Below are 192,773 nucleotides of genomic sequence, written 5' to 3'. Positions count from 1 at the left end.
CTTTCGCGACGTCAGAGGTCCCGAAAGTGGCTTTCGCGACACCGTACGGCAGTTGCGCGACTTTGCCGGGACCCTGACCTTGAGGGTAGGCAAGGAGGCCTTCGCGGACCGGCCCAAGCGTTGCCAGACCACGTGAAGGGCCCTTCACGTGGTCTGGCAACGCAGCGTCACAGCAGCAGGACGTCCACCTCGTCGCCCTGTGCGGCCGAGTCGACGTCCTCCGGCAGCACGATCAGGCAGTTCGCCTGCGTGAACGACGCCAGCAGATGCGATCCCGGCCCGCCGCGCGGCCCGACGATCCCGGTGACCTCGCCCTCGGAATGCGTGTAGAAGCCCCGTCGGAACTGGCGTCGTCCGGCCGGGGACGTCATCGCCTCGGTCAGCCGGGCCCGCATCCGCTGCCGGTCGACCCCGGAATGTCCCATCGCCGCGAGCAACGCCGGCCGCAGGAACGCTTCGAAGGACACGAGCACGCTCACCGGGTTGCCCGGCAACGTCACCACCGGCACGCCGTTCCACCGGCCGCAGCCCTGCGGACCGCCCGGCTGCATCGCGATCTTCCGGAATTCCACGCCCTGCCCGGTCAGCGCGTCCTTCACCACTTCGTACGCCCCCGCGCTGACCCCGCCCGAGGTCACCAGCAGATCCACGTCCGCCAGCCTTGGCTCGATCACCGCGCGGAACTCGTCCACGTCGTCGACGACACTGCGCACGACCTCGGCCTCGCAGCCGAGCGCACGGATCGCGGACGCCAGCATGATGCTGTTCGACTCGTAGATCTGCCCGTGCCGCAAGGGTTCCGGCGCGTCGACGAGTTCGGTGCCGGTGGACACGACGAGCACCTTCAGTGGCCTCCGCACGGGAACCTCGGCGAGTCCGACAGCCGCCGCGAGACCCAGTTGTGCCGGGCCGAGCACGGTTCCGGCGGAAAGCGCCACCGTGCCCTCGACGACGTCTTCGCCCAGGCGCCGGATGTGCGCGCCCAGGGCGGCCGTCCTGAGAATCCGGACGTCGGTCACGCCACCGTCCGTGTGCTCGACCATCACGACGGCGTCCGCGCCGGGCGGCAGCGGGGCACCGGTCATGATCCGGTGCGCGGTACCCGGCTCCAGTTTCCCGATCTCGACGCGGCCGGCGGGGATGTCGTCGGCGACAGGCAGCGTCACAGGCGCTTCGGCGACATCGGCGGCGCGGACGGCGTAACCGTCCATCGCGGAGTTGTCGAACGGCGGCAGCGAAACCCCCGCGAGCACGTCCTCGGCCAGGACGAGCCCGGCGGCGGCGGCGAGCGGAAGGCGGATGACGGGGGCGTTTCCGAGCAGGCCGGTGACGGTCTCACGGTGGGCGTCGACGGAGATCACGCCGACCATCCTCCCCGGTCGGGGGGCGCATGCAAGACTCTGCGCGTCACAACGACCACCGGGGAGAAGAAGACATGCAGGTTCAGATCCGTCACCAGCCATCGTTCGCGGTGGCGAGGCTCATGCTCGCACCGGGTGAACCGGCGCAGGTCGAGTCCGGCGCGATGATGGCGACGAGCTACGGCGTGCAGGTCCAGTCCCAGGCCCAGGGCGGCATCATGAAGGGGCTCGGCCGCGCCTTCCTCTCCGGCGAGTCCTTTTTCATCTCCACCTACACCGCCCCGCAGAACGGCGGCTGGGTCGACGTCGCCGCGAACCTGCCCGGCGACATGCAGATCATCAACCTCGACGGCCGCACCGGCTGGTGCGTCACCCGCGGTTCGTGGCTCGCGTCTTCCCACGGCGTGCAGACCGAGACCAAATGGGGCGGGCTCAAGAACCTCGCCGGCGGCGAGGGCGGCTTCCTGACGCACGCGACGGGACAGGGCCCGCTGGTCGTGGCCTGCTACGGCGCGCTGGAGACGGTCACCCTCCAGCAGGGCGAGGTGATCACCATCGACACCGGGCACGTCGTCGCGTTCGCCGACACCCTGCAGTACCAGATCCGCAAGGTCGCCACCGGTGTCATCCAGTCGATGAAAAGCGGCGAAGGCCTCGTCTTCGACTTCGCGGGGCCGGGTCAGTTGCTTACCCAGACCCGTAATCCGTCGGCGCTGTCCGCCTGGGTGATCGCCCAGGTCCCGTCCCGCTGAGCGCATGCGCGTCCAGACGAGGCACACCCCGAACTTCGGGGTCGCACGCGTGCTGCTGTCCCCCGGCGAGGCCGTCCAGGCCACCGGGGACACCGTGCTCGCCAGCAGTTTCGGCATCACCGAAACCGTTCCCACGCGCGGTGGTTCCCGGGCGAGCAAGGCCGCCCCGTCGGTGTTCAACGCGCCGGACGGTGGCGGCTGGATCGACTTCGCGCCGCTGACCGCGGGCGACGTCTACCCGCTGGAATTCACCGGCGGGGCGGGCTGGTGCGTGAGCCGGGACGCGATCCTCGCCCGGCCCGCGACCATCCGGCAGGACCCCGGCTGGGCGCCACTGCAGAAGCTCTTCGGGGCCGACTCCGGTTTCCTGGAGCACTACAGCGGAAGCGGTCCGCTCGTGCTGGCCGCGCAGGGCCCGGTCGACGCCTTCGAGCTCACCGCCGGGGAACTCGTCACCGTGCGGCCGGACTTCCTGCTGGCCTATCCGGACACCGTGCAGTGCCGTCTCCGCGCCGTCGACCCGTCCGGCCCGCAGTCGGTCCGCACCGGCGAGGGGCTCGCGCTGGACTTCGCAGGACCAGGACGCGTCCTTGTGCAAGCGCGCAATAGGCGGCTTTTCCGCGGATGACCTTAGGGCGAATCGAGCATTGCCGACGCCGGTGATTCGGGTAGCGTGAACCGCACTCGAAACCGCCGCCCTGGCCAGAGAAGGCAGGCGGGTCCCGTGCTGAGGGAGGGCGCCGTGGCAGTCGGCACCGTCAAATGGTTCAACTCGGAAAAGGGCTACGGATTCATCGAATCCACCGAAGGGCCCGACGTCTTCGTCCACTACTCGGCCATTCAGGCCGATGGATTCCGGACGCTCGACGAGGGTGATCGGGTGGAGTTCGAAGTCCAATCCGGACGAGACGGGCGGAGTCAAGCGGCGGACGTACGCAAGGTCTAGCCCGGAGTTCTGCCGACCCCCGGCGGCCGCCGGAACTGGCGCGTTACGCTTCGCTGCGTGACAGGCGATGAGTCGGGGGACCTGACCGGTCGCCGGCTGGGCAACTACCGCATCGACGGTGTGCTCGGCAAGGGCGGCATGAGCGTGACCTACAAGGCCACGGACGTGCGGCTCGGACGCAAGGTGGCACTGAAGGTCATCGGTGATCACCTCGGGGCCGACGCCGAGTTCCGCGAACGCTTCGTCGACGAGGCGCGGAACACGTCCGCGATCGACCATGCCAACGTCGTGCCCTTGTACGACTTCGGCGAGCTCGAAGGCATGCTCTACATCGCCATGCGGATGGTCGACGGCGGGGACCTCGCCGGGCTGATCTCCGGCGGCCCGATCGCGCCCGCCCGCGCGCTGACCATGCTCGACCAGGTCGCCGACGCGCTCGACACCCTGCACAACCGGGGTCTCGTGCACCTCGACGTCAAACCGGCCAACGTCCTGGTCACCAGCAAGGAGACTTCGCGCGAGCACGTCTACGTCGCCGACTTCGGCCTGACCCGCCGCGGCGCCACCGGGCACCGGACCCGCGGCGGCGACTTCCTCGGCTCGCCCACCTACGCGGCGCCCGAGCACCTGCGCGGTGAGCCGCTCGACGGCCGCACCGACCAGTACGCCCTCACCTGTGTCCTCTACGCCTGCCTGACCGGCAGCCCGCCCTTCAAGGGCGACGTGCAGACGGTCATCAAGGGGCACCTGAACGGAGAGCCCCCGGCCATCTCGCGGATCGTCGGCGTGCCGGCCGGGATCGACGAGGTCGTCCGCAGGGGAACGGCGAAGAATCCCGCCGATCGCTACCCGAACTGTGTTGAGATGATCGCGGCCGCCAGGCGCGCGTTGGGTCCGCTCGCCATGTCGAACGAGCCACCGGGTCCGCCCGGGGCCGCGGCGTCGGTCCAGCAGCAGGCGCCGCGGCAGAACACGCCGCCACAGGGAGAGGGGGGCCCCGTGCACCCGTACGGAGGACAGCAGCCCGGCTACGGCCAGCAGGGACCGGGACCGCAGGGTCCGCCCCCGCAGGGCCCGCCGCCCGGATACGGGCCACCGCCGCAGCAGGGTGGCTACCAGCAGCAGGGCGGCTACCAGCAAGGACCGCCCCCGGGCTATGGCCCTCCGCAGCAGCAGGGCGGTTTCCAGCAGCAGGGTGGCTTCCAGCAGGGCCCGCCCCCCGGTTACGGCCCTCCGCCGCAGCAACAGGGCGGTTACCAGCCCAAGAAGAGCGGCGGCGCCAAGTGGATCTGGATCATCGTCGGCGCCCTCGTGGTCGCGGGCGCGATCGTCGCCGCCATCGTCATCTTCAGTGACTCGAGCAGTGGCAACGGTCCGCAGACCACCGCGCCGAACATCCCTGTCGGTCCCGGCGGCTCGCAGTCGCAGTCCCCGGAGTCGTCGCTGAAGGCTCCGCCGACCTCGATTCCCATCAAACCGAGCAACTGACACGCACCGCTCTGACCTGCGGTTCTTGCACTCGACCCTGGAGAGTGCTAAACACGGTATTAGCACTCGACGCCGTCGAGTGCCAGGCAAGCGGTCACCGACCGCTCGCCTGAAGGTCGGGACGGTGAGGCCGCACCCCTAACCGGGGTGGGTCGTCCGTCGCGGGCACCGCGCCTGGCCGAGGAAGAGTCCTGCTGTCGCCGCTGCTGAGAAATCACCAGCGCGGCGGTGGCGCCCAATACCGGAGGACCACACCGCAATGGCCAAACTGATCGCGTTCGACGAGGACGCCCGCCGCGGTCTTGAGCGTGGCTTGAACATCCTCGCCGATGCCGTCAAGGTGACCCTCGGCCCGCGGGGCCGCAACGTCGTGCTCGAAAAGAAGTGGGGCGCGCCGACGATCACCAACGACGGTGTCTCCATTGCCAAGGAGATCGAGCTCGAAGACCCGTGGGAGAAGATCGGGGCCGAGCTCGTCAAGGAAGTTGCCAAGAAGACCGACGACGTCGCGGGTGACGGCACCACCACCGCCACCGTGCTCGCCCAGGCTCTCGTTCGCGAGGGTCTGCGCAACGTCGCCGCCGGGGCCGACCCCATCAGCCTGAAGCGCGGCATCGAGGCGGCCGTCGAGGCCATCACCGAGCAGCTGCACAAGATGGCCGTCCAGGTCGAGACCAAGGAGCAGATCGCTGCTACCGCCTCGATCTCGGCCGCTGACCGCACCATCGGCGAGCTCATCGCCGAGGCGCTGGACAAGGTCGGCAAGGAAGGCGTCGTCACCGTCGAGGAGAGCAACACCTTCGGTCTCGAGCTCGAGCTCACCGAGGGCATGCGCTTCGACAAGGGCTACATCTCCGGTTACTTCGTGACCGACCCGGAGCGTCAGGAAGCCGAGCTCGAGGACCCCTACGTCCTCCTCTTCGGTTCCAAGATCTCCACCGTCAAGGACGTCCTGCCGCTGCTGGAGAAGGTCATCCAGTCCGGTAAGCCGCTGCTGATCATCGCCGAAGACGTCGAGGGCGAGGCTCTGGCCACCCTGATCGTCAACAAGATGCGCGGCACCTTCAAGTCCGTCGCCGTCAAGGCCCCGGGCTTCGGTGACCGCCGCAAGGCGATCCTGCAGGACATCGCGATCCTGACCGGTGGCCAGGTCATCTCCGAGGACGTCGGCCTCAAGCTGGAGAACGCGGACCTTTCCCTGCTGGGCAAGGCTCGCAAGGCCGTCATCACCAAGGACGAGACCACCATCGTCGAGGGTTCGGGAGACGCCGACCAGATCCAGGGTCGCGTCAACCAGATCCGCGCCGAGATCGACAACTCGGACTCGGACTACGACCGCGAGAAGCTCCAGGAGCGTCTGGCGAAGCTGGCCGGCGGCGTGGCCGTCATCAAGGCCGGTGCCGCCACCGAGGTCGAGCTGAAGGAGCGCAAGCACCGCATCGAGGACGCAGTGCGCAACGCCAAGGCCGCCGTCGAAGAGGGCATCGTCGCCGGTGGTGGCGTCGCTCTCATCCAGGCCGCCGAGGCTGCCTTCGCGGGTCTGAAGCTCGAGGGCGACGAGGCCACTGGTGCCAACATCGTCAAGGTCGCCGTCGAGGCGCCGCTCAAGCAGATCGCGATCAACGCCGGCCTCGAAGGCGGCGTCGTGGCGGAGAAGGTCAAGGGCCTCCCGACGGGTCACGGCCTGAACGCCGCCACCGGTGTCTACGAGGACCTGCTCGCCGCCGGCGTGCCGGACCCCACGAAGGTCACCCGCTCCGCGCTGCAGAACGCCGCTTCCATCGCGGCGCTGTTCCTGACGACCGAAGCCGTCGTGGCGGACAAGCCGGAGAAGGCCTCGGCCGCTCCCGCCGACCCGTCCGGTGGCATGGGCGGCATGGACTTCTGAGTTCGAGCCGGTAGCAGTACCACCGGAAAGCCCGGACGCGCCTCGCGCGTCCGGGCTTTTCTCATGCCGCGACCAGTCGGCTACTCGCGCGGACGGCGAAAGGCCCGGACATCCCCATGTCCGGGCCCTTCACCTACCCCCTGCCCCCGACCCCCGTCGGCCCGGCGGACGCCGCGTCCCCTGCTCGCGGCGTCCCCGTCGGTTCAGGACTCGCCCGGCTGCTCCGGAGTCAGGAGCCACGCGGCGACGTAGACCGGGATCGCGAACCCGGCGGTGAAGAAGACACCGGCCACGAGGGCGATGCGCAGGATCGCGGCGTCGACGCCGAGGTAGGCGGCCCAGCCGCCGGCGACGCCCGCGAGCATCTTGTCGGCCCGGCTGCGGTAGAGCTTCTTGGTGGCTTGGGGGGTGTACACGCTGTTCGTCATGGCTCGATCTTCGCTCCGGAACGACCCCTGGCACATCGGGGAACGGCCCGGAGCCGACCCTGGAATCCGACCCCTGAGGGTCCGGAAAACCGGATGCTCACGACGCGTCTTCGCAGGTACGACTTCTCAGTGAAAGTGCCTTGATGACGATCAAGGCGAAAGCCCTCGTCCTCGGGGTCGCGGTGCTGACCGTGCTGGGAATCGGCACGGCCGGTGCCGCGCCCGAAGGCCATGGCGCGCGGAGCAGGCTCGACATCGACCTCGCGGGTGACCTTGCCCAGCGGCTCGGCGTCGGCCTCCATTCGGTCCAGACCGCTTGGAAGTCGATCGCCGATGACGTCGGGCGGAAGTGCGACCTGGCGATGGGCGGCGTGTCGGTGACCTTGAACCGAGCGAGAAAGGGTTTCTACACCGCTCCTACCTTCGTGACGGTAAAACGCCGATCACCTTGTGCGAGAACGAAAAACGGTTCCAGACCCTGGAGCAGATCGACCAGCCGGGTGTCCGTGCGATCGTGAATCCGGGCGGTACCAACGAACAGTTCGCCGACGCCAACCTCAAGCGGGCGACGATCGTGCGGCATCCGGACAACAACACGATCTTCGCCGAGATCATGGCGGGCCGCGCCGACCTGATGATCACCGACGCGACCGAAACCCGTTGGCAGGCAAAGCAGAACCCGCGCTTGTGCGCGGTGCACCCCGACGCGCCGTTCACTTTCTCGGAGAAGGCGTACCTCCTGCCACGTGACGTCGTGTTCAAGGAGTGGGTCGACTTGTGGCTGCGTCTCGTGCTGAACGACGGGACCTACGCGCGAATCGCGAAACCCTGGCTCGGCTGAACTCGGTTTGAACCACTTTCATTACCCGGCCGTATCTCCAGATGTGGGTGAGGAGGAAACAGACCGGAGGAAACACGGATGATGAACAGCGCCGGGAACCACCGCAAGCGGGCGACGATCGGCATCGCGTCGGTTCTCGGGGTGGCCGCCATCGCCGCGGCGATGTTCGCGGTCAGCACTCCGGCCGGACAGGCCGCGGAAAGCTGCCAGGGACTGGACACCGCCCTCCGGAACAACCTGAACTTCATCGCCGGTCAGCAGGCGGACCCGGACGCCCTTGCCGAGGCGCAGGGAAGTTCTTGATCCGCCGGACGCTCATCGAGCGGATCGGCTGAGTCACGGGCCTCCTGGACCCCTCGGCCGGGAGGGCCCGTGCTCGTTTGTATCGCACTTGTACGCCCTTTCGGGACGCTTCTCGCGAAACGCCGAGAAAGGACATCCGATGAGAATCAGACGAGTGGTCACCGCGGCCGCCACCGCGTTGCTGGGCATGGCCGGGCTGGCGATCACCGCGACGTCGGCCGAAGCCGCCGTCGGTCCGCGTCCCAACTTCCAGCTCCCGTTCCCCTGCAACCAGGTGTGGAACGGCGACAACGACAACAGCAGCGCGCACAAGGCCTACGAAATCGACTTCAACCGCGGCGGCTCCGCGGGTGCGGACCTTGGCGACACCGTCGTCGCGGCGGCCGCCGGCAAGGTGGTCACCTCGGCGCATCAGGGTTCGGCGAACGGCTTCGGCAACCTGGTGAAGATCGACCACGGTGGGGGATGGTCGACCTACTACGCGCACCTGAAGGTGCGTTCGGTCGCGGCCGGCGTGCAGGTCGCGCAGGGGCAGAAGATCGGCGAGGTCGGCAACACCTCCAAGCCGGGCAACAACATCACCCCGCACCTGCACTACGAAGTCCGCACCAACGACTCCTCGTGGCCGAGCAACATCAAGCCCGCGTACTTCAACGGCGTGAAGTTCGGCTACCCCAACGCCAACGTGACCTCCAAGAACACCTGTGGCGGCACCGGGAACCCCAACCCGTACGACGCCGTCGAGGTGTGCGGCGACGGCTACAAGGTGATCGACTCGCAGGCGCTCGGCAGCGCCGGGACCACGTACCTGCTGTACAACGGCACGAACAAGAACAACTGCGTCACCACCATCAAGGCCACGTCGGTCGGCGCGGCCAGCGCGGTCTCGGCGTTCCTCGAAGTGGAAGGCGCGGCGAGGAAGACCGACTCCGGCAGCTTCGAGTACTACGCGGGTCCGGTGAGCGCGGCCGCCGGCGCGAAGTGCGTCAAGTGGGGCGGCTCGGCGGGGTCCTCCAGCTACGAATCCCCGCTGGAACACTGCGGCTGACCCCTGCGCGGCATGAGATGAACGGGGCTTTCATCGCGAAATTCGCGATGAAAGTCCCGTTCATCTCATCCGAGGTGGGTGCGGACGCGGGTGAGACGGTCCTCCCAAGCGGCACGGATGTCCGGAGCGGCGGCGTGCGCGGAGAACAGATCCGGTTCCGGAGCGCGGAGGGGTACCGGCAGGCGACCGTCCACAGGGGACAGTGACTCGCCACAGACGTCCCCGGTCAGCAACGACATCGTGCCCAGTCCGCACGCGAAGTCCAAAGTGGGCAGAGCGCCCGCGAGCGCCAGCCCGGCGGCGAGCCCGACGCTCGTCTCGACGGCGGACGACACCACGCACGGCAGGCCACAGGCTTCGGCGACCTCCAGCGCGCGCCGGACCCCGCCCAGCGGCGCGACCTTCAGCACGGCCACGTCGGCCGCTCCCGCCACGGCCACCTTGAGCGGGTCTTCGGCCCGGCGGATCGATTCGTCCGCGGCGATCCGCACCGAGACCCGGCGCCGGACATCGGCCAGTTCCCCGATCGACGGGCACGGCTGCTCGACATACTCGAGCCCGCCCGCCGCGCGGTCCAGTGCACCGATGGCCTTGACCGCGGTGTCCACGTCCCAGGCCATGTTCGCGTCGACGCGAACCGCGCCCGACGGACCCAGCGCGGCCCGCACCGCCTCCACCCGGGCGCAGTCCTCGGCGAGGCTCACCCGCGGGTCGGCGACCTTGACCTTCGCCGTGCGACAGCCCGAAGCGGACACGAGTTCGTACGCCTGTTCCGGCGACACCACCGGGACGGTCGCGTTCACCTCGACGCTGCCCCGCACCGGCGACGGCCATCCGCGTTCGCTGGCCTCGAGCGCGGAGACGAGCCACGGCGCGCTTTCGGCGTCGGAGTAGTCGGAGAACGGGCAGAATTCGCCCCAGCCTGTCTCACCGCGGATCAGCAGTCCTTCACGGACCGTGATGCCGCGGAACCGGGTGCGCAGGGGGATCGCGTAGACGTCCATCGACGCCGATCATGCCACCGCTGGAATCATGTGCCGTTTCCCGCGGTTCCGGACAGAATGAGCGACGTGGCACTCGACTTTCGCGTGCTGGGGCCCACCGAGGTCTCGGCCGACGGGCTGCCGGTGCCCTTGGGCGGCAGCAGGCCGCTCATCGTGCTGGCCGGCCTGTTGCTGCGCGCGAACACGGTGGTGCCGGTCGAGGAACTGGGCCGCTGGCTGTGGCCCGACGACCGGCGGCGCTCCAAGGGCGCACTGCAGACCTACATCCTGCGGGTCCGCCGCGCACTCGGCGAGGAGGTCACCATCCGCACCGAACGCGGCGGCTACCTGCTCGAACTCGACGAGACCCTGCTCGACCTCGCCCGCTTCCGCTCACTAGCCGCGGCGGGCGCGGAGGCCGCGGGGGACGGCGACCTGCGCCGGGCCGCGGATCGGTTCGCCGCCGCGTTGTCCGAATGGCGGGGCCCGGCGCTGCAGAACGTCCACTCCGAAGCCCTGCTTCGGGACGAAGCCGACCAGCTGGGCGAAGAGCGGCTTCGCGTCCGTGAGCAGTGGGCAGACGCGCTCATCGCCCTCGGCGATCACGCCACCGTCGTTCCCGCGCTGACCAGGCTGTGCCGCGAGAACCCGCTGCGGGAGCGGCTGCACGAGCAGCTGATGATCGCGCTTTACCGCTCCGGCAGGCAGGCCGAAGCGCTGAACGTCTATCGCCGGATCGGCGCGGTGCTGGCCGAAGAACTCGGCCTCGACCCCGGCACGTCGCTGCAGCGCGCGCACCAGGCGATCTTGACCGGCGAAGAGGCCGTCGAGACCACTTTGGACTCCGAGCTGACGCGATACCGGCTCGGCGCCGAACCGCTGATCCCGCGTCAGCTACCGGCGGATCTCCGGGTGTTCTCGGGCCGTCAGCGCGACCTCAAGGCACTGCACGAACTGGTCCCGGAAGCGCTGGACACCGAGAGATCGACGTCCATCGCGTCGATCGAGGGCATGGGCGGGATCGGCAAGACGACGCTCGCCGTCCATTTCGCGCACGAGGTCGGGGAGCGGTTCCCCGGCGGTCAGGTGTATCTCAATCTGCGCGGCTACGGCCCCGGCGACCCGGTCGAACCCGCCACCGCGCTCGAAACCATGCTCGCGTCGGTCGGCGTGCCCGCCGACCGGATCCCCGCCGGCGTCGACGGTCGCGCGGCCACCTGGCGCACCTACAGCGCCGGCCGCCGGATGCTGATCCTGCTCGACAACGCCGCGAGTACCGAGCAGATCCGGCCGCTGCTGCCCGGCCCCGGCTGCCTGGTGCTGGTGACCAGCCGCTGGCAATTGCCGGCGCTCGTGGCGACCCACGGCGCGCGGCGCGTCGCGCTGGAGGAACTGCCCGACGAGGACGCGACCGCCCTCGTCGCTTCGACGATCGGGCTGGACCGGGTCATCGAGGATCCCGAGGCCACCGAACGGTTCGTCCGCTACTGCGGCGGGCTGCCGTTGGCGATCCGGATCCTCGCGGTGCGGGCGGCGCGGTTCCCGGACCTTTCGCTGCGGGAGTTCGTCGGGCTGCTGGAGGCCGAACAGGACAGGCTGGGTTCGTTCGACCTCGCCGACGGCGACGAGACGAACATCCGCGCCGTCTTCTCGTACTCGTATCGCGCGCTCGACGAGCGGGCCGCGCGGATGCTGCGGCTGCTCGGCCTGCCCACCGGCGGCGACTTCAGCGTGCCCGCGGCGGCGGCGGTGGCCGGGGTCGACATCGCGGAAGCGCACGCGGACCTGGCGAAACTGGCTTCCGCGCACCTGATCGCGCGGTCAAGGCCAGGCCGGTACCAGTTCCACGACCTGATCCGCGCGTACGCGGCCGAACTCTCGGCGAAGGTGGACGGGCCCGAAGCGCGGACGGGAGTGCTGGACAGGCTGCTCCACGCCTCACTGTCGTCGGCGCTGAACGCGTCCCGGCTGCTGCGCCCGGAACGGCACTACCGGCTCATCGAGCCCGAACGGTTCGCGGGCGCGGGGCTGAAGTTCGGTCATTACGACCAGGCGCTGGACTGGTTCGACGAGGAATGCGGGAACCTCATCGCCGCGGTGAACGCCGCGTACCGGGAGCGGCGGCATCGGGAGTGCTGGCAGCTCGCGTGGCTGCTGCAGTCCTTTTTCATCGTGCGAGCGCGGCTGGAGGACTGGCGTTCGGTGTTCGACGTCGCCTTGCGGGCCGCGCGCGAAGCGGGGGACCGGCCCGGTGAGGCCGCGATGCTGAGCGGGCTCGGCGTCGCTTGCGGCGTGGCGCGCCAGTACGAGGACAGCGTCGCCTACCTGAAGCAGGTGGTCGAACTGCAGCGGCTGGTCGGCGACCGCGAGGGCGAGGCGCGTGGTCTGTACAACCTCACGCTGGCGAGCCGGAACGTCGAAGGCGCCCAGAACGCGTGGGAGTACGGGACCCAGGCACTGCGGTTCATCCGGGAGCACAACGTCGGTGCGGGCATGGAGGCCGACGCGCTGCAGGCGCTCGGCGACATCTGCACCGGCGACGGACGGTACGGTCAGGCGCTCGACCTCGCCGACCAAGCGCTGGCCCTACGGGCACACGCGTTGCCCGACGAGGCCCGGTTCACCTTTCACACCAAGGGCATCGCGCTCGTCGGCCTCGGCCGCAACGACGAGGGAGTCGCCTGTATGCGGCGGGCCGTCGAAATGTTCTTCACCCACGGCGAACTCTACGAGGCGGCCGACGTGCTGGCCCAGCTCGGTGCGATCCATCTGCGGCTCGGTGATCCCTCGTCGGCCCGGGAGTGCTGGCTGCGTTCGGTGCGGGTGCTCACCGAACTTTCGCATCCGGACGCCGACGACGTCCGGACGAAGCTCGCCTCGCTCGTCTCCGGCCAAAGCTGAACGAGGCACGGGCGACCGGCGTGCCGACCCCCAGGCGCAGCACGCGAGTTCGCCCGTGACCTCTGCAGACACCTAACAGGACACCGCTCACTGTGCGCTGACTGTGCAGCGTGGGCACGTCACGCGAGGAGTTCCGCCAGCGCGATCGCGTTCTTCGGCGCCTCGACCTCGACGTCGTTGTCGAAGTAGACGTACGTGTCGCGACCCCAGCCCCCGATCTTGCGCGCCCATTTCTTCAGGGCCTTGTCGCTGTACCCGCTGACGTAAAGCTCCTCCTCGCCGTGCAGGCGCACGTAGGCGAACTCGTCGCTCGTCATCTCGTCCAAGAACAGGAACTCACCGGCGGTGTCGGCGACCACGAGCGCGATGCCGTGCTTACGGAACAGCTCAAGGCTCTCGGGCTCGGCGAAGCTCGGATGCCGTACTTCGACCGCGTGCCGGAGCTTCCGGCGTGGCTTCGGATCGGTGTGCGGTTCGGCCTTGAGCTTGTCGTCGTGCTTACTCGCGAGCTTGGCGGCGGCGTGACTGGTGCGCGGCAACAGCTCGAAGAAATTTTCGACACGCTCGGCGTCGAACGACAGCCGCGGCGGCAGCTGCCAGAGGATCGGCCCCAGCTTCCGGCCGAGCGCCAGTACCCCGGAAGCGAAGAAGTTCGCCAGCGGCGTCTCGACGTCGCGCAGTTGCTTCATATGCGTGATGAAGCGGCCGCCTTTGACGGCGAAGACGAAGTCGTCCGGTGTCTGCTCGGCCCACGTGCGATACCGCTCGGGTCGCTGCAGGGAGTAGAACGAGCCGTTGATCTCCACGGAGTTCATCCGGCCGGACAGGTATTCCAGCTCGCGCCGCTGCACCAGGCCACGGGGGTAGAAGTCCCCGCGCCAGGGTGGGTAGCGCCAGCCCGAAGTGCCGATCCTGATCTCGGCGACGTCGATCACCGCCTTCTGTCGCCGTGCTGATTCCCCCTCTCTTCCCGGCGCAAACGCCCGCTCAGGCCCACGAGAACCGCCAGCGGCGGGTCTGGACCAGGCTGGAGGCGAACTCACGCAGATTGCCCGGCTGACCGGCGAACGCGGGCAGGCAGAACGAGCGGTGCTCGGCGGCGACCGTGAGTGCGCGGCCCTGGGTGCGCGGCGGCGCGGCCACCGACAGCTCCATCGAGTCGAAGCCCAGGACGGTGAGCGTCGCGCCGAAGCGGTCTTCCCAGCTGCGCAGGACCGCGGACAGCTCGTGGACCTGATCGGTCGCCTTGATCATGCCCGTCCAGCCCAGGATCGCCGGGATGTCGGCGGGCCGCTCGGTCTGCACCAGCGCGAGCCGATGCGGTCCGCGCGCGGCCAGGATCGACCCGGTGTTGCCCGCCTCGGCCAGCGGATCCGCTCGGCGCGACGGGCGGCGGGCGAGCCCGGGGAACTTCGCGCCGAACGGACGCAGGCAGGCGCCGGCGCAGCACGACGTGTCCCACCACCGGGCCAGCACCTCGGCCGGGTCCACCGAGGCGATCCGGTGGTCGGCCGGGGCGAGCCTGCCGCGGTCGTCGATCCAGTCCTCGCCATTGGCCGCGAACCGCTGATCGTGCGGGATCAGCACCGGCCACAACCCGGACCGGTCGAATTCGGCGACACAGCCGGTGTAGCGCTCCGGCCTGGCCAAAGGCAGATCCGAAACCCAGATCCGGCCGTGCCACCGGCCGGGCGGCAGGGTCTGGACGGGCGGCGTACCCGGGCGGAACGGTGCGATCGTCATCGGCTTCCCCTCGAACTGGTGTTCGGTCAACTCTACCCGAACACTAGTTCGAAGCACTGACAGTTTTCGATACCCGTCCGCGGGATCTCAGGCTCGCCCAGGTCGAGGGGCCGAAATCTTCTCGGCGCTCTGAATTCGCCCCTCGTCCCACGTGTCCCTGAAGTCACACCAGAAACAGCGAAGTCCACAGTGGACGGAAGCGTGGTTGTGATCGTGAGGCTGGCTCTTGGTGGCGGTGGTCGCGGGGCGGTTGGCGAGGTCGGTCCGTGAAGGACTCCTTGAGGGACCCTGGGTCCCTCAAGGAGTCCTTCACGGACCTCCGACCGACCGCAAAGTGTGCGCGTGAAGGCCCTCCTTGGCTCAGCGAAGGAAGCGCGGCTTCGCGCACGACCGCACTACCCGCTCAAGTACCTGTATGGGGGCCTTCAGCTACTTCCCCGCAAGCCACGACGCGGGGACTACATCGGGCGCAGCAGGTCGTCCGCGTCCACGATCCGGTACGCGTACCCCTGTTCCGCCAGGAAACGCTGCCGGTGCGCCGCGTACTCCGTGTCGACGGTGTCCCTCGAGACGACCGAGTAGAAGTGCGCCTGCCGTCCGTCGCCCTTCGGCCGCAGCAGCCGTCCGAGCCGCTGCGCCTCCTCCTGTCGCGAGCCGAACGTCCCGGAGATCTGGATCGCGACCGACGCCTCCGGCAGGTCGATCGAGAAGTTGGCGACCTTCGAAACGACCAGCGTCCTGATCTCGCCGCGCCGGAACGCGTCGAAGAGTTCCTCGCGTTCCTTGTTCCGTGTCGCGCCCTGGATCACCGGCGCGTCCAGTTCGTCGCCGATCATCTCCAGCTGGTCGAGGTAGGCGCCGATGACCAGCGTCGGCTCGCCCGGATGCCGGTCCACCAGCGATTTGATCACTTTGGTCTTGGTGTCCGCGGTCGCCGCCAGCTTGTACCGCTCCTCGGCTTCGGCCGTCGCGTACGCGAGCCTCTCGGCGTCCGTCAGAGTCACGCGGACCTCGGTGCATTCCGCCGGCGCGATCCAGCCCTGCGCCTCGATGTCCCGCCACGGGACGTCGTAGCGCTTCGGGCCGATCAGGGAGAACACGTCGCCTTCGCGGCCGTCCTCGCGCACCAGGGTCGCGGTCAGCCCCAGCCGCCGTCGTGACTGCAGGTCGGCGGTCATCCGGAACACCGGCGCGGGCAGCAGGTGGACCTCGTCGTAGACCACCAGGCCCCAGTCCCGTGAGTCGAACAGGTCCAGGTGCCGGTACTCGCCCTTGGTCTTGCGCGTGACCACCTGGTAGGTCGCGATGGTGACCGGCCGGATCTCCTTCTTCTCACCGGAGTACTCGCCGATCTCCTCCTCGGTGAGCGAGGTCCGCGCGATCAGTTCCCGCTTCCACTGCCGCCCGGCGACGGTGTTCGTCACCAGGATCAGTGTCGTCGCCTTCGCGTGCGCCATGGCCGCGGCGCCGACCAGCGTCTTGCCCGCGCCGCAAGGCAGGACGACGACGCCGGACCCGCCCGCCCAGAACGCCTCCGCGGCCTTGCGCTGGTAGTCGCGCAGCTCCCAGTCGTCCTCGGCCAGTTCGATCGGGTGCGCCTCGCCGTCGACGTAGCCGGCGAGGTCTTCCGCGGGCCAGCCGACCTTCAGCAGCACCTGCTTGAGCCGTCCGCGTTCGGACGGGTGCACGATCACGGTGTCTTCGTCGATCCGCGCGCCCAGCATCGGGCTGATCTTCTTGTGCCGGACGATCTCCTCCAGCACCGCGCGGTCGATGGTGGACATGACCAGGCCGTGCGCCGGGTGGTTGGCGATCTGCAGCCGCCCGAACCGGCCCATCGTGTCCACGATGTCGATGAGCAGCGGCTGGGGCACGGGGAACCGCGAGTACGTCGTCAGCGCGTCGACGACCTGTTCCGCGTCGTGGCCGGCCGCGCGGGCGTTCCACAACGCCAGCGGCGTGATTCGGTAGGTGTGGACGTGCTCGGGCGCGCGTTCCAGTTCGGCGAACGGCGCGATGGCGATCCGCGCGTCGTCGGCCTGGCTGTTGTCGACCTCGAGCAGGACGGTCTTGTCGGATTGGACGATCAGCGGGCCATCGGTCACATCCTCCTTTATACGTTCCGGCCAGATCGGCCCCGCCGCGGCACCGCTGGTGGAAGGATGTGCGGCAGGTGAGGAGGAGGGGATCTTGACGACTACACCGACCGGCGGGCCGCCCGGATACGACCCGTTCGACGTGCCCGCGCCGCTGCCCGCGATGCCGGACTTGGGCATGCCGACGCCGTTCCCGAAGCCACCGCCGATCAGCGTGCTGGCCAAGGTCTCGATCGTGCTGGGCGTCGTGGTCGCGCTGGGCCTGGGGAGCCTGGTCGCCTGGGGGCTCTCGCAGTCGGGCGGGCTGTCGTCGGTGGAGGCGGGCAAGTGCCTGTACCTGACCGACGAGTCGGGCGGCGCCCAGAGCTACACGACGGCCACCTGCACTTCGAGCCGCGCGACCTTCCGGGTCGACGAGGTCCGTACCGGGGTTTCCGAATGCCGTAGTGCCGACTACGTCCAGTTCGAGCTGTACGGCGGTTCCTCCAGCCGCAAGGCCGAGAAGACGCTCTGTCTCGCGCTGAACGTCGAGACCGGTGACTGCCTGCGTGATGTCGTGCACGAGACGCGGATCGCGAAGGTCCGCTGCACCGACATCTCCGCCGAGGCGCGAGCGGTCGTGATGAAGGGATCGTCGGAGAGCGTCTGCTCGTCGGACGACACCTCCCTGCACTACACCGGGCCACCCGAGCGCACGGTGTGTCTCAGGCCGACCGGGGAGAACATTTAGGGGTCTGCCGATCCGTCATGTCGCCATTAAGGACGCGGCACCATCGACTGGACGTCGAGCCGGGCGCCCAGCATGCCGGAGTTGTGCATCAGGTCGGCGACACGCTGCAGCCGGATGCCGTTGAGGGAGACCGGATACGCCCCGAGTGAGACCAGCGACGCCGTGGTCCGGTCGATGTCGGAGAACGTCGGCAGCGCGTCGCGGACGATGACCGGGTCGGCCGCCCGAACCTGCGCCTCGCCGAGTACTTTCCGGAAGACCGCGAGCGTGCGGGTGTTGCCCTGGCCGAAGGCGCCGGTCGAAACATAGGACGACATCGGGAAGTCCAGCGTCGCGCCGCGAGCGCCGTCGGCGAGGATGCTCGCCCCGAGTTCCTTTTCGGCCCTGGTGATGTACGGCTCGACCATCCACGCGGCGTCGACCTCGCCGGCCTGCAACGCCTGCGGCATCCGGTCGAACGCGTGCTGCTTGAACTGGATCTTGGTCACCTCGACGCCCGCGGTCCCGAGTACCGAACGGGCCGCGAGCACGCCGACGTCGTCGAGCATGTTCACCGCGATCTTCGGTGACTTCTTGAGCGTCGGCTCGGTGTAGTCGGAGCCGGGGAGTGTGACGAGCGCCATGGTGTTGCGGCCGGCGGTGTACGCCTCGCCCTGCAACTGCAGCGCCGTCCCGGCCGCGGCGGCGCGGAAGATCGAGACGTCACTGGCGAACGCGATGTCGATCTCGCCCGCGGAAAGCTTGGTGATCGCCTGGTCGGCGGGAACATCGGTGAGGGTCACGGAAAGACCGGCGGCGGTGAACCTCCCGTCGGCCACGGCGACCCTCAAGGGCGCCGTGTCGATGGGGTTTCCGACGCCGATTCGCAGCTCGGTTCGTTCGGGCGGGGCGTCCGTGCTCGGGTCACCACCGGAAAACACTCCGCAACCGGCCATCGTCAGCAGAGCCGCTACCAGCGGAATCGCCCGAACACGCATCATCGCCTCCGCCCACCTACCGAGAGAATGTGCTCCTCCTTCTGGATCGTATGGTCCAGGCCCCATACGATCGCGTGCGGGAGACGCCGCACCAGCGCGGCTTTCGATCGTTCTCGAACCTTGTTACTCTACAGTAGGTTCGGGCTCTCGTCCCCGATGTCAGCCATGGGAAAGGGTCCCGTGGTGGGAAAAGGAAACCAGGTGGCCCGTCGCGACAAGCGTCCCCGTGTGGGCGACGCGGCGGAACGGCATCCTCGGGTGGGAGGACGCTGGCGGCTGCGTAACTGGCACCTGCGTACGAAACTCTTCGTGGTACTGCTGATCCCCGCGCTCGCGGTGGTCGCCCTCGTCGGGCTCCGGGTCAACTCGGATCTGCGGGATGCCCGGCAGCTGGCCGAATTCGCCACCCGCGGCCGGGTCGACAGCACCGTCGCCGAGGCGGTGCACCAGCTTCAGCGCGAACGCGACCTCACCGTCCGGTTCGTCGCGGGCGACCGCAAGGGCGACGTCTCCGAACTGGCCGAGCAGCGCAAGCGCGTCGACGATTCCGTCGGCACGTTCGATCGCACACTCGGCGAGAGCAAGAGCAGGCTCGGGGACAAGGCCGCGACCAGTCTGCAGCTGACCAGCGACCGCCTGCGCGTGCTGACCGGACTGCGGTTTTCCGCGGAACACTCGGCTTTTCCCGCCGACGCGGTGCTGCGCTCCTACAGCGAGCTGATCTCCGGCCTGCTCGACATCAGCGATTCCACCGCCGCCGACGTCTCCGACCCGGATCTGGGGAAGCTCCGCCTCGCGGGCAACGCGCTCGCGCGGATCAAGGACCAGATGTCGGTCAAACGCGCGATCATGGCGGCCGCGCTCGCCCAGGGCGGCCTCAACCGGGACCGGACCCGTGCCCTGCTCGGCGCGGAGGCCGAACTCGCCGCCGCCCGCAACGACTACCGCACCTTCGCGACGCCCGAACAGCAGCGGATGTACGACGACACGGTGATCGGCCTGATCGTCGACATCGGCAACGGCATGGTGGAATCGGCGCTCATCCGCGCGGAGAACGACCAGGGGCTCGGGGGGCTGGACCCGAACCAGTGGGACACCGCCGCCACCTACACGGTCAACCTGGCCCACCAGGTGCAGCAGGCGGTGCTCGTCCAGTTGCAGGAGCGCACGGACAGCCTTGCGGCACAAGCGAGAACGTCCGCCATCTGGGACGGCGGCATCGTGCTCGCCGTACTGCTCGTCGCCGGTGTGCTCTCCGTGATCATCGCGCGTTCGCTGTTGCGGCCACTGCGAATCCTGCGCCGCAGCGCGCTCCAGGTCGCCGAACACCAGCTCCCCGCGGCCGTCGAAGGCCTGCTCAGCGATCCCGAGCCGCAGCCGGAGAACCTGCGACGGCGGCTGGCCGTCGCGCCGGTCCCGGTGTTCAGCCGCGAGGAACTCGGCCAGGTGGCGCGGGCGTTCGACGCGGTGCACGGCGAGGCCGTCCGGCTCGCCGGGGAACAGGCCATGCTGCGGGAGAACATCAACGCGATGTTCGTGAACCTGTCGCAGCGGAGCCAGGATCTCGTCGAGCGGCAGCTCTCCGTGCTGGACCGCATGGAGGCCGACGAACAGGATCCCGACACGCTCGCCGGGCTCTTCGAGCTCGACCACCTCGCGACGCGGATGCGGCGCAACAGCGAGAACCTGCTGGTGCTGTCCGGAACCGACGTCGTCCGCGAGGACGGCGGCGCCGTCGTCGCCGACGAGATCATCGGTGCCGCGCTCTCGGAGGTCGAGCACTACCAGCGCATCGAACTCGGTGCGGCGCCGCGGATCGCGGTCCGCGGCGAGGCCGTCAACGACCTCGTGCACGTGGTCTCCGAGTTGCTGGAGAACGCGACCCGCTATTCGGACCAGAGCACGATGGTCCAGGTCGAGGGGCACGCGACCGAACGCGGCGAGTGGCAGATCGAGATCACCGACCACGGCGCCGGGATGCCGCAGGCGGAGATCGACCGGACCAACACCCGGCTGGCGAATCCGCCGGACGTCGACGTCGAGGTTTCGCGGCGGATGGGCCTGTTCGTGGTCGCGACGCTGGCCGTCCGGCACCGCATCGACGTCCGGCTGCGGTCCGCCGACGGTGGCGGGATCACCGCGGTGGTCGTCGTGCCGTCCGCCCTCATCGTCGACGCGCCGCAGCCCGCGCCGATGCCGGAACCCGCGCCCGCCGCCGCCCCCGAGCCGGAACCCGAACCACCACTGGAAGTCCCGCCGCTGCCCGAACCGGAAGAGAGTGCCGAGGAATCGCGGTTCGCGCCCGTGCTGGACCCCGGTCCGCTGCGGCGCGCGCCGGTCGTCGAGCGCGAGACCCAGCCGGAGTGGCCGTCGGCGGATGACGACGACGGCAACCATCTCGAACTGGACTCGCCGACCGAGCGGATGCCCAAGTACCAGAGCGTGCTTTCGCAGTGGTTCGACCACGGTGGCCCGCGCGAAGGACCTTCGCCCGCTGAGCCCGGTCCGCCTTCAAAGCCCTCGTTCGAGCCGGTGAAGGCACCGGAAGAGGGCGCGGCGAGCGAAGTACCCGTGCAGGATCCGGACGAGCCGACCGAGCCGTCGCTGAAGCCGGTGGAGGCGAAGGCTCTGGTGCCGAAAGAAAGGGCACCGGAACCCGAGCCCGAGCCCGCTTGGCCGACGTCCGCCGAGCTGGAGCAGGAGGACGGCGCGGAGGAAACCTGGCCGGTGCTGCCCGCCGTCGTTCCCGAGGCGCGGTCGCAGGACGACAGGCCGGAGAAGCCGCGAGGGGAGAGGCCGATACTCTCACTTTCCCCCGAAGCGGTCCGCGAACGGATGACCAGCCTGCAAGGCGGGTTCCGGCGCGGTCGCCACGCCAGGGGTGACGACAACCCCTCGGCTTAAGCGAATTGGAAGGTCCATGAGTTCGAAATCCGGCCTGCTGGAAGTGATCGCGCTGACCGCGGCGGACGCGGAGCGCGCACAGGAGGGCGGGGCCGATCGCCTCGAACTGGTCAGCGACATGGCCAGCGACGGCCTTTCGCCGTCGGTCGAGACGCTGCGCGAAGTGCTCGCCGCCACCGACCTCCCGGTGCGGGTCATGTTGCGCGACAACATGTCCTTCGCCGCCGGTGACCTCGACGGGCTGCGCGCGGACACCGGGCGGCTGATCGACGCGGGCGCGCGGGAGTTCGTGTTCGGCTTCCTGGACCTGGAAAGCGAGATCGACGTCGACGCCTGCGAAACGCTGGTCAAGGAGCTCGACGGGCTGCCGTGGACCTTCCACCGGGCCATCGACCGCGCGCGGGACCCGTTGCGCGCCTACGACCGGCTGGCCGCGCTCGGCTGCGACACGGTGCTCGCGGCCGGGCATCCGCACGGCGTGGCACACGGCCTCTCGGTGCTCCAGCGGCTCGCCCGCCGCTCGGACGGGCCACGGCTGCTGGTCGGCGGCGGCCTGCGGGCGCAACAGGTCCATCTGCTGCGGGCGGGCGGGGTGCGCGCGTTCCACGTCGGCAGCGCGGTCCGGCCCGGCGGCTGGGAGTCCGATGTGGACGCCGCCACCGTCCGCGAATGGGCGGCGCTGGTCAAGGACTAGGGCGTTTTTCTCGAACTGGGTTGGCAGGTTGGGCGAGGACACGCGCGTGTGTTTTTCGGCCGGAGGCCTCGGATTCGCGGAGGCGGGCCGCACGCTCCGAGACACAACCTAGGTGCCGTGCGCGAGCGGTCAGGTCCAGACCACACACGGTGACTTGAGGTTGCATCTTCAACTATCGGGACATGACCAGCTAGCGTGTGGGCCATGGCTACCCGCACCGTACGTGACGCGACCAGGGAACTCCTGCGCGAACTGGGCCTGACCACGGTCTTCGGCAACCCCGGGACGACCGAGATCGCCTTCCTCACGGAATGGCCCGACGACTTCACCTACGTGCTCGCGCTCCACGAGGCGTCGGTCGTCGCGATGGCCGACGGATACGCGCGCGCGTCGCGGCGCCCGGTGCTGGTGAACCTGCACTCCGCGGGCGGGGTCGGCCACGCGCTCGGACACGTCTTCACCGCCTACCGCAACAACGCCCCGCTGATCGTCCTCGCCGGACAGCAGACCAGGTCGCTGCTGCCGGACGAGCCCTTCCTCGGTGCCGTCGAGGCGGCGAACTTCCCCAAGCCGTACGTGAAGTGGAGCTGCGAACCGGCCAGGGCGGAGGACGTTCCGGCGGCGCTGGCGCGGGCGTATCACATCGCGACGCAGGCGCCGATGGGTCCGGTGTTCGTCTCGGTGCCGGTGGACGACTGGGACGTCGAGACCACGAAGCCGATCATCTCCCGGCCGCTGATCCGCGGCTTCGCGCCCGATCCGTCCGCTTTGGACGAACTGGTGTCCGCCTTGGACGCCGCACAGAACCCGGCGATCGTGGTCGGCCCCGGCATCGACGGTGAAGGCGCCGTGCCGGACGTCGTCGCACTGGCCGAGAAGGTGGGCGCCGGGGTCTGGGCGCCGCCGATGGGCGCGCGCTGCTCCTTCCCCGAGGACCACCCGCAGTTCTTCGGTTTCCTGCAGCCGGAACGCGAAGCGCTCGCGAGCGCGCTGGTCGAGCACGACCTCGTGGTCGTCATCGGCGCCCCGGCGTTCACCTACCACGTGTACCGGGGCGAGCCGGAGACCGCGCTGCCGCCGCTGTTCCTGATCAGCGACGACGAGCAGATCCTCGCCAGGGCCGCCGAGGGCACCGGGATCCGGGCGACGCCGAAGCTCGCGATCCGCGCGCTGCTGGACAACGCCGCGCCGCGGGAAGCGCCGAAATCCCGTACCCGGCTGGAAAAGCCCGCCGCGGTCACACCGATCACGCCGGACTTCGCCTACGCCACGATCTCGGAAGTCCTGCCGGACAACGCGATCGTCGTCGAGGAGACGCCGAGCCACCGCAACGATCTGCACGATCACCTGCCGATCAAGTCGACCGACACGGGCTTCCTCACCGTCGCCAGCGGCACTCTTGGCTACGGCCTCCCCGCCGCCGTCGGCGCCGCGCTCGCCCGCCCGGACCGCAAGGTCGTCGCCATCCTCGGCGACGGGTCGAGCATGTACTGCGTCCAGGCACTGTGGACGGCGGCGCAGAACAACCTGCCGGTGACGTTCGTGATCTTCGACAACTCGCAGTACGCCGCCGTGCGCATCCTCGGCGAGGCGGCCGGCGGGGAGAAGTTGCCGGGCGTCGACCTCGGCGGCATCGATTTCCCCGCGCTGGCGAAGAGCATGGGCCTGAACACGTCGGTCGTCGAGAAGGCCGAAGACCTCAAGGCGACGCTGGAGGCCGCGCTGCCGGACGAGCGCCCGCACCTGGTGCATGTCCGCATCGACCCGAACCCGCGCAAGCTCTACTGAGCGGGCTTCACGCAGGCGATCCGCTCTCATGCCTGGTCGGTGGGGGCGGGGACCAGAGATGCTGTTCCGGGCCGTGAAGGACTCCTTGAGGGACCCAGGGTCCCTCAAGGAGTCCTTCACGGCCCTCTGGAGCTGTTATGAACGGACCGTTCACAGCACTTCAGGAGCTCTTCGCGCGGGCCTCGGCGTCAGCGTCGACGGAGGCGTCCTTCTGCGCCAGTTCCCACTCGGCCGCGTCGTTGGCCGCGGTGACGGCCTCAGGGGCTCCACCGTGCAGCAGCCTCGCCACCTCGCCGCGCAGCGTCACGAACTCGGCGGACTCGCGCGTGGTGATCTGGTCCCGCTCCGCGGGCAGCCCCACCGGCAGGTCCGCGACGATCTTGGCCGGCGACTTCGACAGCACCAGCACCCGGTCCGACAGGTAGACGCTCTCGTCGATGTCGTGCGTGACCACGAGAACCGTGCTCCCGTTCTCGCGCTGCACGCGGCGGGTCAGGTCCTCGAGTTCGAAGCGCGTCTGCGCGTCGACCGACGCGAAGGGCTCGTCCATCAGCAGCAGCGCGGGCTGACTGGCCAGCGCCCGTGCGATCGACACCCGCTGCTGCATGCCGCCCGAGAGCTGCCAGGGGAACTTCGCGCCGACGCCGGACAGGCCGACCGACTCCAGCGCCTCCTGCGCCCGCGTCCGGCGTTCGGAGCGGCTCGAGTTACGCCACCGCAGGGGGAATTCGACGTTCTTCGCGACCGAGAGCCAGGGGAACAGCGAGCGGCTGTAGTCCTGGAACACCACGGCCAGGTCCTCCGGCACCCCGAAGACGTCGTCGCCGTGCAGGCTGACCCGCCCGGACGTCGGCTTGATGAGCCCGGCGATGCAGCGAAGCAGCGTCGACTTGCCGCAGCCCGACGGGCCCACGATGCTCGCGAGCTGGCCCGCTTCCACGGTGAACGACAGGTCGTTGACCGCGACATGCGCCTTTTCTCCCGTGCCGTAATGGTGGTTCAGCCCGGAGACCTCGAGCATGGTTGACATCTTGCTGACCCTTCGTGTCCTTGAGGTGAAGCCGCGACCGCGATCGACGTCGGCAGGGCGCTCGTTCGTGCCGCTTGTCGCGTTGTGCGGGTATGGCGCCCTGCCACCGCGATAGCGGGGCCCGCGGCCGGGGCGGCTTCGTGCCTGTGGTCATTTTCCGCTGCCTCTCCCTGCTCCGCCGACCAGCCGAGAACTAGAGACGGCCGTTACGGGTGGGCTGCCAGCGAAGCACTCTCTGCTCCACCGCGAGGAAGGCCGCGTTGAACCCGAAGCCGAGCAGTCCGAGCAGGACCAGCCACGACCACATGAGCGGGAAGTCGAACGCCTGCTGGGCGTCCATCAGGGACCGGCCGATGCCGTTGTAGGAGCCGACCAGTTCCGAGATCACCATCAGCAGCAGCGAAATGGACAGGCTCAGCCGCAGGCCCGCGAAGATCTTCGGACTGGCCGCGGGCAGCACGATCGAGCGCACCCAGTGCGACCGAGGCGTCCGGAACGACTTCGCGGTGTCGACCTTCACCTGGTCCACCGAGCGGACGCCGTCCACGGTGTTGAGCAGCACCGGCCAGATCGCGCCGAAGATGATCGATCCGGTCTGCATCCCCGGCCCGAGTCCGAAGAGGACGATGAACACCGGGATCAGCGCGGGCGGCGGTACCGAGCGGAAGAAGGCGAAAAGCGGCCCGACGTAGTCCATCCCGGTCTTGGACCGGCCCAGCGCGACACCGAGCGCGACGCCGACGACACCGGCCAGCAGCCAGCCCCCGAGCGTCCGGCCGAGGCTCGGCAGGACGTTGTCGAACACGGTGTCGGTCAGGAACAGCTGTGACACCGGACCGCTGAACCACAGCTTCACGGACGCGGTCAGGATTTCGGTCGGCGGCGGGAAGAACGGGCTCTCCGCGAGCCGGGTCCCCAGTTCCCAGATCCCGAGCAGGGCGAAGAACAGCAGCCAGTTGCGGACCAGGATGCCGAGGCCCCGGCCCACGCGCCTGCCGACACGGCTGGACAGTGTGAGGGTCGTCACGAGACCGCCTCCCGGTCGACCGTGCTCCAGCGGAAGGCCCGCCTGCCGATCATCTCCAGCCCGCCGTTGATGAGGAAGCCGAGCATGCCGACCACCACGGTGCCCGCGAGCACGAGGTCGAACCTGGTCGAACCGGTGCTGGCCTGCATGATGAAGTTGCCGATGCCGAGTTTGGCGCCGGCCAGGAATTCGGTGCTGACCACCGCGATCAAGGCGATGTTGGCGGACAGCCTGACCCCGGTGAACACGAACGGCGCGGTATGCGGCAGCGCCACCGACGTCAGCGTCCGGAACTTGCCCGTGCCGCAGGCTTTCGCGGTCTCCATCAGAACGGGGTCGATCTCGCCGAGCGCGTAGATCGTGTTGAACATGATGGGCCACAACGACGCGTACACGGCGAGCGTGATCTTCGCTTCGGGGCCGCCACCGATCAGCAGGAGCACCAGCGGGATCAGCGCGACGGCGGGGATCGGCCGCAGGAACTCGATGACCACCGCGGTCGCGGTGCGCAGGCCGGGGATGCTGCCCAGCAGCAGACCGGCGGGCACGGCGATGGCGACCGCGATGAGCAGTGCGATCGCCCACGCGAGGAAGGTGGCGATCAGGTCGCGGACGAACTGTGTCTCGCCGAAACTTTCGAAGATCGTCACGAGCACGACGGACGGCGGGGGGATGAACTCTTTTCGGACCAGGCCGGCCTGGACGATCACTTCCCAGACGAGGAAGAAACCGGCCAGACCGGCCAGGGCACGGAGAAGTCGTGACACCTTTACCTTTATCCAGCTTGAGGGGCGAGCATCGGAGCGGCGTCGAGCTTGGCCGTCAGCACACCGGTCTGCAGCAGCAGGTCCGGCACGCGCTGCAGGCGACGGGCGTCCAGGGTGGACCCGAACGTCGGCAGCGTGAGCAACGAAGCGGTTTCGGCGTCGACCCTGGCGTACTTGACGATCATCGGCTCGATCTTGGAACGGTCGGCCGAATCACGCACGGCCTTGGCCAGTGCGCGCTGGAACGCTGCCAGCGTCTTCGGGTTCTTGTCCACGAAGGACCCGAGCGCGCCGAAGCCTGCCAGGGGGAAGTCCTGGGTGGCGCCGGTCGCGATGTCGACGACCGGGGTCGCGCCGACCACCTTGGACGCCTGGGTCAGGAACGGCTCGGGCAGGTAACCCGCGTCGACCTGGCCCGAGGACAGGGCGGCGGCGATGTTCGGGAGCTGCATCGGCACCCACTGGACCTTGCTGGTGTCGACGCCGTGGTCCTTCATCACCGACACGGTGAGCAGGTGGGAGGCGGTGTTCTTGTCGGTGATCGCGATCTTCTTGCCCGCGAGGTCGTTGATCGTCTTGACCGAGGAGGTCGGCACCGTGACGACCGCGTTGCTCTTGGGGCTGGCCGAAACGGAGTCGGCGACGAGCCGGATGTCGGCCGCGTTCTTGCTCTTCGCGACGAAGAATGGCATGTAGGTGGAGAAGGCGATGTCGACCTCGCCGCCGATCATCTTGGTCATCGACTGCTGGCCGCTGGGGGCGTCGACCGCTTCGACCTCGAGACCTTCGGCCTTGAAGTAGCCGCCTTCCTGCGCCAGCCGCAGCGGCGCGAGGTCGACGACCGGCAGCAGGGCCACCTTGATCTTCGGCTTCTCCAGTGCGCCGTCACCGCCCGACGCCTTGGACGTGTCGTCGCCGCCGAGGGCGCCACAGGCGCCCAATGTGGCCAGCATGAGCGCGCTCAGGGCGACACCGATGGCACCCCGTCCTCTACGGACACCGCTCCTGCTCATGGCGTTTCGAAACAAAGCCAGCTCCTCGGAAACAATGAATCACCGTTTGGGTTTTTTCATCCGTGTCGTGGCTTTTTTTCGCCAGGCACGCGGTCACCTTAGAGATTTGCCTACCTGCTCACAATGGGTGTCGTGAGCGGGTGATCGTTTTAGGCCATTCGCCTGATCGCGTGATCACCCGCTTGGACAACACTACTTTTAGTAATCGAATTACTGGTGGAGTGGCAATTCGGTGTAACCGCGTGTCATCAGCTGGTGGCCTGAGGCGCGATCATCGGGCTGACGTCGATCTTGGTCTGGATCGCGCCCATCTGCAGGAGCAGGTCCGGGACCCGCTGGATGCGGCGAGGGTCCAGAGTGGACTGGAACGTCAGCAGCGTGGTCAGCGCGGCGGTGTCCTGGTCGATCTTCGCGTACTTGACCAGCAGCGGCTCGATCTTGGAGCGGTCGGCCGCGTCACGGGTGGCCTTCTGCATGGCACGCTGGAAGGCGGCCACGGTCTTCGGGTTCTCAGCGGTGAACTTGCCGAGAGCGCCGTAGCCGGCGGTGGGGAAGTCCTGCGTCGCGCCAGTGGCGGTGTCGACGATCGGGACCGTGCCCGCCTGCTTCGCGGCCTGTGTGATGAACGGTTCGGTGAGGAAGCCCGCGTCGATGTCGCCGTTCTTGAGGGCGGCGGCCATGTTCGGCGGCTGCACCGGCACCCACTGGACCTTGGTGAAGTCGACGCCGTGGTCCTTCATCACCGACTTGGTGAGGGTGTCGGACACCGTGTTCGGCGCGAAGATGCCGATCTTCTTCCCGGCCAGGTCGTTGATGCCGCGCACCGAGGAGTTCGGCATGGCGATGATCGACGTGCTCTTCGGCCCGGCCGACGAGGCGTCGGAGACCAGCTTGATGTCGGCGGTGCCCTTGCTCATCGCGATGAAGAACGGGGTGTAGCTGGCGTAGGCGATGTCGACCTCGCCGCCGATCAGCTTGGTCAGCGAGATCTGGCCGGTGGCGGCTTCGATGAGCTCGACGTCCAGGCCTTCCGCCTTGAAGTAGCCGCCGTCCTGCGCCAATCGCAGCGACGCGGTGTCGATGGTCGACATCGTCGCGACCTTGATCTTCGACTTCTCGAGGTTCCCGGAGCCGCCGGAGGAGGACGACGAGTCGTCCCCGCCGAGCAGGCCGCAGCCGCTGACCGATACCGCGACGACGGCCGCCATCGCGAAGGCGAGAGTTCCGGTCTTTCCACGTGACGGCCGACCCCGGCTGACGCTCAAGGCCTTCTTCGAGCTTGCAGAGCCAAGCAAGTGGTGCTCCTGATCAAGGGGAAGGTCACGTGATGACGTGGCCTGATGTGGGATTCGGAAGTGACTCTTTGTCAGAGTCACGGGCTCACTGTAGAGAACCGACAACGCGCTCACAATGGGTGGTCATCCTATGATCCTCAAGGGTAACGATCACCCGAACAGGTTGTTTGTCAGAAGTGAACACAACTGGGCGTGTTCATTGAGAGGAACGGCGAGAGTTTGTTGCCAACTGAGCGACAACAGGTCAAGGGCCGTCCGGTGGGACTTCCCGCGTCTTGTCCGAAGGGTTACATCTGGGCCATCCGTTCGCTACCCTCATGCACCGGTAGTGAGGTGTGGACCACTGATGTAGTGAAAGAGAGTGCCTTGGATGGCCGAACGCTCTGGACCTTTCCCGAGGTGCAAGGCACTCTGTGTCGAACAAGTACGCGTTGACCGAACGAGTGTCGAACACGACCGTGCTTCACTGGTGCGTGTCCGCGCACTGGCGGGTTAGGCCGAATAGACCAATGACGCCAGGCGGGAATTCGGCCAAGTGCACCTGAGAGACTGCGTCAAAGACGATTTCCTCATTCGTCAGAGTGAGCACTCGCGTCGTGTGTGCCCCTGCCGGGCGGCAGGAGTGAGCGGGTAGTGGTCTCCGACAACCGACCCAGACAGCAGTACGGCCAGTTCGAGAACGGCATGTCCAAAATGGGCTTTCCCGGCCCGGATGAAGATGATGGTGGTGCGGCGGTGCCGAACGAAGACACCGCGGGGGTGGGAGGGACCCCTGCGCGGGAAACCGGAGACGGTCCTGGGGGGAAGGTGGCCGGGTCGTTCCTGGGCCTGCGTCACTGGCGCCTGCGATCCAAGCTCGCGGCCGTCCTGATCATCCCGACGCTGACCGCGCTCGCGCTCGGTGGGCTGCGCGTGCTCGACGACAGCTCCGAGGCCGCCCGGTTCCAGGACACGGCCGACCAGGTCGCGTTCGCCGACAAGATCACCCTCGTCGTCCACGAACTGCAGAGCGAGCGCGCGCTCGCCGTCGCCCGGATCGCCTCCCAGGACGGCTCGCGCCAGACCGGTCTCGACGCGCAGATCGCCAAGGTCGACCGCGCGGTCGACGACCTGCGGGCCTCGGCGAACCAGATCAACCCGGACGACCAGGACACGAGGGACCGCTACTCGCGTGGTCTGCAGCGGCTCGACGCCCTGCGGCCGCTGCGCGGCGCGATGAACACGTCGCTGCTTGGCGACACCCCGGTCCTCATCGCCTACTCCGGCATCCTCGACTCGCTGGTCCAGCTCGGCCGCGAGGTGACGACCGCGGTCGCCAACCGCGACGTGCTCCGGCTCGGTGTCACCGTGCAGGCCATCAGCGAGAGCAAGGAGTTCATCGCCCGCGGTGACGCGGCGCTGCTGATCGCCTCCTTCCGCTCCTCCTTCCCCGGCGACCTGTTCGACCAGGCCCGCTCGGCGGTCGCGAGCGGTGACGCCTCGACGGCGGCCTTCCTCGCGAACGCCAGTCCCGAGCAGCGGCAGCTCTACTCGGACACCTTCTCCGGCCCCGAGGTCGACGACCGCCGCCGGATCACCACGATGGCGTTCTCGCTGCATCAGCAGAACGAGACGCCGTCGATCGACAACGTCGCGCTGGGCAACGCCAGCCGGGTCGCGCTGGACAAGCTGCGCGCGGTCGAGACCAACCTGCTCGGCCAGCTGCGTGCACAGGCCGACGGCCTGGCGACCGACGCGATCAACTCGGCATGGATCGGTGCCGCGATCGTGCTGCTGGCCCTGCTCGCGGCACTGTTCCTGATGCTCGTCATCGCCCGCCTCATGCTGCGCCCGCTGCGGGTGCTGCGGAAGACGGCGCTCGACGTCGCCTACACACGACTGCCGGAAACCGTGCAAGCGATCCTGGACGACCCGGACCCGGTCAACGCCGCGAAGCGGTCGGTCGAGCCGGTGCCGATCACCTCGCGTGACGAGATCGGTGAAGTGGCGCGGTCGTTCGACGTCGTCCACGAACAGGCCGTCAAGATGGCCGCCGAGCAGGCCCTCCTGCGTGAGAACGTCAACGGCATCTTCGTGAACCTGTCCCGCCGGTCGCAGCGGCTGGTGGAACGCCAGCTCGGCGTGATCGACCGGCTCGAGGCCGACGAGCAGGACCCGGACCACTTGGCCAGCCTGTTCGAACTCGACCACCTCGCCACGCGGCTGCGCCGCAACGGTGAAAGCCTCCTGGTGCTTTCGGGCGCCGGTCTCGCGAAGTCGGTGCCCAAGCCGGTGCCCGCCGCCGACGTCATCGGCGCCGCGGTCTCGGAGATCGAGCAGTACGCCCGGATCGAGATCGGGATCGTCCCCGAGGTCGCCGTCCAGGGCCTGACGATCCACGACCTCGTGCACGTGCTCGCGGAACTGCTGGACAACGCCACCTACTTCTCCGAGCCGGAGACGAAGGTGACCGTCCGCGCGGTGATCACCCGCAAGAAGGCCCTCGCCATCCAGGTCACCGACCACGGTGTCGGGATGACCGAGGAGCGGCTCGCCGAGGTCAACACGCGGCTCGCCGAACCGCCGGACCTGGACGTCTCGGTGACCCGGCGGATGGGCCTGTACGTGGTCGCGCGCCTGGCCCGCCGCCACGGCATCGAGGTCAGGCTCCGGGAGAACGAGGACATCGAGGGCGGCGTGATCGCGCGGGTCGTCGTACCCGCCGAACTGCTCATACCGATGCGGCCCGGCGTGCGGAACACCCCGCCGCCGTCGAACCGCTCGGAAACGTCGATGCCGTCGATGTCCGAGATGTCGACTTCGCTGCCGAGCATCCCGGCTTCCGACCGCGGTCTGGAGATGACCCCGCCGCCGCCGTCGAAGCCACCGGCGGCACCGCAGCCGATCGCGAACCAAGGCGGGCTTGTCCCGCTCGACCAGCCGATCAGCCTCGACGACCTGGTCGCGGGCAAGAACGCGGCCGGACCGTTCCTCAGCCCCGCGGCCCCCGCCGAGGAGTCCCCGGCGTGGCCGACGGCCGACGACCTTTCGCCGCCGAACGGCGACGGCGCCTCCAGCGGCACGGAGACCCAGTTCGCGTCGCTCGTGCTGCCGAAGCGGGAGCCGAGGTACGTCCCGGTGAACCCGGTCGAGTCGCCGCGGCAGGCCGAGGAGTCCGCCGATTCGGGCAAGTCCGCGCTCGAGGACGACGTCCCGACCAGGCGGCTCCCGATCTACCAGTCGGTGCTCTCGCGCTGGTTCAGCGAAGGCGACGAGGTCGGTGGTGACACTCCGACCACCTACACGGAGCCGGTCGAGCCCCCCGAGCCGGACGTGTCGGAGCGGGAGCACCGCGACAGCTTCGACGAGCCGGGCGAAGCCGTCGCCGAGTCCGCCGAAGAGGCGTTGCCCACTCGGACTCCGCAGACTGTTCCGCCGGAGACGGTGCTCCAGGACAATGGCTGGCGCAGCGCGTCCGACGACGGCTGGCAGGCGGCACAGGTCCTGTACGAAGATCGGAACGACGAGATCACCCCGGCCGGCCTGCCCAAACGGGTGCCGAACCAGTACCTCGTGCCCGGCTCGATCGGCGGGAACGAACCGAAGAAGGAAGACTCGTTCGCCGACAAGACCTCCGGAATGCCGGGGACGGGCGCTATCGCCCGCTCGGCGACGGCGGCCAGGAGTCGGATGGCAAGCTTCCAGCAGGGCTACAAGTCGGGACGGCACGCGTTGAAGGATCGCCCGATAGACGCGCTGGATGACAACGGCGTTCCGATGACCGGCGGAGGTTCCTCCGCCGATGACAGCAGTAAGGAGTGAAAGTGACACGGGCGGGTGCGATGCAGCCGGGTGGTCCGGCGCAGCCTGGCGGCCAGGCGCAGGGTAAAGGGCACACGAGCAGCTTTGCCTGGCTGATCACGGATTTCGTGCACCGGGTCCCGGGCGCGGCGCATGCCGTGGTGGTGTCGGCGGACGGTTTGCTGCTGGCCTCCTCCAAGGGGCTTCCCAAGGACAGGGCCGACCAGCTCGCCGCGGTCTCGTCGGGGCTCACCAGCCTCGCGCGCGGTGCGGCCAAGGTGTTCGAAGGCGGCACGGTCGCGCAGACGGTGGTCGAGATGGCCAACGGCTTCCTCTTCCTGATGTCGGTGTCCGACGGTTCCTGTCTGGCGGTCCTCGGGTCGCCGGAGAGTGACATCGGCCTGGTCGTCTACGAGATGACCCTGCTGGTGGAACGCGTAGGGCAACAGCTGACACCGGAGATGCGCGCGCAACTGCAGGGCGCGTCGGTCCGCCGCTGAGCGACCGGGAACCGAGGAGAATGCCGTGGACGACGGGCGCTTGAGGGGCGATGGCCGGCTCGGTGACGACTTCTCCGGCGGGTGGTCGGAACGTGACGACGGCCGGGAGGACTGGACGTCCTTCCGGGACCGGGTCGACCGCGAATGGCGATCGCGCCGGGCACAGGGGTCGGACAACGACCCCGTGTCACCGGACGAGGCCTCCCGCTGGCTGACCGATTCGAACGCGGGACAGGGACCCGCCGATTTCAGCGTCACGGATTACCGGGAACGCCTGCTCGGCGGCCCCGGGGCGGAACTGTTCGGTGGTGGCAGCGGCCCGCTGTACGACTCGGGCGAGTTCGCCAAGTTCTCCTTCGACAAGGAGGAGGAGCGCCGGTCGGCGGCCGCCGACCCGCTCGCCGCGGCACTGCCGCAACAGGCGCAGAACGAGTTCGTCGACGAGCAGTACACCGCCGACGTCGAATCCTCCGGCCTGGTCCGGCCGTACTTCCGCACGCGGGGACGGACCAAGCCGACGTACGACCTTGCCATCGAGGCGTTGATCTCGACCAGTGAACAGGGACGTGTGCTCGACCGGGTGCGCGTCCCCGAACACCGGTCGATCTGCGACCTTTGCCTGGACACCCGGTCCGTCGCCGAAGTCGCGGCGCTGTTGCGCCTGCCGCTCGGCGTGGTCCGGGTGCTGATCGGAGACGTGGCCGGCCTCGGCCTGGTCCTGGTGCACACCGCCAGCCAGAACGTGGGTGACCGGCCCAGTATCGAGTTCATGGAGAGGGTGCTCAGTGGGCTTCGGAGAATTTGACTCCGACGCGAATGCGCCGCAGGTGGCCGGGCCGACGTCGTCGGCCAAGATCGTGGTCGCTGGCGGATTCGGTTCGGGGAAGACCACGCTGGTCGGGGCGGTTTCGGAAATCGATCCGCTGACCACCGAGGCCATGATGACCGAGGCCAGTACCGGCGTCGACGACAATTCGGCCACCCCGAACAAGTCGACGACGACCGTTGCCATGGACTTCGGCCGGATTTCGCTGGACTCGGATCTGGTGCTGTACGTGTTCGGTACGCCGGGCCAGCACCGGTTCTGGTTCATGTGGGACGACCTCGCGGTCGGCGCCATCGGTGCCGTCGTGCTGGTCGACACGCGGCGGCTCGCCGACGCGTTCCCGTCGATCGACTTCTTCGAGAACCGGAAGCTGCCGTACGTCGTGGCGATCAACTGCTTCGACCGGCTGCTGCACCACCAGATCGAGGACGTCCGGCACGCGCTGACGATCTCACCGTCCGTGCCGATCATGGCCTGTGACGCTCGGGAACGTGAGTCCGCCAAGCAGGTGTTGATCTCGGTCGTGCAGCACGCCATCGCACACGATTCGGCGTTGCGCGCGGGATAGACAGGACGAAAGCCCGGAGCGGATGCGGCCGTTGGAGTGAACTCGGCAGGCTTCACCCGCTTCGGGGAGTGGTACCACCAGCCGTTGTGGACGCGGGGCGATCCCTTCACGCGTTCCGGTGCGGGCCGCACCCAATCGGGTGATCGAAATGGTGGTGACCTGCGAGGACGTCGATTCACGCCCGGTCGCACCCGGCCACCACGGGGTGTCCCACGAATGCGTGGTTCGCGATGTGTCGACGCGGTGAGCGGCTGGACGTTTACGTTCGGTTAACACCCTCGGCCGGGTGGCGGGCTCGACACGATCGGCGTGACGAATACGCTGGGTGGAGGCGTCTTTCGGCTCGCCGGTGCCCAGGTCGGTGCTGGTCGGGGAGAGACGTCCGGACCACGCCGCCCAGGTGGTCTTGACGCAGCGAGGAGGGACTTGTGACGGCATCCGGACAGCAGAGTTCGTTCGGCTGGCTCATCACGGATTTCGCGCGCCGGGTTCCCGGTGCCGCGCACGCCGTGCTGGTCTCGGCGGACGGACTTCTCCTCGCGCCGTCAGAAGGCCTGCCGCAGGAACGCGCCGAACAGTTGTCCGCGGTCGCTTCCGGACTGATCAGCCTCACCGCCGGCGCGGCGCGCTGCTTCGACGCGGGCGGGGTCAACCAGACCGTCGTCGAGATGGAACGCGGCTACCTCTTCCTCATGTCGGTCGCCGACGGTTCGTCGCTCGCCGTACTGGCCGCGCCGACCTGCGACATCGGCACCGTGGCTTACGAGATGACCCTGCTCGTCGAGCGGGTCGGGCAGCAGATCACCCCCGAGCTGCGGGCGCAGCTGCAGGGCGGCGTCCGTGGGTAGTCGCCGATGAAGATCACCGGATTCACCGAACCGGAACCCTCCGGCTGGGACTCCCTCTACCAAGGCACCGAGCGCGAAGGCTTCGACTCCCCGAGCCGGTTCGAGCTGAGCTCGATCAGCACGGTCATGCCGCGGCGCCCGGCCGCGCCGCCGGAACCGGTCCCTTCGCCCATGCCGTCGCCGCTTCGCCAGCCGACGCCGCGTCCCGCGTCCGCGGGAAACGGTGCCGCCGGCTCGGGTCCTTCGGGCAGCGCCCCCGCTTCGGTCTACCTGCCGTCCTCGGGCTCACGGGTCCGGCCCTACACGCGCACCGGCGGGCGCACCCGCACCGCGCACGACCTGGCGCTGGAGGCGCTGGTGTCGACCAGCGACCAAGGCCGCCGGTATCGCGGCGTGCGGACCATGGAGCACCGGCAGATCTGCGACCTCTGCCTGGACACCCGGTCGATCGCGGAGATCGCCGCGCATCTGCGGCTGCCGCTGGGTGTCGTGAAGGTGCTCGTCGGCGACATGGCCGACGTGGGCCTGGTCCTGATCCACCAGACGGAGCTGATCCTCGGCGACTCTTCTTCGCGCGCTTTCATGGAGCGCGTCCTTCAAGGCCTTCGCGACCTCTGACCCCTCCCGCGTTTCGTCCTCTGGTTGCGGTCCTTGCACGTGCAACTACCGCAACTAGAGGACTAAACGCGGGGGTCAGTCTTCGACGAGGGCGGCCGAGGTGATCCGGTGCAGCGGGAAGCGCTCGTTGTCGGTCCCTTCGAGGACCCCGCCGCCGACCCGCGTCGGCCGCACCACGCGCTGGCTCGCCATTCCGCGTGAGTCGACGAAGCCGATCCACACCTCGCGGCGCTCCATGGTCGCCTGGGACAGCAACGCCAGCGTCGCGGACGTGTCCCCGGCGCCGCCGCCCTGCGGTGCGCGCACCGTCTCGCCGCGCCGACGCGCGGACGCGGCGTCACCGGCCCGGACGTGCGCGACGATCTTGCCGACCTGATCGTCGGTCAGTCCGGCCTGTTCCCCGGCTGCCCGGCGCGCGGCACGCGTCTTCGCGGGCAGACGACGTCCAGACGGCCTGATGTCCATGACGCGTCCGTCGGGTCCTTCGGCGGCCGGAGCGAACCCTGCGGTGCGAAGAGCGTCAAGGACGTCGGCGAGCGGGTACGAACTGATGAGCACTGTCGGCGCGATCATGCGCAGGCCGTACTCCGTGGCGACAGGGCTGCCCATGACCTCCGCGAGCAGCGACGCGTCGTCGCAGCGCAGGAACGACTCGGCGGCCCCGCCGCGCAGCCGCCCGTGCCGCCGGGCGACGTCGTCGATCAGGTAGGTGAGTCCCTGTGGCACCGGCGTCGCCGACCGGGCCGCGAACAACGCGTGCAGTTCGCCCGCGGTCCGTCCGGTGTCGAGCGCGCGCCGCACGGACGTCTCGGTGATCCGGTACACGGTGGCGTGCCCCGCCGATTCGATGTCGGCGACGGCGGTCATCTCGCCCGCGAGTTCGGCTTCCAGCGGGCCGGGTGCGACCACGGTCAGGTCGGCCTGGACCAGGACGTGGTCCACCGGCCGCGGCAGCGCGTCGAGCATCGCCTCGACCGCGCCTGGCCGGTCCTCGGCCAGCAGTGCCCGCGTGGCCGTGGTGAGTCCGCCGAGCCCGATCAGGCCGAGCGCGGCTCCCTCGGCCATCGTCCAGCGGACGGTTTCGTCCCGCAGCCGCCCGCCCCGCCGCGGTGCGCGCCAGGCCAGCGCGGCGACCAGTTCGTCGGTGCTCTTGACCCCGGCGCCCTCGGGCAGCGCGGCCAGGGCGAGGAGGATCCGCCGCCGCGACGTCGGCGCCAGCGGCCTCCGCAGGTCTTCCGACAGCGGTGCGATCGGTTTGTCCTTCGCGTCCCGCCCGCCGGCGAGGCCGGGCAGCCTTGGCAGTTCGAGCCAGGCCTGCGCGACCGTCATCCAGCGCTGCGCGGTCGGCGACGCGAGCCAGGAATCGGTCAGCGTCGTCGGCACCCATTCCGGCGTGGTCGCTTCGCTGTCGGCCACCAGCCCGGCGCCGACCGCGATCTCCGCCAGGAGGGTCACCCGCGACTCGTCGGTGTCGAGATCCTTGGCGAGCTTCTTCAGCTCGCGGACCCCGAGCCCGCCGGACTTCAGCACTGGCGGTGGCGTCTCCGACCACGCGCGAAGCATGTTCTCGGTCTGGCGCAAGAACTCCATCGCCTCGCCCGCCGCCGTCGAGTCCACTGTGGACCGCTGATGCGGATGCACGGGGAGTTGCGGCCGGCGCAGGGACACCGGATCGAACACCGACCCTCCGCGCAGCGCGATCCCGAGTTCGCGGGGCAACTCGACAGTCTGGTCGTCCCGGCGCAGCAGCAGGCCGCGCGCGAGGAGTCGTTGGACCGGGTTCTGCGCCCGCTCCAGCGGGATGTCGGCCGACGCGTCGCGAGTGCGGCCGATCGGCGGCCCGGCGGCCAGCGTCGTCAGCAGGGCGCGCTCGTCTTCGCCGATCACGGCGAGCGCGGCCTCGATGTCCGTTCCGGCGAGCGTGGGCGACGACGTCCCCAGCCCCGCGGGGAAGGGGCCGAGCGCGTCGCGGGCCGACGGCGGGACGCGTAGCGCGTCGTCCTCACCCCAGACCAGCGCCCGCGTGCGCAGCAGCGCCAGCGCTTCGCCGATCTCGGCCCCCGTGAGTCGCGCGACCTCGGCCGCGGCGGCCGGATCGGTGTCCGCACCGGCCAGCAGCAAGGCGTCGAGCACGGCGAGGGTGAAGGTGTCGAGGTCTTCGCAGGCGCGCGCGACGGAGCCCGGCGTGCCTGCCCGGGTGGCGAGCACGATCGTGTCGGACGGGGGCGGCGTGGACAGGTCGCGACGGGTGCGCAGCAGCGCGGCGAGTGCTTCGTCGGACTCCTGGCGCAGCCAGTCCGCCAGGGAGGGCGCGGGCATAGACGATCAGGATACCGGGCGGGTGGCAGCCCGGCAGTCGCGTTCGGGCAGACTGTCCTCCAGAGATCGCTTGACCATGCTCGGGAGGACGTTGTGGCGAAGGGCGAGAACAAGAAGCGCGCGGGCATCGATCCCACGTGGCCCGGTGAAGACGGGGAGCACCCCGTCACCGAGCTCGCATCCGATCGGCAGGGTGCGCTGTCCCCGTTCGGTGACGTGACCTTCCCGCTCGACGCGGTGCCTTACGTGCACCCCGAGACCGAGATCAACCGGTAAGAAGTTACTGGTCGGTCACCCCGGCGGGGCTTCGTGGCGGTCGTCACGGGAGTAGGTTTCGCTCGACCTATCAGAGCGTTCTCAGCGGGGGTAGTGCCATGCCGGTTCCCGGTCCCGGATATTCGATCACCGTCCGGGTGGAGGCCCCCGCGTCGTCCAGCGCGGCGGGTGACCTGACCACGGCCGTCGGGCGGGTCGGCGGTGTGCTGACCGCGTTCGACGTCGTCGAGTCGCACCCCGAGTCGATCGTCGTCGACATCAGCGCCAACGCCCTGTCGGAGAACCACGCGCAGGACATCACGCAGACCCTGGACTCGCTCCCGGGCGTGCGGGTCCGCAAGGTCTCCGACCGGACCTTCCTGATCCACCTCGGCGGCAAGATCGAGGTCACCCCCAAGGTCGCGCTCCGTAACCGTGACGACCTCTCCCGCGCGTACACGCCGGGTGTCGCGCGTGTCTGCCAGGCGATCGCCGCGAACCCCGAGGACGCGCGCCGCCTGACCATCAAGCGGAACACCGTCGCCGTCGTCACCGACGGCTCGGCCGTGCTGGGGCTCGGCAACATCGGCCCGGCCGCCGCGCTCCCGGTGATGGAGGGCAAGGCGGCGCTGTTCAAGAAGTTCGCCGACGTCGACGCGTGGCCGGTGTGCCTGGACACCCAAGACACCGAAGAGATCATCAAGATCGTCAAGGCGATCGCCCCGGTTTACGCGGGCATCAACCTCGAGGACATCGCCGCGCCGCGCTGCTTCGAGATCGAGGCGCGCCTGCGCGAGCAGCTCGACATCCCGGTGTTCCACGACGACCAGCACGGCACCGCGATCGTCGTGGTCGCCGCGCTGCGCAACGCCCTGCGCGTGGTCGGGAAGAACATCGAAGACTGCAAGATCGTGGTCAGCGGTGTCGGCGCGGCCGGATCGGCGATCATCCGGCTGCTGCTGGGCAGGGGCCCCGGCGACATCGTGGCCGCCGACATCGACGGCATCGTGCACTCCGCGCGCGGCAACCTCGACGACAATCTCACCTGGATCGCCGAGCACACGAACAAGGAGCAGCAGGCGGGCACGCTGCACGAGGCGCTCGTCGGCGCCGACGTGTTCATCGGGGTCTCGGCGCCGAACCTGTTCGGCGCCGAGCAGGTCGCGACCATGAAGTCGGACGCCGTCGTGTTCGCGCTGGCCAACCCGGACCCGGAGATCGACCCGCTGGAGGCGCAGCAGCACGCCGCCGTCGTCGCCACCGGCCGCAGCGACTTCCCGAACCAGATCAACAACGTGCTCGCCTTCCCCGGCGTGTTCCGCGGCCTGCTCGACGCGCACGCGCACCAGGTCGACGACTCCATGCTGCTCGCGGCGGCCGACGCCATCGCGGACGTCGTGGACAACGGCAAGCTCAACGCGTCGTTCATCGTGCCCAGCGTCTTCGACAGCGCCGTCGCGCCCGCCGTCGCCGAGGCCGTCAAGCGGGCGGCCAAAGCCGTCCAGAAGTGACAGCAAAGGTCCCTTGCTCCGTTCGGGGCCGACGTCATCACTGAGGCCGACCCCGTGGCCGACTTCAGGGTGACGACTCCGTACCCGGCCCGCTCCTAGGCTCGATTCCGACCAGGAATTCGATCTTGACGGGGGTTGGGGATGAATCGCTCTGTCCTGAGCAGAATCGGGACACTCACGGCCGCGGCGGCGACCGTGGCGGTACTCGTGCCTGCCACGGCGTCCGCCGCGACGGGCTCGCCGCGCTGGGAACCATGTCCGGACGTGCCCACGCTGCAGTGCACCACCTTGAAGGTCCCGCTCGACTACCGGAACCCAGGCGGGCCTGCCATCGACATCGCCGTGTCGAAGCTCGCCAGCACCAAGCCGGCGAAGCGGCGCGGGATCATGCTGACGAACCCGGGCGGGCCCGGTGGCCCTGGGCTGACCATGCCGGACAGCCTGCGCGCCTCGGGCGTGCCGTCGAGCGTGCTCGACGCGTACGACATCATCGGATTCGACCCGCGGGGGATCGGCCGCAGCACACCGGTCACCTGCGATCTCAAGCCCGAGCAGCTGGTCAGCAACGTCCCGCTGTACGCGCGTGACGCGGCGGCGGTGGCGGAGCGGGCGACGTACGTGGCCGGTGTCGCGAAGCAGTGCGGTGAGTCGAAGACCGCGGCGAACCTGCCGTACATCACCACGGCCAACACCGCACGCGACATGGACCGCATCCGGGAAGCTCTCGGCGAGAAGAAGCTTTCCTACTACGGCGTCTCGTACGGCAGCTACCTCGGCGCCGTGTATTCGACGCTGTTCCCGCAGCAGACCGATCGTGTCGTGCTCGACAGCGTGACCGGTCCGGGCGGGCTCGACCCGGCAACCTCGCGTCGGCTCGCGGAGGGGTTCCAGGACCGCTTCCCAGACTTCGCGAAGTGGGCGGCGGCGCGTGACGCCAGTTACGGGCTCGGCCGTACTCCGCGGCAGGTGACGGCGAAGTTCTACGAACTCGCCGCCAAGCTCGACAGCGGCACGGTTCCCGGCGTGGACGGTGCGGCGTTCCGGATGGGCACGTTCGGTGCGCTGTACTCGACCACCGCCTTCCCCACGCTGGCACAGCAGTGGCAGGCGCTCGACAGCGAAGGCGTGCTGAAGCAGTCCGCTCAGGCCGCGCAGATCGACATCGGCAATGTGCTGTCCGGCCAGCTGCACGTGGTCTGCAACGATGCGAACTGGCCCGAGAACGTCGGGACCTACCAGCGCAATGTCGAGAAGGACCGGGTCAGGTACCCGATGTTCGGCGCGGCCGGGGCGAACATCTGGGCGTGCGCGTTCTGGCCGTCCGAGCCGATCGAGCCGCCGGTGCGGATCGGCGACCGCGGCCCGTCGAACATCCTGCTGGTGCAGAACCTGCGTGACCCGGCCACTCCGCTCAGTGGCGCCAAGGAGATGCGGCGCGCGCTGGGTGACCGGGCGCGGATGGTGTCGGTCGACGACGGCGGGCACGGGGTCTGGCTGAGCTCGGAGAACGCTTGCGGCAACAACGCCGTCAACCGGTTCTTCGTGGAAGGCAAGCGTCCCGCGCACGACACGGCCTGCGCCGCGGACAAGGGCGGGCTGTTCGATTCGATGACGCCGCGCCAGCGGCAGGATCGGGAGAAGGCGCTCGAAGAGGTTCGCTCGAAGCAGCGCGTGTTCTGAGGGCTAGCCTGCTGGCGTGAGTGAACTCAGCCACGTCGACCATACGGGCGCCGCCCGTATGGTCGACGTCTCCGGCAAGACGCCCACCGCGCGCACCGCGCTGGCCGGCGGCACCGTGCACACCACGGCCGAGGTGCTCGGCCTGCTGGCGACGGACGGGCTCCCCAAGGGCGACGCCCTCGCGACCGCCCGGATCGCGGGCATCATGGGCGCGAAGAAGGTGCCCGAGCTGATCCCGCTGTGCCACCAGATCGCGCTGTCCGGGGTGAAGGTCGAGTTCGTCCTCGACGAGACCGCCGTGCACATCACCGCGACCGCGAGGACGAACGACCGGACCGGCGTCGAGATGGAGGCGCTGACCGCCGTCGCCGTCGCCGGGCTGACCCTGCACGACATGATCAAGGCCGTCGACCCCGCCGCGACCCTCGACGACGTCCGACTGATCCGCAAGGACGGCGGCAAGGCCGGGACCTGGGAGCGGCCGTGAGCCGGCTGGCGAGGGTGATCGTGGCGTCGAACCGCGCCGCGAAGGGCGTCTACGAGGACAAGACCGGTCCGGTCATCACGGCCTGGCTCGCCGGGCGTGGCTGGGACGTGCCGGACCCCGTGGTCGTCGAGGACGGCGATCCGGTCGGTGAGGCCCTGCGCGACGCCGTCGCGGCCGGGGTCCAAGTGATCGTGACGACCGGCGGCACCGGTATCTCGCCGACCGACCGCACCCCGGACGTCACCCGCGCGATCCTCGACTACGAACTCCCCGGCGTCGCCGACGCCATCCGGGCCGCTGGCTTGCCCGCTGTGCCCACGGCGGTCCTCTCGCGCGGGGTCGCCGGTGTCGCCGGGCGGACCCTGGTGGTGAACCTGCCAGGGTCGCGTGGCGGCGTGAAGGACGGCCTGGGCGTCCTCGACGGGATCCTCGACCACGCCGTCGACCAGCTGGCGGGCGGCGACCACCCACGGGAGGCACAGCAGTGAACGTTCGGGTCGCACGGATCGCGGTGGTCGACGAGCCGCTTTCGGTCGAGGAACACGCCCGGCTGGTGGACGACGCGGCCGCGGGCGCCGTCGTCAGCTTCGGCGGGGTCGTGCGGGACCACGACGGCGGGCGCTCGGTGGACCGGCTCGCCTACGAGGGACACCCCAGCGCTTCGGAGGTGCTCGCGGAGGTCGTCGCGGATCTGTCGGCGAAGTGGACCGGCGTACGGGCTGTCGCTGTGAGTCACCGGCTGGGCGCGCTGGCCATCGGGGACGTCGCGCTGGCGTGCGCCGTGGCGGCCGAGCACCGGGGCCAGGCCTTCGCGGCCTGCTCGGAGCTGGTCGACGAGGTCAAGGCGCGGCTGCCGGTGTGGAAGCACCAGCACTTCACCGACGGCAGCGACGAGTGGGTCAACTCGCCGTAGTGCCGCCTGACTCACGGCAGCCCTGAGCGAGCGTCCCTGGATACGACAAAGCCCCACCGCCGGGGGAATAGGCGCGGTGGGGCTCTGTCAGTCGCGACCTGGCCACGCGGGGAAGCCCGCGGGCATCACGACTTGATGGTGCTCAAGAGCTCACTTGGTGGCGAGCTTCTGGCCGACGACGATGAAGTCGGCGTTCGGCACGTATTCCTTGTTCAGCTGCTGCAGCTTCTGGTAGCCGCCCTGAACGTCGAACTTGGAAGCGATCTTGGACAGCGTGTCGCCGGCGACGACGGTGTAGTCGCCCTGCGGGTGCGAGCCCGCGACGTTGGCGGCGGCCGGGGCCGGAGCCGGGGCCTGCTGCTTGGTGACCGGAGCGGTCGACTTCTTCGGGGTCACCTTCTTGGTGGCCTTCGGGGCGGTCGACTTGGCCTTGGCGGGGCTGGCGGAGCCGCCCTTCTTGCCACAGTGCGGCCACGCGCCGATGCCCTGGCCCTGGAGGACCCGCTCGGCGACGGCGATCTGCTGCTCACGCGACGCGTTGGCGGCGCTGCCGGTGCCACCGTAGGCGCGCCAGGTGCTCTGCGAGAACTGCAGACCACCGTAGTAGCCGTTACCGGTGTTGGTGCCCCAGTTGCCGCTGCTCTCGCACTGGGCGATGGCGTCCCAGTTGGTCGCCGACGCGGGGGTCGCGGCGATGGCGAGGGGGGCGCCGACCGCGACGCCGGCAATGGCGACACGGGCGATGTGGCGGGTGGCGGCGGACATCTTGCGGTGCTTGCCTCGGTACGACATGTGAATAGATCTCGCTCCCTGCGCCTACGAGCCTGTGCTGAGGGAAAGACCCGGGTGGGTCCGTCCGGCCGTTTCAGGCCGGCTGACTTCGCAGACGCACGACGCGTCGGCTCGGTCCCCTCGCCCCTGTCCGGAAATGCTTTCGCTCGGGGTTGGGTCCGGGAATCCGTTGGACAGGGCTCGGCGCTACGGGTTCCCGGTGTTGCGTGGTCGGTCGGGGCCAACCGAAAAGCGACGGTACGTAACGAACGGCCTGATCGGAAATTATTCGAGCTGTGACCTACATCACAGTAACAGCACGCAACCCATAACGATTCGGCTGTTTTTGCAGGTCAGCGGGCCGTTATCGGACCGTTTCCTGGCCGAGATAATTCACGGATCGTGAGGCTTGCATCACGTGGATTAAGGCGTGACTGGTCCATCCGTGCGCCTTCGCGCGGTAAGGGGCCGCGCACTTTAGCGAGACCTCAAGAAGTTCGCCAGCCCACTCAGGTCGTCTGTATTCAGGTGGTCGACCCCGGCGGTGACCAGCGCTTTCCATAACGCGTCACGCCCTGGTCCAGCGGTATCCGGGGTGGCCCAGAAGCGTACGCGCTGGCCCGCCGCGTGGGCCCTTTTGACCATTTCGTGTAGTTTCGCCCGCTCTGCGGCGGGGAAAGCGCCGTCGCCGGTCCAGGTGAACAGCCCGGTCCAGGAATCCGAGACCAGCGGGGTCACGCTGGGGTCCGAACCGATACCGAGGTCGTTCTCGTCCCTGATCCGGCCGTCGTAGAAGGCGAGCCGGAACCGCTGCCCGAGCATCACGTCCTTGGGCCGCCCGCCGGAGATCACCGCGGTGACCGCCCTCTTCCGCACGTGCCCGAACGCGTACAGAGAGAAGAGGAAGGAGTACCGCGGGTCGTGCAGCCGCTTCTCCAGCGCCGCGTAGGTGCTGTTCGCGTCGCCCTTGACGTCGATCAGCAGCTGGAACTCCGTTGATGCCTTCTCGGCGGGAAAGCGTGCCTCGAAGGGGGTGCGCCGACGGTAAACGCTCCCGTGGTTGGCCAGGACGCGCTTGCGCAGCGGCTCCAGGTAGAGCGACTCCAGGGTGCGGTCCGGGCGGGTGTCCGCGAGGTCGTGCGCGACCAGCAGTTGCCCGTCCACCAGATAGATGTCGGCCTCGACGCTGGTGAAGCCCCGATCGAGCGCGTCGTGCAGTGGACGCGTGTGCTCGTAGTCGTTGTGGCTGTGCGCCTGCGGCAGCGGCCGGACGCCGCGTTCGTGGGCGGACGCCGGTGCGGTCGCCAGGCTCGTGGCGGCGACCGCGGCGAGCAGCGCGGCGAGGACGCGGCGGGGAGTGATCACTTGGGCATCCTTGGCGGCTTCGGCGTCCGGCCGGTGAATTCCAGGCGGACCGTGGATCAAGGACCCCGGAACGGCTCGCGGGGGAGCAAGGGACCTTTGCTATCGCTTTCCCGCGTTCGCGCTGGTCAGCCGCCCGCGAATGGGGGCAGGACGTCCAGTTCGGAGGCATCGGTCAGCGGCTTGGTGAGATCGCGCACCGCGATGCCGTCCAGCAGGTACGAGACCGCGTCGAGCAGCTTCGCCAGCTTCTCCGGGTGGAGCTCCCGCAGGTGAGCGACGGCGTCGGCGACGCGGGCGCCGTCCGGCAGCGTCACCTTCTCTTCGTCGAAGCCCACGGCCGCGCGCGCCGAGGCGAAGTACCGCACCACGATGGTCACCATGTCAGCCGCCGATCGCGCTCATCGGCCGGATCGGCTGCGCGAAACCGGCCTCGTTGATCTCGTGCCCGGCGAGCTTGCCCCACATGGTCGCCCGCCACATATCCGCTACCTCTTCTTCGCGCGCGCCCGCGCGCACGAGCGCGCGTAGGTCCGTCTCGTCATTACTGAACAGGCAGGACCGCACCGCGCCATCGGCGGTCAGCCTCGTGCGCTCACAGGCGCCGCAGAACGGCCTCGTCACCGAGCCGATCACGCCGACGTCGCCCGGTCCGCCGTCGACCAGCCAGCGTTCGGCGGGCGCCCCGCCGCGTGCGGTGGGGAACGGGGACAGTGAGAACGCCTCGCCGAGCATGCCGAGGATCTCCTCGGCGGTGATCATGTCGCGCCGGTTCCAGCCGTGCTGCGCGTCCAGCGGCATCTGCTCGATGAAGCGCAGGTGGTAGCCCTCGGCGAGGCAGAACCGCAGCAGCGGCACGGCCTGGTCCTCGTTCAGCCCGCGCATCAGCACCGCGTTGACCTTCACCGGGTCCAGCCCGGCCTCCCGCGCCGCGGCCATACCGGCGAGCACGTGGGGCAGCCTGTCGCGACGCGTGATCGCCTCGAACAGCGCGCGGTCGACGGTGTCCAGTGAGACGTTGACGCGGTCCAGCCCGGCGGAGGCGAGCGCCTTCGCGCGCTTCGCGAGCCCGATCCCGTTGGTGGTCATGGAAAGCCTCGGCCGCGGTTCGAGTGCCGCGATCCGTTCGACGACGTGCTCCAGGCCAGGGCGCAGGAGCGGTTCGCCGCCGGTGAGCCGGATGTCGGTGACGCCGAGCCGTTCGACGGCGATCCGCAGCAGGAGCACGAGTTCGTCGTCGGTCAGCACGTCCGCGCTCGGCATCCATTCGAGCCCCTCGGCGGGCATGCAATAGGTACAGCGCAGATTGCACTTGTCGGTGAGCGAAACCCTCAGGTCCGTCGCCACCCTGCCGAAGGTGTCGATCAGCGCGGGGTTGTCGGGCCTGGGCACGGTGGGGCGGCCACGTGTGCCGGGGACACGGGGAAACCCGAGATCGACTGCTGTCATTACCACCAGACTAACCCTGAAGCGGAGAAAACCGACTGTCTGGAATGCCTTTCGTACCGAATCGCCGTATGGCCTGGTTTTCTTCCCGAAGGGTTTTCCGGATGGCGAAATACCCGCTCTCGGCGGAGAAATTGGCCCGCTTCGCCCATCTCGGCGGGAAGGCAGCACGTGACCGTCCTCCGGCACGCGAGGATCGCCGAACCGACCGGCTTGTCGACAGGGGCTGTGACCGGCGTCATGGACAGGCTCGAGCCGCTCTTCGAATCCGCGTATTCGACCATGAAGGCGCTCTTTGAGGAGTTCTCTTCCGAGGAGCGGAAAGTGCTGGAGTGTTTCCAGAGCGCGTTGCTCGATGGCCTCCGCGACGAACTGCCCGGCACTTCCTCGCATCCGTAGCTTTTCCGCATCTGCGCCAAGTATCCTCCTGTCATGCCGCAATTTCGGTTGTCGGAAGCCGCTCGCCTGCTCGGAGTCAGCGATGACACCGTCCGCCGCTGGGTGCGCGCCTGCCAGTTGACCGCGTTCGACGACTCGGCGGGCCGCAAGGTCGTCGACGGCGCCGAACTCGCCGCGTTCGCCAAGGCGCAGGCCGAACAGCCCGAGGATCCTTCGAGCGTCGGCCGCTCCGCGCGCAACCGGTTCGTCGGCCTGGTCACCGAGGTCATCACGGACAAGGTGATGGCACAGGTCGAACTGCAATGCGGCCCGCACCGCGTGGTCTCCCTGATGAGTTCCGAAGCCGTCCGCGAACTCGGGCTGCGGCCGGGAGTGCTCGCGGTCGCCGTCGTCAAGGCGACCACCGTCGTGATCGAGACTCCGGAAGGAAGCCGATGAGGAGACTCGCCTCTGCCCTGCATGTGCCCGCCCTGCTCGCGCTGACACTGGCCGCGACGGCCTGCGGTTCGGAGCAGCCCGTCACCGCACAGATCGAAGCGAGGACTCTGACGGTGTTCGCCGCGGCGTCGCTGACCGAGTCCTTCGGGACCCTGGGGAAGCGGTTCGAGGCGCAGAACTCCGGGGTGACCGTGAAGTTCAGCTTCGAGGGTTCCTCGGCGCTGGTCCAGAAGCTGACCCAGGGCGCGAAGGCCGACGTGTTCGCTTCCGCCGATCACGCCAATATGGACGAAGCCACCAAGGGCGAGGTGATCGACGGGCAGCCATCGGTGTTCGCCACCAACCGGCTCGCCATCGCCGTCGGCAAGGGCAACCCCCAGGGCATCAAGGGCCTGGCGGATCTGGCCAAGGACGGCCTGACCGTGGTCGTCTGCGCGCCGCAGGTGCCGTGCGGGTCGGCGGCGAAGAAGGTCCAGCAGTCGTCCGGGGTCACGCTCAAGCCGGCGAGCGAGGAGCAGGACGTCAAGTCGGTGCTCGCGAAGGTGCGGTCAGGCGACGCCGACGCCGGTCTCGTCTACGTCACCGACGCGACGTCGGCTGCCGGGAAAGTGGACAAGGTGGACTTCCCCGAGTCGGCGAGCGCGATCAACGACTACCCGATCGCGGTGGTCAAGGACGCTCCCCAGGCTCACCTCGCCGGGTTGTTCAGGGACTTCGTCCTCAGTGCGGAAGGCAAGCAAGAGCTGGCGAAGGTCGGTTTTGGCGCGCCCTGACCCCGCAAGTAGTCCTCTAGTTGCGGTAGATGCACGCGCAAGGACCGCAACTAGAGGACGAATCGCGGGGGCCGGGGTGCCGTGGGTGCTGTGGCCGCCGGCCGTCTGCGCGCTGGCGCTGGTGGTGCTGCCGGTGGTCGGCTTGCTGGTGCGCTCGGACCTGAGCCGGTTCCCGAGTCTCATCGCTTCGCCGTCGTCGCTGAACGCGCTCAAGCTGTCACTGGTCACGGCCGGACTGTCCACTGTGGCCTGCGTGCTGCTCGGTGTCCCGCTCGCCGTCGTGCTCGCCCGGTCGAGGGCGCGCGGCGTCCGCGTGCTGCGCGCGGTGGTACTGCTGCCGCTGGTCCTGCCCCCGGTGGTCGGCGGCCTCGCGCTGCTGTACCTGCTGGGCCGCAAGGGTTTCCTCGGCATCCTGGTGACCGCTTTGACCGGTGAGCAGGTGCCGTTCACCACGGCGGCGGTGGTCATCGCGCAGACGTTCGTCGCGATGCCGTTCCTCGTGGTCAGCCTCGAAGGCGCCCTGCGCGGCGCCGGTGACCGCTACGAACGGGTCGCCTCGACGCTCGGCGCGAAGCCGTGGACGGTGTTCCGCCGGGTCACGCTGCCGTTGCTGATGCCCGCGCTCGGTTCGGGGATCGTGCTGAGCTTCGCGCGAGCCTTGGGTGAATTCGGCGCCACGATCACCTTCGCGGGCAGCCTGGAAGGCGTGACCCGGACCCTGCCGCTGGAGGTCTACACCCAGGCCGAGGTCGACGTCGACAGCGCTGTGGCGCTCGCGTTGCTGCTCATCCTGGTCGCCGTCGCGGTGATCGCGCTCGCCCGGCCGCGCGCGCTCGAAGGAGTCCGGTCGTGACCCTCTCGGCCGAGATCGCCCTGCGGCGCGGCGAGTTCGCACTGGCCGTCGAGTTCGACGTACCCGACGGTGGCGTGCTCGCGCTTCTCGGCCCGAACGGGTCAGGAAAGTCCAGTGTGCTCGGTTGCCTCGCCGGGCTGCTCCGCCCGGACCGGGCGCGGATCACCTTGGACGGCCGCGGCCTGGCGGGCCTGCCGCCGCACGCGCGTGGCATCGGCCTGCTCGCCCAGGACGCCCTGCTCTTCCCGCATCTGTCCGCTTTGGACAACGTCGCCTTCGCGCCGCGATCGACCGGCGCCGGACGCGCCGAGGCGAAGAGACGTGCGCGGGAGTGGCTGACCGAAGTGGACGCGCTCGAACTGGCCGGACGGCGGCCCGCGCAGCTCTCCGGCGGCCAGGCGCAGCGAGTCGCGATCGCGCGGGCGCTGGCGGCCGAGCCGGGACTTCTGCTGCTTGACGAGCCCTTCGCCGCTCTCGACGTCGACGCGGCGCCCGCCATCCGCGGCCTGCTTCGGCGGGTGCTGCGTTCCGGGCCGCCGACCGTGCTGGTCACCCACGACCCCCTCGACGCGCTGGCGCTGGCCGATCACGTCGCCGTCCTCGACGGCGGCCGGATCGTCGAACGCGGGGAGACCCGGAAGGTCCTCGCGGCGCCGCGCACGGCGTTCACCGCGCGGATCGCCGGGCTGAACCTGGTGCCCGGCGTCGCCGTCGAGAGCGGTTTGCGCACGTCAGGCGGGCAGTTGGCGGGGATCCCGGCGGAGGACGTCGTCGAGGGCGAAGCGGCTGTGGCCGTCTTCGCGCCCAGCGCCGTCGCCGTGTACCCGCGGGACGGCGAACACCTGGGCAGCCCGCGCAACACCGTCGAGGGAGTCGTCGACGCGCTCGAACCACACGGACCGGTGATCCGCGTCCGGACCCGCGGTGACGACTGGGCGGCCGGTCTCGCCGCCGATCTGACCCCCGCCGCGGTCGCCGAACTGGCGCTCGAACCAGGGACACCGGTCACCCTTTCGGTCAAGGCGGCGTCCGTGGCCGTTCACGCCGTCGCGGATCACCAGGCCCGGACCCCGCCCCGCCACCGCCCTCAACGGACAGGCTTCGCCTGACTGTCTAGATTGAAGGCATGAACGAGCGCCGTTGGACGTACCTCAGCGACATGGATGGCGTGCTGGTCAAGGAGGAGCACCTCGTGCCCGGCGCGGACGAGTTCCTCAAGGAACTGCGCGCCAACGACATCGGCTTCCTGGTGCTGACCAACAACTCGATCTATACCCCGCGTGACCTGCGCGCGAGGCTCGAGCGGACCGGTCTCGACATCCCCGAGGAGGCCATCTGGACCTCCGCGCTGGCGACCGCCAAATTCCTCGCGTCGCAGCGGCCGAACGGCTCGGCCTTCGTGATCGGCGAGGCCGGGCTCACCACGGCGCTGCACGAGGTCGGCTATGTGCTGACCGAACGCGACCCGGACTACGTCGTCCTCGGCGAAACGCGCACGTACAGCTTCAGCGCGATAACCCGCGCGATCCGGCTCATCGAGGGCGGCGCGAAGTTCATCGCCACCAACCCCGACGCCACCGGCCCCAGCGTGGAGGGCTCCATGCCCGCCACCGGCTCGGTCGCCGCGCTGATCGAAAAGGCGACCGGCCGCTCGCCGTACTACGTCGGCAAGCCCAACCCGCTGATGATGCGCTCGGCGCTGCGGCGGCTCGGCGCGCATTCGGAGTCGACGCTGATGATCGGCGACCGGATGGACACCGACGTCCACTCGGGAATCGAGGCCGGACTGCAGACGATCCTGGTGCTGACCGGCATCTCCAGCAGGCAAAGCGCCGAGCACTACCCCTACCGGCCGACCATGATCATCGACTCGATAGCCGATCTGGTCGGGCGGACCGGCGACCCGTTCGGCGAAGGCTGAACGAGGCAACGGCGGGCGGAGGGATTATCGTCACAGAGATGCACGACGATCAGCCTCCGTCACCGACCTACGTGGTCGGTGACGTGCACGGACACCGGGACGAGCTGGCAGGGGCGCTCCGGGAGAAGGGGCTGCTCGACGCCGACGACGACTGGGCCGGTGGTGAAGCCACCCTCTGGTTCCTCGGCGACTTCGTCGACCGGGGGCCCGACGGCGTCGGCGTCATCGACCTGGTGATGCGGCTGGAACGGCAGGCCGCCAAGGCGGGCGGGCACTGCGGGACGCTGCTGGGCAACCACGAGATCCTGCTGCTCGGGATGTACCACTTCGGCGACACGGAGGTGCCGTCCGACTTCGGGCCGCGCAGCTTCGCGCGCAGCTGGGAGATCAACGGCGGCCTGCTCGCCGACCAGGACCGGCTCACGCCGCAGCACATCGAATGGCTGTCTTCGCGCCCGATGCTGACGCTGGCCGCCGACCACCTGCTGATGCACTCGGACACGCTCGAGTACCTCGACTGGGGTGCCGACATCGACGCGATCAACGCGCGCGGCCGCGAGATCCTCGAAGGCAGCGACATCCAGGCCTGGTGGGACGTGTGGCGGCGGATGACCACGCGCTACGCCTTCCGCGGCCCGGATGGCGCCGACGTCGCGCAGCAGCTGATGGACCGGCTCGGTGGCGAGCGGATCGTGCACGGGCACAGCGTCATCGCCGACCAGCTCGGCATCCACCCGGCGCAGATCGAGGGGCCCTATCTCTACGCGGGCGGGAAGGCGCTGGGGATCGACGGCGGGTTGTTCGTCGGAGGTCCTTGCCTGATCATTTCGCTGCCTTGGGAGCCCGAGGACTGAGCATGGCGGGGGCTGTCGCTACCTCGCCGACCTGGCGCGGGGAGCGGATCGCGCAACCTCGCCGCGTGAAGGACGCTTTCCCCTCGTGCCATGCGGGGACAGTCCCCTTCACCCAGGCGGAAAGCTCACGGGGGCGCCTTACGGCAGCTCCACGATCTCCTTGCCCAGCGGCATCAGCGAGACCGGGATCATCTTGAAGTTCGCCACGCCCAGCGGGATCCCGATGATCGTGATGCACAGCGCGACCCCGGTCAGCACGTGCCCGATCGCGAGCCACAGCCCGGCGAAGACGAACCAGATGACGTTGCCGATCGTGGACGCCGCTCCGGCGTCGTGCTGGTCGACCACCGTGCGGCCGAACGGCCACAGCGCGTAGGCCGCGATCCGGAACGACGCCAGGCCGAACGGGATGGTGACGATCAGGACGCAGCAGATGACGCCGGCGACGACGTAGCCGAGTGCCATCCACAGGCCGCACAGCACGAGCCAGATGACGTTCAGGATCAGGCGCATCAGACGTGCAACTCCCCACTGGCCACGGTGACCGCTTGCCCCGAAAGCAGGACACGGTCGCCTTCGAGATTCATCCGCACGATGCCACCGCGCGCCGAGGCCTGCTCGCCGACCAGCTTGTCCCGGCCGAGGCGTGCGGCCCAGTACGGCGCCAGGACGCAGTGCGCGGAGCCGGTCACGGGGTCCTCGTCGACGCCGACGCCCGGCGCGAAGAACCGGGTGACGAAGTCGATCCCGTCGACGTCGCCCGTGGCGGTGACCATCAGCCGTCCGGTCCAGTGCGCGCGCAGCGCGGCCAGGTCCGGCCCGAGCGATCGGACCACCGAAGCGTCGTCCACCACCGCGAACACGTTCTGGTGACTGCGTCCGACGTACTCGAAGGAGACACCCGGCAGGATCGAGGACAGGTCGTCGTCCGATTCCCGGGGCGGATCCGACGGGAAGTCCATCGACACCCAGCCGTCTTCGGCGCGGCAGCGCAACTCGCCGCTTCTCGTCGTGAAGGTCTGCTCGCCGCCCAGGACGTGCGTGGTCGCCAGTGTCGCGTGCCCGCACAGGTCGACCTCGGTCTCCGGCGTGAACCAGCGAAGCGACTTCGGTCCTTCGCCTCCCACCTCGACGAAGGCCGTCTCGGCGTGCTTCAACTCGGCCGCGACGGACTGCATCCAGCCCGCGTCGCCCGGCGAGTCCAGCAGCACGACTCCGGCTGAGTTGCCGGCGAAGGCCTCGGAGGTGAAGGCGTCGACGATGTAGAGGCGCATGTCTTCGACGATATCGGGCATCCGGGAGCCCGGCCTCCGGGTTTCCCCCGAGGTGTCGTGGGTCTCCACTCGCAGGTGGTCCAGGTCACCGGGGTTTTCTAGACTCGACGTGTCGATGCCGCCGAACGCAGGAGTCTCCATGCCTGACGCCCCCGCCTTGCCGGTTTCGAGGCACGCTTTCCCGCAAAGAACCCATCAGCGCAGTTACGCGTCGGGAATCTCGGACGCCCCGCTGCTGGGGGACACCATCGGTGACAACTTCGACCGCACCGTGGCCGCCTTCGGCGACCGGGACGCGCTCGTCGACCGGGCGGCCGGGAAACGCTGGACCTACAACGAACTCGCCGCCGAGGTGAACGCGCTCGCACTGGGCCTGCTGGACCTCGGGATCGCCAAGGGCGACCGCGTCGGCATCTGGTCACCGAACCGGTGGGAGTGGACCTGCGTCCAGTACGCCACCGCGAAGATCGGCGCGATCCTGGTCAATATCAACCCGGCGTACCGCTCGCACGAACTCGAGTACGTGCTGAAGCAGGCCGGGATCAAGCTCATCGTGGCCGCGAACTCGTTCAAGACCTCGGACTACGCCGGCATGATCACCGAGGCGGGGCCGAAATGCCCGGCGCTGGCACACGTGGTGCTGCTCGACAGCCCGGCGTGGCAGTCGCTGCTGGAGATCGGGGGAAAAGCCGACCGCGCGCCGCTGACCGAACGGCAGAGTGAGCTGTCCGCGGACGATCCGATCAACATCCAGTACACCTCCGGCACGACGGGTTTCCCCAAGGGCGCCACGCTGAGCCACCACAACATCCTGAACAACGGCTACTTCGTCGGCGAACTCTGCGACTACACCGAAGCCGACAAGATCTGCGTCCCCGTGCCCTTCTACCACTGCTTCGGCATGGTGATGGGCAATCTCGCCGCCACCAGCCACGGCGCGTGCGTGGTCATCCCGGCGCCCGCCTTCGAGCCGAAGGCCACGCTGGAAGCCGTCGCGGCCGAGAAATGCACGTCCCTGTACGGGGTTCCGACGATGTTCATCACCGAGCTGGCCGACCCGGACTTCGAGTCCTACGACCTCTCCTCGCTGCGCACCGGGATCATGGCGGGCTCGCCCTGTCCGGTCGAGGTGATGAAACAGGTCATCGACCGGATGGGCATGGCGGAGGTGTCGATCTGCTACGGCATGACCGAGACGTCGCCGGTGTCCACGCAGACCCGTGCGGACGATTCGGTGGAGCGGCGGGTTTCGACGGTCGGGCGGGTCGGGCCGCATCTGGAGGTCAAGGTCGTCGATCCGGAGACCGGGCTGACCGTGCCGCGCGGCGAGCCGGGCGAACTCTGCACGCGCGGCTACTCGGTGATGCTCGGCTACTGGGAACAGACCGACAAGACGGCCGAGGCGATCGACGCGGCGCGGTGGATGCACACCGGCGACCTCGCGATCATGGACGCCGACGGGTACGTCACCATCACCGGCCGCATCAAGGACATGGTCATCCGCGGCGGGGAGAACCTGTACCCGCGCGAGATCGAGGAGTTCCTCCACACCCATCCGGACATCCTCGACGCGCAGGTCATCGGCGTCCCCGACGTGAAGTACGGCGAGGAACTGATGGCGTGGGTCCGCCTGCACGAGGGCGCGTCACCGCTGACGATCGAGGCGCTGCGGGAGTTCTGCGAGGGGAAGCTGGCGCGCTACAAGATCCCGCGCTATGTCCACGTCGTCGAGGACTTCCCGATGACGGTGACCGGCAAGGTGCGCAAGGTCGAGATGCGGGAGCAGTCGATCAGCATTCTCGGGTCGGAAACGGCGGTCTCCACCGAACACGCCCGAACGGATTGACACTTCGGGGCAACCTGTCACAGAGCTGAAACGTGTTCCCCGTGCGGCAGGAAGTCCCGCAGAGCGCGGGACGGTGGGGGCCGCCCAGGGGAAACATGTTCAGTCAACGAAGTAAACGTTTACTGGCCACGCTCGCGGTGGCCGCGGCTCTTCCGCTCTCCCTTCCCGCGGTCGCGAGCGCGGCGGCGGGCCCGATCGATCTCGGTCTCCTGCCCGGTGACGAGATGACCCAGGTGAACGCGGTCGGCGACCGGGGGCAGCTCGTCGGGGAGTCCTGCAGTACCGAGCCGCACACGCATTTCTGCACCGCGGTGAAATGGGACCGGGCAGGCCGGATCTCCGTGCTGCCGTCACTGGGCGGCGGTTTCGGCTCGCCGAAAACGATCAACGGGAGCGGGGTGGCCGTCGGCAACGCGACCGGACGGGACCTGAGCACGCGGGCCGTGCGCTGGTCCCCGGACGGCGCGGTCACCGAACTGCCCGCGCCGCCGGGCGGCCGGACCTGGGAGGCGACGGGGATCAGCACGCTCGGCGTCATCGTCGGATCGGGTCAGGACGCCGACGGCGGGCAGCGCGGGCTGCGCTGGGACCCGTCGGGGAACGTCACGGTGCTCGCCGCCCCGCCGGTGGCGGGCAACTACTACGCGACCGCGATCACCCGTGACGGGCGGTTCATCGCCGGACAACTCCACGAGGCCGACGGCAGCAACCGGATCTTGCGCTGGAACGCCGCCGGCGAGGTCACCGTGCTCGGTCCCGTGGACGAGTACAGCTCGTTCGGCGAGCTGAACGCCTCCGGCGAGATCGTCGGCAGGACCACGATCAACGACCGGCACGCGGCGGTGAAGTGGACCGCGGACGGCCGCATGATCGAACTCGGCTGGATGAACCCGTACGCCACGGAGGCACTGGGGCTCAACGGTTCCGGGGTCTCGGTGGGAATGGGTTACGTCGATTCCCCGAGCGGCTCCCTTCCCGCCCCGGTGCGCTGGGCGAGTGACGGGACGATGACGCTGCTGTCCGGCACCGACGGTCAGGCCGAGGACATCGACCCGCGGGGCCGGATCGTCGGCCGCGCGGGAAACGCCTCGCTCTGGGACGCGAACGGGGTGCGGACCGACCTCGGAACGCTGCCGGGCGGTGGTTTCAGCCGGGCGCAGCTGATCGGTCTCGACGGGACGATCGCGGGGGGCGCGGTCGCCGCGGACGGCAACTGGCACGCCGTCTACTGGCCAGCCAGGTAAGTCCGTGAAGGACGCTTTCCCCGCATGCGATGCGGGGAAAGCGCCCTTCACCGCATGAGACGCGGGCAAAGTCCCCTTCAGCTCCCGTTAAGCGGCGGAGTTGGTAGCGGCCGCGGCGATCGCCTTCGCGTCTTCTTCACCGAAGGTCTCTTCGAGGTTCTCCGGCGAGTAGTCGAGGTCGATCTGCTCCACCGGCATTCCGCGCGCGGACTCGATCGCGCCGAGACGGCGCTGCGCCCGATCGGCCGCGTACTGGATGATCTCCTCCGGGTCGTTGTCGAACGGGACCTCCTCGAACTGGTCCTGTACCCACTGGATCATGTTGAGCGCGTGGGGAAGCAGCTCGCCCATGCGCTGCTGCACCGCGTCCCAGAGCGAGTCGTCCGCGGCGACGTGACGGCGGCAGGTGAAGGTGCCCCAGGCCATGTGGCGGCGTTCGTCGTCGCCGATGCGGCGCACGAGTTCCTGCATGCCCGGCAGGATGTCGTGCTGCGTGCAGATCAGCTGCCACGAGTAGTACCCGGTCAGCGCGAGACTGCCTTCGATGACGTGGTTGTAGGTGACGCTCGCGCGGATCTGGTTGAGCGGACTGGGATCGTCCTCCAGCGCCCGCAGTGACCGCGGCAGCTCTTCGTAGAAAAGCTTGCGGTAGTGGGGATTCTCGGCGACGTACGGATGCAGGTCCTCGGTCAGGCCGACGGCGTCCATCCAGCGTCGGAACACCTCGGTGTGCTTGGCCTCTTCGAAACAGAACTGCGTCAGGTACATCTCGTCGCCGAACCGGCCGGTCGCGGACATCGCCCGCATGAACGGCTGGATGTCCTCCGTGACCGCCTCTTCCCCCGCGATGAACTGCGCCACGAGGTACGTCGCCGACCGCTGCTGCTCCGGGTTGAGGGTGTCCCAGCCCTCGCGTTCACGGGAGAAGTCGATGTCGGCGGGATTCCAGAACTTCTTGTTGCCCTTGGCGAACAGCCGTAGCGGGAACGAGTCCCAGTTCAGCCCGCCCTTGCGCAGAGAGGAAAAACCGGTCCGCAGCTCAGAGAGCGTGTCGGTCACAAGGTCTCCTTCGAATCGTGGGTCAGTGCCCGGATGGCCGGTGCCAGCACGGCGACGACGGAAGCCGCCGCCTCGTCGGCCGAATGCGTCGGCATGACGAGATGGGACAGAGAAAGCCGCACGACGGTCTCCGCCAGCAGCGCGGCGGACCCCGTCGAGAGCGACGGCTCGAACTCGCGGTACTGCCCGGCCGCGACCTCGGTGGCGGCGGTCAGGATCGGTTCGCCCTTGGTGGTGAGCAACGGCAAGAGGTCTTCACCGGCCCCGGTGCCCAGCGCGGTGGCGACCAGGCGGTTCTCGCGGGCGTGCTCGATGGTGTAGACGACGGCCTCGCGGATGCCGTCGCGGAGGTTTCGCGCGTGCTCGACGCGCAGCCGGATGCCCTCCAGGAACTCCGAGGTCGTCCGGAGCACGACGGCCTCGGCGAGCGCGGCCTTGTTGCCGAACTCGTTGTAGACGGTCTGCCTGCTCACCCCGGCGTGCGCGGCGACGTCCGCCATCCGCAGCGCCGTGAAGCCGCGCTCGGTGAGCAGTTCGGTGGCGGCTTCGAGGAGCGCCCCCCGCAGAGAGGCCTTGGTTCGATCGGAGAAGCTCGTGATCTCGCCCACACTTCCAGCTTGACACAGAGCACGCTCATGTCAAAGGAGTTGACGAGTACCTGTCCGGCGTAAATCCGTCGGTGGTGGCGGCTACCGTGGCGGTGTGGGCATCACCGTGGGGTTCGACCTCGACATGACACTGATCGATCCGCGGCCGGGCATGGTCGCGGTGATGAACGCGCTCGGCGTGGAATCCGGTCTGCCGCTGGACGGAGAGTTCTTCGCGGCCAACCTCGGCCCGCCCCTCGACGACAGCCTGCGGGGGTTCGGGGCACCGGAAGAGCGCATCCCGGAACTGGTGACGCGGTTCCGCGCGATGTACCCGGAGACCGTCGTGCCGGTGACGGTCGCGCTGCCAGGGGCGGCCCAAGCACTGCACGCGGTCCGCGAAGCGGGCGGACGCACCGTCGTCGTCACCGGGAAGTACGGACCCAACGCGAAACTGCACCTGGACGCCCTCGGTCTCGAGGTCGACGTCCTGGTCGGTGAGCTGTGGTCGACACAGAAGGCCGCCGCGCTCACCGAGCACGGCGCCCAGGTCTACGTCGGGGACCACCTCGGCGACGTCCGCGGCGCGCTGGCGGCGGGTGCGGTACCCGTCGGGGTCACGACGGGCCCGTGCACCAAGGCCGAACTGCTCGCGGAAGGGGCCGACGTGGTGTTCGATTCCCTGACCGAGTTCCCCGGCTGGTTCAGCTCTTTCGGCGAGCCTCGCGAACCAGGGCGATCAGGCCGAGAGCCAGACCCAGCGGGGTGACCACGCCCGCCGCGGCGGACAGCCACACCGGCAGGTTCTCCAACCCGGCGGCGAACAGGACGAACACGGCTGTGACGGCGATCATGCCGATCGCGAACAGGCCGATGCCCACGCGCATGAGGATGGGCTTGCCGGGCTTTTCGGGGACGGCCACGGCGGCCTCCTTTGCTGCGGTCTCCATGAAACAAAGGGTATCCGCCGGTATCCGCTTCTCCACAGGGCAGGTGTCGAGATACGCTTACGGGACGCGCGCCCTGGGTACGCCCCCGGGCGCGTTCGTTGTGAGCGGGACAGCAAAGGATTGGTGAGGGAAGTGCCGACCGGCAAGGTCAAGTGGTACGACGCGGAGAAGGGTTTCGGTTTCGTCACCCAGGATGGGGGCGCCGACGTCTACATCCGTAAAGCCGCGCTGCCGCAGGGCGTCGAAGGGCTCAAGGCTGGCCAGCGCCTCGAGTTCGGTGTCGCCGACGGCCGCCGCGGCCCCCAAGCGCTCTCGGTCCGGCTGCTGGACCCGCCGCCCTCGGTCGCCGAGGCGCGCCGCCGTCCCGCCGAGGAGCTGCACGGGCTCATCGAGGACATGATCAAGTTGCTCGAGCTCAAAGCGCAGCCGGACCTGCGGCGTAACCGCTACCCGGACCGCAAGAACACGAAGCAGATCGCCGAGATCATGCGCGCCGTCGCCCGGGACCTCGATCCCTGATCTGCACCCCTCCGGATGCTATGAACGGCCCGTTACTTGCAAAATTTGCAAGTAACGGGCCGTTCATAGCACGCGCTGCGCTCAGAGGGTGGGCGGTTCCACCTGGAGCGACCAGATCGCCGTGGTGACCGCTTCCGCGTCCTCCGGACGCCCCGTCTGGCTGATCACCGAAGCCTGCGCCACCTCGACGACGAGGATCTGGTCGTCGGGCCGGGGTGTCGTCACGGTGTAGGCGAACCGGTCCAGCGACGTGATGATGTCCTGCTTCAGTTCCTGCGGCTCGCCGTGGGCGTTCACGTACTGCACCGTGACCTTCCACGGCGTTTCCGCGATCCCGCTCGGCACCGAGATCTGCACCGGCTTCCCCGGCCGGACACGCAGCTTGCCCGCGGCGTCGGGTTTGGTGGTGCACTGGGCGCTCGTGATGTCGCAGGACGCCAACGGGGTGACGTTCACCGTCTTCCCGTCGGCGAAGAAGGTCACCTCTTCGGGGCCGGGGGCCGAGCAACCGGCCACCACGAGAACCCCCGCCGCGAGCAGGGCCGAAATACGAAGTCGCCGCATACGGTGAAGATTACGAGCCCGGCCGCCACCGGGAGTCACCGGCCTCCGACGGGAGGGGCGATTCGCTGGTCGGCTCCGGGCGCAGCGGGCGGTCGCCGCCGAGACCGGGGATCAGCGAGGTCCCGCGCCGGACCATGAACGTCTGCGTGAAGCCGACGGCCAGCAGGATCGACAGCACGAGGAACCCGATCCAGTACGTCGGCGGCAGCAGCAGGCCGACGGCACCGCCGAAGCACCAGGCCATCTGCAGTACGGTTTCGGACCGCCCGAACGCCGAAGCGCGCGACTCTTCCGGCAGGTCCTCCTGGATGACGGCGTCGAGGCTGATCTTCGCCAGCGCGCTCGCGGTCGCGCCGACGAGCGCGACGATCGCCGCCGTCGCCAGCCCGGCCGCCACGGTGGCGATGACCGAGATGCCGAGACAGGCTCCGACACAGGCCAGGATCACCTGATCCGGTTTGCCGAAGTGCAGCCGGGAGCCGAGCGCGTTCCCCAGGAAACCACCGGCGCCCGCCGCGGCGCCGATGATGCCGAGCAGCAGCAACTGGTCGAACGGGCTCTGCCCGCTGCCTTCGGCCTGCGCCTTCACCGCGAACGCGGAGAACATCATCAGGAACCCGGTCAGCACGCGGACGGTGCCGTTGCCCCACAGCGAGATGACGATCTGCCGACCCATCGGCTGCCGCTGCTTCTTGATCCGCCGCTCGGGATGCGCGGACAGCGAAGCCGGGACCTCGCCCTCGGTCTTCTCGACCCACGACGGGATCCGCATCGACTGCACGGCGGCCGCGACGCAGATCACCATGGTGAACCACAGCGCGCCCTGTGAGCCCCAGATCGCGTTGACCCCGCTCGCCAGCGCGCCGAACACACCGGCGGCGACCAGGCCGAACACGGTGAGCCGGGCGTTCGTTTTCGACAGGGTGATCTCGGGTGGCAGCACCCGGGGCGTCATCGCCGCTTTGAGCACGGTGAACGACTTCGACAGCACCATCATGCCCAGCGCCGCCGGGTACAGGAGCCAGTCGTCGAAATGCAGCGCCATCACGATGGCCATCAGTGCCTGGCCTGCCGAAGACACGCACATCGCGAGCCTGCGGCCGCGCTGGATCTTGTCCAGTGCCGGGCCGATCACCGGCGCCACCAGCGCGAACGGGGCGATCGTGATGAGCAGGTAGAGCGCGACCTTCCCCTTGCTCTCCCCGCTGGTCGCGGCGAAGAACAGCGTGTTGGCCAGCGCGATCGCCATCGCGGCGTCGCTGGCGTAGTTCAGCATCACCGCGTACGTCAGCGAAGTCAGGCCCGACTTGTCGGCGCCGTCCGCCTTCGTCGCGCGCTGGAACGCGCCGACGGCCTGCCCGGTGAGCTGACGGCTGCGCATCGCCGCGACCCGGGTGACCGTGATCTTCTTCGGCAGCTTCGGCATCCCGCCCGCCCGCGGCGGGACAGCGGTCGTCGGGTGCTCCTGCGGAAGTTCTCCGGCGCCGCGCGGTTCGCCCGCGTAGCCGCCGGTGTCGTAGTGCTCGTACTCGCCGCTGCCCGGCGGGTGGTCGTCGTAGAACCCGCCGGGACGACGCCGGACGGGTTCGGTCTGCCGCTGCGAAGGATCGGGGTACGGCCGCGCGCCGCGCGGCGGTGTCCGAGGCGGTGGTGGCGGTGGTGGCTGGTGGTGCCCCATCGGGATCGCGCCGGTGCGCGCCTCGGCGGCGGTCGGCCCGGCCGGATGAGGCTGGTACTGCGGGTGGGGCCGGGCCGCGCGGGGCGGGCCCGGTGGCACCGGCTGCTGGTCGACGCGGGTCGGCGGCGGCGCGGACCAGCTGCGTGCCTGGGTCGCGCCGGGTTCCGGCGTCCACTTCCGCTTGCTCTTGCGGCCGCGCTCCTTGCCCGCCCGACCGGAACGCGTGCCGTCGGGTTTGGAGTTCGAGCCGAAGATTCCCACCCTTCAATCCTGCCTTACGCGAGACCCGCCGCGCGCGCTCACCACTGCTTTCTAGGCGGCAGGGACGAACTTCACCCGGAACATCTTGGGCCAGAGCTTGCCGGTGAGCAGGAAATCGCCGGTGCCGGGTACCGCCGCGATGCCGTTGAGCACGTCGGCGGAGCTCCGTTCCTCGGGGCTGAGGAGTCCGGACGCGTCGATCTCGCCGGCGACCCGCCCGGTCGCGGCGTCGATCCGCAGGATCTCGTCCGTCTGCCAGACGTTCGCGTACACCGAGTCCCCGACGCACTCCAGTTCGTTCAGCTGGCCACGCCCGACGTCGACGCTGCCCGTCGGCGCGAAGGACGCGGGATCACGGAAGGTCAGCTTCGACGAGCCGTCACTCATCACCAGTCGCCCGTCGAGGTGACACAGGCCCCAGCCTTCACCCGTGTAGTTCACGCGCCTGCGCTCGGCCAGCGTCTTGGCGTCGCGTTCGATCGCGACGCCGTCCTGCCAGGTGATCTGCCAGGCCGTCGGCCCGAGCACGGTGATGCCTTCGCCGAACAGACCCGGTAGTTCCCGGCGGACCGACGGCGCCGCGCCCGCGGGCCCGGCCCGCATCGACGACTTCCCGACCAGGCCGGTCCCTTCGTACAGCGTCTCGCCGGAGAACTCGAGGCCCTGGGTGAAGGCGGCCGCGTCGTGTGGCAGGGACGAAAGCACCCGCACCTCGAGTTTCTCCGGCGCGGGCGGGGTGGCATCGCTCACCGGCGCGGCGGCACAGCCACCGAGGACGGCGGCCAGCAGGAGCGAGGTGGTCATCGGCGTGCGCACGCGGACAGCCTGACACGGACCGCGATATCGCGTGCGGCAGAATGGGGGCATGACCCTGCTGTTGACCCTGGACGACGGCTCTATCCAGCGCAAACTCGCCGAGGCGGTCGAACTCGCCCGCGCGGCGGTGCTGGAGGACGCCGGTGCCGAACAGGTCGGCGCGCACGTCGGCGTCGACCGGGAGGACGCGGTTTCCGCGAGCCACCTGTTCGAGGCGACCGTGACGGGTTATCGCGGCTGGCGCTGGTCGGTGACGGTCGCGCTCGCCGGCGAGGAAGAGCCGGTCACGATCAGCGAGGTCGTGCTCATCCCCGGTCCGGACGCGCGGGTCGCCCCGGCGTGGGTGCCGTGGGAGCGCCGCGTCCAGGCCGGCGACCTCGGTGTCGGCGACATCTTCCCGGTGGAGAAGGACGACCCGCGGCTCGCTCCGGCGTACCTGGCGTCCGACGATCCCGCGGTCGATGAGGTCGCCAAGGAGACCGGGCTCGGCCGGGTCCACGTGCTGTCCCGGTACGGCAGGCTCGACGCCGCCGCCCGCTGGCACGACGGCGAATTCGGCCCGCGGTCGGACATGGCGCGCAGCGCGCCGGACGTCTGCGGCGGTTGCGGGTTCTTCGTGTCGCTCGCGGGGTCGCTCAGCGCGGCCTTCGGCGCGTGCACCAACGACATCTCCCCGGCGGACGGGCACGTCGTCGACGTCGCGTACGGCTGTGGCGCGCACTCCGAGATCGAGGTCGAGGTGACCTCGTCGGTACCGGTGGCGGAACTGGTCTACGACGACTCGCTGATCGACTTCGAGTCCGCTCCCGAGGCACCCGTCGAAGCCGAGCCCGCCGAATCGACCGAGACCGAGGCCGAGTTCGCCGAGGCCACGGTCGTCGACGAGTCCGAGGCGCCGGTGGTCGAGGTGCCCGAGACCGCCGAGGTCCAGCCGGAGGTCGAACCCGAGGTCGCCGAGACCGAAACTCCCGAAGCTCAGCCCGAAACCGAAAGCGCCAGTGAGCACTGACCCGTTCGGCACCGAGCGGTTACGTGCCGCCGTCCTGCGTGCGTGGGCGGATTCGCCGACGCGGTTCACCGAGGACACCAACACCGAGAACGATCTGCGCGTCGGCGGCTACCGTGACCGGCTGTTCGTCGAGCTGGCGCAGAACGCCGCCGACGCCGCGCTGGCCGCGGGTGAGCCTGGCAGGCTCCGGGTGTCCGTTGTGGACGGTGAGCTGAGGTTCGCAAACACGGGCGCGCCACTGGACGCGCGCGGCGTCGAATCCCTTGCCTCCCTTCGCGCTTCCGGCAAGGGTGAAGAGACTGTCGGCCGCTTCGGTGTCGGGTTCGCCGCCGTGCTCACGGTTTCCGCCGAACCGCGGATCGTTTCGGCGACCGGCGGGGTCGCGTTCTCCGCGGACCGCACGCGTGCCGAAGCCGCCCGAACCGGTGATGTCCCCGTGCTCCGGCTCCCGTGGCCGGTTGGAGGCGGCGAACCTCCCCTGCCTGAAGGGTTCATCACCGAGGTCCGGCTCCCGGTGCGCGAGGGCGTCGACCTTCCCGCGTTGCTGGCGGACCTGAAGAACGACGTCGGTGACCTTCTGCTCACCCTGTCCTGGCTGGAGAGCATCGAGGTCGAAGGTGGTGCCTGGCGCCGCACCGATCTCGGCGACGGCGTCGTCGAACTCTCGTCACCGGACGGTTCCGCCGAGCACTGGCAGGTCCATCGCGGTGAGGTCGTCTGGGCCGTTCCGCTCGATGGATCCGGCTCGCCGCGTCCGCTCGGCGAGGACGTCCTGCACGCCCCGACGCCGACCGATGACGAACTTTCCCTGCCCGCGCGACTGATCGCGACGCTGCCGATCGAGCCGTCGCGTCGTCGCGCGCTGCCGGGGCCGGAGCTGACCGCGGCACTGAAGAACGCCGCGCGGGAGTACGTCGATCTCGTCCGCTCCCTGCCCTCGAAGGAACGCCTGGCGCTCGTCCCCGGTGGCGGGTTCCCACGTTCCACTGTGGACGGAACACTGCGCGAGGCCATTCTCGAAAACCTCGCCGATTCGCCATGGCTTCCCGCGCAAGCGGGTGACGACTTGCCGGGGCGTCAGGCGCGGGTCCTTTCGGTGGACGTGCCGGGGTTGGCGCCCCTGCTGGCCGATTTGGTGCCAGGACTGGTCTCACTGTCCGGTGTGGACCTTCGTGCTGTCGGTGCTCAGGCCCTTTCGCCCGCTGAGGCGATCGAACTGCTGACCGGGGTCCAGCGCGAGCCGTCGTGGTGGCACTCGCTCTACGACGTGCTGCTCCCGGCGCTCGAAGCGCACGACCTCACCAAGGACGACCTCGGCGCCCTGCCGGTCCCGATGTCGGACGGCCGTACCCTGCCCGGAGTGCGCGACGCGCTACTCGTCGGCGGCTCGGCGGAACTGCTCGAACTGCTGTCCGATGTGGACATCATCGGCCTGCGGCTCGTGCACCCGGTCGCCGCGCATCCGTTGTTGGAACGCCTGGGCGCCAAGCACTCTGAAGCGAGTGACCTGCTCGAAGCCGACGCGCTGAGCGCTGCCGTCGAGCGCAGTGTCGAAGACGTCCAGTCCGGTTTGGACGGTATGGCGTTAGCGGGCGCGGTGCTTCGACTGATCGCCGAAGTCGGCGACGACGCCCCCGAATGGGCGGGTGCCTTGGCCCTTCCGGGCGAAGACGGCTGGCGGCGCGCGGACGAACTCGTCCTGCCCACTTCGCCGCTGGGTGACATCCTCGATCCCGAGGTGTTCGAAGAAGACGGCGCGTTGTCCGTGCTGGACGAAAACTTCGCCGAGGACTGGCCGGTCGGCACCCTTGTCGCGGTCGGCGTGCTGAATTCTTTCGCGCTGGTCACCGACGAAGACCCGCTGGAGCCGGAGCACGGCCTGCCCGACGAGCACGACTGGTGGGATTCGTCCGAACGGCCGCCGTCCCGCCTGCTCGCCGTGCGCGATCTCGACCTGGTCGCCGACGACGCCTGGCCCGAGGCCTTGCGGCTGCTGGCGTCCCGCCCGGAAACCTGGCGGGCCCTCACCGAACCCGGCGGGCACGCCGGCTGGTGGCTCGCGCGGTACGCGCTGCTGGACGGGCACGCGCCGCTCGACTGGCGCATGCCGGACGCCGCCGCGCTGGCCGGTCTCTACGACGTCGTCCCGGATTCGGGACTGAGCAAGGAGATCCTGCTCGCCGCGGGCGTTCGGACGGAGCTGGGAACCGAGACCGCCGAGGACGTCGAAGATCTGCTTGAGCGGCTTGGGGATCCGGAGCGCACGGTGAGCCCCGGGCTCGCTTCCCGGGCGCACGCCGTTCTCGCGGAATCCACAGTGGACGTCGGGGCGCCGGATCGTGTCCGGGTCGCGGACGGTTCGGCCGCCGACGCGGGGAACGCCGTCGTGCTCGATGTGCCGTGGTTCGCCGCCGTGCTGGCGCCGGAGCGGATGGTCGTCTCGGCGAGTGGCGCCGGGGCGCTGGCGGAACTGCTGGACCTGCCGGTGGCGAGCGGTCTCGACGCCAAGGTCACCGAAGACGGCGAGTTCGTGCCGTGGACGGAGCTTTCCGCGCTCCGGCTGGCCGCCGATCAGCTGGGTGTCGAGCTGCCCGAGGGCGGGGTGCTGCTGCACGAGGCGCTGGCGGTGGCCTTCGAGGACGCGGAGCGCGTCGTCGCCTGGTGGTCCGACGGCAGGCTGCACGCCGCCGATACCCCCGAAGGCCTCGCGCGGGCCTTCGCCTGGGCCACGGACCGGTGGGCCGATCGGCACGTCCTCACGGCCCTGCTCGACGACCCCTCACCGTCGGCCCTCCTCAACTAACGCGATTAGTCCTCTAGTTGCGGTAGTTGCCCCGTGCAAGTACCGCAACTAGAGGACTAATCGCGGGTTACAGGCGCTGGGCGCTTTTGGAGCCGCGCCGGGCGGCGGCGCGTTGCCAGGCGATGATCGCGAGGCCGACGAAGCCGAGCACGAGGCCGGAGAGGGCCGTCTGCACCCAGATGCCGTCGGTCACAAACAACAGGACCACGGTCGCGACCGCCCAGAGCGAGGTACCTACGATCACGACCGGCGTCAGGTCGGTCAGCCGTTTCGGCAGCTCCGGCGTTGGCCGCACTGAACCGTTTACTTCCCCGGAATCGATCGATTCGCCCACGTGGGGAAGGGTACCCGGCAACGGGCGAAGGGTGGTACGCGATGGCGGAGCAGCGCACCCGGTCCACACTGGACCGGTACTTCAAGATCAGTGAGCGCGGCTCGACACCGGGACGTGAGGTCCGTGGCGGGATCGTCACCTTCTTTACGATGGCCTACATCGTCGTCCTCAACCCGCTGATCATCGGCAGCTTTTCCGCTTCCGACGCCGGCGCGCACAAGGACGTCCTGGGCAACATCCTCCCCGTTCCTCAGGTCGCCGCGGTGACGGCGCTGGTCGCGGGCGTACTGACCATCATCATGGGGCTGGTCGCGAACTACCCGTTCGCCATCGCCACCGGCCTCGGCATCAACAGCCTGATCGCGGTCACCTTCGCCTCGCAGATGACCTGGCCGGAGGCGATGGGCCTGGTGGTGATCGAAGGACTGGTCATCGTCCTGCTGGTCTTCGCCGGGATCCGCACGGCGGTGTTCAACGCCGTCCCGCCACCGCTCAAATCGGCGATCGCCGTCGGCATCGGCCTGTTCATCTGCCTGATCGGCCTGGTCGACGCCGGATTCGTCCGGCGCGTCCCGGACGACGCGAAGACCACCGTGCCGGTCGGGCTCGGCATCGACGGTTCGATCGCTTCGTGGCCGACCGTGGTGTTCGTCGTCGGCCTGCTGCTCACCGGCATCCTGGTGGCGAAGCGGGTCAAGGGCGCGATCCTGATCGGCGTCCTCGCCTCGACCGTGCTGGCGATCGTGGTCGAGGCGATCACGAAGGTCGGCCCGTCCAAGGGCGTCAACCCGCAGGGCTGGAACCTCGGTTACCCGGCGCTGCCGGACCAGGTCCTCGGCCTGCCGGACCTCTCACTGGTCGGCGACATCTCCTTCGGCGCCTGGACGCGGCTGCCGATCATCACCGTCGTGCTGCTGGTGTTCACCCTGGTGCTGGCGGACTTCTTCGACACCATGGGCTCGATGACCGGGCTGGCCAAGGAGGCGGACCTCCTCCCACCGGACGGCAAACTGCCGAATGTCGGCAAGGCGCTGTTCGTCGACGGCACCGCCGCGGTGGCGGGTGGCTTCGCGTCGTCGAGTTCGAACACCGTCTTCGTCGAGTCCGCGTCCGGAATCGCCGAGGGCGCCAGGACCGGCCTGGCGAACGTGGTCACCGGCGTGCTCTTCATCGCGGCCATGTTCCTGACGCCGCTGTACCAGATCGTGCCGGTCGAGGCCGCGGCTCCGGCGTTGGTCGTCGTCGGCGCGTTGATGATGAGCCAGGTCAAGGAGATCGACTTCGCCGACTTCACCGTCGCCCTGCCCGCGTTCCTGACCATCGTGGTCATGCCGTTCACCTACTCGATCGCGAACGGCATCGGCGCGGGCTTCGTCAGCTACGTCGTCATCCGCGCGGTCACCGGCAAGGCGAAGGGTGTCCACCCGTTGATGTGGGGCATCGCGGTGATGTTCGTGGCCTACTTCGCGGTCGGGCCGATCCAGGCCGCATTCGCCTGACCAGTGGTTATGTCATCCGTGGGCGATCTCACGGGGCGATGATCCGATCGTGAGGTATGCTAACTATATGTCCGGAGACACGCACGAGCGCTCTTTGGCGAGCCGCCTGCGTCTCGCGGTGGTGCGGCTCAATCGACGGCTGCGAGCCCAGCGTGCCGGTGACGGTATCTCGCTGACCCAGGTGTCCGCGCTGTCCACGCTGCACAAATGCGGTGCGCTGACCCCTGGCCAGCTCGCCGCGAAGGAAGGCGTCCAGCCGCCCTCGATGACGAGGGTGATCGCCGCGCTCGAGGAGATGGGTTACGTCGAGCGCAGGCCACATCCGACGGACGGCCGTCAGGCCATCGTCGAGTTGTCGGACCGTGGCCGGTCGTACGTGATCGAGCAGATCACCGCGCGGGAGATCTGGCTGGACAAGCAATTGGCGGAGTTGAGCGCGGAGGAACGCGAAGTGCTCTCTCGCGCCGCCGAGATCATCGACAGGATGGCGGGGAACTAACAGCGGTGACGACCACGGGTAGCGAAACACAGTGTCCTTCGAAGACCACTGCTACCCGGGAACCCGCTCCACCACCGCCCACGGCCGAGAAGCCGCGCGGGACGATTTTCTCCTCGCTGAAGGTGCGGAACTACCGGCTCTTCTTCACCGGCCAGGTCATCTCGAACATCGGTACCTGGATGCAGCGCATCGCGCAGGACTGGCTGGTGTTCACCCTCAGCGGCAACGACCCGGTCGCCCTCGGCATCGCGGTCGCGCTGCAGTTCACGCCGACGTTGTTCCTCTCGCTGTGGGCCGGGGTACTGGCCGACCGGGTCGACAAGCGGCGGCTCCTGATCGGTATCCAGATCGTCGTGCTGGCGCAGGCGGTCGTCCTCGGCGCGCTCGATCTGAGCGGTATCGCGGAACTCTGGCACGTGTACCTCCTCTGCTTCACGCTGGGCTGTACGGCGTCACTGGAAGTGCCCGCGCGGCAGTCGTTCGTCGCCGAGATGGTCGGCAGGGACAAGGTCACCAACGCCGTCGCGCTCAACTCCTCGATCTTCAACATGGCCCGTATCGTCGGCCCGGCCATCGCGGGGTTCGCGATCACCTGGGTCGGCACCGGCTGGCTGTTCATGGCGAACGCGGTGAGCACGGGCGCCGTCATCGCCGCGCTGGTGATGATGGACCCGGACAAGCTCTTCCGCGGCCCGGCCATCCCGCGTGAGAAGGGGCAACTGGTCGAGGGCCTGCGGTACGTCCGGCGGCGCAGCGACCTGATGACCGTGATGGTGCTGGTGTTCTTCGTGAGCACGTTCGGCATCACCTACTTCACCTCGCTGCCGATCGTCGCCGCGAACGTCTTCCACACCAACGCCGACGGCTACGGGCTCTTGTCGACGCTGGTCGCCGTCGGCACCTTCACCGGCGCGCTGATGTCGGCCCGCCGCAACACCCGCGGTGGTCCTCGCGTGCGGCTGCTGCTGATCTCGGCGTTCCTGCTCGGCGCGTTCGAGGTCGTCACCGCGTTCATGCCGACGTACCTGACCTTCGGCCTCGCGCTGATCCCGCTCGGCTACGCCACGATCACCTTCCTCAACACGGCGAACGCGCTGGTGCAGACCGCGGTCAGCCCGGAGATGCGCGGACGCGTGATGGGCCTCTACGTCCTCGTGCTGATCGGCGGCAACCCCATCGGTGGCCCGATGACCGGCTGGATCGCCGACGCCTTCGGCGGCCGCTCGCCGTTCTACATCGGCGGCGCGATCTCGGCGCTCGCCGCGGTGGTCTGCGCCGTCGTGCTGATCCGGCGCGGTGGGGTGAATTTGCCGGTGCGGCGGTTCGGCAACGGGTTGCGTGTGCTGAAGAGGGAGCGGGTGTGAACAAGCTCGGCGTCGAACCGTCGGCGCTCGATGGTTTCCGTGCAGGAGCAGACACCGTTGTTCCCCGGTGATCTCGGCTGTGGTGCGTGTTCGTCTCTTCAGCGACGACAGTGTCGAGTGGCAGGCGTACGAGACCCTTCTCGGCGACCTCCTGTCGAACTACCGGGCCTAACGGCCGAGCAGCGGCGGCACCATCTTCTCGGCGAGCCCGGTGAGATCGCCGGTGCCCTTGAACTTCAGCGTTTCCCCGCCCGGATCACCGGTGAGTTGCACGATGACGGTCTTGTCGGTCACTTGCGCCGGGAGCCCCGCGATGCTCGTGGACGGCCGGACGGTCGCGGACAACTCGCCGTAGTCCGCGGTCACGCCGTTCAGCTCGCAGGCGGCGAAGAAGGTGGGCTTCGCGGTGTCCACCGGGACCCCGAGCGCGCGGCCGAGTTCGCCGCACAGCAGCCAGGAGATCACCGGGAGCGGCTGATCCTTGATCGGGCCGGGCGCGGGTTTTTCGAGCGGGATCTCGCCGTCTTCGCCGATTTTCGGCAACTTCGGCCCGGGCGGCGTCGCACCGGCGATCAGCGCCTCGGCGAGCGCCTTCGCCTTGCTCTCGGTCTCGGGGACTTTGAGGACCCTGCCGCGGATGGCGACGTTCAGCACCGGCGAGGCGCCGTTGTGCGGCGCGACCTCGACCAGCTCGACGCTCAAACTGGTGCCGTCCTTGTCGGACGCGATGACCGCGAGTTTGCCGGCGACGGTGGTCCTCGCGGGCACGCCCCGGCTCGTGTCCTCGGGCAGCGCGGGGATCATCCGCGCGCTGACGTCGAGTTCCGCGGTGACCGCGTGGCAGGCACCGCCCGCCTCCCGCAGCGTGCGGCCGCCGAGGATCTCTTCCCAGCGCTGCTCCGGGATCGCCTGGCACAGCACCTGCGCGCCGGTGCCGCCCGTCAGCGCGGTCACCATCTCGCCCTTCGGCATCGGGACCGGGCGGAGCGCTTCGCCGGATCTGGACGGCCAGACTTTCGGCAGCTCGGCTTCCGTGTCGGGTTCGTCCCTGTTCAGCAGGGTGATCGCGACGACGATGCCCACGCCGAACAGCAGCAGGACACTCGTCAGCGCGCAGCCCGCCCAGATCCACATCGGACGGTCGGTCTTACGCGCGATGGCGCGGTAGTCGTTCCCGGTGGTCACGGGGTGAAGCTAGCCTTTCGCGGCGCGGCTGTCCGGCGAAACGCCAACCCGATGAGGGGATCGGAGAGGGGGGCCTTCGAGAGGGGTTGCGGTAGACTTCGATCAGCGCTGGTTCGTAAATCGGCGAAGTGGACCCGGCAGCCTTCCGGACGGTGGGTGGGCCGGGTTTCGCGTATCCGAACCTCCAACTCTCCTAATGTCGCGTGATCCTGCTTGCTTGACGTTGGGTTTCGTTCCTCGGACGGCGATCTCGCGTGCTCAGACGGCGGTTACGCGTGATTGGACGGCGATCTCGCGTGATTGGACGGCGATCTCCGGAGATCGCCGTCCAATCACGGGTAAGACCTGCAGGATCACGCGACACTGGCTCAAAGTGCTTGGACCTCATTTACTATTTCGACGGCGCGGCGTTTCCAATGGCCACCACGTTGCCAACACCAGGCCAGCGCGTCTGGGATGGCGAGCAGCGGTTCTTCGAACGCCCGTAAGTGCCGGTATTCGAGAACGTCTCGGCAACCAGCCGGCGAACGGATCGGTAGAGGGTCTTCCGGTCGAGGTCCACGATGGACTCGTCGGTTTCGAGGACGAGCATTCGTGTTCCCGCGGCGGCGAGATCCTCGACAAGCACAGCGAGGCAGACTTCGCGTTGCCGCCGCCGATGATGTGCCGACGCGTCATAGATCTTCACTTGCGGCCCGAGTTCGGCGATGGTGTCCAGAATGAGTTTTCGTCGTCCGTCGTTCTCGTGGGTGAAATGCAGACGGCGTTGCCTGGGAAGCACCAGGCTTCGCATGGCACGCCGGGCGGACGTGAGGTCGCCTGAGAGCAGTGCGGCGGCCGTCACCAAGTAGCCGCCTTCCTTGCTCTCGTCGACGAACACGTGGCTGGTCATCCGGTCATTGTTCCGGAAGGGGACCGACAAGAAGATCATCGGTCGAGGGTCTCTTTTTGCGAATGAGCAAAGCTGGGTGATTCATGACCCCATTGGTTGACACCGCCTCGGGCGGCACCCGATTCGCGAAGCACGCCATTAGTCGACTACTTGCGAGACAGCAGACCCCTCAAGACCCCAGAAGCGGCGGCACCACTTTCCCCGCCAGTTCCCGCAAAGCACTTTCCGTCACTGCGCGGCTCCGTGGCTTCCGCGGGGACACCCAGCGCACGGCTGAGCTGGGTGCACAGCTTCCACGAGATCTCCGGCAGGGGCGCGTCGAGGATGCCCGCACCAGGTTCGACGGTCTTCCGTTCGATGACGTCTCGTTCGCCGGTGGCCGGCAGTTTCGGTCCAGGCGCGAAAGCTCCCGCGAGGACGGCTTCGGCCAGCCCGAGCAGCCGGGTTTCGCTCTGGTCGTCCTGCCGGGGCGCGCGCGTCCAGCTGGTCTCGATCCTGAGCACGCGCACGTCGGCGTCGGACAGCCGAATCTCCACAAGGGCCGGTGAGCCCTTGGCGACCAGATCCGCCGGGCGCCCGGCGACAGTGACTTTCCTGGGTGTGCCCACATCGCCCGCGACGGCTGTCCGGTGCAGGGAGATCCGCACCCAGTCGGCATCGGCGACCGAGTCGCCGTTGGACACCGCGCGCCCGCCCACCACGCGGATCTCCCGCGCGACTTCATCCGCGAGACCGGCGTCCACGTCGTTCACCACGACCGAGACGCCCTGCGAGGCCGCGTGGTGGGCGAAAGCCCTGCCCAGACCCCGCCCGGAGCCGGTGATCACCACGGCCTTGCCGCTCAGAAGACTCATGAGAACAGTGTGCCGTCACCCGGAAGGGTGAGATCGGCGTCTCGCGAACGAACCTCTTGCCGGTATTGGTGAGGTTAGGCTAACCTCATGCATGTCCGCTTCGTGGTGGGAGCGGCAGTCAGTTCGGGAACGGACGAAGCCCCGCACTCGGGTCACCCCCGGAGGTGGGGCTTCGTTCATACCGGGGGTTCATGGTCGATGACCTCGCCGTTCTGGTCAAGGCCGTTCCGGCGGCCGGGCGAGCTCGATCCCGAACTCCTTCCGATAACCGTCCAGGATCTCCTGATCACTCGAAAGCCTGGTCTCCTCGCGGACACCGTGGGTGGTGACGATCAGTCTGTCGCCTGCCAGCGTCACCCGGCCGTGCTTGGTCGGCAGCGAACAGGTCGGCCCCTGAGTGAAGTGCGAGTCCGGCGACGTCGCCTGCCAGAACGCCGTCGGGACGAACTCGTCCAGTGCCCGGGACCGTTGCTCGATCCGGTACTGGGGCTTGCCATCCTCAAGGACGTCGATGTCGCCGTGAGGCGCGTCGAGGAACAGGAACTCACCGCCTGGGTCGGCCTGTGCCTCAGTGGCGGACAGTCGCAGCGGGAACCGGCTGAACCGGCCGAAGCCGACGTCGGCCAGCCAAGGCTCGTCCAGTTCGACGCGGACGGTCGCGTGGTCGAACGGCGGCCCGAGGCTTCCGTCTGGCCGGAACACCTTCGCGGACTTCAAGGTGGCGTCGAAGCCCAGCTCCCGCAGCAAGGCGGCGAAGAGCCCGTTCAGCTCGTAACAGAAGCCGCCACGACGTCGTCGCACGATCTTGTCGAACAGCGCTTCGGTGTCCAGGACGATCGGCTCACCGAGGTGGATGCTCAAATTCTCGAACGGCACCACCGCCAGGTGGCGCTCCTGCAGTACCCGCAGCGCGGCGACGTCCGCACCGGCGGGGCGGTCGAGTCCGAGGCGATCGAGGTACGCGGCGACGTCCATGCGTCCAGCCTGACACCTCGACTTCGCTGGAGGTCAAGCCCGCCTACGAAAAGCGGGGCCCTCCCGGAAGGGAGAGCCCCGTTTCGTGGTGGAGAGTCAGCCGAGCAGCAGGCCGTTGCCACCGGCGACGGCGTTGTCGAACCGCTTGGAGATCTCGGCCCAGTTGAAGATGTTCCACAGGGCCTCGACGTACTTGGGCTTCACGTTCTTGTAGTCCAGGTAGAACGCGTGCTCCCAGACGTCGACCAGCAGGATCGGCGTGGTCGGCAGGACCAGGTTGTTGTGGTGGTCGCGCAGCTGCTGGGTGATCAGCGTCTTGCCGATCGGGTCCCAGGAGAGCGCGGCCCAGCCGTTGCCCTGGATCGTGGTGGCGACCGCGGTGAACTGCGCCTTGAACTTGTCGAAGGAGCCGAACGCCTCGTCGATCGCGGAAGCCAGCTCGCCGGTCGGCTTGTCGCCGCCTTCCGGGGACAGGATCTTCCACCACACGACGTGGTTGGCGTGCCCGGCGAGGTGGAACGCCAGCGTGGTCTGCAGGCCGACGATGTCACCGAAGTTACCGGCGTCACGGGCTTCGGCGATCTTGTCGAGCGTGTCGTTCGCGCCCTTGACGTAGGTCGCGTGGTGCTTGCTGTGGTGCAGCTCGTTGATCTCGCCGGAGATGTGCGGCGCCAGTGCGCTGTAGTCGTAGTCGAGATCGGGGAGCACGTAGCGGGCCATCGGCCCTCCTTCTGTCTTCGACTTAAGTTTCCAAGGACGAACTTAGTCGTCTTCACCCGTTTACGGCGACCGGGGGCGGCCGCGTTCTCCCCAGGTGGAACGACCTGTTCGTAGTGGCCGTACCCGTTGGTGCGGCCGCTTGAAACCCAGCCTGCTAGCTCCAGTTAGGTGGAGGTCAAGGCGATGTGACGGCGGTCATCGAAAGTGACCGTTGTCTTCACCGCTCACGAGACCCAGCGTCAGGCCGCCCGGTACGAGTCCAGCTCGCCCGCCAGCTCGTCGAACACCGCGATGTTGCATTCGAAGGCCACGATCGCCTCGTCGATCAACCGTGCGCGCTCGTCCTCGGTCCACGGCGCCGAGTTCAGCTGCTCCCGGTAGTTGTCCCGGAACTTGGGCGCGCTGTCCAGCCGATCGAAGTGGTAGAACAGCGAACCCGCCTCGGTCAGCTCGTACTTGCGCTCCAGCAGCCGCCGGATGACCTGGCCGCCGGCGATGTCGCCGAGGTAGCGGGTGTAGTGGTGGGCGACGAACCCGCCGGACCAGTCCGACGCCTCGGCCACGCGCCGCGCGTAACGCTCCGTCGAGGGCAGCGGGCGCACGGTCTCGCGCCAGTCCGGGCCGACGAGGTGTTCGAGGTCGCGTTCGAGGCTCGGCAGCCGCCGCAGCTCCTCGAAGACGAATTCGCCCGCCACCGGGTCCCGCGCCAGCTTGTCGGCGGCGCGCTCGATGGCCTGGTAGATGAAGTAGTACTGGATGGCCAGCCGGGTGTACCCCTCGAGCGTGAGCTCGCCGCCGAGCAGCGCGTTCATGTACACGGAGTGGTTGGCCCGGTTGTGGGCGGCCATGGTGGAGGCACGCAGGGTCGCGGAGAACGGCCCGGAGTCGACGTCGGTGGTCACCGGCATGGAAAGAGCCTCCAAGCATCGATCTGACAAGCTGTCAGAAAGAGCGTAAGGCACAACACCGGGTTAGGCTCCTAATTTTCGAGGTTTTCCCGGTCATCCGCCATCCCGACCGCCCTGAGCACGAAGCGGACGGCCCCCTCGATCGCGTCGTCCAGCCGCTCGGGTGGGACGTCGACGACCTGGCGGCTGCCCAGCGCGGCGGTGATCATCGGGATCAGCACTTCGGGATCCTCTTCCGGCACTCCCTCGGCGAGGATCTCGCGCAGCTGGCCGGTGATGGGGTCGGCGTGCGCGCTGATCCGCCGGTACGCGGCGGGCGCCAGCGCCGACGCGAGCGCCGTCCCGGGTGGCAGGTGGTACTCGGCCAGCACCCGCAGCTGCAGCCGGACGAACGTCGAAAGCTTCGCGACCGGGGTGTCGGCGGTCGCGACGGCCGCCTTCAGCTGTTCGACGTACCGCGTCGCCTCGTCCTCGACGAAGGCGACCAGCAGGCTTTCCTTGTCGGGGAAGTGGTTGTACATCGCCGTCCGGCCGAGGCCTGCTCCGGCGGCGACTCCGGCGAGCGTGACCGCGTCGAACCCGCGCTCGTACAGCTGCCCGCGCAAGACGTCGAACACCCTGCTGCGGACCTCGCGCCGGTGCTCCTCCAGCGACCGGCCGATGATCTTGGGCAACGGGCCACCTCCCTGGGTGACCAGCTTAGGCCGTGTGCCTCAGAGCGCGCTTTCGGATTTCCGCGGCCGGGCGCCGATCAGGCTTCGAGCGACCAGGTGTGCACCGGCGTCTCGGTGGCCGACAGCTCCAGGTACCGGGCCAGCATCCGGTTCAGTGCGGGTTCCCGCTCGGTGCCTCGCTCCTCCGCGCGCAGGACGTACTCCCGCTGCCACGCGGCGCCGGTCCGCCTGGTGAGACACCGCTGCTCGATGATGCCCAGATAGCGCTCTCGCGCCTTGTCCGAAACATCCGATCGGCGTAGTCCCTCGTGCGCCAGCGGCAGCAGGACCCGCAGCACCAGCTCGTCCGGCGGGATCCAGCCGATGCCCGGCCAGTACAGCTGCGCGTCGAATCCCCGTCGCGCTCCCGCGTACATGTTCTCCTCGGCCGCCTGGAACGACATCTGTGTCCACACTGGACGGTCGGCTTCGGCAAGTGCCCGCTGTGCGCCGTAGAAGAAGGCGGCGTTCGCGACCATGTCGACGACGGTCGGGCCCGCGGGCAGCACGCGGTTCTCCACCCGCAGATGCGGCAGGCCGTCGACGACGTCGTAGACCGGCCGGTTCCAGCGCCAGACGGTGCCGTTGTGCATCCGCAGTTCGGTGAGTTTCGGGGCCTGTCCGGAGTCGAGCGCTTCGACCGGGTCCTCCCGGTCGGTCTCGGGCAGCAGGCCGGGGAAATACCGGACGTTCTCCTCGAAAAGATCGAAGATCGAGGTGATCCACCGCTCGCCGAACCACACCCTCGGCCGCACGCCCTGGTTCTTCAGCTCCTCCGGCCGGGTGTCCGTTGCCTGCAGGAACAGCGGGATCCGCGTCTCGTGCCAGAGCGTCTTGCCGAGCAGGAACGGCGAATTGGCGCCGACGGCGATCTGTACTCCGGCCAGCGCCTGCGCCGCGTTCCAGTGCGCCGCGAACTCCTCCGGCGCGACCTGCAGATGCAGCTGGACCGAAGTGCAGGCGGCCTCGGGCAGGATCGATTCGGAGTAACTGCGCAACCGCTCCGGCTGCCTGCCCGGCAGCGGCGCGCCCTCCATCGAGAGCAGCGTCGGCTCGCCGCGCGCGGCGAAGATCCGGTCGTTGAGCAGCGAATACCGGGCGTTGTTGGTGAGCCACTTCTGGTCGAAGTGCTCGTGCCGCAAGGTGGGAAGAATGCCGATCATCGCCAGCGAGGCGCCGAATTCCTCGGCCTTGCGCGACGCCGCGCTCAGATACGCGCGGAGATCGTCCTCCAGCTGCAGCGCGGATTCGCCGGCCAGCGGCCGCGGCGGCACGTTGAGTTCCAGGTTGTGCTGGCCGAGTTCGGTGGTGAAGGAGGGGTCGTTCAGCGCTTCGAGTACCAGCGTGTTCGTCATCGACGGGCGCATTTCCTGGTCGACGAGGTTGAGTTCGACCTCGAGCCCGATGTTCTTGCGCGGGAAGGAAAAACTCCCGTCGGTGAGCATCCGGGCGAGGGTGTCGAGGCAGCGCTGGACCTTCCGGCGGTACCGTCCGCGATCCTGCGGTTTGAACGGGTCCGCCGAAAGATCCTTACCCATGTTCGTCGAGCTCCTCTTGGCCACGATCCGCGGGGTTCCAGGCGGGACTGCCAGGCGGCCCAACGTTTTCACGCCTCGCCATCGCCCGGCTAGCGGCCAAACTGGTGCTCTCTGTCACTAGGGGTTAACTTACAGCAAAATAAGCCCGTTCGTACCACTCGCCGGTGGACGTTCGGAGGCAACCGGCTCGCAGCGGGCGGATGACACACTCTCCAGGTGGCTGAACTGATCACCGTCGACGACTCCGGCGACCCGCGGCTCGACGATTTCCGCGACCTGTCCACAGCCGATCGGCGGCCGGACAGACCTGGTGGGCGTGGGCTGGTGATCGCCGAAGGCACCGTCGTGGTCGAGCGGCTTCTCAACTCCCGATACCCAGTACGCGCTCTACTCGGGGTGGAGCGGCGGTTCCGGGAATTGCGCGCTGAACTCGACGGCGCCGACGTCCCCGGCTATGTGACGTCGGCCGAGACAATGGCCGAAGTCGTCGGATTCCACTTGAATCGCGGGGTGCTGGCCGTCGCGGACCGGCCCGTTCCGCCGCCGACGGTCGAGGACGTCATCGACGGCGCGCGCGTGCTAGCGGTGCTCGAAGGCGTCGGTGACCACGAGAATCTCGGCTCGCTGTTCCGCAACGCGGCCGCGCTCGGCGTCGACGGGGTCCTGCTGGGTGGCGGCTGTTCCGACCCGCTGTACCGGCGCAGCGTCCGCGTTTCGATGGGGCATGTCCTGCGTGTCCCGTTCGCCACCTTCGGGTCCTGGCCCGGTGACCTGGAGCTGCTACGGGAACGCGGTTTCCGTGTCGCGGCCCTCACTCCTCGTGCGGATTCCGTTTCGCTGCGCCAGTTGCGGGACCAGACGCCGGAGCGGATCGCGTTGATGCTGGGCGCGGAAGGCCCCGGGCTGACCGAGGAGGCCATCGCCGCCGCCGACGTCGCGGTGCGGATCCCGATGCCCGACGGCGTCGATTCGCTGAATGTCGCCACGGCGGGCGCGATCGCGTTCTACGAGACGCGTCCACCGCTATCGTGAGCACCCGAGCGAGCACGAGGAGAACCGATGGAATTGCGGATCCGTGAGGGACGCGCGGTACTGGCGGGCCCCGGTGGCGAGAGCACGCACGAGGTGGACCCGCACTCACTCGCGATGGGTTCAGACCTCGCTGAAGCCTTGCACGAATGGGCTCGCGTCGCGTCCGCCGTCGGCACCGCCGCCCGCACCGGCGAATCCGGCACGGAAGCCGCGTCCGTGATCACCCAGCGAGGCCGCCAGCTCGCCCAGCGGGTCGCCGCCACGATGGGCACGTCGGTCCGTTTCGTCGACCCCGTCTCCGGCGACGGCGTCCTCATCGACCCGCCCGCCCCCGCGCCCCGCAGCGAACTCGCGCGAAGGCTGTTCGGTACACCGGATCCCGCCGGGGAACCGACACCGTGGCTGACCGGCCTGACCGTCTCCGCGTTCATCGCGGCCGTGGTCGTCGTGGCGATGCTGGCGCTGGCGAACACCCTCGCCCGCGAGACCAACGGCTGGCTCGCGCTGATCGCGTCCGCCGTCGTGACCGGCGGGATCACGCCGTCGCTGTGGCTCGCGCGGCGGGTGCCGATCGTGCGGTGGGCGGCCTTCGGCGCCGCCGCGGGGATCGTGATCGCGTGGATCGGCGTACTGATCGTCGTCTTCTAGACATCGAAGACGGTGCTGCCGGAGACCTCCGAGCGGCTCAGCCGCGGCGAGCCGACCAGGTTCTTCCGCTGATCGCGCAGGTCCCCCGGGCGCACGTAATGGCCCCTCCACCGGAAGGGGCCATTACGTGCGAATTCAACCTCGTTGCGATCGGACGCCCAGTAAGACGTCCTCCCAGGATGGGACGATGGGGTGGTTCTTCTTCCCCTTCGCCCTAGGTGCGGGTTCGGGCACCTCCGCCGGCTCGTCAGCCGGAAGTGGTGGCTCGACCTCGTCTTCGGGTTCCGCGATCGGCGCGTCGATCACCTTCGCGACCGGCTCTTCGGGTACCGAATCCAAGGTGGGCTGGATGACCGCGTCCCTGCCAGGATCCAGCGCCCGTACCGTGCGCGGGGCCCGGTAGGCGTTGGGGTTGAGCAGGACTTCGGCGTTCTCGTCGAGTGCCTGCACGGTGCCGCCGTGCGCGCCGGGCGCGAACGACCAGTGTGCCCGGTTGTCCGAACGACCGGCCTTCCAGCACAGCACGACGACCCACTTGCCGTCGTCACCGCGCCAGGAGTCCCAGGTCGCTTGGCTGTAGTCGTGGCCGCGGAGGCCGAAGGAGTGAGCCATGACCTCGCCGAGCGTCTGCACGTCGGGGCCGTCTTCGCGGATCGGGTGGGCACGCTGGGCGAGTTCGGCCGTACGCGAGCGCTCGAGCAGGACCGGGTACGCGAACCGCTCGACGCGCTGCACGGTCACGCCGGCACCGCTCGCGACCTGCTCCACGGACTCGCCGGCCCGGATTCGCGCCTGGATCTCGCGTGGCCGCATTTGGCTCTCCAACTCGATCTCGATCTGGCCGAGGCGGGTGATGTCACCCCTCGCCGCCGCTCGCAGCCTCTCATCCGCGGGGAGCAGGAAGCGCGTGCGGCTCGCCGGGTCTTCGCACACGATGGACTTACCGTCCTCGTGTAGCCCGACCACTCGTAGCGCTCGCATTCTCGCCTCCCCTGTTCTTCACCTTTGTGGGTGTCAACGCTAGTACGGCGCGTCGCCTTGACGTGCGAGGCGCGCCGATGTCATGTGTCCTGCTCACTATTTTGCTCATGGCGGCAAGTGCATTCTGCCGACGCCATCCGCGGCTCGCAGAGTGACACGCCGGACACGCACCGTCACGATCGGGGGAATCTACGGCAGCCGCACCCGGATGACCAGTCCGCCGCCGCGGCCGCCGGGTTCCGCACCCGCCGCACCGCCGTGTGCCTTCGCGATGGACCGGACGATCGACAGCCCGAGCCCGGCGTTGCGTGAGTCGCCGGTCCGGTCGCCGGAAAGCCGCCGGAACGGCTCGAACAGCGCGGGTACGGCGTCCAGCGGCACCTGCGGACCGGTGTTGCGCACCACCAGCGCCGGATCGCCGCCGACGTCGACGTGGATCCAGCCGCCCTCGCGGTTGTAGGTGACGGCGTTGTGCACGAGGTTCGTGACCAGCCGCTCCAGCAGCACGGGATCGCCGGACACCGTCCGCGGCCGCAGCCGCGACTCCACCGTGACGCCCGCTGCCTCGGCCATGGCCGCCGCCGACCGGATCACCGTCGCCACGACCTCGTCCAGCCGGACCGGGCCGCGCGCGGCGAGGCCGCGATCACTGCGCGCCAGTACGAGCAGGCCTTCGATCATCCGTTCGCTGCGTTCGTTGGTGTAGATCAGGTGCTGGCCGAGCTTCCGGACCTCCGGGCTGACGTCGGGGTCGGCCATCGCCACCTCGACCAGCGTGCGCTGTACCGCCAGCGGGGTCCGTAGTTCGTGGGAAGCGTTGGCGACGAAGCGTTTCTGGCTGTCGAAGGACACGGCGAGCCGGTCGAGCATGCCGTCGAAGGTGTCCGCGAGTTCCTTGAGTTCGTCGTCGGGGCCGTCGAGGTCGATCCGCCGGTCGAGGTTCTCGACCTCGAGTTTCCGTGCGGTCGAGGTGATCGCGTGCAGTGGCCGCAGCACGCGGCTCGCCATCAGCCAGCCGAGCAGCACCGCGAGCGCGCCGGCGATCGCCAGCGCCACCAGCGACTGCCACAGCAGTGTCGAAAGGACGTCCGAGCGGTACTCGGTGATCGAGGTCGCGACCAGCTGGCTGGCTTGGACGCGCTCGGCGGGCACGATGGTCGTCGTGTCCATGGGGTACGCCGGGGCGCGCTGGATCGAGATTCCCGCGGCGGTGTCGGCGAACGCCGCCGTGTCCGGCAGCGACGAGCTCACCAGCAGGTAGTTGACGATCAGCAGGGCGAGCCCGACGACCAGGAACGCCCCGCCGTAGAGCGCCGTCAGCTTGGTGCGGACCGACAGCCGGAGCGGTTTCACGACCCGAACCGGTAACCGGCGCCGGGTACGGTCTCGATCAGCGGCGGCTCACCGAGTTTGCGCCGCAACGTCATCATCGCCACCCGGACGGCGTTCGTGAACGGGTCGGCGTGCTCGTCCCACGCCTTCTCCAGCAGTTCCTCCGCGCCGACCACGGTCCCTTCGGCGCGCATGAGCACCTCCAGTACCGCGAATTCCTTGGGGGACAAGGGAAGGAATCGGCCGTCGCGGGACGCCTGGTGCCGGGGCAGGTCGAGGACGACGCCGCCGCGTTCCAGCACCGGCGGCAGCGCCGGCCGCGCGCGCCGCGACAGCGCCTGCACCCGCGCGACGAGTTCGGCGAACGCGAACGGCTTCGTCAGGTAGTCGTCGGCGCCCAGCCCCAGCCCGGCGACCCGGTCGGTGACGTCGGCGGCGGCCGTCAGCATGAGGACCCGCGCTTCGCCGCCCGTCCTGAGCACCGCGGCGCAGACCTCGTCGCCGTGCACGACCGGGAGATCCCGGTCGAGTACGACGACGTCGTAGCCGTGCACCCCCACCCGGTCCAGGGCCTGTTCGCCGTCGTAGCAGACGTCGACGGCCATGGAGAACCGTCGCAGGCCCTCGGCGATCGTGTCCGCCAGGAGCCGCTCGTCTTCCACCACCAGCACTCTCACCAGGTCAGTCTGCCGGGGGTGGGGGTAAGCGCGGGATAAGCGTGGCTCAGCCGACCGGGTGGCGTGGGTGCGGGTCCGGGTGTCGCGAAAACCACTTTCAGGACATCAGGTGTCCCGAAAGTGGCTTTCGCGACATCACCGGCTCGGCATCGGCGGCCGAGGTGATCATCCGGCGCTGGCTGGGTAAGCGCGGCATAAGCGACTTCGCTTACCGCCCCGGAATCGCCCGCTCCGTAGAAATCAGCTCGTCAAGACGACCGAAGGAGCAGCGATGCGGAAACGACCGATGGCGGTACTGGTCGCCGGAGCGGTCCTGGCGCTGGTGGCCGGTTGCGGTGGTGGCGGGGACGGTGGCGACAAGGTCGCCTCGATCTCCTCCCCACCCGTCGCGGGCGCCGGCGACGGGAAGCAGGCCGACAACGTGTCCGATGAGGACAAGATGCGCAACTTCGCGAAGTGCATGCGCGAGCACGGGATCGACATGCCGGATCCCAAGACGGACGGTGACGAGCAGGGGACCATCTCCATCGAGGCCGGCGAGAACAGGCCCGACGAGAACAAGATGAAGACCGCGGACGAGGCGTGCCGCAAGCTGCTGCCGAACGGTGGCGAGATCAAGCCGCCCACGCCGGAAGAACTCGACAAGATGCGCACGGAAGCGAAGTGCATGCGCGACCACGGCATCGACTTCCCGGACCCCGAGCCCACGGGCAAGGGCGGCGCCGCGATCGCGCTGGGTGACGCGAGTGGTGACCCCAAGAAGTTCGAAGAAGCGGCGAAGACCTGTGGTCTCGGCATGACCATGAGGGCGGCCCCGGCGAAATGAGCGAACACGAAGGACCCGGCGGCGCACGGCGTTCGCGCCGGGCGCGCTGGTTCGTCATCGCGGCGGTCCTCGTCGTCGTGGCCGGGACAATGTCGGTGGTCGTGCTGACCAGGGTCACGTCGGAAGCCCAGCAGGTCGGACAGGCGCCGCCCCTGGTAGAGACCGCGAAGGTCGAGAAGACCGACCTGCGGGAGGAGGAAGAGGCGAACGGAACACTGGGCTACGGCACGGAAAACTCCCTCGCCGGACGGAAACAGGGCACCGTCACGTCCCTGCCGGACGCGGGTGCGGTGCTCGGCCGCGGCAAGGCGGTGTACGGCGTCGACGCCAAACCGGTGCCGTTGTTCTACGGCACACTGCCGTTCTTCCGTGACCTCGCGGACGGGGCGACCGACGGCCCGGACGTCAAGCAGCTGGAAGAGAACCTGAAGGCGCTCGGCTTCGGCGGTTTCGGCACACTCGACAAGAAGTTCACCTCGGCCACCGCCGCCGCGCTGAAGAAATGGCAGAAGTCGCTGGGGCTCGAGCAGACCGGCACCTTCGGCCAGGGTGACGTCGTCCTCGCGCCGGGGGAGATCCGGGTTTCGCAGGTCGCCGCGCAGCTCGGTGGCACCGGTGGCGGTGAACTGCTGAAGTACACCGGCACCGAGCGTCTCGTCGAGGTCAAACTCGACGCCGCCAAGCAGGCCATCGCGAAGCAGGGCGAAAAGGTCGGGATCGATATCACCGGCGGCGAGACCGCCACCGGTGTGATCACCGACGTCGGCAAGGTCGCGGAGACCGGCAAGGACGCCGCCGGGCAGGACGACGGCAAGCCGAAGATCAAGGTGAAGATCAAACTGGACGATCCGGCCGCGGCGGGATCGCTCGATTCGACGCCGGTCTCCGTGCGGTTCACCAAGGAAGTCCATAGTGGAGTGTTGGCCGTCCCGGTCGGGGCGCTGCTCGCGCTCGCCGAGGGTGGCTACGCCGTCGAGGTCGACGAAGGCGGCAAGCGGCGCCTCATCGCGGTGAAGACCGGCCTGTTCTCTGGCGGCCGCGTCGAAGTCACCGGAACCGGCCTCACCGCCGGGATGCGGGTGGTGACGACGTCATGACTCCGGTGCTGGCCGTGCGCAACGCCTCGCGCACCTATCCCGGCGGCGTGCGTGCCCTGCACGAAGTGACACTGTCCATCGAGGACAGGGAGATGGTCGCCATCCTCGGGCCGTCCGGTTCGGGGAAGTCGACGCTGCTGCAGCTGATGGGCACGCTCGACCGGCCGACCAACGGGGTCATCGAACTGCGCGGGCACGACGTCGCGAAACTGCCGGACCGCAAGCTTTCCGCGTTGCGGTCGCGGTGGATCGGCTTCGTGTTCCAGCAGTTCTTCCTCAGCGAGGGGGTAAGCGCGGTCGACAATGTCGCGACGGGCCTGCTGTACGCGGGGGTGCCGCGGCGGAAACGGCACGAGCGGGCGCTGGCGGCGCTCGACAGGGTCGGCCTCGCGCATCGGGCGAGCCATTTCCCCAACGAGCTTTCCGGCGGGGAGCGGCAGCGGGTGGCGATCGCGCGGGCGGTCGTCAACTCGCCGTCGATCCTGCTGGCCGACGAGCCGACCGGGAACCTCGACACGGGCAACGGCGCGGCGATCCTCAACCTGCTCGCCACGTTGAGTTCGCAGGGGACGACGGTCGTGATCATCACGCACGACCGGGAGATCGCGGCGGGCGTCCCGCGGCGGATCGAGTTGCGGGACGGGCGGATCCGGCTCGACACCGGGACGGGGGTGCTGGTGTGAGCGCCCCCGTCCTCGACAAGGCGCCGACGCCGAATCCGGCCCGGCTCGGCCCGCGCGACGTACTGACCCTCGGCGCGCACGGCATGCGGACGCGGCCGATGCGCGCGGTGCTGTCCGCGCTCGGCATCGGCATCGGGATCGCCGCGATGGTGGCGGTGCTCGCGATCCCGACGTCGGGCGCGAAGGCGCTGCAAGACCAGCTGGCCGCGCTCGGCACCAACCTGCTGTCGGCGGGGCCGGGCAAGACGATGTTCGGCGGCGACGCGACCTTGCCGGACAGCGCGGTGCCGATGGCGAAACGGATCGCCCCGGTGACGGCGGCGTCCGCGGTCGGGGCCACCGGCGGGACCGTGCGGCGCACGGACAAGATCGCCAAGGACGAGACGTCCGGCCTCGGTGTCTACGCGGCGACGCCGGATCTGCTCGACGTCGTCGGCGGCTCGATCCTGGCCGGGCAGTTCCTCCGGGACGCCACTCGCGACTATCCGGTCGTGGTACTCGGTTCGGTCGCGGCCGCGCGGCTCGGGATCGACCACATCGACCAGGCCAAGCCGACGCAGGTGTTCATCAACGGGCACTGGTTCACCGTCGGCGGGATCCTCGGCCCGATGCCGCTCGCGCCGGAGATCGAGCGGTCGGCGCTGGTCGGCTGGGACGCCGCGAAACGGCTCCTCGGCTTCGAGGGACATCCGAGCACGGTGTACGTCCGGGCGAAGGACTCGCAGGTCGAGAACGTCCGCTCGGTACTCGCGCAGACGATGAACCCGGAGGCGCCCAACGAGGTCGAGGTGCGTCGCCCGTCGGAGGCGCTGGAGGCGCAGAAGCTGACGGAGAACACGTACAGCGCCCTGTTCCTCGGGCTCGGCGGTGTGGCGTTGCTGGTCGGCGGCGTCGGGGTGGCCAACACGATGGTGATCTCAGTGCTGGAGCGGCGCCGGGAGATCGGCCTCCGCCGCGCGCTCGGGGCGACGAAACGGCAGGTGAGAGGCCAGTTCTTGGCCGAGTCGGTGCTGTTGTCCGGACTCGGTGGGATCGCCGGGGTGCTGGTCGGCGTCCTCGTGACGTCCGCGTACGCGCTGAGCCAAGGCTGGCCGGCGGTGCTCCCCGTCGGCGCCCTGCTCGGCGGGGTCGGGGTCTCGGCCTTGGTCGGCGCCGTCGCCGGTGCCTATCCGGCCATGCGCGCGGCCCGGCTCCCGCCCACCCAGGCCCTCGCCTAGCTCGCGTTTCGTCCTCTGGTTGCGGTAGTCGGTGGCACGAACTACCGCAACCAGAGGACTACTCGCGGAGTAGCGGTGGGTAACCTCGCCGGGTGCTGGTGGGATTGTCGGGGCGGAAACTCGCGGGGGCGCTGATCGCGCTCGAAATCGTCGTGGTCGCCGTGCTGTTCACGCTCAAGGTTTTCGACGGCCAGGACCTCGAGGTCTACCTCGGCGGCGCACGGCTGCTCCTCGACTCGGGCGACCCGTACGGCACGTGGGTGCAGACGCACGGGGGTTGGCTGCCCTTCACCTACACACCGTTCGCGGCGGCGGTCTTCCTGCCCGGCGCCCTGCTGTCCGCCGCGCTGGCGACGAGACTGGTCGGACTCGCGTCGATCGTCGCGGGCGGGATCGTCGTGTACCTCTTCGTCGCGACGCTCAACGGCTCGCTCACCGACCGATCCGCTGTGCGGGGTCGCGCCATCGCCGTACTGGCGGCGATCGGGGCGCAGGCGGCGGGCGGGATCATGGAACCGGTCCGGTCGACGCTCGGTTTCGGCCAGATCAACACCCTGCTGATGCTGATGGTCGTCCTCGACGCCCTTTTGCCGGGACGCGCCCGCACCAAGGGACTGCTGATCGGCGTCGCCGCGGCGATCAAGCTGACGCCGGCCGTGTTCATCCTGTTCTTCTTGTTCCGCAAGGACTTCCGCTCGTCCGCGCGAGTCGTGGCCGGGTTCCTCGGCGCGGGGGCGCTGATGTTCCTGGTCGCGCCGGGCGCGTCGGCGAGGTTCTGGACGAACATCCTTTTCGACACCAGCCGCATCGGCGATCGCGGCTACGTCGGCAACCAGTCGTTGCGGGGAATGCTCGCGCGATTCGGGCTCGGCTCGGCGGAGGACGTCCTCTGGGTGCTGGCCGTGGTCATGGTGGTCGCGCTGACCGCGTTCGTGATCGCGCGCTTCGCCGAACCGGTCTTCGCGCTGACGGCGTGCGCGATCGGCGGGCTGCTGGTCTCGCCGGTGTCCTGGACGCACCACTGGATCTGGTGCGTGCCGATTCTCGTGTTGCTCGTCTGGATGCGATCGGTCGTTTCGTACGCGCTCGCCGCCGTGACGATGGCGCTGTTCGTCGTCGCGCCGATGTGGCCGGCGCCGCGCCCCGCCGGGAGCTTCGGCTGGTGGCTGGCGACGGAATCCTTTGTGCTGTACGGCCTCTCGCTGCTGGTGCTGGCCGCGATCTTCCACAAGTCCGTGAAGGCCTCCTCGCCTACCCTCAAGGTAGGCAAGGAGGCCTTCACAGACGGCTAGCTCAGCCCAGGCGCTCGACGACGTACTCGATGCTCTGCGTCAGCTTCGTGATGTCGTCCGGGTCGATGGCCGGGAACAGGCCGACGCGCAGCTGGTTGCGCCCCAGCTTCCGGTACGGCTCGGTGTCGACGATCCCGTTGGCGCGCAGCACCTTCGCCACCGCGGCGGCGTCCACCTCGTCGGCGAAGTCGATGGTGCCGACGACCTGCGAGCGCAGCGACGGGTCGCTGACGAACGGCGTCGTGTAGCTGGTCTTCTCGGCCCATTCGTACAGCCGCGTCGACGAGTCGCGGGTGCGCGCGGTGGTCCACTCGAGACCGCCGCCCGCGTTCATCCACTCGATCTGGTCGGCCAGCAGGAACAGCGTCGACACCGCCGGGGTGTTGTACGTCTGGTCCTTGCGGGAGTTGTCGAGCGCGGTGGTCAGCGACAGGAACTCGGGGATCCAGCGGTCGCTCGCGCCGATCTCGCCGATGCGCTCGACCGCCGCGGGCGAGGCCAGCGCGATCCAGAGGCCACCGTCGGAGGCGAAGGACTTCTGGGGCGCGAAGTAGTAGACATCGAAGTCCTCGGCCTTGACCGGCAGGCCGCCGGCGCCGGAGGTGGCGTCGATGGCGACGAGCGCGCCTTCGCTGCCTTCGGGGCGGCGGACCGGCACAGCGACACCCGTCGAGGTCTCGTTGTGCGCCCAGCCGACCAGGTCGGCACCGGCCTCGTAGGCGATCTCGGGCGCGCTGCCGGGGTCGGCCTTGACGACGATCGGGTCGGCGAGGAACGGGGCGCCCTTGGTCACCGTGGCGAACTTCGAGGAGAACTCGCCGTAGGTGAAGTGCTGCGAGCGTTCCCGCACGAGCCCGAACGCGGCGGCGTCCCAGAATGCGGTCGTCCCGCCGTTGCCGAGGACCACTTCGTAGCCTTCGGGCAGGGAGAACAATTCGGACAGACCCGCACGCACGCGGCCGACGAGGGACTTCACCGGCTTCTGACGGTGTGAGGTGCCGAGGTAGGTGGCACCGGATTTCGCCAGGTTGGCGAGCTGCTCGTCACGGACCTTGGACGGTCCGCAGCCGAAGCGGCCATCGGCGGGCTTGAGGTCCGCGGGGAGGGTCAACTCAGGTGCGTCGGTCATGTGCCCAGTCTCTCAGGTCGGGATGGGCCTGCTGACAGTTGGTGCCGCGTGTCCGGCATATGGGATTGACGATCTCCCTCCCGCCGCTGCCGACCGCCGGGTAGCTTCTCGCCTCATGGCGACAGTGCACGAACGATTCCCTCTGCCCCCTGAGGCGTTGTGGCAGGCCCTCCCGAACGGGGTCACCGCGGTCAAGGGGCAGAACCCGTACTACGACGCGGCCGCCGGCTACGTCACCTTCTCGACCAAGCTCGGCTTCTTCAGCTACGGGCAGACGGTCACCGTGAAGGTAGAGCGGACGTCGGAGGGCTCCGGGTTGGCGATCCAGACGAGCCTCAAGTTCGGCTTCGTGGACTGGGGCGAGGGCAAGCGCATCGCCCGCAACTTCATCGCGGCCGTCGGGACGGCCGTCGGGCACACCCCGGCCGCCTGACCAACCCGACCGAGTCGGTGGTTTCGCGTGACTGGATGGACGACACGCGGACGCAGCCGCTCCCGCCGCGCGTGTCGTCCACTCAGTCACTTGTGTCGTCCCTCTGATCACCGCCACTAACGACCATCCGGATTCGTCAGCGCCAGCCGCCGGGGTCGACGCCGCCCGGGATGGGTGCGGCCGGGTCGAACGGGGTCCGCGAGAAGATGAACGTCGCGAGGTCGAGGTGGTTCGGCTTCCCGGTCGAGTCCCGCCCGACCCGCAGCGTTTCGCCCGCGTAGTAGGCGTCGAGGCCGACCCAGGTGTCTTCGCCGACCAGCGCGAACCGCGACGCGCGGCCGGGGCCGTCGGTCGGCGCGAGGGAGAACAGGCCGTCCGGGAGCAGCCGTAGGTGGTACGGCGTCGGCCCCCAGTGCCACAGCCCGGTCAGCTCCAGCAGCTTCGGGTCCACAGTGGACGGTTGCCATTCCTCGGGCAGCGACGGCTCGTGCTCTTCGGTCAGCGTGATCAGGTCGAGGCACAGCTGCGTGATGCCGACGCCCGCCGTCGAGTTCGTCAGCACCAGCGCGCCGATGCCGGCGTTCGCGTCGATCAGCGAGCAGGCGAGGAAGCCCGGCATCGACCCGGTGTGCCCGGCCAGCCGCCTGCCCTGCGTGCGGACCAGCATGACGCCGAGGCCGAACCCGGTGGTCCAGGTGTCACCGTCGTCGACGGTGACCATCTCGCGCATCTCCGTGACGGTCTCCTCGCTCAGCACGCCACCGGTGTGGCCGCCGAGGAACGCCGTCCAGCGGGCGAGGTCGTTGACCGTCGACCACAGCTGTCCGGCGGGGGCCATCGCGCCCGCGTCCGGCGACGGCTCCGGCATGAGGACGTCGGCGAAGGGGTGGACGGCGAACCCGCTCGCGTGCGCGCCTTCCGGATGCGGCGAGGTCCGGGTCATGCCGAGCGGGCCGAGGATCTCGGCGCGGACGACGTCGAGCCACGACTTCCCGCGGTGCCGGGCGACCAGCTCGCCGAGTACGCCGTAACCGACGTTGCTGTAGTGGAACCGGCTGCCCGGCCGGAGCCGCGTCGCGCCGTCCTCGAGGCTCTCGACGAGCGCGGCCCAGTCGGCGCCCACCGAGCGCTCCCACCAGGAACCGGGCGATTCCGCGGTCAGGCCCGAGGTGTGCGAGAGCAGCTGCGCGATGGTGGCCGCGCCGAACGCGGTGCCCGGCAGGTGCTGTTCGAGTGGGTCGTTGAGGTCGAGCCTGCCCTCGTCGCGCAGGCGCATGACGGCCGTCGCGACGAGTGTCTTGGTGATCGACCCGAGCCGGTACTGCGTGTCGTCGCCCGGTGTCTCGCCGCCGACGCGGCCGCGTCCTCCGGACCAGGCGATTTCACCGTCGCGGACGACGGCGGCGACGAGGGACGGGGTGCGGCACGAGGATTGCTCGTGCGCGAGGCGGCGAAGCAGCGCCGATTCGGTCGTGGCAAGCATGAGATGCATTGTGCCTACCCGAGCAGGCCCAGCCGCATAGCGGTGGTCACGGCGGCCGTCCGGTCCGAAACGTCCAGTTTGCCGAACACGCGCAGCAGGTGGGTCTTGACCGTCGCCTCGCTGATGTGGAGCGCTCGCCCGATGTCGGCGTTCGTGCTGCCCTGGGCCACCAGCCGCAGCACCTCGATCTCGCGTGCCGACAACGGCGACGCCGTCGGGTTGCGCACCCGGTTCACCAGCTTCCCGGCGACCGAAGGCGCCAAGACCGTCTCGCCGCGTGACGCCGCCCGGATCGCTCCGGCCAGCTCCGTGCGTGAAGCGTCCTTCAGCAGGTACCCGGAGGCTCCCGCTTCGACGGCGCGCAGGATGTCCGCGTCCGTCTCGTAGGTGGTGAGCACGACGACTCGCTGCCCAGGCCGGTCGGCGAGGATCTGCCGGGTCGCACCGACGCCGTCGAGACCCGGCATCCGCAGATCCATCAGGATCACGTCCGGCTGCTTGACCCGGCTCAGCGCGACGGCCTCGTCACCGGAGCCCGCCTCCCCGACGACGCTCAGATCCGGTTCGGCCTCCAGCATGCCGCGCAGGCCTTCGCGCACCACGGGGTGATCGTCGACCAGCATGATCGTGATCACGCGGGTACCTCCAGTTCCAGCGTCGTACCCGCACCGGGTCCGCTCCTCAGCGCTACGATGCCACCGACCTGATCCGCCCGTGTCCGCATCCCCGCCAGGCCGAAGCCGCCGGTGGGCTCGGCGGGGTCGAACCCCGTGCCGTCGTCGGTCACGCCGAGCCGGACCTTCCCGTCCACAACGGACAGACGGAGTGAAACCCTGGTGGCGCGGGAGTGTTTGCGGATGTTGCTGAGCGCTTCCTGCGCTCCTCGCAGCAGGACGACTTCGGTGGCCATCGGCAGCGCGGGCAGCGGGCCTTCGACCTCGATCGCGGCCTCGATCCCCGCCTCCTCGGTGAGCCGCTCGACCTGCCGCCGCAAGGCCTCCTCCAGCGACGCGGAGGCGAGGGCCGACGGCACCCGCGCCGCGACCATCGCCCGCGCCTCGGCCAGGTTCTCCCGCGCCGTCCGCGCCGCGAGTTCCAGATGGCGCCGGGCCGCCTTCGGATCGGTGTCCATTTCGGACTCGATGGCCTGGGTGAGCGTGACGATGCTGGTGAAGCCCTGCGCGAGCGTGTCGTGAATCTCGCGGGCCATGCGCTCGCGTTCTGCGGCCGTCCCCGCCTCACGGGAGAGCCGGGAGACCTCCGCCTGGCTGGCTTCCAGCTGTTCGATCAGCGCGGCCCGGCCTTTGCTCTGCTCGATGATCTGCGTGGTGTAGCGGCCGGCCAGGAGGCTGAAGATGATCAGGATCGCCGTCATCGGCAGCAAGACCGGCTGTTCCTCGATCCCGCCCCGGAGGAGCAAGGACACCGGGCTCAGCAGCACCGCCGCCGTGGTGAGGATCGACGCGCTCTTCGTCGGCAACGTCATGTAGAGCAGCGGGCAGACCAGGAACAGGATGAAACTCGAGTTGCCGGCGGTGAAGACGGCGCCCGCCAGCAGGACCATCATGGTCGTGATGAACAGCCACGGCGTGTACTCGTAGTCCGGGCCTCTGACGAGGCGGCGGCCGCGGGCGAGGTAGGCAACGCCGATGCCGCTGAGGCACAGCACGGCGACGATCTTGTTGGCGGTTGCACCGTCTTCGAAGAGCACCAAGGCCGTCGTCGCGACGTAGGTGATCGCGAAGAGGACTTCCCACAACCAGAAGGACCGCTCCCAGGCGTTCACTTGCCTTCGTTCGACCAGCGGAACGTCAGCTTGGCCAGCAGCAGCCCCGCGACGCACCACGCCGTCAGCACCAGTGCCACCATCGGAAGTTCCCATGTCCCCGCCATTTCCTGTGTCGCGGCTTCGGCCGGCAGGAACGCCGAGCGGAAGCCCTGGCAGATCCACTTCACCGGGAAGAACGAAGCGATGTCGACCATAACCTTCGGCAGGTTGGTGATCGGCGTGACGAACACCCCGGAGATGAACTGCAGCGCGATGTAGATCAGGTTGGTCACCGCGACCGCGCCGCTGACCGTCTTCGTCACCGAGCTGAGTGCGATGCCGAGGAGCGTGCAGCTGGTGATACCGAGCAGGAAGACCCACAGCGCGGTCAGCAGCTTCATCGGATCGGTGGGCATCTCCAGGTCGAACAGCAGACTGCCGACGATCGACATCAGCACCACCTGGGCGATGCTCGTGAAGCCGACCAGGATGATCTTGCCGATGAAGTAGGACGCGGCGGGCATCGGTGTGCCGCGTAACCGCTTCAGCGCGCCCAGCTCGCGATCGGCCGCGAGGTTGATCCCGATGCTGTTGAACGACGTCGAGACGATGCCGGACCCGATCATGCCCGCCGCCAGCACCTGGCCGGTGGTGATCGCCATTCCGGGCATCGAGGAGTTCAGCATCGAGCCAAGGAGGATCATCAGCAGGGACGGGAAGGCGAAGGTGAAGATCACCTGCTCCCGGATGCGGACGAACTGGCGGAGTTCGGCGGCGCCGCGGATGAGGCCGAGTGACAGGGTGCCGGGGAGTTTGCCCGGGTGGGTCAGCGTCGTCATCGGGCTTCTCCGATCAGGTCGAGGTAGGTCTCTTCGAGGGTGGGCCGGTGGACGGTCAGCTCCGACGGTTCGCGGCCGTCGGCGGAAAGCTCGCGGATGAGCTTGGCCGGGAAGTGGGTGCGTTCCTGGTGGCCGCCGTTCTCGTCGGCCCAGCGGACGGTGGCCTCCGCGGTCGCGCGGCCGCCCAGCGTCTGCGGCGTCCCCTCGGCGACGATCGCGCCGCGCGTGATGACCGCGACACGATCGGCCAGCGCTTCGGCCTCGTCGAGATAGTGGGTGGTGAGCAGGATCGTGGTGCCCTCGTGGGCGAGACTCCTGATCAGCTCCCAGAACTGGCGCCGGGCCGCCGGGTCGAACCCGGTCGTGGGCTCGTCGAGGAACACCAGCTCCGGCCTGCCGATGATGCCGAGCGCGACGTCGACGCGACGACGCTGTCCGCCGGAAAGACTCTTGACGCGGGCGCCCGCCTTCTCGGTCAGGCCGACCTTCTCGATCACTTCGCCGACGTCACGGGGATCCGGGTAGTAGCGGGCGTAGTGCCGGATGGTCTCGGCGACGGTGAGCTCGGCGGCGTCGTTGGCCGTCTGCAGCACGATCCCGAGCCGCGCCCGCCAAGCCCGGCCCGCGGTCGCTGGGTCCTCGCCGAGGACGTCGACCTCGCCGGACGTCCGCTTGCGGTGCCCCTCCAGGATCTCGACCGTCGTCGTCTTGCCCGCGCCGTTGGGGCCGAGCAGTGCGAAGACCTCACCCTGTTCGATGTCGAGAGCGATACCCCCGACGGCCGTGTGGCCCGGGTACTCCTTGCGCAACCCACGCACTTTCACTGCGGTCTTCATCCGTCGATCGTGCTGTGCGAGACCCGTGTCCCGGGACGTCCGCTGGACTGAATCCGGTTGTCAACCGATCGATGGACACCGGTGTCCTCGCCCCTCCCGCAATTAGTCCTCTAGTTGCGGTACTTGCGCGTGCAACTACCGCAACTAGAGGACTGATTGCGGGGAGGGGAGGGGGTTATGCACAGGTGGGGGGTGTTGTGGACAAGTGCGGTGAAGATGATCTTGAAGCCGAGGTGACGGCGGGGACAGGAGGCATCGTCGAGGCGTGTCCAGAAATCCCACCAGCGAGTTCTCCGGCCCCTTCGTCGGTAGCCGCGCTCTCAGCGAAGGGGACCTCACCCGTGCCCAGCTCCGTTCAAGCCTGTACAACCGCCTGTTCCAGGACGTCTACGCCCCGGCGGGTATTCGCCAAGATCACGGGTTGCGGTGCAAGGCCGCGGCCCTCGCCGCGCCTGAAGGCGCGGTGCTGACCGGTTGCTACGCCGCTACGGTGCGCGGGTTCCCGTTCGCGCTCGCGGATGACCCTGTCGAATTCGTCGTGCCCGAAGAGAAGGGCTTTCACGGTCTGAGTGGAACGCACCTCCGTCGCACCAGGCTCCTCGGCGAGGATTTCGAGCCCTGGCGTGACGGCCGGATCGCCACCCCGCTGCGCATGACGATGGACATCCTCACCAACACTCGCCTCCATCGCTCCTTCCCGCGTGTGGTCGGCTTCCTCGATGTTCTGCTCCACGAGGGATTCGTCGACCGCGACGCGCTGGAGGTGTACCTGCGACACCGGCATGACCACGGCATCGTCCGGGCGCGCCAGGCGTTCGCCCTCTCGGATGGGCGAGCGGAGTCGATTCCGGAGTCCGAGGTCAGGGTGTGGCTGAGACTCCATGACATCGAGGCGGAGCCACAGGTGGAGGTGTACCGAAATGGCCGGTTCCTCGGCCGCCTGGATCTCGCGATCCGCGAGGCCAAACTCGCCATCGAGTACGACGGCGCTTGGCACCTCGATGGCGAACAACCGCGCCTGGACGCCCGGCGGCGCGCACTCATCGAGGCGGAAGGCTGGAAGTTCATCGTCATCACCAAGGAAGAGCTCTACGTCGACCCGCGGGCGATGGTCCACCGGGTACGGACGGCCCTCGCCGCCCGCGTTTAGTCCTCTAGTTGCGGTACTTGCACGCGCAACTACCGCAACTAGAGGACTAATTGCGGGGAGGGGGTGTGAGGAGGGTGCGGATGGCGGTTTTCAGGGAAGGGAGCAGGGCGGCTGGATCGGCGGAGGTGAGTATTCGGTTCGCGAAGCCGTCCGTCAGGGCGAGGACGGCGTCCGCCAGGTCGGAGGCCGCGAGGTCGTCACGGACGTGTCCCTCGGACTGTGCCTTCTCGAGGTACTGCGTCGTGAGTTCTTGCAGTTCTTCGTAGCCGGTGCGGATGAACTCGGCCCACGACGGCAGGACGGCGGCGCGCGCGGTGAAGGCGTTGACGATGATGACCTCCGCGCGACGTTGTTCGTCGAGGGGCATCGCCTCGATCAGCAACCGCGACAGCAGGTCCAGCAGATTCCCGGACCGATCGAGGGTGTTCCAGCGCTGTTCCAGGAACTCGCTCGTCAGATCGAGGGCGAAGCGGAACAATTCTTCTTTGGTGGAGAAGTACTTCTGCACCGCGCCCGCGGACACTCCGGCCTCGACGGCGACAGAGCGCACGCTCACCGCCTCGACGCCGTCGCGCGCGACGATGCGCAGGAGGGCGCCGGCGATGTTCCGGCGGCGCTCGGCACGGTCCACGATCTTCGGCACGGCCGCATCCTACTTTTCGGTGGACGTCTTGCCCGGCTGAAGCCTTTGGAATACATTCGTATCCGAAAAAGGGGGTCCTGGGGTGGACGAAGTCGCACAAAAGAGGCGGGCGGAGGAGAACCGGCTCGCCGCCGCGCTGGCCAGGGGTCCGGCGGAGGTCCTCGATTTCCTCCTGCCGTTGTGGGTGGGGAGCCAGCTCGGCGCTTCCGCGGCCGAGGTCGGTGCGCTCACCGCGCTGGAGACACTGGTGTCGTTCGTGGCCCGGCCGATCGCGGGCTCGCTCGCGGACCGGTTCGACCGCGGGCGGCTCGCGGCCGCTGGAGCGGTCCTGTATGGACTGTCCTTTGTGGCCTACGCCGTCGCGCCAGGCATCGGTGTCGCTAATGGCGCGGCAGTTCTCGGAGGTGCCGGAGGGGCGCTGTTCTGGGTCGCGTTGCGGGCTCGCGTGGGGGAGGGACTCGGCCGGGACGACGGCGCCTTCAGCAAGCTGTTCGCGGCCGAGGGTGGCGGCACGTGGATCGCGTTCCTGGTCGCGCTGACCGCGATCGCCTGGATCGACTACCGGGGCGTGTTCTGGCTGGGTGCGGCGGCCTGTGCGGTGGCCGCGGTAATGCTGATGACCGCCGAATCCGCGCCGGTGCGTGAAGAAAGCGCGCCACGGCTTCTGCGACTGGGCAGGCGGATGCGGCCGATGCTCGTCCTCGTCGCGCTCACCGCGATGGCCGAGGCCGGGGTCGCGCTCCTGCTCCTGATGCACCTTCAACGCGGGCACCGGCTGGAACTCGGCGAGATCGCCGCCGTGTTCATCCCCGGGTTCATCGTGTACAGCTTCCTGCCGGACTACCTGCACGGCTTCGTCCGCAAGGTCGGCCGGACACGGGTGCTCGCTCTGGCGATGGTGGCGAGCGCGGCCTTCGCCGCCGGTTTGTCCTTCGCGCCCGACCCGCCCGTGCTCGCGGTCATGTGGATCCTGTCCGCGGCGGCGTTCGCGGCGGCCATCCCGGTCGAGCAGGCGGTGGTCGCCGAAGCGGCCGGGCTCAGCCTCGGCCGGGCGATGGGGATCTACGAGAGCGCGGCGCTACTCGGAGCGACGATCGGGACGTTCTCGGCGGGCCTGCTCTACGGCTCGGACACCGGCTGGCGCGTCGCGTGCTTCGGTGCGACGGCGCTTTTGCTCTTCGGATCGTTTGTGGTCCGTGGCGCCGTACGGCGTGTCGGAGTTGCGGAGTTTCCCGTGGAACCAGCGAAAACGGTGTCACAGAAGGAAGAATCGGCTCTCCGCATGATCGAGGAGGCATCGCAAGAGCCCGAACCGGTGAAGGCCGATGCGAACAAGCGCGCGAATCCGATCCGGAACTGGGCGATCCGCGCCGCCGTCTATGTCCTCGCTCAGGCGGCGCTGGCGATGGCCGGATACAGCTGGCCGGTCGAGGCGCTGTTCGGTGGGCCGCACGACGCCGGCTGGTTCTGGAATTCCAGTGGTCACTGGTTGGTGAACCTCGGCCGGATCTGGACCTTCGTCTTCGTGATCGACACCGGCTGGACGGCTGGCCGCGAGATACTCAAGAAGCGGCCTTATTGACATCTTGTCTAACATGACACCATGTCTCATACGTGGGTGACGGCCAGCGACGGTGTCCGCCTCTCGGTCCGGGTGACCGGTGCCGACGACGCGCCGACGGTGGTGCTCGTCCACGGATATCCGGACAACGGGTCCATGTGGGACGGCGTCGCCACCCTGCTGGAATCCCGCTACCGGGTCGTCGTCTACGACGTCCGCGGCGCGGGTCGTTCGGACAAGCCTTCGGGACGCGCGTCCTACAGATTGGATCAGCTGTCCAGCGACCTCGCCGCGGTCATCGACGAAGTCCAGCCGCAAGGCAAGGTCCACCTGCTCGCGCACGACTGGGGCTCCATCCAGACCTGGCATTCCGTCACCGGGGACAGGCTGCGCGGACGGCTCGCGTCGTTCACGTCGATCTCCGGGCCGAGCCTCGACCACGCGGGAGCGTGGTTCCGCGCGCAGGTCCGCCCGAACCCGAAGCGGCTCAAGAACGCGCTCGCCCAAGGAACACACTCGACGTACATCCTCGGCTTCCAGATCCCCCTGATACCGCAGCTGTTGTGGCGTACCGGCGCGATGGGCGCGCTCATCGGCCGGATGGACCCTGCCGCCGCCGTACCGTCCACTTCGGACGGTTTGTACGGGCTCAATCTCTACCGTGCCAACATGTTCACGCGCCTGTCCCGGCCTCAGCCGCGTAAGACCGAGATCCCGGTGCAGGTGCTCGCGCCCACTGGCGACAAGTTCGTCACCACGCCGTTGCAGACCGAGATCGAGCGCTGGGCGCCGGACCTCCGGGTCCGCCGGATCGTCGGCACGCATTGGGTCGTCCGGGAAAAGCCGCGGGTGATCGCCGATGCCACCGCCGAGCTGATCGACCACGTCGAAGGTGGCGAGGAAAGCCGCGCGCTGAAGCGGGCCCGGCGCTCGGGTGGTTTCGCGGACAAGCTCGTCGTGGTCACCGGCGCCGGCAGCGGGATCGGCCGTGCGACCGCGCTCGCGTTCGCGGACAAGGGCGCCGACCTCGTCATCACCGACATCAACGGTTCCGCCGCCGTGGACACCGCGAAACTCCTGCGGAACAAGGGTGTCACTGTCGGTGAGTACACAGTGGACTCCTCCGACACCGAAGCGGTGGAGAAGTTCGCCCTGCGGGTCAAGGAAGAGTTCGGGGTCCCGGACATCGTCGTGAACAACGCGGGCATCGGCCTCTCCGGCCCGTTCCTTGACACGACGGTGAAGGACTGGGAGCGCCTCATCGACGTGAACCTGTGGGGCGTCATCCACGGCTGCCGCGTCTTCGCCGAGCAGATGCGGGATCGCGCCGAAGGCGGCCAGATCGTCAACGTCGCCTCGGCCGCCGCCTATCTGCCGTCGAAGATCCTTTCCGCCTACGCCACCACGAAATCCGCCGTGCTGACGTTGAGCGTGTGCCTGCGCGCGGAGCTCGCCGCCGAGAACATCGGTGTCACCGCGATCTGCCCCGGTATCGTGAACACCAACATCACCAGTACCACGCGGTTCGTGGGTGTCGACGACGTCGAGCAGAAGCGGCGGCAGAAGTCGAGCGGCAAGCTGTACGCGAAACGCGGTTTCGGCCCGGAGAAGGTCGCGCGCGACATCCTGCGCGCGGTCGAGAAGGACAAGGCGATCCAGCCGTCTACGCCGGAGGCCAAGGCCGCGCTCGTCCTCTCCCGGCTCGCTCCCGGCCTGCTGCGTGCCGCGGCGAAACTGGACGTCACCCCGTGACCTCGGCCAGACGACCTCGCCGGATGTCGCCCCAGGCGCGCCGCGAGGACCTGATCCGTGCCGCGCTGGACCTGTTCGGCTCGCGCGCGCCCGAACTCGTCACGGTCGACGACATCATCGCCCGCGCCGAGGTCTCGCGGCCGCTGTTCTACCGCTACTTCCCGAGCCTGCGGGCACTGCAGGTCGAAGCACTGAAGACGGTTACGGAAGGGCTCATCGACGGCCTCGCCGGGCTTGAGGAAGGCCCGCCCGAAACGCGGCTGCGGGCCGCCGTCCGCGGGCTGATCGATGTCGCCGACCACTACCGGGCGGGTTACGTCGCCTTGCTGCGCAGCGGTTCGGTGATCGCGACTTCGGAGACGGACGCGGCGATCGACGAGGTCCGCAACCGCGCCGTCGAGCTGATCCTCGACGCGCTGGGACTGTCGGAGCCCTCGCCTATGCTCCTGCTGACCTTGCGCTGCTGGACCGCCGTGGTCGAGGGTGCCCTGCTGAGCTGGCTGCAGGAACGCGCTTTGCCGCGGGAGGTGCTCGACGGGTGGCTGGTCGATCAGCTGACGGCGATGCTGTCGGCGACGGCGCCGCACGATTCTTCGGTCCCGCAGATGCTATGAACGGTCCGTTACTTGCAAATTTTGCAAGTAACGGACCGTTCATAGCGCATGTCAGGCCTGCTTCGCGACCAGCTCCCAGCCTTCGACGTCTTCCGGGTGGCGCGGCTCGGGACCGACGTACTTGGCCGAGGGGCGTACGAGACGGCCGGTCTTCTTCTGCTCCAGGATGTGCGCGGCCCAGCCGGCGGTCCGCGCCGAGCTGAACATCGCGGGCATCATATGCGGCGGCACCTGGGCGAAGTCCAGGATCACGGCCGCCCAGAACTCGACGTTGGTCTCGATCGGGTGATCCGGACGCCGCTCGCGCAGCTCCTTCAGCGCGACCTGCTCCAGCTCCGCGGCCGCCTCGTAGCGCGAAGCGCCGAGCTCCTGACAGGTGCGGCGCAGCACGCGCGCTCGCGGGTCCTCCGCGCGGTACACGCGGTGCCCGAAGCCCATCATCCGTTCCTTGCGGTCCAGGATGCCCTTGACCAGGCCGACGGCGTCGCCGGTCTTCTCGACCTCTTCGATCATCGGCAGCACCCGCGCCGGCGCGCCGCCGTGCAGCGGGCCGGACATCGCGCCGATCGCGCCGGACAGGGCCGCGGCGACGTCGGCGCCGGTCGAGGCGATGACGCGGGCGGTGAAGGTCGACGCGTTGAGACCGTGCTCGGCGGCCGAGACCCAGTAGGCGTCGATGGCCTTGACGTGGGCCGGGTCGGGCTCGCCGCGCCAGCGGACCATGAACCGCTCGGTGATCGACTTCGCCTCGTCGACCCGGGTCTGCGGGACGGCGGGCTGCCCGATGCCGCGGGCGGACTGGGCGACGTAGGAAAGCGCCATCACCGACGCGCGGGCCAGCTGGTCGCGGGCCTCCTCGTCGCTGATGTCGAGCAGCGGCCGGTAACCCCAGATCGGGGCGAGCATGGCCAGCGCGGCCTGGACGTCGACCCGGACGTCGCCGGTGTGCACCGGCAGCGGGAACGGCTCCGCGGGCGGTAGCCCCTGGCCGAACCGGCTGTCGACGAGAAGGCCCCAGACGTCACCGAAGGTCACCTTGCCGGCGAGATCCTCGATGTCGACACCGCGATAACGCAGCGCGCCACCGTCACGGTCGGGTTCGGCGATTTCGGTCCGGAAGGCGACCACGCCCTCGAGACCCGGTCGGAAACCGTCGTCGACCTTCTCCGACGGCTGATTGGTGCTGATCGTGGAGGCACTCACTGTGGTGAAACCTTTCGATGCGCATTCCCCGGCTTTGTGTTTCACGCGTGGACGGGATACACGCAGCGAAGGCGCGCCTCATCGCACGGATGGACAAACCTTGCTCCACGCGGGGGCCAGGGGCAATCGGAAGATGTGGTGGTTTCGGTCACGATTACGAGAACGATTCAGTGAAAACGGCCTCCGTAAGCGAAGAGTTACGGCGACGTTCACTTTGCGTGTACCGGCGCCCAGGTAAATCCTGTGTTTCGAGAACAGGCGACGGCCGGTTTCCGGTGATAGACCTTTCGCATGCACTTGAGCCCCCAGGAGCGGGACAAACTGCTCGTCCACGTCGCGGCGGACGTGGCGCGCAAACGGCTGGAACGCGGGGTCCGCTTGAACTATCCGGAGGCGGTGGCGTTGATCACCGACCACGTGCTCGAAGGCGCCCGCGACGGCCGGACGGTCAGTGAACTGGTCTCCAGCGGGCGCTCGGTGCTCTCCCGGGCACAGGTGCTGGAAGGGGTGCCGGAAATGGTCGATTCCGTGCAGGCCGAGGCCACTTTCCCGGACGGCACGAAGCTCGTCACCGTGCACGACCCGATCGTCTAGAAGGGGCCGCGAGTGCGACCAGGAGAGATCATCACCGGTGTGGAACCGGTCGAACTGAATCCCGGCAGGCCGCGGGTGCGGCTGCTCGTGCGGAACCTCGGCGACCGGCCCGTCCAGGTCGGTTCGCACTACCATTTCGCGGCGGCCAATCCGGGGCTCGAATTCGATCGCGAAGCCGCGCGGGGGCATCGTCTCGACGTGCCCGCGGGAACTTCGGTGCGCTTCGAACCTGGCGTCGAACGGGAAGTCGACCTCGTCCCGCTGGCCGGGAATCGTCGTGTGCCCGGATTGCGCGCGGAGTCCTGATGCCGTCGATCGACCGCGAGCGCTACGCCGAACTCTTCGGTCCCACGACCGGCGACCGGATCCGCCTCGCGGACACCGATCTGCTCATCGAGGTCACCGAGGACCGCGGCATGGGGCCGTCCGGCAGCGGGGACGAGGTGCTGTTCGGCGGTGGCAAGGTGATCCGGGAATCCATGGGCCAGGGGATGGCGACCAGGGCCGAAGGCGCGCCCGACCTGATCATCACCGGCGCGGTGATCCTGGACCACTGGGGCATCGTCAAAGCCGACGTCGGCGTCCGTGACGGCCGGATCGTCGGCATCGGCAAGGCCGGCAACCCGGACACGATGGACGGCGTCGACCCGGCGCTGGTCATCGGCCCGTCGACGGAGGTGTTGTCCGGGAACGGGAAGATCCTCACCGCGGGCGGGATCGACTGCCACGTCCACTTCATCTGCCCGCAGCTGACCGATACCGCGCTGGCGTCCGGGCTCACCACGCTGGTCGGCGGTGGGACGGGGCCGGTCGAGGGCAGCAAGGCCACCACGGTCACGCCCGGCGCGTGGAACCTCGGCCGGATGCTGCAGGCGATGGACGGCCAGCCGGTCAACGTCTTGTTGCTGGGCAAGGGGAACACCGTCCGGCACGAAGCGCTGCGCGAACAGCTCGCCGCCGGCGCGGGCGGGTTCAAACTGCACGAGGACTGGGGCAGTACCCCGGCCGCGATCGACGCCTGTCTCACCGTCGCCGACGAATCCGGTGTCCAGGTGGCGATCCACACCGACACGCTGAACGAGGCGGGCTTCTTGGAGTCCACTGTGGACGCTATCGGTGGTCGTTCCATCAACGCGTACCACACCGAAGGCGCGGGCGGCGGGCACGCGCCGGACATCATCAAGGTCGCCGGGCTGCCCAACATCCTGCCGTCGTCGACGAATCCGACGCGTCCGCACACCGCGAACACCCTCGACGAGCATCTCGACATGCTCGTCGTCTGCCACCATCTGAACCCGTCCGTACCCGAGGATCTGGCGTTCGCCGAGAGCCGCATCCGGCCGACGACCATCGCGGCCGAGGACGTGTTGCACGACCTCGGCGCGATCTCGATGATGAGTTCGGATTCGCAGGCGATGGGCCGGATCGGCGAGGTCATCATCCGCACCTGGCAGACCGCGCACGTGATGAAACGACGGCGTGGCGCGCTGCCCGGCGACGGCGCGGCCGATAACCTGCGGGCTCGTCGCTATGTCGCCAAATACACGATCAACCCCGCGATCGCGCACGGAATGGAACGCGAGATCGGTTCGGTGGAGATCGGGAAGCTCGCGGATCTCGTGCTGTGGGAGCCGAAGTTCTTCGGTGTCCGGCCGCATGTCGTGCTCAAGGGCGGATTCCCCGCGTGGGCGGCGATGGGCGACGCGAACGCGTCCATCCCGACGCCGCAGCCGGTGCTGGCCCGTCCGATGTTCGGCGCGGCCCCGGCGATCGCCGCCGCGAGCGGTTTCCACTTCGTGGCACCGGCGGCGATCGACAACAACGTGGCCGAACGGTTCGGCATCTCGCGGGCACTGGTACCGATCTCGGACACCCGATCCCGGGGAAAGGCCGACATGGTGCTCAACGACGCCACCCCGGACATCCGGGTGGAGCCGGACAGTTTCGCCGTGCACGTCGACGGCGAGCTGATCGAACCGCGGCCGGTGACGGAACTGCCCATGGCGCAAAGGTACTTCTTGTTCTGATGGATCCTGTTCCGATGGACCTCGCCGCGCTCATTCTGGCCGACTCCCGGTTCCCCGGCGGCGGTCACGTCCATTCCGGCGGGCTCGAAGAGGCCGTCGCCCGGAAGCTGATCACCCGCGAACGCGACCTGCCGGGCTTCCTCTCCGGGCGTTTGCGGACCGCGGGTTCGCTGGCCGCCGTGTTCGCCGCGGCTTCCGCGCACGCGGCCGCCCGCAGCGTCCAGAGTGGACACTGGCGGCGGCTCGACCTCGAACTCGACGCCAGGACGCCGTCGCTCGCGCAGCGGGTGGCGTCCCGTGCGCAAGGGAGAGGGACGGCGAGGGCGGGCAAGGCGGCGTGGCCGTCTCCGGTGCTTTCCCAGCTGCTGAAGGAAACTCCGCGACCACATCATCCGGTGATCGTCGGTGCGCTGATCGGGGTACCTCTCGACGCCGCGATGGCGGTGGCCTACCTCTCGATCAGCGGCCCGGCGAGCGCGGCGGTGCGGCTGCTCGGGCTCGACCCGTTCGCCGTCAACGCCGTCGTGGCGAGGCTTTCCATCGAGGTCCGGAACGTTTCCCTGAAGGCCGCCGAGGCCGCGGGCGACGATCCGGCCGATCTCCCGGCGCCCGGATCCCCGGCGCTCGATCTGTTCGCCGAGGCACACGCCCGGCAGCACAAGGAAGAGGTGCGTCTCTTTGCCAGCTGAGCACGGACATGGACACGGTCACGTCCATCCGGTCAACTTCGACCCGACCGCCGCCGAACCCGATCACTACGACCAGGCGCCGACCGCCGGGCGCGCGTACCGGATCGGGATCGGCGGGCCGGTGGGCAGCGGGAAGACCGCGCTCACCGCGGCGCTGTGCCGGGCACTCGGCGACGAGGTGAACCTCGCCGTCGTCACCAACGACATCTACACCACCGAGGACGCCGACTTCCTGCGCAAGGCCGGGGTGCTCGACCCCGAGCGGATCGAGGCCGTGCAGACCGGTGCCTGCCCGCACACCGCGATCCGCGACGACATCACCGCGAACCTCGACGCCGTCGAGCGGCTGGAAGAGCGATTTCCCGGGCTGGACCTGGTGATCATCGAAAGCGGCGGGGACAACCTCACGGCGGTGTTCAGCCGGGGGCTCGCGGACAGTCAGGTCTTCGTGGTCGACGTCGCGGGCGGCGACAAGGTGCCGCGCAAGGGCGGCCCTGGCGTCACCACGGCCGACCTGCTCGTGATCAACAAGATCGACATCGCGCATCTGGTCGGCGCGGACATGGACGTGATGACGTCGGACGCGCACCGGATGCGGGGTGAGCTGCCGGTCATCAAGCAGTCCCTTGTGGACACTCCGAACGCGCCGGATGTCGCGGCGTGGGTCCGTTCACTGCTGCCGGCCCGAGCGGGGTGAAGGCGCACGCGCGGCTGACCGCCCGCTTCGATGGCGGCCGGACCGTACTGGGTGAGCTGCGTTCGATGGCGCCGCTCACCCTCCTTCCCAAGCGGGGCACCGGTGTGACGGCGATCGTGCACCTGGTCAGCTCGGCGACGTCGCCCCTGGGTGGCGATGAGCTGAAGCTGACCATCCGCGTCGGCACCGGTGCTTCGCTGCGGCTCGCCGGAGTCGCGGCGACCGTCGCGCTTCCCGGCTTGCACGGCGAGGAAAGTGTGTCCGAAGTGGACGTCGAGGTGGACGGCGGCGGGTCGCTGGAGTACCTGCCGGAACCGACCGTGGTGACCGCCCGCGCCCGGCACCGCGCGGTGTTCAAGGCGTCTCTGGCGGCCGACGCTTACCTGCACACGCGAGAGGTGCTCGTTCTCGGCAGGGCGGGTGAGCGGCCCGGTTCGCTGGTGACCACTCAACACGTGACGCGCGGCGAAGTCCCGGTGCTGCGGCAGACGCTGGAGATCGGGGATCCCACTTTGGACTCCAGTCTCGCGCATCTGGCCGGGCGCAGGGTACTGGCGACCGACCTGGTCGTCGGCGGCCCGGAACCGCCCGAGGCCTCCGGTGAGTGGTGGTCCCGCACGTCGTTGGCCGCCGGTGGGACACTGACGACGTCGCTGGCGCCCGATGCCGTGACCGCGCTCAAGCCGTTCAAAGAGAGCTGAAGGGGACTTTCCCCGCATCTAATGCGACGAAGGGGCCCTTCGTCGCGTCGCATGCGGCGAAGGGCCCCTTCAGCCCCCAGGCTAGAACTTGGTGCCCAGCCACGTCATCGCGACCGGGCCACCCGCCGAGACGCCGCCGATGTGTTCCAGCAGCGGGAATTCCTGCCAGGTGACGTCGGCACCGAGTGCGCGGTAGCGGTCGCGCAGCCCCTTGCCGACCGACAGCGGGATCAGTTCGTCCAGCGACGCGTGGTACAGGTAGACCGGCGCGCCCGGTTTGGTCTTGCCCGCCAGGTTCTCGCCGAGCCGGGCCTGCCAGCGCGGATCCGACGAAACGTTCGGCACGGTGGTGAAGTCGTTGAGCCGCGCGAAAGGCGCTGCCGCACCGAGGCCGACGGTGCACGCTTCCTTGACCTTCGCGACGGTCTTCTCGCCCCGCGCGTTGAGCACGTCGTCGAACGGCAGTTCCGGGTAAGCCGTCGAGTAGCCGACAGCGGCGCCGAGCACCAGGCCGAACGCGGGGCCGCCGTCGTTGAACTTCAGGACCGCGTTCAGATCCGCCGGGACACCGCCTTCCGCGACCCCGACCAGGTTGACGTCGGGTGCGTAGGACGGCTGCAGTTCACCGGCGAACGCCGCGGCCTGACCTCCTTGCGAGTAACCGAAGACGCCCACCGGACCGGTCTTGGACAGCCCGGCTTCGGGCACCTTGGTCGCCGCGCGGGCGGCGTCGAGCACGGCCCGGCCTTCGGACTGGCCGACGGCGTAGGTGTGCGTGCCCGGCGTGCCGAGGCCTTCGTAGTCGGTCACGACGACCGCCCAGCCGCGCGATAGTGCTTGGCTCATCAGGAGGACTTCGTTCTCGGACCCGTTCGTCAGCCGGGTCGACGGCGCGCAGTGGTCGCCGAGGCCGTGGGTGCCGACGGCGTAGCTGACCAGCGGGCGCGGCCCCTTCGTCCAGGGCGTCGGCGGGACCAGCAGGATGCCCGACACCGTGTTCGGCTGTCCGGTCGCCGAGGTCGAGCGGTAGGTGAGTTTCCAGGCCTTCGCCGGGGCGGTGGCGATGACCGGCTTGTAGTCGACCAGATCGCCGGGCCCGCTCGGCGCGGCTTGCGCGGCGGGCGCGCCTATCAGTGCGGCTGCGAGGGCTGAGACCAGAACTGTCCGAAGCACCGTTGCCTCCAGTTTGGTAATTGAGATTTTCGCAATGTAGGCGGTGTTGGTAGCATCTGGCAATCCCTATTACCGAATCGGGGGAGGTCGAGTGGCCCGCACGTATGGCGGGGTCGCACCCGAGCAGCGGCGCGCCGAACGGCGTGAACGCCTGCTCATGGCGGCCCTGGACCTGTTCACCTCGACGGGCTACCAGCAGGCGAAGATCACCGAGTTGTGCACACGCGCCGGCGTTTCGACGCGGAACTTCTACGAGGAGTTCGAGAGCAAGGAACAGGTGCTGCTGACCCTGCACGAGCGCATCAACGCCCTCGCGCTGGAGCACGTCACCGAAAACCTGGAACGCCTGGAGGACGCCGACGCGGTCACGCGGATCGGGACCCTGCTGGACGTCTTCGTCAGCACGGTGACGTCAGATCCCCGGATGCCGCGGCTGAACTACGTCGAGGCGGTCGGTGTCAGCGCCGCTTTGGAGGCGCAGCACCAGGAATGGGTCGACAGGTGGGCCGCGTTCATCGAATCCGAGGCCCGGCACGCCGCCTCGTACGGCGTCGCGCCGGACCGTGACTACCACCTGACGGCGATCGCGCTCGTCGGCGCGGCGACCGGACTGCTGCGGGAATGGCAGGCGCACACGCCGCCGCTACCCGTCGCCGACGTCGCCGCCGAACTCCGCGCGCTGATGCTCGCCGCCATCACGCGGCCCGGCTGAGCACGCGGCGTCAGTTCTGGGCGCCTTCCTTGTCCGGGTCGAGGTCGATCCGGTCCCGCCGATCGCCCTCGGGGTGCCTGCCCGGATCTTCCTTGGCCCAATCACCGAGCGTGCCGATCGCTGTCTGAAGCCGATCCTTCTGCTCGGCGTCGGTCTGCGCGTACTTCTCGGCGGCCTCTTTGATGCGGTCGCCCGCCGCCAGGTAGCGCGCGGTCGTCTTCTGGAAGAACGATTCGACGTCGTTCCGCAACTGCTTCAAGGCGGTGTCGGCGGCGGTGGGGACGACCCCGCGACCCGCCAGTTGGCCGTCGGCGTAAGAGGTTTTCGCGAGTTCCCCGAGCAGGCCCGAGTAGATTTCGGCCGCTCCGTAGCAGGCCTCGGCGAGTTCCAGTACGACCGTGACGTCCACGGCGTAGCGCTGGGTTCCGTCCGAGCCAGCTTTGGCGGTGCCCTTCTTCTGGGGTTGAGTCATGTCGTAGAGCTCCAGATCCATGCGGTCGACCCCGGCGATCTCGTGCTCGATGGCCTTGATGGCGTCGTGGTATTCCTTCTCGGCTTTGTCCAGGTCGGCGTGGAGGCCGCGGACGCCGGTGTCCACATGGGCGAAGAATTCCGCCAGCTGCGGGAACTTCAGCTCCGAGTTCATCGGCGGCGCCTTCAGCTCCATCGCGAACTCGAGCAGGACGAGTGCGTTGCCGACGCCGGCCGGAGCCGTGCGGCCCAAGGCTCCGATGACGGTTTTGGCGTAATCCCAAGCATCGCTGACGGCGTTCAGCAGCAGCTTCTCCTTGGGAGGCTCCGTCGGCGCCGGGGCGGTGGCGTTGAGCGCGCGGGTGGCCTCCGCGATGAGGTGCAGGATGTTGTTCCTGGCGGCGTGGATGATCGCGGCCCGGCACGAGTAGCTGTTGCCGAGCCACTTCACGAGGATGTCCTGGTGTCTGAGGGTGGGTTCCACCGTCGCGAGAAAACCGTCCTGGAGGCTGTTCGCCGCGAGCCCCATCCAGCCGGTCATCCAAGCCCGGGTGCCTGACTTGTTGCCGCCCGCGAGGAGGGCGATCAGGTTGTCCAAGTCGTGGTCGCCCATCGCATCGCCGAGCCTCATCTTCTTCTCGACCGACGAGAAGGCGCTGTAAGCCTCTTCGAGCGACGACAGTTCCGGCCCACCCGCGAGATCCGGGATCGCGGTCGCCAGCTGTTCCCGCTTCCGCCACGCCCAATCCCCGACCTGGGAGAAGACGTCGAGCGCCCGGCATTCGACGTATTTCGCGTCCGGCACGCTCCAGCCGTCGCAAGCATCCGCCGACGGCCGGGTCGCCGGTGTGCCGTCATTGACGGCCCACTCGACGATCGGGCAGGTCGTCAGATGGCCCCGCGACTCGACCGGGACCTGCCATCGGGCAGGCTCCGGCGCACCGGAGATCTGGCTCGTGCCACCTCGGACCAGTTGACCGGCGTCGTTCAGCCAGCGCTTTTCCAGCGTCTGCCAGTAACTGTTGAGCGCAGCCGTAAGCGTCGCCGAATACTCGCTTCCGCTCAGATACTCGCCGGTCATCGCACCCACCCCGTTTCGCATTCCCGCGGCCGGACTGGGCGGGAATGCGATCGAGGGTAACAGGACGATGTGACGTCTGGGGTCAGATTGTCACTTCTTGTCCGCGATCGGGTTATGAAGCGGCGGAAGCCCGGCGGAAGGTGTTGTGCAGGACGGCCAGCAGCGCGTCACGGACCGACAGCCGCTGCCGCGCGTCGAAGGTGATCAGCGGGACCTCCTCGCTCACCGCGAGCGCCCAGCGCACGTCCTCGAGGTCGTGCTTGAGGGAACCGTCGAAGACGTTCACCCCGACCACGAACGGCAGTCCGGCCTTCTCGAAGTAGTCGACGGCCGGGTAGCAGTCGTCGAGCCGACGGGTGTCGACGATGACGAGCGCGCCCAGCGCGCCCAGCACGAGGTCGTGCCACATGAAGCCGAACCGGTCCTGCCCCGGCGTGCCGAAGAGATACAGCTTCACCTCTTCGTCGATGGTGATGCAGCCGAAGTCCAGCGCCACCGTGGTGGTGGTCTTCGACGGCACCTCTCCGCTCGTGCCGTCCACGGCCGCGCCGGTCGAGGTCATGGCGGCCTCGGTGGTCAGCGGTTTGATCTCCGAGATCGCTCCGACGGTGGTCGTCTTGCCGACGCCGAAACCGCCCGCGATGACGATCTTGACCGGTGTCGGCGGCTTGGCCGCCGCCGGTTCAGCGAATTGATTCGAGTCCACGAATGACCCTTTCGATCATGCCGAGGTCCTGGGTGAAGGCTCCGGCCGGGCGCCGGAGCACCACGTAGCCGAGCGCGGCGAGGTCCGCCACGAGCACCCTGGCCACGCCGATGTGCAGGCCGAGCATCGCCGCCACTTCGGCGACGGATTTCGTTTCCCGGCAAAGGGAAACGATCTCCCGTCGTTCGAAGGTCAGCCTCGCCTGCGACGCCGCGCCGAGCCTGCTGGTGAGCACCTGCGCTTCGATTTCGAGCGTGCCGTCCACCGGCTGCGCACGGCCGGCGGTGAGCAGATACGGGCGCAGCGGCGAGATGCTCTGTTCGCCGCCGCGGGGCCGAGGTACCTGATCGTCGCTCATACCCTTATCCCCTCGTCATTTCAGCTGCCGACGCTCTTCTTGAGTTCCTCGATCAGCGCGGGGGTGAGCACCTCGGTGGCCCGGTTGGCGAACATCGCCATCTCGTAGGCGATCGTGCCGAGGCTGGCCTGCTTGGTGGCGAGCACGCCGAGCGAACAGCCGATGCTGATCGTGCAGACCAGCAGGTAGCCCTGTTCCAGCTCGATGATGATCTTGTCGGGCGAACCGAGCGGGTGGCTCTCGGAGACACCGTGCGCCAGACCGAGCATCGCCGAGCAGATCGCGGCCAGCCGGTCGGCGTTGGCCCGTTCCAGCTCGGACGACATCGCGATCAGCAGGCCGTCGGCCGAGACGGCGATCGCGCCCATCGCGCTCGCCGTGTTCTGTGCGAAGCGCGTCACCAACCAGTTGAAGTTCCGGGCTTCGACGCTGACTCCGGTCGTCATCTCTTGCTCTTCTCTCTCTGTTCCATCTCCGGGTTGACGGCTTTCTCCAACCCGTCACTGAAGGCGTCGAACGCGGCACGTTCGGCCTCGGGGTCACGCATGCCCCTGGGCTTGGCGGTGTTCAGGGCGGCCCGCGCGGTCTGATGCCGCGCGGCCGGTCCTTTCGACAGGCCCGGCGCCAGCTGGGCACCGGGGACCCGCCGGGTGAGACCGCCGCGGGAGGCGGCGGGCACGGGTGTCGGGGTCGGCATGGGCGTCGGATCGCCCGCCGGTGGGCTCACCGGGGGCGGCGGGGTTTGCGGCGGCACCGGGTCCTTGAAAGACCCGGTGGCCTTCGCGAGTCCAGCCTCGAAACCGTCGAAGACCGATTTGGCCGCTGCTGGATCATGCCTTGACTTCTGCCGCGACGGCGCTTCGGGGGCACCGGGAAGCTGCGCGCCCTTGACCCGCCGCCGCAGCCCGCCACGGGTCTCCCCGGAATCGGCGGCCGGTGTCGGCGCGGGAGCTTCGAGCGCGGGCAAGGGTTCGGCCGCCGCCGCCGGGCGTGACGTGGGCAGCGACGTGGGCAGCGACGTTCGCAGTGGCACGGGCAACGGGGTGGGCTCTGGCATCGGCATCGGCTCCGGAAGTTCCCGGTCGGTCTTGCGGAACCACCGGAAGTCCTTGGGGCGCTGGCCGTCGCGCGGGATCATCCCGGCGATCGCCAGCGTCGGCAGCTCACGTCCGGAAGCCTTGTCCCGCGGCTTGGGCGGGGGCGGGGACTGCCGCGGGGCGGGTTCGTCGCCCGGTTCCGCCGTCGGCCACGCCGGCGGCGGAACGGACTTCGGCACGGGCTGCCGGTAGGTCAGCAGATCCGGCGGGACGGCGATCCGCGCGGTGATGCCGGCGCCCGGCTCGGTCTCGGTCAGTTCGACCTTCAGCCCGTACCGTCGTGCGAGCCGCCCGACCACGAACAGGCCGAGCACACTGGTCGGCGCCAGTTCGAGCCGCTCGCGTTCGATCAGCCGCCGGTTCTCCTCGGCGAGCCGTTCGGCGGTCATGCCGATGCCCTGATCCACGATCACGATCAGACAGGAGCCGTCGGCGAGGATCTTCGTGCCGACGTCCACAAAGGACTCCGGCGGGGAGAACGACGTCGCGTTCTCCAGCAGCTCGGCGAAGATCAGCACCAGATCCGAACCGAACGGCGACGACAGCAGGACGTCGCCCATCGAACCGAGCCGGACCCGCTGGTAGTCCTCGATCTCCGCGAGCGCCGAACGCAACGCCGTCGACAGCTCGATCGGCCCGGAAATCCTCGCCTCGTCGCGGTTTCCCGAAACGACGAGGAGGTTGTCCGCGTTCCGGCGCAGCCGGGTCGAGAGGTGGTCGAGCCGGTAGAGGCTCGCCAGCAGGGCGACGTCCTGTTCGTTGCGCTCCAGTTCGTCGACCAGCGCCAGTTGCCTGCCCACCAGGTTCTGCGTCCGCTTCGCGACGTTGGCGAACATGAGGCCGACGTTGCGCCGCGTGACGGCCTGCCGTTCCACCAGTTCGGCCGCGGTGGCCTGTACCCGGTTGAACGCCTCGGCCAGCTTCCCGAGTTCGTCCTGGGACGACACGTCGATGGTGGCCAGGCGTGGCGCGAGTTCTTCGGCCTGCTCGGTGTCGGAGACGCGGACCAGTTCGGTACTCGCGAGGTCCGCGACCGACGTCGCCGCCGTGGTCAGCTTCCGCAGCGGATCCGCGATCGACCGGCTGACCGCGATCGCGAGACCACCGACCAGCAGGAACAGCACACCGGCGCCGATACCGATCGTCCACGCCAGGTTCTGCGCGGCGTCGGCTCGCGCGGTCGCCGCGTCGGTGATGCCGGTGGTGACCGTGTCCTGGGCGAGCCGTCGCTGATTCGACTGGGCCTCGACGGCGCCGAGGATGTCCGGCAGCAGTGCCTGCACGGCCTGCTGGCCCCGGGTGTCCGGGAGCTTGGCCTCCAGCGCGTCGACCCGGCGGCCCGTCTCGCCCTGTTCCACCGCCACGACCTGCGTCGCCTGGCTGACGTCGGCCTGCTGCACGAACCGTTCGAGGAACAGCGACGACTGCTGCTTCGCGTCGTCCAGCACCGGTTCACCGGAGTCGGGGGTGACCAGCACGATGATCAGCGCCATCCCGCGCAGCGCGTTCTCCTCGTTCGCGCGCAGCAGCGCGTCGAGCGCCGTCAACTGCCGGGTGCCCTCCGCGTCACTGGTCTGCTGCGGGACGAGCCGCAGCGAGTTGATGACCGCGTCGATCACCGCGTGGTAGGTCCGTGCCACGCTGTCCAGCGAGGCACCGCGCCGGAGCGCGCTTTCCCGGATCTCGTTCAGCGATCCGATCCGCACCAGCGCGGCCGCGAGTTCTTCCGGTGCGTCGGCGCTCAGCTGCGAGCGCACCTGGTTCACCGTGTCCGCGACGACGCCCTGCTGCTTCTGCATCGCCGCGCTGCTCGCCGACGAAGACGCGATGTAGTGCGCCGTCAGCAGTCGTTCCCGCTGCAGTTCCCACGCCAGCGTGCCGAGGGCACGGGCCTGTGACGCGACGTCGGCGGTGGTGCGGGCGGACCGGGCGTCGTCGATCTCCCCGGCGACGTAAGGCACCGACACCAGGACCACGGCGGTCAGCGGCAACATCAGGAGCAGGTTGAGCTTGCCCCGGATGCCGAGTCTGCCGAGCAACCCGGAACGCGGGGTGCGTTCCGGCCGGGTCTTCCCGTGCCTCATGATCACCTTTCTTCTCAGCTCCGCCCGAGGTGGCCGCGGTGCTGCTCCCGGACGAGGTCTTCGATGGACGCGCGCAACGCGAGGAACTCGGGCGCGCGTTTGACCGCGAGGTCACGTTCACCGGGCAGGTCGACCGCGATATCGGCGGCGACCCGGCCCGGGTCCGAGGCCAGCACCACGACGCGCCGTCCGAGGAACACGGCCTCTTCGACGTCGTGGGTCACCATCAGCACCGTGGTGCCGGTGTCGGTCCAGATCCGGCGGATCAGGACCTGCATGTCCTCTTTGGTCTGGACGTCCAGCGCGCCGAAAGGTTCGTCCAGCAGCAGCACGTCGGGCTCGCACACCAGCGCCCGCGCGATCGCGACCCGCTGCTTCTGCCCGCCGGAAAGCTGCTTGGGCAACGACTTCCGCAACCCGTCGAGCCCGGTCTCTTCCAGATACCAGTCGATCCGGCGCGCGCGTTCGGCCTTGCCGAGGCTGAGCAGTTCGAGGCCGAACGCGACGTTGCTTTCCACCGTGCGCCACGGGTACAGCGCCCCGTGCTGGAACACCAGCCCGCGATCGGGGCCCGGTCCGGTCACGGTGTCGTCGTCGAGGGTGATCAGGCCCTCGGTCGGTTCGGCCAGCCCGGCGATCAGCGAGAGCAGGGTCGACTTGCCGGACCCGCTCGCGCCGACCACGCAGACGAAGTCGCCGCGCGCGATGTCGAGGTCGATCCCGTCGAGGGCCCGGGTGGTTCGGCCGCGAACCGTGTAGTCCTTGGCGACGGCCTTCAGCTGAAGCGTCATGCCGCCCACTTCCCGACCCTGGATCGCAGGAGCCGCAGCGCGATGTCGATGACCAGGCCCAGCAGGCCGATCACGATCAGCAGCGCGAAGATGCGGTCGGTCTGGGTGAACCGCTGCGCCCGCATGATCCGCAGGCCGAGCCCGGCGGTGGCGTTGATCAGTTCGGCGACCACCACGAAGTTCCACGCGGCCGCGGCGTTGACGCGGGTCGCGTCGATCATGCCGGGCAGCGCGTGCGGCACGATCACCTTGCGCAGGACCTCGCCGCGCCGCGCGCCGAGTGTGTACGACACGTCGATCAGCGAACGCGGCACCCCGCGGACGGCGTCGGCCGTCATCAGCGTGTTGAAGAAGACCGTGCCGAGGAACAGCACCGCGACCTTCGACGGCTCGCCGAGGCCGAGCCAGATCATCAGCAGCGGGATGAACGCGCTGGCCGGCAGGTAGCGCAGCATCGCGATGACCGGTTCGAACAGCGCCAGCCCGGCGTTGAACGTCCCCATCACGATGCCGAGCGGGATCGAGACGATCACCGCGAGGCCGAAACCGAGCAGCACCCGCTGGGTGGTGGCCCAGAGGTCGCTGAACAGTTCGCCCGACTCGATCATCTTCAGCAGCGCGTCGAACACCGCGACCGGGGTCGGCAGGAACGTGGGCTTGATGGTGCCCAGCGCGTTCAGCGTCACCCAGATCAGCAGCGGGATCGCGAACGAGGCCACGGCCAGCGTCCACCGCCAGCGCGCGGGGATCGGCGTCCGGAGCGAGAACAGCGGGGAGGCGTTCGGCTTGAGGCCCGCCCGGCGGGGCAGCGGCGCCCAGTCCGGTCGCGCGCCGCCGCCGCGTCGACGGTCTTCCTGTGCTTCGGCGAGGCGCTGCTCATCGTCGAGGAGCCGGGCTTCGGCCTCGTCAGCGGCGTCCGTCCGCTGAACGGCCTGCCTCGCCGAGCCCGTGGTGCTCACTTCACCGCCTTGACGTACTGGTCGTCGAACAGCCCGTCGAAGCTGGGCCGGTTCTGGGCGAGCCCGTTGGCGATGATGAAGTCGGCGATCCGGCCGGCCTGGAAGTTCAGGTGGGCGGGGGTGACGCCAGGGGTGAACGCGTCGAGGTTCTGCTGCTTGGTGAAGATCGTCGTGCCCGCGTCGTAGCTCTTGTACTCGTCGATCGACACGGCGCCGCGTTTCGCCATGATCCGCACGGCCTCGTCCCGGTTCTGCTTGATCCAGTCGATCGTCTGGAACCAGGTGGTCACCAGCGCCTGGACCTCCTTCTTGCGCTCCTTCGACATCTGCTCGGAGACGACGAGGTGGTCAGGGATGGCACCGGGGAACTCGGCGGACGTCGCGATCGCGCGGCTGCCGGGGCGCTCGAGCGCCTTCGAGGTGAAGGGGGCGAAGGCGGCGACGGCGTCGACCTGCTCGCCCACGAACGCGGCCGCGGCGGCGTCGGTCAGCAGCGGGACCAGCTCGACGTCCTTCTCGGTCAGCTTCGCCTCCTGAAGCGCGAGCAGCAGGAGGTAGTGGTCGACGGTGCCCTGCTCGACGGCGACCTTCTTGCCCTTGAGGTCGGCGACGCCGGTGATTCCCTGCCGCGCGATGATCTTGTCGTTGCCGGTCGAGTTGTCGTTGACCAGGACCACCGACAGTTTCGCGCCACCGCTGACCGACGCGAGCGTGTCGTTGAGAGTCTGGCTGTTCGCGTCGATCGCGCCCGAGGACAGTGCGTTGATGCTCTCGGTGTAGCTGTCGAACCACTTCAGGTCGACGGTCACGCCGTTCTTCTCGAAGAGGCCCTTCTCCTGGGCCACCGCCCACGGGAACCAGCCCGGCCAAGCGCTGTAACCGATGGTGACCTTGGTGCCGGAAGCGGCCGTGCTGTCGGAACAGGCCGAAAGGGCCGTCACACCAGCCAGCGAAAAGGCACACAACAACGCCGTCATGAGACGGCGGGAACGGGAAATCACAACGCACTCCTGGGGAAGGGGAGTAACACGGTCGTAGAAAGTTCCGGCGGCGCGAGCGCAGGAGTGATCGATCGACCGCACACCCGGCCGTCCCATCCAAAACCTCTGAACACACTGGATAGAGGTGATCACCCCGTTGCCCTCGGCGGCGATCCTATCGAGTGGCGCAAGGCCTACCTAGTGTGATCGTCAGCTCTTGCATGAATTCCTGTCACATTCTGCTAACCGAGTAGCTCTCGACAGGTTGGCAACCCAGGGTACGGCGGCGCGCGTCCTCCGGGTGGCCGGTGAAAACCTCGCCGGACTTCTGGAGGGAGCAGAGGATGAAGATTCGTTCGGCCGCGCTGTGTGCCGCCGCGGCGGCGTTGGTGGCCACCACGCTCGGAGCAGGACAGGCGAACGCGACCAGACCGTCCAGTTTGGTCCTCGCCCCGACCACGATCGTCGCAGGTGGGACGGTTACCGCGGACATCTACTGCCTGCGTCCGTCGGGGGCGGGCGAGCTCGCGACGACGCTCACCGCGGACGGTCTCGCCGCACCGATTCCCTTGCGGGTAGTGGGAGACGGTGGCACCGGCGGCATCGGTGTCGCCTTGCGGGGCGACGGTCCTGTAGGGACAGTGCCGGGCCGGTACAAGGCGTCGTACGACTGCTGGGGCTGGATCGTCCGCGCGGAGTTCGTCGTCACGAGCTGACGGCGCGACACCGGAGAAGCGAAGGCCGTTTTCGGGATTTCGACCGTCCTGGGGGCGGCCTTCGTCGTGTTTTCACGCCCGGGTCTTGGCACATCTCGCGGAGATGTGCCGCAGAGCTGATTTCTATCGCGCGACAGAATTAGGACGTGCCATCGGCCGACCTGACGGACGATAGGCCGAATGTCGTAATCAATTGTTGAAATCGCGGGAAAAGGGTGCCGGGGAATTGCCCGGGGAGTCGTCGATTTTCGAAGGATAAGTTCGGGTGAATTCGATGTGACGTGAGTGGTGAGGGCGGTTAGAGCGCGGTCCGTGAAGGACTCCTTGAGGGACCCTGGGTCCCTCAAGGAGTCCTTCACGGACTCGGAACACTCGGGCGGTCGCTCAGTGGTCTCACCAGTCGGCATGGTGGCGCGTGAAGGACCCTGCCGGCGGGCAAAGCCGTGCGACAGGACCGCATGGGTTTGATCGATCAGGGGCGGAAGGTAACCGGGAGGTGGCGGCTTGCGGTCCGGCGGTTACGCACAGATGACCAGCCGGGGGTGGCGGGTGTCACCGTTCAGTGGGTTTCGCCGCCGCCTTCTAGGCAATACCGTCGGCGGCAAAGCCGAAGTCACAGATGCCCCGACCGGGTACGGAGGTTTGGCGGATGATGCCGGAGATCAAGGATGGCGTGGACGGTGACGCCGTCGTGCGCCTGCCCGGAATGCGCGTGGCCTACGAAGGGGCCGCCTTCGACGAGTCCGCACTGGCGGAGACCTGGACCGCTCAGCTGCAGGACTGGCTGAACCAAGCCGTCTCCGCCGGGGTCGCCGAACCGAACGCGATGGTGCTCGCCACGGCGGACCCGGAGGGCAGGCCGTCCTCCAGGACCGTCCTGTGCAAGGGCCTCGACGAACGCGGTGTCGTGTTCTACACGAACTACACGTCGACGAAGAGTCACGACCTCACCGCGACGCGCTACGCGTCGGTCACCTTCCCGTGGTACGCCCTGCAGCGCCAGGTCCACGTGCGCGGCGAGGTGGAGAAGGTCAACGTCGCGGAGACCGCCGAGTACTGGGCTTCCCGTCCGCGGGGCTCGCAGCTCGGGGCCTGGGCTTCGCCGCAGTCCCGCGTCGTCGACGGCCGCCGCGCCCTCGAGACCGCGCTTCACGGCATCGAGCGCCGCTTCGCCGACGTCGAGAACATCCCGTTTCCGCCGCACTGGGGCGGATGGCGCATCCGGCCCGACTACGTCGAGTTCTGGCAGGGCCGCGAGGACCGCATGCACGACCGGCTCCGCTACGTCCGCACCGACGACGGCTGGCAGATCGAGCGCGTCGCGCCGTGATGTCGGTCGGCGCTGCTATCTGTCGCGCGCTGACGAAAAGCGCGCCGAAGGGGCGCCGTTCCGTGTTCACCTCGCGTGAGTGTGGAGGGCGCCCCTTCATCGCGTTTTCGTGGGCCTTCGGCCCAAAAGAGGGCGCGCGACGGTGAAGTCTCCCCGTCGCGCTGGCGCGCTCCCGGGAGACCGTAGGGGGCACCGAGGCGCAGGTGTGAGGCGGGCGGGGGGCTGAAGGGGACTTTCCCCGCATCGCATGCGGTGAAAGCTCCCTTCACCGCGTCCCATGCGGCGAAAGTCCCCTTCAGCCACCGGGTGACGTAAATCGCGCGCGGTTGGTTAGTTAGCGCGGCTAAACTGTCGGGTTGTGAGTGACGACGTGGGGGTTGGACAGCGTAAGGGTCTCCGCAAGCTGTTCGGTTCGATCGTCGTCGACACCCGGCCGCTCAAGATCCCCGCGTTCCGCCGCCTCTGGCTGTCCACCGCGGTCACCGCCGTCGGTAGCCAGCTCACCGCCGTCGCGGTCCCCAAACAGGTCTTCGACCTCACCGGTTCGTCGGCCTACGTCGGCCTGACCGGCCTGGTCGCCCTGATCCCGTTGCTCGTCTTCGGCCTCTGGGGCGGCGCGATCGCGGACGCCGTCGATCGCCGCAAACTCCTCCTCGTCACCAATGTCGGCGTCACCGTCACCTCGGCGGTCCTGTGGCTCCAGGCGTTCCTGAACATCGGCTCGGTCTGGCTCGTCCTCGTCCTGCTCGCGGTCAACCAGGCGTTCTTCGCGATCAACATGCCGACCCGCGGCGCCGTCGTCGCCCGGCTGGTGCCGGACAACCTGATCGCGCCCGCGACCGCGTTGAGCAGCACGATGGCCACCTTCGGCGCGGTCTTCGGTCCGCTGCTCGCGGGCTCACTGATCCCGGTCCTCGGTCTCTCGACGCTCTACCTGATCGACGTCATCGCACTGACCGCGACCCTCGTCGCGGTCTGGAAGCTGCCCCCGATCCCGCCGCTCGGCGAGATCGCGCGCCGCGCCGGGATCCGCGACATCATCGACGGCTTCAAATACCTGGCGACGCAGAAGATCCTGCTGGCCTCCTTCCTCGTCGACATCATCGCGATGGTCGCGGGCATGCCGCGCGCGCTGATCCCGGAGATGGCCGAGCGCACCTTCGGCGACCCGCCCGGCGGTGGCCCGGCGCTGGGCTGGCTCTACGCCGCGCTCCCGGCGGGCGCGATGCTGATCGGCCTCTTCTCCGGCTGGCTGACGAGGATCCAGAAGCAGGGCGTCGGCGTGATCATCTCGATCTGCGTCTGGGGCGGGGCGATCGCCGGCTTCGGTCTCGCGAATTCGCTGTGGCTCGCGGTCTTCTTCATGGCACTCGCCGGGGCCGCCGACATGGTCAGCGCGATCTACCGGATGGCGATCCTCCAGGTCGCCACCACCGACGAGATGCGCGGACGGCTGCAGGGCGTGTTCACCGTGGTCGTCGCGGGCGGCCCCCGGATCGCCGACCTCACCCACGGCTGGGCCGCCGCCGGGGTGGGCACGGCCGCCGCGGCCTCCGGCGGCGGGGTACTGGTCATCGTGCTGGTCATCGCGGCGGCGCTGCTGATCCCGTCCTTCTGGCGATACCGGGCCCCGGTGGCCTGATTCGCCGGGGCTATCGTCGGGCCCATGCGTATTTTACGGGCGATCGCCGGATTCGCCGCTGTCATCGCGACCCTTTCCGCCTGTTCGTCCGGGGGCCAGAAGCCGGACAACGCGGCCGGGCCGTCGAGCCAGGCTCCCACTTCCTCCGCCGCGCCGAGTTCTTCGGCCGCGCCCACCGGAGGCGCCGGTTCGAAGGAGCCGTGCGCGCTGCTGCCCGCCGAGGCCGTCTCGAAGGCGATCTCCGTCCAGGGCGTGACCTCGGCGCCAGGTCCGGTGCAGGACACCGCCGCCAACGGTGGCAAGGCCAAGAGCTGCGTCTACTCGGCGGGCGGCAAGCAGGTCGGCGCGCTCGCGGTGACCCGCTTCGAGGGCAACAAGATCAAGCCCGCCGAGATGGTCGCGGCGCTGAAGAAGGCGAAGCCGGGTGCGAAGGACGTCGCCGGTGTCGGCGAGGGCGCCCTCTATTACGTCGACGAGAACAAGACCGCCACGCTGGCCTCCGCCGAACTCGTGAACGACGTGCCGGTGCTGGTCAACTACACGGGTCCGGCGAAGATGACGCAGGAGATGATGGTCCCGCTGGTGAAGACCGCGGTCGACGCCGACTGACCGAATCACCCAGTCCCACGGTTCGCCAACCCGTGACGAAGAACTGACCATATCGGACTGTCGGCCCCAGACGCGATACGGCACACTCTTGCCGCATGGTGGACACGACGACAACAGAACAGACCGGTCCGGCCGGTCAGCCGAGCCTCAAACGGGTCATGGGTTCCAAGCTCCTGCTGTTCTTCGTGGTGGGGGACATCATCGGGACGGGCGTCTACGCGCTCACCGGACAGGTCGCGGGCCGGGTGGGCGGCGCGCTGTGGCTGCCGTTCCTGATCGCGTTCGTGGTCGCGATCATGACCGCGTTCAGCTACCTGGAACTGGTCGGAAAGTACCCGCAGGCGGCGGGGGCGGCGCTCTACACGCACAAGGCGTTCAAGATCCGCTTCCTCACCTTCATGGTGGCGTTCGCGGTGATGTGCTCGGGGATCACGTCGGCCTCGTCCGCGGCGAAGGCCTTCGGGGACACCTATCTCGCCGAGTTCATCACCGCGCCGATGCCGCTGGTGGCGATCCTGTTCGTGATCGGTCTCGCGCTGATCAACTTCCGCGGGGTCTCCGAATCGGTGAAGACCAACGTGGCGCTGACCTGCATCGAGATCGGCGGCCTGCTGATCATCATCGGGGTCGGCGTGTGGGCGGTGCTGAACGGCAACGGGGACGCCTCGCGGCTGGTCGAGTTCGACACCGAGAACCAGACCATGCTGGTGGCGATCACGTCGGCGACCTCGCTGGCGTTCTTCGCGATGGTCGGCTTCGAAGACTCGGTGAACATGGCCGAGGAGTGCAAGGATCCGATCCGGATCTTTCCGAAGGCGATGCTGTGGGGCATGGTCATCGCCGCGACCATCTACATCCTGGTCTCCGTGACCTCTTCGCTGCTGGTGCCGGCCGACGAACTGGAGGCCGCCAAGAGCAGCGCACTGCTGAAGGTGCTCGACGTCGGTGCCCCGGGGTTCCCGCGTGAGGTCTTCTCCGCGATCGGCCTCTTCGCGGTCATCAACTCGGCGCTGATCAACATGCTGATGGCCAGCCGCCTGCTCTACGGCATGGCGAACCAGCGGATCATCCCGAAGCAGCTGGGCACGGTGCACCCGTTCCGCCGCAGCCCGTGGGTGGCGATCGTGTTCACCAGCGTCATCGCCATCGGCCTTGTGTCCTTTGTGGACATCAGCGTGCTCGGCGGCACGACGGCGTTGCTGCTGCTGGCGGTGTTCGCCATCGTCAACGTCGCGGTCCTGGTGCTGCGCAAGGAGAAGTCGGCGCACAAGCATTTCCGTGCGCCGACGATCATCCCGGTGCTGGCCGCGATCTTCTGTGTCTACCTGGTGACCCCGTTGTCCGGGCGGCCCGCGCGTGACTACAAGGTCGCCGCGATCCTGCTCGCCGTCGGTGTCCTGCTGTGGGGGGTCAACTGGCTCGTCATGCGGGCCACGCACAAGGAAGAGGACCGGCAGCCCCTCGAGCCGCCGGTCGGCTGACCTCTTCTAGCCCCGGCCTTCTTTCAACGACTGAGTGACTGGTACTCAACCGGGCTGTGGGCCGAGAACACGGTGACCTCGTCGGCGTGTTCTCGGCTCAGCTCGCGGAGCCGTTCGACGTTCTCCAGCCGCGGCCTGCGCAGAGTCTGCACCATGTTCTGGAACACGGTCATCCCCGGCGGGCAGTGCGGTTTCACCGGATCCAGCTGACCGTGGAAGAAGTACGCGTCGCCCGCGTGCAGCAGCCAGCCGTCGCCGGTGTCGACGGCCACCCCGGTGTGCCCCTTGGTATGTCCCGCGAGCGGCACCAGCAGGATCTCCGACGGCAGGCCCTTGAGCTCGCGGACCGCCTGGAAGCCGAACCACTCGTCGCCGGCCTCGTCGTATTTGCTCCACAGTGGACGGTGGGCGAACTGGTTGGCACGGAATCGGAGTTTCTCGCTCGCGTTACGCGGTGCGGTCGCCGCGTCGTGCTCCTCGGCGCGGACGTGCACGACGGCGTTCGGGAAGTCCGCGAGCCCGCCCGCGTGGTCGACGTCGAGGTGGGTGCAGATGATGTGCCGCACGTCCTCCAGCTTGTGGCCGAGCGCTTCGACGTGATGAGCCGCGGTCTCCGTCTCGACCGGTTTCGCACCGACCATCACCGTGAACGGCGTGCCGAGCCAGGCGCCCGGCCGCGCCACCCCCTGGCGGCCGAATCCCGTGTCCACCAGCACGAGCCCGTCGCCGGTCTCGATGAGCAGGCAATGCGCCACCAGCTCTGAGCGGCGCAGCAGACCCGGCTGACCGTCGAGGAACTTGCCTCCCGGGGCCCGCATCGTGCCGCAGTTCAGGTGGTGGACCTTCATATCCTGCTCCTCTGGCTGAACCGTTCGAAGGCGGTGGCGTCGTGCGCGGCGAAGACCGACACTTCGTCACCGTTGTTACTGACAAGTTCGCGCAGCCGGCGCTGGTTGTCCAGTCGTGCTGCTTTTTCCGTCTGCATGTACGACTCGAAGAAGCCCAGCGCGAAGGGGATGTGCGGCTTCTGCTCGAGCTCGCCGCCGTGGAAGACGGCGTCCCCGGCGTTCAAGATCCAGCCGTCACCCGTGTCGACGGCGATCCCGGCGTGCCCGCGGGTGTGCCCGGCGAGGGGGATGATCAGCACGTCCGGGACCCCTTCGAGTTCGCGGACGGCGTCGAAACCGAACCAGGGCTCGCCGTCGGCGCGATACGACCTCCAGATCGGGCCGTGGTCGAACTGGACCTTCCGGTAGCGGCTCGCCTCCTTGCGGTCGATCGGCTTCTCCAAGGCCTGGAGCTCGCGGGCGTGGACGTGGACCCGCGCCTGCGGGAAGTCGACGAGCCCGCCCGCGTGGTCGAGATCGAGGTGAGTGAGCACGATGTCGCGCACGTCGGCGGGGTCGAAACCGAGTTTCCGGATCTGCGTGGTGGCGCTGAGGTCGTCGTCCCGGTCGGGGTGGACCAGCCGCACGAAGCCGGCGCCGAGCCATTCGGCGGGACGGCTCACGGTCGGCGTGCCGACGCCGGTTTCGATGAGCACGAGGCCGGTTTCGGTCTCCAGCAGCAGGCAGTGACAGATCAGTTCCGCGCGGCGGAACAACCCCGGCCTGCCGTCGACGAGCTTTCCGCCGATCGGCCGCAAGGTGCCGCAGTTGAGGTGGTGGACACGCATCAGGACAGCTCCCGTTCGAGTGTGGTGCGAAGGTGCGGGGCGATCGCGCGCAGCGGCGCGGTGTCGTGCAACGTCTTGGCCAGCAACAGCCCGCCCTCGACGGCGGCGAGGACGACGGTCGCCAGGTGGTCCGCCTTGTCGGTGTCCAGTGCCCCGGCGATGACGGTGTGCCAGGAGGTGTAGCCGTCGGCGCAGGCCTGGCGGATCACCTCGCTGTCGCCCGACGCGTCCAGCGCGACCGTCGCGAGTGGACAGCCGCGCTGGAAGTCCGACTCCTCCAGCGAGGTCGCCAGCGCGCCGACGACGTTCTCGATGCCGGTGACGACGTCGGGGGAGTCCGCGACGATCGCGCGCAAGGTGTCGCAGAGTCGCTCGGCGGACTGGCGGATGGCCTCGGCGGCCAGCTGCTCCTTGCCGCCGGGGAAGTGGAAGTAGAGCGATCCCTTGGGAGCGCCACCGGCGGCGACGAGCTGATTAAGGCCGGTGGCGTGGTAACCCTGCTGGTGGAAGAGTTCGGCGGCGGAATCGAGCATGCGCTGCCGAGTGTCGGTGCGGCGGACCATGCGGCCGACTGTAGCCCAAACTATGACGACCGGTCTAGTGAGTTCCGCGTGGCCGACTGGCCGTTTCGCGTGATTGGCTGGACGGCACGTGTGAGCCGATGGACGACACGTGTGATGGAACGGACGACACGAGCGCGGCCGGGCTACGTGGTGAGTCGTCCCTCTGGACACACGTGTCGTCCATCCCGTCACGCGTGTCGTCCCTCTGGTCACGCGACACCGCCACTGGCGCCCAAGAGTAGCGGAGAGCGGTACACGACCTCGCCGAGTTCGTCCGACGGGAGGTCGTCCCGGACGTGCAGAGCGATTGAACGAGGTCTTCGTCAGCGACACCGGATTCCTCGTGCGAGACAACGGTTTCGTCCAGCAACCAAGCAAGGGTGTCCAGTGTGGACACATGCTCGGTCCCGACGTGCTCGGACTGCGTGAGCAGGTACTCGAGTTCTTCGCCGCGACCTCGTTCGGGACGCGCCGCGCGCTCCGCTCCGGGACACGGCCGACGGGACCGGTCATCGCGGCGGTCTCCTTCGTCCGGGCGTGGCGTTCTCGCACTACTTCGGACAAGGTCGCCGGTAGCCTCGTCCGCATGGCCAATCCCACCGGAGAGCAGTTCGAGATCACCCGCGGCAACGCGCGCGCCGTCATCACCGAGATCGGTGCCGGGTTGCGCGCGTTCGAGGTCGGCGGGGTGCCGTACGTCGAGGCGTTCGCCGAGGACGAAAAGCCGCCGAAGGGTGCCGGGCAGGTGCTGCTGCCCTGGCCGAACCGCACCAAGGGCGGCCAGTGGGTCCATCAGGGTGAAAAGCAGCAGCTCGCGATCACCGAGGAGGCGCGCGGCAACGCGATCCACGGCCTGACCCGCCACGAGGAGTGGGAGCTTCTCGAGCACGCGGAGTCGTCGATCACCCTGGCCGTCGACGTCCCGGCGCAGGACGGCTGGCCGGTGCCGCTGCGCGCGACGATCACCTACGAGATCTCGCCGCGCGAACTGGTCGTGACGCACGAGATCCGCAACGAGGGTGAGAGCCCGATCGGTGTCGGGCTCGGCACACACCCCTACTTCCGCATCGGTGACGTGCCCACCGACGAGCTGACCCTGACGCTGCCCGCGAGCCGAGTCCGGCCCTCTCTCGGCGACGAGCAGATGCCGTACGCCGCCGAGCAGGACGTCGAAGGGACCGAGTACGACTTCCGGTCCGGCAAGGTCCTCGAAGGCGTCGACCTGGACACGGCGTTCGGCGGGCTGAGCGTCGCCGGGGACGGCGACCACCACCACGTCCTCTCGCACGGGGAGCAGGAACTGGTGGTCTGGGCCGGGCCGGACTTCCACTGGGTGCAGGTGTTCACGCCGGACGACCTGGTCGGCCGCGGCCGGGCGGTGGCGATCGAGCCGATGACCTGCCCCGCCGACGCGCTCAACACCGGCACCGACCTGATCGACCTGGAGCCCGCCTCCTCGTGGACCGGCAGCTGGGGAATCCGGGTCCGCTGATGACGTCACCGCTCCGGCTGGGGCCCGTGGACGCGGGCGAAGCGCTCACTCTGCAGCTCGCGGCCTACGTTCCGGAAGCGAGGGCGCACGGGAACATCGACCTCCCGCCGCTGGTCGAGACCTTCGAGCAGGCCAAGGATGCCCTGGGCGATCCCGCGTGTTTCGCCTGGGGCATCAGGGAATCCGGACGGCTGGTGGCGAGCGTCCGGATCGTCGTCGACGGTGCGGCCGGTCTGGTCGGCAGGCTCGTCGTGGCCCCGGACAGGCAGGGACACGGGCTCGGCAGCTCGCTGCTGCTCGCCGCCGAAGCGGCCATGCCGCCGTCGGTGACCGTGTTCCGCCTGTTCACCGGCGAGCTGAGCGCCGGCCCGCTGCGGATGTACTCGAAGCTCGGCTACGTCGAAACGCACCGGACGCCCGAGTCGCACTACGAACTGGTCCACTTCGAAAAACCCCGCGTGCGTCCGGCCGGTCCAGTTCGTTAGCGTGTCAAAGTATGTCGAACAAAGCACTGGTCAAGGCCATCGTCGGTGGTTACGTCGTCCCTGTCGACGGTGAACCGATCGAAGGCGGCACAATCCTCATCGAGAACGGGAAGATCGTCGCGGTCGGCACCGACGCCGACGTCGACGTCCCCGACGACGCCGAACTCGTCGACGCCGCGGGCACCTGGGTGCTGCCCGGGTTCATCGACGCGCACGCCCACCTCGGCGTCCACGAGGACGGCGAAGGCTGGTCGGGCGACGACACCAACGAGATGACCGACCCCAACGGCGCGCGGTTCCGGGCGATCGACGGGATCGACCCGTACGAGCCCGGCTTCGACGACGCGCTCGCGGGTGGCGTCACCAGCGTCGTCATCAAGCCCGGGTCGGGGAACCCCATCGGCGGGCAGACGATCGGCGTCAAGACCTGGGGCCGGACCGTGCTCGACATGATCTTCGCCGAGGGCGTCAGCGTGAAGAGCGCGCTCGGCGAGAACCCGAAGCGGGTCTACGGCGACAAGAAGCAGACGCCGTCGACCAGGCTCGGCGTCGCGTCGACCATCCGCGACGCGTTCACCGGCGCGCGCAACTACGCCGCCAAGCGTGATCACGCCGCCGGTGAGGGCAAGCCGTTCGACGTCGACCTGACCAAGGAGACCCTGTCGAAGGTCCTGGACGGCGAGCTGTTCTGGGACCAGCACGTCCACCGCGCCGACGACATGGTCACCGCGATCCGGCTGGCCGACGAGTTCGGCTACAAACTGGTGATCAACCACGGCACCGAAGGGCACCTCATCGCGGACCTGCTCGCCGAGCGGGACGTGCCGGTGATCCTCGGCCCGCTGTTCACCACCAAGTCCAAAGTGGAGCTGCGCAACCGCACCCTGCGTGCGCCCGGCATCCTCGCCAGGGCGGGCGTGCGGATCGCGATCACCACGGACCACCCGGTCGTGCCCATCAACTTCCTGGTCTACCAGGCGGCGCTGTCGGTGAAGGACGGCCTCGACCCGGAGACCGCGCTGAAGGCGCTGACCGTCAACCCGGCCGCGATGCTGGACCTCGACGACCAGGTCGGCTCGCTGAAGCCGGGTCTCGACGCCGACGTGGTCATCTGGTCGGGTGACCCGCTGGACGTGATGAACCGGGCCATGCGGGTGTTCGTGCGCGGGCGCGAGGTCTACCACTTCGACGAGGAGACCGGGGTCGGCGTCACCGAGGAGCGCCGGTACCGCGAGGGCTGAGCAGTCGGTCGAGATCCAGTTTCACCGGAAACGGCTCGGCGGCACTGAATTCACCGGTCATGGCCGGAGCGTCCTGGTAGCCGAGTTCGCCAGCCTGGTGACAGGCGACCAGTGAGACGGGCTCGTTGAGGTCGACGATCCAGTAGTGCGGAATCCCCGCGTCGGCGTACTCGCCGTGTTTGGTCACGTAATCGGTGCGCTTCGAGCCCGGCGACACGATTTCGACCACTACGACGACATCGTCGGCGTGGTACATCGTGTCCTCTTCGTCGATCCGTTCGCCCGCTTCGCGAAGGGCGATGATCAGATCCGGTCGCCGGGCGAAACCCGGCTCGCCGGGCGGCACCAATCCCAGGTCGACGTCGATGTCCTGAATGAACTCGAGGTGATCGGGTAGCTGTGGTTCCAGTTGCCTGGCCAAGGCGTAAAGCGCCTTGTTGTGTCTCCTCGTGGTGCTCGGCGACATGACAAGGCGGCCTTCCACGAGCTCGGTGAATCCGGAATCGGGCTCACCGAGCGCCGCGTACTCCGCGATCGACAGCAGGTGATCCGGGATGGCCCACCCTGGTTCACCGTGCGACCCGGTCGTGGAGTCGGGAAGGGCTGTCACAGCGTCTCCTCACGTCGTCCACAGTTTCTCACGGTGGCCAGGTGACCACTAGTGATCGTATCGGCGCGGACAGTCAGGCTTTCCGTAGTTCCCGTGCGATCACCATGCGCTGGATCTGGTTCGTGCCCTCGAAGATCTGCGGCACCTTCGCCTCCCGCATGTACCGCTCCACCGGGAAGTCCTTCGTGTAGCCGGCGCCGCCGAGGACCTGCACCGCGTCGGTGGTCACCTTCATCGCGCCGTCGGTCGCGACGAGCTTCGCGATGGACGCCTGCCGCTGGAACGGCAGGCCGCGGTCGCGGCGGCGGGCGGCGTCGAGGTACATGGCGCGCGACGTCTCGACGGTCGCGGCCATGTCGGCCAGCAGGAACTCCAGGCCCTGGAACTCGATGATCGGCCGCCCGAACTGCGTGCGGCCCTTCGCGTATTCGAGCGCTTCGTCCAGCGCGGCCTGCGCGAGCCCGACGGCGCACGCGGCGATGCCCAGCCGTCCGGAACTGAGCGACGACAGTGCGATCTTCAGTCCTTGGCCCTCTTCGCCGATCAGCCGTTCGGCGTCGACGGCGGCGTCTTCGAACATCAGTTGCGCGGTCGTCGATCCGGTGAGGCCCATTTTCCGTTCGGGCGGCGCGGCCGAGAGGCCCGTCGTCGAGGCGTCGACGAGCAGGCACGAGATGCCCTGCCCGCCGTCGTCGCTCGTGCGCACCATGGTCGTGTAGAAGTCGGCCTCGCCCGCATGGGTGATCCACGCCTTCGTGCCGTTCACGACGTACCGGTCGCCGTCGAGCCGCGCGCGGGTGGAAAGGGCCGCCGCGTCCGAACCGGCGTGGGTTTCGGACAGCGCGTACGCGCCGAGCAGGTCACCCTCCAGCATGTCGGGCAGCCAACGGTCGCGCTGAGCGTCGGTGCCGTGGTGCGCCAGCGCGAAGCAGGACATCGTGTGCACGGAGAGCCCGACGCCGACGGACATCCACGCGGTCGCGATCTCCTCGAGAACCTGCAGGTAGACCTCGTACGGCAGTTCGCCGCCACCCCAGCGCTCCGCGTACGGCAGGCCGAGCAGCCCGGCCTGCCCGAGCAGGCGGAACTGCTCGCGAGGGAAGTGCGCGGTCTCTTCGTACTTGCTCGCGATCGGAGCGAGTTCCTCGCGCGCGATCTCCTTGGCAAGGCCGATCAGATCCTGGGCCTCGGTGCTGGGCAGCAGACGGTCGGCAGGCATGACTCCTCCGAGCTGAGCTGTACTCAAAACAGTACTGCGGGCTGATTGAGCGTACAGTAGAAGGCGCTGGGGGTACACCATCCGCGTAAGGGATAGTGAGCTGATGACCGAGAGGCCCACCCGCCGCCAGCCGACCGCGCGTCAGCGCGCGCTGCTCTCGGAACTCGAAGCGCTCTTCCTCGCCGAAGGCTTCTCCCAGTTCACACTGGACGACCTCGCCGCCAGGCTGCGCTGCTCGAAGTCGACGCTCTACGCGCTCGCCCCCAGCAAGGAGCAACTCGCGGTCAAGGTCGTCGCCCACTTCTTCAAAGGTGCCGCCGAGCTTCTGGAGGAGCGGCTCGCCGGAATCGACGACGCTCGCAAGATCCTCGGGGAGTACCTCGCCGGTATCTCCGAATACCTCAATCGCGCCTCGGCCGCGTTCATGACCGACATCGCCGAATTCGCGCCGGCGCGGGACGCGTATCAGCTCAACAGCCGCGCGGCGGCCGCCCGGATCCGGTCGTTCATCGACCGTGGTGTCACCGACGGCGTCTTTCGCGAGGTGCACGCGCGGCTGATCGCGGAAATGGCGGGATTGATCATCGAGGGAATCCAGACCGGCGTGGTCGGTCAGCGCGCCGGCGTGACCGACGCCGAGGCGTTCACCGCTCTCTCGGAGCTTCTTCTCGGAGGCCTTGCGCCGAAAATGTCCTGAACTGACAATTCTGGTGGTGGAACCGCCGGCTCGGCTAGCATCGCGCCCGTGATCGTCGTAGGTGGAGAGGCGCTCGTCGACCTCGTTCCCGGTGAACCGTTGGATTCCACTGTGGACGGTGGGTTGCGCGCGCTGCTCCCCCGGATGGGTGGTGGTCCCTACAACGTCGCGCTCGCCGCCGGTCGGCTCGGCGTGCCGACGGGCTTCCTCTCCCGTGTCTCGAACGACCGTTTCGGGGTCGCGCTGGTGGACCGGCTGCACGCTTCCGGTGTCGATATCGCCTTGCTGCAGCGGGGAAACGAGCCGACGACGCTCGCCGTGGTCGCGCTCGACGAAAAGGGTTCCGCGCGGTACACCTTCTACACCGAGGGCACCGCGGACAGGCTCGTCGGTGATCCTGGCCCCCTGCCCGAGAATGTGACGGCGCTCTCGCTCGGCACCCTCGGCATGGTCCTGGAACCGGGTGCGAGCACGTACGAAACCGTGTTGCGCCGCGAATCCGCCCGCGGTGTCCTGACCGTCCTCGACCCGAACATCCGGGCGGCGCTGATCACCGATCCGGCGGCGTACCGGGCCAGGTTCGAGTCCTGGCTGCCGCATGTCCGCCTGCTCAAGATCTCCGACGACGACACGGAATGGCTCACCGAAGGGGCCGATCCGGTCGACGCCGCAAAGGTCTGGACCTCTTGCGGAGTCGATGCCGTTGTGCTCACCCGTGGCGCGGAGGGGTTGTCCGTCATCACACGGGCGGGGGAAATCGCCCAGGTGCCGTCACGCCGAGTCGCCGTCGTCGACACGATCGGCGCCGGTGACACCGTCCAGGGCGCTTTGCTGGCGTGGCTGTATTCGAACGAGGTGCGCGACGTGTCCACTCTCGACGCCGTCGGCTGGCGTTCGGCGCTCGAATTCGCGGCGAAAGCGGCGTCGATCACCGTCTCGCGGAGTGGGGCGGAACCGCCGACGGCCGGGGATATGGCATCTGCCGTGTGAACCTGGTCCCAAAGCGGCTGTTGTGAGCAACTCACCCGCTGCGCGTTGACCCCACTCTCGACTAGCGTGGTGGGGAATTCATACCCCAGCGGGGCGGTGTGCAGCGAGGCCGTGGGTCACGCGCGTGAAAGAGGGCGTACCTGTGGAACCTACAGGCGCCGCCGGCCCGTGCTGAACGTGAGAGGGACTTACATGTCCGACGCGACGACGGCTGCGGGGCAGTCCGGCGAGACTGTGCCACTTGGTTCTCGGCGGGAAAGCGAACCTCAAACCGCGACGCTGCGCCTGCCCAATGGCGAGCACGAGTTCAAGGTGATCCACCCCGTCGAGGGCGCGCCGGGGATCGAGCTGGGGAAGCTGCTGGCGACGACCGGGTACATCACCCACGATCCGGGGTTCGTGAACACCGGTGCCGCGTCTTCGGCCATCACCTACATCGACGGCGACGCCGGCATCCTGCGCTACCGCGGGTACCCGATCGAGCAGCTGGCCGAGAAGTCGACCTTCATCGAGGTCTCCTACCTGCTCATCTACGGCGAGCTGCCCACCGAGACGCAGCTGTCCGAGTTCACCGAGAAGATTCAGCGCCACACCCTGCTGCACGAAGACCTGAAGGCCTTCTTCGGTGGCTTCCCGCGCGACGCGCACCCGATGCCGGTGCTCTCCAGCGCGGTATCGGCGCTGTCGACCTTCTACCAGGACTCGCTCAACCCGTTCGACGAACCCAACGTGGAGCTGTCGACCATCCGCCTGCTGGCCAAGGTCCCGACCCTGGCCGCGTACGCGTACAAGAAGTCCGTCGGACAGCCCATGCTGTACCCGGACAACTCGCTCGGCCTCGTCGAGAACTTCCTCCGGATGACCTTCGGCTTCCCGGCCGAGCCCTACGAGGTCGACCCGGACGTCGCCAAGGCGCTCGACCTGCTGTTCATCCTGCACGCCGACCACGAGCAGAACTGCTCCACCTCGACCGTGCGCCTCGTCGGCTCCTCCGAGGCGAACCTGTTCGCCTCGATCTCGGCGGGCATCAACGCGCTCTTCGGCCCGCTGCACGGTGGCGCCAACAGCGCGGTACTGGACATGCTCGAGGGCATCCAGGCCGAGGGCGGCGACGTCGCGAACTTCGTCACCCGCGTGAAGAACAAGGAAAAGGGTGTCCGCCTGATGGGCTTCGGGCACCGGGTCTACAAGAACTACGACCCGCGCGCGAAGATCATCAAGAACACCGCGGACGACATCCTCTCCAAGCTCAAGGGCGGCGACCAGCTGCTCGACATCGCGAAGAAGCTGGAAGAGACCGCGCTCTCGGACGACTACTTCATCGAGCGGAAGCTGTACCCGAACGTCGACTTCTACACCGGCCTGATCTACCGGGCGCTCGGCTTCCCGACGAAGTACTTCACCGTGCTGTTCGCGCTCGGCCGCCTGCCGGGCTGGATCGCGCACTGGCGCGAGATGATCCAGGACCCGGCCACCAAGATCGGCCGCCCGCGGCAGATCTACACCGGCTCCGCGGAGCGGAACTACGCGCCGATCTCGGAGCGCTGACCTCCGCCTCGGCAAGTTTTGTGAACGGGACTTTCCTTGCGAATTCCGCGAGGAAAGTCCCGTTCATCTCATTCGGGACTGCGCGCACCGGCGGCACCGCCTAGGGTTCCCGGCGTGACCAGAGAAGCCCCCGTAGTGCTGTGGTTCCGCCGCGACCTCCGCCTCGGCGACCACGCCGCCCTGCTGGAAGCCTCGGAGCACAGCAAGCACGTCCTGGCGCTGTACGTCCTCGACGACGCGCTCCTCAAACCCTCGGGTGCCCCGCGGGTGGCGTTCCTGCACGGCTGCCTGAAGGCATTGGACGACCAGCTCGGCGGCCGCCTGATGCTCGTCAAGGGCGACCCGGTCAAGGAGGTCGTCAAGGTCGCGCGCGAGATCGGCGCTTCGGCCGTGCACGTCAGCGCGGACACCGGCCCGTACGGCCGCCGCCGCGACGACGAGGTCGAGAAGGCGTTGGCACGGCACGACATCGCGTGGACCGAGACGGGGTCGTCCTACGCGATCACGCCCGGCCGGATCACCAAGCCGGACGGCGAACCCTACCGCGTGTTCACCCCGTTCTACCACGCGTGGGTACGTCACGGCTGGCCGAGTCCGGTGGACACCGGAAAGTCCATAGTGGACTGGGTGGAGCCGCCCCGTTCGGTGCAGCTTCCGAAATCCCCTTCCCTCGAGGGGATGGAGCTACCCGAGCCCGGCGAGAAGGCGGCACTGGATCGCTGGCACGAGTTCCTGGACGACGGTATCGAGACCTACGACGAGGATCGTGACCGCCCGGATCGCCCCGGTACGACAAGGCTTTCGCCGTATCTGCGCTGGGGTTGCGTCCACCCGCGCACCCTGCTCGCCGACATCGCCGGGAACGAGGGGGTCGGCGCGAAGTCGTTGCGCGGCGAGTTCGCCTGGCGTGAGTTCCACGCCGACGTTCTGTGGCATCGTCCCGAAACCGCGCGGAAGAACTACGATTCCCGCTTCGACGCCATGGAACACGAGAGTGACGACGAGGCCTTCAAACGGTGGTGTGAGGGCCGCACCGGATTCCCGATCGTCGACGCCGGGATGCGGCAGTTGCTCGCCGAGGGCTGGATGCACAACCGCGTCCGGATGATCGTGGCGAGCTTCCTGGTCAAGGATCTGCATCTGCCGTGGTGGCTCGGCGCGCGGCACTTCATGCGGCATCTGGTCGACGGCGATCTCGCGTCGAACCAGCTGAACTGGCAGTGGGTCGCCGGCAGCGGCACCGACGCCGCGCCGTACTTCCGGATCTTCAATCCGACCACGCAGGGGGAGAAGTTCGACCCCTCCGGCGAGTACGTCCGCCGCTACGTCCCCGAGCTCCGTTCCACGCAAGGGGAAGCCACGCACAAGCCGACGGATGTCAAGGACTATCCGGCGCCGATGGTCGACCACGCCCACGAACGCCAAGTCGCGCTGGAGCGTTACGGCGCCATCAAAGGGCCATGAAGGCCCCCTTCCTGTACCCAGGCGCCAGAGTCCCGGCAAAGTCGAGGTCTTGCAGGTCAGGCGGTTGTTCATCGCTGTGTAAGGCTGACGATGTAAAAATTGGGACGTTGAGTGTCCCAATTCCTACATCGTCGCGGAGTCACACCGGTCACGAAGCTTGATCAACAGGGGTTCAGGAACATGCCTCCCCCAAAAAACCCGGCACACGCCCGAGTGGGGAGGATTTCGGACGTTCAACGTCCCGAACCCTCCCCACTCGGCCCTCCCCTTGCAGGCGTCAGAAATGTCAAGCCCGGACTGCCGCCAGCAGCGCTGACCAGCGGCTGCAACTTTGCCGGGACCCTGCGTCCAGCGCAAGGAAGGGGGCCTTCATGTACTTGGATCAGCCCTTCAGGGCCTCGGACAGCTTGATCCGGCTGCCGACCCGCAGGACGCTGTTCTGGTAGATCCGCGCGCCCAGCCAGGTGAACAGGGCGATGGCGCCGACGGTCAGGCCCAGCGACAGCACGACCTCCCACACTTCGACGGTCCCGGCCGCGATCCGGGCGGGCATCAGCACCGGTGACAGCAGTGGCACCAGCGAAAGGATCACCGTTCCCGTGCCTTCCGGCGACTGCGCCAGCAGGTTGAACCCGACGACGAAGCCCAAAATCAGCACGATGTTGACCGGGCCGATCACCGACTGGGTGTCCTCCTGCCGGGAGACCAGCGAGCCCATCGCGCCGTAGACGGTGGCGTACAACAGGAACCCGAGCAGGTACCACACCACGCCCCACAGCAGCGCGCTCGTCGCGACCCCGGACAGCGTCAGCACGTTGGTCGCCGACGCGACGGCCAACCCGACGCCGCCGATGATCACCAGCTGGGTCAAGCCGACCAGGCCGAGCCCGATCACCTTGCCCAGCAACAGATGCCACGGCCGGACGGTGGACAGCAAGATCTCCACGACCCGGCTCGACTTCTCTTCGACCACACCCTGGGCGACCAGCGTCCCGTAGGTCACGATGCTGATGTACAGCAGCACCGCCACGATCAGCCCGATCACCATCCGCTGGGCCTTCTCCGGATCCGGCGGTTTGATCGAGTCGACCTCGACCTGGGTGTCGGAGACCGTGCGCAGCACCTGCTCCGGGTTCTCCACGACTTCGGAAAGCTTGCCGTTGAGTACTTCCTGCTGCGAAACAGTGGTCAGCAGGGCACGCAGCTTGGTGTCCAATTCGGACTTGACGAGCACTTTCAGCTCGGTGGCGTTGCCGGACAGCAACGCGTCGAGATCACCGTTCTCGACCTGCGACCGGCCCTGCGCCGGATCGGCGACGACGACGGTCTCGATCTTCTCGCCGACCGCCGTACCGGCCGTCTGGAGCTGTTGCGCGATGCCGGCGGTCTGGCCGGTGAGCCCGATCTTGCTCTTGTCCTCGTTGCTGATCAGCGTGGACTGCAGCAGGACGTAGCCCATCAGCATGACCAGCAGCACGGCGGTGCCGATCACGAAGGACCTGGTGCGCAGCCGCGTGTTCAGCTCACGTTTGGCGATGAGCCAGACCGCGCGCCAGGGCGATACGGTGTTCATGCGGAAACTCCTTGTACTGCGGGCTTTTCGGCGACGGCGTCACGGAACAACTCGGTCAGCGAACGCCTGCGCTTGGTGAACTCGGTGACCGGGCCGGTGGCCAGCGCCGCGGCGAGCACGGCCTGATCGTCGGCGTGGGCTTCGAGCTCGAGGATCGTCGTCGGGCCGTTCTGCTCGACCGACCGGACACCGGGAACGGCCGAGGCCCAGCCGGGCGAGGCGTTGGGCGCGGTGACGACAAGGCCGTTGCCCGCGTCGGCGGTCAGTTCGGCGACGGTGCCGGAGGCGACCATCCGTCCACTCCGGATGATGCCGACCCGGTCGCACAACCGCTCGACCAGATCCAGCTGGTGACTGGAGAACACCACCGGCACCCCGGTGGCGGCCTTCTCCCGCAACACCCCGCTCATCACGTCCACGGCCAGCGGGTCGAGACCGGAGAACGGCTCGTCCAGCACCAGCACCCGCGGGTCGTGCACCAGCGCGGCCGCGAGCTGCACACGCTGCTGGTTGCCGAGGCTGAGTTTCTGGACCTCGTCCTTGCGGCGTTCGGTCAGGCCGAGCCGGGCGATCCAGTTCTCCGCGCTGCGGTGGGCGTCGTTGGCCGACATCCCGTGCAGTTCGGCGAGGTAGACCAGTTGCTCCAGCACCTTCATCTTCGGATACAGCCCTCGTTCTTCCGGCATGTACCCGATATGCGTGCGGGTCTCGTGAGTGATCGGCGCGCCGCCGAGGCGCACCTGGCCGGAGTCGGCCGCCAGCACCCCGAGGACGATCCGCATCGTGGTGGTCTTGCCCGCGCCGTTGCTGCCGACGAACCCGAACAGTTCACCGGGCTGAACCTCGAAGCTCACCTCGTCCAGCGCGACCTTCGCGCCGTAACTCTTGGAGATCCGGTCGATCTCCAGCTTTCCCTCGATCATTTCCACTTCCCCTCCTCGAAATACCGCACCAGCGCCGTGAAACCCCGGTGAACGCCGGAGACCGTGCGGTTTCGCTGGACCAGTCCGTCCAGTTTGACGTTGCTCACCACCGAAGTGGCCCGATACACCAGGACCGCCCGCCCCGCACCGGCGAGGACCCCACCGGCCACCAGCACGACGGCGACCATCCCGATGGACACCTTGTAGCGCTTCTTGTCCCCGGTCATGCCGGAGTCACCCCCTCGAAGTCTTCGGGATCGTCGTCCGGCAGTGCCCAGCCCAGGATGACCGCCGACAGCGTGGTGCCGGTGATCAGCAGGGCGCAGCCCATCATCGCGCCGCGCGCGCCGCCGTGTTCGGTACCGGAGACGAGCAACCCGTAGAGCACCGCGACGATCATCAACCCGACCAGAACCTGGTAGCTGACGAAGGTGGCGCGATGCCGCCACTCCCGCTCGCGTTCGTCGAGGCGGAGCGAGAAACCGCCGCTCATCTTGCCGGTGAGGATCCGCAACAGGTATTGCGCGCCGCCGGCGACGACGCAGCCGCCGAACCAGCACAGGAAATAGGCCAGGGTGTACCGCGTTTCGAACAGGGCGGCCCCGGCGATCAGGACCAGGTCGCCGGCCACCACGAACACGCTCAACGTCCGCCGCCGCTTCCGTGTGCGCCAGGTCGGCAGCCGCAGCGCCCGTTTGCGTTCCCTTTCCTCCAGCCGTTCCAGCTGTCGTTCCCAGGAGGCCGCGAGGCGTCCCCGTTTCTCACTCATGTTCCCCCCTCCCGGTAGACCTGAGTGGACAGTGGCGTGAACGGTTCGCGGCTGAACACGGCTTCGACCGGGAGGTCGAACACTTCGCAGATGCGGAACGCCAGATCCAGGCTCGGGTAGTGATCCCCCCGTTCGAGCGCGCCGATGGTCTGCGGGTTGACCTCGACCGCCGCCGCGAGGGCGGCCCTGCTCAGCCCGCGCTCCGCCCGGAGCACGGGAAGCCGGTTGTAGATCGGCAGCTCTTTGCCGCGTCTGACCGGACTCATGGAACATACTGTTGCAAAAACCCAACGTTTCGTCAACCTAAAAGCGCGCTTCATTGCGCGTAGTTGACTAATCGCGGGTGGGTCAGACGAGCCCGGCGAGCGACTTGTCGACGAGTTCCTGGACGCGGGCACTGGCGGCCTCGGCTTCGGCGGCGACCAGGCTGAGCCGGGTGCGGCGCTCCAGGACGTCCTCGACGTCGAGCGCGCCCTCGTGCCGCACGGCCCAGACGACCTCGGCCGCGCTGATCTCGGTCCCGCCGAAGAGGGGAAGGCCCAGGTCGGGATCGACCTCGCCGAGCGCCGCGATCTTGGGCGCTTCGGTGCCGTATTTCGCGACCAGCCGGGCAGGAGCATCCACAGTGGACAGACGGCTTCGCTGGATCGCGCCCAGCAGCGGAAGCCGGGACGTGGTCGACGGCCCGGCGTGGAGCCCGGATCGTTTCAACGCGGTGTCGACGGCGTCCTCGGCCATCTTCCGGTACGTCGTCAGCTTGCCGCCGACGACGGTGAGCACGCCGTCGGCGCCGGTCACCACCGCGTGCTTGCGCGAGAGATCCGCGCTTCGCCCGCCGCCGCCTTCGACCAGCGGCCGCAGTCCGGCGAACGTGCCGGCGACGTCGGCGCGGGTCAGCGGGCGGGTGAACGCCGTCGACGCCACTTCGAGCAGGAAGTCCACATCGGACTCCGGCACGGTCGGCACGCGCGGGACAGGGCCGTCGGTCGGTTCGTCGGTGACTCCGACGAACACCCGGCCGTCGGGTTGCGGCAGCAGGAAGACGAACCGGTTGTTCTCGCCGGGGACGGGGACGTTGACCGACGTCGCGCCGATCCGTGCCGCGCCCGAAGCCAGGATGAGGTGCGAACCGCGGGACGGCCGCAGCCGTACCGATTCCGCCAGTTCGCCCGCCCAGACGCCCGTCGCGTTGATCACCTGACCGGCGTGGATTTCCACTTCCTGACCGGTGAGCCTGTCCCTGGCCAGTACCGAACCCGCGTCGAGCCGGAGCGCCTCGACCCTCGTCAGGATCTTCGCGCCGCGTGACGCCGCCGTGCGCGCCAAACTCACCACGAGCCGCGCGTCGTCGGTCAGTGCGCCGTCGTAAGCCAGCAGCGCGCCACGCAGGTCTCGGGGGGACAGGCCGGGTGCGAGCGCCAGCGCCTCCGCGGCCGGGATCGACCTCGGCCGGGGCAGCACCGACGCCGGGGTCCCGGCCGCGCGGCGGAGACCGTCACCGGCGGCGAGTCCGGTCATGATGAACGCCTGCTGGCCGCGGGAGGTCTTGCGGTACATGGGGAACAGCTGCGGGATCGCCCTGGTGAGGTGCGGCGCGGTGCGCGTCATGAGGATGCCGCGCTCGACCGCGCTTTCGTGTGCCAAGGCCAGATCGCCCTTGGCGAGGTAGCGAAGTCCGCCGTGGACCAGCTTGCTGGACCAGCGTGAGGTCCCGTACGCCAGGTCGTACGCCTCGATCAAGGCCACCGACAGACCACGCGCGGCCGCGTCCAGCGCGATCCCGGCGCCGGTGACCCCGCCACCGACCACCGCCAGGTCGACCCGCTCACCGCCGGCCAGTGCCGCGAGTTCCCGCTCGCGACGCAGGGCGTTGAGTGAGCCCGGCGTCACGGCCGCAACGCCGCGTCGAGCACGTGGGCGAATTCCGCCATCAGGGTCTTCTCGTCCACGTCCGCGGTGGCGGGGCGGTACGAGAAGGCGAAGGACTGGATGAGCAGCAACAGGGTGCGCGCCTGCGACGGCAGGTCGCCCTTGCGGATCGAGCCGTCTTCGTGGCCCGACCGCAGCAGATGGTGGATCACGCCCTCGGCGAAGCGCTGGGTCTTCCCGAGCCGCTCGACGATGTAGGGCAGGACGAGTTCGGGGTCGAGGTCCAGCAGCGTGCGGAACAGCGGGTCGCCCGACAGTGCGGCGACGGCGGCGGCCGAACTCCGCACGAGCTTTTCCCGGAAGTCGGCCGGTTCGACGTCCGGCTCGGCGGCGCCTCGCAGCAGCCCCCCGAATTCACGGGTCATGAGGGTCGCGAGCACGCTGCGCACGTCCGGGAAGCGGCGGTAGACGGTCATCCGGCTGACCTTCGCGGTCCGCGCTATCTCCGCGAGCGTGGTCCGCCTCACGCCGACGGCGAGAACGCACGTCCTCGCCGCGTCGAGCAGAACGTCGTCGGACACGCGCGTGGAGGCCTGGCGGGATCGGGTATCCGCCAGTGCCGAAACGCCTGTTTCCGCAGGTGAGTGACGTTGTACGTCCATATGTAACACTGTAGTCGTGACAGAGCTTATTGACCACCGGTTAAGACGATCCTGGACGCCCGGAGCCGGTGACGCGGCCCACCTTCCGGTGAAGGCGCTGCGATGGCTCGTCCAGCGTATCGGCCCGTTGGGCTCGGCGGTGCCGTTCGCGGGGATTTCGACCTCGTCCGTTCCCGATTCGGCGCTCGGCGAACAGCCGAAACGTGATCTCGAGGACCTCGTCGGCGCCGAGCACGTCCTGGTGGTCCCGGGTGAGCGGCTCGCGAGAGCGAGCGGTTTGTCCTATCTGGACCTGCTGCGGCGACGGGGGTTCGGTGATTTCCCGGTGCCGGACGCCGTCGTCCTGCCGGAGAATCCCGACGAAGTCCAGTCGGTGCTGGAAATCTGCGCACGACACGACGTCGGTGTCGTCCCGTTCGGCGGTGGGACGTCGGTCGTCGGCGGGGTTTCGGCACTGCGCGGGGACAAGGCGGCGGTGATCGCGCTCGACCTCACCAGGCTCGGTGACCTGGTCTCCGTCGATCCCGTGTCCCGGATCGCGGTCCTGCAGGCGGGCGTCACGGGCCCGGAGGCCGACCGGCTGCTCGCCGCGCACGGCTTCACCCTCGGACACGTTCCGCAGTCCTACGAACGCGCCACCATCGGCGGATTCGCCGCGACCCGGTCCGCCGGGCAGGCCTCGTCGGGCTACGGCCGGTTCGAGGACATGGTTTCGGGCGTGCGGCTCGCGACCCCGCGCGGTGAATGGAAACTCGGTGTCGCGCCGGCGTCGGCGGCCGGACCCGACCTGCGGCATCTCGCCGTCGGCAGCGAAGGCACGCTCGGTGTGATCACCGAGGTCGCCCTCCGTGTCCGCCCGGTTCCGGAAGTGCGCCGCTACGAGGGCTACGTCGTCGACGGCTGGGAGAACGGCACCGCCGCGGTGCGCGAACTCGCCCAGCGGCACGCGCTGGCGGACATCACCCGATTGTCCGATGTGGACGAAAGCGAGGTTTCGCTGGCGCTCAACGACAGTTGGAAGACCAAGGCGCTGCGCCGGTACGTCCGTCTGCGAGGGATTTCAAATCCCTGCCTGCTCATCGTCGGCTGGGAAGGTGCGTCGAAGCGCGAGGTCGCGCGGCGCCGTCAGGACACGACGAGGGTGCTGGAGCCGTTCGGCGCCGTCCGGATCGGGCGGACGCTCGGAGAATCCTGGCGCCGCGGCCGGTTTTCCGGACCGCGCCAGCGGGATGCCCTGATGGACAACGGCGTCTGCGTCGAGACCGTGGAAACGGCCGCGTACTGGGCGGAACTGAGCGACCTGCGCGACGCCGTGCGTGCCGCGCTCACCGCCACCCTCGGCCGGGCCATCATCATGTGCCACGTCTCGCACGCCTACGAAACGGGCGCGTCGCTGTACTTCACCGTGCTCACCGCACGCGACGAGGCCGACCCGGTCGGCCAGTGGCGGCGGGCGAAGGCCGCGGCGTCGGAGGCGATCACCGGGATCGGCACCATCTCGCACCACCACGCCGTCGGCGTCGACCACGCGCCCTATCTGGCGGCGGAAATCGGTGAGATCGGCGTCGAGGTGTTGCGAGCGGCGAAGAAGGCCGTCGACCCGGCCGGGATCCTCAATCCCGGGAAGCTTCTTTGACCAGGCTCCCGGCGTCGACCAGCGTGCAGTCCAGGCCGTGCGTCTCGGCGGGGATCCCCTCCAGCGCCGCGGCCCGGCGCTGTTCGAGGTCGGCGACGCGGATATGCCTGCCGTCCACGAGGATCGGCAGGCGGATGTCCGCCGCGCCGACGTACGCCACCACGTCGTCGAGCACGGTGCCGTCGTCGAGGGTGATGGCCGGGGCGGTCAGCCGCACCAGGCTGTAGCGGCGACTGTTGCCCTCGCACTCGTCGAGCACGGCAAGCTGCTCGGGGGACGCGAACCAGATCGAGTGCTCTTCGACGACCCCTGGGGCGGCGGCGAGCGTCGCGGGCCGTTGCCCGTCCCGGAACCGCAGGCCGGACGCCCACACCGCGGCGAGGTCGGTGCAGCGCGCGTGGCAGACGACGACCGGACCGGCTAGGCCCATGTTCTCCCGCAGCCAGGTGATCTTGGACGGGCACGCGTTCGAGCCGTAGGCGAGCACGGCCTGGCGTTCGCGCCAGCCCTCCGGCGCGGTGTCGAGGCTGTGCCCGGCGCCGTCGAAGTGGACGAACGAATGACCCGGCCGCGCTCCCGGGTACGGGTCGGCGGGGAAATCGGCGTCGGTGAAGAGTTTCACCACGTCACCACGCTGCGGAGGACGTCACCCTGGTGCATCCGCTCGAAGGCCTGCTCGACACCGTCGAGCGCGATCCGCTCGGTGACGAACTTGTCGAGCGGGAGCCTGCCCTGGAGGTAGAGGTCGATCAGCATCGGGAAGTCACGTGAGGGCAGGCAATCGCCGTACCACGACGACTTGAGCGAGCCACCGCGCGAGAAGAAGTCGATCAGCGGCAGGTCCAGCCGCATGTCCGGGGTCGGGACGCCGACGAGCACGACCGTGCCCGCGAGATCGCGGCCGTAGAAGGCCTGACGCCACGTTTCGGGCCTGCCGACCGCGTCGATCACGACGTCCGCGCCGAACGAGTCGGTGAACTCCTGGATCGCTTCGACGACCTGGTCTTCGCTCAGCCCCTTGCTGTTCAGGGTGTGTGTGGCGCCGAAGTCCTCGGCCCAGGACAGTTTCCGGTCGTCGGTGTCGACGGCGATGATGGTCTTCGCGCCGGCGAGGTTCGCCCCGGCGATGGCCGCGTCACCGACGCCGCCACAGCCGATGACCGCGACGGAGTCACCGCGGCTCACCGCGCCGGTGTTCAGCGCCGCGCCGAGACCGGCCATCACCCCGCAGCCGAGCAACCCGGCGACGGCGGGTTCGGCGGCGGGGTCGACCTTCGTGCATTGTCCACTGTGGACCAGCGTCTTTTCGGCGAACGCGCCGACGCCGAGGGCCGGCGACAGAGCGGTGCCGTCGGCCAGTGTCATCGGCCGGGCGGCGTTGAACGTCGAGAAGCAGTACCAGGGCTTGCCCCGGCGACAGGCCCGGCAGGTGCCGCAGACCGCGCGCCAGTTCAGGATCACGTAGTCACCCGGTTCGAGGTCCGTGACGCCGTCACCGACCCCCTCCACGAACCCCGCGGCCTCGTGGCCGAGGAGGAACGGGAACGCGTCGTTGATCCCGCCCTCGCGGTAGTGCAGGTCGGTATGGCAGACGCCGCACGCCTTGACCGAGACGACGGCCTCGCCGGGCCCGGGATCGGGCACCGTCACGGACTCCAGCGAGACCGGTTCACCCTTGGCGCGGGAAACGACGCCCTGGACCTCGTACGGCATGCTTACCTCCGAGTGAGTTCTCCATCCATGCCCCCGCCGCCGCCCTCAACGGACGCGCTGCGCGCGCGGATGGAATCCATGCAGCTTGCCACGGAACCAACCCGGGTCGCGACATCCGCACGGGTGCGGAATCGTTTCAGTGCGTCCCTCAGCGCGGCGTGACGAGGTAGACGACGCCACCCGGAGCACCGGAGACCCCGCCCGTGGTGTTGTACCGCTTGGTGCGCTGCCAGATCGTCTCGAACTGGTGTCGCTTGTAGACGCTTCGGACCTGGTCGTTGCTGCTGGCGGCCGGGTCGTTCGCGATCACGTCACCGTCCTTCGTGAAGCCGACGACGACCATGATGTGCCCGGCGGTGCCGTAACCCGCGCCGTCGAGTTCCTCGGCCTTGAACGACTGTGACGTGATCACCGGGATGCCGCGCGCGATGTAGTTTTCGAGTTCGTTCAAGGAGTGCAAACGGGTGATGTGCCCACGCAGTCCGAGTGAAGCGGCGTACGCGGTGTTGAACGGCCAGTTGCCGGTTCCGTCGTAAGCGTGATCGAAGGTATAACGGGCGGCGTACGCGACGGTCGGATCGACGTAACCCTCCGGGATCCACGTCATGTCCTCGCGCCTGGGCCGTTTGCCCCAGTACTCGGCCACCATTTCGGTGGACGTCGGGCTGCACCAGCTCTCGCCGCCACCGCCGTACTCGGGGAATTGTCCTTTGTGGAGGTTCTGGGCGTAGGCGGGCACCTTGAGTTCGATCCCGGTGGCGCGGCCCGGTTGCGTCGCTCGGACCTCGAACCGGTCCGGGACCAGCGACGTCATCGCGCCGAGCGAGGTCACCGACGGTGTGGCACGGGAACCGGCCTCGCGGTACAGGCTGACCCGCAGTTGGTACGACCGGAGCGCGACGCCCGCCTTCATGACCAGCGTGTCGACGTCGACCGCGGCGTCGGCGTCGCTCTGGCCGTCGACGCTGGTGCGTTTGATGTCGGCGTCCCCGCTGGCCCACCGGCCCATGACGTACCAGGCGGTCTCGGCGCCCGACGAGGTTCGGCCCTTCGCCTCGATCTTGAGCCAGGTCTTGGCGGGTGTCTTCGCGTTCCACGAGGCGATCAGCTGAGAGGCGTCGAACCCGTGCTTGTGGCTCTTCGACGTCCATTGGCCGTATTCGTAGGTCTTCGTGGTGCCGAGTGCGGGTTCGGTGTGTTCGATGGTGCCGATCGGGCGGTCGATGCGCAGTTCGCCGTGGTGCAGGTCGAGCCCTTCCAGCCTGCCGTCACGGAAACCGCGCTGACCGGACCATTCGTGGTAGTCGATCGACTCGTCGTCCGGCTTGCCGGGGCTCGCCTCCACCGCCTGTGCCGTCACCGCGGTCATCGTCGCGATCGTCAGCAGCGTGACCAGCCCTCGTATGCGCATCCCGGCTCCATCCTCCGTGTCCACCCAGTAGGCAAGGGATTTTCGCCGGTCACGCGAGGTATGTAAACAGTTGTCTGCAAGACGGCTCGAGTCTGTGTCACTTTCGCGACCAGCCCCCGCGTTCAGTCCTCTGGTTGCGGTGCTTGCGTGTGCAAGTACCGCAACCAGAGGACTAAACGCGGGAGATCCAGGCCGCGGGTCAGGCGAGGGGGTTCGGCAGCAGGAGTTCGGTGTTCCGGTCCTGTAGCGTCCCGACGGCGGTGAGCGAGGCGTGGATGTCGTTGTAAGAGAACTCCCGATACAGCGAAGCAAGCGCTTGCGTCGAGGTGTCCGAGTACGCGGCCTCGTACGGCGCTTCGGCCTCGATCAGGGTCGTGAACAGCGACAACGTGCCGTCAGCGTTGTCGGCGACCTCGATGATCCGCGCGTGCTGCGGGAAGTCGATGTGCGACGCGGTGTTGATCTCCCAGAAGCCCTGCTTCGCCGTTTTGCCGGGGCGCGGGGTGATCTTGTTGTGGTGCGTGTGCCCGTTGACCCATGCCAGCACGTTCGGGAACCGGTTCAGCAGCGAGACGAAAGTGTCGCCGTCGAGCCGCGGCTCCAGCGGGTGCCGCGCGTCCGGGAGCACGTTGCCCATGGTGTCGCTGGTGTGGTGGCTGAACAGGATGAACAGCTCGTCCGTCACGTTCCGCGTGACCTTGCGGCCGAAGAAGTCGTAGTACGTCGAGCTGTTGCGCTTGAGCGTGTTCTCCACCCAGGTGAACTGCCCGAGCCCGATCGACCCGTCCGCGAGCCCCGCCATCGTCGTGGTGTCGAGGCTGATGCCGACGACACCCGGCGCGATCCGGAAGGTGTAGTACACATTCCGCCCGTCGGCGTTGTCGCCGCTGAACCCGTGCCCCACCGGGCCTGGGCCGGTGTTGGCCGCGTCGAGGTGGCGCTGGACGAACTCCGCGGTGCTGAACGGCCGCCGTCGCGCGTCGGGGGTGATCTCGCGGATCGTGCCCGAGCCGCCGAACAGCTCCGTGATGGGTACGCCGGACCCCGAGCCGATCGCCTTCGCGAGCTTCCTCGACGTCGTCTCGTCCTTGCCGATCACCTTGAACCGGCCGGTGTACCAGGCGTCCATCCCCGGCAGGTCCGGCAGTGTGCCGACGATGCTGTCGTCGTGGTTGCCGAAGGTGCAGAACCACGGGACGTCGAGACCGGGCGAGGTGAACGTGTTCGAAGCCGCGTCGAGCAGGTCGGGCAGCTGCGGGAAACCCTTCTTCGTGTAGGCGTCGTCCAGCGTCTTGCCGGGGTTCCAGTAGTGCGACGAGCCGGACGTCTGGACGCCTTCGTGCGCGTTCGGATCGCCCGACGTCGGGTTCACCGTGCCGCCGTTGAGCACCTTGAGGAACCATTCGAGTTCGATCAGTTCGTGGTTGTCGGTGTTGTCGCCGGTGGTGACCATGAAGTCGATCGCCCGCCCGGTGAACGGGCCCGCCTCGAGGCTGTTCACCCGCTCCACCAGCGCCGTCGTCGCGACCGGGCCGAGTGTCTCCTGCGGCCGGTGCGCCGAGCCGATGAACGGGTGCAGGTACTCGAACCGCGCCGGGCTCTCGGCGTCGGTGAAGTGCAGGTCGGTGAACTGCGCGAACGAGGCCATCGCCCGGCGCCGGTCGTCGCGGCCGGACTTCGGCGCGGCGAGATCGCCCCTGACCACGAGCGGCCAGCCGGGGCCCGCGGTCAACCGGGTGTAGCCCGGACCGCTCTTCACCGGCGCCGCGGCGGATTCCAGCGTGGTACCCGCGGTGCGCACCGCGCGGCTGGTGGTGCGTGCCAAAGCCCGGTCGAGCGCGTTGGCGGTCGGGGTGCACAGCAGCAGGCCGACGCCGGCGGCGCCTGCCGCGGTGAAGGTGCGCCTTGAGATGTCGGACATGGCGGTGCCCCTACTCGTCGCGGGTGGATGTCGCGGAAGGACGATGCCGGAAGACATTAGCCGTGGGGTGAACGCCAGAAAAGGGCAATACGAAAGATTGTCACGTTCGGCCGAACGTTCTCGCGTCGTGGTCGTTAAGCTGGTCGCTCGGCGAGTGAGGAGGTGGCCCGGTGGGTGCTTCGGCCTGGTCCGTCCGCGGCCGGTTCGACGGTGATCCGGAAGCGGCGCTGGACGCGATGAAGGCACGCGTCTTCGAAGAGGGCGACTACCTCTGGGAAGAGGACGAGCTCGGCCGCCCGGATTCGGTCGAGGAGCTCTACGAGGTGGAGAGCGTCCAAGAGTCCGGGACCCATTCGGTGCTCGACGTCCACGAGTTCATCAGCGCCACGGGTGAGGACGACTTCGGCACGATCCGGCCCTTGACCGACGCCGAACTCCTCATCGCCTTCGGTACCGAGGAGCCGTCCGTCGCCGGCTTCGACGAACTCGACAAGGCGGGACGGCTGCCGTACGAACGCCGTCCGCGCTGGAGCGCGAACTGTGCGCTGCTCTACGAGGACGACGTCGCCGTCGAACTGGCCATCTGGGGCGTTTCCGGCGACTAAAGGCGTGTCTCCCAACTGGGGTTGGCAGGTTGGGCGGGGACACGCGTGCGCGTTTTTTCGGCCGGAGGCCTCGGATTCGCGGAGGCGGGCCGCTGGTACGGCTGGGTGAGGGACCAGCCGATGCCGCGGCCCGGCTGCGGAAATCCGAAAGCACGTCCTACCCGGTTTGCCGAGCGAAAGCCCCGCCGAGTCTGGAATCCTTCGTCGGACTTTCGTGCGGAGACGGTTTCCGCCAAGCGAGTGCCCGGTCGGCGGCCGTTCCCGCGGCAACGCGGCCGCGTCCCGGTGGCTCAGCAACAGGGCGCGAGGTGCACCGGGCCGCGCTCGGCTGGCCAAGTGTGCCTCCGTCGTTGGTCGCCGACGGCGGCGCGGTGATCCTGTCGACCGTACTGCTCGTCGCTTACGTCCGCTCGCGGCGGCTCACGCGGACAGGCGACCCAGTTCCGCTTTGACGGCCTCGATGGCGGCCTTCGTCTCGGCGACCGGATCGGCACCGTCGCGGACTATCCGGCCCACTGCCTCGACGAGCACGGTGTTCGCCATCGGCGTCCACAGTGGACCGGCGGCGCGACCGGTCTCCTTGACCAGCCGGGCGGCGTCGTTCGCGGGGGCGATCTTGTCGAGCACGCTCAGGCGTGCGGGCAGATGGAAGCCGAAATTGGTGGCGAACTCCTGCTGGAAGTCGGTGCGCTCCAGCCACAGCCACTTGACGAAGTCCTTGGCGGCGTTGGGGTTCAGGCTCTTCGAATGCACCATCGCGCTCAACCCGCTGACCGGGACGGACGGCGCGCCCGCCGCGTCGAGCCGGGGGAAGGCCAGGATGCCGAAATCGTCCTCCATGGTGTCCTGGATCTTCGGCAGATTCCACAGCCAGGTCCACTGCATGGCGGTGAGCCCGTCGATGAACGGGATCGGGTCCGCCCAGTCCGTCGAAGTGCCCAGCAGCAATGAACCGTTGAGGTCACGCAGTTTCGTGAACGCCGTCGCGGCGCGGGGATCGTCGAAGCCGACGGACTTGCCGTCCTTGACGTAGTCGAGGCCCGCGGCCCACAGCAGCGGACCGGCGAGCGCGGCCGCGCCGGCGTCGTTGCCCGCGAACAGCCCTTTGACGCCGTCTTTGGAGAGTCTCCTTGCCACGTCGACGAGTTCGTCGAGCGTCTGTGGCGGCTGGACTCCGGCCTCCTGCAGGAAACTCTTGCGGTAGAAGAGGACCTGGGTGTCGAGTGCCTGCGGGATCCCGTACGTCTTGCCGTCGACGATCTGGGCCGCGAGTGCCGCTGCGGTGAAATCGCCTTTTACGGAGCCGATGATGTCGTCGAGTGGGACGAGGAGGTTCTGCCGGACACGGTCGACGGTGACTTGGCCTTCGAAGACATCCGGAACCGGGCCCGCCTGGAGTGCGGCGGCGAGTTTCGTCTCGTAGTCGTCGGGATTCCACTGCACGGCGACCTTGGACTTCTGGTACGCGGCCGCGTAGCGCGTGACGGCTTCCTGGACCCCCGATTCGGGGTACGGGTGGTACCACTGGGAGAGGTCCACCGGCTTCGGTTTCGGCCGGGTCACCCCGGCGGAATAGGCCGTCGAAGGTGGCGGGTTTCCTGATTGGACAGTGTTCGACCCGCAGGCGGAGAGCGCGGCCGTCCCCGCCAGTGCCAGGAACGTCCGCCTGCTTGTCTTACGCACCAACAAAACCCTTCCGTGAAGGTGATCTTGAGAGACAGCGTCCCTCAAGATCACCTTCACGGAAGGGCAGGCGCGCGGGAGATTAACCCGTTAGAGCTGACTGATGTCGAGCTTTCCCTCGGAGTGGAACGCCCGCAGCCGCTTCTTGTCGAACTTGCCGACACTGGTCTTGGGGACTTCGTCCACAAAGGTCCAATTCTCCGGAAGCTGCCACTTCGCGACCTTGCCGGACAGGAACTCGCGCAGTTCTTCGGCCGTCACGGTCTGGCCTTCCTTGACCACGACGGCGACCAGCGGGCGCTCGTCCCACTTCTCGTCCGGGATGCCGACCACGGCCGCCTCGGCCACCGCGGGGTGGGCCATCACCTGGTTTTCCAGGTCCACCGAGGAGATCCACTCGCCACCGGATTTGATGACGTCCTTCGCGCGGTCGGTGAGCGTGAGGTAGCCGTCCTGGCTGATCTTGCCGACGTCGCCGGTGCGCAGCCAGCCGTCGTGGAACTTCTCCGGGTCGGCCCCGTCACCGGTCGTGCCGCTGTAGTACGACCCCGCGATCCACGGGCCCTGCACCTCGAGTTCGCCGACGCTTTCGTTGTCCCAAGGCAGTTCCTCGCCGTTGTCGCCGATCAGCCTCGCGCTGACGGACGCCGGGAACCGGCCCTGGGTGTAGCGGTACTCCCACGCCTTCTCGCCGGTGGCGGCGGCGGGCGGACGTGCGACGCTGCCCAGCGGCGACGTCTCGGTCATCCCCCAGGCGTGCAGGATCGGCACGTCGTAGCGGTCCTCGAACGCGTGCATCAGCGACGGCGGCGCGGCCGAGCCGCCGACGATGACCTCGCGCAGGTGGGAGATGTCCTGCGGGTTCGCGTCGAGGTGCGAGAGCAGGCCCTGCCAGATCGTCGGGACGGCGCCGGCGAAGGTCGGCTTCTCGGTGTCGAGCATCTGGGCGATGGGGGCGGGCTGGAGGAACCGGTCCGGCATCAGCAGCGACGCGCCGACCATCAGCGCCGCGTACGGCATGCCCCAGGCCATCGCGTGGAACATCGGGACGATCGCGAGGGCCTTGTCGTGCTGGGCCAGCCGCATGCTGTCGGTCATGGTGACCTGCATCGAGTGCAGCCAGATCGACCGGTGGGAGTACGCGACGCCCTTCGGGTCACCCGTGGTGCCCGAGGTGTAACACATCGCGGCGGCCGAGCGCTCGTCCACCTCGGGCCAGTCGAAGGTGTCCGGCTGGGCGGCCAGCAGCTCGTCGTAGGAGTGCACCTGGACGCCGTCTGGCGCGGTGAGGGTGGAGGCGTCGCCGTTGGCCACGATGACGTGACGCACGGTCTTCAGCTCCGGGAGCTGCTTCGCGAGCAACGGGACCAGCGTGCCGTCGACGATGACGACCTGGTCCTCGGCGTGGTTGGCGACGAAGACCAGCTGCTCCGGGAAAAGCCGGATGTTCAGCGTGTGCAGCACCGCGCCCATGGCGGGGATGGCCAGGTAGGCGGCCGTGTGCTCGGCGTTGTTCCACATGAAGGTGCCGACGCGCTGGTCGCCGGTGATACCCAGGCTCCGGAGGGCGTTGGCGAGCCGCGCGGCGTGCTTGCCGAGCTCACCGTAGGTCTCACGACGGGCTTCTGAACCGGTCCAGGTGATGACTTCGCTCGCGGAGTGCACTCCTGCGCCGTGGCGGAGCAGTCTGGCGATGGACAGCTGTCCGTCCTGCATCGTGCTCAACATCGTGTACTCCCGGTAGTGCTCGGTCGCCGGTGAACTGGGGTTGGGTCGACTCTAATCCGGCTGGGGTGAACTGGTCAGTAACGTCGCGGGCAACCGTTCGGTCACAGTGTCGCGCTATCGGGTGTCCGCCGGTTCGGGTCAAGATCGTCAATAATTCGTATTTTTCCTACCATGAAACGAAAAATGGCTAACAGTGCGAAGTCGAGGTATCGCTCATAAGGGTGATGAACGCCATCGAAACACCGCCCGAAAGGCGTGTTTCCGCAGGCTGGGGCGGTTGCCCATGACGTGGTCGAGGGGTAATAAGTGCGTGTCGGTTTCACGGTCGCGGAACGGGTGGCGTTTACTGGGGCCGTGGTACAGAGACGGCTGGCCAGCGCTTGCTCTCGCAAGCATGGGTAAAGGCCGTCGGCCGCGAAAGCGGAGACCTGAGATGAAAGGACTACTACGTTGGCTCTGCCCACGTTGACTCCGGAGCAGCGCGCCGATGCCCTCGCCAAGGCGGCTGAGGCTCGCAAGGCGCGCTCCGAGCTGCTTGCGTCGATCAAGTCCGGCAAGGAGAGCATCGACAAGGTGCTCAAGCAGGCCAAGGAGAACAAGACCATCGGCAAGACGAAGGTCACGCAGCTGCTGAAGGCCGTCCCCGGTCTGGGCGCGGTCAAGGTCGCCGCCCTGCTGGAGCAGGCCGGCATCGACCCGGACCGGCGCGCCGCCGGCCTGGGTGAGCGGCAGCGCGAGGCCCTCCTCGAGGCGCTGAAGTAACGCTTCCGCCCAGGTCACGGGCTGACCAGGGGAAGGTGTCGCCCGAGAGGCTGTCGCCAGGGCGACACCTTCCCCTGGTCTCAGCCGGAGCCTGGGACGCTGGTGGGGTGACGACCAGTACCGCACCAGCGACCCCGGCAGACCTGGCCGCCCGCTACGAGCGGGGAGACTTCCTCCTGGCCACGGCTCGGCACGCGCTCCTCGCGAGCGGGGCCGCGGCCACCGCGACCGACACCGATCCGGCGCGGTTGTCCCGGGCACTCCCGGGGCTGTTCACCGACTCGGGTGCTCCGATCGCGGTCGGAGTGCTGCCCTTCGACACCACCTCGACGCCGAGCCACCTGGTTCTGCCTCGTACGGTGCACCGCGCGTCGGCCGATCACGCGGCCGTTCCGCCGCGCACCGCGCTTCCGGGGCCGGTGAAGGTCACTCCCGTGCCCGAACCGGAGGCGCATCTCGCCGCCGTCCGCGCGGCCGTCGCCGCACTGAGCGACCGTGACCTGCGCAAAGTGGTTCTGGCCCGTGCGCTCGATCTCGGCTTCGCTGAGGCCGTCCCGGTCGCCGACGTCGTCCGGAACCTCGCGAACGGGAACCCCCGGCACACCACCTACGCCGCGCAGTTGCCCGGCGGGCGCACGCTGGTCGGCGCCACTCCCGAACTCCTGCTGTCCCGCACCGGTGGTTCGGTCGTGTCCAGGCCGCATGCCGGGTCGATGCCCCGGTCGGCGGACCCGGCGATCGACAAGGCGAACGGTCAGGCGCTGCTGGCGTCCGAAAAGGACCACCTCGAACACGCCGTGGTGGTGGAGTCCGTCGTCGAGATCCTCCGGCCGTTCTGCCGTGCCCTCGACGTTCGCGGCCCCGAACTGGTCACGACTCCGGCGATCTGGCACCTCTCGACGACCGTCACCGGCGAGCTGATCGACCAGGACGTCACCGCGCTGGACCTCGCCGCCGCGCTGCACCCGACGCCCGCCGTCTGCGGTACGCCGACCGACGCCGCGCGCTCGCTGGTCCAGGAACTCGAGCCGTTCGACCGCGCGTACTATGCGGGTGCCGTCGGCTGGGTCGACGCGGCCGGAGACGGTGAATGGGCCGTCGGGATCCGGTGCGCGGAGATCGCCGACACCTCCATGCGGCTGTACGCCGGCGGCGGCATCGTGCCCGCTTCCGACCCCCGGACCGAGCTGGACGAGACGTCGGCGAAGTTCCGCACCCTGCTGGCCGCCATGGGCCTGGAGATCTAACCCCCACGCGATTAGTCCTCTAGTTGCGGTACTTGCACGCGCAACTACCGCAACTAGAGGACTAATCGCGTGGGGGTCAGAGGGTCGCGAAGTCTTCGGTGACCGAGATTTCGTCCGCCGTCAGCAGTGCGACGGCGGCCCGGTAGCCCTCGGTCGCCTTCAGGTCGGCGAGCCGCGTCCGTGCGGGGTCGAGGGCCGCGTTGCCCGACCGGACCAGCCGCGCCTCCTCGTCGTACCCGGAGAACGTGATGCTCTGCAACGGGATCTTGAGGCCCTTCCCGGTGGCCTTCATGACTGCTTCCTTGCGCGTCCAGTACGTGAAGAACGCCGTCGCGCGCTGCTCGTCGAGCAGGCCGGCGATCGCGGCCTGCTCCGGCGGGCTCAGCGCGTACTCGATGAGCGAATCATCGGCTCGCCTGCCGGCGGTCTCGACGTCGAGCCCGACCGGGGTCCCGCTGGTGGCCGCGACGCCGATGAGGTCGCCGGAATGCGAGATCGACAGCATCAGCGCCGCGCCGGGCACCCTGGGACGGCCGTGCGGTTTGCCGCAGTCGTCGCAGGTCGCGTCGAAGCTCACGTCCTCGACGGCCAGGCCGAGCCGTTCGGCGGCGACGGTCTTCGCCAGCACTCGGCCGGTCAGGAACCGGCGTTTGTCGATGTCCTGGCGGTAGTTGGCGTACCGGCCCTGCTCGAGCTCGTCGAGCAAAGCCAGGAACCGGGGTTCAGCGGGCAGGGGCGGGGACCAGCGGACCGCACATTCGATCACATCTCCTTCTTACCCGATTCCGCCCCGGCTTCACTCGGATGTTCGTCGAGAAGCGTCGCTTCGTCGAACGGTGATCGGCCGTTCAGGGTCCGGTCCAGCTGCTCGCGGTCGATCTCCTTGGTCCAGGTGCCGATCAGCACGGTCGCGACGGCGTTGCCCGCGAAGTTCGTCAGCGCGCGGGCCTCGGACATGAACCGGTCGATGCCGACGATGAACCCGACGCCGTCCACCAGTTCCGGCCGGTGCGACTGGAGACCGCCCGCCAGCGTCGCGAGCCCGGCACCGGTGACGCCCGCCGCACCCTTTGACGCGATGATCATGAACACCAGCAGCGAGATCTGCTCGCCGATGGCCAGCGGTTTGTCGAGCGCGTCCGCGATGAAGATGGACGCCATCGTCAGGTAGATCGCGGTGCCGTCGAGGTTGAACGAGTATCCGGTCGGCACGGTGATGCCGACGACCGGTTTCGACACCCCGGCGTGTTCCATCTTCGCGATCAGCCGCGGCAGCGCCGATTCCGACGACGATGTCGACAAGATCAGCAGGAACTCGCGGCCGAGGTATTTCAGCAGCTTGAAGATGTTGACCCTGGCCAGCAGGCCGAGGATCAGCCCGAGCACCACGAAAACGAACAGCGCGCAGGTGATGTAGAAGCCGAGCATGATCACCGCGAGGCTCTGCAGTGCCTTCCAGCCGGTCTCGCCGACGACGGCGGCGATGGCGCCGAACGCGCCGACCGGGGCCGCCCACATGATCATCGCGAGGATCCGGAACACGAGCCGCTGGATGTGCTCGATACCGCGCCGGATCGGCTCGCCCTTCGTGCCCAGTTTCTGCAGCGCGAACCCGGTGAGCAGCGCGACCAGCAGCGTCTGGAGCACCTCGCCCTCGGTGAACGCCGAGACCAGCGTTTCCGGGATGATCCCGAGCAGGAACTCGACGGTGCCCTCGCTCTTGGCGATCTGGCCCTGGCCCTTTTCGGCGATCTCCGGGGTCAGATGCAGGCCGGAGCCGGGCTGCAGGATGTTGCCGACGACCAGGCCGATGACCAGCGCGACCGTCGACATCACCAGGAAGTAGCCGAGCGCGAGCCCGCCGACGCGGCCGACCTTCGCGGCCTTCGCCACCGAGCCGACGCCCAGCGCGATCGTGCAGAAGATGATCGGCGAGATCATCATCTTGATCAGATTCACGAACCCGGTCCCGAGCGGCTTCAGTTCCTTGCCGACCTGGGGGAACAGGATGCCGACCGCGATGCCGAGCACCACCGCGGCGATGACGGCGATGTAGAGGTAATGGGTGCGGTCCCGCTTCGCCGCGGGTTGTTCCGTGCTCATGGGTGCCCTTCGACGAGAAGAGAACAGGTCGCGAAAACTTATGACAACTTCTCGGCGAACGACAACCGAAGCGGTACGCTGAACTAAGCGAGCGCTTAGTCAATGCCGAACAGGAGCGGGCCGACCATGGATTTCTCTTTGAGCGTCGAGGAACGCGAGGTGCGCGACTGGGTCCGCACGTTCGTCCAGCGCGACCTGATGCCGCGTGAGCAGGAGGTGCTGCGCCGCGAACGCGCCGGTCAGCCGGGCCTCACCGGCGAGGAACTGCGCGAACTCCAGCTGAAGGCCAAGGAGTCCGGCTTCTGGGGCGTGCAGACGCCCGAGGAGTACGGCGGCATGGGCCTGTCCGCGGTGATGACCGCGTTGCTGGAGGCCGAACTCGGCCGCACGTTCGTGCCGTTCCGCTTCGGCGGCGCCGCGGACAACATCCTCTACTACGCCAACGACGAGCAGAAGGAGCGCTATCTGCTCCCGACGATCTCGGGCGAACGCAAGTCGTGTTTCGCGATCACCGAACCCGGCGCTGGCTCGGACGCCAAGGCCATCCGGACGTCCGCCCGCAAGGACGGCACCGACTGGGTCATCAACGGCGAGAAGACCTTCATCACCGGTGGCAACGAGGCCGACTTCGTGCTGGTCTTCGCGATCACCGACCCCAAGAAGGGGGCGAACGGCGGCGTCACCTGCTTCCTCGTCGATCGCGACGCGGGCTGGAAGTCCGAATACATCGACACCATGGGTGAATGGGGCCCGGCGGCGCTGGTCTTCGAGGACGTCCGCGTGCCGGAGACGCAGATCCTCGGTGAACTCGGCCACGGTTTCGACCTGGCCATGCAGTGGATCGGCGCCGGCCGCTACCTGCTGCCCGCCCGCGCGATCGGCTCCTGCGAACGGCTGATCTCGATGGCCATCGAGCACGCCAACACACGGGAGACGTTCGGGCAGAAGATCGCCGAGCGCCAGGCGATCCAGTGGATGATCGCGGACTCCGGCACCGAACTGGAGGCGTTGCGCTGGCTGGTGCTGCACGCCGCCTGGCAGGTCGACCAGAAGCTGGACTCGCGGCACGCGCAGTCGATGGCGAAGCTGTACGGCGGGGTGAAAGCGAACGAGATCGTCGACCGCGTCCTGCAGATCCACGGCGGAATGGGCTACACGCGGGAACTGCCGGTCGAGCGGTGGTACCGCGAACTGCGGCTGCTGCGGATCTACGAGGGCACCGACGAGATCCAGCGCCGGACCATCGCGCGCAACCTGCTGAAGGGGCACGTCAAGGTGGGCGGCACCCTGGGCTGAAGCGCCCTGCCAGAACGATCACTCCCCAACCGGGTGGCGACGCAGTGAAGGCCTCCTTCCTTATTCTCAAAGTAGGGAAGGAGGCCTTCACGGACCTCTCGGCCGACTCTCCCACGCCAGGTGACAGGGCGTGAGGAAAGTCCCGTTCAGTACATCGGCAGGCTAGTCGTCGTCCTTCTGGGTCCGCATCGCGATCGGGACCCCGGCCAGGTCCTCCTCGTTGCAGAGAAGTTTCACGTCATAATACGGCGAACCCTTGCGGTCGTCGTAGTCGAGATGGACGGCCAGCACATCGACCGGTTCCCCGAGCCACTCCTGAGCCTGGCGTAGCCATGTCGCGCACCGTTCGAGGGCCGTGGGCAGGTCGTCGTCGCGGAATCCCACCGGGCGGTAGGGGACGTCCTGCACCTGATCACGGGGGTTCGAAGGCATCGGCAACGCCGGCGAGAGACCCGAGTCGTCCAGTTCGAGTTGGATCGTTTGCTCAGTCACCCTTCGAGCGTCCCCCAGACAAGCCGTCTGAGCAAGGCGTACCGGGTATGAGTCGCCGCTAAACGGGCACTCGCCACACTCCCGAGACCACTTCACGGCAGTTTTGCAGGTGGGTGGGCTCCAGCGGTCTGGCACAGCCTAACGCCCGCAGCGCCAGTTCCGCGTAATGCGAGGCCAGCTGGTCCAGGGTGAGCGGCCCGCGCGGTGAATACCAGCGCGCGACCCCGCTGCACATCTCCACCAGTGCGAGCCGGGTGACCGAAGGCTGGTCGGTGTGGAAGACACCTGCCGCGACGCCGTCTTCGATGGCGTCGGCCCACAGTCTTTCGTAGGCATCGCGCAGCGCCACCACTTCGGCCCTGGCGGCGGGGGTGAGCGCGTGGACCTCGTTGTCGACCACGCGGGTGTCATCCGGCTGGATGGCGTGCGCCAGTACGTGCAGTGCCACCAGGGATCCGAGTCGCGACACGGGATCGGGCAACCCGGCGGTCGCCTGTTCAGCCGCGTCGAGCAGCCGCCGCAGCGACTCGTTCATGATGGCCACCAGCAGATCCTCTTTGGTGCCCATGTAGTGGTACAGGCTGGCGGAGGACAGCTCCGCCTCTTGGGCGAGATCCCGGATGCCGGTACCGTGGAAACCTTTGGTGGCGAACAGTTTCACCGCGGCCTGGCGGACTCTTTCGCGGGTGTTCACAGCCAGGTCCCGGTGGTCCTGTCCCACGATCCGGCACGCAGGTCTTCGGCCTTCTTCAGCTCGCCCTTGGCGACCCGTTCCGACGGCGTCATCGGCAGGTCCACCGTGAACGTCCAGAACCGGGGAACCTTGAAGTAGGCCAGTTTCGCCGAGCAGAACTCGGCCAGTTCGGCCGGTTCGCACTGATGTCCCTCGTTTTCGTCGAGGACGAGGTACGCCTTGACCTCCTCGCCGCGGATCTCGTCCGGCACCGCGATGACGGCGGCGAGTTTGACCGCCGGATGCAGCTGTAAGGCCCGCTCGACCTCGTCGGCTGAGATGTTCTCGCCGCTGCGGCGGATCATGTCCTTGGTGCGGCCCACGTAGTACACGCGGCCCTCGTCGTCCATTGTGGCCAGATCGCCGGTGTGGAACCAGCCGCCGTCGAACGCGCGCCTTGTCGCTTCGACGTCGTCGTGATAGCCGTGCATCAGCCCGACCCCGCGGATCAGCAGCTCACCGGTTTTCCCGCGCGGCAGTGGTTTCCCGGCCGCGTCCGCGATCATCACCTCGCGGGTGGGCGCGGGCCTGCCGAGACAGCCGGTGCCGATCGTCTCCTCGTGATCCGCCGGGTACATCCGGATGTCGCCGCCGGTTTCGGTCATGCCGAAGGCCTCGTACCACGGCGTGTCCCAGCGCGCTTCGAGCGTGGCGTGCAGGTCGCGCGGGATGGCCGAAGCGCAGATCGCGCGGACCTGGTGAGCCTTGTCCAGTTCGCTCTCCGGCTGGCGAAGCAGGAGCGTCGGCATCAGGCCGAGGCAGTAGAACCAGGTGACGCCGTGTTCGCGGACCTTCTCCCAGAACGTGGACGGGTGGAAGCGGTCGAGCACCACCAGCGTCGCGCCGCCCGCGAGCCCCAGCGCCACGTTCCACTGTGGATCGATGTAGTGGAACGGTTGCGCGGTCAGGACGACGTCGTCCGCGCCGACCATGGGGAAGTCCGTGGCCAGGCTGATCGCCAGTGTCGTCCAATACCGGTTCGGCAGTACGCAACCCTTGGGTGCGCCCGTGGTCCCCGACGTGTACTGGATGTTGACCGGGCGTTCGCCTTCGCTCGTGAAGGCCGGCTCGCCGCCGGGATCGGTGAGTTCACCGGGGGTAAGCACGCGTTCGAGCGTGGTCTCGGCCGCGATCTTGTTCACCAGCTCCAGGAATTCCTCGGCCGCGACGGCGAACCGGGCGCCGGAATGCCGGAGGACGTGGGCGCCGTCGAATTCGCGGTACCCGGTGTTGACCGGGACGAGTACCCCGCCGATCTTGGCCAAGGCCAGCCACAGCAACGGGAATTCGGGCTGGTTGCGCAGCATCACCGCGACCCTGTCACCCGGCTTCACGCCGAGGTCCAGCAGTGCGCGGGCGAACTCCGTGCTGCGCGCGTCGACGTCGGCGAAGGTGAAGCGTTCGCCGGTGGAGTCGAAGATCCACGCCGTCTTGTCCGGCCAGAGCACGGCGGCCCGGCCGGTCAGCCCGAGGAGGGTGTCGATCCCGGCGAGCGAGGTCATGTCCGGCTCCGGAACGCCTCGGCCGACGCGAGGACGGCCGCGGAGTGCTCGGTGATCAGCGCGTGGCTGACTTCGAGTTCGAGCGCGGCGTCGAGCGAACTGTCGAGGCCGGAATCGAGGGCGCGTTTGGCCATCGTGGCCGCGGCGGCCGGATGGGCGGCGATCCTGGCCGCCCAGTCGAGCGCGGTGTCCATCAGGTCGTCGGCGGGCAGGACGGCGTTGACCAGGCCGAGTTCGTGCGCCTTGGCGCCACTCACCCGCTCGCCGAGCAGCAGCAGTTCCTTGGCCTTCAGCGGGCCGACCAGCAGTGGCAGCAGCCGCGAAGCCGCACCCGTGACGCTCAGGCCGAGCGAGACCTCGGGGAAGGCGAACACCGCGTCGTCGGCGGCGAGGATCAGGTCGCAGCCCATCGCGAACTCGGCCCCCGCGCCGATCGCGTATCCGTGGACCGCGGCGATGACGGGCTGACGGAGGCCGCGAAGGCGGCGGGTGACGTCTTGTAGCCGGTCGAGTCGCGGGCGTGAATCACCTTCCGGGGTGGGCTCTTTGAGGTCGTGCCCGGCGCAGAACGCGCGTCCCCGGCCTGCCAGCACGACCGCCCGCGCGTCCGAGTGCGCGGCCGCGTCGAGTGCTTCCAACAGGTCGTCGACCAGTTCGGTGACCACCGCGTTGAGCCGTGCCGGGCGGTTCAGCCAGATCACGCAGATGCCGTCGTCGAGTGCGTAGTCCACGGTGCTCATGACGCGGAGCCTAGACGACCGATCGATCGATCGATAGGGTCGAATCCATGCGGGTCGACACGGTCTACGAGAACGCCCGGTTCCTCACCGGAGTTGCGGAATCCGATGCTTTGGCAGTGCTGAACGGGCGAATCGTCGCTATCGGCGCGGATGCTTCCGCGCTTTCCGCAAAGCGCCGGGTCGATCTCGGTGGTTCGGTGGTGGTGCCCGGTTTCCACGACGCGCACAACCACATGGCCTGGTTCGGCATGGCTCTCGACGACGTCGCGCTGTCGGCTTGCCGCAGCGTGGACGAGGTGTACGACGCCGTCGCACGGCGCGCGGCCGACACGCCGCCGGGCGGCTGGATCATCGGCAGCGGCTACGACCAGAACAAGCTCGTGGGCGGCCATCCGACGAGGCAGGGGCTCGATCGCGCCGCTCCCGGACACCTCGTGCGGCTCAAGCACACGTCCGGGCATATGACCGTGGTCAATTCCGCGGTGCTGGAACGGCTGGACCTCGCCAACGTCCCGGTGGGTGGTGACGTCGTCCGCGACGAGGACGGTTCGCCGACCGGGCTGCTGCGGGAACAGGCCCAGCTGATGCTGCGGCCGCTGACCTACCCGACACCGGTGGAGACCGTCGTGCGCGGGCTGGACCGGGCGAGCGCGCGATACCTCTCCGAGGGGATCACGAGCGTCCAGGAAGCCGGGATCGGCGGGGGTCTCGTGGGGGAGACCCCCGCCGAACTCGCCGCGTACCAGCTGGCGCGTGATCGAGGGGTGCTGCGGGTGCGGAGCACGGTGATGGTCGCGGCGAGTGTGCTGCACGAGCTGGACGCGGGGGCGCGCTCCGAGGCACGCTTTCCCGCCGAGGAGCCATCAGCGCTGTACGGACTCGACCTTGGCCTGCGCACCGGCTTCGGCGACGAATGGCTGCGGATCGGCGCGATGAAGCTGTTCGCCGACGGCTCGCTGATCGGCCGGACCTGCGCGATGCACGAGCCGTTCGCCGGGGAACCGGACAACGTCGGCTACTTCCAGGTGCCCGAGGACGAGATCGCGCGGACGATCGCCGCCGCGCACCGGGCGGGCTGGCAGATCGCGACGCACGCCATCGGCGACCGCGCGATCACCGTCGTCCTCGACGCCTACGAAGCCGCGCTGAAGGCGAATCCTCGGCCCGATCACCGGCACCGCATCGAGCACTGCGCGGTGCTGAGGCCCGAGGAGCTGGAGCGGCTGGCGTCGCTGGGGCTGATCGCCTCACCGCAGGGCCGGTTCGTCAACGAGATCGGCGACGGGATGCGCGCCGCGCTCGGCCCGGAACGCGAGCCATGGTGCTACCGGCTCAAGAGCCTGCTCGACGCGGGTTGCGTCCTCCCCGCCAGCTCGGACCGCCCGGTCGTCGAAGGCGCCCCACTGCTCGCGCTGGCCGACATGGTGCGGCGGAAGACCGCGTCGGGCGTCGTCCTCGGCCCCGAGGAACGGCTTACCCCGGCCGAGGCGTTGCACGCCTACACCTACGGCTCCGCCTATGCCGCCTTCGCCGAGAAGGACCTGGGCACGCTGCTGCCCGGCAAGCTCGCGGACTTCGCCGTCCTCTCGGCCGACCCCACCGACGAGTCCACTTTGGATTCGGTCCACGTCGTCGCCACCGCCGTCGGCGGCGACCTCGTCTACGAACGGAGCTGACACTGATGCCGGTACGGGACGCCGTCGCGGACGACATCGAGGAGATCTGCGCGCTCATCGAGGAGCACGCGGTCTACGAGGACAAACATGATCTGAAGCTGGACCGCCAGGAGCTGGCCGGGTTCCTCTTCGGGCCCGCTCCGAAGGCCTGGGTGCTCCTCGCCACCCCGCCGGGTGAGCCGGGTGAGGTCGCGGGTTTCGCCTTCTGCAGCTGGAACTTCTCCACCTGGGAGGCCAAGCCCGGGATCTGGCTCGACGACCTCTTCGTGCGCCCTGCGCATCGGCGGTTCGGCCTCGGACGGGAGCTGCTCGACGAGCTGGCCGCACGGACGCCGGGCCGGGTCGAATGGGAGATGCAGGAGGGCAACGAGAAGGGTGAGGCGTTCTACGCCCAGCTGGGCGCCGAGCAGGTCCCCGGCTGGATCCGGTACCGCTGGCGGCCGCACGCGGGGTGAGCCCGCGACCAGGCGGCAAGCCGTAAACTCGCACCCATGGGTGAAGGGGCAAATCGCAGGTCGTCGTCCGTCGAGGACTACGTCCGGGTGATCTACGGGCTGGTGGAACGCGGTGAGGCCGTCACCAACACGTCGCTGGCCGGGCGGCTGGAGGTCAGCCCGTCGTCGGCGTCCGGCATGGTCACCAAGCTGTCCCAGCTGGGGCTGGTCGCGCACGTCCCGTACCGCGGGATCGAGCTGACCACCGAAGGCAGGCAGCTCGCCCGCTCGGTGCTCCGCCGTCACCGGCTGATCGAGACCTACCTGGTGTCCGAACTCGGCTACACCTGGGACGAGGTGCACGCCGAGGCCGACGCGCTCGAACACGCGGTGTCGGACAGGCTCGTCGAACGCATCGCGGCGAAGCTCGGCAACCCGGTGCGCGACCCGCACGGCGACCCCATCCCCGCCCCCGACGGCAGCGTCGAGGAGATGCCGATGCGTATCCTCGACGACCTCCCGCCCGGCGCGGTCGGCGAGATCGTCCGCGTCTGGGACACCGACCCGGAACTTCTGCGGTATCTCACCGAGCACGCCATCAACCTCGGCGAGCGGATCGAGGTCGTCGAACGCCAGCCGTTCGGCGGTCCGATGGTGGTCAAGGTCGGCTCGCCACCGGACGCGGCGACGCACGCGATCGGCAAGGAGATCGCACAGGCGCTGTCGGTCGCGCTGCGCTGACCTATGTCCACTGTGGACACATTTCGCCAGGGACGCCAGGTGGGAATTTTCCCTACGTCCCTGCATAATTCGGCGCTCGGACACGTCACCCACCTGCCGGGTGGATAGGTGATCCAAGGCCCTTCCGATCATGTGTTCGCCCGCCTAGGCTGCGCTGTTCCGGGTGGCTAGCGAGCGTGCGAAGGCGATGACAATGACCGGTCAGCGGACACACACCATCGACCGGGGGGTAGCGGAAGGACGTGAACTCAGGCGGCTGCTGGAGAACGGGCCGTTCGCGGACGCCCTCAGGGCGGCGATCAGGGCGAGGGGTCTCGGTCTCGACCGGATCCGGTATCGGCTGCGAGGGCGGGGGTGCTCGGTCAGTCTCGCGACGCTGAGCCATTGGCAGTCCGGGCGGTGCCGTCCCGAACGGCCGGAATCCCTGCTGGTGCTCAAGAATCTCGAGGAGGTCCTCGGGCTGCCGTCGGCGTCACTGTCACGGCTTTTGGGACCGCCACGCGGCCGGGCGGCCCGGTGTACGGTGCCCGGCGAGGGCCTGGTGACGCAGCGAGGCCGGGAGACGTAGGGAGAGTCGGTGCGGGCGGTCGTCTTCGAGGAGTTCGGGGTGCTGCCCGAGGTACACGAGGTGCCGGATCCGGTGGCCGCGCCGGGCGGGGTGGTGATCGCCGTCGACGCGACCGGGGTGTGCCGCAGCGACTGGCATTCCTGGCAGGGTCACGACACGTCGGTGAAACTGCCGCACGTCGCCGGGCACGAACTCGCCGGCCGGATCACGGCGCTCGGTGAGGGCGTCCGAGGCTGGTCGGCGGGGGACCGGGTGACGGTGCCGTTCGTCTGCGCCTGCGGCACCTGTGCCCAGTGCGCGGCCGGTGACCAGCAGATCTGCGACCGGGAGTTCCAGCCGGGAGCGACCCACTGGGGCTCGTTCGCGGAGTACGTCGCCATCGAAAACGCCGAGGTCAACCTCGTGGCGCTGCCGGACTCGCTGTCCTCGGCCGAGGCGGCGGCGCTGGGCTGCCGGTTCGGGACGGCGTTCCGGGCGGTGCTGCGCCAGGGCGGCGTGCGGCCCGGTCAGTGGGTCGCGGTCCACGGCTGTGGTGGCGTCGGCGTCTCGGCGATCCTGCTGGCCGTCGCGGCCGGTGCTTCGGTCGTCGCCGTCGACCCGTCTCCTCCGGCCAGGGCGCTGGCCGCGCGGATGGGCGCCGCCTTGGCCGTCGACCCGTCCGCGTTCGACGGCCACGAGGCCGTCGCCGCGCACGTCCGCGACCTGACCGGCGGCGGCGCGCACGTCTCGCTCGACTGCCTCGGCTCACCCGCCACCTGCGCGGCCTCGATCGGCGGCCTCCGGAAGCGGGGACGGCATGTCCAGGCCGGCCTGATGCCGCCCGCGCGGGGCATCGCGCCGATCCCGATGCACCGGGTGATCGGCGGGGAACTGGAGATCGTCGGCATCCACGGGCTGCAGGCGCACGAGTACCCCGAGATGCTGCGGGTGGTGGAAACCGCCGGGATCGATCTCGCGGGCATGATCGACAGGCGCGTCGGCCTCGACGACGTCCCCGCGGTGCTGGCGGAGATGAACGACCCGGTGCCCGCGCGGGCGGGCGTGACGGTGGTCGAATTCGGTCTGTGACCGGGTAAACGCAGGGTGGTCAACCGGCCGATCGGAGTAGTCCGATGGGTGGCTTCGCACGGCTCCTTGTGGCAGGTTTTCTCGCTGTGACAATCAAGGACGCTCCGTCTCAGCCGCGGTTCTTCCAGCGCCTGCTGAGCCGGTTCGCCGCGGCAGGCGTCCTGGTGCGGGGCCACCGGCTCATCGGCGCGCGCCCTGGCAAACTCGACGTGTGGACGCGCTGATCCCCCGACCCCGGAACGAAGTCGCACCCGATGCCGTGCACGTCCCCGGCTGGCTCGACCTCGACGCGCAACGCCGTCTGGTCGAAGCCTGTCGTGGATGGCGTGGTTACCGTCAGACGCGGTTGCCGAACGGTGGCGTGATGTCCGTGCGGACGGTCTGTCTCGGATGGCACTGGTACCCGTACCGGTATTCGCGAGTGACCGACGACGGCTCCCCGGTGCTCCCGTTTCCTTCCTGGCTGGGCGATCTCGGGCGACGGGCCGTTCTTGATGCCTACGGGTCTTCTTCGTCTTCGTATGACCCCGACATCGCGCTGGTGAACTTCTACGACTCCGCCGCGAAGATGGGGATGCACCAGGACAAGGACGAGGCCTCGCTAAAACCCGTCGTGTCACTGAGCCTGGGGGACGCGTGTGTCTTCCGGTTCGGGAACACGTCGGATCGCGGGCGGCCGTATACGGATGTGGATCTGCGGTCGGGGGATCTGTTCGTGTTCGGCGGGGAGTCGCGGCTGGCTTTTCACGGGGTGCCGCGGGTGCTACCGGGCAGTGCCGACCCGGAGCTGGGGTTGGTGGGGCGGTTGAACATCACTTTGCGGGTTTCGGGGCTGGGCTCCTCGTGATCCACCCAGTGAGGGGTGCGGTCCGGCATCGGCACCGCGCCCGAACACGACACTGTCGCCTTGCCTCTCGATGACCGTCCTTGCCACTCACGAGTTTCTTGTGCCGGGCTGGTCGTGTCGTCCATTCAATCACGCGTGTTATCCCGCTGGTCACGCGAAACCGCCATCGGCGCACCGCGGTAGGTACCTAGGGCACCCTCGGCCTAGCGCGACTTACCACTCAAGGGTGAACCGCACCCGCTGTCCCGGCCGAAGCTGTGCGGCCAGATCCAAGTCGGCCTCGTCCACCACCGCGATCACCGGATAGCCCCCGGTCACCGGATGGTCGGCCAGGAACAGGATCGGCTGCCCCGAAGGAGGGATCTGCAACGCACCGGGCACGGTGGCCTCGGGCGGCAGCTCGCCATCACGCGCTCGTGACAACAGAGGGCCCTCGAGCCGCACGCCCACCCGATCGACATCGGAGGTGGCCACGAACGGCGAACCGACCAAAGTGGACAGTGCCCCGGCGGTGAACCAGTCGAGTCGCGGTCCAGGGGAAACCCGCAGGACCGGTTCCCCGGGCAGCGAAGGGCGGGGTGCGAGATCGACACCGGGATGGGCCAGCACCCGATGTCCCACCGGCAAGGTCATCCCGGCCGACAACACTGGCGGCCCCAGTTCGCCGAGGGTGTCGGTCGCCCGGGCGCCCAGCACCGGCGGGACGTCGATGCCGCCGCGCACGGCGACATAGCAACGCAATCCCCGAGAAGCCGTGCCGAGCACGAGGTCTTCGCCCGCCCGCAGAAAGACCGGCGAGTCAGGGCCGGCGGCCCGCCCGCCGGCGGTGATCGAGCAGGTCGCGCCGGTGACGGCGACAGTGGCCGGCGCCGAGAACCGCAGTACGAGGCCGCCGAGAACCGCCTCCAGGGCCGCGTTGCCCTCGGGGTTCCCGACCAGCCGGTTCGCCAGCCGAAGTGAACCGCGGTCGGCGGCGCCGGACCGGCCGACGCCGATCGCGGCCAGGCCGGGGCGTCCGAGATCCTGCACGGTGGCGAAGATCCCCGGGCGGACGACTTCGATCTTCGAGGTCATCGGAGAACCGCTGAAGAGAACCTGATCCGCGTACCCGGCGTCAGCAGGTTCGGCGGCTCCCGCTCGACGTCCCAGACCGGCAGCGTGGTCCGTCCGATCAGCCGCCATCCACCGGGCGAGGCGTTCGGGTACACCGCCGTGTACTCGCCCGCGATCGCGACCGATCCGGCGGGCACCCTGGTGCGCGGGCTCGTCCGGCGCGGCAGGCGCAGGGCGGGGTCGAGTCCGGTCAAATACGCGAAACCCGGCGCGAAGCCACAGAACGCCGAGACATACGTGCCGTCCTCGTGCCGCCGGACGACCGCCTCCGCCGACATTCCGGCGGCGGCCGCGACGTCGGCCAGGTCCGGACCGTCGTAGCGCACCGGCACTACGATCTCGGCGGCTTCGCGCGGCGCGACGTCCACTGTGGACCGATCGAGGACGTCGCCGGCGAGCCGGTCGTGGTGTGTCCGGCCGGGGTCGAACCGGATGAGCAGGGTCCGCGCGGCCGGGACCAGTTCGACGACGCCGTCCGGCGGATCCCGATCCAGTGACGCGTGCAGCCCGAGCACCTCCGACGGATCGTCGAAGTCGACCATGGCCGCACGTGCCCCATAGCGCAGCACTCGCATCACGCGGCCTCGATGAACGGTCCGATGTGGACACCTGACGCGTCGAGCCCCGCGCGGATCCGTCGCGCCAGTTCGACGGCTCCGGGCGTGTCGCCGTGCACGCAGAGCGAATGCGGCTGGAGGCTCAGCTCGGTCCCGTCGTCGGCGACGACCTTGCCGGTGGTCGCCATCGCGACCGCCCGTTCGGCCACCGCGTCGGCGTCGTGGAGCACGGCGCCCGGCAGTTTCCTTGAGACCAGAAGACCTTCCGGCGTGTACGCGCGATCCGCGAAGGCTTCGGCGTACGCGGGGAATCCGGCCTTTTCCGCCTGCTTGGCCATTTCCGAGTTCGGCGGGCACAGCAACGCGAGCGCGGGATGGAACCGCCGGATTCCCTCGACGACCGCGGCCGCCTGCTCCGGATCGACGGAAGCGGTGTTGTACAACGCCCCGTGCGGTTTGACGTACCGCACCCGTGTCCCCGCCGCCCTGGCGAACGCGTCGAGCGCGCCGATCTGGTAGAGCACGTCGTCGGTCAGGTCGGCCGGGGCGACGTCCATCGCCCGCCGCCCGAAGCCCGCCAGATCGCGGTAGGCGACGTGGGCACCGATGACGACGCCCCGCATCGCCGCGCGTTCGCAGACGCGCCGCATCACCGACGGGTCACCGGCGTGGAAACCGCACGCGACGTTCGCGCTGGTGACGATGTCGAGCATGGCGTCGTCGTCGCCCATTTTCCAGGCGCCGAAACCTTCGCCGAGGTCACTGTTGAGATCCATCAAGCCACCCTGAACTCACTGTCGAGCTTGTCGGTCACGAACATGTAGCCCGGCGCGTGCGTGATCGCGAACGGCGGCCGCGAGGCCATGAGCGCCGCTTGCGGGGTCACACCGCACGCCCAGAACACCGGCACGTCACCGGGTTCCGCGTCGACCGGGTCCCCGAAATCGGGGCGGGCGAGATCCGCGATGCCGAGCGCGGCCGGGTCCCCGATGTGCACGGGCGCACCGTGCACATCGGGCATCCCACGGGTGATGCGCACAGCGTCGTCGACGCGATCTTCGGGGATCTGCCGCATCGAGACCACCATCGGCCCGTGCAGCCGCCCGGCTGGGACACACTCGCGGTTCGTCCCGTACATCGCCACGTTGCGGCCCTGGTCGACGTGCCGCAGCGGGATCCCCGCCACGGCCATCGCCGATTCGAAGGTGAAGCTGCAGCCGATCGAGAACGCGACCATGTCGCTGCGCCACAATCCGCTCGCGTCCGAGATCTCACCGGACAGCGCGCCGTTCTGCCAGACGCGATAGCGCGGCAGGTCGGTGCGCAGATCCGCGCCGGGCGCCAGCCGCGTCGACGGGTCGCCGGGATCGCTGACGTCGAGCACCGGGCAGGGCCGAGGGTTCCGCTGGCAGAACAACAGGACGTCGTAGGCCCAGTCTTCGGGGACGGCGATGAGGTTGGTCTGGGTGAAGCCGTTCGCCCAGCCGGTGGTCGGCTTTTCGGCGCCAGCGCGGAACAGGGCGCGGGCCTCGCCAGGGGACATCGTCGCCGGTTCGTCAAAGGTGGTCATCGCGGTACCTCCTCCTCCGATCGTCGTCACCGGAGTTCGCGGCCGCGAGTCTCGGGCAGGCCGAGCAGTGCCAGGATGGCGATGCCGTAGCCGACCGCGCCGAACACCATCGCGCCGCCCGCGCCGAGGAAACCGACCACGGCGGGGAAGGTCGCGCCGATGGCCCGGCCGAGGTTGTAGGTGAAGCCCTGTCCGGTCCCGCGCAACGCCGACGGGTACAGCTCGGCGAGGAACGCGCCGAAACCGCTGAAGATCGCGGACATCGAGAACCCGAGCGGGAAGCCGAGGAACAGCACGAGGGTGTTCGCGCCCGCCGGGATCTGGGTGTAGGCGATGATGAGGCCCGCCGACAAGACCGAGAACAGCAAGAACGTCTTCTTGCGCCCCAAGAGATCCGTGAGATACCCGCCGGTGACGTACCCGATGAACGCGCCGGAGATCAGGAACGCGAGATAACCGCCGGTCCCGATCACGGTGAGGCCGCGCGTGGTCTTCAGATAGCTCGGCAGCCAGGTCGCGAGCGTGTAGTAACCGCCCTGGACACCGGTGGCGAGCAGGGCGGCGAACAACGTCGTGCGCAGCAGGTCCGGCTTGAAGATGCCCGCCAGCGAGCCACGTTCCTTCTTCGCGGTCCGGGCGGCCTCCGCGACGGGCGCGTCCTGGACGTTGCGGCGGACCCACAGCACCAGCAGCGCGGGGATGACGCCGGTCCAGAACATGACGCGCCACGCGATGTCCGGGCTCCAGATACTGAAGACGACCGTGTAGACGACGACCGACAGCGCCCAGCCGACCGCCCAGGCACTCTGTACGAAGGCGACCGTCCGGCCGCGGTAACGCGCCTGCGAATACTCCGCCACCAGCGCGGCACCCGCGGCCCACTCACCACCGAAGCCGAGGCCTTGCAGGGCGCGGAAGATCAGCAGCGTTTCGAAGTTCGGCGCGAACCCGCAGAGCACGGTGAAGATCGTGTACATCGCGATGGTGATCTGGAGGGTGCGCACGCGGCCGATGCGGTCTGCCAGGATGCCCGCGCCGATGCCACCGATAGCCGAGACCACCAGCGTCGTCGTGCCGAGCAGGCCGGCTTCGCCGCCGGAAAGGCCGTAGTACGCGGTGATCGCGGCCAGGCCCAGCGGCAGGGTCTGGTAGTCGAACGAGTCGAGCCCGTACCCGCCGAACGCGCCGACGAAGGCCCGGCGACCTCGCGAACCGAGCGTGCGGAACCAGGCGAAGGGGCGGGTGTCCTCGGTAGTGGCTGTCGCGTTCATCGGCACCTCCAGAGGGTGATTCTCATCGTGGCACGGGTCACATGGGTAAGCACTGTAAGTATTGTTCAACAATTCCACAAGAGGATGCTTGGCTTGTCCTCTTGTACCTGGATAGGGTTAGTCGTGTGACGATCGCGGAGGGTGGTCCCGTCGCAATGCAAGGACTCGAAGCCGATCGGGGCATGATCAGCCGCACCAGTACCGCCGAGCGTGTCGCGGGCGTCTTGCGCACGCGGATCGCCGAAGGCTTCTTCCTGCCCGGCGTCCGGCTGTCGGAACACGACATCGGCTCGGCGCTCGGCGTCTCCCGTAACACGCTGCGTGAGGCCTTCCGGCTGCTCACGCACGAACGGTTGCTGACCCACGAACTCAACCGCGGCGTCTTCGTGCGGGTGCTGTCCGTCGAGGACGTCGTCGACCTCTACAAGGTGCGCAAAGTCGTCGAATGCTCGGCGGTGCGGGCGGTGACGGAAAAGCCATCGACGTTCGAGAAGCTCGCGCGCATGGTCGAGGACGGCAAGCTCGCCGAGCGGGGTGAGCGCTGGCAGGACCTCGGCACCGCGAACATCCGGTTCCACTCGACGATCGCGGAACTCGGTGGCAGCGAACGGATCGACGAGCTGATGCGCGGCATCTTCGCCGAACTCCGGCTGGTGTTCCACATGATGGCCGACCCGCGGCGCTTCCACGAGCCGTACCTCAAGCGCAACGCGGAGATCCTCGAGCGCATCGAGGCCGGCGACGGCCTCGGCGCCGAAGCGCTCCTCGCGCAGTACCTCACCGACGCCGAAAACCAGCTCGTCGAGGCCTACGCCGAACGCACCCCCTGACGCGTTTAGTCCTCTAGTTGCGGTAGTTCTGAGTACGAACTACCGCAACTAGAGGACTAAACGCGTAGGTCTGGGTGAACTGACCTTGAGTGGGCAGTCGGGCCGAGGTGTACTCGCAGCGCCCGTACCAGCGGTTGTAGTTGCCGGGGTTCTCCTTCTTCGCGGTGATGACCAGATTGCCCTGGCCGTCGAGCGCCGCAGCCCGGCGGAACCGGGAGGAGATGGACATCGTTGTCGCCTCTCTGACCGTTGGGGACGCGGGCGAGGAGAAGGCGCACGTCGGAACTATTTTGTTGCGCTGGCAACAAAATACGCATGGTCTTACCACTGCGACAAGATGTTCAGGCACGTATTTTTCGACCTCGAATTTAGGGTCAAGCGGCCGTGCCCCGCTTCGATCCGGCAGTCCGTAGGTCCGCGCCCTGGTCCAGCAGGGCAGCGACGGGGAGAGTGGCGGCTCCTATGGCGACCGCGTCCGGCCCGAGCCGCCCGAGGTCGATCTCGGTCTGGTCGAACACGTGCGCGAGCGCGTGCTCACCAGCCACGCGCCGGATCTCGGGCAGGTACTCCTCGCCGAGCGCGAGCCCGGCCCAGCCGCCCAGCACGATCCGCTCCGGGTTGAACAGGTTGATCAGGTTGCCGATCCCGGCGCCGAGGTAGCCCGCGGTCTCTTCCAGTACTTTGGCCGCCGCCTTGGACTTGCCCGCCGACTCCAGCAGGACGGCGAACTGCGTCTGCTCGTCTTCACCCGTGGTGGGTTTCCCGCCGCGCGCCTTGCGATAGCGCGCGAGGACACCCTCCGCGCCGACGTAGGACTCCAGGCAGCCACGCGATCCGCAGCGGCATTCCTGTCCGCCGTAGACGATCGTCGTATGACCCCATTCGCCCGCGCTGCTGGTGGAGCCCCGGTAGGTGGTGCCGTCGGTGACCACGGCCGCGCCGACCCCGGACCCGATCAGCACGATCACCGCGTGCCGGGCACCGCGACCGGCGCCGAACCACATTTCCCCCTGGCCTTGGGTTTTCGCGCCGTTGTCGACGAACAACGGCAGCTCGACGCCCTCCGCGCGCAGAAGATCGGTCAGCGGGACTTCCTTCCAGCCGATGGTGGGCGCGTGCACGCGGAGCGCCGCGCCCTGTTCGACGGTGCCGGGAACGCCGACGCCGACACCGAGCACGGTCGCTTCGTCGATCCCCGCTTCGTTGATCACTTCCCGGATTCCGGACGCCACCTGGGTGACGGCCGCGGCCGCGTCGGGTCGCGGGGAGGCGAGGGGGTGTTCGACGGTGGCGAGCCGGTTCATGGTGAGGTCGAACAGTTCGACCTTGACCCCGGTCTCGCCGATGTCGACGCCGGCGACATGGCCGTATGCCGGGTCGACGCGGAGCAGGACGCGTGGCCTGCCGCCGTCGGACTCGACCAGCCCGGCTTCGGTGATGAGGCGTTCTTCGCCGAGTTCGGCGGTCACGTTGCTGACGGTCGCGGCGCTCAACCCGGTCAGACCGCTCAATTCGTGGCGGCTGAGCGGGCCGTCGAAGTAGAGTTTCGACAGCAGGAGGGAACGGTTGTGCCGCCGCAGGTCACGGACGGTGGTGCGCTTGGCAGGCATGCGGATACCCATCTTGTGGCGGCGGACCTTTCGAGGATGCCCCACGACCTTAGCCTCCGCCATGTATTAACTGGTGAAATAAGGCGGGACCAGGCCGGAAGGAGGTGCCATGACGGGAGAAGACGAGCTCATCGGCACCCTGCCGTCCGATTTCCGGTGGGGGGTCGGCAGCTCGGCCTACCAGATCGAGGGCGCGGTCGCCGAAGACGGACGAACACCGTCCATTTGGGACACCTATGGCCAGTCGCCCTGGACCATCGACAACGGCGACACCGGCGAGGTCGCCTGCGACCACTACCACCGGATGCCCGCCGATATCGCGCTGGTGAAGAAACTCGGCGTCGACACCTACCGGTTCTCCGTTTCCTGGCCGAGGGTGCAGCCGCGCGGGCGCGGCGGCGTCAACCCCGCCGGGATCGGCTTCTACGACCGGCTGGTCGACGAACTGCTCAACAACGGCATCGATCCGTGGCTGACGCTCTACCACTGGGACCTGCCACAGCACCTCGAAGACGCGGGCGGCTGGCCGTCACGCGACACCGCTGTCCGGTTCGCCGACTACGCGATGCTCGTGTTCGAGCGGCTGAGCGACCGCGTCCGACACTGGACCACGCTGAGCGAGCCGTGGTGCACGGCCATGCACGGTTACGTCCACGGGGTGATGGCGCCCGGCCGCCGGGACGCGAAGGCGGGGATGGCGGCGGCCCATCACCTGCTGCTCGGCCACGGTCTCGCCGTGCGGCGGATGCGGGAACTCGCGCCGCCCGGCACGAAGTTCGGCATCACGCTCAACCTGAGTACCGCCGACCCGGCCACCCCCAGCGAGGCCGACCGCGAGGCCGCCCGGTTCGAAGACGGGCTCGGGACGAGGTTCTACCTCGACGCGCTCGTGCACGGCCGGTACCCGGAAGACGTCCTCGAAGACCTCGCGCGGCAGGGCATCCGCCTGCCGTCCGAGCCGTGGGACCCGTCGATCATCGCGGCACCGCTCGACTTCCTCGGCGTCGACTACTACTTCGGCACGCGGTATTCCGGGGTGGAGGAGAACGGGGACGCCGTCGAGCATTTCGGGATGCCGTCGTTCCGCAAGGTCCCGTTCGGGGCCCCGTCGACGGCGCTGGGGTGGGAGATCCTGCCGGACAAGCTCACCGAACTGCTCGTCCGCGTCAGCCGGGACTATCCCGGTTTGCCGCTTTACGTCACCGAAAACGGCGCCGCGTTCGCCGATGTCCCCGACGAGACCGGCTTCGTCCGCGACGACGACCGCGCCGCGTACCTGTCCGCGCACATCGCTGCCACGGCCGCCGCGCGACAGGCGGGCGCGGACGTCCGCGGCTACTTCGCCTGGTCCTTTTTGGACAGCTTCGAATGGGCATACGGCTACGCCAAACGACTCGGCCTGGTTCGGGTCGAACGGGATACCCAGGCGCGGACGATCAAACAGAGCGGGCTGGCCTACCGCGACATCGTCGAACGGGTGCGCGCCGGACAGCGGTAGGACTTGCCCCACCGTGGATCCGGCGGTTCACTCCCGTCACCGTCTAACGTCGGCATCGGGAACAAGGGGAGAGACGATGACCGTCAGACTGGAGCACCCAGACCCACCGCCGTCCGGTCAGGAAGAAGTCAGGGATCGCGCGATGATCGTCCGCTGGACCTCGGACGCGCCTTCGTAGATTCGCGGCGCCCGGACCTCGCGGTAGAGGTGTTCGAGCAGATGCCCGCGCCGCAGTGCCCGCGCGCCGTGGATCTGCACGGCCGAGTCGACGACGTACTGGGCGGTCTCGGTGGCGAACAGCTTCGCCATCGCGGCCCGGCCGGCGAGGTTCCGCTCGCCCGCGTCATAGGCGGCGGCCGCGGCGTAGACGAGCAGACGTGACGCCTCGGTGCGGGTCGCCATCTCGGCAAGGGTGTGGGCCACGGTCTGCTGCTTCAGCAACGGCCCGCCGAACGCGACCCGGGTCTCGGCGTGGGTGACGGCGGCGTCGAGCGCGGCCTGTGCCATCCCGACGGCGAACGCGCCGACGCTCGGCCGGAACAGATCCAGTGTCCGCATGGCGACACCGAAACCGCGGTCCTGTTCGCCCAGCAGTTCGCCCCGCTCGACCCGGACCCCGTCGAACACGAGAGTGCCGATGGGATGCGGGCTGACGAGGTCGAGGTGCTCGCCGGAAAGTCCGGCGCGATCGGCCGGGACGACGAACGCGGAGACGCCGCGTGAACCCGCTTCCGGTGTGGTGCGGGCGAAAACGCTGTAGAAGTCGGCCTCGGGGGCGTTGGAGATCCACATTTTCTCACCGGTGAGGCGCCAGCCGTCGCCGTCGGGCTCGGCGGCGAGTTCGAGTGCCGCCGCGTCCGAGCCCGCGTTCGGTTCGGTGAGCGCGAAAGCGGCGACGGCGTCACCCGCGGCCACGGCGGGAACCCACTTCGAGACCTGTGCGTCCTGTCCGGACTGCAGTACCGCATAGGTGCCCAAACCCTGCAGTGCCAACGCTGTCTCGGCTTCGGTGCTCTGGCTCGCGAGGGATTCCCGTAGGATGCAGAGATCCGTCGCGGCGGCCTCGCGGCTCGGGCTGCCGCCGTCGGCACCGGGGAACAACCGGGACAGCAGGCCGAGCGTGCCCATTTCCTTGAGCAGTGGCCGGTTGACCGCGCCTTCGATGCCGGATTCGGCCAGTGGGCGGAGTCTTTCGGCGCCCAGCCGTCGGACTTCGTCGGCGAAGGCGCGTTGTTCCGGGTTCAACGCGAAGGCGGTCATCGATCGCTCCCAGGTCGCCAGCGGGCATGTGCGGTGCCGGGTTCCCCCGAGCGCAACAGTTCCAGCCGTGGCTTCGGCCCGTCGGTGCGGCCGCCCTGCGGTTTCCGCCTGCCCGCCGCGTACTGCTTCGGCCACGGCATCGGGTACTCCTGTTCGGCGGCGGCGTGCAGTGTCCACTGTGGATCGTAAAGGTGGGCTCGGCCGAGGGCGCACAGATCCGCGCGGCCCGCCAGGATGAGCGAGTTGACGTCGTCGTAGGAGGAGATCGCGCCGACGGCGATCACCGCGATCCCGTACTCACGCCCGATCTCGTTGCGGATGCGGTCGGCGTACGGCGTCTGGTAGCTGCGGCCGTACTCGGGTTTCTCCTCGCTGACGACCTGCCCGGTCGAGACGTCGATGCCGTCCGCCCCGTGCTCGGCGAACGCGCGCGCGATCTCGACGGCTTCGTCGACGTCGATCCCGCCGTCGTACCAGTCGGTCGCGGAGATACGGACGGTCATCGGCCGCTCGACCGGCCACGCCGCGCGGACCGCGTCGAAGACCTCGAGCGGGAAGCGCAGCCGGTTCTCCAGCGAGCCGCCGTAGTCGTCGGTGCGCCGGTTGGTCAGCGGGGACAGGAAGGATGACAGGAGGTAGCCGTGCGCGCAGTGGAGTTCGAGGAGGTCGAATCCGGCGCGGCCGGCGGCACGGGCGGATTCGGCGAACTGGTCGCGGGTCTCGTGTAACTCGGGGGCGGTGAGTTCGCGCGGCGTCTGGTTCGCGTCGCTGTACGGGATCGCGGACGGGCCGCAGATCTCCCAGTTGCCCTCCGGCAGCGGCTGGTCGATCCCGTCCCACATGAGTTTCGTGGAACCCTTGCGGCCGGAATGGCCAAGCTGGACACCGATCCGCGCGGGAGTGTTGCCGTGGACGAAGTCGGTGACCCTGGCCCAGGCGCGCTCTTGTTCCCCGGTGTAGAGCCCTCCGCAGCCCGGGGTGATGCGGCCGGTCTCGGAGACGCAGACCATCTCGGTCATCACCAGCCCGGCGCCGCCGAGCGCCTTGCTGCCCAGATGCACCAGGTGGAAATCGTTCGGGACACCGTCGTCCGAGGAGTACACGTCCATCGGGGAGACGACGACGCGGTTCGGCAGGTCCAGGTTCCCGACCCGGAATGGCTGGAACATCGGCGGCCGGACCTCGGTGTCCACGGTGGACGCGAACCAGGCGTCCAGTTCGGCGGCGAACTCGGGGTCGCGCAGCCGGAGGTTGTCGTAGGTGACACGGCGGCTGCGGGTGAGGATGTTGAACGCGAACTGCGGCGGATCCTGATGCGTGTACTGGCCCAGGTTTTCGAACCACTCCAGGCTCGCCTGCGCGGCGCGCTGGGTCGAGGTGACGACGGGACGACGCTCGGCCTCGTAGGCCTTCAAACCAGTGTCCATATCGGACTGTTCGTGCAGGCAGGCGGCGAGTGCGAGCGCGTCCTCCATGGCGAGTTTCGTGCCGGAGCCGATGGAGAAGTGCGCGGTGTGGGCGGCGTCGCCGAGCAGGACGACGTTCTCGTGCCGCCAGCTCGCGCAGCGCACGGTGGCGAACGCGGTCCACTTCGAGTTGTTGGCGAACACCTGGTGGCCGCCGAGGACGTCCGCGCACAGTTCGCGGATGACCTCGATCGACTTCTCGTCGCTCTCGCCCGGCGCGAGTGCCGTCGTGGCGATCTCGCCGAACGCGCGCTGCCAGACGTCCTCGTGGAGTTCGAGGATGAAGGTGCTCGCGGTGTCGCTGTACGGGTAGCCGTGGATCTGCATGATCCCGTGCGGGGTTTCGAGGACGTGGAACTTGAAGGCGTCGAAGACCAGATCGGTGCCGAGCCAGATGTATTTGCAGCGCCGGGTCCGGATGTCCGGCCGGAAGCTTCCGGCCAGCGCGGCGCGGGTCGGCGAGTTGACGCCGTCGGCCGCGACGACGAGGTCGTACTCCGCGCTCGCCTCGGCCGCGCTCGGCGCCTCGGTGCGGAAACGCACGGCCACGCCGAGTTCCGCACAGCGTGCCTGGAGGATGCCGAGCAGTCGTTCGCGGCTCATCGCGGCGAACCCGTGCCCGCCGGAGGTGTGCACCGTGTCGCGGAAATGCACGTCGATGTCGTCCCAGCGCGCGAACTCGCGCCGCATGGCGGCGTGGATCACCGGATCGGCGTGCTCGATGCCGCCGAGGGTCTCGTCGGAGAACACCACCCCGAACCCGAAGGTGTCGTCGGGCGCGTTGCGCTCCCAGACGGTGATCTCGTGATCGGGATGGAGCTGTTTCGCCAGCGTGGCGAAGTAGAGCCCCGCCGGGCCGCCGCCTAACACCGCGATACGCACGTCGCTCAGGGTATGTCGCGGTATGTACGACCGTCAACGATGCGGGATATGCTGACCAGCATGGAGCGTATCAATCCGCCAGGGCTCGGCCGCCCTTCCGGCTTCTCGCACGCTGTCGCGGCGAGCGGACGGTTCGTCTTCCTCGCCGGTCAGACGGCTTTGGACGAGGAGAACCGCATCGTCGGCGACGGCGTGGTCGAGCAGTTCGAACGTGCGCTGACCAACTTGCTCACCGCGTTGCGCGCGGCGGGCGGGGAGCCGTCGGACCTGTGCAGCGTGACCATCTACATCGTCGACATGGACGACTACCGCGCCCACGCGCGCGAGATCGGCGCGGTGTGGAAGCGGCTGGCCGGGAGCGAGTACCCGGCGATGGCGGGGATCGGCGTCAGCCGGCTTTGGGACGTCGAGGCGCTGGTCGAGGTGCAGGGCTTCGCCGTCGTCTAGTACTGGATGCCGCCGCCGTGTCGTCCGTCTGATCACGACGCTGGTGATCAGGCGGACGACACGCGTGATCAGCTGGACGACACGCGTGAGGGGCGGATGCGGTGCCGGGCTAGCTAAGCAGCGTCCGCGAGACGTGCGCGGCCGCGGCCTCGCCCAGTCGCGAGTGCAGCGTGAAGAACAGGTCCCCGGCCCGGATCCCGGCCCACGCGGGCGGCAGCAGTTCGGCGGGCAGCCCGGGGTCGAGGTAGGGCAGGCGCCGCCAGTGGGTCAGCACCCGGACGTAGTCGGCGAACGCCTCGGCCTCGTCCGTGGTCTTGCGCCGTTGCCAGCGCCGGAGCGCGGGCGTGTGCTCGTCGAGGAAAGCCGCATAGAGCGTTTCGAGCTGGTCGAGGTCCCACCACTCGCGGATCTTCTCCCGCACGTCGCCGAACGCGAGGTGCTCGGCGTGGAAAAGATCGGCGTAACTCTCCAGTTCGAGCCGTCGCAGCATGTCCGACGTCGCGTCGCGCAGATGCGCGGGCGCGATCCAGACACCGGACGACGCCGTCCCGAAGCCGAGCCTGGCGAGCTGGGTGCGAAGAACATGCCTTTTGTGCCGTTCGGCTTCCGGGACGGAGAACACCGCGAGCAGCCAGCCGTCGCCGGGGGTGGCGCGGGCGCGGCGGAAGATCCGCTCGTCCCCTTCGCGCAGGATCGCCAGCGCGGTCTCGGAAAGTTCGTAACCGGCCGCGCCGTTCCGGCGCACCGCGGAAAGGATCCCGCGCCGCTTCAGCCGGGAGATCGACGATCGGACGGCGGGTTCCTCGACGTCCACCCCGGCCAGCAGGTCGATCAGGGAACGGACCGAAAGCCAGCCGCCTTCGCCGCGTGAGTAGAGGCCGTACACGGTCACGATGAGCTGGCGCGGTTGCGCCGTCCGCCCCGCGCCGTCGACTTCGGTTGCCTCCGACACGGCCGTCACCCGGTCACCATAACAATGAGCCCCCGCTCCCGGCGCCCGCACATTTCGGCCGTGACCGAAGCGTTCCGCACTTAGCGTCGCGGTATGGAGAATTTGCTGATCGAAGCCCCCGTCCCGCCGGTGCCCCAGGACGTCGAGCCGGGTGGTGTCCGGTGGCTGCGCGCGAACGTCGCCCGGTTCAGCCCCGCCGAGGACCACGCGCGGCGCCGCTCGCTCGTGCTCGCCGAACTCGCGCCGATGGCTTCGTTGCGGGACAAGGCCTCCGCGTTCACCCGGGAGCTACAAGGCGAGCCGGTGGACCGGATCGTGTGGACGGTCCCGGTCGCCGTCCTGGCTGCCGAACTCGGCCTTCCGGACGTTTCCCGCGACATCGCGACGGTTTCCGCCGCTTACCACCCGCACACCGAAACCGGTCCTGACGCCGAAGAGGCCATGCGGCGGCTGATCGAGGACTGTGGCGGCGATGTCGACGAGCGGACGGCCGCGCGGATCGGGCTCCTGGTGCAGGCCTGTGACGCGACGGCCAAGCTGCTCGGCAAGGCCCTGGCCGCTCACCGGCCCGGCGAGGACGCCACGAGCCTGCTCGACCGTGTCCTGCGCGAGGATCCGCCGGTCCGGATCACCCGGCGGTGGGTCGGTGGCGAGGTCGTCGAGGTGGACCTGACGGAACGTCCGTTCGGAGCAGGGCCCAGACAGTGCCCGGGCCAGGCACACGCACTCGAAGTGGCCGCGGGAATTCTCGAAGTCCTCTTGTGCTAATACTTACCCCGGTCATCTGGAACTGGGGAGTTTTCGCATGCTGTATTTCAATGGTTTCTTCGGCGTTCTCACACTCGGTCTGTGGATCTTCTGCGTCGTCGACGTGATCACCACGGACGAGGGGTCATGCCGCAACATGCCCAAGGGGATGTGGCTGCTGCTGGTGCTGATCGTCCCGTTGATCGGCTCGATCGTCTGGCTGGTCGCCGGCCGTCCGCAGCACGCCGCCCGCGCCCCACGCGGCCGCTGCGAACGCGAAAGCCCGGCGTTCCCGGAGTACGACCGGCCGGGCCGGTTCGCCGCGACGAGCGCCGAGGGCGACGAAGAGTTCCTGCGGAAGTGCCGTGAGCGCGCCGAAGCGCAGCGCCGCAAGGCACGCGAAGACTGAGTAGCCTCGGCGGGAGAAAGATCGACGCTGGAGGACGAATGACCGACCCGCTGGACTGGAACCGGAACATCATCAAGGAATTCCGTGAGAACGAGGGGAAGGTGGGCGGGCCGTTCGAGGGTGGCTCCCTGCTGCTTCTCACGACCACCGGAGCGAAGAGCGGTGAGCCGCGGACCTCGCCGCTCGCCTACGCGGAGGAGGACGGCAAGTACGTCATCGCCGCGTCGTACGCCGGTGCCGACAAGAACCCCGCCTGGTACCACAACATCGTGGCGAACCCGAAGGTCACCGTCGAGGTCGGCACGGAGAAGTTCGACGCGACCGCGACCGTCGTCCTCGAAGACCGTGCCGAGCGGGACCGTCTCTACGCGAAGATGGTCAGCCTCATGCCGGGCTTCGGGGACTACGAGAAGAAGACCGATCGGGTGATCCCGATCGTCACGCTCTCCCGCTGACTTCGCAATTAGTCCTCTAGTTGCGGTCCTTGCGCGTGCAACTACCGCAACTAGAGGACTAAACGCGGGGGTGGTCAGCGGGGTGGTCAGTGTGCGGCGCTGGGGGCCTCGACCGCGCGAGGCTCCCTCGTGAGTTCGACTTCGGCGGCACGCAGGGCCTTGCGCTCCTGGCGGCGCGCGATCAGCTTCTTGCCGGTGACGATCATCGGCTGCTCCACCCAGCGGTGGATCAGGTCCGCGATGCCCAGCCCGACCGCGAACACGGTCAGCGCGCTGATCATCCGGTGCTCGCCCAGCGGTGGGATCGCCGCGACCACGACGAAGTGCACCGGGCCCTGCAGCAAGTAGAGCGAGTACGAGCGCTCACCGACGAAGCGCATCACCTTCGTCCCCAGCAGCCAGCGCAGCGGTCCCGGCGAGACCAGCACGACCAGCAACATCGCCGAGAGCAGGCCGTAGGCGATCAGCAGGCCAAGGTTGCTGCCGGTCTCCCACCACAGGCTTTCCATGTTGACGTGCAGCACGGCGAACGCGCCGAACACCGGGATCGCGGCGAGCGGATGGGTCAGCGGTTTGATCACCGCGTAGGACCGGCGGTAGTGCATCGCGATCGCCAGCACGCAGCCGATCAGCAGGATCGCGTAGTGCACCGTCGACCGGTAGATCGGCACCTGCGGCCCGTTGAGCACCCAGCCGCTGGTGACCCCGACCAGCCCGGCCATCAGCGCGAACGCGGCGAACGCCAGCGCGAGTTTCCGCCAGGCCGCGGCCAGCCCGACGGCGCCCGCGACCACCAGCAGGAACGGCCAGACCAGGTAGAACTTCTCCTCGATGCCCAGCGTCCACGAACCGCTGAAGAAATTGTCCGCGCCGTTCGGTTTGCTGCCGGGCAGGAACTCGTTGAAGAACGTCAGGTAGTACTTCAGCGCGTGCGGGAACTCGCGGGTGAAGAACTCGCCACGCAGCCATACGAACACGACGATCCCGCCGAGGATCACCAGGTACGGGGGCAGGATCCGGAACACCCGGCGCAGGTAGAAGGCCCAAAGCGAGATCCGGCCGGTCCGGTCCTGCTCACGCAGCAGCAGCGTCGTGATCAGGAAACCGGACAGCACGAAGAAGATGTAGACACCGACCCAGCCCGACAGCCAGCTCCACTTCGGACCAGCGAAGTGGAAGAGGATCACGATGGTGGCCGCGATCGCGCGCAGCCCGTCGAGCGCGGGGAACCGACGCATGGCGAGGAACTCGTCATGGCCCAAAGTGCGCACAGTGCCCCCTAATGGCGGTATCGGCCCGGAAGTATACGGGTGCCGGCCTGTGCGCCTTCCGCCCGGATCGGGGCCTTCTGGCTGCGGATTCTGGACATCACCCAGCGTCACGCGCCGGTTCGACGTTGTGCGTGAGCCGGAACCGGTTCGCCGGGTCGACGGCCTTCTTGATCTTCGCGAGGCGTCGCAGGTCAGCGGCCGAGTACACCTTGGACGCTTCCTCGGCCGGGTCGCTCTCGCCGTAGACGAAGGTCAGGAGTTTGCCGGTCGACCAAGGCTTCAGCGCTTCGAACAGCTTTCCGTGCGCGCTCCGGATCTCCGGGATCGAAGAGTCGTCCACTACGGACAGTGCCCGGACGGTGAAGCGGGCCTCGCGGTCCCAGCCGACGCCAGGGTGCTCGGGCACGTCGGACAGCGCGCCGCCGAGCAGGTCCAGCAGGACGACGGTCGGCACCGGCGCGTCCGGGCCGGCGTGTTCGAGGATCGCGTCGAGCATCGTGTCGTTGAGTTCGGACACGGTGGCGTTGTCGGCGCGGTAGCCGTGCGGGAACGGCGGCTCGTTCGCGATCTTGCCCGATTCGGTGAACGGGATCTCGGCGAGCGTGTCGCCGAGCACCTTGGCGGCGGCGCGCAGCGGGGCGACCAGGCGTTCGCCCTCGGCGGTGTCACCGAGGTACGCGATCCGGATCTGCGCGACGTGCTGCCCGCGCAGCGGCTCGGGCACCATCGGCAGGTCCGGCATCGGGACCATGCCCAGCGACGACGTCATCTCGCGCGGCATCTCCGCCGCCCAGTCACGCCAGGTGTGGAGTACCGCGGCCAGCGATTCGGTGCCGAACTGCAGGCTCCCGCCGTACAACCGGGTGACCGGAACGAGCCGGAACTCGAGCGCGGTGACGATCCCGAAGTTGTCGCGGCCACCGCGCAGTGCCCAGAACAGGTCCTGTTCGGTGTCCGGGGTGGCGCGCCGGAGTTCGCCGTCGGCGGTCACGACCTCGATGGCGGTCACGCGGTCGGCGGCGAGGCCGTACTCGCGGCCGAGCAGGCTGAACCCGCCGCCGAGGGTGTAGCCGACGACGCCGACACCGGGGAACGAACCGCTCAGCGGTGCCAGCCCGTGCTCGGCGGCCGCCTCGATGACCGCACCCCAGCGCACACCCGCGTCGACGCGGGCGATGTCGCCGTCGATCCGGATCCCGGTCATGCGCTGGGTGGTGACGAGGACGCCGCCCTCGAAGGGGACGCCCACGCCGTGCCCGGTCGAGTGGACCGCGATCGGGAGGTCGTGTTCGCCGGCGTACCGGACCGCCTCGACGACGTCGGCGGCCGAGGCCGCGGGCACGATCACGGCGGGACGTCGGGGGACGGCGGTCTGAAAGCCGGCGAGTTCATTGTCGTAACCGGAATCGCCGGGGCGGAGCATCGTGGTCATGCCTCCAGCCTGATCTCGATCCGGCCAGAAGTCCAAGATCTGGTTTGTCTGGGAACTAGAATCATCCGTTATGGAACTGCGTCAGCTCGAATACTTCGTCGCGGTGGCCGAGGAGGCGAACTTCACCCGGGCCGCGGAGCGGCTGCACGTCGCGCAGCCCGGCGTCAGCGCCCAGATTCGCCGTCTCGAACGCGAACTCGGACAGCCGCTGCTGGACAGGTCGGCCCGGGCGGTGCGGCTCACCGAAGTCGGCGCCGCCGCGCTGCCGCACGCGCGGGCCGCGCTCGCCGCCGTCGCCGGGGTGCGGCAGGCGGTCGAGGAGCTCACCGAGCTGGTCCGCGGCCAGGTCGCGATGGGCATGGTGTCCTCGCGTGGTCCGGTCAACCTGCCGGATCTGCTGGCGCGGTTCCACGAACACCATCCCGCGGTGGACATCACGCTCGCCGAGGCGACCTCCGACGTCCTGCTCGCGGGTGTCGCCGACGGCCGGTTCGACATCGCGCTGATCGGGCTCTCCGGCGAACCGCCGCCGGGGATCGGCTTCGAGGTCGTCCTCGACGAGCCGCTCGTCGCCATCTCCGGGCCGGACGATCCGCTCACCGGGCAGGCCACGATCACGCTGTCGGAGCTGGAAAGCCGCTCGCTGGTGAGCCTGCCGAAGGGCACCGGCATGCGCGCGATCGTCGACGCGGCCTTCCTCGCCGACAGCGCGCAGCCGCGGGTGACGCTGGAGGCGGGCGACCCGAACGTCGTCGCCGAACTGGTCGGGCGCGGCCTCGGCGTCGCGGTGGTGCCGATGTCGCTGGCGACGCACTACACGGAACTGCACGCCATGGAGATCACACGACCGGCGGGGTTGCGCGCGAAACTGGCGCTGGCCTGGCGGACGGAGGGGCCGGTCAGCCCCGCCGCCCGCGTGTTCATCAGTCAGGCACGGGCGCTGCTCGGTTTGTGAGCCGCCACAACGAGGTGACCTCCCGCGCGCGAAACACGTGCAGTGGATCGCGTGGATCGGTGGCCCGGCGATGCCTCGGCCGGGTGTCCTCCCGGCCTCGGACCTCGAGTCCGGAGCGCTCGAATGCCCTGAGGAGCTGGGCGCGGGTGCGCAAGCCCAGCAGTTCGGCGAGGTCGGACAGGATCAGCCAAGCCTCGCCGCCAGGTTCGAGATGCCGTGGCAGCCGGTCGAGGAAGGCGTTGAGCATCCGGCTTCCCGGGTCGTAGACGGCTCGTTCGAACGGGGTGTGCGCGCGGGCGGGCAGCCAGGGCGGATTGCAGACGATCAGTGCCGCGCGCCCCGGCGGGAACACGTCCGTCTCGAGGGTTTCGACGTGCGGGAAGCCGAGGCGCTCGAAGTTCTCCCGCGCGCAAGCGAGTGCGCGGGGCTCGGTGTCGGTCGCCACCACCCGTTCGACGCCCCGACGAGCGAGGACCGCGGCGAGCACACCGGTCCCGGTGCCGATGTCGAACGCCAGTTCCTTCGAGGGCAACGGAGTTCGCGCGACCAGGTCGACGTATTCGCCGCGGACCGGGGAGAAGACCCCGTGGTGCGGATGGATCTTCGCGCCGAGTGCCGGGATTTCGACGCCGTTGACCCGCCATTCGTGCGCGCCGACGACGCCGAGCAGTTCTCGTAGCGACACCAGCGACGCGGTTTCCGAAGGGCCGTAGACCTCGGTGCAGGCCGCCCGGACATCCGGGCCGCGGCGCAGCGGCAAGACGTGTCCCGGATCCAGCGGGACCAGCAGCCTGCCGAGGATCCTCGCCCGGCGCGCTTGATGGATTCGGTGGTCTCGAAAGGGTTTTCCGGCCGCCGAACCGCATCGGCGCGACATCGCGGCGAGGAGGTTCCGCGCGTTCGGGAAGTCGCCGTGCCAGGCGAGTCCGGTGCCTGACACGGCGAGTCGATACGCCTCGTCGGCGGTGACCCGATCGTCGACGGTGACGACGGTTCGAGGCGGTATCGCGGCGACGGTGGTCAGCCAGCGCCGACCATCGTCCTTTATGGACAGGGGGTTCATGGTTTCCGTTCCTGGATTCGCCCATGGCGAAGAGACCCCACGGGCGGTGCTCGTCGGGGGACAAGATCAGGAACGGCGGCTAGTGGACCGCCGCGGCATGGACCGGTGTCGACACGAATCCGATGCTACTGGAAATCGGCCGCGTGGTCGGCCGCCCAGGCCTCGAAGTCCTGTCCGGGCCTGCCGGTGACGTCTTGGACGGTCGAGGTGACCTCGCCCGGTTTCGCCACCAGTCCGCGGAAGCCGGTCAGCATCGTGTCGACGATGAAGTCCGGCATCCTCGCGAGCATCGCCTCGCGTGCCGCCGCCAGCGGGATCTCCTCCCAGCGCGCCGGACGGCCGGCGGCCTCGCCGATGATCCGGACCTGGTCGGCCTGGGTGATCGGCCGCGTGCCGGTGAGGACGTACTTCGCCCCCTCGTGCCCGCCGCCGGTCAGCGCCTCGACGGCCACCGCGGCTAGGTCCTTCTCGTGGATCAGCGGCATCGACGCCTGGCCGTAAGCCCCTCGGACGACGCCGTCCGCGCGGATCGACGGCGCCCAACCGAGGGTGTTCGTCGCGAATCCGTGCGGCCGCAGGAAAGTCCAGTCGATACCCGCCGCCTCGATCGCCTCCTCGACGGTCCGGTGCCAGGCGCCGATGAGGTTGTCCTGCTCCGCCAAGGAATCGTCGACGGCACCCGAAGACAGGAACACCACTCGCTTCACTCGTTCGCCCAGCAGCGACACCGTGGGCAGGAGCGCCTCGGCGGATCCGGCGAGCATCAGGAACACCGTGTCGACGCCGTCGAGCGCCGGCGCGATCGTCCCGGGTTTCGCCAGGTCACCGCGGACACCGTCCGGCGGCGGATTCCGGCTCAGCGCCCGGACCGGTACGTTCCGCGCTCGCAACTGGGTGGCTACTTGCGCGCCGACGTTGCCCGTGGCTCCGGCGACCAGGATCGGCTTCATGCCGCCACCGCCGAGACGACCGGGCGGTACCGCTTGACCGACCCGCCCTCGGTCATACCGGGGTAGGTCTGCACCTTCTTCCAGACGTCCGTCGTGCCGATGCCGTTCGCTCCGGGGGCGGCGAGCGCGGCGAGGTGTGCTTCGGCGCTGGTCCATTCGGCGTAGTTCAGCACGCGTGTCCCGTCAGTGCTCACATGGAAGTACCCCGAGATCCCGCCTTCCGGTCGCGCGGGTTCCGAGTCCAGCGCGGTGAAGACGAGGTCGATCCAGTCCCGCTGCCGCTGTTCGTCGGGCCCCTCGAATTCGACCGAGACGACCACGAGCGCGCCGGGGATCCCCTCGCTCCGGTTCCCGCGGTAGAGGCGGTAGACGGGCGCGCCGTCCAGGTTCTCGATGGCGTCTTCGCTGGTCCACTGCGCGTAGGTGAAGGCGCCGTCGTGGTCGATTCCCTCGTACGCGGTGAAGGAGACGAGTCCTTCGCCCCCGCGCCTCTCGAACGCCTCTCGCGCGGCCTCGGCGCTCGGCCACTCCCGCGCCACCGCCACCAGTTCCTCCGCCGGTGTCGGCCAATGTCCTGTATGGATGGTCGTTTTCGCGATCCCCTGTTCCGTCATGCCTCCAGCATGAAACTTAAACAAGGGTTCAAGTCAAGCTAGGATCGTGGACATGTCCGAACCGCCGTCCGAGCTGACCATCGGCGAGCTGGCCCAGCGCAGCGGTGTCGCCACCTCCGCCCTGCGGTTCTACGAACGCCAAGGCCTCATCAGCAGCAGGCGGACCAGCGGAAACCAGCGCCGGTACCCCCGCGGCACACTCCGCGCGCTCGCGTTCATCCGTGCGTCGCACCACCTCGGCATCCCGCTGGAGGTGATCGGCGGCGTGCTCGACCTCCTGCCGGAGGGCGCCGCGCCGGACCAGGCGTTCTGGCAGCGTGCCTCCCGGTGCTGGAGCGCCGAGATCGACAAACGCATCGAGAAACTGGAGTGCCTGCGCGACCGGTTCACCGAATGCATCGGCTGCGGTTGCCTGTCCTTCGAGCAGTGCGTGCTGGTCAACCCCGGTGACGTCCTCGCCGCCGAAGGACCCGGTCCGGCCCGGTTGATCAGCGACTGATCGCGGCCAGTTTCCGTTCCAGCAGCCGCCGTTCGGCGCTGTTCTCCGCTCGCCGGATCGCCGCCTCGTAGGCCTGTGCCGATTCCGCCTTGCGGCCGAGCCGGTGCAGCAGATCGGCGCGGATGGCGTGGTACAGGTGGTAGTCCTCCATTTTCAGCTCGTAGATCGCGTCGAGTGCCGCACCGGGACCGTCCACCTCGGCCACCGCGACGGCGCGGTTGAGCGCGACGACCGGCGTCGGGTTCATCGTCAGCAGCAGGTCGTACAGCTGGACGATCTGCGACCAGTCCGTGCTTTCCGCGCCGACGGCGTCGCTGTGGACGGCGTTGATCGCCGCCTGGATCTGGTACGGACCGGGCTGGTTCCGCCGCAGGCAGGCGCGGACCAGCGTCTGCCCTTCGGCGATCAGTTCCCGGTTCCACCGCGACCGGTCCTGATCGGCCAGCAGTACGACGTCGCCGTCCGGGCCGGTGCGGGCGAGCCGGCGGGACTCGGTGAGCAGCATCAGCGCCAGCAACCCGGTGACCTCGGGTTCGTCGGGCATGAGGCCTGCCAGCAGCCTGCCGAGCCGGATCGCCTCGGCGCACAGGTCGTCCCGCACCAGCCGCTCACCGGAGCTGGCCGTGTGACCCTCGTTGAACACGAGGTAGAGCACGGCGAGCACCGAACGCAGCCGGTCCGGCAGATCGGCGTCGTCCGGGACGCGGTACGGGATCTTCGCGTCGCGGATCTTGCCCTTCGCCCGGACCAGCCGCTGCGCCATCGTCGTTTCGGGGACGAAGAACGCGTGCGCGATCTCGCCGGTGGTCAGCCCGCCCAGCAGTTTCAGGGTCAGCGCGACCTGCGCGGTGACGGCCAGCGCGGGATGGCAGCAGGTGAAGATCAGGCGCAAGCGGTCGTCCCGCACGGGTCCCTCCTCCGCTGGTTCGTCGGCAGCGTGGATCAGCACGGCTTGGGCGTGTTTGTCGTCGCGCGCGGCTTCCCGGCGCAACCGGTCGATGCCCTTGTTGCGGGCGGTCGTGATGATCCAGCCCGCCGGGCTCGGCGGCAGACCGGTGGACGGCCACCGGTCCACCGCCGCGGCGAAGGCGTCCTGGACCGCTTCTTCGGCGATGTCGATGCTGCCGAAGACGCGGACCAGGACGGCCACCGCGCGGCCGTACTCCTCGGTGAAGACGCGGCCGATGTCTTCGGTGGTCAGGGGACGCACGAAGGGTCTTCCTCGCCCTGGAACGGCCGGACCTCGATCGGCAGGCCGGTGATCTCGGCGATCCGGCGGCCCCATTCGAGTGCCGCGTCCAGATCCGGCGCCTCGACGATGGTGAACCCGCCCAGGTGCTCCTTGCCCTCGGCGTACGGGCCGTCCGTCATCACGATGTCGCCGTTCTCCTTGGCCCGCAGCACGGTCGCCGTGGTCGGCGGGTGCAGCCCGGCGGCGAACACCCAGGCGCCCGCGGCCTGCATCTCGCCGTTGAGCGCCTGGAGCTCGCGGGTGATCGGCTCGAGGAACTCCGGCGGCGGGATGGGGCCGTCGGGCTGGTAGAGGCTGATCAGGTACTGGGTCATCGCGTCCTCCTCGTTCGAAGCGGCTTGTCACTTCCTATACGAAGAACATCCCGCCGATTCGACAACGATGGCGATATTTTTCTCCCAGAAGCGTTGTCGCAGGTCAAGCGGTGTTCATCAGCACGACGTCTGGCGCGAGCACGCCGGTCTCGTCCCAGCCGCTCTGGCGGCTTGACTGGTACTGCCGGACCCAGGTTGACCAGGACGTGCCATCTCTCCGCGTGAGCCGGTTTCCTGGACTCAGAACGAAAACGAGTCCACTCAGGAGAGACAAAGATGACTGACTCCCCGGCACGGCACGCGAACAGGGTCGCCGTCGTCACCGGCGCGTCCAGCGGGATCGGCGAGGCGACCGCGCGGCGGCTCGCCGCCTCCGGTGCCGCGGTCGCGCTCATCGCCCGCCGGGCGGACCGGCTGGAGACCCTGTCCAAGGAGATCGAACAGGACGGCGGAACGGCGCTGGTGATCGCGGCCGACGTCGCCGACGCCGAAGCGATGCGCGCCGCGGCGGCCGAGGTCGAGGTGAAACTCGGCCGGGCGGACCTGCTGTTCAACAACGCCGGCGTGATGCTGGCCGCGCCGATCGACGAACTCGCGACCGGTGACTGGCAGCGCATGATCGACGTCAACATGACCGGCCTGATGAACTCGATCGGCGCGTTCGTCCCGCATCTCGTCGCTTCGGCGGCGGAGAAGGGTGTCGCCGACCTGGTGAACACGTCGTCCATCGGCGCGCAGGCCATCTTCCCGTCCTTCGCCGTCTACGTCGCTTCGAAGGCGTACGTCACCCACCTGTCGAAGAACCTTCGCGCCGACCTCGGCCCGAAGGACGTGCGGGTCGCGGTGGTGGAGCCCGGTCTGGTCGACACCGAACTGCAGGGCCACGTCACCGACGCCGGTGCGAACGAGTGGCTGGACGGCGTGCGCGAGACGCTGACCTGGCTGGAGCCGGGTGACATCGCGGAGACCGTGGCGTTCCTGACGTCGCTCCCAGCGCGGGTCAACGTCCAGCAGATCACCGTGATGCCCACCGGTCAGGTCTGATCCGGGTCGCGGGGGAAGAGGATCCGGGCGATCGCGCGGGCGGCGGTGTCCGGATCCTCGAGGTGTTCGGCGCGCAGCGCGCCGGTGAGCCACAGGTTCGCGAAGCCGTGCATCAGCGACCACGCGGCGACTCCCGCCAGCTCATCGTCGCTGACCGAGGACGCCCCGCCCGCCAGCAGGCCGCCCGCGCGGTCACGGGCGGCGACCAGCGCCGTGTCGTCCTCGCGGTGGAGTTCAGGGCGGAACATCACCTCGAAATGCGCGCGATGCTCGATCGCGAACCGCACGTAGGCCACCCCGACCTCGACGAAGTCCCGCGTGCGTTCGCCCGTGGCGGCGAGTGCGTCCGCGAGCAGTCCGAATCCCTCGGCGGCCAGTGCGGTGAGCACTCCGGTCTTGTCGCCGAAGTGGTGCACCGGACCGGCGTGCGAGACGCCGGCGCGCCGGGCGAGATCGCGGAGGCTGATCCCGGCCGGGCCGTGTTCGGTGATGGCCGCGACGGCGGCGTCGAGCACGGCCCGTCGGAGGTCGCCGTGGTGGTACGGACTCATGCCGATGAATCTAGTCATTGACAAGATAGCCCGCAACGACGCATCTTGTCAGTGGAAAGTTTCGCTGCTCGGAGGGTGTTGTCATGGATCCCGGTCTCGTACCCGTACTGATGTTGGCCGCCGTCACGGCGACGTCGTCCCTGCTGGGGGTGGTGGGTGCCCGTCGCCTGAAGCCCTGGCCGGTGGCCGTGCGCGGCGGTGTCGCGGCCCTGTTCGTCACGACGGGGCTCGCGCATTTCATCGGCATGCGCGAGGAACTCATCGCGATGGTGCCGCCCGCGTTGCCCGCGCCGGCGCTGCTGGTCACCGTCACCGGTGTCCTCGAACTGGCGGGCGCCGCGGGAGTGCTGTGGTCGCGCACGGCGCCGTGGGCGGCCGCCGGGCTGACCGTCCTGCTGCTGGGGATGTTCCCGGCGAACGTGTACAAGGCGCTGAACGGGCCGGTGACGTCGGTGATGGACGAACTGGTACCGAGGAGCCTGATGCAGGTGGTCTTCCTCGCCGCGACGGTGTCCCTGGTGGCGCATTACGCGCGTACGCCGAACGGCCCCTTTGCCCAAAGGAGACCTTAAGTCTTTCCCAAGTTCGGACCCCTCCCCGAAGAACCGCCCTACCATCCGAGAATGAAGATCTCATTGTGGATCGGATTCTGTGGGCTGTGCATCCTCGCCGGGCATATGCTTCTCGGTGCGGTGGGTCTCGTACTGCTGATGAGCTGCCTCCCGGCGGGGCACGATCACGAATCCGTTGACAAGACAGGGAAAGCGCCCGCGCGACTGGCCTGAGGGGCCGCGCGGGAAATCCTTATCCCAAGGTGCTCGCGAAAGCGAGTGCGCCCAGAACCGGAACAACTATCACCGCGATCACCACCGTCCGGCGACTCGGTTTGGGACTTTCCAGGAATGCGACGATTCCGGCCGGAACCAACGCGACGCAAAGGCCGGTGGTGCCGATGATCGAAACGATTTCGGTTCCCTTCAGCACGCCCAGCGGTAGTAGTCCCATCGTCGCCAGCCCGATCGACTGGACGGCGTTGAGCGTTTTGGCGCGATAGGCGGCGAAGGCGAGCACGAACCAGCCGAACAGGATCGTGAACGACAGGAAACTGAACAGATGCAGATCCTGATATGACTCACTGACCACACTCTCGGCGAAACCGGCGCCGCGCCGGATGGTGAGACCCATCGCGGCCTGGTCGATCCCGGCGTGGAAGGTCCGCTCGAAGAGTCCAATAAGGACGAACAGGCCACCCCAGGCGGCCAACGCGGGCTTGGTGCGCCCGATCTTCGTGGCGAGCGCGATGATCGCGGGGAACAGCAGGACGTTGCCCGCGAGGAAACACGTGTAGGCGGCCGTCATCAGGCCGGGATGGTCGCTCATCGCCCTGAGCTGATCGGGGAAGAAGAAGGTGAACCGGGACCGCAGCAGCGTGCCGGTGAGCAGCAGGACCGGGCCGAGGACCATCGAGACCGCGGCGACGGGGCGGCCGGGGAAGACGTAGTCGATTTCCATGGCGGTGAGCCTGCCGATCCTGGCGCGTGCCCGGATCGGCTCACGGTCCGGTCTTTCGGCTCAGACCGTGGGTGGACTCGTGAGTGGTCTGGGTTCGCCGTTTATCGGCAATGGGCTCAGAACACGGGGCGCATGTCGCCGATCCAGTGACAGCGGCTCCGCTGGTGGAGCGGCTGACGGGGTGCGGTTGGCGGCACTGGGTCCATGCGCGGCATGGGAGAGCGCTCGCCGATTCTCGGCAACGGGCCCAGAACGGTGCCGGAAGACTGGCTGCTTATCGCCGATCCAGTGACAGCGGCTCCGCTGGTGGAGCGGCTGACGACCGCGCAGCTGACGGCACTGGGCTCGTAAGCGGCTTGAACGAACGTGTGGCCGGTTTTCGGCAACGGACGTGACAGTGGCCCGGCTGGTGAAGCCACTGACAACCGCGCAGCAGACGACACGGGGTCCGTAAACAGCGCGAACGAACGTGTGGCCGGTTTTCGGCATTGGAGGCGGGCGGTGGCATACGTCGCGCGAACAAACGAGTAGCCATCTTTCGGCAAAGTGTTTCAGCACGGTGGCGGAGGACCGGCCGCACGTCACCAGTCCCGCTCGCGGAACGACCGGCGGCCGCGCGGCCGGCGGCACTGGCTTGTAGTGGCCCGGAACAGCGATAGCCGATTCTCGGCAACGGACGTGACAGCGGCCCCGCTGGCGGAGCGGCTGACAACCGCGCAGCAGACGACACCGGGTCCTGACAGCGCGAACAAGCCAGTAGCCGTTTGTCGGCAATGTGCTTTTAGAACGGTGGTGGTTCGTCTTGGGGTGTTTTCGGGCGGGGCGTGTGCAGGGGTGGGGGCGTGCTGTCGTGCCGCTGTCCGGTGGGGGTGGTGATGGTGAGGGTGCCGTCGGGTGTGAGGTGGTAGGTCCAGCCGGGTTCGTCTTTGAGGCGGTGGTCTCGGCGGCAGAAGCTGACGAGGTCGGCGGCGTCGGTACGGCCACCGAACTGCCACGGCACGGTGTGGTCGAGGTCGCAGGCCTGGGCGGGACGGTGACAGCCAGGTCTTCGGCATTCGCGATCGCGGACCCGGACGTACTCGTCAAGCCCCGCGGTGGGCCGGTACCGGTCCCGGCCCAGGTCCAGTACCTGCCCGGACAGCGGATCGGTGATGATCCGGCGTAATACCGTGTCGGGTCCGGTCGCGATGTGACGGGCCAGCGTAGCCGGAAGATGACCGTGCCCGGCCATCTCCGCCGGATCACCATTCAGC

Annotated in this window: 190 protein-coding genes and 3 pseudogenes; 95 read left to right on the top strand and 98 right to left on the bottom strand. The window is 68.7% G+C overall.

The window, feature by feature from the left end; translation table 11 throughout:
- Positions 1–167: 167 nt before the first annotated feature.
- Entirely contained in the window at positions 168–1,361 is a 1,194-nt protein-coding gene (gene glp / locus ACM6LR_RS34135; protein WP_414941598.1) for a gephyrin-like molybdotransferase Glp, read from the bottom strand.
- A 74-nt stretch (positions 1,362–1,435) separates the two neighbouring features.
- Here glp and ACM6LR_RS34130 point away from each other — a divergent pair, with 74 nt between their 5' ends.
- The 5 genes from ACM6LR_RS34130 (at position 1,436) to groL (ending at position 6,435) form a co-directional block, all read left to right on the top strand.
- Positions 1,436–2,113 carry a TIGR00266 family protein gene (locus ACM6LR_RS34130; protein ID WP_414941599.1) on the top strand — a complete coding sequence of 226 codons (678 nt, stop codon included), beginning with the start codon at positions 1,436–1,438 and terminating at the stop codon, positions 2,111–2,113.
- A 4-nt stretch (positions 2,114–2,117) separates the two neighbouring features.
- Positions 2,118–2,741 (top strand): AIM24 family protein, encoded by a 624-nt coding sequence (locus tag ACM6LR_RS34125; protein WP_414941600.1) that lies wholly within the window; start codon positions 2,118–2,120, stop codon positions 2,739–2,741.
- A 114-nt stretch (positions 2,742–2,855) separates the two neighbouring features.
- Entirely contained in the window at positions 2,856–3,059 is a 204-nt protein-coding gene (locus ACM6LR_RS34120) for a cold-shock protein (RefSeq protein WP_076160121.1), read from the top strand.
- Between the two features lie 57 nt (positions 3,060–3,116).
- The gene (locus tag ACM6LR_RS34115) at positions 3,117–4,547 is read left to right on the top strand and encodes a serine/threonine-protein kinase (RefSeq protein ID WP_414941601.1); all 1,431 of its coding nucleotides are present in this window, start codon (positions 3,117–3,119) and stop codon (positions 4,545–4,547) included.
- A 259-nt stretch (positions 4,548–4,806) separates the two neighbouring features.
- On the top strand, positions 4,807–6,435 hold the full coding sequence (gene groL / locus ACM6LR_RS34110; protein WP_414941602.1) for a chaperonin GroEL: 1,629 nt from the start codon (positions 4,807–4,809) through the stop codon (positions 6,433–6,435).
- Between the two features lie 203 nt (positions 6,436–6,638).
- Here groL and ACM6LR_RS34105 read toward each other — a convergent pair whose 3' ends face one another.
- Complete coding sequence (locus ACM6LR_RS34105) at positions 6,639–6,863, bottom strand: PspC domain-containing protein (RefSeq protein ID WP_414941603.1); 225 nt, start codon at positions 6,861–6,863, stop codon at positions 6,639–6,641.
- A 143-nt stretch (positions 6,864–7,006) separates the two neighbouring features.
- On the opposite strand from ACM6LR_RS34105, the gene ACM6LR_RS34100 reads away from it, so the two are divergent.
- The 4 genes and pseudogenes from ACM6LR_RS34100 (at position 7,007) to ACM6LR_RS34085 (ending at position 9,055) form a co-directional block, all read left to right on the top strand.
- Entirely contained in the window at positions 7,007–7,381 is a 375-nt protein-coding gene (locus tag ACM6LR_RS34100) for a hypothetical protein (protein ID WP_414941604.1), read from the top strand.
- Positions 7,312–7,704, top strand: a complete 393-nt coding sequence (locus ACM6LR_RS34095; protein ID WP_414941605.1) for a hypothetical protein — start codon at positions 7,312–7,314, stop codon at positions 7,702–7,704. The genes ACM6LR_RS34100 and ACM6LR_RS34095 overlap by 70 nt, the downstream gene beginning before the upstream one ends.
- 78 nt (positions 7,705–7,782) lie before the next feature.
- Positions 7,783–7,995 (top strand): annotated as a pseudogene (locus tag ACM6LR_RS34090) (hypothetical protein); the annotation flags it as partial.
- 151 nt (positions 7,996–8,146) lie between these two features.
- Positions 8,147–9,055 carry a M23 family metallopeptidase gene (locus ACM6LR_RS34085; protein ID WP_414941606.1) on the top strand — a complete coding sequence of 303 codons (909 nt, stop codon included), beginning with the start codon at positions 8,147–8,149 and terminating at the stop codon, positions 9,053–9,055.
- A gap of 65 nt (positions 9,056–9,120) precedes the next feature.
- Here ACM6LR_RS34085 and ACM6LR_RS34080 read toward each other — a convergent pair whose 3' ends face one another.
- Entirely contained in the window at positions 9,121–10,059 is a 939-nt protein-coding gene (locus ACM6LR_RS34080) for an o-succinylbenzoate synthase (protein ID WP_414941607.1), read from the bottom strand.
- A 57-nt stretch (positions 10,060–10,116) separates the two neighbouring features.
- On the opposite strand from ACM6LR_RS34080, the gene ACM6LR_RS34075 reads away from it, so the two are divergent.
- On the top strand, positions 10,117–12,939 hold the full coding sequence (locus ACM6LR_RS34075; protein WP_414941608.1) for an AfsR/SARP family transcriptional regulator: 2,823 nt from the start codon (positions 10,117–10,119) through the stop codon (positions 12,937–12,939).
- 119 nt (positions 12,940–13,058) lie between these two features.
- On the opposite strand, the gene ACM6LR_RS34070 is transcribed toward ACM6LR_RS34075, so the two are convergent.
- From ACM6LR_RS34070 to ACM6LR_RS34060, 3 genes are all read right to left on the bottom strand, one after another.
- Positions 13,059–13,874: a DUF72 domain-containing protein gene (locus ACM6LR_RS34070; protein WP_414945257.1), complete on the bottom strand. Its 816-nt coding sequence runs from the start codon at positions 13,872–13,874 to the stop codon at positions 13,059–13,061.
- A 52-nt stretch (positions 13,875–13,926) separates the two neighbouring features.
- On the bottom strand, positions 13,927–14,682 hold the full coding sequence (locus ACM6LR_RS34065; protein WP_414945256.1) for a DUF4253 domain-containing protein: 756 nt from the start codon (positions 14,680–14,682) through the stop codon (positions 13,927–13,929).
- Positions 14,683–15,140: 458 nt separating this feature from the next.
- Positions 15,141–16,787, bottom strand: a complete 1,647-nt coding sequence (locus ACM6LR_RS34060) for a DNA repair helicase XPB (RefSeq protein ID WP_414945255.1) — start codon at positions 16,785–16,787, stop codon at positions 15,141–15,143.
- Positions 16,788–16,872: 85 nt separating this feature from the next.
- On the opposite strand from ACM6LR_RS34060, the gene ACM6LR_RS34055 reads away from it, so the two are divergent.
- The gene (locus ACM6LR_RS34055; RefSeq protein WP_414941612.1) at positions 16,873–17,508 is read left to right on the top strand and encodes a hypothetical protein; all 636 of its coding nucleotides are present in this window, start codon (positions 16,873–16,875) and stop codon (positions 17,506–17,508) included.
- A gap of 26 nt (positions 17,509–17,534) precedes the next feature.
- Here the strand turns inward: ACM6LR_RS34055 and ACM6LR_RS34050 are convergent, their stop codons facing one another.
- Positions 17,535–18,485, bottom strand: coding sequence for an ABC transporter substrate-binding protein (locus tag ACM6LR_RS34050; RefSeq protein ID WP_414945254.1), 951 nt, complete (start codon positions 18,483–18,485; stop codon positions 17,535–17,537).
- A 201-nt stretch (positions 18,486–18,686) separates the two neighbouring features.
- Between ACM6LR_RS34050 and ACM6LR_RS34045 the strand changes: the two genes are divergently transcribed.
- The 3 genes from ACM6LR_RS34045 (at position 18,687) to mdlC (ending at position 23,871) form a co-directional block, all read left to right on the top strand.
- The gene (locus ACM6LR_RS34045) at positions 18,687–21,389 is read left to right on the top strand and encodes a nitrate- and nitrite sensing domain-containing protein (protein WP_414941614.1); all 2,703 of its coding nucleotides are present in this window, start codon (positions 18,687–18,689) and stop codon (positions 21,387–21,389) included.
- Between the two features lie 16 nt (positions 21,390–21,405).
- Positions 21,406–22,083, top strand: a complete 678-nt coding sequence (locus ACM6LR_RS34040) for a copper homeostasis protein CutC (RefSeq protein WP_414941615.1) — start codon at positions 21,406–21,408, stop codon at positions 22,081–22,083.
- A gap of 204 nt (positions 22,084–22,287) precedes the next feature.
- Positions 22,288–23,871, top strand: a complete 1,584-nt coding sequence (mdlC, locus tag ACM6LR_RS34035) for a benzoylformate decarboxylase (RefSeq protein WP_414941616.1) — start codon at positions 22,288–22,290, stop codon at positions 23,869–23,871.
- A 160-nt stretch (positions 23,872–24,031) separates the two neighbouring features.
- On the opposite strand, the gene ACM6LR_RS34030 is transcribed toward mdlC, so the two are convergent.
- The 5 genes from ACM6LR_RS34030 to ACM6LR_RS34010 all read right to left on the bottom strand — a co-directional run bounded on the left by ACM6LR_RS34030 (position 24,032) and on the right by ACM6LR_RS34010 (position 28,916).
- On the bottom strand, positions 24,032–24,901 hold the full coding sequence (locus tag ACM6LR_RS34030; protein WP_414945253.1) for an ABC transporter ATP-binding protein: 870 nt from the start codon (positions 24,899–24,901) through the stop codon (positions 24,032–24,034).
- A 193-nt stretch (positions 24,902–25,094) separates the two neighbouring features.
- On the bottom strand, positions 25,095–25,928 hold the full coding sequence (locus ACM6LR_RS34025) for an ABC transporter permease (RefSeq protein ID WP_414941618.1): 834 nt from the start codon (positions 25,926–25,928) through the stop codon (positions 25,095–25,097).
- The gene (locus tag ACM6LR_RS34020; protein WP_414941619.1) at positions 25,925–26,695 is read right to left on the bottom strand and encodes an ABC transporter permease; all 771 of its coding nucleotides are present in this window, start codon (positions 26,693–26,695) and stop codon (positions 25,925–25,927) included. The genes ACM6LR_RS34025 and ACM6LR_RS34020 overlap by 4 nt, the downstream gene beginning before the upstream one ends.
- An 8-nt stretch (positions 26,696–26,703) precedes the next feature.
- Entirely contained in the window at positions 26,704–27,708 is a 1,005-nt protein-coding gene (locus ACM6LR_RS34015) for an ABC transporter substrate-binding protein (protein WP_414945252.1), read from the bottom strand.
- A gap of 248 nt (positions 27,709–27,956) precedes the next feature.
- Positions 27,957–28,916 carry an ABC transporter substrate-binding protein gene (locus tag ACM6LR_RS34010; protein ID WP_414941678.1) on the bottom strand — a complete coding sequence of 320 codons (960 nt, stop codon included), beginning with the start codon at positions 28,914–28,916 and terminating at the stop codon, positions 27,957–27,959.
- 771 nt (positions 28,917–29,687) lie between these two features.
- On the opposite strand from ACM6LR_RS34010, the gene ACM6LR_RS34005 reads away from it, so the two are divergent.
- The 6 genes from ACM6LR_RS34005 to ACM6LR_RS33980 all read left to right on the top strand — a co-directional run bounded on the left by ACM6LR_RS34005 (position 29,688) and on the right by ACM6LR_RS33980 (position 36,143).
- A complete protein-coding gene (locus ACM6LR_RS34005; protein WP_414941679.1) occupies positions 29,688–32,804 on the top strand; it encodes a nitrate- and nitrite sensing domain-containing protein in 3,117 nt (1,038 codons plus the stop codon).
- 20 nt (positions 32,805–32,824) lie between these two features.
- Entirely contained in the window at positions 32,825–33,283 is a 459-nt protein-coding gene (locus tag ACM6LR_RS34000; RefSeq protein WP_414941680.1) for a roadblock/LC7 domain-containing protein, read from the top strand.
- A 25-nt stretch (positions 33,284–33,308) separates the two neighbouring features.
- Positions 33,309–34,088, top strand: a complete 780-nt coding sequence (locus tag ACM6LR_RS33995) for a DUF742 domain-containing protein (RefSeq protein ID WP_414945251.1) — start codon at positions 33,309–33,311, stop codon at positions 34,086–34,088.
- Positions 34,069–34,677 carry a GTP-binding protein gene (locus ACM6LR_RS33990; protein ID WP_026467043.1) on the top strand — a complete coding sequence of 203 codons (609 nt, stop codon included), beginning with the start codon at positions 34,069–34,071 and terminating at the stop codon, positions 34,675–34,677. The genes ACM6LR_RS33995 and ACM6LR_RS33990 overlap by 20 nt, the downstream gene beginning before the upstream one ends.
- A gap of 428 nt (positions 34,678–35,105) precedes the next feature.
- Entirely contained in the window at positions 35,106–35,525 is a 420-nt protein-coding gene (locus tag ACM6LR_RS33985) for a roadblock/LC7 domain-containing protein (RefSeq protein ID WP_038507851.1), read from the top strand.
- A 6-nt stretch (positions 35,526–35,531) separates the two neighbouring features.
- Positions 35,532–36,143 carry a DUF742 domain-containing protein gene (locus tag ACM6LR_RS33980; RefSeq protein ID WP_414945250.1) on the top strand — a complete coding sequence of 204 codons (612 nt, stop codon included), beginning with the start codon at positions 35,532–35,534 and terminating at the stop codon, positions 36,141–36,143.
- A 75-nt stretch (positions 36,144–36,218) separates the two neighbouring features.
- Here the strand turns inward: ACM6LR_RS33980 and ACM6LR_RS33975 are convergent, their stop codons facing one another.
- Positions 36,219–38,462 (bottom strand): helicase-associated domain-containing protein, encoded by a 2,244-nt coding sequence (locus ACM6LR_RS33975; protein ID WP_414945249.1) that lies wholly within the window; start codon positions 38,460–38,462, stop codon positions 36,219–36,221.
- Positions 38,463–38,555: 93 nt separating this feature from the next.
- On the opposite strand from ACM6LR_RS33975, the gene ACM6LR_RS33970 reads away from it, so the two are divergent.
- The 5 genes and pseudogenes from ACM6LR_RS33970 to ACM6LR_RS33950 all read left to right on the top strand — a co-directional run bounded on the left by ACM6LR_RS33970 (position 38,556) and on the right by ACM6LR_RS33950 (position 43,308).
- The gene (locus ACM6LR_RS33970) at positions 38,556–38,738 is read left to right on the top strand and encodes a hypothetical protein (RefSeq protein ID WP_191256864.1); all 183 of its coding nucleotides are present in this window, start codon (positions 38,556–38,558) and stop codon (positions 38,736–38,738) included.
- 98 nt (positions 38,739–38,836) lie between these two features.
- Positions 38,837–40,228, top strand: a complete 1,392-nt coding sequence (locus tag ACM6LR_RS33965; RefSeq protein WP_414945248.1) for an NAD-dependent malic enzyme — start codon at positions 38,837–38,839, stop codon at positions 40,226–40,228.
- Positions 40,229–40,369: 141 nt separating this feature from the next.
- A complete protein-coding gene (locus ACM6LR_RS33960; protein ID WP_414941625.1) occupies positions 40,370–41,908 on the top strand; it encodes an alpha/beta hydrolase in 1,539 nt (512 codons plus the stop codon).
- Positions 41,909–41,924: 16 nt separating this feature from the next.
- Positions 41,925–42,395: a cyclic pyranopterin monophosphate synthase MoaC gene (moaC, locus tag ACM6LR_RS33955; protein WP_414941626.1), complete on the top strand. Its 471-nt coding sequence runs from the start codon at positions 41,925–41,927 to the stop codon at positions 42,393–42,395.
- A pseudogene (locus ACM6LR_RS33950) lies at positions 42,392–43,308 on the top strand (molybdenum cofactor biosynthesis protein MoaE). Before moaC ends, ACM6LR_RS33950 begins: the two are co-directional and overlap by 4 nt.
- A gap of 150 nt (positions 43,309–43,458) precedes the next feature.
- Here ACM6LR_RS33950 and ACM6LR_RS33945 read toward each other — a convergent pair.
- The 4 genes from ACM6LR_RS33945 to moaA all read right to left on the bottom strand — a co-directional run bounded on the left by ACM6LR_RS33945 (position 43,459) and on the right by moaA (position 46,890).
- The gene (locus ACM6LR_RS33945) at positions 43,459–44,100 is read right to left on the bottom strand and encodes a transglycosylase family protein (RefSeq protein WP_414941627.1); all 642 of its coding nucleotides are present in this window, start codon (positions 44,098–44,100) and stop codon (positions 43,459–43,461) included.
- Between the two features lie 456 nt (positions 44,101–44,556).
- Positions 44,557–45,444, bottom strand: a complete 888-nt coding sequence (locus ACM6LR_RS33940) for a phosphatidylinositol-specific phospholipase C/glycerophosphodiester phosphodiesterase family protein (RefSeq protein WP_414945247.1) — start codon at positions 45,442–45,444, stop codon at positions 44,557–44,559.
- A gap of 125 nt (positions 45,445–45,569) precedes the next feature.
- Positions 45,570–45,824: a MoaD/ThiS family protein gene (locus ACM6LR_RS33935; protein WP_414941629.1), complete on the bottom strand. Its 255-nt coding sequence runs from the start codon at positions 45,822–45,824 to the stop codon at positions 45,570–45,572.
- A 1-nt stretch (position 45,825) separates the two neighbouring features.
- Positions 45,826–46,890 carry a GTP 3',8-cyclase MoaA gene (moaA, locus tag ACM6LR_RS33930; RefSeq protein WP_414941630.1) on the bottom strand — a complete coding sequence of 355 codons (1,065 nt, stop codon included), beginning with the start codon at positions 46,888–46,890 and terminating at the stop codon, positions 45,826–45,828.
- Between the two features lie 168 nt (positions 46,891–47,058).
- Here moaA and ACM6LR_RS33925 point away from each other — a divergent pair, with 168 nt between their 5' ends.
- The 7 genes from ACM6LR_RS33925 to ACM6LR_RS33895 all read left to right on the top strand — a co-directional run bounded on the left by ACM6LR_RS33925 (position 47,059) and on the right by ACM6LR_RS33895 (position 52,125).
- Positions 47,059–47,286, top strand: coding sequence for a hypothetical protein (locus ACM6LR_RS33925; protein WP_414941631.1), 228 nt, complete (start codon positions 47,059–47,061; stop codon positions 47,284–47,286).
- A gap of 33 nt (positions 47,287–47,319) precedes the next feature.
- Complete coding sequence (locus tag ACM6LR_RS33920; protein WP_414941632.1) at positions 47,320–47,724, top strand: TOBE domain-containing protein; 405 nt, start codon at positions 47,320–47,322, stop codon at positions 47,722–47,724.
- Positions 47,721–48,497: a molybdate ABC transporter substrate-binding protein gene (gene modA / locus ACM6LR_RS33915; RefSeq protein WP_414941633.1), complete on the top strand. Its 777-nt coding sequence runs from the start codon at positions 47,721–47,723 to the stop codon at positions 48,495–48,497. Before ACM6LR_RS33920 ends, modA begins: the two co-directional genes overlap by 4 nt.
- Positions 48,498–48,582: 85 nt before the next feature.
- Positions 48,583–49,350 carry an ABC transporter permease gene (locus ACM6LR_RS33910; protein WP_414941634.1) on the top strand — a complete coding sequence of 256 codons (768 nt, stop codon included), beginning with the start codon at positions 48,583–48,585 and terminating at the stop codon, positions 49,348–49,350.
- The gene (locus tag ACM6LR_RS33905) at positions 49,347–50,459 is read left to right on the top strand and encodes a sulfate/molybdate ABC transporter ATP-binding protein (RefSeq protein WP_414941635.1); all 1,113 of its coding nucleotides are present in this window, start codon (positions 49,347–49,349) and stop codon (positions 50,457–50,459) included. The genes ACM6LR_RS33910 and ACM6LR_RS33905 overlap by 4 nt, the downstream gene beginning before the upstream one ends.
- Positions 50,460–50,476: 17 nt before the next feature.
- Positions 50,477–51,271: an HAD-IIA family hydrolase gene (locus ACM6LR_RS33900; RefSeq protein WP_414941636.1), complete on the top strand. Its 795-nt coding sequence runs from the start codon at positions 50,477–50,479 to the stop codon at positions 51,269–51,271.
- A 38-nt stretch (positions 51,272–51,309) separates the two neighbouring features.
- Positions 51,310–52,125, top strand: a complete 816-nt coding sequence (locus tag ACM6LR_RS33895) for a metallophosphoesterase family protein (RefSeq protein ID WP_414941637.1) — start codon at positions 51,310–51,312, stop codon at positions 52,123–52,125.
- A 138-nt stretch (positions 52,126–52,263) separates the two neighbouring features.
- On the opposite strand, the gene ACM6LR_RS33890 is transcribed toward ACM6LR_RS33895, so the two are convergent.
- Both ACM6LR_RS33890 and ACM6LR_RS33885 read right to left on the bottom strand, forming a co-directional pair.
- Entirely contained in the window at positions 52,264–52,638 is a 375-nt protein-coding gene (locus ACM6LR_RS33890; RefSeq protein ID WP_414941638.1) for a YccF domain-containing protein, read from the bottom strand.
- A complete protein-coding gene (locus tag ACM6LR_RS33885) occupies positions 52,638–53,399 on the bottom strand; it encodes a PhzF family phenazine biosynthesis protein (protein WP_414941681.1) in 762 nt (253 codons plus the stop codon). Before ACM6LR_RS33885 ends, ACM6LR_RS33890 begins: the two co-directional genes overlap by 1 nt.
- 139 nt (positions 53,400–53,538) lie before the next feature.
- On the opposite strand from ACM6LR_RS33885, the gene ACM6LR_RS33880 reads away from it, so the two are divergent.
- Both ACM6LR_RS33880 and ACM6LR_RS33875 read left to right on the top strand, forming a co-directional pair.
- Entirely contained in the window at positions 53,539–55,245 is a 1,707-nt protein-coding gene (locus tag ACM6LR_RS33880) for an AMP-binding protein (protein WP_414941639.1), read from the top strand.
- 95 nt (positions 55,246–55,340) lie between these two features.
- On the top strand, positions 55,341–56,489 hold the full coding sequence (locus ACM6LR_RS33875) for a hypothetical protein (RefSeq protein WP_414941640.1): 1,149 nt from the start codon (positions 55,341–55,343) through the stop codon (positions 56,487–56,489).
- Between the two features lie 87 nt (positions 56,490–56,576).
- Here ACM6LR_RS33875 and ACM6LR_RS33870 read toward each other — a convergent pair whose 3' ends face one another.
- Both ACM6LR_RS33870 and ACM6LR_RS33865 read right to left on the bottom strand, forming a co-directional pair.
- Positions 56,577–57,548, bottom strand: coding sequence for a R2-like ligand-binding oxidase (locus ACM6LR_RS33870; RefSeq protein ID WP_414941641.1), 972 nt, complete (start codon positions 57,546–57,548; stop codon positions 56,577–56,579).
- Positions 57,545–58,156 carry a TetR/AcrR family transcriptional regulator gene (locus ACM6LR_RS33865; protein WP_414945246.1) on the bottom strand — a complete coding sequence of 204 codons (612 nt, stop codon included), beginning with the start codon at positions 58,154–58,156 and terminating at the stop codon, positions 57,545–57,547. The genes ACM6LR_RS33870 and ACM6LR_RS33865 overlap by 4 nt, the downstream gene beginning before the upstream one ends.
- Before the next feature lie 94 nt (positions 58,157–58,250).
- On the opposite strand from ACM6LR_RS33865, the gene ACM6LR_RS33860 reads away from it, so the two are divergent.
- Entirely contained in the window at positions 58,251–58,904 is a 654-nt protein-coding gene (locus ACM6LR_RS33860) for an HAD family hydrolase (protein WP_414941643.1), read from the top strand.
- Here the strand turns inward: ACM6LR_RS33860 and ACM6LR_RS33855 are convergent.
- Positions 58,840–59,085 carry a hypothetical protein gene (locus tag ACM6LR_RS33855; RefSeq protein WP_414941644.1) on the bottom strand — a complete coding sequence of 82 codons (246 nt, stop codon included), beginning with the start codon at positions 59,083–59,085 and terminating at the stop codon, positions 58,840–58,842. The two genes, ACM6LR_RS33860 and ACM6LR_RS33855, sit on opposite strands and share 65 nt — an antisense overlap.
- Positions 59,086–59,217: 132 nt before the next feature.
- Between ACM6LR_RS33855 and ACM6LR_RS33850 the strand changes: the two genes are divergently transcribed.
- Positions 59,218–59,604 carry a cold-shock protein gene (locus ACM6LR_RS33850; RefSeq protein WP_101610878.1) on the top strand — a complete coding sequence of 129 codons (387 nt, stop codon included), beginning with the start codon at positions 59,218–59,220 and terminating at the stop codon, positions 59,602–59,604.
- 81 nt (positions 59,605–59,685) lie between these two features.
- On the opposite strand, the gene ACM6LR_RS33845 is transcribed toward ACM6LR_RS33850, so the two are convergent.
- The 3 genes from ACM6LR_RS33845 to ACM6LR_RS33835 are packed head-to-tail and all read right to left on the bottom strand — an operon-like array spanning position 59,686 to position 62,923.
- Entirely contained in the window at positions 59,686–60,168 is a 483-nt protein-coding gene (locus ACM6LR_RS33845) for a DUF2771 family protein (RefSeq protein WP_414941645.1), read from the bottom strand.
- 10 nt (positions 60,169–60,178) lie between these two features.
- Positions 60,179–62,107 (bottom strand): MFS transporter, encoded by a 1,929-nt coding sequence (locus ACM6LR_RS33840; RefSeq protein ID WP_414945245.1) that lies wholly within the window; start codon positions 62,105–62,107, stop codon positions 60,179–60,181.
- A gap of 51 nt (positions 62,108–62,158) precedes the next feature.
- The gene (locus ACM6LR_RS33835) at positions 62,159–62,923 is read right to left on the bottom strand and encodes a glutaminyl-peptide cyclotransferase (protein WP_414945244.1); all 765 of its coding nucleotides are present in this window, start codon (positions 62,921–62,923) and stop codon (positions 62,159–62,161) included.
- Between the two features lie 49 nt (positions 62,924–62,972).
- Here ACM6LR_RS33835 and ACM6LR_RS33830 point away from each other — a divergent pair, with 49 nt between their 5' ends.
- Both ACM6LR_RS33830 and ACM6LR_RS33825 read left to right on the top strand, forming a co-directional pair.
- A complete protein-coding gene (locus tag ACM6LR_RS33830) occupies positions 62,973–63,932 on the top strand; it encodes a DUF3027 domain-containing protein (protein WP_414945243.1) in 960 nt (319 codons plus the stop codon).
- Positions 63,922–66,735, top strand: coding sequence for a sacsin N-terminal ATP-binding-like domain-containing protein (locus ACM6LR_RS33825; RefSeq protein ID WP_414941649.1), 2,814 nt, complete (start codon positions 63,922–63,924; stop codon positions 66,733–66,735). Before ACM6LR_RS33830 ends, ACM6LR_RS33825 begins: the two co-directional genes overlap by 11 nt.
- 67 nt (positions 66,736–66,802) lie before the next feature.
- Here the strand turns inward: ACM6LR_RS33825 and ACM6LR_RS33820 are convergent, their stop codons facing one another.
- Complete coding sequence (locus tag ACM6LR_RS33820; RefSeq protein ID WP_414945260.1) at positions 66,803–67,030, bottom strand: DUF2530 domain-containing protein; 228 nt, start codon at positions 67,028–67,030, stop codon at positions 66,803–66,805.
- Between the two features lie 80 nt (positions 67,031–67,110).
- On the opposite strand from ACM6LR_RS33820, the gene ACM6LR_RS33815 reads away from it, so the two are divergent.
- The 3 genes from ACM6LR_RS33815 (at position 67,111) to ACM6LR_RS33805 (ending at position 70,431) form a co-directional block, all read left to right on the top strand.
- Complete coding sequence (locus tag ACM6LR_RS33815; RefSeq protein WP_414941650.1) at positions 67,111–68,568, top strand: NCS2 family permease; 1,458 nt, start codon at positions 67,111–67,113, stop codon at positions 68,566–68,568.
- 67 nt (positions 68,569–68,635) lie between these two features.
- Entirely contained in the window at positions 68,636–69,067 is a 432-nt protein-coding gene (locus ACM6LR_RS33810) for a MarR family winged helix-turn-helix transcriptional regulator (RefSeq protein ID WP_414941651.1), read from the top strand.
- A 104-nt stretch (positions 69,068–69,171) separates the two neighbouring features.
- Positions 69,172–70,431 carry an MFS transporter gene (locus ACM6LR_RS33805; RefSeq protein ID WP_414941683.1) on the top strand — a complete coding sequence of 420 codons (1,260 nt, stop codon included), beginning with the start codon at positions 69,172–69,174 and terminating at the stop codon, positions 70,429–70,431.
- A gap of 168 nt (positions 70,432–70,599) precedes the next feature.
- Here the strand turns inward: ACM6LR_RS33805 and ACM6LR_RS33800 are convergent, their stop codons facing one another.
- The 8 genes from ACM6LR_RS33800 to ACM6LR_RS33765 form a co-directional block, all read right to left on the bottom strand.
- Positions 70,600–71,616 (bottom strand): hypothetical protein, encoded by a 1,017-nt coding sequence (locus tag ACM6LR_RS33800; RefSeq protein WP_414941652.1) that lies wholly within the window; start codon positions 71,614–71,616, stop codon positions 70,600–70,602.
- 391 nt (positions 71,617–72,007) lie between these two features.
- On the bottom strand, positions 72,008–72,508 hold the full coding sequence (locus ACM6LR_RS33795; RefSeq protein WP_414941653.1) for a hypothetical protein: 501 nt from the start codon (positions 72,506–72,508) through the stop codon (positions 72,008–72,010).
- 146 nt (positions 72,509–72,654) lie between these two features.
- Complete coding sequence (locus tag ACM6LR_RS33790) at positions 72,655–73,362, bottom strand: SDR family NAD(P)-dependent oxidoreductase (RefSeq protein ID WP_414945242.1); 708 nt, start codon at positions 73,360–73,362, stop codon at positions 72,655–72,657.
- Between the two features lie 216 nt (positions 73,363–73,578).
- Positions 73,579–74,337 (bottom strand): arylamine N-acetyltransferase family protein, encoded by a 759-nt coding sequence (locus tag ACM6LR_RS33785; RefSeq protein ID WP_414945241.1) that lies wholly within the window; start codon positions 74,335–74,337, stop codon positions 73,579–73,581.
- Between the two features lie 96 nt (positions 74,338–74,433).
- Positions 74,434–75,057: a superoxide dismutase gene (locus tag ACM6LR_RS33780; RefSeq protein ID WP_020631814.1), complete on the bottom strand. Its 624-nt coding sequence runs from the start codon at positions 75,055–75,057 to the stop codon at positions 74,434–74,436.
- A 239-nt stretch (positions 75,058–75,296) separates the two neighbouring features.
- Positions 75,297–75,965 (bottom strand): heme oxygenase (biliverdin-producing), encoded by a 669-nt coding sequence (locus ACM6LR_RS33775; protein WP_414945240.1) that lies wholly within the window; start codon positions 75,963–75,965, stop codon positions 75,297–75,299.
- A 71-nt stretch (positions 75,966–76,036) separates the two neighbouring features.
- Positions 76,037–76,639, bottom strand: a complete 603-nt coding sequence (locus ACM6LR_RS33770) for a TetR/AcrR family transcriptional regulator (RefSeq protein ID WP_414941657.1) — start codon at positions 76,637–76,639, stop codon at positions 76,037–76,039.
- A gap of 77 nt (positions 76,640–76,716) precedes the next feature.
- Positions 76,717–78,216, bottom strand: a complete 1,500-nt coding sequence (locus ACM6LR_RS33765) for a glutamate-cysteine ligase family protein (protein WP_414941658.1) — start codon at positions 78,214–78,216, stop codon at positions 76,717–76,719.
- A 216-nt stretch (positions 78,217–78,432) separates the two neighbouring features.
- Here ACM6LR_RS33765 and ACM6LR_RS33760 point away from each other — a divergent pair, with 216 nt between their 5' ends.
- Together ACM6LR_RS33760 and ACM6LR_RS33755 are read left to right on the top strand one after the other, a co-directional pair.
- Positions 78,433–79,248 carry a TrmH family RNA methyltransferase gene (locus tag ACM6LR_RS33760; protein WP_414941659.1) on the top strand — a complete coding sequence of 272 codons (816 nt, stop codon included), beginning with the start codon at positions 78,433–78,435 and terminating at the stop codon, positions 79,246–79,248.
- 27 nt (positions 79,249–79,275) lie between these two features.
- On the top strand, positions 79,276–79,896 hold the full coding sequence (locus ACM6LR_RS33755) for a DUF2537 domain-containing protein (protein WP_414941660.1): 621 nt from the start codon (positions 79,276–79,278) through the stop codon (positions 79,894–79,896).
- 135 nt (positions 79,897–80,031) lie between these two features.
- Here ACM6LR_RS33755 and sepH read toward each other — a convergent pair whose 3' ends face one another.
- From sepH to ACM6LR_RS33740, 3 genes are all read right to left on the bottom strand, one after another.
- Positions 80,032–80,877: a septation protein SepH gene (gene sepH / locus ACM6LR_RS33750; protein WP_414941661.1), complete on the bottom strand. Its 846-nt coding sequence runs from the start codon at positions 80,875–80,877 to the stop codon at positions 80,032–80,034.
- A gap of 189 nt (positions 80,878–81,066) precedes the next feature.
- Positions 81,067–82,230 carry an ATP-binding protein gene (locus ACM6LR_RS33745; protein ID WP_414941662.1) on the bottom strand — a complete coding sequence of 388 codons (1,164 nt, stop codon included), beginning with the start codon at positions 82,228–82,230 and terminating at the stop codon, positions 81,067–81,069.
- Positions 82,227–82,886: a response regulator transcription factor gene (locus tag ACM6LR_RS33740; RefSeq protein ID WP_414941663.1), complete on the bottom strand. Its 660-nt coding sequence runs from the start codon at positions 82,884–82,886 to the stop codon at positions 82,227–82,229. Before ACM6LR_RS33740 ends, ACM6LR_RS33745 begins: the two co-directional genes overlap by 4 nt.
- A gap of 271 nt (positions 82,887–83,157) precedes the next feature.
- Here ACM6LR_RS33740 and ACM6LR_RS33735 point away from each other — a divergent pair, with 271 nt between their 5' ends.
- The 5 genes from ACM6LR_RS33735 (at position 83,158) to ACM6LR_RS33715 (ending at position 88,001) form a co-directional block, all read left to right on the top strand.
- Positions 83,158–83,712 (top strand): hypothetical protein, encoded by a 555-nt coding sequence (locus ACM6LR_RS33735; protein ID WP_414941664.1) that lies wholly within the window; start codon positions 83,158–83,160, stop codon positions 83,710–83,712.
- The gene (locus tag ACM6LR_RS33730; protein WP_414941665.1) at positions 83,709–84,809 is read left to right on the top strand and encodes a peptidoglycan-binding protein; all 1,101 of its coding nucleotides are present in this window, start codon (positions 83,709–83,711) and stop codon (positions 84,807–84,809) included. Before ACM6LR_RS33735 ends, ACM6LR_RS33730 begins: the two co-directional genes overlap by 4 nt.
- Positions 84,806–85,492 (top strand): ABC transporter ATP-binding protein, encoded by a 687-nt coding sequence (locus ACM6LR_RS33725; protein ID WP_414941666.1) that lies wholly within the window; start codon positions 84,806–84,808, stop codon positions 85,490–85,492. Before ACM6LR_RS33730 ends, ACM6LR_RS33725 begins: the two co-directional genes overlap by 4 nt.
- A complete protein-coding gene (locus ACM6LR_RS33720; protein ID WP_414945239.1) occupies positions 85,489–86,709 on the top strand; it encodes an ABC transporter permease in 1,221 nt (406 codons plus the stop codon). The genes ACM6LR_RS33725 and ACM6LR_RS33720 overlap by 4 nt, the downstream gene beginning before the upstream one ends.
- 92 nt (positions 86,710–86,801) lie before the next feature.
- Positions 86,802–88,001, top strand: coding sequence for a glycosyltransferase 87 family protein (locus ACM6LR_RS33715; RefSeq protein WP_414945238.1), 1,200 nt, complete (start codon positions 86,802–86,804; stop codon positions 87,999–88,001).
- Between the two features lies 1 nt (position 88,002).
- Here the strand turns inward: ACM6LR_RS33715 and serC are convergent, their stop codons facing one another.
- Positions 88,003–89,130 (bottom strand): phosphoserine transaminase, encoded by a 1,128-nt coding sequence (serC, locus tag ACM6LR_RS33710; RefSeq protein ID WP_414941669.1) that lies wholly within the window; start codon positions 89,128–89,130, stop codon positions 88,003–88,005.
- A 115-nt stretch (positions 89,131–89,245) separates the two neighbouring features.
- Between serC and ACM6LR_RS33705 the strand changes: the two genes are divergently transcribed.
- Positions 89,246–89,563, top strand: a complete 318-nt coding sequence (locus tag ACM6LR_RS33705) for a hypothetical protein (protein ID WP_414941670.1) — start codon at positions 89,246–89,248, stop codon at positions 89,561–89,563.
- A 136-nt stretch (positions 89,564–89,699) separates the two neighbouring features.
- On the opposite strand, the gene ACM6LR_RS33700 is transcribed toward ACM6LR_RS33705, so the two are convergent.
- Genes ACM6LR_RS33700 through ACM6LR_RS33680 form a run of 5 tightly spaced genes read right to left on the bottom strand, consistent with a single transcriptional unit; the run spans position 89,700 to position 94,489 of the window.
- Positions 89,700–91,046 (bottom strand): serine hydrolase domain-containing protein, encoded by a 1,347-nt coding sequence (locus tag ACM6LR_RS33700; RefSeq protein ID WP_414945237.1) that lies wholly within the window; start codon positions 91,044–91,046, stop codon positions 89,700–89,702.
- A 14-nt stretch (positions 91,047–91,060) separates the two neighbouring features.
- The gene (locus tag ACM6LR_RS33695; RefSeq protein ID WP_414941672.1) at positions 91,061–91,681 is read right to left on the bottom strand and encodes a response regulator; all 621 of its coding nucleotides are present in this window, start codon (positions 91,679–91,681) and stop codon (positions 91,061–91,063) included.
- Positions 91,678–92,832, bottom strand: coding sequence for a sensor histidine kinase (locus ACM6LR_RS33690; RefSeq protein WP_414941673.1), 1,155 nt, complete (start codon positions 92,830–92,832; stop codon positions 91,678–91,680). The genes ACM6LR_RS33695 and ACM6LR_RS33690 overlap by 4 nt, the downstream gene beginning before the upstream one ends.
- Positions 92,829–93,653, bottom strand: coding sequence for an ABC transporter permease (locus ACM6LR_RS33685; RefSeq protein ID WP_414941674.1), 825 nt, complete (start codon positions 93,651–93,653; stop codon positions 92,829–92,831). Before ACM6LR_RS33685 ends, ACM6LR_RS33690 begins: the two co-directional genes overlap by 4 nt.
- The gene (locus ACM6LR_RS33680; RefSeq protein ID WP_414941675.1) at positions 93,650–94,489 is read right to left on the bottom strand and encodes an ABC transporter ATP-binding protein; all 840 of its coding nucleotides are present in this window, start codon (positions 94,487–94,489) and stop codon (positions 93,650–93,652) included. Before ACM6LR_RS33680 ends, ACM6LR_RS33685 begins: the two co-directional genes overlap by 4 nt.
- Positions 94,490–94,754: 265 nt before the next feature.
- On the opposite strand from ACM6LR_RS33680, the gene ACM6LR_RS33675 reads away from it, so the two are divergent.
- Positions 94,755–95,639, top strand: coding sequence for an endonuclease domain-containing protein (locus ACM6LR_RS33675; RefSeq protein ID WP_414945236.1), 885 nt, complete (start codon positions 94,755–94,757; stop codon positions 95,637–95,639).
- A gap of 46 nt (positions 95,640–95,685) precedes the next feature.
- Here the strand turns inward: ACM6LR_RS33675 and ACM6LR_RS33670 are convergent, their stop codons facing one another.
- A complete protein-coding gene (locus tag ACM6LR_RS33670; protein ID WP_414945235.1) occupies positions 95,686–96,282 on the bottom strand; it encodes a TetR/AcrR family transcriptional regulator in 597 nt (198 codons plus the stop codon).
- An 82-nt stretch (positions 96,283–96,364) separates the two neighbouring features.
- On the opposite strand from ACM6LR_RS33670, the gene ACM6LR_RS33665 reads away from it, so the two are divergent.
- From ACM6LR_RS33665 to ACM6LR_RS33655, 3 genes are read left to right on the top strand one after another with little or no spacing between them, the layout of a single operon-like run.
- Positions 96,365–97,864 carry an MFS transporter gene (locus ACM6LR_RS33665; RefSeq protein ID WP_414945234.1) on the top strand — a complete coding sequence of 500 codons (1,500 nt, stop codon included), beginning with the start codon at positions 96,365–96,367 and terminating at the stop codon, positions 97,862–97,864.
- A 36-nt stretch (positions 97,865–97,900) separates the two neighbouring features.
- Positions 97,901–99,595, top strand: coding sequence for an SDR family oxidoreductase (locus ACM6LR_RS33660; RefSeq protein WP_414945259.1), 1,695 nt, complete (start codon positions 97,901–97,903; stop codon positions 99,593–99,595).
- Positions 99,596–99,618: 23 nt separating this feature from the next.
- Positions 99,619–100,209 (top strand): TetR/AcrR family transcriptional regulator, encoded by a 591-nt coding sequence (locus ACM6LR_RS33655; RefSeq protein WP_414942332.1) that lies wholly within the window; start codon positions 99,619–99,621, stop codon positions 100,207–100,209.
- 51 nt (positions 100,210–100,260) lie between these two features.
- Here ACM6LR_RS33655 and ACM6LR_RS33650 read toward each other — a convergent pair whose 3' ends face one another.
- Positions 100,261–101,412: a citrate synthase 2 gene (locus ACM6LR_RS33650; protein WP_414942331.1), complete on the bottom strand. Its 1,152-nt coding sequence runs from the start codon at positions 101,410–101,412 to the stop codon at positions 100,261–100,263.
- 291 nt (positions 101,413–101,703) lie between these two features.
- On the opposite strand from ACM6LR_RS33650, the gene ACM6LR_RS33645 reads away from it, so the two are divergent.
- From ACM6LR_RS33645 to ACM6LR_RS33620, 6 genes are read left to right on the top strand one after another with little or no spacing between them, the layout of a single operon-like run.
- Positions 101,704–102,006 carry an urease subunit gamma gene (locus ACM6LR_RS33645; protein WP_414942330.1) on the top strand — a complete coding sequence of 101 codons (303 nt, stop codon included), beginning with the start codon at positions 101,704–101,706 and terminating at the stop codon, positions 102,004–102,006.
- 12 nt (positions 102,007–102,018) lie between these two features.
- Entirely contained in the window at positions 102,019–102,312 is a 294-nt protein-coding gene (locus ACM6LR_RS33640) for an urease subunit beta (RefSeq protein ID WP_414942329.1), read from the top strand.
- Positions 102,312–104,033: an urease subunit alpha gene (locus ACM6LR_RS33635; protein WP_414942328.1), complete on the top strand. Its 1,722-nt coding sequence runs from the start codon at positions 102,312–102,314 to the stop codon at positions 104,031–104,033. Before ACM6LR_RS33640 ends, ACM6LR_RS33635 begins: the two co-directional genes overlap by 1 nt.
- Before the next feature lie 14 nt (positions 104,034–104,047).
- Positions 104,048–104,722: an urease accessory protein UreF gene (locus tag ACM6LR_RS33630; RefSeq protein WP_414942342.1), complete on the top strand. Its 675-nt coding sequence runs from the start codon at positions 104,048–104,050 to the stop codon at positions 104,720–104,722.
- Complete coding sequence (gene ureG, locus ACM6LR_RS33625) at positions 104,712–105,419, top strand: urease accessory protein UreG (protein ID WP_414942327.1); 708 nt, start codon at positions 104,712–104,714, stop codon at positions 105,417–105,419. Before ACM6LR_RS33630 ends, ureG begins: the two co-directional genes overlap by 11 nt.
- Entirely contained in the window at positions 105,416–106,120 is a 705-nt protein-coding gene (locus ACM6LR_RS33620) for an urease accessory protein UreD (RefSeq protein WP_414942341.1), read from the top strand. The genes ureG and ACM6LR_RS33620 overlap by 4 nt, the downstream gene beginning before the upstream one ends.
- Positions 106,121–106,201: 81 nt before the next feature.
- On the opposite strand, the gene ACM6LR_RS33615 is transcribed toward ACM6LR_RS33620, so the two are convergent.
- Positions 106,202–107,293 (bottom strand): lipase family protein, encoded by a 1,092-nt coding sequence (locus tag ACM6LR_RS33615; RefSeq protein WP_414942326.1) that lies wholly within the window; start codon positions 107,291–107,293, stop codon positions 106,202–106,204.
- Between the two features lie 91 nt (positions 107,294–107,384).
- On the opposite strand from ACM6LR_RS33615, the gene ACM6LR_RS33610 reads away from it, so the two are divergent.
- Positions 107,385–108,005 carry a TetR/AcrR family transcriptional regulator gene (locus ACM6LR_RS33610; protein ID WP_414942325.1) on the top strand — a complete coding sequence of 207 codons (621 nt, stop codon included), beginning with the start codon at positions 107,385–107,387 and terminating at the stop codon, positions 108,003–108,005.
- A gap of 10 nt (positions 108,006–108,015) precedes the next feature.
- Here ACM6LR_RS33610 and ACM6LR_RS33605 read toward each other — a convergent pair whose 3' ends face one another.
- From ACM6LR_RS33605 to ACM6LR_RS33570, 8 genes are all read right to left on the bottom strand, one after another.
- Entirely contained in the window at positions 108,016–109,557 is a 1,542-nt protein-coding gene (locus ACM6LR_RS33605) for a hypothetical protein (RefSeq protein ID WP_414942324.1), read from the bottom strand.
- A 112-nt stretch (positions 109,558–109,669) separates the two neighbouring features.
- Positions 109,670–110,263, bottom strand: a complete 594-nt coding sequence (locus tag ACM6LR_RS33600; protein ID WP_414942323.1) for a GTP-binding protein — start codon at positions 110,261–110,263, stop codon at positions 109,670–109,672.
- A complete protein-coding gene (locus tag ACM6LR_RS33595; protein WP_414942322.1) occupies positions 110,241–110,621 on the bottom strand; it encodes a DUF742 domain-containing protein in 381 nt (126 codons plus the stop codon). Before ACM6LR_RS33595 ends, ACM6LR_RS33600 begins: the two co-directional genes overlap by 23 nt.
- A gap of 20 nt (positions 110,622–110,641) precedes the next feature.
- Positions 110,642–111,067, bottom strand: coding sequence for a roadblock/LC7 domain-containing protein (locus ACM6LR_RS33590; RefSeq protein ID WP_005156032.1), 426 nt, complete (start codon positions 111,065–111,067; stop codon positions 110,642–110,644).
- Positions 111,064–113,802 (bottom strand): nitrate- and nitrite sensing domain-containing protein, encoded by a 2,739-nt coding sequence (locus ACM6LR_RS33585; RefSeq protein ID WP_414942321.1) that lies wholly within the window; start codon positions 113,800–113,802, stop codon positions 111,064–111,066. The genes ACM6LR_RS33590 and ACM6LR_RS33585 overlap by 4 nt, the downstream gene beginning before the upstream one ends.
- Before the next feature lie 14 nt (positions 113,803–113,816).
- On the bottom strand, positions 113,817–114,593 hold the full coding sequence (locus tag ACM6LR_RS33580) for an ABC transporter ATP-binding protein (protein WP_414945233.1): 777 nt from the start codon (positions 114,591–114,593) through the stop codon (positions 113,817–113,819).
- The gene (locus tag ACM6LR_RS33575; protein ID WP_414942319.1) at positions 114,590–115,552 is read right to left on the bottom strand and encodes an ABC transporter permease; all 963 of its coding nucleotides are present in this window, start codon (positions 115,550–115,552) and stop codon (positions 114,590–114,592) included. Before ACM6LR_RS33575 ends, ACM6LR_RS33580 begins: the two co-directional genes overlap by 4 nt.
- Positions 115,549–116,553 (bottom strand): ABC transporter substrate-binding protein, encoded by a 1,005-nt coding sequence (locus ACM6LR_RS33570; RefSeq protein WP_414942318.1) that lies wholly within the window; start codon positions 116,551–116,553, stop codon positions 115,549–115,551. Before ACM6LR_RS33570 ends, ACM6LR_RS33575 begins: the two co-directional genes overlap by 4 nt.
- Before the next feature lie 323 nt (positions 116,554–116,876).
- Between ACM6LR_RS33570 and ACM6LR_RS33565 the strand changes: the two genes are divergently transcribed.
- The 5 genes from ACM6LR_RS33565 to ACM6LR_RS33545 all read left to right on the top strand — a co-directional run bounded on the left by ACM6LR_RS33565 (position 116,877) and on the right by ACM6LR_RS33545 (position 122,310).
- Positions 116,877–117,248: a hypothetical protein gene (locus ACM6LR_RS33565; protein WP_414942317.1), complete on the top strand. Its 372-nt coding sequence runs from the start codon at positions 116,877–116,879 to the stop codon at positions 117,246–117,248.
- 649 nt (positions 117,249–117,897) lie between these two features.
- Complete coding sequence (gene pdxH, locus ACM6LR_RS33560) at positions 117,898–118,578, top strand: pyridoxamine 5'-phosphate oxidase (RefSeq protein WP_414945232.1); 681 nt, start codon at positions 117,898–117,900, stop codon at positions 118,576–118,578.
- A gap of 358 nt (positions 118,579–118,936) precedes the next feature.
- A complete protein-coding gene (locus tag ACM6LR_RS33555) occupies positions 118,937–120,220 on the top strand; it encodes an MFS transporter (protein ID WP_414945231.1) in 1,284 nt (427 codons plus the stop codon).
- Positions 120,221–120,244: 24 nt separating this feature from the next.
- Complete coding sequence (locus ACM6LR_RS33550; RefSeq protein ID WP_414942314.1) at positions 120,245–120,829, top strand: DUF3558 domain-containing protein; 585 nt, start codon at positions 120,245–120,247, stop codon at positions 120,827–120,829.
- 95 nt (positions 120,830–120,924) lie between these two features.
- Positions 120,925–122,310 carry an APC family permease gene (locus tag ACM6LR_RS33545; RefSeq protein ID WP_414945230.1) on the top strand — a complete coding sequence of 462 codons (1,386 nt, stop codon included), beginning with the start codon at positions 120,925–120,927 and terminating at the stop codon, positions 122,308–122,310.
- Between the two features lie 23 nt (positions 122,311–122,333).
- Here ACM6LR_RS33545 and ACM6LR_RS33540 read toward each other — a convergent pair whose 3' ends face one another.
- The 3 genes from ACM6LR_RS33540 to ACM6LR_RS33530 are packed head-to-tail and all read right to left on the bottom strand — an operon-like array spanning position 122,334 to position 124,548.
- On the bottom strand, positions 122,334–123,158 hold the full coding sequence (locus ACM6LR_RS33540; RefSeq protein ID WP_414942312.1) for an MBL fold metallo-hydrolase: 825 nt from the start codon (positions 123,156–123,158) through the stop codon (positions 122,334–122,336).
- Entirely contained in the window at positions 123,155–123,985 is an 831-nt protein-coding gene (locus tag ACM6LR_RS33535) for an MBL fold metallo-hydrolase (protein WP_414942311.1), read from the bottom strand. The genes ACM6LR_RS33540 and ACM6LR_RS33535 overlap by 4 nt, the downstream gene beginning before the upstream one ends.
- Complete coding sequence (locus tag ACM6LR_RS33530) at positions 123,985–124,548, bottom strand: TetR/AcrR family transcriptional regulator (RefSeq protein ID WP_414942310.1); 564 nt, start codon at positions 124,546–124,548, stop codon at positions 123,985–123,987. Before ACM6LR_RS33530 ends, ACM6LR_RS33535 begins: the two co-directional genes overlap by 1 nt.
- Before the next feature lie 586 nt (positions 124,549–125,134).
- On the opposite strand from ACM6LR_RS33530, the gene ACM6LR_RS33525 reads away from it, so the two are divergent.
- The 3 genes from ACM6LR_RS33525 to ACM6LR_RS33515 are packed head-to-tail and all read left to right on the top strand — an operon-like array spanning position 125,135 to position 127,766.
- Positions 125,135–126,040: an aldose 1-epimerase family protein gene (locus tag ACM6LR_RS33525; protein ID WP_414942340.1), complete on the top strand. Its 906-nt coding sequence runs from the start codon at positions 125,135–125,137 to the stop codon at positions 126,038–126,040.
- Positions 126,040–126,525: a GNAT family N-acetyltransferase gene (locus ACM6LR_RS33520; RefSeq protein WP_414942309.1), complete on the top strand. Its 486-nt coding sequence runs from the start codon at positions 126,040–126,042 to the stop codon at positions 126,523–126,525. The genes ACM6LR_RS33525 and ACM6LR_RS33520 overlap by 1 nt, the downstream gene beginning before the upstream one ends.
- An 11-nt stretch (positions 126,526–126,536) precedes the next feature.
- On the top strand, positions 126,537–127,766 hold the full coding sequence (locus ACM6LR_RS33515; protein WP_414942308.1) for an amidohydrolase: 1,230 nt from the start codon (positions 126,537–126,539) through the stop codon (positions 127,764–127,766).
- Here ACM6LR_RS33515 and ACM6LR_RS33510 read toward each other — a convergent pair.
- Positions 127,735–128,376 (bottom strand): Uma2 family endonuclease, encoded by a 642-nt coding sequence (locus ACM6LR_RS33510; RefSeq protein WP_414945229.1) that lies wholly within the window; start codon positions 128,374–128,376, stop codon positions 127,735–127,737. The genes ACM6LR_RS33515 and ACM6LR_RS33510 overlap by 32 nt on opposite strands.
- 73 nt (positions 128,377–128,449) lie before the next feature.
- Entirely contained in the window at positions 128,450–129,595 is a 1,146-nt protein-coding gene (locus ACM6LR_RS33505; protein ID WP_414942306.1) for an acyl-CoA dehydrogenase family protein, read from the bottom strand.
- A 103-nt stretch (positions 129,596–129,698) separates the two neighbouring features.
- Between ACM6LR_RS33505 and ACM6LR_RS33500 the strand changes: the two genes are divergently transcribed.
- The 4 genes from ACM6LR_RS33500 to ACM6LR_RS33485 all read left to right on the top strand — a co-directional run bounded on the left by ACM6LR_RS33500 (position 129,699) and on the right by ACM6LR_RS33485 (position 134,294).
- On the top strand, positions 129,699–130,292 hold the full coding sequence (locus ACM6LR_RS33500) for a TetR/AcrR family transcriptional regulator (RefSeq protein ID WP_414945228.1): 594 nt from the start codon (positions 129,699–129,701) through the stop codon (positions 130,290–130,292).
- 48 nt (positions 130,293–130,340) lie between these two features.
- Positions 130,341–131,282 carry a carbohydrate kinase family protein gene (locus tag ACM6LR_RS33495; RefSeq protein ID WP_414942304.1) on the top strand — a complete coding sequence of 314 codons (942 nt, stop codon included), beginning with the start codon at positions 130,341–130,343 and terminating at the stop codon, positions 131,280–131,282.
- A 192-nt stretch (positions 131,283–131,474) separates the two neighbouring features.
- A complete protein-coding gene (locus ACM6LR_RS33490) occupies positions 131,475–132,830 on the top strand; it encodes a citrate synthase (RefSeq protein ID WP_414942303.1) in 1,356 nt (451 codons plus the stop codon).
- Positions 132,831–132,944: 114 nt separating this feature from the next.
- Positions 132,945–134,294, top strand: coding sequence for a cryptochrome/photolyase family protein (locus ACM6LR_RS33485; RefSeq protein ID WP_414942302.1), 1,350 nt, complete (start codon positions 132,945–132,947; stop codon positions 134,292–134,294).
- A gap of 382 nt (positions 134,295–134,676) precedes the next feature.
- Here ACM6LR_RS33485 and ACM6LR_RS33480 read toward each other — a convergent pair whose 3' ends face one another.
- The 7 genes from ACM6LR_RS33480 to ACM6LR_RS33450 all read right to left on the bottom strand — a co-directional run bounded on the left by ACM6LR_RS33480 (position 134,677) and on the right by ACM6LR_RS33450 (position 140,009).
- The gene (locus tag ACM6LR_RS33480; RefSeq protein ID WP_414942301.1) at positions 134,677–135,867 is read right to left on the bottom strand and encodes an ABC transporter permease; all 1,191 of its coding nucleotides are present in this window, start codon (positions 135,865–135,867) and stop codon (positions 134,677–134,679) included.
- Positions 135,864–136,790: an ABC transporter ATP-binding protein gene (locus ACM6LR_RS33475; RefSeq protein WP_414942300.1), complete on the bottom strand. Its 927-nt coding sequence runs from the start codon at positions 136,788–136,790 to the stop codon at positions 135,864–135,866. Before ACM6LR_RS33475 ends, ACM6LR_RS33480 begins: the two co-directional genes overlap by 4 nt.
- Positions 136,787–137,017, bottom strand: a complete 231-nt coding sequence (locus ACM6LR_RS33470) for a hypothetical protein (RefSeq protein ID WP_414942299.1) — start codon at positions 137,015–137,017, stop codon at positions 136,787–136,789. Before ACM6LR_RS33470 ends, ACM6LR_RS33475 begins: the two co-directional genes overlap by 4 nt.
- Positions 137,014–137,559, bottom strand: coding sequence for a hypothetical protein (locus ACM6LR_RS33465; protein WP_414942298.1), 546 nt, complete (start codon positions 137,557–137,559; stop codon positions 137,014–137,016). Before ACM6LR_RS33465 ends, ACM6LR_RS33470 begins: the two co-directional genes overlap by 4 nt.
- Positions 137,556–137,825, bottom strand: coding sequence for a helix-turn-helix transcriptional regulator (locus tag ACM6LR_RS33460; RefSeq protein WP_414942297.1), 270 nt, complete (start codon positions 137,823–137,825; stop codon positions 137,556–137,558). The genes ACM6LR_RS33465 and ACM6LR_RS33460 overlap by 4 nt, the downstream gene beginning before the upstream one ends.
- An 82-nt stretch (positions 137,826–137,907) precedes the next feature.
- Positions 137,908–139,449: a glycerol-3-phosphate dehydrogenase/oxidase gene (locus ACM6LR_RS33455; RefSeq protein WP_414942296.1), complete on the bottom strand. Its 1,542-nt coding sequence runs from the start codon at positions 139,447–139,449 to the stop codon at positions 137,908–137,910.
- Positions 139,446–140,009 carry a TetR/AcrR family transcriptional regulator gene (locus tag ACM6LR_RS33450; protein WP_414942295.1) on the bottom strand — a complete coding sequence of 188 codons (564 nt, stop codon included), beginning with the start codon at positions 140,007–140,009 and terminating at the stop codon, positions 139,446–139,448. Before ACM6LR_RS33450 ends, ACM6LR_RS33455 begins: the two co-directional genes overlap by 4 nt.
- Before the next feature lie 97 nt (positions 140,010–140,106).
- Between ACM6LR_RS33450 and ACM6LR_RS33445 the strand changes: the two genes are divergently transcribed.
- Positions 140,107–141,726: an FAD-binding oxidoreductase gene (locus ACM6LR_RS33445; RefSeq protein ID WP_414945227.1), complete on the top strand. Its 1,620-nt coding sequence runs from the start codon at positions 140,107–140,109 to the stop codon at positions 141,724–141,726.
- On the opposite strand, the gene ACM6LR_RS33440 is transcribed toward ACM6LR_RS33445, so the two are convergent.
- The 4 genes from ACM6LR_RS33440 to ACM6LR_RS33425 form a co-directional block, all read right to left on the bottom strand.
- Positions 141,704–142,351, bottom strand: coding sequence for a gamma-glutamylcyclotransferase family protein (locus ACM6LR_RS33440; protein ID WP_414942293.1), 648 nt, complete (start codon positions 142,349–142,351; stop codon positions 141,704–141,706). The two genes, ACM6LR_RS33445 and ACM6LR_RS33440, sit on opposite strands and share 23 nt — an antisense overlap.
- Positions 142,345–143,439 (bottom strand): S-(hydroxymethyl)mycothiol dehydrogenase, encoded by a 1,095-nt coding sequence (locus ACM6LR_RS33435; RefSeq protein ID WP_414942292.1) that lies wholly within the window; start codon positions 143,437–143,439, stop codon positions 142,345–142,347. Before ACM6LR_RS33435 ends, ACM6LR_RS33440 begins: the two co-directional genes overlap by 7 nt.
- A gap of 148 nt (positions 143,440–143,587) precedes the next feature.
- A complete protein-coding gene (locus ACM6LR_RS33430) occupies positions 143,588–144,850 on the bottom strand; it encodes a C39 family peptidase (RefSeq protein WP_414942291.1) in 1,263 nt (420 codons plus the stop codon).
- 199 nt (positions 144,851–145,049) lie between these two features.
- Positions 145,050–146,771 carry a TIGR03767 family metallophosphoesterase gene (locus tag ACM6LR_RS33425; RefSeq protein ID WP_414942290.1) on the bottom strand — a complete coding sequence of 574 codons (1,722 nt, stop codon included), beginning with the start codon at positions 146,769–146,771 and terminating at the stop codon, positions 145,050–145,052.
- 170 nt (positions 146,772–146,941) lie between these two features.
- Between ACM6LR_RS33425 and ACM6LR_RS33420 the strand changes: the two genes are divergently transcribed.
- Complete coding sequence (locus ACM6LR_RS33420) at positions 146,942–147,376, top strand: hypothetical protein (protein ID WP_409493723.1); 435 nt, start codon at positions 146,942–146,944, stop codon at positions 147,374–147,376.
- 420 nt (positions 147,377–147,796) lie between these two features.
- Here the strand turns inward: ACM6LR_RS33420 and ACM6LR_RS33415 are convergent, their stop codons facing one another.
- Together ACM6LR_RS33415 and ACM6LR_RS33410 are read right to left on the bottom strand one after the other, a co-directional pair.
- Positions 147,797–149,059: an ABC transporter substrate-binding protein gene (locus tag ACM6LR_RS33415; RefSeq protein ID WP_414945226.1), complete on the bottom strand. Its 1,263-nt coding sequence runs from the start codon at positions 149,057–149,059 to the stop codon at positions 147,797–147,799.
- Between the two features lie 90 nt (positions 149,060–149,149).
- Positions 149,150–150,787, bottom strand: a complete 1,638-nt coding sequence (locus ACM6LR_RS33410) for a long-chain fatty acid--CoA ligase (RefSeq protein ID WP_414945225.1) — start codon at positions 150,785–150,787, stop codon at positions 149,150–149,152.
- A gap of 450 nt (positions 150,788–151,237) precedes the next feature.
- Here ACM6LR_RS33410 and mihF point away from each other — a divergent pair, with 450 nt between their 5' ends.
- Together mihF and ACM6LR_RS33400 are read left to right on the top strand one after the other, a co-directional pair.
- Complete coding sequence (mihF, locus tag ACM6LR_RS33405; RefSeq protein WP_005155963.1) at positions 151,238–151,549, top strand: integration host factor, actinobacterial type; 312 nt, start codon at positions 151,238–151,240, stop codon at positions 151,547–151,549.
- 107 nt (positions 151,550–151,656) lie between these two features.
- Positions 151,657–152,796, top strand: coding sequence for an isochorismate synthase (locus ACM6LR_RS33400; protein ID WP_414942287.1), 1,140 nt, complete (start codon positions 151,657–151,659; stop codon positions 152,794–152,796).
- A 76-nt stretch (positions 152,797–152,872) separates the two neighbouring features.
- Here ACM6LR_RS33400 and ACM6LR_RS33395 read toward each other — a convergent pair whose 3' ends face one another.
- Together ACM6LR_RS33395 and ACM6LR_RS33390 are read right to left on the bottom strand one after the other, a co-directional pair.
- Positions 152,873–153,562, bottom strand: coding sequence for a 4'-phosphopantetheinyl transferase family protein (locus tag ACM6LR_RS33395; protein ID WP_414942286.1), 690 nt, complete (start codon positions 153,560–153,562; stop codon positions 152,873–152,875).
- Positions 153,559–154,899, bottom strand: coding sequence for a cation:dicarboxylate symporter family transporter (locus ACM6LR_RS33390; protein WP_414945224.1), 1,341 nt, complete (start codon positions 154,897–154,899; stop codon positions 153,559–153,561). The genes ACM6LR_RS33395 and ACM6LR_RS33390 overlap by 4 nt, the downstream gene beginning before the upstream one ends.
- 126 nt (positions 154,900–155,025) lie before the next feature.
- On the opposite strand from ACM6LR_RS33390, the gene ACM6LR_RS33385 reads away from it, so the two are divergent.
- Positions 155,026–156,195, top strand: a complete 1,170-nt coding sequence (locus ACM6LR_RS33385; RefSeq protein WP_414945223.1) for an acyl-CoA dehydrogenase family protein — start codon at positions 155,026–155,028, stop codon at positions 156,193–156,195.
- Positions 156,196–156,357: 162 nt separating this feature from the next.
- Here ACM6LR_RS33385 and ACM6LR_RS33380 read toward each other — a convergent pair whose 3' ends face one another.
- The 4 genes from ACM6LR_RS33380 to ACM6LR_RS33365 are packed head-to-tail and all read right to left on the bottom strand — an operon-like array spanning position 156,358 to position 159,662.
- Positions 156,358–156,687 carry a hypothetical protein gene (locus ACM6LR_RS33380; protein ID WP_414942283.1) on the bottom strand — a complete coding sequence of 110 codons (330 nt, stop codon included), beginning with the start codon at positions 156,685–156,687 and terminating at the stop codon, positions 156,358–156,360.
- Positions 156,688–156,745: 58 nt separating this feature from the next.
- The gene (locus ACM6LR_RS33375) at positions 156,746–157,381 is read right to left on the bottom strand and encodes a TetR/AcrR family transcriptional regulator (RefSeq protein WP_414942282.1); all 636 of its coding nucleotides are present in this window, start codon (positions 157,379–157,381) and stop codon (positions 156,746–156,748) included.
- Positions 157,378–158,922, bottom strand: coding sequence for an ATP-dependent acyl-CoA ligase (locus tag ACM6LR_RS33370; RefSeq protein WP_414945222.1), 1,545 nt, complete (start codon positions 158,920–158,922; stop codon positions 157,378–157,380). Before ACM6LR_RS33370 ends, ACM6LR_RS33375 begins: the two co-directional genes overlap by 4 nt.
- Complete coding sequence (locus ACM6LR_RS33365) at positions 158,919–159,662, bottom strand: enoyl-CoA hydratase/isomerase family protein (protein ID WP_414942280.1); 744 nt, start codon at positions 159,660–159,662, stop codon at positions 158,919–158,921. Before ACM6LR_RS33365 ends, ACM6LR_RS33370 begins: the two co-directional genes overlap by 4 nt.
- A 47-nt stretch (positions 159,663–159,709) precedes the next feature.
- On the opposite strand from ACM6LR_RS33365, the gene ACM6LR_RS33360 reads away from it, so the two are divergent.
- The 7 genes from ACM6LR_RS33360 to ACM6LR_RS33330 all read left to right on the top strand — a co-directional run bounded on the left by ACM6LR_RS33360 (position 159,710) and on the right by ACM6LR_RS33330 (position 164,996).
- A complete protein-coding gene (locus ACM6LR_RS33360; RefSeq protein WP_414945221.1) occupies positions 159,710–161,338 on the top strand; it encodes an amidohydrolase in 1,629 nt (542 codons plus the stop codon).
- 5 nt (positions 161,339–161,343) lie between these two features.
- Complete coding sequence (locus ACM6LR_RS33355) at positions 161,344–161,793, top strand: GNAT family N-acetyltransferase (protein WP_414942278.1); 450 nt, start codon at positions 161,344–161,346, stop codon at positions 161,791–161,793.
- 36 nt (positions 161,794–161,829) lie between these two features.
- Positions 161,830–162,513 (top strand): metal-dependent transcriptional regulator, encoded by a 684-nt coding sequence (locus ACM6LR_RS33350; protein ID WP_414942277.1) that lies wholly within the window; start codon positions 161,830–161,832, stop codon positions 162,511–162,513.
- Between the two features lie 187 nt (positions 162,514–162,700).
- Complete coding sequence (locus ACM6LR_RS33345; protein ID WP_414942339.1) at positions 162,701–163,081, top strand: transcriptional regulator; 381 nt, start codon at positions 162,701–162,703, stop codon at positions 163,079–163,081.
- Positions 163,082–163,090: 9 nt separating this feature from the next.
- On the top strand, positions 163,091–164,149 hold the full coding sequence (locus tag ACM6LR_RS33340; protein WP_414945220.1) for an alcohol dehydrogenase catalytic domain-containing protein: 1,059 nt from the start codon (positions 163,091–163,093) through the stop codon (positions 164,147–164,149).
- Between the two features lie 86 nt (positions 164,150–164,235).
- Positions 164,236–164,373 carry a hypothetical protein gene (locus ACM6LR_RS33335; RefSeq protein ID WP_414942275.1) on the top strand — a complete coding sequence of 46 codons (138 nt, stop codon included), beginning with the start codon at positions 164,236–164,238 and terminating at the stop codon, positions 164,371–164,373.
- A complete protein-coding gene (locus ACM6LR_RS33330; protein ID WP_414942274.1) occupies positions 164,361–164,996 on the top strand; it encodes an alpha-ketoglutarate-dependent dioxygenase AlkB family protein in 636 nt (211 codons plus the stop codon). The genes ACM6LR_RS33335 and ACM6LR_RS33330 overlap by 13 nt, the downstream gene beginning before the upstream one ends.
- Before the next feature lie 213 nt (positions 164,997–165,209).
- On the opposite strand, the gene ACM6LR_RS33325 is transcribed toward ACM6LR_RS33330, so the two are convergent.
- Genes ACM6LR_RS33325 through ACM6LR_RS33305 form a run of 5 tightly spaced genes read right to left on the bottom strand, consistent with a single transcriptional unit; the run spans position 165,210 to position 169,507 of the window.
- Positions 165,210–166,070, bottom strand: a complete 861-nt coding sequence (locus tag ACM6LR_RS33325; protein WP_414945219.1) for a biotin-dependent carboxyltransferase family protein — start codon at positions 166,068–166,070, stop codon at positions 165,210–165,212.
- Complete coding sequence (locus tag ACM6LR_RS33320) at positions 166,067–166,684, bottom strand: 5-oxoprolinase subunit B family protein (RefSeq protein ID WP_414942338.1); 618 nt, start codon at positions 166,682–166,684, stop codon at positions 166,067–166,069. The genes ACM6LR_RS33325 and ACM6LR_RS33320 overlap by 4 nt, the downstream gene beginning before the upstream one ends.
- Entirely contained in the window at positions 166,684–167,442 is a 759-nt protein-coding gene (locus ACM6LR_RS33315; RefSeq protein WP_414942272.1) for a LamB/YcsF family protein, read from the bottom strand. Before ACM6LR_RS33315 ends, ACM6LR_RS33320 begins: the two co-directional genes overlap by 1 nt.
- Positions 167,442–168,236: a putative hydro-lyase gene (locus tag ACM6LR_RS33310; RefSeq protein ID WP_414942271.1), complete on the bottom strand. Its 795-nt coding sequence runs from the start codon at positions 168,234–168,236 to the stop codon at positions 167,442–167,444. The genes ACM6LR_RS33315 and ACM6LR_RS33310 overlap by 1 nt, the downstream gene beginning before the upstream one ends.
- Positions 168,237–168,262: 26 nt before the next feature.
- Positions 168,263–169,507 carry an MFS transporter gene (locus ACM6LR_RS33305; RefSeq protein WP_414945218.1) on the bottom strand — a complete coding sequence of 415 codons (1,245 nt, stop codon included), beginning with the start codon at positions 169,505–169,507 and terminating at the stop codon, positions 168,263–168,265.
- A gap of 182 nt (positions 169,508–169,689) precedes the next feature.
- On the opposite strand from ACM6LR_RS33305, the gene ACM6LR_RS33300 reads away from it, so the two are divergent.
- Positions 169,690–170,337: a GntR family transcriptional regulator gene (locus ACM6LR_RS33300; protein WP_414945258.1), complete on the top strand. Its 648-nt coding sequence runs from the start codon at positions 169,690–169,692 to the stop codon at positions 170,335–170,337.
- A gap of 64 nt (positions 170,338–170,401) precedes the next feature.
- Here the strand turns inward: ACM6LR_RS33300 and ACM6LR_RS33295 are convergent.
- Together ACM6LR_RS33295 and ACM6LR_RS33290 are read right to left on the bottom strand one after the other, a co-directional pair.
- Positions 170,402–170,536 (bottom strand): annotated as a pseudogene (locus ACM6LR_RS33295) (1,3-beta-glucanase); the annotation flags it as partial.
- A 175-nt stretch (positions 170,537–170,711) separates the two neighbouring features.
- On the bottom strand, positions 170,712–171,959 hold the full coding sequence (locus ACM6LR_RS33290; protein ID WP_414942336.1) for an ROK family protein: 1,248 nt from the start codon (positions 171,957–171,959) through the stop codon (positions 170,712–170,714).
- Positions 171,960–172,056: 97 nt separating this feature from the next.
- Between ACM6LR_RS33290 and ACM6LR_RS33285 the strand changes: the two genes are divergently transcribed.
- Complete coding sequence (locus tag ACM6LR_RS33285; protein WP_414945217.1) at positions 172,057–173,445, top strand: GH1 family beta-glucosidase; 1,389 nt, start codon at positions 172,057–172,059, stop codon at positions 173,443–173,445.
- Between the two features lie 117 nt (positions 173,446–173,562).
- Here ACM6LR_RS33285 and ACM6LR_RS33280 read toward each other — a convergent pair whose 3' ends face one another.
- A complete protein-coding gene (locus ACM6LR_RS33280) occupies positions 173,563–174,705 on the bottom strand; it encodes an acyl-CoA dehydrogenase family protein (RefSeq protein WP_414945216.1) in 1,143 nt (380 codons plus the stop codon).
- Complete coding sequence (locus ACM6LR_RS33275) at positions 174,702–177,053, bottom strand: bifunctional salicylyl-CoA 5-hydroxylase/oxidoreductase (RefSeq protein WP_414945215.1); 2,352 nt, start codon at positions 177,051–177,053, stop codon at positions 174,702–174,704. The genes ACM6LR_RS33280 and ACM6LR_RS33275 overlap by 4 nt, the downstream gene beginning before the upstream one ends.
- A gap of 48 nt (positions 177,054–177,101) precedes the next feature.
- Between ACM6LR_RS33275 and ACM6LR_RS33270 the strand changes: the two genes are divergently transcribed.
- Positions 177,102–177,500: a RidA family protein gene (locus ACM6LR_RS33270; RefSeq protein ID WP_414945214.1), complete on the top strand. Its 399-nt coding sequence runs from the start codon at positions 177,102–177,104 to the stop codon at positions 177,498–177,500.
- A gap of 109 nt (positions 177,501–177,609) precedes the next feature.
- Here ACM6LR_RS33270 and ACM6LR_RS33265 read toward each other — a convergent pair whose 3' ends face one another.
- Entirely contained in the window at positions 177,610–178,461 is an 852-nt protein-coding gene (locus ACM6LR_RS33265) for a PaaX family transcriptional regulator C-terminal domain-containing protein (protein WP_414945213.1), read from the bottom strand.
- A gap of 84 nt (positions 178,462–178,545) precedes the next feature.
- Between ACM6LR_RS33265 and ACM6LR_RS33260 the strand changes: the two genes are divergently transcribed.
- The 3 genes from ACM6LR_RS33260 to ACM6LR_RS33250 are packed head-to-tail and all read left to right on the top strand — an operon-like array spanning position 178,546 to position 180,063.
- Positions 178,546–179,220, top strand: coding sequence for an oxidoreductase (locus ACM6LR_RS33260; protein WP_414942264.1), 675 nt, complete (start codon positions 178,546–178,548; stop codon positions 179,218–179,220).
- Between the two features lie 37 nt (positions 179,221–179,257).
- Positions 179,258–179,608 (top strand): PLDc N-terminal domain-containing protein, encoded by a 351-nt coding sequence (locus ACM6LR_RS33255; RefSeq protein ID WP_414942263.1) that lies wholly within the window; start codon positions 179,258–179,260, stop codon positions 179,606–179,608.
- Positions 179,609–179,646: 38 nt separating this feature from the next.
- Positions 179,647–180,063 carry a nitroreductase family deazaflavin-dependent oxidoreductase gene (locus ACM6LR_RS33250; protein ID WP_414942262.1) on the top strand — a complete coding sequence of 139 codons (417 nt, stop codon included), beginning with the start codon at positions 179,647–179,649 and terminating at the stop codon, positions 180,061–180,063.
- 86 nt (positions 180,064–180,149) lie between these two features.
- On the opposite strand, the gene ACM6LR_RS33245 is transcribed toward ACM6LR_RS33250, so the two are convergent.
- Positions 180,150–181,334, bottom strand: a complete 1,185-nt coding sequence (locus ACM6LR_RS33245; protein WP_414942261.1) for an acyltransferase family protein — start codon at positions 181,332–181,334, stop codon at positions 180,150–180,152.
- Between the two features lie 97 nt (positions 181,335–181,431).
- Complete coding sequence (locus ACM6LR_RS33240; protein ID WP_414942260.1) at positions 181,432–182,766, bottom strand: FAD-binding oxidoreductase; 1,335 nt, start codon at positions 182,764–182,766, stop codon at positions 181,432–181,434.
- A 70-nt stretch (positions 182,767–182,836) separates the two neighbouring features.
- Between ACM6LR_RS33240 and ACM6LR_RS33235 the strand changes: the two genes are divergently transcribed.
- Complete coding sequence (locus tag ACM6LR_RS33235) at positions 182,837–183,721, top strand: LysR family transcriptional regulator (protein WP_414942259.1); 885 nt, start codon at positions 182,837–182,839, stop codon at positions 183,719–183,721.
- On the opposite strand, the gene ACM6LR_RS33230 is transcribed toward ACM6LR_RS33235, so the two are convergent.
- The 3 genes from ACM6LR_RS33230 to ACM6LR_RS33220 form a co-directional block, all read right to left on the bottom strand.
- Complete coding sequence (locus tag ACM6LR_RS33230) at positions 183,690–184,784, bottom strand: methyltransferase (protein ID WP_414945212.1); 1,095 nt, start codon at positions 184,782–184,784, stop codon at positions 183,690–183,692. The genes ACM6LR_RS33235 and ACM6LR_RS33230 overlap by 32 nt on opposite strands.
- Before the next feature lie 125 nt (positions 184,785–184,909).
- Positions 184,910–185,734: an NAD(P)H-binding protein gene (locus ACM6LR_RS33225; RefSeq protein WP_414945211.1), complete on the bottom strand. Its 825-nt coding sequence runs from the start codon at positions 185,732–185,734 to the stop codon at positions 184,910–184,912.
- Entirely contained in the window at positions 185,731–186,348 is a 618-nt protein-coding gene (locus ACM6LR_RS33220; RefSeq protein WP_414945210.1) for a hypothetical protein, read from the bottom strand. Before ACM6LR_RS33220 ends, ACM6LR_RS33225 begins: the two co-directional genes overlap by 4 nt.
- Positions 186,349–186,400: 52 nt before the next feature.
- On the opposite strand from ACM6LR_RS33220, the gene soxR reads away from it, so the two are divergent.
- Complete coding sequence (soxR, locus tag ACM6LR_RS33215) at positions 186,401–186,847, top strand: redox-sensitive transcriptional activator SoxR (protein ID WP_414942255.1); 447 nt, start codon at positions 186,401–186,403, stop codon at positions 186,845–186,847.
- Here soxR and ACM6LR_RS33210 read toward each other — a convergent pair.
- Together ACM6LR_RS33210 and ACM6LR_RS33205 are read right to left on the bottom strand one after the other, a co-directional pair.
- Entirely contained in the window at positions 186,837–188,057 is a 1,221-nt protein-coding gene (locus ACM6LR_RS33210) for an RNA polymerase sigma factor (protein ID WP_414945209.1), read from the bottom strand. The genes soxR and ACM6LR_RS33210 overlap by 11 nt on opposite strands.
- On the bottom strand, positions 188,045–188,413 hold the full coding sequence (locus ACM6LR_RS33205; RefSeq protein ID WP_414942253.1) for a YciI family protein: 369 nt from the start codon (positions 188,411–188,413) through the stop codon (positions 188,045–188,047). Before ACM6LR_RS33205 ends, ACM6LR_RS33210 begins: the two co-directional genes overlap by 13 nt.
- A gap of 276 nt (positions 188,414–188,689) precedes the next feature.
- Here ACM6LR_RS33205 and ACM6LR_RS33200 point away from each other — a divergent pair, with 276 nt between their 5' ends.
- Positions 188,690–189,457: an SDR family oxidoreductase gene (locus tag ACM6LR_RS33200; protein ID WP_414942252.1), complete on the top strand. Its 768-nt coding sequence runs from the start codon at positions 188,690–188,692 to the stop codon at positions 189,455–189,457.
- On the opposite strand, the gene ACM6LR_RS33195 is transcribed toward ACM6LR_RS33200, so the two are convergent.
- Positions 189,448–190,008, bottom strand: coding sequence for a TetR/AcrR family transcriptional regulator (locus ACM6LR_RS33195; protein WP_414942251.1), 561 nt, complete (start codon positions 190,006–190,008; stop codon positions 189,448–189,450). The genes ACM6LR_RS33200 and ACM6LR_RS33195 overlap by 10 nt on opposite strands.
- Before the next feature lie 83 nt (positions 190,009–190,091).
- Between ACM6LR_RS33195 and ACM6LR_RS33190 the strand changes: the two genes are divergently transcribed.
- Positions 190,092–190,580 carry a DoxX family protein gene (locus ACM6LR_RS33190; protein ID WP_414942250.1) on the top strand — a complete coding sequence of 163 codons (489 nt, stop codon included), beginning with the start codon at positions 190,092–190,094 and terminating at the stop codon, positions 190,578–190,580.
- 51 nt (positions 190,581–190,631) lie between these two features.
- The gene (locus ACM6LR_RS33185; protein WP_414942249.1) at positions 190,632–190,793 is read left to right on the top strand and encodes a hypothetical protein; all 162 of its coding nucleotides are present in this window, start codon (positions 190,632–190,634) and stop codon (positions 190,791–190,793) included.
- Between the two features lie 19 nt (positions 190,794–190,812).
- Here ACM6LR_RS33185 and ACM6LR_RS33180 read toward each other — a convergent pair whose 3' ends face one another.
- Both ACM6LR_RS33180 and ACM6LR_RS33175 read right to left on the bottom strand, forming a co-directional pair.
- Positions 190,813–191,520 (bottom strand): hypothetical protein, encoded by a 708-nt coding sequence (locus ACM6LR_RS33180; protein WP_414942248.1) that lies wholly within the window; start codon positions 191,518–191,520, stop codon positions 190,813–190,815.
- A gap of 781 nt (positions 191,521–192,301) precedes the next feature.
- A partial coding sequence (locus ACM6LR_RS33175; protein WP_414945208.1) for an HNH endonuclease signature motif containing protein occupies positions 192,302–192,773 on the bottom strand: 472 nt, incomplete at its 5' end.

This window comes from Amycolatopsis sp. cmx-11-32, from assembly GCF_047608695.1.
Classification (GTDB): domain Bacteria; phylum Actinomycetota; class Actinomycetes; order Mycobacteriales; family Pseudonocardiaceae; genus Amycolatopsis.
The sequence above is the reverse complement of the archived record's forward strand: the minus strand, read 5'-3'. Positions and strand labels throughout refer to the sequence as shown.

Excerpts from the sequence above, each read along its gene's own strand:
- ACM6LR_RS33410 (WP_414945225.1), bottom strand. The coding sequence starts at position 150,787 with ATGTTGAGCACGATGCAGGACGGACAGCTGTCCATCGCCAGACTGCTC.
- ACM6LR_RS34010 (WP_414941678.1), bottom strand. The coding sequence starts at position 28,916 with ATGGCGGCCGTCGTCGCGGTATCGGTCAGCGGCTGCGGCCTGCTCGGC.
- ACM6LR_RS33875 (WP_414941640.1), top strand. The coding sequence starts at position 55,341 with ATGTTCAGTCAACGAAGTAAACGTTTACTGGCCACGCTCGCGGTGGCC.
- ACM6LR_RS33365 (WP_414942280.1), bottom strand. The coding sequence starts at position 159,662 with ATGAGCACCGTGGACTACGCACTCGACGACGGCATCTGCGTGATCTGG.
- ACM6LR_RS33765 (WP_414941658.1), bottom strand. The coding sequence starts at position 78,216 with ATGGGTAAGGATCTTTCGGCGGACCCGTTCAAACCGCAGGATCGCGGA.
- ACM6LR_RS33360 (WP_414945221.1), top strand. The coding sequence starts at position 159,710 with ATGCGGGTCGACACGGTCTACGAGAACGCCCGGTTCCTCACCGGAGTT.
- ACM6LR_RS33385 (WP_414945223.1), top strand. The coding sequence starts at position 155,026 with ATGGATTTCTCTTTGAGCGTCGAGGAACGCGAGGTGCGCGACTGGGTC.
- ACM6LR_RS33285 (WP_414945217.1), top strand. The coding sequence starts at position 172,057 with ATGACGGGAGAAGACGAGCTCATCGGCACCCTGCCGTCCGATTTCCGG.
- ACM6LR_RS33470 (WP_414942299.1), bottom strand. The coding sequence starts at position 137,017 with ATGACCGGGGACAAGAAGCGCTACAAGGTGTCCATCGGGATGGTCGCC.
- ACM6LR_RS33355 (WP_414942278.1), top strand. The coding sequence starts at position 161,344 with ATGCCGGTACGGGACGCCGTCGCGGACGACATCGAGGAGATCTGCGCG.
- ACM6LR_RS33350 (WP_414942277.1), top strand. The coding sequence starts at position 161,830 with ATGGGTGAAGGGGCAAATCGCAGGTCGTCGTCCGTCGAGGACTACGTC.
- ACM6LR_RS33325 (WP_414945219.1), bottom strand. The coding sequence starts at position 166,070 with ATGACCTCGAAGATCGAAGTCGTCCGCCCGGGGATCTTCGCCACCGTG.
- ACM6LR_RS33220 (WP_414945210.1), bottom strand. The coding sequence starts at position 186,348 with ATGACGGAACAGGGGATCGCGAAAACGACCATCCATACAGGACATTGG.
- ACM6LR_RS33195 (WP_414942251.1), bottom strand. The coding sequence starts at position 190,008 with ATGAGTCCGTACCACCACGGCGACCTCCGACGGGCCGTGCTCGACGCC.
- ACM6LR_RS33725 (WP_414941666.1), top strand. The coding sequence starts at position 84,806 with ATGACTCCGGTGCTGGCCGTGCGCAACGCCTCGCGCACCTATCCCGGC.
- ACM6LR_RS33655 (WP_414942332.1), top strand. The coding sequence starts at position 99,619 with ATGTCGCCCCAGGCGCGCCGCGAGGACCTGATCCGTGCCGCGCTGGAC.
- ACM6LR_RS34030 (WP_414945253.1), bottom strand. The coding sequence starts at position 24,901 with ATGTCAACCATGCTCGAGGTCTCCGGGCTGAACCACCATTACGGCACG.
- ACM6LR_RS33935 (WP_414941629.1), bottom strand. The coding sequence starts at position 45,824 with ATGGTGACCATCGTGGTGCGGTACTTCGCCTCGGCGCGCGCGGCCGTG.
- ACM6LR_RS33880 (WP_414941639.1), top strand. The coding sequence starts at position 53,539 with ATGCCTGACGCCCCCGCCTTGCCGGTTTCGAGGCACGCTTTCCCGCAA.
- ACM6LR_RS33310 (WP_414942271.1), bottom strand. The coding sequence starts at position 168,236 with ATGACCACCTTTGACGAACCGGCGACGATGTCCCCTGGCGAGGCCCGC.
- ACM6LR_RS33785 (WP_414945241.1), bottom strand. The coding sequence starts at position 74,337 with ATGGACGTCGCCGCGTACCTCGATCGCCTCGGACTCGACCGCCCCGCC.
- ACM6LR_RS34105 (WP_414941603.1), bottom strand. The coding sequence starts at position 6,863 with ATGACGAACAGCGTGTACACCCCCCAAGCCACCAAGAAGCTCTACCGC.
- ACM6LR_RS33430 (WP_414942291.1), bottom strand. The coding sequence starts at position 144,850 with ATGCGCATACGAGGGCTGGTCACGCTGCTGACGATCGCGACGATGACC.
- mdlC (WP_414941616.1), top strand. The coding sequence starts at position 22,288 with ATGGCTACCCGCACCGTACGTGACGCGACCAGGGAACTCCTGCGCGAA.
- ACM6LR_RS33815 (WP_414941650.1), top strand. The coding sequence starts at position 67,111 with ATGGCGGAGCAGCGCACCCGGTCCACACTGGACCGGTACTTCAAGATC.
- ACM6LR_RS33630 (WP_414942342.1), top strand. The coding sequence starts at position 104,048 with ATGGACCTCGCCGCGCTCATTCTGGCCGACTCCCGGTTCCCCGGCGGC.
- ACM6LR_RS33305 (WP_414945218.1), bottom strand. The coding sequence starts at position 169,507 with ATGAACGCGACAGCCACTACCGAGGACACCCGCCCCTTCGCCTGGTTC.
- ACM6LR_RS33240 (WP_414942260.1), bottom strand. The coding sequence starts at position 182,766 with ATGACCACGATGCTCCGCCCCGGCGATTCCGGTTACGACAATGAACTC.
- ACM6LR_RS33685 (WP_414941674.1), bottom strand. The coding sequence starts at position 93,653 with ATGACGACGCTGACCCACCCGGGCAAACTCCCCGGCACCCTGTCACTC.
- serC (WP_414941669.1), bottom strand. The coding sequence starts at position 89,130 with ATGACCGACGCACCTGAGTTGACCCTCCCCGCGGACCTCAAGCCCGCC.
- ACM6LR_RS33475 (WP_414942300.1), bottom strand. The coding sequence starts at position 136,790 with ATGATCGAGGGAAAGCTGGAGATCGACCGGATCTCCAAGAGTTACGGC.
- ACM6LR_RS33200 (WP_414942252.1), top strand. The coding sequence starts at position 188,690 with ATGACTGACTCCCCGGCACGGCACGCGAACAGGGTCGCCGTCGTCACC.
- ACM6LR_RS33975 (WP_414945249.1), bottom strand. The coding sequence starts at position 38,462 with ATGCCCGCGCCCTCCCTGGCGGACTGGCTGCGCCAGGAGTCCGACGAA.
- ACM6LR_RS33500 (WP_414945228.1), top strand. The coding sequence starts at position 129,699 with ATGACCGAGAGGCCCACCCGCCGCCAGCCGACCGCGCGTCAGCGCGCG.
- ACM6LR_RS33965 (WP_414945248.1), top strand. The coding sequence starts at position 38,837 with ATGCCGGTTCCCGGTCCCGGATATTCGATCACCGTCCGGGTGGAGGCC.
- ACM6LR_RS33550 (WP_414942314.1), top strand. The coding sequence starts at position 120,245 with ATGCGTATTTTACGGGCGATCGCCGGATTCGCCGCTGTCATCGCGACC.
- ACM6LR_RS33535 (WP_414942311.1), bottom strand. The coding sequence starts at position 123,985 with ATGCGTGTCCACCACCTCAACTGCGGCACCTTGCGGCCGATCGGCGGA.
- ACM6LR_RS33845 (WP_414941645.1), bottom strand. The coding sequence starts at position 60,168 with ATGCGGCGACTTCGTATTTCGGCCCTGCTCGCGGCGGGGGTTCTCGTG.
- ACM6LR_RS33230 (WP_414945212.1), bottom strand. The coding sequence starts at position 184,784 with ATGAACCCCCTGTCCATAAAGGACGATGGTCGGCGCTGGCTGACCACC.
- ACM6LR_RS33525 (WP_414942340.1), top strand. The coding sequence starts at position 125,135 with ATGGCCAATCCCACCGGAGAGCAGTTCGAGATCACCCGCGGCAACGCG.
- ACM6LR_RS33645 (WP_414942330.1), top strand. The coding sequence starts at position 101,704 with ATGCACTTGAGCCCCCAGGAGCGGGACAAACTGCTCGTCCACGTCGCG.
- ACM6LR_RS33520 (WP_414942309.1), top strand. The coding sequence starts at position 126,040 with ATGACGTCACCGCTCCGGCTGGGGCCCGTGGACGCGGGCGAAGCGCTC.
- ACM6LR_RS33290 (WP_414942336.1), bottom strand. The coding sequence starts at position 171,959 with ATGGGTATCCGCATGCCTGCCAAGCGCACCACCGTCCGTGACCTGCGG.
- ACM6LR_RS33435 (WP_414942292.1), bottom strand. The coding sequence starts at position 143,439 with ATGCCGTACGAGGTCCAGGGCGTCGTTTCCCGCGCCAAGGGTGAACCG.
- ACM6LR_RS33605 (WP_414942324.1), bottom strand. The coding sequence starts at position 109,557 with ATGACCGGCGAGTATCTGAGCGGAAGCGAGTATTCGGCGACGCTTACG.
- ACM6LR_RS33580 (WP_414945233.1), bottom strand. The coding sequence starts at position 114,593 with ATGACGCTTCAGCTGAAGGCCGTCGCCAAGGACTACACGGTTCGCGGC.
- ACM6LR_RS33855 (WP_414941644.1), bottom strand. The coding sequence starts at position 59,085 with ATGGAGACCGCAGCAAAGGAGGCCGCCGTGGCCGTCCCCGAAAAGCCC.
- ACM6LR_RS33235 (WP_414942259.1), top strand. The coding sequence starts at position 182,837 with ATGGAACTGCGTCAGCTCGAATACTTCGTCGCGGTGGCCGAGGAGGCG.
- ACM6LR_RS33425 (WP_414942290.1), bottom strand. The coding sequence starts at position 146,771 with ATGTCCGACATCTCAAGGCGCACCTTCACCGCGGCAGGCGCCGCCGGC.
- modA (WP_414941633.1), top strand. The coding sequence starts at position 47,721 with ATGAGGAGACTCGCCTCTGCCCTGCATGTGCCCGCCCTGCTCGCGCTG.
- ACM6LR_RS33205 (WP_414942253.1), bottom strand. The coding sequence starts at position 188,413 with ATGACCCAGTACCTGATCAGCCTCTACCAGCCCGACGGCCCCATCCCG.
- ACM6LR_RS33730 (WP_414941665.1), top strand. The coding sequence starts at position 83,709 with ATGAGCGAACACGAAGGACCCGGCGGCGCACGGCGTTCGCGCCGGGCG.
- ACM6LR_RS33890 (WP_414941638.1), bottom strand. The coding sequence starts at position 52,638 with ATGCGCCTGATCCTGAACGTCATCTGGCTCGTGCTGTGCGGCCTGTGG.
- ACM6LR_RS33530 (WP_414942310.1), bottom strand. The coding sequence starts at position 124,548 with ATGGTCCGCCGCACCGACACTCGGCAGCGCATGCTCGATTCCGCCGCC.
- ACM6LR_RS33190 (WP_414942250.1), top strand. The coding sequence starts at position 190,092 with ATGGATCCCGGTCTCGTACCCGTACTGATGTTGGCCGCCGTCACGGCG.
- ACM6LR_RS33300 (WP_414945258.1), top strand. The coding sequence starts at position 169,690 with ATGATCAGCCGCACCAGTACCGCCGAGCGTGTCGCGGGCGTCTTGCGC.
- ACM6LR_RS33795 (WP_414941653.1), bottom strand. The coding sequence starts at position 72,508 with ATGACCAGCCACGTGTTCGTCGACGAGAGCAAGGAAGGCGGCTACTTG.
- ACM6LR_RS34065 (WP_414945256.1), bottom strand. The coding sequence starts at position 14,682 with ATGACGATCGCACCGTTCCGCCCGGGTACGCCGCCCGTCCAGACCCTG.
- ACM6LR_RS33250 (WP_414942262.1), top strand. The coding sequence starts at position 179,647 with ATGACCGACCCGCTGGACTGGAACCGGAACATCATCAAGGAATTCCGT.
- ACM6LR_RS33315 (WP_414942272.1), bottom strand. The coding sequence starts at position 167,442 with ATGGATCTCAACAGTGACCTCGGCGAAGGTTTCGGCGCCTGGAAAATG.
- ACM6LR_RS33515 (WP_414942308.1), top strand. The coding sequence starts at position 126,537 with ATGTCGAACAAAGCACTGGTCAAGGCCATCGTCGGTGGTTACGTCGTC.
- ACM6LR_RS33895 (WP_414941637.1), top strand. The coding sequence starts at position 51,310 with ATGCACGACGATCAGCCTCCGTCACCGACCTACGTGGTCGGTGACGTG.
- ACM6LR_RS34080 (WP_414941607.1), bottom strand. The coding sequence starts at position 10,059 with ATGGACGTCTACGCGATCCCCCTGCGCACCCGGTTCCGCGGCATCACG.
- soxR (WP_414942255.1), top strand. The coding sequence starts at position 186,401 with ATGTCCGAACCGCCGTCCGAGCTGACCATCGGCGAGCTGGCCCAGCGC.
- ACM6LR_RS33270 (WP_414945214.1), top strand. The coding sequence starts at position 177,102 with ATGCTGACCAGCATGGAGCGTATCAATCCGCCAGGGCTCGGCCGCCCT.
- ACM6LR_RS33945 (WP_414941627.1), bottom strand. The coding sequence starts at position 44,100 with ATGTCGTACCGAGGCAAGCACCGCAAGATGTCCGCCGCCACCCGCCAC.
- ACM6LR_RS33465 (WP_414942298.1), bottom strand. The coding sequence starts at position 137,559 with ATGAGTGAGAAACGGGGACGCCTCGCGGCCTCCTGGGAACGACAGCTG.
- ACM6LR_RS34050 (WP_414945254.1), bottom strand. The coding sequence starts at position 18,485 with ATGCGTGTTCGGGCGATTCCGCTGGTAGCGGCTCTGCTGACGATGGCC.
- ACM6LR_RS33505 (WP_414942306.1), bottom strand. The coding sequence starts at position 129,595 with ATGCCTGCCGACCGTCTGCTGCCCAGCACCGAGGCCCAGGATCTGATC.
- ACM6LR_RS33775 (WP_414945240.1), bottom strand. The coding sequence starts at position 75,965 with ATGCCGGTGACCACCGACGTCGACTCCGGGCCGTTCTCCGCGACCCTG.
- ACM6LR_RS33180 (WP_414942248.1), bottom strand. The coding sequence starts at position 191,520 with ATGGAAATCGACTACGTCTTCCCCGGCCGCCCCGTCGCCGCGGTCTCG.
- ACM6LR_RS33545 (WP_414945230.1), top strand. The coding sequence starts at position 120,925 with ATGGTGGACACGACGACAACAGAACAGACCGGTCCGGCCGGTCAGCCG.
- ACM6LR_RS34000 (WP_414941680.1), top strand. The coding sequence starts at position 32,825 with ATGCAGCCGGGTGGTCCGGCGCAGCCTGGCGGCCAGGCGCAGGGTAAA.
- ACM6LR_RS33960 (WP_414941625.1), top strand. The coding sequence starts at position 40,370 with ATGAATCGCTCTGTCCTGAGCAGAATCGGGACACTCACGGCCGCGGCG.
- ACM6LR_RS33885 (WP_414941681.1), bottom strand. The coding sequence starts at position 53,399 with ATGCGCCTCTACATCGTCGACGCCTTCACCTCCGAGGCCTTCGCCGGC.
- ACM6LR_RS33370 (WP_414945222.1), bottom strand. The coding sequence starts at position 158,922 with ATGACCTCGCTCGCCGGGATCGACACCCTCCTCGGGCTGACCGGCCGG.
- ACM6LR_RS33185 (WP_414942249.1), top strand. The coding sequence starts at position 190,632 with ATGAAGATCTCATTGTGGATCGGATTCTGTGGGCTGTGCATCCTCGCC.
- ACM6LR_RS34085 (WP_414941606.1), top strand. The coding sequence starts at position 8,147 with ATGAGAATCAGACGAGTGGTCACCGCGGCCGCCACCGCGTTGCTGGGC.
- sepH (WP_414941661.1), bottom strand. The coding sequence starts at position 80,877 with ATGCGAGCGCTACGAGTGGTCGGGCTACACGAGGACGGTAAGTCCATC.
- ACM6LR_RS33900 (WP_414941636.1), top strand. The coding sequence starts at position 50,477 with ATGAACGAGCGCCGTTGGACGTACCTCAGCGACATGGATGGCGTGCTG.
- ACM6LR_RS33565 (WP_414942317.1), top strand. The coding sequence starts at position 116,877 with ATGAAGATTCGTTCGGCCGCGCTGTGTGCCGCCGCGGCGGCGTTGGTG.
- pdxH (WP_414945232.1), top strand. The coding sequence starts at position 117,898 with ATGATGCCGGAGATCAAGGATGGCGTGGACGGTGACGCCGTCGTGCGC.
- ACM6LR_RS34040 (WP_414941615.1), top strand. The coding sequence starts at position 21,406 with ATGAGTTCGAAATCCGGCCTGCTGGAAGTGATCGCGCTGACCGCGGCG.
- ACM6LR_RS33255 (WP_414942263.1), top strand. The coding sequence starts at position 179,258 with ATGCTGTATTTCAATGGTTTCTTCGGCGTTCTCACACTCGGTCTGTGG.
- ACM6LR_RS33590 (WP_005156032.1), bottom strand. The coding sequence starts at position 111,067 with ATGACGACCGGAGTCAGCGTCGAAGCCCGGAACTTCAACTGGTTGGTG.
- ACM6LR_RS33635 (WP_414942328.1), top strand. The coding sequence starts at position 102,312 with ATGCCGTCGATCGACCGCGAGCGCTACGCCGAACTCTTCGGTCCCACG.
- ACM6LR_RS33390 (WP_414945224.1), bottom strand. The coding sequence starts at position 154,899 with ATGAGCACGGAACAACCCGCGGCGAAGCGGGACCGCACCCATTACCTC.
- ACM6LR_RS33585 (WP_414942321.1), bottom strand. The coding sequence starts at position 113,802 with ATGAGGCACGGGAAGACCCGGCCGGAACGCACCCCGCGTTCCGGGTTG.
- ACM6LR_RS33705 (WP_414941670.1), top strand. The coding sequence starts at position 89,246 with ATGGCGACAGTGCACGAACGATTCCCTCTGCCCCCTGAGGCGTTGTGG.
- ACM6LR_RS34075 (WP_414941608.1), top strand. The coding sequence starts at position 10,117 with ATGAGCGACGTGGCACTCGACTTTCGCGTGCTGGGGCCCACCGAGGTC.
- ACM6LR_RS33490 (WP_414942303.1), top strand. The coding sequence starts at position 131,475 with ATGTCCGACGCGACGACGGCTGCGGGGCAGTCCGGCGAGACTGTGCCA.
- ACM6LR_RS34125 (WP_414941600.1), top strand. The coding sequence starts at position 2,118 with ATGCGCGTCCAGACGAGGCACACCCCGAACTTCGGGGTCGCACGCGTG.
- ACM6LR_RS33480 (WP_414942301.1), bottom strand. The coding sequence starts at position 135,867 with ATGAACACCGTATCGCCCTGGCGCGCGGTCTGGCTCATCGCCAAACGT.
- ACM6LR_RS33920 (WP_414941632.1), top strand. The coding sequence starts at position 47,320 with ATGCCGCAATTTCGGTTGTCGGAAGCCGCTCGCCTGCTCGGAGTCAGC.
- ACM6LR_RS34015 (WP_414945252.1), bottom strand. The coding sequence starts at position 27,708 with ATGAGCAGGAGCGGTGTCCGTAGAGGACGGGGTGCCATCGGTGTCGCC.
- ACM6LR_RS33320 (WP_414942338.1), bottom strand. The coding sequence starts at position 166,684 with ATGCGAGTGCTGCGCTATGGGGCACGTGCGGCCATGGTCGACTTCGAC.
- ACM6LR_RS33460 (WP_414942297.1), bottom strand. The coding sequence starts at position 137,825 with ATGAGTCCGGTCAGACGCGGCAAAGAGCTGCCGATCTACAACCGGCTT.
- ACM6LR_RS34005 (WP_414941679.1), top strand. The coding sequence starts at position 29,688 with ATGTCCAAAATGGGCTTTCCCGGCCCGGATGAAGATGATGGTGGTGCG.
- ACM6LR_RS33540 (WP_414942312.1), bottom strand. The coding sequence starts at position 123,158 with ATGAAGGTCCACCACCTGAACTGCGGCACGATGCGGGCCCCGGGAGGC.
- ACM6LR_RS33280 (WP_414945216.1), bottom strand. The coding sequence starts at position 174,705 with ATGACCGCCTTCGCGTTGAACCCGGAACAACGCGCCTTCGCCGACGAA.
- ACM6LR_RS33755 (WP_414941660.1), top strand. The coding sequence starts at position 79,276 with ATGGAATTGCGGATCCGTGAGGGACGCGCGGTACTGGCGGGCCCCGGT.
- ACM6LR_RS33790 (WP_414945242.1), bottom strand. The coding sequence starts at position 73,362 with ATGAGTCTTCTGAGCGGCAAGGCCGTGGTGATCACCGGCTCCGGGCGG.
- ACM6LR_RS33980 (WP_414945250.1), top strand. The coding sequence starts at position 35,532 with ATGAAGATCACCGGATTCACCGAACCGGAACCCTCCGGCTGGGACTCC.
- moaA (WP_414941630.1), bottom strand. The coding sequence starts at position 46,890 with ATGACAGCAGTCGATCTCGGGTTTCCCCGTGTCCCCGGCACACGTGGC.
- ACM6LR_RS33680 (WP_414941675.1), bottom strand. The coding sequence starts at position 94,489 with ATGAAGACCGCAGTGAAAGTGCGTGGGTTGCGCAAGGAGTACCCGGGC.
- ACM6LR_RS33260 (WP_414942264.1), top strand. The coding sequence starts at position 178,546 with ATGGAGAATTTGCTGATCGAAGCCCCCGTCCCGCCGGTGCCCCAGGAC.
- ACM6LR_RS33700 (WP_414945237.1), bottom strand. The coding sequence starts at position 91,046 with ATGCTTGCCACGACCGAATCGGCGCTGCTTCGCCGCCTCGCGCACGAG.
- ACM6LR_RS33830 (WP_414945243.1), top strand. The coding sequence starts at position 62,973 with ATGACCCTGCTGTTGACCCTGGACGACGGCTCTATCCAGCGCAAACTC.
- ACM6LR_RS33780 (WP_020631814.1), bottom strand. The coding sequence starts at position 75,057 with ATGGCCCGCTACGTGCTCCCCGATCTCGACTACGACTACAGCGCACTG.
- ACM6LR_RS34130 (WP_414941599.1), top strand. The coding sequence starts at position 1,436 with ATGCAGGTTCAGATCCGTCACCAGCCATCGTTCGCGGTGGCGAGGCTC.
- ACM6LR_RS33345 (WP_414942339.1), top strand. The coding sequence starts at position 162,701 with ATGACAATGACCGGTCAGCGGACACACACCATCGACCGGGGGGTAGCG.
- ACM6LR_RS33810 (WP_414941651.1), top strand. The coding sequence starts at position 68,636 with ATGTCCGGAGACACGCACGAGCGCTCTTTGGCGAGCCGCCTGCGTCTC.
- groL (WP_414941602.1), top strand. The coding sequence starts at position 4,807 with ATGGCCAAACTGATCGCGTTCGACGAGGACGCCCGCCGCGGTCTTGAG.
- ACM6LR_RS33225 (WP_414945211.1), bottom strand. The coding sequence starts at position 185,734 with ATGAAGCCGATCCTGGTCGCCGGAGCCACGGGCAACGTCGGCGCGCAA.
- ACM6LR_RS34100 (WP_414941604.1), top strand. The coding sequence starts at position 7,007 with ATGACGATCAAGGCGAAAGCCCTCGTCCTCGGGGTCGCGGTGCTGACC.
- ACM6LR_RS33595 (WP_414942322.1), bottom strand. The coding sequence starts at position 110,621 with ATGAGCGACGATCAGGTACCTCGGCCCCGCGGCGGCGAACAGAGCATC.
- ACM6LR_RS33735 (WP_414941664.1), top strand. The coding sequence starts at position 83,158 with ATGCGGAAACGACCGATGGCGGTACTGGTCGCCGGAGCGGTCCTGGCG.